Here is a 227,702-nt window from a genome sequence, read left to right as displayed (position 1 = left end):
GTGGCGCGGCTCGGCCGGATCCGCCCGGCGGACTCGATGCGGATGATCGCTCAGGCCGCCGAGGCGCTGCAGGCCGTGCACGACACCGGCATCGTGCACCGGGACGTCAAGCCGGCCAACCTGCTGGTGCGGCGCAACGGCGCGGTGGTGCTGACCGATTTCGGCATCTCGCGGGCCGACGACGCCACCGGGCTCACGCTCTCCGGCGCGGTGCTGGGCACTCCGACGTACCTGTCGCCGGAGCAGGTGCTGGGCCATCCGGCGACGCCGCTCTCCGACGTCTATTCGCTCGGGGTGGCGGCGTACGAATGCCTGTCCGGGCGCAAGCCGTTCGCCGGCGACAACCCTTATGCGGTGGCGCTGGCCCGGGTGCAGTCCGCGCCGCCACCGCTGCCGCCGGACGTGCCGCCCGCGGTGGCGGCGGTGGTCGAGCGGGCGATGGCGCCGGATCCGGCGCAGCGCTGGCCGTCGGCGATCGCGATGGCCGAGGCGGCCCGGCACGCCGCCGACGGGGGGCCGGTCACCCCGCCGCCGGCGTCCTTCTCCGGCCGGCCGTTCTCGGCGCCGCCGGCCGCATCCACGTCCGGGGCGTTCGCCCATGCCCAGGCCTCGTCCGGCCCGCCGGCCTACCAGCAGCCGATGACCCCGTGGCCGCAGCAGCAACAGCCGCAGACGCCGTGGCCGGGGCAGACCCCGTGGCCGGGCCAGGCTCCGGTGAAACGTCCGAAGTGGCCGATCGTCATGGCGGCGGTCTCGGTGCTGGCGGTGCTCGCGGCCGGCGTCGTGGTGTGGCAGGTGGTCGGCTCGGACCGCACGGACTCCCCGACTGTCCCGGGCGCCGCCGACAGCCGCGGCGCCGACAGCGGCGGCTCCGACCTGCCGTCGGGCTTCGAGAAGTGCGACCCGAACTACTGCCCCACCGAGCCGCTCTGCTGGGGCGGGCTGCTCTCGATCAGCGGCCGGGCCCAGCCGCCGGCGCAGGTGGCCTGCACCGAGGAGCACTCCTGGGAGACCTACGTGGCGATCCCGGCCACCGCCGACATGCTCCGCGGCCGGCAGGACGAGCTGCTCAAGCGGCCGGACGTGGCCACCGCGTGCTCGGCGGACGTGATGCTCTCCCGCACCACCAACCGCAAGGTGACCAAGGGCTGGACCCGCGACGCCTGGCCGATTCAGATCAACGGCTCGACCGACGTGCTGATCCACTGCATCGCGTCCAACCCGAGCGGCGTCGACTCGGGAGAGTCGGTGTTCTCCTGAGACGGGCCCGTCGTCGTACATAATCTGCCCGTGACGGCCGGGAAGATCTACCTCGAGACAGAGCGGATGATCCTGCGGGAGTTCACCGCGGACGACGTCGACCGGATCGTCGAGCTGGACAGCGACCCGGAGGTCATGTTCTTCATCACCGGGGGGAGCGCCACTCCGCTCGCCGAGGTGCGCGACGACGTCCTGCCGTTCTGGATGGCGTTCTACGACCGGCCGGGCGGCTTCGGCTTCTGGGCCGCCGAGGATCGCGCCGACGGCCGCTTCCTCGGCTGGTTCCACCTGCGGCCCAGCTCGGATCGCCCGGCGAGCGACGGCGCCGAGCTCGGCTACCGGCTGCGCCGCGCCGAGTGGGGACGCGGCTACGCCACCGAGGGCACCAGTGCGCTGATCGAGAAGAGCTTCGCCGAGCTCGGCCTGGATCGGGTCTTCGCCGAGACCATGGCGGTCAACGTCGCGTCCCGCCGGGTGATGGAGAAGGCCGGCCTGCGCTACCTGCGGACCTTCCACGCGGACTGGCCCTACCAGATTCCCGGCGACGAGCACGGCGACGTCGAGTACGCGTTGACCCGTGCCCAGTGGCTCAATTCCTGATCCATTTAAAGAGCCCCTAATGAGTTCTTGAATCTGCTCATTCGGACCCATCCGCCGTTCGGATGCCCTGCGTAGGGCCGATCTGGTGAAGACATGTCAAATGTCATATAGAACGTGAGAATCAGTCACGTTCGGCATGACATTTGCAACTGTGATTGGCCCTGGCGCGGCTGCGACCCTTTTTGGGAAGCCGCCGTGAACGGGGGAGACCGTGTATCAAATCGCCACGCTGGTCCGATGGGGACGCAACACCGGCAAGCGCGCACCGGCCCTGACCGAGTGCCCGTCCATGCCGCTGCCGGTGCCCGTCGTGCCGGTCCGCGCCGCTGCCGCGGGCATCGGCGAGGGCTGCGCGCTGCTCACTCTCGACGTGCTCTCGATCGTCGCGGTCTCCCTGCTGGCCGGTGCCGGCGGAGTGGCCATCGCGATCCGCGCCACCGCCCTGGTCGTCGCGCTCGCCGCCGCCGGGCTGTACCGGGCCCGGATGCACTTCTCGGTCCTCGACGACCTGCCCCGCATCGCGGTCGCCACCGCCGTGGTGGTGGCCGCCGGCGCGCTGCTGGCCCGGCCGACCGGCCCGGCGCCGCGGGAGCTGGTGGTGATCCCGTGGCTGTGGGCGGCCGCTCTGCTCGGTGGCGTCGTGGCCGCGCGTACGGTCGGCTATCGGCTGGTCCGGCGGCATCGCCGGCGCCGTCCCGGTCGCGCCGCGATCGTGGTGGGCAGCGGTGACTTCGCGGTCCGGGTGGCCGACGCGCTGCGCGAGGACCGGTCCTACGGCATCGCCCCGGTCGGCTTCGTCGGCCCGCCCACCCTGACCCAGCCGACGCTGCCGGTGCTCGCCCCGGCCGCCGACCTGGAGAAGGCGGTGGCCCGCTACAAGCCGCTGCACCTGATCGTCGCGTTTCCCGCGATCCCGGACGCCGACCTGGTGCAGACGCTGCGCCGCTGCCGCCGCTACGGGGTGACCGTGCACGTCGTGCCGCGGCTGTTCGAGCTGGCCGTCGGGTGTGGACGCACCGAGATGGTGCGCGGCATCCCGCTGGCCCGGCTGCGGCCCGAGCCCGCACAGCTGCGCCGCTGGGCGGTCAAGCGCCTGGTCGACATCGTCGGCGCGCTGCTCGGCCTGATGCTGCTGGCGCCGGTCTTCGCGATGTGCGCGCTGGCCGTGCTCTTCGAGTCGGGCCGGCACGGCATTCTCTTCCGGCAGGAGCGGGTGACCCGCGACGGCAAGAAGTTCACCATCATGAAGTTCCGCTCGCTGACCCCGGCCACCGCCCTGGAGTCGCAGGTCAAGTGGAACATCAACGAGGATTCGCGGGTCGGGCCGGTGGGCCGGGTGCTGCGGGTCAGCTCGCTGGACGAGCTGCCGCAGCTGGTGAACGTGCTGCGCGGCGACATGTCCCTGGTCGGGCCGCGCCCGGAGCGGCAGTACTTCGTGGACCAGTTCCAGCGCACCTACTCCGGCTATGCCGACCGGCACCGGGTGCCGACCGGGATCACCGGCTGGGCGCAGATCCACGGGCTGCGCGGCGACACCTCGATCGAGGAGCGGGTGCGCTTCGACAACCACTACATCGAGCACTGGTCGCTGGGTCTGGACATCAAGATCATCCTGCGTACGGTCGGCTCGATGCTCAGCATCCACCGGGTCTGACATGGCAGCCGTATCCACACCCCTCGCCGACCTGTTCGACGCACCCGTCGAGCCTCGTCGCAGCCCGCGCCTGCGGCCGGTGGCAACCGGCCCCCTCCGGGTCGCGCTCGCACCGATGGCCGCCGCGCTCGCCGCCGTCGATGCGGTGATCCGCCGGCCCAGCATCCTGGTCGTCGCCAGCATCCTGGCGGTCATCCTGCCCAGCAACATCAGTGACTTCACCGGTTCCGGCCGGATCTTCGTCGCCGACGTGGTGGCCGCCCTGACCGTGGCGGTGCTCGCGATCCGCCTCCTCACCCGGGGAGAACGGATCACCTCCCGGCGCGGCTGGCTGGCCTTCGCCTTCGCGCTGTTCTCCTTCGCGCTGGCCACGGTCACCGCCTCGGACGTCACCACCAGCGCGGTCGGCTTCATCCGTTACACCCAGATCTTCGTGCTGGTGCCGGTCGCCGTGGCGATGGCCCTGCGCGACCGGCTCGACGTGCTGCTGGTGGCCGGCGCGATCATCGCGGTCACCATTTTCGAGGGCGCGTTCGGCGTCTACCAATATCTGACCGGCACCGGCGCCTCCTACGGCGGACAGTTCGTCCGTGCGGTCGGCACCTTCGGCCCGGAGCAGATCATGGCGCTCGCCGCGCTCATCGGTTACGGCCTGGTGGTCACCCTCGCGCTCGGGCTGGCGCTGCACGGCCGCCCCCGCGTCGGCCTGCTCGCGGTGTCCGGCTTCCTGGTGCTGGCGCTGGGCTTCACGCTGAGCCGCGGCGCCTGGATCGCCACCGCCGCCGCCGTGCTGGTGCTCATCTTCGTCGCCAACTGGCGGGTCGCGGCGATGCTCTGCGCGATGGCGGCCCTCGGGGTCGCCTTTCTTGTGTGGTCGGCGAGCGGCACCACGAGCGACCCGTCCTCGGGCCGCGTCGACCAGCGCATCACCAGCATCTTCTCCTCGGGCAGCGCGCCCGACCAATCGGTCAAGGACCGGTACGCGCTCTGGCACGCCGCCCGCGCCATCTGGGCCGACCACCCGGTGATCGGCGTCGGCATGAAGGACTTCGTGTCCTATCGGGACAGTTACGCCTCGGTCGAGCTGTCCGCCGGCAGCGACGTCGGCGACCTCTCCTCGGGAGTCAGCCGGCAGGCCCTGATGTCCCCGCACAACCAATATCTGATGGTGCTCAGCGAGCAGGGCACGGTCGGCATCCTGGCGTTCGGCGGCCTGCTCGCCACGATCATGGTGGGCGCCGTCCGCAAGAACCGCCCGCGCCTGCTCCCGCCCGCCGAGGAGCGCTTCCTCGACCTGGCCGCGCCGGCCCTCATGGTCTGGACGCTGATCGACTGGATGTACGGCGACATCGGCGCCGGACCCAGCACGGTGCTGATGGCCACGCTGCTCGGCATCGTGGCCCGCCGCGGCGTGATCATCCCCCTGGAAAGGAAGCTCTCGTGACCGCCGCGCAGTCGTTGCGAAAGACCACGCTCGTCCGAGCCACCATGATCACGCTGATCGTGACGCTCTCCGGCTCGCTGCTCGGCTTCTTCCGCGACCTGTTCCTGGCCCGGTTCTTCGGCGCCGACGGAGGCACCGACGCCTTCCTGGTGGCCTGGACGGTGCCGGAGACCGCGTTCGCGGTGGTCGTCGAGGGCGGCATGTCGCTGCTGATGATCCCGCTGTTCTCCAAGGCGGTGGCGGACGCCCAGGGCGGCGACGTGGGCGCGGCGACCCGGCGCGCGGTGGCGGCGACCATGCCGCGCATCGTGGTGGTGCTGGTCGGGCTGTCCGCGGCCACCTTCCTGTTCGCGCCGTTCCTGGTGCACGCGATCGCGCCCGGCCTGGCCGATCCCGCCCTCGCGATCACCTGCACCCGGCTGACCTCGATCACCGTGCTCACCTTCGGGCTGGCCGGCTATCTGAGCGCCGCCCTGCGCGCCAACCACGTGTTCGGCGCGCCGGCCGCGATCCACCTGGCCTACAACGTCGGGATCCTGAGCCTGATGTGGGCGCTGCACGGGCCGCTCGGGGTGGTCAGCGCGGCCGCCGGGGTGGCGCTGGGCAGCGTGTTCATGGTGCTGGTGCAGCTGCCCAGCTTCCTGCGCAACGTCGGCATCCCGCGCGAGTGGCGGTCCACCGGCGCCGCCATCGCGCTCGGCGCCTTCCTGCCGATCACGCTGTTCACCCTGGCCCGGCAAGCGCAGGTGTTCGTCGAGCGGTTCCTCGGCTCGTCGCTGGCCGCGGGCACCATCTCGCACCTGAACTACGCGCAGAAGGTCGCCCAGATCCCGATGCTGGTGGCGCTGCTGATCTGCACGGTCACCTTCCCCACGCTGGCCCGGTCGATGGCCGCGGGCGAGGCGGACGTGGCCCGCAAGCGGATGGAGGGCGACCTGCGCACGGTCACCGCCCTGATCTTCGTGGCCACGGCGTATCTGGTGGTCTTCGCCCCGCACATCGTGCACGTGCTGCTCGAGCACGGCGAGTTCACCGCCGCGGACACCGCCGCCACCGCCGGGATCATGCGCATCTACGCGCTCGGCCTGCTCGGCCACGTGCTGGTCACCGCGTTGTCCCGCCCGTTCTACGCCGGCGAGACGCGCAACTGGTACCCGTTCCTGGCGATGGGCGCCGGACTGGTGGTGACCGCGGTGGTCGCGGCCATCGGGGTGCCGCACTTCGGCGCATCTGCCATCGCGGGCGCCAACGGCATCGGCATCACCACCGCTGCCGTACTGCTGCTCTTCGGCCTGCGGGACCAGATCGTCGCGGTCTCGCTGCCCGGGATCGGGATGGCCGTGCTGCGGCTGGGCGCGGCGGCAGCCGGCGCCGGCGCGGCGGGCTGGACGGTCGAGCGGCTGATCGGCGATTGGCCCGCGCCGGTGGTCGTGGTGGCCGGTGGCCTGGTGGTGCTGATCGTGTTCGCCGGGCTGGCCCGGCTGGCCGGAGTCGACGAGGCCACCGAGGTGGCCGCACAGCTGAAGCGGAGGATCCGACATGGACGTTGAGCTCACCCCGATGCCTCTGGTGCTGATGTACCACTCGGTCCAGCCCTACGAGACCGATCCCTACCAGGTCACCGTCAGCCCGAGCCGGTTCTCCCGGCAGATGCGCTGGCTGCGCAAGCGTGGCCTGCGTGGGGTGTCGATGCGCGAGCTGCTCGCCGGCCGGCGAGCCGGTCGCCGCGGGCTGGTCGGCCTGACCTTCGACGACGGGTACGCGAACTTCATCACCGAGGTCATGCCGATCCTCGACAACAACGGCTTCACCGCCACGGTGTACGTGGTCGCGGGCTCGCTCGGCGGACACAACGCCTGGGACGAGCCGGGTCCGCGGATGGAGCTGATGACCAAGTCCGCCGTCAAGCACGCCGCCGACTCGGGCATCGAGATCGGCTCGCACAGCCTGGCGCACGTGCGGCTGCCGGAGATCGGCGGCGACGAGCTGGCCGAGAACGTGGGGCTCAGCCGGGACATCCTCGCCGACGTGTGCGGCCAGGAGGTGACCGGCTTCTGCTACCCGTACGGCGCGGTCGGCGCCCGCGAGGTCGAGGCGGTGCAGGCGGCCGGGTACGAGTACGCGTGCGCGGTGCGGTCCACCCCGGTCATCGGCCGGCACGCCATCCCGCGCACCTTCGTCGGCGACAAGGACGCGTCCGCCCGGCTCTACGCGAAGATGGCCCGGCACCGGCTCACCGTGGGCAGGGCCGCCTGATGCGCGTGCTGCACGTCATCACCGGGCTGGCCGCGGGCGGCGCCGAGCACCAGCTGCGGCTGCTGCTGCGCCGGCTGCCGCAGGACTGCGAGGTCGTCACGCTCTCCAACGCCGGGTCGGTGGCCGAGGCGATCCGGGCGGACGGCACCACCGTGCACGAGGTGTCCATGTCCAGCAACCACGACCTGCGCGCGGTGATCAAGTTGCGCCGGCTGATGCGGGCCGGCCGCTACGACGTGGTGCACACCCACCTCTACCGGGCCTGCCTCTTCGGGCGGGTGGCCGCGCGGCTGGCCGGGGTGCCCACCATCGTGGCGACCGAGCATTCGCTGGGCGACGGCGTGATCGAGGGCCGGCGCACCTCGGCCGGGGTCCGCGCGCTCTACGCCGGCGCCGAGAAGCTCGGCCAGAACACCATCGCGGTGTCCGAGTCGGTGGCCGTCCGGTTGCGCCGCTGGGGCGTGCCGGAGCAGCGGATCAGCGTGGTGCCGAACGGGATCGACCCGGGCGAGTTCACCTTCGACCCGCGGCTGCGCTGGGCGGCCCGGGCCAAGCTGGGCATCGCCCAGGACGCGGTGGTGGTCGGCGGGGTCGGGCGGCTGGAGCGGACCAAGCGCTTCGACCGGTTGATCCGCGCGGTCAGCGAGGTGCCGGACGTGACCCTGCTGCTGGTCGGCCACGGCCCGGCGCGGGCGGCCCTGGAGCAGGTGGCAGAGCTGCACGGGGTCGGGCACCGGGTGGTGTTCGCCGGGGCGGTCGGGCATGCCCGCGAGATGTTGTGCGCGATGGACGTGTTCGCGTCACCGTCCGATTCGGAGACGTTCGGGCTGGCCGTGATCGAGGCGCTGGCCTGTGGGCTGCCGGCGCTCTATGCGGTCTGCCCGCCGCTGGACGAGCTGACCCCGCCCGGAGGGCACGGGCCACCGGACACCCCGGGCGCGCGGCGGCTGTCCGCGTATCCCGAGTCGCTGCAGCGGACCCTGCGCGCCGAACTGGCGAGCCTGTCCGAGCGGCACGGCGACCGGCTGCCGGTGCCGGAGGTCGTGTCCCGGTTCGACACCACCCGGCTGGCCTCGTCGGTCGGCCGGCTGTACGAGCGTCTCGCCGCCCGGCCGCGGCGGCGCCCACTGCACCCCCAGGTACAGATCAAAGGAGCACGCGGGTGAAATCACGGGAGATCCTGCGGAGGCTGGTCCGCCGCTTCGGATTGTTGCTGCTGCTCACGCTGCTCGGTGGCGTGGCCGGTGCGATCTACGCGGCGGTCAAGACTCCGACCTACACGGCGAAGGCCTTCGTGGTGACGATCGGCTCGGGGCAGGGCGAGGCGATCACCGCGCTCAACTACGCCCAGGCGTACGGCCGGATCGCCACCACCGGCCCGATCCTGGCCGGCGCCGGCGCGAAGCTCGGCGCCGACCGCAGTGGCCTCAACCAGGTCACCGCGTCCACCTCGCCGGACGCGCCGGTCATCGAGATCACCGCCACCGGCTCGTCCGCGTCGCACACCGCGAACGTGGCGAACGCGGTGGCCGGCTCGCTGATCGCCCTGGGCGACACCCGCAAGGCGGAGACCAAGGTGGGCCTGGCGATCCTGGCCTCGGCCACCCCGCCGGCCAAGCCGACCTCGCCGAAGCCGCCGATGGAGCTGGCCGTGGGCGCGGCCGGCGGCCTGCTGATCGGCGGGCTGGCGGTGCTGGCCGGGGTGGGCCGGCCCGGCGCCGCCCGCCAGGAGGAGGCCGAGGAGCGGGCCGAGGAGGCGACCGCCACCAAGGCCGAGCCCACCCGCTACGACGTGACCACCGACGACGAGGACGACCGTCCCGTCGCGATCGAGCGCTACATGGGCGTCTGGCGCGCCAAGAAGCCGCAGGAGCTCACCGCGGTGCCAGAGGAGCCCGCGGAACAGCTCGAGGACGCGCCCGAGTCCGAGGAGCCGGCGAAAGAGCCGGTCAAGCAGTCCGAAACCGTCAACGGCCGGATCGTCGGCCGCGCCGTCGTCTTCCGCGTGGAGGAGAAATGACCGCAGTACTTGTCGAGGCGTGGACGTCGGAGACCCGCCGCAGAGACGATGCCCTCGACGGCCTGGCCGCCGAGTGGGACGACCTGTTCGGCCGCTGCGCCGGGGCGTCACCCTTCCAGGCGTACGCCTGGGTGCACTCCTGGTGGCGGTCCTACGGCGTGCCCGGGCGCCTCCGGGTGCATCTGGTCCGGCATCGCGGCCGGTTGGTCGCCGCGGCCGCCTTCCAGCTGCGGTGGCGGGCCGGCTGCCCGGTGCTGACCCCGCTCGGCGGCGATCTCGCCGACTTCACCGACGTGCTGCTCGACGACGAGGACGCGGCGGCCGCCGTGCAGGTGCTGGCCACCACCATGGTCCAGGACCGCGGCTGGCAGGCGATCGACTTCCCGGAGTCGCGCCCCGGTTCGGTCACCGGTTCGCTGGCCGGCGTGTGGCCCGGCGCCCGCCACGAGACGCCCGGCTCGCTCTGTCTCGAGCTGGCCGCGAGCCCGATGGACGAACTGGTCCGGGCCCTGCCCGCGCACACCCGCAAAACCGTCAAGAGCCGCCTCAGCAAGCTGCGGAAGGCCCAGCCCGACGTGCGCGAGGTCGCCCCGGACGATGCCGGCCGGGCGGTCGCCGACCTGATCCGGCTGCACCGGCTTCAGTGGCAGGGCCGCGGCGGCAACCCGCACCACTTCACGCCCGAGTTCGCCGCGCACCTGACCCGCTCGATGCGCGTGATGATCGCCGCCGGGCAGGCCACGATCTTCGAGTACCGCTTCGACGGCGAACTGCTCGCCTCGTCCCTGATCCTGATCGGACGCGACCTGGTCGGCGGCTACTTCTTCGGGGTGGACCCGGCGTTGCGCGGCCGGGTGGACGTGACCACCATGCTGCTCGCCGACGCGCTGCCCCTGGCTCACCGGCTCGGCCGGCCGACGATGAGCATGCTGCGCGGCGCCGAGGCGCACAAGTCCACCTGGCGGCCGGTCGAGGCGGGCAACCGCCGGATCATGCTGGTCCGCCCGGGCAGCCTGCGCGGGGCCGGTTACGCCCGCGGCATCCTCGGCCTGCGGCGCGCGGTCGCGCTGGCCAAGGAGAGGGCACCCTGGGTCAAGGCGGTCCGGGACCGGCTGCGGTGGCGGCGATGACCACCGTCCTGCACGTGGCGCAGCCCCGCGAGGGCGGCGTGGCCGGCTACGTCGTGGCCGCCTGCCTCGACCAACTCGCCCGCGGCTGGAACGTGACCGTGGCCTGCCCGGACGGCGGCCGCCTGGCGGAGGACCTGAGCCGGGCCGGCATCCCGCGGCTGCGCTGGCCGGCGGTGCGCAGCCCGGGCCCCGACGCGGTGGCCGAGATGCTGCGGCTGCGCGCCATCGTGGACCGGGTGCGGCCGGACGCCCTGCACCTGCACGCGTCCAAGGCCGGGCTGGCCGGCCGGATGCGGCTGGGCCGCCGGATCCCGGTGCTGTTCCAGCCGCACGGCTGGTCCTGGCTGGCGGCCGAGGGCCGGTTGCGCTCGGCGAGCCTGGCCTGGGAGCGGATGGCCGCCCGGTGGACCGACCTGTTCCTCTGCGTGGGCGACGCGGAGGCCGCCGAGGGCCGCGCCCGTGGCGTCCGAGGCCGGTACGCGGTGGTCCGCAACGGCGTCGACCTGAGCCACTTCACCCCGTCCGGTGACCGCGAACGCGCCGCCGCCCGGCTCCAGCTGGGCCTCGACCGGGACGCGCCGCTGGTGGTCTGCGTCGGGCGGGTGACCCGGCAGAAGGGCCAGGACGTGCTGCTGTCGGCCTGGCCGGAGATCCGGCGGCGGTGCCCGGACGCGCGGCTCGCGCTGGTCGGCGACGGCGATCTGCTGCCCGCGGTGCGCTCGCACGCGTTCCCCGGCGTGATCTGCGCCGGCGCCAGCACCGACGTCCGCCCGTGGCTGGCCGCGGCCGACATCACGGTGTTCCCGTCCCGCTGGGAAGGACTGTCGCTGACCGTGCTGGAGGCGTTCGCGATGGGCCGCGGCGTGGTCGTCAGCGACATTCCCGGACTGGCCGAAGTGGTCACCCCCGAGGTCGGCGCCCGGGTGCCGGCCGATCGGCCGGAGGCGCTCGCGAACGCGGTCGCCGAGCGCCTGCTGCACCCGACCCTGGCCGTCCGCGAGGGCAGTGCCGCCGCCCGGCACGCCGTCCGCTTCGACCACCGGCTCACCTTCGACCAGCTCGCGGCGGAGACCCTCGCCGTCCTGCACGACCGGAAGGAACTCGCGACATGGTGACCGCGATGCGCCGCGTCCCCGGCAATGCCAATCGAGACCAGCCCTGGGACCTCGCCGATCCCTCGTTCTGGCACCGCCCGGAGGCCGAGCGGCTGGAGGCCTTCCGCAAGCTGCGGTCACTGGACGTCCCGGTGCGGTTCGGTGACGCGGTCAATGGTTTCCACGCGCTGGTCAAGCACCGCGACGTGATCGAGGCGAGTCGCAAACCCGAGATCTTCACCAGCGGTACGGGTGTCACGACGCCCCGCCCGCCGAGGTGGGTCCGGAAGGCGTTCGGCGACTCGATGGTGAACCTGGACGACCCGCGGCACAGCCGGCTGCGCGGCGTGGTCAGCAAGGCGTTCACGCCGAGGGTGGTCGCGAAGATCGCGGAGAACGTCACCCGGATCGCCACCGGGATCGCCGACGACGTCATCCGGGACCGGCCGGACGACTTCGTGTCCGCGGTCGCCGGGCGGCTTCCGTTCGAGGTCATCTGCGACATGATGGGCATTCCCGAGGCGTACCGGCCGGAGGTGCTGGCGCAGGTCGATCACAGCACCGAGCGCGGGGGCGGGCGGGTGCGCGTACCCGGGAAGAACCTGAGGGCACTCGCCCGCCTGCACCGCGTGGTCGGCAAGGTGGCGCGGGAGCGCCGCCGCGAGCCGGCCGACGACCTGATCTCCGCGCTGGCCAACGCCGACGTCGACGGCAAGCACCTGAACTCGCGCGAGCTGGGCTCGTTCTTCTCGCTGCTGCTGGTGGCCGGCGTGGAGACCACCCGGAACACCGTCGCGCACGGCCTGCACCTGCTGACCGAGAACCCGGACCAGCGGGCGCTGCTGGTCGGCGACTTCGACAAGCACATCGCCGGGTTCGTCGAGGAGGTGGTGCGCTACTCCTCGCCGATCATCCAGTTCCGCCGCACCGTCGCCGCCGACTACGACCTGCACTCCCACCAGCTCCGGGCGGGTGACGACGTGGTCCTGTTCTACACGTCGGCGAACCGGGACGAGACCGTGTTCGACGCACCGGACACCTTCGACATCACCCGCAAGCCGAACCCGCACGTGGGATTCGGCGGCGGCGGGCCGCACTTCTGCCTGGGCACGTCGTTGGCCCGGCAGGAGGTGACGGTGCTGTTCCGCGAGTTGCTGACCCGGATGCCGGAGATCCGGTCGGCCGGCGAGCCGCGGATCGCGCCGTCCAGCTTCGACAACCGCATCGCCCGCCTGCCGTTCACGTTCTGAGCCCTCGCGTTTTGAGTCCTCGCGTTTTGAGCCCCTGGGAAGTGCCATGAGCCGTCCGAACCGTTTCGCCGTCGCCCTCGCCGCGCTGCTGTTCGTGCCGGCTCTGGCCTCCTGCACCCGCAACGCGGTCGAGGAGCCGCCGATCGAGACCGGCGCGGCGCCCGTCTCGCCGCCGTCGGCCGAGGCGCCGCCACCGGAGGACGAGGGCCCGCCGATGCCGGTGGGCCAGCGCGACGGCTGGGAGCTGGTCTTCAGCGACGAGTTCGAGGGCACGACGCTGGACCTCAAGCGCTGGGCCGACAAGTCGTCGGCCGAGCCGGACCTGGGCCACGGCAACCCGGGCAACCAGCAGCTCGAGTGGAATCACGCGGCGAACTGTCAGGTCACCGGCGACGAGCTGGTGATGACCGCCAAGCGGCAGGCGTTCACCGCGCCGTCCGGCACCAAGTACGGCTGGACGTCCTGCCTGATCACCACGACCCCGTCCTACGACTTCCAGTACGGCTACATCGAGGAGCGCTCGATCCTGCCGCCGGAGCGCGGCTTCTGGCCGGCCTTCTGGACCTGGCAGGCGCGCGGCGTCGACCAGCACACCGAGACCGACGTCTACGAGTTCTACTCGGACAACCACCGCCGGCTCTACGGCACGCAGTATTCCGGCCCGCGCGCCCGCTGCGACCTGAAGCCGACGTTCAACCCGACCGACGGCTGGCACACCTACGGCGCCGCGATCGAGCCCTCCGGCACCACCTGGTATCTCGACGGGATGCAGGTGTGCACGTCGCCGGCCACCTCGGACGGCTCCACGAACATCGTGTCGAACCTGGCCGTCTATTCGAAGATCCCGCCGGACGACATGGTCTCCTCCGCCACCAAGCGCGTCGACTACATCCGGGCCTGGCAACGGCCCTCTTAGTGCAGCCAGCCGTTCTTGCGGACGATGCGGATCGCGTCGAGGCGGTTGCGGGCGCCGGTCTTCATGATCACCGTGGACAGGTAGTTGCGGACCGTGCCGCCGGAGAGGTAGAGGCGGTCGGCGATGTCGGCCACCGAGTCGCCCTCGGCGGCCAGCCCGAGCACCTCGAGCTCGCGGGTGCTCAGCTCACGGTCGGTGTTCAGCGAGGCGGTCTGCAGCCGCGGGTGGACGATCCGCTCACCCGCGGCCAGCCGGCGCACCGAGTCGGCGAGCAGGGTGTCGGACGCGTCCTTGAGCAGGAAGCTGAGGTCGCGGGCCCGGCGCCGGGGCGGCAGCATGCCGCGCTTGCTGGGGTCGCAGAGCATCAGGACCGAGCAGGACGGCACCTTGGCGCGCAGCTCGGCGGCCACCGGGAGCACCTGGCTCACCATGTATTCGGTGTCGATGACGATGACCTGCGGCGTCAGCGTGGCCGCCTTGTCCACCATCGTCGCGTCGAACGGGACGGTGCCGAGAACCTCGATGTCGGGCTGGGCGTTGAGGAGCTGGCGGATCGGAACGCCGAAATAACCGGTGTCCCGCACTATCAGGAGCCCGATCAACTAGATCACCTCGCCCGATCGACGGCCTTCCTGCTTCGAGAGGTTAGTAGGTCTGGACACGTCTCGCACAGTCCACCGGAAGAGCGGCACGGATCTCACTTTCACATCGTGACCGTACGGTGATCATCCGCATACCCGCAGGTCAATGCTCATTAGTGAGGTTCGATGCCCGGGCCCCGGCCGGATTGGTGTCGGTGGTGGACGATCAACATCTCCGTCTCGTATCCGATATGTCCGGTAAACCCTGGCCGAACGACCGACGGAGTTCTGTCGTAGTGACCCTCAGGCAACTCCCTGTGTGGTTCCTGAATGCGTCAGCTCAGCCCGTTGTGCCCTTGAACCACGGCACGATCAGCCGTTCGAGGATCGCGATCGCATAGAAGAGCACGATGCTCATCACGGCCAGCAGGGTGATCGAGGCGAACGACATGCTGGAGTCCGAGCCGGCGTTCTGGATCACGAAGCCGAGCCCCTCGGTCGCGCCGAACAGCTCGCCGACCAGCGCGCCGATCACCGCCAGCGGCATCGCCACCTTGAGCCCGACGAAGATCTGCGGCAGCGCGCCGGGCAGCCGGATGCGGCTGAACATCTGCCAGCGCGAAGCGGACAGCGAACGGGCCATCTCGGCCAGGTCGGCCGGCGTGGAGATCAGGCCGGCCGTGGTGGACAGCACGATCGGGAAGCAGCACATCAGCACGACCAGCACCACCTTGGGGCCGGGGCCGAAGCCCATCCAGGCCACCAGCAGCGGCGCGAAGGCGAGCTTGGGCACCGCGTTCAGCGCCACCAGGGTCGGCATGAAGGTCTGCTCGACCAGCCGGGAGCTGGCCAGCAGGGCGCCGAGGCTGATGCCGATGAGCACCGCCAGGCCAAAGCCCTGCAGCGTCTCGAGCAGCGTGACCAGGGCGTTGTCCAGCAGGAACGCGGGGTCGTCGAGAAGGGCGGTGACGACCTGCGGCGGGGTCGGCGCCAGGAACGACTCGATCCCGAAGACGATCATCGCCAGCCACCAGGCGCCGACGAAGAGGATGGCGCCGAGGATGCCGAGCAGCACCGCGGACGGTGCGCCGCGTCCCTTGGGCTCGGCGGCCCGCGCCGGCTCGGTGGCGGTCGTGGTGGTCATGGCCTGCTCCTCAAAAGTCAAAGACAGCGCGCCCGGCACCTGAGTCGGGGCCGGGCGCGCTGCTGAAGACTGTAGGCGGAAAGGGGTCAGCTCTTCGCCACGTAGTCGAAGGCGATGATGTCCTTGGGGTTGATCGCCGCCGGGATCGCACCGGCCCCCTGGAGGACGGCGATGTTGCGGGTGACGCGCTGCTCGTCCAGCGTGCCGATCGGGCCACCGGTCACCTTCGCGTAGGGCACCATCAGCGTCATCTCGGCGGCCGCCACCGGCTCGGGCTGGGTCTTGTTGTACTTCGCGAAGATCTTGCCGGCCTCGGCCGGGTTGTCAATCGCGTACTGCAGGCCCTTGAGCAGCGCGGCGTTGAAGCGCCTGACCCGGTCGGGGTCGGCCTTGAGGTCCTTGTTGCTGACCCCGACGCCGTTGCCGTAGAGGTCGACCAGCTGGTCACTGAAGGGGAGCACGACCGCGGTCTTGCCCTTCGCCTTGCCGACCGCGTCGATGCCCGGCTTGCCCACCACGAACTGGGTGGCCGCGTCGATCGAGCCGGCCGCGAGGCCCTTGCCCATCTCCTGCGGCGGCATGATGACCCACTTGACCGTGCTGGCGTCCACCTGGGCCAGCTTCGCGTAGGTGTCGAACAGCGTCTTCACGATGCCGCCCGGGATGTACGCGATCCGCTTGTTCTCCAGGTCCTTCGGCGTCGAGATGCCGCTGCCGCTGAGCGCCATGAAGCACGCCAGGTTGCGCTGCTGGAGGGCGCTGACGATGGTGAAGTCCTTGTGCGTGCCCTTGCCGTACGCGATCAGGCCGGCGGTGATGTCGACGACCGCGAAGTCGGCCTGGCCGGCCTGCAGGATGCCGAGGTTCTTCTCGGTGCCGAGACCGGGCTTGACCTCGACCTCGAACCCGGCCTCCTTGAAGAAGCCCTTGTCGATGGCCACGTGCACGTAGGACTCGCGTCCCTGCACACCGAGACCGGTCAGGTAGGTGACCTTCTCCAACGTGCCGGTCTTGGTGTCGCCACCGGCCGGGTCGTCGTCATCGCCGGTGCAACCGGCAGCGAGGATCAGGGCGGCGGTGGCGGCCACGGCGCCGATCAGTCGGGCAGTTCGTCTCACGGAAAAATCTCCTCTGGGGGTGGTACGCATGATGTCCACTGTGCGGTTCAGCCCTTGCGCCCGGTGGTGGAGAGCAAGAGCATGCCGCGAAGCACCAGGGCCGGATCCATGGCCAGGCGCCGCATGGTCTCGAGATCCTCGGCGGCCATGCCGGCCGCGACGAGCCTGTCGTGCAGCTCGGTCGATCCCTCGTACGCGAGCAGACACATCCCGGTGCCGCCACTCCAGGAGGACTGCCACGCCTCGGTGTTCACATCGGCCAGTGCGATGTCCCGCATGGCCTGGTGCACCCCGCGGCACCAGGTCGGGTCGTTGCCGCTCTTCACCAGCACGGTGGCCAGCGCCTTCTCGTAGTCCGCGAAGATCTCCTGGGCCCGCGGGTCCGGAGTGGCCAGCACCGCGGCGGACCAGCGCGACTCCAGCTCCTCGATGATCACCGCGCCGCCCGGGCGCAGCGCGCCGGCCAGCCGGGCCAGCACCTCACGTCGCTCCGGCAGGTGCTGCAGCACGGCCCGCGCGTGGATGATGTCGAACTCGCCGGCGGGCAGATCGTCCACCGTGATGTTGTGCTGGACGACGGTCACGCCCGGGTGGGGACGGACGTGCTGCGGCTTGATGTCGGTGGCGATGACCTCACCCGACGGCCCGACCTCGTCGGCCATGAAGGCGGCGATGGTGCCGGCCCCGGCGCCGATCTCGAGGCACCGCGACCCGGCGGTCAGCCCGGCCTGGCGCAGGCGGATCCGGGTGAAGCTGTCGAGCATCGTGCTCAGCGCGTCGAGCAGGCCGGAGGCGGTGGGCTTGTCGTTGTTGAACGCATAGGGACTAGCGGGACCCTTGGTGGCCGCGGTCATCCAAGATCTCCTGGAGGGGGAAGGGCGTGACCAGGCATAGGGAAGGGTCGATAGTCACGCCGAGCGATGATCATATATGCGTGTTGCAGGGTAGCGGGCGAATGTCTTGATCGGAACCGGTACCGTCCGCTGTGTCCGCTCAGCCGTCGCCGGCCTGTAGCGCGGCGTAGAGCCCGGCGGCGTGGTCCGAGGTGAACAGTCGTTCCAGCCGCGCGCGGGCGATCTTGTGGCGGAACTCGCCCGCGGTCGCCGGGTCGCCGGAGTCGTGCAGCATCTCGGTCATCCAGAGCGAGAACTCCTGGTAGTTCCAGGTCCGTGCCAGGCAGGTGGCGGAGTAGTCGCGCAGCGGCTGCTCGTCGCCGTCGCGCACCGCCGAGCGCACCGCCTTGGCCAGCGCCTCGGCGTCGAAGACGGCCAGGTTCATGCCCTTGCCGCCCATCGGCGTGATGATGTGCGCGGCGTCGCCGACCAGGAAGAGCCGGCCGTAGGACATCGGGTCGGTGACGAAGCTGCGCATCTCGATGACCGACTTCTCCAGCACTGGGCCGGCCGGCAGGTCCGGCTCCCCGGTGCGCAACCGCAGCTGCTCGAAGATCCGCTCGTCGGTCCAGGCGGAGAGGTCCTCGTCCGGCGCGATCTGCAGATAGAAACGGCTGCTCTTGGGCCCGCGGGGGAAGTACGCGGCGAACCCGTGGACGCTCACCGCGAACATCGGGTGGCGCGGCGGCGGGATGTCGGCCAGCACGGTGAACCAGCCGATGCCGTGGTCGTACGTGTAAGTCGTCAGCGCACCCTCGGGGGCACTACGCCGGGTGACGCCGTGGAATCCGTCACATCCGGCCACGTAGTCGCACTCGAGCTGCCGCAACGCACCGGAAGCATCCCGATATGTGACGGTCGGGCGCTCGCTGTCCAGCTTGTCCAGCTGCACGTCGGCGCAGTCGAAGCGGACGTCGCCCTTGTCCTCGAGGAACGCGGCGATCAGCCGCTGCACCAGGAACTGCTGCGGCAGGATCCGGGCGAACCTGTCGCCGGCCAGCGCGGCGACCGGCAGGATGTGCGGCACGCCGTCGATGCGGAAGTCCTGCATGCCGTCCACCCGGGAGTCCTGCAGCACCCGGTCGGCCAGCCCCCACTCCTCGAACATGGTGGCCGCGCGCCACTCCAGCACCCCGGCGCGCTGCCGCTGCTCCACATAGGTGCGGCTCTGCCGTTCGATCACCACGCACTCGATGCCCGCCGAGCGGAGCAGATTTGCCAGCGTCATGCCGGACGGACCGGCCCCGACGATCGCGACCGTGGTCGTCTCGTGCACCGCTTCAGGCATTCATGCTCCTCGTTCGCCCGTGCCCCGCTCAGACCATAGGAGATGACCTATGGAAGGTGTGCGGCGGCCCACCCGGCAGATGGCTCGGTAACCGGTTACAGTGACCTCTGAGTCGATTCCGACAGGGGGAGCGCCGTGAGCAACGAGGCCCGGGCGGGGTGGAAAGCGCACTACCGGCACCGTGGCGGCAGGCTCGCTGCCGACGTCACGCCCGACCTGCCCCCGCCGTCCGGACTGCGCGCCACCCCCGGCGCCGGGCACGTCCTGCTGACCTGGGACCCGGTCGACGACGCCGTCGGATACCAGGTGCATCGCGACGGCGTTCCGGTCGATCACCAGGGCGGCGACGTGCTCGCGGTGCCCGACTGCTGGTATGTGGACACCACCGGCGAGCCCGGCCGCGACGGTCGCTATGCCGTCTCGGCGATCGCCGAGGTCACCGTGCCCGGCCGGACCGGCGCGGAGGTGGTGGCGGCGGCACTGCCGGCCGCCGCGGAGCCGCCGTCGGTCACGGTTCGGATCCGAACCGAGGTGCCGGGCGTGCCGCTGGCGAAACCGTGGCAGCCGATGATCGGTTCCGAGCGCCTGTCCCAGCTGCTCAGCCCGGATCTCTCCGGCGGGCGCCCGATCGGCGCCGAGCTCTTCGACGCGCTGCGCCGGGCCCGCGGCGAGCTGGGCGTGGAAGCGGTCCGGGCGCACGCGATCCTGCACGACGACCTCGGGGTCTATCGCGAGGACGAGGGCGAGCCGCGGTTCGACTTCGGCACCGTGGACCGGGTCTACGACCGGCTGCTCGGCATCGGCCTGCGCCCGGTGGTGGAGATCGGCTTCATGCCCCGCGCGCTGGCCGCCGAGACCGTCCGCACGGTCTTCAACTACCAGGGCCACATCTCCCCGCCGGTCGATTGGGACAGGTGGGCCGCGCTGGTCCGCGCGCTGGTCGAGCACCTCCTCGAGCGTTATGGCGAGCAGGTCCTGGACTGGGATTTCGAGGTCTGGAACGAGGCCAACCTCGAGGTCTTCTGGACCGGCACGCAGGACGAGTGGATGCGGCTCTACGACGTCACGGCGGCGGCGGTGAAGGCGGTGGACGAGCGGATCCAGGTCGGCGGGCCGTCGTCGGCGGCCGCGGGCTGGGTCGACGACCTGCTGCTGCACGTGCGCGAGTCCGGTGCGCCGGTGGACTTCGTCTCCACCCACACCTATGGCAGTCCGCCGCTCGACCTGCGCCCGACGCTGCGCCGGCTCGGCTTCGAGGGGCGGCGGATCCTGTGGACCGAGTGGGGCGTCACGCCCACGCACTTCAACCCGGTCAACGACGGCACGTTCGCGGCCACCTTCCTGCTCTCCGGCATGCGCTCGGCGGCCGGCCGGCTGGAGGCGTTGTCCTACTGGGTGGCCAGCGACCACTTCGAGGAGCTGGGCCGGCCGCCGCGGCTGCTGCACGGCGGCTTCGGCCTGATCACGGTCGGCGGCATCGCCAAGCCGCGCTACCACGCGTTGCGCCTGCTCAGCCGGCTCGGCGACGTCGAGCTGCCGGTCACCGTCGAGGGCGACGGCGCGGGCGGGCTGGTGCAGACCTGGGCCGGCCGCCGGGCCGACGGCAGCGTGGCGGTGCTGGCCTGGGTCTCCACCCTGGACCAGTCGAAGCGCGACGGCGATCCGGCCCTGGCCCGCCGGCTCCGCTTCGCCCCCAAGCCCGGTGCGCTTGTCACCCGGCTGGACCGCGACCACGGCGATGTCACCACGCTCGCCGCCGAGCTGGGCGTCGGCGAGTGGCCCGACGAGAAGCAGTGGAAGGCGCTGGCGGTGGCCGACGCGCTGAGGGCCGAACCGCTGCCGGACAGCGGCGAGGTGCTGGTCCCGCAGCCCGGGGCGGTGCTGGTCGAGTTCCCGGCGCGATGAGCCCGTGGTGGGCCGAGGCGGTCGTCCAGGAGATCTACGTGCGGTCGTTCGCGGACGCGGACGGCGACGGCATCGGTGACCTCGACGGCGTGCGGTCGCGTCTCGGCCATGTCCGTGACCTGGGCGTGGACGCGATCTGGCTGACCCCGTTCTATCCCACCGCCGACCGCGACGCCGGCTACGACGTCATCGATCACCGGGCGGTCGACCCGCGACTGGGCACCCTCGACGGGTTCGACGCGCTGCTGCGCCGCGTACACGACGAGGGTTTGAAATTGATCGTCGACCTGGTGCTGAACCATGTGTCGAGCGAGCACCCCTGGTTCCGGCAGGGGCGGCGCGAGCTCTTCCACGTGCGGCCGGGGCGGGGGGATCGGCCGCCGTCCAACTGGCAGTCGATCTTCGGCGGGCCGGCCTGGACCCGGTTCGGCGACGGCGACGAGTGGTACCTGCACCTGTTCGATACCGGTCAGCCGGACCTGAACTTCGGTCACCCGGAGGTGCTTGCCGACGCCGAGCGGACGCTGCGGTTCTGGCTGGACCGCGGGGTGGACGGCGTGCGTTTCGACGCGGCCGGCTCGATCGTCAAGGCATCCGGCTATCCGGACCTGCCCCTTGGCTGGCGATCCGGCGATCCGGCGCCGTTCTCCGACCAGCCGGGCGTGCACGACGTCTATCGGCGCTGGGCGCGGGTGCTGGCCGACTATCCGGGTGACCGGCTCGGCGTCGCCGAGACGTGGGGCCGGACCGAAGACCTCTCCCCTTACGTACGCCCGGACGAGCTGCACCAGGCCTTCGCGATGCAGCCGCTGTTCTGGCCCCTCACCGCCGACGCGTGGCGCACCGGCATCGACGACCTGCTCGCCGCCACCACCCCGCACGGCCGCCTGCCCACCTGGGTGCACGGCAACCACGACGTGAGCCGGGCGGCGACCCGCTGGGGCCTCGACGGCAGCGCGATGATGCTGCTCCTGCTGCTGGCCCTGCCCGGCTCGGTCTATCTCTACGCGGGCGATGAGCTCGGCCTGCCGGACGTGCCGCTCGACCTGCCGGACAAGCGGCTGGCCGCCCGGATCCCGGTGCCGTGGAAGCGATCCCCGCCGCCGTACGGCTTCGGGCCGGACGGCGCCCGCACCTGGCTGCCGCAGCCCGCGGGCTGGGGCCGGCACGCCGGCTCGCCCCGGCTGCTGTCCGCCGCGCTGGCCCTGCGCAAGGCGGCCTGGCACGGCCCGCTCGCCTGGCTGGACGCCCCGCCCGGCGCGCTCGCCTTCCGCCGCGACACCGGCTGGGAGTGCGTCGTCAACTTCGGCGCCGAACCGCTGTCCTGGCACGGTCAGGCGGTGGCGCCGCGCTCGACCGCCTGGGTGTCGCCGAACGGGTTGGGGATCGAGTCGAGCAGCAGCTTCGTGTAGTCCTCCCGCGGCGATCCGATCACTCGAGCGGTCGGGCCGCTCTCCACCAGCCTTCCCTGGTAGAGCACCAGCACCTCGTCCGCGAGCAGCCGCGCGCTGAGCAGGTCGTGGGTGATGTAGAGCATGGCCAGGCGGCGCTCGGCCACCAGCGTGGCGAGCAGTTGCAGGATCTCCGCCCGGATCGACACGTCCAACATGGACACCGGCTCGTCGGCGATCAGGATCTCCGGGTCCGGAGCCAGCGCGCGGGCAGTCACGACCCGTTGCCGCTGGCCGCCGGAGAGCTGGTGCGGCAGCTTGTCCAGGAACTGGCCGGCCGGCGAGAGGCCGACGCTCTCCAGCAGCTCGGCCGACTTCTCCCGGATTTCCGCGCCGCGCAGGCCGCGATAGTTGATCAGCGGGCGGGACAGGGCGTAGGCGATCGTGCGGGTCGGGTTGAGCGCGCTGAACGGGTCCTGGAAAACCATCTGCACGTGGCCGCGGAACTGCCGGAGGCCGCGGCCGTGCAACTTGTCGACCCGTAGGTCGCCGAAGCCGACGGTGCCGCCGGTCGGCTTCTCCACGCCGGTGACCAGCTTGGCGATCGTGCTCTTGCCGCTGCCGGACTGGCCGACCAGCGCGGTCACCCGGCCTCGGCGCAGTTCCAGGCTGACGTCGTCGACGGCCAGGTTGCTGGTCGTCCGCAGACCGCGGCGGCTGTGGTAGCGCTTGGTCGCGTTTCGGACGCTGAGGACCGGCTTGCCCTGCGGCCCGCCGGCCCGGGGTGCGAGGAGCGGGAAGACGCCGTCGCGGTGCCGGGGCAGGCGGCCTTCCTGGAAGACCAGGCAGCGGACGTTCTCGACCAGCTCCGGGTGGGTGGTCCGGCACTGGTCCTCGACGTACGGGCAGCGCGGCGCGAACAGGCAGCCCTCGTGCTGCACGGTCAGATCCGGCGGCCGGCCGGGCAGGTAACTGACCTTGGGAGCCGGCGCCCGCGGGTCGGCATAGGAGGCCAGCAGCGCGCGGGCATAGGGGTGTCGCGGGTCGCGGAGCAGGTCGCCGGCCGGGCGGTCCTCGACGAGCTCGCCGGCGTACATCACCAGCGCGCGGTCCGCGAGATCCAGCACCGTGCCCAGGTCGTGGCTGACGAACAGCACCGCGAAGCCGAGCTCGGCGCGCAACCGGCGCAGCTCGATGAGGATGTCGTGCTGCACCACCACGTCCAGGCCGGTGGTCGGCTCGTCCAGCACCACCAGCTTGGGCCGCAGTGCCAGCGCCAGGGCCAGGGCGACCCGCTGCCGCATGCCGCCGGAGAGCTCGTGCGCATAGGAGTCCAGCACGGCCGGTTCCAGCGACACCATCCGCAGCAACTCGGTGGCCCGCTCGTCGGCCTTGTCCGTGACGCCGTGCGCGGCGAACGTGTCGGCGAACTGCGCCCGGATCCGGATCACCGGGTTCAGCGAGTTCATGCTGCTCTGGAACACCGTGGACAGCTTCACCCAGCGGAGTTGGCGCAGCTCCTCGTCGCCGATCGAGGCGACGTCGACACCCTCGAAGGAGACCGTGCCGCCGACGATCCGGGCGGGCGGGGTGAGCAGCCGCAGGATCGCGTTGCCCAGCGTGGACTTGCCGCAGCCGGACTCGCCGATCAGCCCGACGAACTCGCCGTCGGCGATCGCGAAGGACACGTCGTGCACGGCCGGCACCGCGGCGCCGTCCCGCGGCAGATAGCTGACGCTGACGTTCTCGACATCGAGCAGTGCCATGTCAGTCCTCCCGCAGCGTCGGGTTGCTGAGCGCGTCGATGCCGAAGTTGATCAACGCGAACGAGGTGATCAGCAGGGCCAGGGCCAGGCCCGGCGCGATCAGCCAGGCATAGAGGCCGGTGACCAGGGCGCCGCCCAGGCTGGCCTGGTTGAGCATCGCGCCCCAGCTGATCGAGTTCGGGTCGCCGAGCCCGAGGAAGGCCAGGCCGGCCTCGCCGCCGATCGCGCCGAGCGCCGCGCCCATGAAGCTGACCACGATCAGCGAGGTCATGTTCGGCACGATCTCACGCCAGATGATCCGGGCGGTGCCGTCGCCGGCCAGCCGCGCCGCGGTGATGTAGTCGCGGTTGCGCAGGGTGAGCACCTGCGCCCGCTTGATCCGCGCGCCGAACGCCCACCCGGTGATGCTGATGACCACGATGATCAGCGTCAGCCCGTGCACCGGCGAGTACGCCGCCAGCGTGATGATCAGCGGCAGCACCGGGACCACCAGGCCCAGGTTGATGAAGAACGACAGCACCTCGTCGACCCAGCCGCCCAGATAGCCGGCGGTCAGCCCGATCGCGAGGCCGATCAGGGTGGCCAGGGTGCCGGCCACGAACCCGACGATCAGCGAGATCCGGGCGCCATAGATGAGCTGGGAGAAGACGTCCTCGCCCTGGTTCGTGGTGCCCAGCCAGTGCGCGCCGGACGGTCCGGTCGCGGTGTCGAAGGAGGCGTCCCGGGGGTCGTAGGGCGCGATCAGCGGCGCGAAGACCGCCACCACGATGAACGCCGCCAGCATGATCAGGCCGGCCCGGCACTTGCCGTTGCGCAGCAGGATCAGCGCCCAGCCGGGCAGTTTCGAGGTGCGCCCGGCCTTGATGGCCTCGGCCTGCAGAACCTCGGTCATGACGCCCTCCGCACTCGCGGGTCCAGGAAGCCGTAGAGCACGTCGGCCAGCAGGTTCGCGATCAGAACACCGACCGTGATGAACAGGAAGATCGCCTGCATCAGCGGGTAGTCGCGGTTGGACACCGACTCGACCAGCAACCGGCCCATGCCGGGGTAGTTGAACACCGTCTCGACCAGCACGGTGCCGCCGAGCATCGCGCCCAGCGAGATGGCGAAGCCGGTCACGTTCGGCAGGATGGCCAGCCGCGCGCCGTAGGTCAGCGCGATCCTCCGGTCCGGCAACCCGCGGGCCTTGGCCAGCCGGGCGTGGTCCTCGCCGAGCTCCTGCACCATGTTGTTGCGCATCCCGATGATCCAGCCCACCGGGCCGGTGATCAGCAGCGTCACGGCCGGCAGCACGCTGTGCTGGAACGCGTCCGAGAAGAAGATCCAGCTCCAGCCCGGCGAGCTGCCGCCGCCGTAGCCGCCGCCGTCCGGGAACCAGCGCAGCACGAACGCGAACACGTAGATGAACAGCAGCGCCAGCCAGAAGAACGGCAGCGCGCCGATGAAGGTCGAGCCCAGCGTGATCACCGAGTCGATCCGGCCGTTGCGGCGGTAGGCGGCCCAGGCGCCGAGCAGCGTGCCGACCACGAACGAGATGACCTGGGTGACCCCGACCAGCACCACGGTCCAGATCAGGGTCTGCCCGATCATGTGCGTCACGGTGTAGGGGAAATAGGTGTACGAGACCCCGAAGTCGCCGCGCACCAGGTCCGACAGGTAGTCCACGTACTGTGTGAGGAGGTTCCCGCCGGGCGCGCCCAGCATGTGCCGGACCGCCTCCACCTGGGCCGGGTCGACGGCCTGGGACTTGCCGGCGAGGCGGCTGACCATCGCCTCGGCCGGGTCGCCCGGCTGGAGCCGGGGGATCAGGAAGTTGAGGGTCACGGCGGCCCACAGCGTGGCGACGAAGAACAGGAACCGTCTGACGAAGTAGGCCACCGCGATCAGCTCGCCGGCTTGAGGTGGGTGATGATCAGCAGGTTGTCGCTCGGCATGCCGTACGGGTCCTGCTCGTTCGGCCAGCCGGCGGCCCGCTTGGTGCTGTACTGGAACCAGACCGCGCCGTACCAGACGGTCACCATCGGCACCTGGTCGTACATCACCTTGGCGATCTGCCCGATCAGCGCCTTCTTCTGGTTCTCGTCGGTGGCCGCCGCGATCTGCGCCAGGATCTGGTCGGTCGCCGGGTCCTGGAAGCGGATCCGGTTGGTCTCGGTCTTCGTGCCGATCGGCTTGGTCTTGCTGCTCGCCAGCAGGTTCAGGAAGTTGTCGTACGTGTTGCACGAGTTGCCGATCACGTCGATCGCGGTGTCGAAGCTGCCGATGCCGAGATCGTTGTAGTACGTGGTCGGGTCCGGCTTGTCCTGCTCGACGGTGAGGCCGAGCGCGGTCAGGTTGGCCACCATGATGCGGGCCGCCGCCACCCAGTCGTCGAAGGCGCCGGGCACCGCGAACTTGAACTTCACCGGCTTGCCGTCCTTGCCCAGGCGCTTGCCCTCGGCGTTCTTGGCGTATCCGGCCGCGGTCAGGGCAGCGTCCGCCTTGGCCGGGTCGTAGCCGATCAGCCCCTGGTCCGGGATGTCGGCCGGCACCAGGTCCGCCTGTCCGGGCACCACCAGGCCGGTCTGGCTCGCCTCTTTCACGTACCCCAGTTGGGCTTTTTCGACGATCTGCTTCTTGTCGAAGGCGGTCGTCAGAGCCTTGCGGAAGGCGACGTCGTTGAACGGCGCCTTCGTCAGGTTCATGGCCAGGCTGACCGCGCCGCCCGGCGGATACCAGTAGTGGTTGTGCTCGGGATCGCGGTCCACATAGGTCTTCTTGATGTCCTGCACGAACATCGCGTTGGTGTCGTATTCACCGCGGCTGAGCTTGAGCTGGTCGACGTCACCGCTGCTGTTCGGGGTGTGGAACCGGATCTCCTCGACGTTGACCTTGTCGGCCTGCCAGTAGTCCGGGTTGCGCGCGATGGTGAGCTGCTGCGGGTTGAACGCTTTCACGGTCATCGGGCCGGTGCCGATCGGGTTCTCCGCGTTGGGGAACTTGACCGGGTCGGCGATGGTCGACCAGATGTGCTTGGGCACGATCCGGATGTTCTGGAACAGCGGGATGGTGAACGCGCCCGGCTGCTTGAACGTCATGGTGACCGTCTTCGGATCGGTCGTGGTGACCGCGTCCAGGTGGTTCCAGATGCCGGTGGAGTCGAACGCCTCGTTCTTCTTCAGCAGGTCGAAGGTGAACGTGACGTCGTCGGCGGTGAACGGCTTGCCGTCGGTGAACTTCACGCCGTCACGCAGCGTCCAGACCAACGTCCTGGGATCGGTCCACTTGTATCCCGTGGACAGCCAGGGCACCTCTTTGCAGGCGTAGTTGTCGAAGGTGATCAGCGGCTCGTAGACGTAGAAGACGGCCTGCAGCATGTCGGTGGTCAGGAACGGGTTGTAGTTCGCCTGCGGGTTGGTGCCGCCGCCGAAGCCCGCGTAGTCCAGGAAGGCGATCCGGCCGGACGAGGTGGTCCCGCCGCCGGTCCGGCCTTCGGTGCCGGTGCAGCCCGCGGCGAGCAGCATCGTGGTGGCGGCCGCGGCGGCGATCCATTTCCTTCTCACGAGGGGGTACCTCCGGTCTCTGCCGGGCATCCGCAACTGCGGCGGATGACCAGCTCGGTGGGGAGCACGATCTGCGGTGGCGCGGCGTCGGCCTCGCGTGGCGCCATCAACATCGCGGCGGAGCGCGCGGCCAGCTCACGGACGGGCTGGCGCACGGTGGTGAGCGGAGGATTGACCAGCGCCGACATCGGCGCGTCGTCAAACCCCGTGATGACCAGATCCTGGGGTACGCGCAACCCGCGGCCGAGCGTGGCCACCAGCGCGCCGAACGCGGTCTCGTCGTTCGCGCAGACCATCGCGCTGGGCGGGGTGGCGCGGTCCAGCAGTTGCTCGGCGGCCAGCACGCCGTCCCGGCCCTCGAGCGCGACTCGCAGCGGATCCGCCGGGCTCAGGCCGAGGTTGTGATGCGCCTGGGCGAAGCCGGCCCACCGCTCGGCCACGTCGGGGGAGCCCTCCGGGGTGCCGACGAACACCAGGTCGGGCAGCTTGTGGTGGACCAGCAGGTGCTCGGTGAGCGCGGCCATCGCGGTGCGGTTCTCGGTGCGGATCGACGCCGCCTTCTCCGGGCCGCGGCCGGCAATCACCACCACCGGCACCAGGTCGGCCAGCTTGATCAGCGCCGCGTCGTCCACCGTGCCGCCGAGCACGGCCACGCCGTCCACCCGCCGGGCCATCTCGATCACCTGGGACTCGGAGTCGTCCCGCATGTGCGTGCAGAGGATGTGCACGGCGATCCGGGAGCGCACCGCCTCGGACTCGAAGCCCTGGATCAACTCGCCGAAGTAGGGGCCGGACATGCCCGGGAAGACCAGTCCGACGGCGCCGTGCCGGCCGGCCGCGAGCGCCTTGCCGAGCGGGTCGGGGCGGTAGCCGGTGGCCTCGATCGCGTCGAGCACCTTCTGCCGCGTCTCCGGTGCCACCTGACCCACGCCGTTGTAGACACGGGACACCGTCGCCACCGAGACTCCCGCGAGACGGGCGATCTCGCGTACGGTCATCCGGCTGTTGCTCAAGGCGGCCTCTTTCCCTAACGTGGCTGACGGTAACCGGTAACAGTAACCGGTTACCGGGCACCTTAAGCAGGTGCTTTCGGGGGCGCAACATTTAACGGATTCCGTGGAGGGAACGTCCGGTATGTCGAGAGTCGAGCTACGCGGCGGACGCATCGTCATCGATGGACAACCGCAACTCGTGCTGGCCGGCGAGGTGCACTACTTCCGGCTGGACCCGGCGGACTGGGCCGAGCGGCTGCGCGCCCTGCGGGCCGCGAACTGCGACACCGTGGCGACCTACGTGCCGTGGATCTGGCACGAGCTGCCGGACGGCACGATCGACCTGACCGGCGCCTCGGACCCGCGGCGGGACGTGGCCGGGTTCCTCGACCTCGCGCACTCGCTGGGGCTGCGCGCGATCGTCCGGCCGGGGCCGTACGTGATGGCCGAGCTCAAGAACGAGGGCGTCCCGTACCGGCTCTTCGAGAACCCGGACCTGGTGCCGCGGACCTGGGACGGCTCGCCGGTGCCGAACGCGACGCTCGACTACTCGGCGCCCGGCTTCCTGGCCGAAGTGGACGGCTGGTACGCCTCGGTGATGCCGATCTTCGCCGAGCGCCTGATCGACCGGGGCGGGCCGATCATCGCGGTGCAACTCGACAACGAGGTCGGCATGCTCTCCTGGGTCACCAACGCGCCACCGAACGGCAAGCCGTCGTCGCTGGCCGAGCACGACGAGTTCGCGCGGTCGCTGCGTGCGCAGTACGCGGAGTACTTCACCGCTCTGCGCACGTCGGCCGAGCTCTACGGGGTGCGGGACGTGCCGTTCCTGATCAATGTGCACGGCACCGGGGAGGGGCGCGGGCGGACCTATCCGATCGGGCTCAGTCAGCTGCGGGACGCGTACCACGGGGTGCCTGGTCTTGCCTCCGGGACCGATCTCTATCTGGGTGATCTGACCGTGGCCAATGCGCCCGACCTCTATGTCGCGAACGCGTTCACGGCCGCCACGAACGGCCCGGACCAGCCGCTGACCTCGCTGGAGTTCGAGTGCGGCAGCGGCGACTACAGCGAGGACTTCGCGACGCTGATCCCGCCGGAGGCGATCGACCTGAAGACCCGGCTGGCGGTCGCGCAGGGCAATCGGCTGCTGAACTACTACCTGTTCGCCGGCGGCCGCAATCCGGAGTTGGGTGCGCACGGGGACGGGACGTCGCTGATCGCGATCACCGGGGAGCGGCACGGGTTCGCCGCGCCGATCGACCCGGAAGGACGGCTGACGCCGGGCTACCACGCGATCGCCGCGGTGGCCGGGGCGTTGCGGCCGTTCGCGGCGGTGCTCGCCGACTCGACGCCGGTGCACGACGATCTGGCGCTCGGGCTGGTCCGCGATCACTACCTGACCGAGTATCGGAATCCGTCATCCGTGGAGCGCGCCGAGCAGGTCGCCGATCTGGAGCGATTCCGGGGGATGGGCCCGCGGGACGTGCTCGCCAAGGCGCTGGTGCTCGGCGGGTTCTCGTTTCCGGCGGTGGATCTGCAGACCTCCGCCGTGCTGCCGCACGTGGTGGCGCTCGGGAGTCCGCGCACGCTCGGAGCGGACGTGCAGCGGCGGCTGGCCGAACACGTGCTCGGCGGGGGAAGTCTGCTGCTGCACGGGGTGCTGCCGGACCGGGACTTCGACGGGTCGCCGTGCACGATCCTGGCCGACGCGCTGGGAGTGCGGGGCGGGCGGTTCGTGCCGGCGACGCACGGCTATTTCACGTCGGTGGCCGGGGGTGGTGGGCCGGAGGTGCGGGTCGGCTATGCCCAGCTCCTCAGCTCTTCCGCTGATCCGCTCCTCACCGAGGTCGGTTCCGGGGAGGCGTGTGCTTTCGCCGTTTCGGCCGGTGCGGGCCGTGCCGTGATCATCGCGGCCGACTACCCCTGCCACCTCGACTTCTGGCGCGCCCGGCTGGCGTGGCTCGGGGTGACGCCGCAGCTGGTGATCGAACCGGACAATCCGGGCGTCATCGCCCTGAGCACTTCCGACTCCACCGGCCACCGCCTGCTGCACCTGATCAACGTGGCGCCCAGCCTCGCGGAGTTCTCAGTGCTCGGCCGCTTCTTCCGGCTGCCGGCCCGCTCCGGCCTGATCATTGAGCTGTAATTCGTGCGGACGCGAAGCCTCCAGCTGCTCGACACGGTGGACGTGCTCTATCTGGGCCGCCTACCCGCCGCTCACCATCGGCCTCTGCCGCCTCACCTCGGGACCACCGCCCGCGCAGCGCGAACGGCCTGATCGACGTGACGGCGGTGGCCGAGGGTGTGGAGACCGCGGAGCAGGGGGCCGAGCTGCCCCGCCCTGCCGCCAGCCGACCGCGATCAGCGGGATGCCAGCCACCGACCGTCCACGGTGTCCCGTTCAATGCGGGCGCCGACCAGCCCGAACGGGGCCGGAGTCACCCCACGTCGCCCATCCCACACCTCGAGCGCGTCGGGCACGAACCGCAGCACCACGAACCCCTGCTGGCCCTTTGCTCTGCTTCCTCTGAGGAAGCGATCGCCATCCATCGGGCCGCCCGGACTTGCTCCGCCCGCTGCGCCTCCGCGACGCTTCCCGCTCTCCTCACCATCCGAGCCGGATCGGTGCAGCGTGCGTGCCGCACCTTCGGAGCTCGGTTCTGCCTCACCACCCGAGCCGGATCGGTGCATCGTGTCTGCCGCACCTACCTCGCCATCCCGGCTGAGTCGGGCTTCTCGCTCTCCTCAACCCGGGGATCGGATCCCTCCGGGCGGGATTCGTGGTCCGCGCACTTCCCACTCTCCGGGGCTGTCGGGCCGTCCGGCCAGAAGGCGTGCCAGATGGGCATGAACCAGCGGCGGCGGGACTCGGGGTCGTCGAGGATCTCGGCCGTGCAGTGGGCGACCACGCAGGCCGCGTCGCGGTCTCGCTGGTAGACCAGCAGCGCTCGCCCGGTCTCCTGGATCTCGGCGACCTTGCGCGATGCCGGTGACGTGCCGACGTGCACCGCCAGGGTGTCCCGGTGCGGCCGGAACGGCTGCACCACCCGGGCGTTCGTGCCCGCCTCGGTGGTGGTCACCAACAGGCAGTAGCGCTTTGCCCGCATCACCGCGAGCGCCGCGCCCAGCACGTGTTCCGGCGTCTCGCGCGCTCGCCGCACCCCGATCGCACGGACCGCCCGGCCCACCCACATGCCGTCCCCTAACCGCCGTGCCGCACCTTGGTGAAGAACGCCGCCATGTCCGCGGCCATCATCTCGGGCGCCTCCATCGCCGCGAAGTGGTGCCGCGCATTGTTGTGCTCCGGCCAGTGCACGATCCGGTTGGTCCGCTCGGCGAACCGGCGGATCCCGGGCGGCCCGGTGAACACCCCGGTCGGCGCGGCGGTCTGCCCGGCCGGCCAGGCGAAGCCGGTGGCGTCGTACATCGGCCACGACGACGTGCCGAACGTGCGGGTGAACCAATAGACGCTCAGGTTGGTCAGCAGCGCATCGCGGTCGAGCACCTGCTCCAGCGGCTCGGGCGCGGTGCTGAACTCCTTGAACTTCTGGGTCATCCAGGCCAGCGCCGCCACCGGCGAGTCGTGCCAGCCATAGGCGAACGTCTGCGGCGCTGCCCGAAGCAACGCGTGATGGTCCACGCCGGACATCCAGTCCATCTTCTGCATCTCGGCGAAGGCGGCCCGCTCCTCGTCGGTCATCTCCGGCAGGTCCGCCTCGGTGGGAAAGCCCAGCCCGGCGATCACATAAACCCCGGCGACGTGGTCCGGCGCCACCTTCGCCACCTCGGGCGCCACGTAGGCACCCAGGTCGCCGCCCTGCACGCCGTAGCGCTCATATCCCAGCTCGCGCATCAGCCCGGCCCACAGCCGGGCGACATCTCCCGTGGTGAACCCCGCCTCGCGTGGCGGCGCGGAGAATCCGAAGCCGGGCACGGACGGGACCACCACGTCGAAACCGCGCTCGGTCAGCGGCCCGATCAGGTCGCGGAACTCCACGAACGAGTTCGGCCACCCGTGCGTGAGGATGATCGGAAAGGCGTCCGGGTGCGGGGAGCGCGCCCGGAGGAAGTGGATCGCTTGACCGTCGATCTCGGTCGTGAACTGCGGGAACTCGTTGAGCCGCCGCTCCTGAGCGCGCCAGTCGAAGCCGTCGCGCCAGTGCTCGGCCAGCTCGCGCAGGTGGTCCAGCGGCACGCCGCGCCGCCACGGATCGCCGGGCAGCTGCGGCGTCCATCTCGTGCGGGCGAGGCGGTCGCGCAGGTCGTCGAGGTCGGTCTGCGGAACATCGATGCGGAAAGGCTTCATGCGGACACGCTAGAAACCATTGCGGTCAGTTTCCGTCCGGATAGGTGCGCGGGGTGTAGACGAAGGTGGACCCGTCGGCCCGGCCGACCGCACGGGTGCGGCTGGACCCGATGATCAGCAGGCAGCGCATGTCGACGGTGGCCGGGTCGAGTTCGGCCAGCGTGGTGACCAGCAGCGACTCGGCGGGGCCGCCGACGTCGCGGCCGACCACCACCGGCGTCTCCGGTGCGCGGTGACCGAGCAGCAGTTCGCGCGCCTCGGCGAGCTGGGTGATGCGGCTGCGCGAGGCCGGGTTGTAGATCGCGATCACCAGGTCGGCGCTCGCCGCGGCGGTCAGCCGGGCCGCGATCACACTCCACGGTTTGAGCCGGTCGGAGAGCGACAACACACAGAAGTCGTGCCCGAGCGGCGCGCCGGCCCTGCTCGCCACCGCGTGCGCGGCGGTCAGGCCCGGCACGATCCGAACCGGCACATCCTTCCACTGTGGATCCTCGGCGGTCTCGAGCACCGCGGCGGCCATGGCGAAGACGCCCGGATCGCCGGACGACACCACCGCCACCCGGCGTCCCTGCTTCGCCAGATCGAGCGCGAACGCGGCCCGCTCCGCCTCGACCCGGTTGTCCGAGGAGTGCCGCCGCTGCCGCGGGTGCGGCGGAACGCGATCGACATAAGGCCCATAGCCGACCACGTCGTCGGCGTCGGCCAGTGCGGCTGACGCCTCTGGAGTGAGCCATCGCGGATCGCCCGGCCCGAGCCCGAGAACCGTGACGCCGCCCTCGCCCGCCCGCGCTTCCTCCGAGCTCTTTCCTGGCTGCTGAGCGCCACCGGTCGGGGAACGGCTGGGCAGCAGTGCCAGGGAGAAATACGGCACGGTCGCCGGATCGACGTCGGCGACCCGGGCGGTGCGCTCGCGGTCGGTGGTGGCGCGCTCGACATACCACGCCTCGTCGAGCCGGCCGGCCCGGTCGAGTGCCTCGCGGACGCCGTCGAACGTGCGCCCGAGCTTCATCACGGCGGCCGAGTCGGTCGCCGCCAGACGGGCCGCCAGCTCGGCCGGCGGCAGCGTGCCGGGCAGCACGGTGAACACCTCGTCGCGCTCCACCAGCGGGCGGCCGAGCACCGCGGCCGCGGCGCTCACCGAGGTCACCCCGGGCACCACGACCGTCTCGTAGCGATCCGACAGCCGCTTGTGCATGTGCATGTAGGACCCGTAGAAGAACGGATCGCCCTCGGCCAGCACCACCACGTCGCGCCCGGCATCCAGGTGGGCGGCCAGCCGCGCCGCGCTCCGCGCATAGAACTCGTCGATCGCGCCCTGGTAACCGCCGGGATGGTCGGTGGTCTCGGTGGTGACCGGGTAGATCAGCGCCTCCTCGATCTGGCCGGCCCGCAGGTATGGCTCCGCGATGGCGCGCGCGTTGCTGCGCCCGTGCCGGGCCGCGTGGTAGGCCACCACCTCGGCCGCTGTGATCAGGCGCGCGGCCTTGACCGTCACCAGTTCCGGATCGCCGGGGCCGAGCCCGACGCCGAACAGCCGGCCGGTCACTCCCGCTCCGAAGCGAGGGCGTTGACCGCGGCGGCGGTGATCGCGCTGCCGCCGCGCCGGCCGCGCACGATCAGATAATCCAGATCGGAGGCGGCGAGGGCGTCCTTGGACTCGGCCGCACCGATGAAGCCGACCGGGATGCCGAGCACCGCGGCCGGCCGCGGCGCACCCGCCGCCACCATTTCCAGCAGCCGGAACAACGCCGTCGGCGCGTTTCCGATCGCCACCACCGAGCCCTCCAGCCGGTCGCCCCACAGTTCGAGCGCGGCCGCGCTGCGAGTGGTGCCCAGTCGCGCGGCCAGGTCGGGCACGGCGGGATGCCGCAGCGTGCAGATCACCTCGTTGTCCGCGGGCAACCGCTTGCGGGTGACCCCGGCGGCGACCATCTCGGCGTCGCAGAAGACCGGCGCGCCGGCCCGCAACGCCCGGCGCGCGGCGGGCACCACACCCTGGCTGAAGCCCAGATCGTCGACCAGGTCGACCATGCCGCACGCGTGGATCATGCGGACCGCCACCGGCGCCACGTCGAACGGCAACCGGTCGAGCCCGGCCTCGGCGCGGATCGTGGCGAACGACCGCCGATAGATCTCCGCGCCATCGCGCACATATTCCATCACGCTCTCCTCGCCGCTGTGACCACGTCGCCTGCCCTCTCCACCGCAATCTCGGCGGTGGCGTGCGGCGAGATCACCTGATAACCCCCGTCGACGGCCTCGACCCGCACGTGCGGGCCGGCCGGGCTCCCGCAGCCGCGCCCGCAACCGATCCAGTGCACCGGCAGCCCCTCGGCGAACCGGGTGCTCGCGGCGGCATCGCGCCGCACGTCGGCCAGCGCGCTCGCGCACCGGGGACGGCCCGCGCACGCCGTCACGCCGGACCAGCGCGAGCCCGGCACGACGTCGAGCCCGTCGCCGCCGAGCCGCCGGAGCCAGACCTCGGCCGCCTCCCGGGACAGGTCGGGCAGGACGATGCCGCGCCACGGCGTCACGACCAGCTGCGCCGCCTCCGCCAGGGTCGTCAGCTGGTCGGCGTCGAGGCAGCCCAGGGGCACGAGGGCGGCCGCGGCGAACCGGCCGCCGGGCTGCTCGATCAGGCCGAGCGGCTCGACCGGTGACTCCGGCCGCGGCGGCTCCTGCGCAGTGAGCTCGGCGCCGATCGCCGCGGCGGTCCGCCGGGCGACGCGGGCCGGGCCGTCGGACAGCTCACGCAGTCGCCAGGCCATGCTCGCCTGCTCGTCGCGCTCGGTCAGGAAGGCGTGTGCCGCAGCCAGCAGGGTCGGCACAACCATGGCCGGAGTGACGCGCAGACCCTGGTCACGGCCGGCGAAGAGGATGGCGATGCCGCCCGGGGCCGCGATCGCGGACAGGTCGGCCGCGGTGGGCGACGGGCCCAGCCCGAACAGGAAGCGGCCGGGCAGGGCGGCCAGCGCCGGATCCGCGCAGAGGGCACGGTCGAGGGCGCGGACCTCGGGTCGCACGTCCCACTGCCCGGGGATCGTTTCGGCCGCTATGTTGCGTACCAATTCATGGGTCTCGGACGGCAGCAGGCCGGCCGCCCGCAGCTCCTCGGCCAGCGCCTCGGCCGGGGCTTTGATCAGAGCACGAAGCTGGACATTTGCCCTCGAGGTCAGCTCGACGTGGCCGTCGCCCCAGCGCGTCGCGAGGTCACGGACGACCCGCACCTGCGTGCCGGTGAGCAGACCGCCGGGCAGCCGGACGCGCGCCAGCGGCCCGTCGGCGGCGGCGTGCAACCGCAGCGCCCCGGGACAGGCATCGACATCCGAACGGCGTTCACTCACGGGCCGGACACTACCGATCCGCTACGACAAGAACGCAGTGCCGGGTCACGAGCGTCACACCGCCGATCGCGGCTTGACTCCGGCGTCAGCGGGCGGCAAGGGTTGGAGACCTCTTCGACGCGGGGTGCGGCCCCCGATGGGAGCGCCTGTGTTTCTGCTGCTGTCCACCTCCGACACCGACCTCCTCAGCGCCCGGGCCAGCGGTTCGGCGTTCCGCCCGGCCAACCCGGCGCGCACCGCCGTGAGCGACCTGCCGCGCCTGCTCGACGGGGTGGAGCTCGTGGTGGTCCGGTTGCTCGGCGGCCGTCGCGCCTGGCCCGAGGGCCTCGACGCGCTGCTCGCCGGTCCGGTGCCGGTGGTCGTGCTGGGCGGCGAGCAGGCGCCGGACGCAGAGCTGATGAAGCTCTCCACGGTGCCGGCCGGGGTGGCCGCCGAGGCGCACGGATATCTGGCCTACGGCGGCGCGGCCAACCTGGCCGCCCTGCACGACTTCCTCTCCGACACGATCCTGCTGACCGGGCACGGGTTCGCGCCCGCCGCCGAGGCGCCCGACTGGGGGGTGCTCGAGCGGACCGCCGCCGACGTCTCCGGGCCGGTCGTCGCGATCCTCTATTACCGCGCACACCACATGGCCGGCAACACCGCGTTCGTCGAGACCCTGTGCCGGGCCGTGGAGGCGACCGGCGCCCGGCCGCTGCCGATCTTCACCGCCTCGCTGCGCCGCATCAGCCCCGAGCTGCTGACCGAGCTGCGCAAGGCGGACACCCTGGTGGTGACCGTGCTGGCGGCCGGTGGCACGCAGCCCGCCACGGCCGGCGCGGGCGGCGACGACGAGGCCTGGGACGTCGGCGTGCTGGCCCGGCTCGACGTGCCGATCCTGCAGGCGCTGTGCCTCACCAGCAGCCGCGAGACCTGGGCGGCGAGCGACGACGGCCTGTCCCCGCTCGACGCGGCGACCCAGGTGGCGATCCCGGAGTTCGACGGCCGCATCATCACGGTGCCGTTCTCGTTCAAGGAGATCGACCCCGACGGGTTGTCGGTCTATGTGGCCGATCCCGAGCGCGCCGCGCGGGTGGCCGGCATCGCGGCGCGGCACGCGCGGCTGCGGCACATCCCGCCGGCCGAGCGTCGCGTGGTGGTGATGCTGTCGGCATACCCGACCAAGCATTCGCGCATCGGCAACGCGGTCGGCCTGGACACCCCCGCCTCGGTGGTCCGTCTGCTGGCCGCGATGAAGGCGGCGGGTTACCGGATCGGCGAGTTCGACGAATACGACGGCGACGGCCTGATCCACGCCCTGATCGCGGCCGGTGGGCAGGATCCCGACTGGCTCACCGAGGAACAGCTGGCGGGCAATCCGGTGCGGATCAACGGCGCGGGTTACGCACGCTGGTTCGCGACGCTGCCGGCCGAGTTGCGGGCCAAGATCGAGGAGCACTGGGGCCCGCCGCCCGGCGAGCTCTATGTCGACCAGGGCGACATCGTGCTCGCCGCGATGCGCGACGAGAACGTGGTCGTGATGGTGCAGCCGCCGCGCGGATTCGGCGCCAACCCGGTCGCCATCTACCACGATCCCGACCTGCCGCCGAGCCATCACTACCTGGCGGCCTACCGCTGGGTGGCGGACGAGTTCGGCGCCGACGCCATGGTGCACGTCGGCAAGCACGGCAACCTGGAGTGGCTGCCCGGCAAAAATGTCGGCATGTCCGCCGCGGACGGCACCGATGCCGCGCTGGGCGACCTGCCGCTGATCTATCCGTTCCTGGTGAACGACCCGGGCGAGGGCACGCAGGCCAAACGCCGCGCCCACGCGACGCTGGTCGACCACCTGATCCCGCCGATGGCCAGGGCCGAGTCCTATGGCGACATCGCCCGCCTGGAGCAACTGCTCGACGAGCACGCCAGCATCGCCACACTCGACCCGGCAAAGCTGCCCGCGATCCGGGCGCAGATCTGGACGCTCATCCAGGCGGCCCGGCTCGACCACGACCTGGGCCTGGCCGACCGGCCCGGCGACGAGGAGTTCGACGAGTTCATCCTGCACGTGGACGGGTGGCTCTGCGAGGTCAAGGACGTGCAGATCCGCGACGGGCTGCACATCCTCGGTGCGGCGCCGCAGGGCGAGGCCCGGGTCAACCTGGTGCTCGCCATGCTGCGCGCCCGGCAGATGTGGGGCGGCCAGGTCGCCGCTCTGCCCGGTCTGCGCGAGGCGCTCGGCCTGGTCGACGACGCGCCGATGCAGCAGGTCGACCGGGTCGAAGCCGAGGCCAAGGCGCTGGTCCAGGCCATGGAGGACGCCGGCTGGCCGCGCTCGGCCGCGGCGGTGACCGACGACGAGCAGGTGCGCCGGGTGCTCGAGTTCGCCGCCGCCGAGATCGTCCCGCGGCTCGACCGCACCACCGACGAGCTGACCAACACCCTGCACGCGCTCGACGGCGGTTACGTCCCGGCCGGTCCGAGCGGCTCCCCGCTGCGCGGCCTGATCAACGTGCTGCCGACCGGGCGCAACTTCTACTCGGTGGACCCCAAGGCCATTCCCAGCGCGCTGGCCTGGGAGACCGGGCAGGCGATGGCTGATTCGCTGCTCGCCCGCTACCGCCAGGACCACGGCGATTGGCCGCGGTCGGTGGGTCTGTCGGCCTGGGGGACGAGCGCGATGCGTACGGCCGGCGACGACATCGCCGAGATCCTGGCACTGCTCGGGGTGCGACCGATCTGGGATCAGGCGTCCCGCCGCGTCACCGGCATCGAGCCGATCGCCCTGGATGAGCTGGCCAGGCCGCGGATCGACGTGACGGTCCGCATCTCCGGCTTCTTCCGGGACGCGTTCCCGCACGTGGTGACGCTGCTCGACGACGCGGTGCGGCTGGTCGCCGAGCTCGACGAGCCGGCCGAGCACAATTACGTCCGCGCGCACGCCGTCGCCGACCGTGAGCAGCACGGCGACTGGCGGCGGGCCACCACCCGCATCTTCGGGTCGGCGCCGGGGGCGTATGGCGCCGGGATCCTGCCGCTGATCGACAGCCGGAACTGGCGGGACGACGCCGACCTGGCCGAGGTCTATGCGGTGTGGGGCGGGTTCGCCTATGGGCGCGATCTGGACGGTGTGGCCGCCCGGCCGGACATGGAGTCGGCCTATCGGCGGATCGAGATCGCGGCCAAGAACATCGACACCCGCGAGCACGACATCGCGGACTCGGACGACTACTTCCAATATCACGGCGGCATGATCGCCACGGTGCGGGCGCTGACCGGGAAGGCGCCGGCCGCGTACATCGGGGACTCCACCAACCCGGACGCGACGCGGACCCGCAGCCTGACCGAGGAGACCGCGCGGATCTTCCGGGCCCGGGTGGTCAACCCACGGTGGATCGCCGCGATGCGGCGGCACGGCTACAAGGGTGCGTTCGAGCTGGCTGCGACCGTCGACTACCTCTTCGGGTACGACGCGACCGCCGGCGTGGTGGCCGACTGGATGTATGAGCAGCTCGCCGCGTCCTACGTGCTCGACCCGGAGAATCAGGCGTTCATGACCAAGTCGAATCCCTGGGCGCTGCACGGCATCACCGAGCGACTGCTCGAGGCGGCTGACCGAAAATTGTGGGATTCGCCTGATCCGGATACGTTGTCAGCACTGCGGGAGGTCTATCTGGCTACCGAGGGTGATCTCGAGGAGGGATGACACCTGCTGGGATGTCGGCCGTCAGGAGTGGTCTGTAGTCAGCTGAGTTGTGACGTGACTGTGGCCCTAACGTCGTTGTGTGTTTGGTTTTACGGTCGCTGGGCCGCAGCTTGCCGTGCGCGGCGGGCGGTGCAGGCCGTGCTTGGGGATTTGGTGTGAAGACGGTTCAGGCGTATCGGTTCGCCCTGGATCTCACTGCGGGGCAGCAACGTCAGGTTCTGGCGCATGCTGGGGCTGCGCGGGTTGCGCATAACTGGGCGTTGGCCCGGGTGAAGGCGGTGATGGGCCAGCGCATCGCCGAGCGCTCTTATGGGGTGCCGGAGGATCAGCTGACCGCGTCGATGTCGTGGTCGCTGCCCGCGTTGCGCAAGCGGTGGAACTCGGCGAAAGCCGAGGTGGCGCCGTGGTGGCCGGAAGTCTCCAAAGAAGCGTTCAACACCGGCCTCGACGCTGTGGCGCGCGGGTTGAAGAACTGGGCCGACTCCCGCACGGGTAGCCGGGCGGGGCGGCCGGTCGGGTTTCCCCGGTTCAAGTCGCGGCGTCGGAGCACGCCGAGTGTGCGGTTCACCACCGGTGCTATCCGGGTCGAACCGGACCGCATGCACGTGGTTCTGCCGAGGCTGGGGCGGTTGAAGCTGCACGAGTCCGCCCGCAAACTCGCTCGCCGTCTCGGCAACCGGACGGCGCGGATCTTGTCCGCGACCGTGCGCTATGCCGGTGGGCGCTGGCAGGTGTCGTTCACCGTGGAGGTGGAACGCGGCGACCGGCAACCGGCACAGCCCGAGGCTGTGGTCGGCGTCGACGTCGGGATCAAACACCTGGCGGTCCTTTCCACCGGCGAGCTGGTCGACAACCCGCGGCACCTCGCCGCCGCCCAGGCCAGGCTCCGTGCGCTGAGCCGGGCACTGTCCCGTAAGACCGGCCCGGACCGGCTCACCGGGCGGTGCCCGTCAAAGCGCTGGCAGCGGGCGTCGGCTCGGCTCGGCCGCGCGCATGCCCGGGTGGCGAATCTGCGCCGGGACGGTCTGCACAAGCTCACCACCCGGTTGACCCGCGAGCGCGGCACGGTCGTGGTGGAAGACCTCAACGTGACCGGCATGCTGGCCAACCGCAGACTGGCCCGGCACATCGCCGACGCCGGATTCGCCGAGATCCGCCGGCAACTCGCCTACAAGACCGGCTGGAACGGCGGCCGGCTGGTCGTGGCCGACCGCTGGTATCCGTCCTCGAAAACCTGCTCGGGCTGCGGCACGGTGAAAACCAAGCTCGCCCTGTCCGAACGTGAATACACCTGTGAAGCATGCGGCCTGCACATCGACCGCGATTACAATGCTGCGCTCAACCTGGCCGCTCTCGCGACCAGGGTCGACACTGCCGGGAGTGGCCCGGTGGCTGGACGTGGAGCCGACCAGAAGACCCGTCCACGCGGGCAGGTGGCTGTGAAACGTCAACCCGGCACGGCACCCGCCGGTCAGACCGGGACCGTCCCACCGCAAGGCAGGACTACCGACCATGCGCTCACCAAAGCACACTGGAAGGTAACGGATGAGGACTGAAGGCCTTGGGGGTTGGGGTTGGTTCGCGAGCTGGGCGATCGTCGGGGCCGCGTATTCGCTCAGCGTGCTGGGCGCGCTCAGCATCGGCATCTTCGTCCTGCCGGTGGCCCTCGCGGGCACGATCTATCTGTTGCGCCGCCCGTCGGCGCGGCCGTTCGCGACCGGCGTGCTCTCCGGCATCGGGCTCCCGCTGCTGTATGTGGCGTTCCTCAACCGCGGCGGCCCCGGCACGGTCTGCGCGGAGACGTCCTGCGCCGAGCAACTGAGCCCCTGGCCGTGGCTGCTCGCCGGCGTCCTCTTCCTGCTGCTCGGCGCCGCCGCCCACCTGCTGCGCACCGTCCGCGGCCAGACGGCCGCTCAGCTGTCCCGGCGCAGCAGATAGGTGTCCATGATCCAGCCGTGCCGCTCGCGGGCCTCGGCACGCACCCGGGCGATCTCGTCCTTGACCTCGTCCACCGGCCCGGAGATCAGGATCTCGTCGGCCGTCCCGACATAGGCTCCCCAAAAGATCTCCGCGTCGGTCACCTGGGTGAACGTCTGCCCGGCGTCGAGCATCACCACGAGATCGTCGACGTCCTCCGGCCACCCTTCACCGAGCCGCCGCCCGGTGGTGATCTGCACCGGCCGCCCGACCCGGTTGAGCGGGACCCGATGCTTGGCGGTCAGCGCCGACACGCTGCTGATGCCCGGAATCACCTCGTAGTCGAAGGCGATCGCCCCACGCGCCAGGATCTCGTCGAGGATGGCGATGGTCGAGTCGTAGAGAGTGGGGTCGCCCCAGACCAGGAACGCGCCGGTCTCGTCATCCAGCAGATGCTCGGTGATCAGCGCCTCGGTCACGGCGGACCGCCGGCTGCGCCAGTCGGCCACGGTGCCTTCGTAGTCGTCGGGCTTGCGATCCCGCTCGGGGTCACGCCCCTCGGCGATCCGGCGGCTCGGCCGGGCATAGGCCTTGAGCATCCGCCGCCGCAGCTCGATCATGCTTTCCTTGGCTTCGCCCTTGTCCATCAGGAAGAACACGTCGGTCCGCCCGATGGCCTTGGCCGCCTGCAGGGTCAAATGATCCGGGTCGCCCGCACCGATCCCGATGACATAGATCTTCCGCACGGCCCCACTATGACGGACGCCGCCGCAACGACCCGCCCCACCCGTCCGTCCGTCTGGCGGCCCGGTGCGTTGCGTGCGGTGGCCGTGGCCTGGTTCAGGGCCCGTGCCGGATCATACGGCTGGATCGCACGTGATGCGTGCGGTGGGGTTGGTCTGGTCGGGGCGGTTTGGCTTCGTCCAGTGCACCTGCCGGCTCGTCCCTCGGGAGGCCGACACGATGGGCGCCATGGCGGTGTCGGCTCGTCCAGGTGAGTGCCCGGTCCGTTTGGTGCGGTGCGCGGTCATCGCGAGCGCCCTGGACCGTGTTGCCTGGTCCAGGGCGCTCCGATGCCGGTCAGGGGTGCCGGTCAGGTGGTTCGGTGTCGGCCGCGGTGGCGCCGGGGTTTCCGCTCGCCGCCGCGCAGCGCGTGGTTGGCGGCCTGACGGAGAAGCTCCTCGTGCCGCAGCTTGTTGGTCTGGATGGCGATGTAAAGGCCGCTGTTCATGGCGGGTTGCTCCTCTGTCCGTCGCTAGCGGTCGTTCCGCTCGCATGAACAGAGTCACCGGCCCCGCTTGCCCGGCGCTTGCAGCCGACTTGCAGGCGTTGAGGGAGCGATTGCGGTTGCCGCCGCGGTTACGGGGCGATGGCGGTTGCCCGGGCTTGTTCGAGGGCCATCTGGATCGCGCCCTGGAGGGGTGCGTCGTTGCCGAGGGCGCCGTGTGCGACTCGGGTCGCGCCGGGGAAGTTCAGGAGCCTGCGGACCTTGGGCAGCAGGGCCGGGTGGCTGCCCACCGGGCCGCCGAGCAGGAACAACGCCGGGTCCACCACAGCCGCGACCGACGTGATGGCCCGGGCGACCGCCTCGGCCAGCTGGTCCGCCTCGGCGGACGCGGTGCGGTCCAGCAGGGCGAGCACCGCGCCCACGTCGGTGGACGGGGCGTCCCGGCGGCCGAAGCCGCCGGCCTGCAGTTCGCCGGACAGGGTGAGGGAGACGATGCCGGGCAGGTAGCCGATCTCGCCGGCCAGCCCGTGGGCGCCGCGAATCAGCTGGCCGCCCACATAGAGGCCGACGCCCATCCCGGCGCCGATGTAGACGTAGGCGAAGCTGGATTCCCCACCGGCCCGCCCGAGACGGTGCTCGGCGAGCGCGGCCAGGTTGACATCGTTGTCGACGAGCACCGGCGCGGACGTCAGGTCGCCGATCATCTCCGCCGGGCTGAGCAGGCCCTCCGGGAACGGCGTCCCGACCAGCGGCACCACCGACTTCGACACCGGATCGACCGGGTTGGCGATGGAGATCCCGATCGCCCGCAGCGGGCTGCCGCTGTCCGCCGCACCGGGAATCCCGGCCGCACCCATCGACTGGACCATGCGGCGGATCGAAGACACCAGCGACGGCGCGTCGCCCGGGTCGGTGGGTGGGTGCGCGTCCTCGCGGAGGATCTGGCCGGCCAGGTCGGTGGCTCTGGCCCGTACGCCGGATTGGGAGATCTCCAGACCGAGCACCCACCCGGCGCGGGCGCCCAGCGCATAGAAAGTGCCGACTCGGCCGCGTTTTCCGGTCTCCTTGAGACCGATCGCGTCCAGCAGACCGTGGGACACGAGCCTGCGCACCGCCTCGGAGACCGTCGGGCGGGAATAGCCGGTCACCTCGGCCAGCTCGGCCCTGGTCGTGCGGCCGCGGTGGATCGTCTCGTCGAGGAGCCTGCGGTCGGTGGCCTCACGCAGCACCGTCTGCGGCAGCGCGCGCCCGGCAGCGGCCAACGTGCGCCCCCTCTTGATCTTCGTCCGTGGGTTTCTACAGTAGATCAACGGACGAACGCGCAGCCCACGGCCGAGTGCGCGCGGGCACGAAGGGCTGCCCGAGATGGTCTGGTCAGTCCGAGAGAATCGGCACCGACGGGGACAAATCGTGATGCAGGGACGCGGCGCGTTTCACCGCGCTGTTGCCGAATCGGTCGCGGACCGCGTCGAGGGCGCCGTCCAGCCGATCCTCGTCATGCAGCGTCTCGAAGGGCAGCTCCAGCTGGACGTTTCCGTCGCCGTCGAGGTTGCTGACCGCCACCCCGATCAGGGTCAGGCCCCGCTCGGCGATCAGCGGCCGGTTTTCCGCGAGCAGCTCGCGTGCCGTGCGCAGGATGGCGGTGGTCTGCATGGTCGCCTTCAGCATGCTGCGTGACCTGGTCGCCCGGGTGAAGTCGCCGAATCGGAACCGCAGCGTCACCGTGCGCCCGGCCCGCCGCCCGGACCGCATCCGCCTGGTCACGCGGTCGACCAGGGCCGCCAGCGTGGCGTCGACCTCGGCGAACGGCCGCTCGCGCCGGCCCAGCGCGCACTGCGAGCCGATCGAGCCGCGCCGCACACCCACCCGGACCCGGCGTGGGTCGTGGTTGTGCGCGAGCGCGTGCAGATGGCGCCCGGCGTGCGCGCCCAGCATCGTGACCAGGGCGGCCTCGCCGATCCGCGCGACGTGCCCGACCGTGTGGATCTGCCGCTCGCGCAGCTTGCCGGCGGTCACCGGGCCGACGCCCCACAGCCGCTCGATCGGCAGCGGGTGGAGGAAGGCCAGCTCCTGACCCGGCGGCACCTCCAGCAGGCCGTCCGGTTTGCCGACGCCGCTCGCCACCTTGGCCAGGAACTTGGTGCGCGCCACCCCGACCGTGATCGGCAGCCCGACCCGCTCCTTCACCTCCGCCCGCAGCCGCGCCGCGATCTCCCGCGGCGTCCCGCGGATCTTCAAAAGTCCGCCCACCTCGAGAAACGCCTCGTCGATCGAGATGCCCTCGACGATCGGCGTGGTGTCGCGGAACACGGCGAACACCGCCTTGCTCGCCGTCGTGTAAGCCGACATCCGCGGCGGCACCACCACCGCGCGCGGACACAACCGCCGGGCCTGCGTCAGACCCATCGGCGTCTTCACCCCACATGCCTTCGCCTCATAACTCGCCGCCAGCACGACACCCATGCCGACCAGCACCGGACGATCCCTGAGCTGGGGATCGTCGCGCTGCTCGACCGACGCATAGAACGAGTCCAGGTCGGCGTGCAGGATGGTCGCCTGATCGAGCACCGGGTCATATTAGAACACATGTTCGAACAATGATAGTGTCCTGGCCATGACCCGCCCGCCCCTCGCCGAGCAGTTCGATCTCCAGCCGCACCCTGAGGGCGGCTGGTTCCGTGAGACCTTCCGATCCAAGATCAAGATCAAACCTGATGGGTACGCGGGACCGCGCGCCGCCGCGACCGCGATCTACTTCGTCCTCCACCCCGGCGAGCAGTCCGCGTGGCACGTGGTCCGCTCCGACGAGCTGTGGTTCTGGCATTCCGGCGGCTCGCTGGAGCTGCGACTGGGCGGAAACGGTGACAAGCCCGGCACCCCGCAGGCGACCGTGCTGGGCGTCACGCAGCCCCAGGTGCTCGTCCCGGCGGGCGTCTGGCAGAGCGCTGTTCCCGCAGGTCAGGAGCCTGTGATGGTGAGCTGCGTGGTGTCTCCGGGCTTCGATTTCGAGGACTTCCGGATGGAATAGCCGACCCCCTCCTCCCGTTGTGCCGTCGCGGGTCCACAAGACCCGGTCATGCACTTCGGAGGAACCACCCATGTTTCCGAGCAACGCCAGCAAGCTGGACCTCGAGCGACTCACGACGCGCGTCTTCGACACCGCCCGCGCCGGCTGCCGCCTGGAGACCTACCGTGACGGCGACACCTACAACATCGACATCGACCTGCCCGGCGTCGACCCGGCCGACATCGACGTCAACGTCGAACGCAACGTCCTGACGGTCCGCGCCGCCCGCCACCCCGCGCCCGCAAGCCTCAAGCCCGCCGCCCAGCCCGGCCCGGCCGCCCAGCCCGGCCCGGCCGCCCAGCCCGGCCCGGCGACTGGCCAGCGCGGCCTCGCGGCGGCGGAGTTCATGCCCAAGGCGGAGAAGCCCGTGGCGGGCGAATGTACCCGCCAGGTCACCCTCTCCGACCGGCTGGACACCGACGAGCTGGAGGCCCGCTACGACAGCGGCGTGCTGACCCTGCGCATCCCGATCGTCGACCCCGCCGACCTGGGCGATCTCGCCAAGGCCGCCTGACACCGAGCCCGCCCGGCCCCGCACCAGGGGCTGGGCGTTGCGGCTGAGCGTTGCTTGGCTCAGCGCCCGCGCTGGGCGTCCCGCTCAGCCCAGTCTGGACGTTGACCCCAAGCTGAGCTTTGCCGTCTGACCCCGCGCCCGGGTCGGCTGCGGTCCCAACCGTCATCGGCGGAACGTCACCCAATTGAGGTTGAGGAAGTCGTCCGGGGCGTCGTTTCCGAACGTCACATAGACCGTGTGCAGCCCGGTCACCTCGCCCATCGGGGTCGTCTCCGTGCGCCAGCTCTGCCAGCCTCCGGTCCGCGACGTGTTCAGCGTCGCCAGCGGCGGCGACGTCGCGCTGTCGATGCGGATCTCCGCCCGCCCGTCGGCGCCCGAGTCCGACGCCACCCGCAGATTCACCGCCGTGGGCGACGCCGCACCGAAGTTCACCTCGTCGAACCGCAGGTAGTCGCCGCCGTTGATCCACCCGGCGTTCCGCCCGCCGCCCTCGTCCCCGGTGTCCTGCATTTCCATCCCGGACGCCTCGGCCGCATCCTCCACCTGCAAGGGCAGGTAGGCGTCGATCCCACCGACCGGCGCGGGCGGGGGAGCGGACGAAACGACGACCACCGGCGCGGACGAGGCAACGACCGGAGGGGGCGACGACGAGGGCTCGGGCGACGACGAGCGGCCGATGATCCAACCCACCAGGACCAGCACCACCACCCCGGCCGCGATCAGCAGCCGGGTCCGGAGGGCGCGGGAACGCGATCGGTAAACCGTGGCGGACACGGCTCAGGCCGAGTCCTGTCGACCAGCACGAGCCGCGGAAGTCCCAACGGCCGACGCCGGACGACCCAGAGCCACGGCTCAGACCTCGGCCACGATCGACTCGGTCGGCGGCTCCGCGAAGTGGCACGCCACCCGCTGGTTCGGGGCGCGCTCGACGAGCGGCGGGTCCACCTCGGCGCAGATCTCCTCGGCCTTCCAGCACCGGGTGCGGAAGCGGCAGCCGGACGGCGGGTCGACCGGGCTCGGCACGTCGCCGACCAGGCGGATCCGGCTCTTCGGCGGCACGCCGCGCACGACCCCGATGTCCGGCACCGCGGAGAGCAGCGCCTGCGTGTAGGGGTGCTGCGGCTTCTGGTAGAGCGAGTCGCGCGGCCCCTCCTCGACCACCCGGCCGAGATACATCACCGCGACCCGGTCGCAGAAGTGCCGTACCACGCCCAGGTCGTGGGCGATGAACACGAACGCGATGCCGAGTTCGCTGCGCAGATTTTCCAGCAGGTTCATGACCTGGGCCTGGATCGACACGTCCAGCGCGCTGACCGGCTCGTCGGCCACGATGATCTTCGGCTGGGTGGCCAGCGCGCGGGCGATGCCGATGCGCTGACGCTGACCGCCGGAGAACTCGTGCGGGTAGCGGTTGTAGTGCTCGGGGTTGAGCCCGACCAGCTCGAGCAGCTCCTGCACCCGCGGCAGCTCGCCCTTTTTCTCAACCATTCCATGGGTACGCAGGGCGGTGCCCACGATCGCGCCCACGGTGTGCCGCGGGTTCAGCGACGAGTACGGGTCCTGGAAGATCAGCTGGATCTCCCGGCGATAGGGCAGCAGCTTGCGGTCGGACAGCCCCGCGATGTCGTGCCCCTGATAGAGGATCCGGCCGTGGGTCGGCTTGAGCAGCCGGGTGATCAGCTTGGCCGTGGTCGACTTGCCGCAGCCGGACTCGCCGACCAGGCCGAGCGTCTCGCCGGCCTGGACGGTCAGGTCGACCCCGTCGACGGCCTGCACCCATTTGGTGCCGCGTGCGAGGAACCCGTCGCCGGACGTCTTGAAGTGCATCTTCAGGTCGTCCAGCTGCAGCAGGGGAGCGCCCTCGACCCGAGGGATCCCGCTGCTCGAGGGGCTGGGCGCGGTGGCTGTGCTCATGATCGTGGTTCCTTACGGCAGCCGGGGCAGGACGTCGGTCTCGAACACCCGGTCGGGGTCCTTGAGGTGGCAGCGCGAGGAGCGGCCCTGGTCGGCGGTCCGCGGAATCAGCTCGGGCCGCAGCGTGGAGCACAGGTCGCCGGGCACCCGGTCGCGGAACTCGCAGCGCGGGTGGAAGGCGCAGCCGCTGGGCACGGCGAGCAGGCTGGGTGGTGAGCCGGGGATCGGGTGCAACGGCTGCGGCTCGCCGGTCAGCGCCGGGATGCTTTCCAGCAGACCCCAGGTGTACGGGTGCAGCGGGCTGCCCAGGATCTTGTCCACCGGCCCGTGCTCGATGGCGTTGCCGGCGTACATCACCAGGATGTCGTCGGCGATCTCGGCCACCACGCCCAGGTCATGGGTGATGAAGACGACCGCGGAGCCGAAGTCGCGCTGCAGGTCCGCGATCAGGTCGAGGATCTGCGCCTGCACGGTCACGTCGAGCGCCGTGGTGGGCTCGTCGGCGATGAGCAGCTTGGGGTCGTTGACCAGGGCCATCGCGATCATCGCGCGCTGCCGCATGCCGCCGGAGAACTCGTGCGGGTAGTTGTCGACGCGGCGCTTCGGGTTCGGGATGCCGACCCGGGCGAGCATGTCGATCGCGCGGTCCTTCGCCTTGCGCTTGGAGACGTTGTTGTGCGCCCGGTACGACTCCATGATCTGGTCGCCGATGGTGAAGTACGGGTGCAGCGACGACTGCGGGTCCTGGAAGATCATCGCGGCGTCCCGCCCGCGGTAACTCTCCAGGTCCTTCTCGCCCATCCCGACGATCTGCTTGCCGGCCACCTTGATCGAGCCGGAGATGCGCGCGGTCTTGGCGTCGTGCAGGCCCATCACGGCCATGCTCGAGACGCTCTTGCCGGATCCGGACTCGCCGACGATCGCCAGGGTGCGCCGCAGCGGCAGCGAGTAGCTCAGGCCCTGCACGGCCTTGACCATGCCGTCCGCCGTCGGGAACTGCACCTGCAGGTCGGTGACCTCCAGGTACGCCTCCTCGTTCTCGCCGCGGGCCCGCTGCGTGCGGGTCACCGTGTGCGGTGCGCGGATGCTCTGCTCGCTCATTGTGCCGCCTTCGTGCGTACGTTCTGGATCATCCGAGCCGGACCCGCGGGTCCAGGAAGGTGTAGGCGATGTCCACGATCAGGTTCATGGCGACCAGCACGATGGAGCCGACGAGGACGCCGCCCATCAGCACCGGCAGGTCGTACTGGCCGAATGCCCGCAGCGTCAGCAGCCCGATCCCGGGCAGTCCGAAGATGCTCTCGGTGAAGATCGCGCCGGTCAGCTGGAAGGCCAGGTCGATGCCGAAGATGGTGGCCACCGGGGTGAGCGCCGCGCGCAGGCCGTGGCGGTAGACGACGCGGTTGCGCGAGATGCCCTTCGACCGCGCGGTCCGCACGAAGTCCTGACCCAGGGCTTCGATCATGGAGGCGCGGGAGTATCGCGTATAGGAGGCGGCGTTGGTGACGCCCACGCACAGCCAGGCGGCGAGCAGGCCGCTCGCCCACGCCACCGGACTTTCGAAGATCGACGTGTACCCCGACTCCGGCAGGAAGGTCGCGTAGAGCGCGACCAGCAGGGCGAAGACGAAGTACGGGAAGGAGCCGACGACCAGCGTCGAGCCGACCGTCAGCTTGTCCAGCGGCGTGCCTCTGACCTGGGCCGCGATGGTGCCGGCCAGGATGCCGATGAACAGATAGACGACGGCGCCGCCGAGCACGATCGAGAGGGTCACCGGCAGCGCCTGGGCGATCAGCGTGGTGACCGGCTGGCCGAGCGTGTACGAGTACCCCAGGCAGGGCGCCGCGCAGTCGCGCACGGTGCCGCCGGACTCGAACTCGCGCCCGACGACGATGCCCTTCATGTACAGGCCGATCTGGGTGATCGCCGGTTCGTCGAGGTCCAGGCTCTTCTCGATGTTGGCGAGCCGCTCGGGGGTGCACCGGGTCCCGCACATGACGCCGGCCGGATCGGTGGGGGCGAGGAAGAACAGCGCGAAGCTGGCCACCAGCGTGACGATCACGACGGAGATTGCGCTCACGACGCGTCGGAGGATGTAGAGCAGCACAGCTCGCTCCTGCGGTCCGTTCCAGGGGGTTGGTCTGACTTACACCCGTGGTGGCCCGGCCGCCGTGAAGCGGACCGGACCACCACGGGTCCAGCTAGCTGAGAAAGGTCAGCTCTTCAGGTACATGTCGGCGAAGACCGGGAGGCCCGTGGTCGGGTCACCCTTGGTCGTGCCGATGTTCGTACCCTGGACGTTCGCCATCTTGTCGTAGTAACGCGGGATGGCGATGTACATCTCCATGATCTTCTTGTCCAGAGCGGCCCACTTGGAAGTGGACTCCTCGGCGGGCAAGTTGGCGATCGTGTCGATCTCGGCGTCCAGCGCCTTGTCCGACAGCATGCCCCAACTCTGGCCGTCGGTGATGCTGTGCGACTGGAAGAGCACGGGGAACCACGAACCACCGGCGGGCCAGTCGGAGCACCAGCCGGCCGGGCTCTGGCCGATGTTGACCGGGGCGTCGTAGTCGCCGACCTTGGCACGCAGGTCCGCGGTGGCCACACCGATCGGCTTGACCTTGAAGCCGGCCGCGGTCAGCGCCTCCGAACGCACCTGGGTGAGCTGCTGCGGGATCGGCTTGGTGTTGTCGTAGTACCAGCTCAGCTCGAAGCCGGTCTTGCCGGCGGCCTCCAGCATCGCCTTCGCGCCGGCCGGGTCGCCCGCGCCGGAGCCGGTGAGGTCCGGAACCGGGGCGTACTTCTCGTAGCCGGGGACGGACGGCGGCAGGATGGTGCTGGCTCGCTCGGCGACGTAGTCGTTGAGACCGGCCGCCTTCCAGATCGCGTCGTACGGCCACGCCTTGGCGATCGCCTTGCGAACCTCCAGCGGGATCTTCCGGGTGTCCATCTGCACCACGATCGTGCAGGGGCTCTCACCCTGGACCAGCTGCGCCTGCTTGCCGGCGGTGATCTGCGGGATCAGCGACGCGTCGAGCACGTCGTAGTTCATCGCGTTGGCGTCCGAACCGTTGCTGTTCAGCACCGCGGTCTGGCTCTTGACCAGGTCGACACCCCAGTTGAAGTTCCACGCATCCGGGTAGTTGTGCCGTGCCGGGTCGGTGTCCGCCACCCAGTTCGGGTTGCGCTTCAGCGTGAGCTTGGTGCCGGCCTGGTACTGGTCGAACATGTACGGGCCGGTGGCGATCGGGTGGTTCTTGTAGTCCTGCTTGTTGTCCTTGGCCTTCTGGATGGGTGTGAACATCGGGAAGGTCATGTAGAACGGCAGGTCCTGGAACGGCTTCGCCAGGTGGACGATCAGGGTGTCGGTGCCCTGGGTCTCCACGCCGGAGTAGGTGTCGCCGCTCGCGTACGGGCCCTTGTACTTGTCGCCGTCCTTGAAGAACTGCAGCTGGTAGGTCGGGCCGTTCGCGTAGACGTCGTGCGCGAAGGAGCGCTTGATCGCGTACGCCAGGTCCTCGACCTTGACCTCGGTGCCGTCCTCGTACTTGATGCCCGGCTGCATCTTGAAGGTCCAGGTCAGCTTGTCCGCCGACACGGTGCCCAGGTCGGTCAGGTCAGGGACCAGGGTGGGCTTGCCGTCGCGGATGTCGAACTGCGTCGGCGTGCGGAACAGCAGCTTCGCGATCGCGTTCGAGTCCACGTAGTAGATGTCGGTCGGGTCGAACGTGTTCGGCGTGGTCTCCGCCTGAACCTCGATCGTGCCGCCCTGCTTCGCGCCCTCGATCGGCTTCGCCGGTCCCTTGGCGCTGGCGTCGATCGCGTTCGCCTGCTGCGTGATCTTGCCGGAGTCGGTGTTGCCACCGCCACCCTCGTTGTTCTCCGACGGGCTGCTGCAGCCGGTCAGAACGAGGGCAACAGCGGCGGTCGCCGCCACGGCCACATTAAATCGCCTTGCCATTTCTCCTCTTCTCATTACTGGGTCGTGACGTGACGTCACCGTCGTGTGCGGGGGTCGAAAGCGTCTCGTACGGCGTCGCCGAGAAGGCTGAGGCTGAGCACGAGAACCGTGATCGCAAGGACGGGGATCCACAGGTACAGCGGATCGGCCCGGTAGTAGTTCTGCGCGGCGGCGATGGTCACGCCCCACGATGGGGTCGGCTCGGTCAGGCCGACGCCAAGAAAGGTCAGGCCGGCCTCCACAACGATGTAGCTCGGTAGAGCCATCGAGACCGAGATGACGATGGGCGCCACCAGGTTGGGCAGCAGCTCCTTGAACAGCACCTTGCGGGTCGGCACACCGAGAACCTTTGCCGCCGCGACGAACTCACGCTCGCGCAGGGACAGCACCTCACCGCGGATCAGTCGGGCCAGCGTGGCCCAGCCGAAGAAGGACAGCACGAAGATCAGGGAATAGAACCGCACCTCGGCCACCTCGGTGGCGGACGCGCCCTCCGCGTTGCCGACGAACATCGCCAGCAGGACCGCCGGGACGGCGATCGCGAAGAGCAGGTAGGGCAGGCTCAGGACGAAGTCGATGATCCAGGAGAGGATCCGGTCGGTCCAGCCGCCGGCGAAGCCGGCCAGCAGGCCGACCACGACGCCGATGATGGTGGTGAGCACGGTGACCGAGCCGGCCACGATCAGCGACGGGCGGGCGCCGTAGACGAAGCGCGCGAACAGGTCGCGGCCCAGTCGGGGCTCGACGCCGAGCCAGTGCTCGGAGGTCAGCCCGATGGTCGGGAAGCCGTAGTCGTCGATCAGGTCCTGGTGCAGCGTGGAGATGTCCTGCCCCTCGAGCCTCGCGAGCAGCGGCGCGAAGATGGCGATCAGCACGAAGAACATGAAGACGCAGAAGCAGGTGACCGCGACCTTGTCCTTGCGGAGGCGCTCGAAGGCGATCTGGGTGGGGGACTTACCCCGCGTCCTGACCTTCTTCGCCGGCGTGGCCGGGGTCGGGTTGATCGCATCTGTCGAAGCGCCGGCCCGGTTGAGGTCGGCCTCCTCGATCAGCGGTTCCACGCGTAGTCACCTCCCATGGGCGCGACTCCCCCACGTGCGTCTTGCGTGAGAGGTATTCGGGTGCTGCCGGTTGGGAACGTATCCCGTGATTCGCCTGTAGGAAATGAGTTGACGCATCGAATGAATAACGCATTGCCCTATGACCCAGGTCACAAACCCGTCCGTTCACCTGCTTCAAGCGGGACTCCATTGTGCAAAACCGGCATAAAGGTACGACGTTTCGCCCCATTGGCGTGGGATGCCACTACCTTAGGCAATCGACGTTGTACGCACGGTCAACCCCTCGAAAGTCAGCCGATTGTTACGCCCGGGTTTCCGGTCCACGGTCCCTCGCGTCGGCCGGGGCCGCTTGGCCTGCACAGACAGTCGCCGCCGGACGGGAAGATCTGCGGCGGGACGGCCCCGGCGCCTTGACAATTCCGGTCGTCGGACGCTCTCGGGGGCGGCCTTGTGGCGTGACCCTCCGGGTGATCGTCGGTCACGTATCGTCGACAATCCATTCGTGCGCGCACTCCCCGATGCGTATCGAGAATGATGGATGAATGCCGCCGCGAGCCAAGGTCATCACCTCGCACGACACCGTTCAGCATTGACGAGTTGACATCTGTCTAACTCGTGACCATGATCCGTGAGAGCGCTCTCACAGCCGAGGCGGACACTGGCTCGGCGCTGCGGAGCGTGACGGCCAGGGCGCACCCCCAAACTTGTCCGCCCCCGACGCGACCCTGACCGGATGCCATCCCCAACCCGGAGACACCGCCGGGTGGCGTCGAAGAGGGGGACGACCGTGGAGTGCCTATGCGATTCCATCGCAAACTGCTGACCGGGCTGGCCTTCGCCGCGGCGGCGATCCCGTCCGCCGTGGCCACCGTGCCGAACGCCTTCGCCGCAGGCCCCGACCTGCTGCCGCTCACCGTCACCAACGACTCCGGCCGGAGTGAGGCGGTGCACCTCTACATCCTCGGCGTCTCGGGGGACCGGCTCGGCTATGTGAACGAGGCCGGCGCCTTCACCCCGTGGACCGGCGGCACGAACCCGCCGACGCCCGCGCCGGACGTCGCGATCGACGGCCCGGGTCCGGGCGCCAGCAAGACCATCCAGGTGCCCAAGGGTCTGTCGGGCCGGATGTACATGTCGTTCGGCGACAAGCTCGACTTCAAGCTCAGTCAGGACGGCCTGGTGCAACCGGCGCCGTGGGCCGGCGGCGACGCCAACGCGAACCTCCTCTTCGACTGGAGCGAGTTCACCTACAACGACAGTGGCGTGTTCCTGAACAGCTCGCAGGTCGACATGTTCGCGGTGCCGCACTCGGTGAGCGTGACCGGGTCGGACGGGCAGACTCAGACCACCGGGCTGCTCGAGCCGGGCGGCCGGGCCGCGGTGATCGACGGCATCAACGCCGACCCGGTCTTCTCCCGCCTGGTGCAGACCCGCGACGACGGAACGGTGCTGCGGGTGCTGTCCCCGGGCAAGGGCGCGGACGCCGGTGGCTTCCCGGCGGACTACCTGGACGGGTTCATCGACTCGGCCTGGGCGGCCTACGCGAACACCGACCTGACCGTGCAGCCGTTCGGCGACCAGCCGGACAACCTGTTCCGCGGGCGCACCTCCGGCGACGTGATGACGTTCCGGGACGCCTCGGGCGCGGAGGTCGCCACCTTCACCAAGCCCAGCACGGCCAACGTGTGGGGCTGCGACGGCAACCTGGGCGCGCCGAACGACCTGGTGGTCGGCCCGATCGCGCGCAGCCTGTGCGCGGCGTTGCAGCGCGGCACGCTCGGCACGCAGGCGGTGGAGCCGTCCACCGACCCGGCGACCTTCTATCGGAGCGAGCCGGTCAACCTCTACAACAAGCTGATCCACGACCACATGGTCGACGGCAAGGCCTATGCCTTCGCCTTCGACGACGTGGCCAACCAGGAGTCGCTCGTGCACAGCGGCGACCCCACCTCGATCGGCATCACGCTGACCGCGTTCTGATCGCACGCCTTGCTCTGCTTCCTCAGAGGGAGCGCTTCCTCTCGGGAAGCAGAGCAAAGGCGGCGCGGCGTTCCCTCTTGGGAAGGCGCTTCCTCTGAGGAAGCAGAGCAAAGGGGGCGCGGCGTTCCCTCTGGGAAGGCGCTTCCTCTGAGGAAGCAGAGCAAAGGGGGCGCGGCGTTCCCTCTGGGAAGGCGCTTCCTCTGAGGAAGCAGAGCAAAGGCGGCGCGGCGTTCCCTCTGGGAAGGCGCTTCCTCTCGGGAAGCAGAGCAAAGGGCGTCAGATCTTCGGCAGCAGGACCTCGACGATCTGGGTCGCCTTGACCAGATTCTTCTCGTCGCTGTCGCCGCGGGAGTACACGTCGAGCTGGACGGTCCCATAGAGGACATACAGGTGGCCGGCCAGCAGGAACGCCCGGTCGCCGAGATCGTTCACCGGCGTGGCCTCCTTGATCACCACCTCGTAGTCGGACAGCGTGGTGCGGGACAGGAAGACGGCGAGCTGCCCGCCCGGCTGTTGCCACTGGCAGAAGCGGGTGGTGCTGCCCGGGGCGGCGCCGTCCTCGTCCCGCTGGGTGATCTCCCGCCCGGTCAGCTCGACCACCTGGTCGTCGGTGAGCAGCGTGCACGGGTCGGGAAGGTCACCGGCGTCCTTGACCGAACCCAGCCCGCCGGTCGCGGCCGGAGTGGAAGCGGACGGCGCCGCCTCGGAAGCGGACGGCGCCGCCTCGGAAGCGGACGGCGCCGCCTCGGAAGCAGACTCAGCCGGCGAGCCGGACGACCCGCATCCGATCACGGACAACGCGAAGGCGGCGGCGACGGCGACGAGCGGGCGGCGGTTCAAGCTGACTCCCTGGAACGAACTGGTTCGAAACGCGTCCGATAAGACTGCAGCTCAGGGCGCCGGCCGCGACAGGCCGCGGTCGGGTGATGGGAGATCTTCAGCCGTTCGTGCGGCCCGGTGCCAGGGCGGTGAGGATCTCCTCGGCCCGCTCGCCGGCCACCCTCGGGTCGGCGTCCGGCGAGCCGATCAGCGGATCCCAGTTCAGGTCGTAGAACAGCTCGGTGACGCCGGCCTGGGCGTACAGCTCGGCGTTGGCGCGGATCTGGGCCCAGTCGCCGGAGAGCGGCACCGCGTCGTCGCGGCGGCCGGCCTGCACCACGCCGCGCACCACGATGCGCACCTGGTCGGGGTCGCGGCCGGACTCCTCGGCGGAGCGCCGCACGATCTGCGCGCCGCGCTGGATGTCCGCGAAGCTGGCCCGGCTGCTGCTCACCCAGCCGGCCGCGATCCGGCCGGCCCGGCGCAGCGCCGACTCCGCGGTGCCGCCGAGCAGGATCGGCGGGCCGCCCGGCTGCACCGGCTTGGGCGCCATGGTGCTCGGCGGCACCCGGTAGAACTCGCCCTCGAACGACGCCACGTCCTGGGTGAACAGTGCGCGGAGCACGGACAGGTATTCCTCGGTGCGCGGGCCGCGCGGGTTCGGGTCGGAGCCGGTCGCGGCGAACTCGACCGCCGACCAGCCGGTGCCCAGCCCGAGGTCGGCCCGGCCGCCGGAGAGCACATCGAGGGTGGCGGCCTGCTTGGCCAGATAGGTCGGCGACAGGTAGGGCAGGTTGATCACCGCCACGCCGAGCCGGATCGTGGTGGTGCGGGCGGCGGCATAGGTCAGCGCGAGCATCGGGTCGAGCACGCTGTGATAGACCGGCGCCATCTCCTCGCCGGCCCCGACCAGCAGCCGCTGGAAACTCCACAACCCGTGGTAGCCGAGCTCCTCGGCACGCATCGCGAATCCGGTCACCGACAGCGGGTCGGCCCACACCCCGGCGACCGGGCAGCCACAGCTGATCAACATGAGGCTCAGCCTAGGGCGGTCAGTTCGTGAACGCTCGCTGCATGTTGGCCACGCCGCCGGCCAGGGTGGTCAGCAGGCGGGCCTCGGCGGAGCCGGCCGGCGACAGCGTCAGCAGGCGCTCGATCCGGGCGGCCAGCGCGGCCAGCGACGAGCGGAAGCTGCTGCGGTCGGCCGGGCAGCGCAACGCCTGGTCGGCGTAGTGCCGCACGAACGCGTCGTAGTCCACCAGGCAGGCGCAGGCGGCGGCCATCCGGTCGGTGGTGGCCCGGCGCTCGGTCAGCGCGTGCAGCCGGCGCTCGACGGCGTCGGAGAGGTAGTCGCACTCCAGTCGCAGCTCCGGGTCGGCCGAAGCGCGCAGCAACAGCGGGATCGCCTGGCGCAGGCACCGGTCGGCCCGCTGCAGGTGCGCGGAGACCGAGCGGCGGGGGTCGTTGCGGTGCGGCGCTTCCGCGTTTCCACTCGGTTTTCCGCCGCGGGTCGGCTCAGTGGTCAGGCCGGTGAAGTCGGCCGGCCCGATCGCGTCCGGCCCCTCGGCCCGCACGTCGGCCGCGCCCACCTCGGCGGCTCTGGCCAGCGACTTCTGTGCGGCTCGGTGCAGCGCGGTGGCGTGCAGCAGGGCCGCCTTGTTGCCGCGCGGGTCGATCTTGTCGGCGGCGATCACGAAGCGCGCCGCGGCGAACGGCCGGTCCGCGGCGAGGGCCCGGTCGGCCGCCTCCAGCTCCTCGCGGGTCACCCACGCGATCGCGCGCTGCAGCACTGCCGGCTGCAGCGCGGTGCGGCCGTTTCCGGTCAGGCGATCCTGGGCGTACGCCCACCGCTCGGTCAGTGGCGCGTCGTCGATGCGGTCCAACTGCCGTGCCCGCACGCACCGATCGAGCAGCTGAGCGGCCTCGAGGCGGTAGCCCCGGCGCAACCGCACCCGGGCCACCTCGACCGCGTCGTCGACCGGCGCGCGCACCGGCTCGGGTCTGCGCTGCGGCGGCCGCTGCCGGGGGACCGGTTGATGGCTGGGAGCGACAGTACGAGGGAATTCCGCGAGCACGCCGACCAAACTAACACCGGATGTCACCGTGAGGATACTCATGGTGATCTTTGGCTCATTCCCTAGGCGGCGAGCAGGCGGCCGACCTCGGGTGCGCGATCGCCCAGCGCCCGCTTCAGCGCCATGCCGGCCACGACCAGCTCGGCGACCCGCTCCGGCTCGTCCTGGGCGGCCTTCTTCAGCAGGTCGAGCATCTCGCCGAAGAGCACGTTGTGCGTCGAGTTGCCGGTGCGGCCCACGGTCTGCTGCCAGGCCGCCTGACGCAGGGCGACGCGTTGCGGGTTCTCCCGAGCGGTCGACGCCATCCGGGCGGACCACCACGCGTCCATCCGCGCGTTGAAGTCGGTCTGGGTGATCGTGGCCATGTCGTCGTCCTCGGCTTCCAGTAGTCCCCAGTGGCGGGTGTCGCTCTCCTGGGCGGTGGTGTAGCGCGCGGAGAAGTGCGCATGCTTGTCGTGCGGGTTGGCCCCGGTGTACGTGCGGGCGGTCCAGCCCCACGAGGCCGACCAGATGCGCCGGTTCCAGATCACGTTCTGCAGGCGCTGGTCGAGCCGGTTCCGGTGCCGCCGCACGATGATCTCGACGGCCTTGTCCATGGACCAGCCGGCCCTGCGCAGGTCCTTGTCCACATCGATCGCGTGCACCTCGTTGATCGAGTCCGCGTCCTCAGTGGGCGTCGCCCCGGTCTCGTCGGGATTGTGGTCGCTGGAGCTCCCGGCATGCGCGGCGTCGCCGATCGAGCCGTCGCTCGCCCCGGTCGCGCCCGGGGCTCAGCGTGTTGAACTCATTCCTGAGGGTCACCAGGCACGGGACCAGGATCCAGTTCGCCATCGGGCGACTCCTCCCAGGGGTCGGGGACAGGGCCGCCGGCGTACTGCTCCGGGGGTCCCGGATCGTGCGGCTCGGCGTACTGCTCGCCGTCGGCGACGTCCTCGGCGGACAGCGGGAACTGCTGCCGGGGCACGGAAGGATCGGTCATTCGGCTCTCCCGTTCACAAATCATCACTCGGACCGCGGGACGCGAAGATACCCCCGTCGAGTGACATCCATCCCGGCTTCAAGCGTCTATCGCCAAGATCTGAAGAGTCGCGTCAGTTGCTGTAGACCCTTGTCGGCGTGATCAGGACGGCGGTGCGGCGCTGGTCGACCATCGTGCGGTCGTACTCCGGCCAGTCGTCGTGGGTGCCGCCGGCCGCGGTGAAGATCTGGCGCAGCAGCAGGCGCAGGGACTCCGGGTCGAGCCACGGGCGCGGGTCGTCCGGACCGGCCAGCTCGGCCGCGCCCTCCACGGCGGCCCACTGCCAGCCGTTGCGGAACGTCGCGGTCACCTGGGGACGGGCTCGGAGATTCGAGAGCTTCACCCTTCCGTACGTGACGAAGGCTAGCACCCGCTCGCCGGTGGCCGGATGGTCGATCGGGCCGGCGTTGACCAGCGACGACTGGATGCTCTGGTCGGCGCGCAGCGTGGCGACGACGACCAGGCCGCTGTCCGAGCTGCTCAGGCTCCACGCCTCGTCGACGGTGGTCACGCGGTCAGCTCCCGGAGGGCGGCGGCGATCGGGGTGTCGCCGGCGAACAGCTCGAACGTCACGCCGACGGTGGCCGGCTCGGTCAGCACGGCGGCCAGCGTCGCGGCCACGTCGTCGCGGGTCACCGGCCCGCGGTCGCCGAGCTTGGTGGACGCCCGGATCAGGCCGGTGCCCGGGTCGTCGGTCAGCGAGCCCGGCCGCACGATCGTCCAGTCCAGGTCGGCGGCCCGCACGTACTCGTCGGCCTCGGCCTTGGCCTCCAGATAGGGCCGCATCGACTCGCCCGCGGACTCCGGCGCCTGGGCGCCGATCGACGACACCAGCACGTAACGGCGTACGCCGGTGGCTCGCGCAGCGTCGGCGAGCTTGACCGCACCGCCCAGATCGACCGTCCGCTTCCGGGCGGCCCCGCTGCCCGGCCCGGCTCCGGCGGCGAACACCACCGCGTCCGCGCCGCGCACGTATTCGTCCAGCGTTTCGTCGTTCTCCAGGTCGCCGAGCACCGGCACGGCGCCCACCGCCTCGAGATCGGCGGCGTGCGCGGCCGAGCGGATCAGCCCGCGCGCCGTGTGCCCCTGTTCGGCCAGAAGCTTGAGCAGCCGGAGCGCGACCTTGCCGTGCCCGCCGGCAACAAGAATGTCCATGCTCCAGCTATACCCCTAGACCCTAAGCGCTGTCGCGGATCACCAGGGTGGGCTGAAAGGTCACCGAGCGCGGCAGGCGGCCGGGCGCGGCGATCTGGGCGAGCAGCACCTCGGCCATCTCGGCGGCCATCTCCTCGACCGGCTGCCGGATGGTGGTGAGCAGCGGCCGGCAGTCGAGCGCCGCGCTGCTGTCGTCGAAGCCGACCACCGCCACGTCGTCCGGCACGCGGTGGCCCAGGTCCTGCACCGCGCGCAACGCGCCCTCGGACATCAGGTCGCTGGCCACGAACAGGCCGTCCACGTCCGGGTGGGCCTCGAGCAGCCGCCGCGCGCACTCCTCGCCGCCGGCCCGGGTGAAGTCGCCCTCCACCGACGGGACGTCGGCGAAGCCGCGGTTCGCCAGGTAGGACCGGAAGCCGTCGAGCCGGTCCAGCCCCGCCGGGATGTCCAGCGGCCCGCTTATCGTGGCCAGCCGCCGGCACCCCCGGGCCAGCAGGTGCTCGGCCGCCAGCCGGGCGCCCAGCCGCTGGTCCACGTCGACGAAGCTGGCCGCGATCGGCTGCGCCGGGCGGGCCGACACCACCGCGGGGATGCCCAGGTCGTGCACCTGCCGGGGGAGCGGGTCCTGCTCGTGGCTGCTGATCAGCAGCACCCCGTCGACGTGGCCCTGCTTCAGGTAGCGGATCACGTGATGATGGTCGCCGGAGTCGGTCGGGATGATCACCAGGTGCACGTCGTGCGGGCGCAGCGCGTCGGTCGCGCCGGCCGTGATGCGCCCGAAATAGGGGTCGGTGAACACCCGGTTGAGGAACGAGTCGTCGCCCGGGCGCTCGGGCTCCGAGATCACCAAGGCCACCGAGTTGGTGCGCCGGGTCACCAGGGTGCGGGCCGCGAGGTTGGGCACATATCCGGTGTCGGCGATGGCTCGCTCGACCATCTCGCGGATCTTGGCGTCCACGCTCGGCGCGCCGTTGATCACCCGGGACACGGTGGCCCGCGAAACCCCGGCCGCCTCCGCGACCTGGTCCATGGTGGGGTTGTGCCCACCGCGAGCGGGCCTCGGCGTCATGGCGTCTGTTATAGCACCGGCCCTGGTAGGGCCCGTTAGAGCGCTTCCGCCGGGGCCGCGGCGGGCCCCGGCGGAGGTGCTCATCTCACGGCCGGCCATTCGTGCCGCACTTGACGATGATCCGGATGCAGTCGTTGACCCGGCGGGCCATCTCGTCCACCGGCCAGGCGTTGAAGAAGTCGCCGTGCATCGTGTAGCCGGCCCCGGACGCCAGCCGGAAGTTGGCCGGGTTGCCGTTCACCGGGTAGCGCATGACCTGCCGCAGCTTCGGCACCACCACCGGGTGGCTGGCCGGGCAGGCGGCGTTGACCGGATAGGCCATGTGGCTCTTGTGGTCGGCCGAGTCCAGGTCGACGCCGTTCCAGCACTGCGGGAAGTCCAGGTACGACTCCAGCATCGTGCCGGCCGGGCAGGTGACGAAGTCGTGCGACGAGCCGACGTCGCCGGCGTGCAGGCAGGACCAGCGCGAGATGGTGTTGTCGCCCGGCCCGGTGGCGCGGGCGTTGCCGGCCACGATCCGCAACCCCAGGGGCAGCGGCTGGGTGGTGGCGATCAGGTCGTCCCGGACGCCCTCACCGAGGTAGTAGAAGATGCCGGTGACCGGCTCGACCGGCACGTTGTTGTTGTAGAACGTGGGAATCCAGTAGGACGACTTGTCGATCGACGGGTTGCAGTTGCTGTTCGCGTTGAGCAGGTCGTTCACCGTCGTGTGCGCGTTGGTCACCACGCTGCCGAAGAAGCTGTGCATGTGCGACGCGCCGGGCATGTTCGGGAACACGATCGGGTCGTCCGGCAGCCGGTGGCTGTAGGGGCAGTCGGCCAGGAACTCGGCCACCCGCACGGCGCCCGGCGGGATGGTCGGCGGCGGGGTGCTGCCACCGCCGCTGCCGTACACCTCGAACTCCTTGAGCGAGACACCCCACTGGGTGGCGCGGACGGTAGTCTCCACCCGCACGTACCGGCCGGTGCCGTTGACCGCGAGGGTCTGCCGGCCGCCGGGGCCGTTGGTGATCGTGCTGAGCGTGGTCCAGGCGCTGCCGTTGGCGGACGCCTTGACGGTGAAGTTGCGGGCGAAGGCCGCCTCCCAGTCGAGCACGACCGAGCTGATCGTGGCGCTGCCGCCCAGGTCGACCTGCAGCCATTGCGGGTCGCTGAACGCGCTGGACCAGCGGGTGCCCTGGTTGCCGTCGACCGCGGCGGAGGCCGGGAAAGCGGCGGACTCGGTGGAGGAGGCGGTGGCCGGGCGGTTGAGCGAGAGCAGGCCGTCGGCGGCGCTGGCGCTGGTGGCGGTGACGATCAGGCCGGCGCCGACCAGTGCGGCGGCCGCGGCCGCGAACCATCTTCTTCTTGAAGCCATGGGGAGAGCTCCCTTTGAAAGTGGGGACGCCGGAGCGGGGATGGGGGCCCCGCTCCGGCGTTACTGCCGAGCCGGTCAGGTCACTGGTAGACGCGGACGTAGTCGACCAGCATCTGTGACGGGAACGGCGTGGTGGCGTCGATGGGGCCGGGGAAGTCCCCGCCGACGGCCAGGTTGAGGATCACGTAGAACGGGTGGTCGTAGATCCATGGGCCGCGGGTGTCCTCGACGGTGGCCTTGCTGGCGTTGAAGACCAGCTGGTTGTCGAGGAAGAACCGGATGCCCTTGCTGTCCCACTCGGCCGCGTACACGTGGTAGGCCAGCGACAGGTCCGCCGAGGCGGTGTTCTTCTGGCCGTATCCGCCGCCGCCGTTGTAGGCCGGAGCGTGCAGCGTCGTGTACATCTCGTTGGTGTTGCGGCCGAGGACCTCCATGATGTCGATCTCGCCGTTGTAGGGCCACGGGCGGCCCTGCAGGAAGTCGGCGCCCATCATCCAGAACGCCGGCCACAGCCCGTTGCCCTTGGGCACCTTGACGCGGGCCTCGACCCGGCCGTACTGCGCGTGGAACTTGTTGCCGGTGTTCATCCGCGCCGAGGTGTACTGCCGGCCCTGGTAGTCCTGCCGGCGGGCCTCGATGACCAGGCTGCCCTGGCCGTTCATCTGCGCGTTCTCGCTGTTCGGCGTGTAGTACTGGATTTCGCCGTTCTGCGGCACGCCCGGGTCGTAGGTCCACTTCGCCGTGCTCGGCTTGGTGCCGGCCGGGTCGTTGAACTCGTCCTGGAAGACCAGGCGGGTGGCCGGGAAGATCGGGTCGGCCGGTTGCGCCGGCGGGGCCTGCGGAGCGCCGCCGGTGCCGTAGATGCTGAACTCCCACAGCGAGTAGCCGTAGGCGCTGGCCCGGGCGGTGCCGTACATCCGGACGTAGCGGCCGGTGCCGGTGGCGTTGATGACGTCCTTGAGCCCGTTGCCGGTGGTGGTGGAGAAGATCGGCGTCCAGTTGTTGCCGTCACCGGACACCTGGATCTGGTACGCGGTCGCGTACGCCGGGTCCCACTGCAGCACCACCTGGCTGATCTGCGCGGTGGCGCCCAGGTCGACCGAGATCCAGCCCGGGTCCACCCAGCCGTTGGTGGAGCTGGTCGCCCACCGGCTGGCCGGGTCGGCGTCGAACGCCTTGTCCGGGGTGCAGGGGTTGCAGTTCACGTCGTTCTGCGAGGTGGAGGCCTGAGCCGGCTTGTTGTACGACAGCAGCCGGGTGCCGCCGGTCGGTGGGTCGGTGGGCGGATCGCTCGGCGGCGTGGTGCCACCGGAGAACACCTGGAACTCCCAGAACGAGTAGCCGTAGATCTCCAGCGCCCGCTGGGTCAGGTTGATCCGCACGTAGCGGGCGGTGCCGGACACCGGGATGCTCTGCTGGCCGCCGGCGCCGGTGGTGGTCGAGTACGCCTGCGTGTAGCTCGATCCGTTGGTGGAGAACTGGATGGTGAAGGCCCGCGCGTACGCGCCCTCCCAGTTGATCGCGATCCGGCTGACCGAGGTGGCCGTGCCGAGGTCGACCTGGAACCACTGGGTGGCGGCGAACGCGCTGGACCAGCGGGTGCCGGTGTTGCCGTCGACCGCGGCGGCGGCCGGGGTGCCCGCCCACTCGACCGACGATGCGGTGACCGGCTTGCCCTGGGACACCACCACCTCGGCGGCGGAGGCGGCGGTCGAGGTCACGGCCACGTAGGTCGCGAGAAGGCCGAGCAGTGCGGCGCCGAGCACGGCGACACGCTTGCGGCTTCGTCTGAAGACGCCAGACGTCATGGGATCTCCTTGCGGGGAATCAAGGTGACGGATGGGGATGGGGATGTGACAGAGCGGTTACGGGGATGTAAGAAAGCGCTCTTTGAAAGCACACTCTGAACCCGTGTTTCACGCGTGTCAATGCCTGGTGAACGCTCGGGAAGCGCTTTCTCGCGCGTGCCCGAACGGGCAAACGGGGCATCGATCATCGTTGTTGCAGGTGAGCCGCTCGACGTGGGGCGGAGGGCGGGCGGCGGCGTCCACGGTTCCGGAACCGCCACCGGTGGCCTTCCCCCCCGGCCGCCGCGCCGGCGCCGTCAGTCGCGGCTGTGCAACTCCACGACCGGCGCCTGGAGCGTCACGCTGCCGCCGGCCTCCAGCAGCTGCCGGTAGACGCCGGTGGTGCGGAGCGCGTACTCCTCCAGGGCGGCGTCCAGGGTGATCCAGGCGTCACCGATGTCCGGCTTTTCGGCGTAGCGGACCGCGGCGCCTCGTGCCGCGCCGGCGACCACGATGGTCTCCAGCCCTTTCCCGGGCGGGGACCCGATCACGCCGGCCGTCACGATGATCGCATCGCCGTCGGTGGTGCCGTCGTAGGTGAGAACGATGTCCCGGGCCTGCGGCAGGCGCTCACGCAGGGCGGCCATCAGTCGGCCGGCGGCCTCGCCGATCTCGGACTCGTCCGTCACGGTTTCCTGCAGGCCCGCGAGCTCGAGCGCGGGCAGCGCGGAAAGTTCGAGAGTCTTCATGATGATGTGGTGTCCCTCCTCGATGGATCGCAGGCGCGTCCGCACCTCTTCCAGACGTGCCGAGGCGTCGGTGATCTGCTGGGACAGTTCCGCCGCGCGGGCTTCGAGCAGCTCGACGAGACGCTGCTCGGTCAATCCCGAGGCGAGGAGGTCACCGATGGCGTCCAGTCCGAAATCGACGGCCCGCAAGGCGGCGATCGCCCGTACCCGGCCCGTTTGCTGGGGCGCGTAGCGGCGATGACCGGTCCACGGATCGACCTCGGCCGGAACCAGCAGCCCGACCTCTTCCCAATGCCGCAGCATCCGGCGGGACACTCCCGTCCGATGCGCGAACTCACCGATGCTCAACATGTCCCGACCACCGGACCCCTTCACACGGTGTCAACTGCAACCTCGACGATCAGGCCGGTTCCCGGAACCGGGCGGGTACCGGGCCGCAGGGCATCGGGCAGCGCGGTGAACGCCGCCTCCGGCAGATCAACCTCGAGCACACCGTCGCCCGGCTGCCGGGCGGCGAAGACTTCGGCGGGGCGCAGCAGCATCCGCACGTCGCCGCCGTCGAGCCACAGTTCGCGCCCGTGCGGCAGCCGGTCGCGCACCGCCTGCGCCACCATCGGCGTGGTGATGGCCTTGAACCGCAGACGAACCACGTCCTCGTCGGCGGCGGCCCAGCCGAAGCCGGCCACCATGAGCAGTCCGGTCGAGGAGCCGTCGCGGGTCCGTCCAGCCTCGATCGCGGCGCGCACGGCCGGGTCGTCGGTGATCGGCGGGCGGTCCAGGTCGGTGATCAGCAGCGGCTGCCGCTCGGCGAGCAGGCCTAGCACCCCGTCGGTGTCCCACTGCCGCACGGCCGCGTACTCATCGCCGGTCAGCCCGACCACCTGCAGAAACCGCACCTGGCCGTGCGGGGTGCCGATGCTGCCCAGCTCAGGATCCTCGGCGAAGGCCAGCGCGGTCATCGCGGTCGGGTGATCCTGCCGGATCGGGCCGTTGGCGTTCATGTGATGGCCGGGCTCGAACCAGTTGCCGCTGGAGAACACATAGCGCGCGAGGTTCTGCAGCAGGTTCGCCGCCCACATCGGAGGCGCGGTGTCGCCGGCGGCACGAGCCGGGCGGAAGGTGAACTCGAAGCCCCAGCCCGACTCATCGGCATTCGAGGTCTCCTTGGCGTAGAGCTCGCTCATGCCGTAGCCGACGATGTGCCAGTGCGGCGCCGGCTCGTCCCGCGGATAGAAGCTGACCCCGTCGAGCGGGTCCGGGCCGCCCAGAGCGAACCGGTGCAGCGTGCCGAAGTGCTGCGGCTCGACGGCGGGATAGAGCTCGGCGAGGCGCGCGTCGATGGCGTCCCACCCCGGGGCGTCAGAGGTCATGGCAGCATCTTTCCCTGTGACGCTGAACGTCTACGTCTTTCACCTCGATGCGAGCGGCGGAGTGGTCGTGCTCGACACCCCGGCGGAGGTCTCCGATCTGGCGGGCTTCGAGAGATATCGGGAGCTGGTCTGGGGCTCCGACGCCGTCCGGCAGTTGGGCGCCCGGTTCTTCCCGCAGTTGAACGGCGGCAATCTCTTCGTCTTTCCGGAGGAGCTGGCGGAGTTTCGCCGGGAGTGCGCGCTGCTCCGCGCGAATCTCGACGTGATAGCGCCGCCGGACGAGGCCGGCCGCTCGCGGGGCGACACGGTGGCGGAGCGTCTGGACAACATCGAGGCCGCCGCTGACCGGGCCGAGAGCCTCGGCGGCGGTGTGCTGATCTGGTAGTCCGTCGTCAGCCGGGGCTCTCGTCCGCGCGGATGCGGGCGTGCAGGTGCATGTCGTGCCGGCCGTCGGAGTGCACGGCTTCGCTGCGTTTGGTGCCTTCCAGCAGGAAGCCGGACTTGAGCGCGACGCGGCAGGACGCCTGGTTGCGGGTCGAGTGGCTGAGCTGCAGGCGGTGGAATCCGGCGGTGCCGAAGGCCCACGCGCTGACCGCGCGCAGCGCGCGAGGAGCCACCTCGGCTCCCCGCGCCGCCGGAAGCACCCAGTAGGCGCACCCCGCGACGCCGTCGTCCAGGTTCATGCCGCCGATCGCGATGCGGCCCAGCACTTCGCCGCCGCTGGTCACCGCCCAGTGCGCGCCGGTCTCGTGGGCCCAGTCCCGGCGGTAGCGTTCGAACCACTCGAGAACCGCTTCCTCGGACCCGGGCTGTCGCGTGTGCCAGTGCCGGATCGCCGGATCCTGGTAGGCGCTCAGGAACACCGGCGCGTCGACCGGCTCCCAGGGCCGCAGGAGCAGGCCGCCGGAGGCGGTGATCAGTGGTTGCGGGCCGGCGGAGAGCACCCCGCCCGCGATGGCGGCCGGCGTCGAAAGGCTTGACCTCACGGTTCATCCTCCCCGAGCACCGAGCGTCCCTGTCAAGTCGCGACACGCGCCGCGGCGGCCGGTGCGAGGATGCGGCGGTGACAGAAACCGGTGTGCGGCTCGCCTACGACACGGTGGCCGAGAACTACGCGTCCCACTTCCCGGACACCGCGGCCGAGGCGCCGGACGACCTCGCGATGATCGACGCGTTCGCGGCGGCGGTGACGGCCGGGGACGATCGCCGGGTGCTCGACGCCGGCTGCGGGACCGGCCGGATCAGCCGCTACCTGGCCGGCCGCGACTGTCTGATGGCGGGCATCGACCTGTCGCCGAGCATGGTCGCCGTGGCCCGCCGCGAACAGCCCGGCGTGACCTTCGCCGTGGGCTCGCTGACCGAGCTGCCCTTTCCGGACCGGCACTTCCCCGGCGTCCTGCTCTGGTATTCGATCATCCACACGCCGCCCGCAGGCCAGGCGTGCATCTTCGACGAGGCGGTCCGGGTGCTCGCGCCGGGTGGTCATCTGCTGGTCGGATTCCAGGCCGGCGAGGGCGTCCGCGACGTCGCCCCGGCCTACCGCCGGTTCGGCCAGGAGATCGAGCTCGAGCGTCATCTCTACCCGCCGGACCAGGTCGCCGCCGAGCTCACCACCCGCGGGCTGGACGTGCTCCGCCGGATGGTGCGCCCGGCACGCGAGAACGAGCGCGACGATCACGCGGCGCTGTTGGCCAGGTCCGCCTGAGCGGGTCGTTCTCCATTGACATCGGTCGCTGGCTGGTGACAACGTTGTCACGAGAAGATGACGTTGTTCACCCGGAGGTTCGCCGATGATCCGCCGCTCGCTGGTGGTCGCCCTGTTGCTGCCGTTCGCGCTCGCCACCCATCCCGGCGCGGCCGGCGCCGCGGAGCCGGAATCGGTGGATCTCGTCCATCCGTTCGTGGGCACGCAGAACTTCGGCAACACCTTCCCCGGCGCCGCGGCGCCGTTCGGCATGGTGCAGGTCAGCCCGGACACCGGTGGCCAGGGCGGATACGACTACACCCAGGACGCGATCTACGGCTTCAGCCAGACGCATCTCTCCGGGGTCGGCTGCGGGGTGGCCGGCGAGCTGCCGATCATGCCCACCACGGGCGCGGTCAGCAGCACCGACCACAACGCGTACAAGTCGGCCTTCAGCCACGACGACGAGGACGCCGAGCCGGGCTACTACCGGGTCGGGCTGTCCCGCTACGGCATCGGCGCCGAGCTGACCGCGACCGCGCGCACCGGCTGGCAGCGTTACTCGTTCCCCGCGACGAACGCGGCGAACGTCCTGTTCAACACCGGCAAGGCGAACCAGAACGTGTTCGGCTCGGAGATCCACGTGGTCGGTGACCGCACGGTCGAGGGCCGGGTCAACGCCGGGAACTTCTGCGCCGGGCAGGACAACCACACCGTCTATTTCACGGCGAGCTTCGACCGGCCGTTCGCGGCGTTCGGCACCTGGCGCGGCTCCGACATCACCGCGGGCAGCCGGGATGCGGCCGGTTCGGGCGGCAACGGCGCCTACGTCACCTTCGACGCCGCCGCGGATCGCGACGTCGTGGTCAAGGTCGGTCTGTCCTACACCGGCCCGGAGGGCGCGCGGAAGAACCTCGCCGCGGAGACCGCGGACGGCTACGACTTCGACCGGGTGCGTGCCGCACTGCGCGCCCAGTGGGTGGACGAGCTCGACCGGATCAAGATCGACGGGGGTACGCCCGAGCGCCGCAGCGCGTTCTACACCGCCCTCTACCACTCCCTGCTGCACCCCAACCTGGCCGGCGACGTGGACGGCGCCTACGTCGGCTTCGACCGCCAGGTGCACGTGGCACAGGGCTACACGCCCTACCAGAACCTCTCGTTGTGGGACACCTACCGTCCGCAGAACCAGTTGCTCGAACTGCTCGCTCCGGACGTCGCCCGGAACGTGGCGCTGTCCGTGGTCGCGATCGGGCGGGACGGCGGCTGGCTGCCGCGCTGGGCGCTGGCGAACAGCGAGACCAACATCATGACCGGTGACCCGGTCACCCCGTTCCTGGTCGAGGCCTGGTCGAAGGGGCTGCTGGCCGGGCACGAGGAGGAGGCGTACGCGCTGCTGCGGGCGAACGCCACGTCGCAGCCGCCGGCCGGCTCGCCGTACAACGGGCGGACCGGGCAGGACTACTACGCGGACCGCGGCTACATCCCGTCCGGGCTGCGGCTGGGCACCGACTGCGTGGCCAAGGGCGGCGACAACGACTGCGACCACCCGGCCTCCGCGACACTCGAATACGCGGCCGCCGACGCCTCGCTCGCGCTGATGGCCCAGGGACTCGGCAAGACCGCGGACGCGGCGCTCTTCGCCGGGCGCGGCCAGTGGTACCGCAACCTGTGGGACCGCGGCACCAAGCAGTTCCGTCCGCGGACCGTGGACGGCACCTGGCTGACGCCGTACGACCCGGTGGCCGCGGCCGAGCAGTTCCACGAGGGCGGCGCCTATCAGTATCAGTGGCTGGTGCCGCAGGACCCGGCCGGCCTGGTCAAGCTGATGGGCGGGCGGAAGAAGACCGAGCAGCGGCTGGACGACTTCTTCGTCTACGACAAGCTGCTCACCGACCCCGCCCGCACCGCCCGCGAGGACTGGATCGCGGCGCCCTACGACTACTACGCCAAACCGACCTACAACCCGAACAACGAGCCCGACCTGCTGGCGCCCTACCTGTATCACTGGGCCGGCGACCCGGCGAAGGCGGCGACCGTGGTGCGCGCCGCGATGACCCTCTTCACCACCGGCCCGGACGGCATGACCGGCAACGACGACCTGGGCACGATGAGCGCCTGGTACGTGTTCTCCTCGCTCGGCCTCTATCCGACGATGAGCGGCGCGAACTTCCTCGCCGTGTCCAGCCCGCAGTTCCCCGGCGCGACCGTGCGGACGCCGGGCGGCGGCACCCTGCGGATCACCGCGCCCGGCGCGACCGACGAGAACCGCTACATCCAGCGGGTCTCGCTGAACGGCACCAACCTCTCGAAGAACTGGGTGAGCTGGTCGGACGTGGCCGGCGGCGGGACGCTGTCGCACACCGTGGGCGCCACGCCGTCGTCCTGGGGGACCGGCGTGAACGCCGAGCCGCCGTCGGTGAACCAGGCGCCGCAGGATCCGCGCCGGCACGTGGACGCGTCGCTGCGGCCGGCCTCCGCCGCGCTGCCGCCGGGCGGCTCGACCGTGTTCACGGTGGACGTGGTGGCCCAGTCGCCGACCTCGATCCGGCCCACGCTGTCGGCGACCGGGCCGGCCGGGTGGACGGTCGCGGTCAAGCCGCGGCAGCTGCCCTATCTCACTTCGAATCATCTGCCCACCTCGCAGTCGGCGACGGTCACGGTCACCGCGCCGGCCGGGGCGGCGGACGGGGCGTACCCGATCGAGGTGACCGTGGGGGGTGCGAACACCGTGACCCGCACCGCGACGGTGACGGTCCGCCCGGCCCTGGAATGTGCGACGGCCGCGGCCGGCGCCTGCGCGGTCGATCTGACCGCCGAGCTGAGCAAGGACGGCACCGCGACGGTGGCCGCGCCGGGCGAGGGCGACTTCGACGGCGGCGGCTGGAGCTACGACGCCGACCTGCTGCCCGCGGCCGGGCCGGTGACCTGGAACGGCGTCACCTACCAGGCGCCGGATCCGACCGGCACGGCGAAGAACTTCCTGCCCGCCACCGGCCAGTCCCTGCTGCTGCCCACCGGTGACCACGGCTCGCTCGCGCTGGTGGCCACCACGCACAACGGCCCGGTGACCGGCGCGATCACCATCGGCTACGCGGACGGCACCACCGAGGCCAGGGCGGTCACGGTGGCCGACTGGTGCAACCCGCTGCCGGGCGGCACCACGCTGCTCGCCATGCCGCACCGGATCAAGGCGGGCCAGGGCGTGGACGGCCCGCCGGTGAACCTCTTCGGCGTCACCCTGCCGCTGACCGCGGGCAAGCAGATCCGCTCGATCACCCTGCCGAACGACCCACGCCTGCACCTCTACGCGATGACGCTCGACTAGGGCGCAACTGACGGAGCAGCCCTGGCTGATCCGTCAAATGCGCCCTAGCGATACTTGCCGGATGACCATCGACGTGGCCGGCTATCTGCGGCGCCTCGGTTTCGACCCGGAGGCGCCGCGGAGGCCGAGCGTGGCCGAGCTGCACGCGTTGCATCGGGCGCACGCCGAGCGGGTGCCCTATGAGTGCCTGGAGATCTGGCTCGGCCGTCCGACCACCGTGGAGCCGGCCGAGTCGGTCGAGCGCATCCTGCGCGGCCGCGGCGGCTACTGCTACCACTTGAACGGCGCGTTCTCGGAGCTCCTGCGTGCGCTCGGCTATCGGGTGACCCGGCACGTCGGCGGCGTGCAGGGCGGCGCGGCCCAACCGCCCGGCGCCACCGGCAACCACCTGGTGCTCACCGTCTCGGGACTGCCCTCCGAGGCGGCGCCCGACGGCCACTGGCTCGTCGATCTCGGCACCGGCGACGGCCTGCACGAGCCGCTGCCGTTGACGGCCGGCGAGCATCGGCAGGGCCCGTTCCGTTATCTGCTGTGGCCGTCCGAGGCCGAGCCCGGCGGCTGGCGGTTCGACCACGACCCGCGCGGCTCGTCCTCGGCATGGACTTCCGGGCCGAGGCCACCGGCATGTCCGCCTTCGCCGACCAGCACCGGCACCTCTCCACCTCGCCGGAGTCCGGCTTCGTGCGGGTGGCCACCGTGCAGCGCCGCGACGCCGGCGGCGCCGACATTCTGCGCGGGCTGGTGCTCACCCGGGTCGGGGACACCGCGGCCGAGGCGCGCGTCCTGGCGGAGCGCAACGACTACTTCGCCGTGCTGGGCGACGTCTTCGGCCTCACCCTCGCGGACGTCACACCGGCCGAGCGCGCGGCGCTCTGGGACCGCGTGGCCGCGGCCCACCAGCAGTGGGCCGACCGCTGACCGTGCCGCCCAGCAGTGGCTCCAGGCCGTCGAGGAGGCGTTGCAGGCCGAACTCGAGCAGCGTGTCCAGGCCGAAGGCGCGGTCGTCGCTGCCGATGAAGCGGGCCATCATCGGCAGCTTCCCGGTGCCCAGCACGGCGATGAACCGGTCCTGCTGGCGCTGCATCCACTCCACATCGGTGATGCCGGTCTCCTGCTCGGCCTGCGCCTCCTCCTCGAGGTTGACCGCCGTGCCGCGCACGTAGTTGGCGACCGTCACCGCCGCCCAGAACTGGGTGTTGGGGTCGAGGCCGCGCTTGTCGATGGCCCGCATCGTCCATTCGGTGTGCGCCATCGCGTTCGGCGCCAGCAGCGGCCGGGTGAACGAGACCGCCTGGGCGAGCCAGGTGTGCCGGCGGTACATCGCCCACTGCAGCCGGGCGAGCGCCTCGACGCAGGCCCGCCAGCCGTCCGTCTCGGGGGAGAGGTCCGGCGGTGGCGGGTTCTCCGCCATCACCCGGTCCATCATCAGCAGCACGAGCTCTTCCTTGTCGGCCACCCGGCGATAGAGCGACATCGTCGGGATGCCCAGTTCGCCGGCCAGCCGCCGCATGGACAGGCCGGCCAGCCCTTCCGCGTCGGCGATGGTGACGGCGGCGCGCACCACCCGGTCGCGGTCCGGGGCAGTGCCGACCGGCCCGGCGTCGGCGACCACCGTGCCGACCCCGGGCACCGCCCGCACCAGGCCGCGATGGCGCAGCTCGGCGAGGGCCTTCGTCGCCGTCGCCATCGCGACGCCGTAGTGCGCGGTGATCTGCCGGGTGGACATGACGCGGGCGCCGGGCGCCAGCTCACCCGAGGCGATCCGGGCGGCGATCTCCGAGGCGATCTCGTGCGAGGCCATGCACTAGTGCACCACACCGGTGCACTAGCCCGCCAATCGGGGTGGTAGCACTACTTCACCCCGCAATAGTGCACCAATACGGTGTACGCATGACTGACGCGGTACGCATCGAAGCGCTCTACAAGACCTACGACGACACGGTGACCGCCCTCGACGGCATCACCACCACGTTCGCCGCCGGCAGCTTCACGGCGGTGATGGGCCCGTCCGGCTCCGGCAAGAGCACGCTGCTGCAGTGCGTGGCGGGACTCGACCGGCCCAGCGCCGGCCGGGTGTTCATCGACGGCACCGAGCTGACCGCCACGAAGGACACCGCGATGACGAAGTTCCGCCGCCGACGGGTCGGTTTCGTCTTCCAGGACTACAACCTGCTGCCGTCGCTGACCGTGGAGCAGAACGTGCTGCTGCCACTGCGCCTGGCCGGCCGGCGCGCCGATCGCGGGCGCTGCCAGGCCGTTCTGGAGCAGCTCGGGCTCGGCGACCGGCGGCACGACCTGCCGGAACGGCTCTCCGGCGGGCAGCGGCAGCGGGTGGCGGTGGCCCGGGCGCTGGTGACCGAACCGGCCGTCATCTTCGCCGACGAGCCGACCGGCGCGCTGGACATGCGCAGCGCCCGCGAGGTGCTCGGCCTGCTGCGCGCGGTGGTGCACGAGCACGGCGGCACGGTCGTGATGGTCACCCACGATCCGGTCGCGGCGGCGTACGCCGACTCGGTGCTCTTCCTCGCCGACGGCCGCCTGGCCGGCTCGCTGAGCGCGCCCACCGCGGACGCCGTCGCCGAGCGCCTCGCCCACCTGGGCGACCTGGGCGATCTGGGCGCCGCGCTCCAGAGCGGAGTCCCGGCATGATCGCCGTCGCCCTGCGCAATCTGCGGCACCGCCCCGGCGGCTTCGTCGCGACCTTCCTCTCCGCCTTCCTCGGCGCGACGCTGCTGATGGCCTTCGCGTCCCTGCTGGACACCGCGGCCGGCGCCGACCCGGCGAGCGCCGAATCGCTGAGCACCACCGCCGCGGTCGGCGGCGGATGGTGCCTGGTCATCGTGGCGTTCGCCGTCACCTCGACGCTCAGCCTGGCGGTGCGCCAGCGCGCCGAGCAGGTGGCCCTGCTGCGCCGGATCGGCGCGACCGGGCCGCAACTGCGCCGGATGATCGTCGGCGAGGCGGTCGTGGTCGCGTTCGTCGCGTCGGCGGTGGCCGTGCCGTTCGGGATGCTGCTCGGCGGCGTGCTGCTCGACCTGATGCGCGACACCGGTCAGGTGGCGGGTTCGGTGGCAGGCGTGTTCGGGCCGGTCGCGCTGGGCGTCGGCTTCGGTGTCACGCTGCTCGGATCGATCGCCGCGGGCATGGCGACCGCCCGGCGTACCTCGCGTGGCGACCGGCCGGCCCGGCCGCGGGCCCGGCGGATCGCCGCGGTGGTGTTCCTGCTGATCGGCGCGAACTGCGCGGTGCTGACCGCGACCCTGATGGACGGCAAGGGCATCGACGCCATGCAGACCGCCGGCCAGGCCGGCATCTGGGCGTCGATCGGCTTCGCCCTGCTCGCGCCGGAACTGCTGCGGCTGGTCGCCGCGATCCTGAGTGGACCGGTACGCGCGCTCGGCCGCGCCCCCGGCGACCTGGCCCTGCTCGGCGTGCGCACCCGGGCCCGCCGGATGGCCGGTGCGGTGATGCCGGTCGTGCTGTTCACCGGCATCGCCACCGGCACGGTCTACATGCAGGGCATCGAGGACCGGGCGTCCGAGGGCCGGATCCAGCCGGAGTACGCGCAGGACATCCAGACCCTGAACTACGTGGTCGTCGGCATGATCACGCTGTTCGTCGCGGTGATGCTGGTGAACACCCTGATCGCGGCCACCGTGCACCGGCGCCGGGAGTTCGCCCAGCACCGTCTGGCCGGCGCCACCCGCGGCCAGCTGACCGTGCTGGTCGCGCTGGAGGGTCTGCTGGTGACGGTCACCGGCGTGCTCGGCGGCGCGCTCGCCTCGCTGTTCACCATCCTGCCGTTCGGCTCGGCCCGGGCCGGCCGGGTCTGGCCGGACGCGACGCCGGTCGCCTTCGCGGTGGTCGTGGCGATCGCCGTCACGCTCACCGCGGCGGCCATGATCGGCACCGCCCGCCGGGCGATCCGCGGCCCGGCCATCGCGGCGGTGCGAGCCTGACGGCGCCCGCGGCGCGGCTCCGTGATCCGTAATCTGTCGGGATGTCTCATGCGGATATGGCCCGATGGTGTTCGCGGATCGCGGAGTCGCGCGCGTTCGAGGTGCTCATCGTCATCGTGATCGGCGCGAACGCGGTGCTGCTGTGCGTCGAGACCTATCCGCATCCGGAGTCGATCGTGCCGATGCTGCACGGGCTCGAGTGGTCGTTCCGGGTGGTGTTCGTCGCCGAGATCCTGATCCGGATCCTCGCGCACGGGCGCCGGCCGCAGGACTTCTTCAAGCACGGCTGGAACGTCTTCGACTTCGTCGTGATCGCCGCGGTGTTCCTGCCCGGGCTGCACGGCGACACCGCCGCCCTGCGGGTGATCCGGATCGCCCGGGTGGTGCGGCTGGTCCGCTTCTCGCCCGGCCTGCGCACCATCGTCACCGCGCTGCTGAACATCCTGATCGCGGTCATCGTGAACTCGATGGAGGAGGCGCGCCGGCTGGAGATGACCGAGGCGATCGGCACCGACGACGACGGCGACGGGGTGCCGGACGAGATCGACCGGATCATGATCAGCCAGCGCCTGGACGACCTCCGCTCGACGATCGCGGAGCTGGAACGAGAACTGAAGGTCGACCGGGTCAAACCTTGAGAACCGCCGATAGAGTGGCCCTCGAGTGTGTCCTATGAGGAGGACGAGATGCGCGGTCGCACGTCGGGTCTCGTTTGCCTGCTGGTGCTCCTGCTGTCCGGCTGCAGTGTCGGCGTCGGATACGAGCGCGAGGAGCCGGACTATTCGCAGTTGCTGCCGCTGGCCGAGGCGGACTGCATCTCGCAGACCGGCGGGAGCTGGCACCGGGTGGACTGTGCCGCACCCGACGCCGAGGCGAAGGTGACCAAGGTCAGCCAGGCGCAGGGCAACCAGCGGTTCACCGCGCGGCCCGACTGTCCGCCACAGACGGATCTGGCGCTGGCGCAGCCGGGCTCGTCGTCACTGGGTTACATCTGCGCCCGCAACATCGACCCGCCGCACCCGGGCGACCCGGGCATGGGCGGCGGCACCGTGGACGTCGGCGACTGTGTGCACGCCGAGGGCGAGACCCTCGACGAGGTGCCGTGCGACGGCTCAGGCGACACCCCGCAGTTCAAGATCAGCCAAATCGCCCGGACACCGTGCCCGGCGGGCACGACGTCCTTCTCGCTGGGCGCCACCGACTTGTCCGGCACTCCCGAGGGCGGCTTCGCCTGCGCGACGAAGGTCTAGTTTTAGTCCTTGAGCAGACAGAACTCGTTGCCCTCGGGATCCTGCAGCGTGGTCCAGCCGGGGAACTCGGCGACCACCTCGGCGCCGAGCCCGACCAGCCGCGCGAGGTCGTCGTCGCGCAGGTCCAGGTGGAGGCGGTTCTTGACGGTCTTGGGCTCGGGCACCCGGACGAAGAAGAAGCGCGGCCCGCCCCCGGGCCCCTCCACCAGCACGGTCGGGTCGTCCTCGGGGTCGTTGATGCCCCGCTCGCGGAGCCGGGCCAGCTCCGCCTCGTCATAGGGCGCGACCGCGTAGCCGTCCAGGATCGCCGCCCAGAAGCGGGCCAGCGAGGCCGGATGCGCGCAGTCCACCACGATGTCGCCGATGCGGGCCATCAGGGCTCCATGAACCAGCCGTAGACGCGCTCGACGTCCAGTCGCAGCACGACCCGGCCGTCCGCGACCATCGCGCGGCGGTAGTCCGCCCAGTCCGGATGCTCCTCCTCGCGGACCAGCCGGTAGACCTCGATCAGCTCCTCGACCGTGGCGTCCTTCTCGTCCGCGCTGGGCGGGGAGAACGACGCGATCGCCTCGGCCACCGCGTAGCCGCTGCCGCGGGTGGCCTTGACGTGCAGGCTGGCCCGCGGATCGCGGCGCAGGTTGTGCGCCTTGGCCAGGGTGGCGCGGGTGGAGATGCGGATGATCCTGGTCGCCGGGTCCGCGTAGTAGTTCACGTCGGAGAGCTGCGGCCGGCCGTCCTGCTTGATCGTCGCCAGCGTGCCGTCGTGCGAGGCGGTGATCAGGTCCCACAGTTCCGTTGCCATGGTCGTAACACTAGAAGGGGCCGCGCCTTTCGGCACGGCCCCTTCTCGCCTGTCGTTACCTCACAGCTTGGCGCACTGTCCCTGCGCGCCGCCGTTCACCCGGTTGGGCAGGCCGTTGTCGTCCGGCGCCGGGTCGTTGCCCGAGCAGGTCAGGCTCCCGGTGATCTTGCTGGCCGAGACGACCGTGGCGGTGTGGTTGCGGCGCAGCACGACCTCGCCGCGCACGGTGGAGTTCTCCAGCCCCACCGGGCCCGAGTCGACCACCTTCACCGCCCCGGTGACCGTGGTGTTCAGCAGCGACACCGTGCCGGCGTTGTTGGCCGTCACGTCGCCCCGGATCGTCGCGCCGTTGGCATAGAGCGAGGCGCCGTTGCGCACCGTGATCGAACCGGTGACCGTGGCCCCGGCGGTCAGGCAGGTGACGCCGGAGGTCACCGTGAAGCCGCCGGTCACCCGGTCGCCGATCGTCGTGGTGCAGGTCGCCGGCGCCTTCCCGAGCAGTTCGATCTCGGCCAGCGCCGCGGTGCCGCCGGTCACCTCGAGCCGGTAGTAGGCGTACCGGCCGGGGTGCGCGACCTTGAACGGCCGGGTCTGCAACCGCCAGTCGAAGGTCTGGTCGGTGCGCTCGTCGAGCGTGGTCCACGTGGTCCCGTCGTAGGAGCCGCGCAGTCGCCACGCCGACGGGTCGCCGGCCGTCGCGTTAGAGGTGAGGGTGTAGAACGTCGCCTGCTCGCCGCCGCTGGCGAACTGATACTGGAACGCGTTGCCGGCCAGCGGGGCCCGGGTGGCCGAGGTGTCGTCCACCAGGATCGGCTCGGAGGCGGTGCCCTTGCCCGGCCCGGTGAGGTCGCGCAGCGGGCTGGCCACCTGCGTGCCCGCGGTCAGCGAGGGCGGCGGCGAGTCGGCCCCCCAGGACGACGGCTGCGGGCCCATCTCGAAGTCCAGCGTCGCCCCATCCGCGAGAAGAGAATGCGGCAGCGAGGTGGATCCATAAGGCTGGCCGTCGACGCGAAGCGACTGCACGTAGACGTTCGAAGCCGAATTGGCCGGCGCGTTGACGACGATCTTCTTGCCGTTCTCCAGGTTCACCGTGGCCTTGGTGAACAGCGGCGAGCCGATCGCGTAGGCCGGGCTGCCCATCTGCAGCGGGTAGAAGCCCAGCGCGCTGAACACCTGCCAGGCGCTCATCTCGCCGTTGTCCTCGTCGCCCGGGTAGCCCTGCCCGATCTCGCTGCCCAGATAGAGCCGGGACAGCGCCTCGCGCACCAGCTTCTGCGCCTTGTGCGGCTGACCCGCGTAGTCGTACATGTAGATGATGTGGTGCGACGGCTGGTTGCTGTGGCCGTACTGGCCCATCCGGACGTCGCGCGCCTCGAGCATCTCGTGGATGACCGTGCTGTAGGAGCCGCGCTTGGTGGCCGTCTCCGGGGTGGCGAAGAAGGTGTCCAGCTTGGTCGCCAGGCCCGCCTTGCCGCCGTAGAGGTTGGCCAGGCCCTGCCCGTCCTGCGGCACGTGGAAGGCCATGTTCCAGCCGTCCGTCTCGGTGTAGTCGAAGCCCCACACCTCCGGGTCGTACTGCTGCGGGCCGAGCCGCCAGCCACCGGCCGAGTTCCTACCCTGGAAGAAACCAACTGCTGGGTCGAACATGTTGACGTAGTTCTGCGCCCGGTTCTTGAAGTACTCGGCCTCCTCGTCGTGACCCAGCGCGGCCGCCATGTTCGCGATGCCGAAGTCGTTGATGTAGCCGTCCATCGCCCAGGACATCGCCTCGCCGGTCACGTCGCTCGGCGTGTAGCCCTTGAAGACCGAGGTGGCCATGCCCTTGCGCCCGACGTTGTTGTTGGGCGGGTTCACGGTGGCGTTCTTCAGCGCGGCCCGGTAGGCCGCCTCCTTGTCGAAATCGACACCCTTCAGGTACGCGTCCGCGAACGCGACGTCCGAACTGGTGCCCACCATCAGGTCGGCGTAGCCCGGCGCCGACCAGCGCGAGATCCAGCCGCCGTCCTTGTACTGCTGGACGAACCCGTCGACCATCTCACCGGCCTTCGTCGGCTCGAACAGCGAGTACGCCGGCCAGGTCGTGCGATAGGTGTCCCAGAAGCCGTTGTTCACGTACACCTTGCCGTCCACCACCGGCGCGCCGGTCTCGGTCGGCGTGCTCGGCGGCGTGGTGGTCGACGACTGCACCGCGTGCTTCCAGACCGGCTCGGCGGCGGTGCCGGTGTTCTCGTGCGCCGAGTTCGGATAGAGGAACAGCCGGTACAGGTTCGAGTAGAGCGTGGTGAGCTGGTCCTCGGACGCGCCCTCCACCTCGACGATGTGCATCTTGGCATCCCACAGCGCGCGGGCCGCCGCGGCCACCGAGGCGACCGTGTCGTCGCCGGTCAGCTCCAGGTCCAGGTTCTTCTTCGCCTGGGCCACGCTGAGCAGCGACGTCGCGATGCGCATCGTCACGGTCTTGTCGGTGCCGGTGTCGAACTTCAGATAGCCGGTGGACGGCCGGTTGCCGCCGGGCAGCATGCCGCTCGCGGTGACCGGGGCGTCGACGGTGCCGTAGACGAACATCCGGGTGACGCCGGCCGAGCCGCCGCCGCTGTTCACATCGGACCAGCCGGAGAACGCGCCGTTCGCCGCGTCGATGGTCAGGCCGGCGTTGCCGTCGACGTTGTCCAGGATCAGGTTCGAGCTGTCGCCGGTGAAGGTGAAGTCGAAGATCGCGGCGTGGTCGGTCGGCGCGTACTCGGTCTTCATCCCGTTGTCGAACGTGACGCCGTAGTGGTAGGGCTTCGCCACCTCGTTCTCGTGGCCGAAGGCGAGCGCCCGGGCCGCCCGGTTCGCGTCCGGCGTGCCGGCCGCGGCGGACGGCATCACCTGGAAGGTCTGCCGGTCACCCATCCACGGGCTGGGCTCGTGGCTGGCCGAGAACGCCTCGATCGCCGGCCGGTTGTTCGCGTTGTTGTCGCGGTGGTACTCGTACAGCCAGCGGGTGGTGCCGGCGTCGGTCACCGGGGTCCAGAAGTTGAAGCCGTGCGGCACCGCGGTGGCCGGGAAGTTGTTGCCCCGCGAGTAGTCGCCGGACGACTGCGTGCCGCGCCGGGTGTCGGCGTAGTCGGACAGGTGCTCGCGCGGCCCGGCCGGCGCCACCGCCCGCAGCTCGATGTCGTCGAACCAGGCCCGGAACCGGGTGGGGCCGGCCGGCTTGTCGTAACCGATCAGCACCCGGTCGATGGTCTTGCCCTCGGCGACGCCGCCGATCCGCGCGATCCGCTTGTTCCACTGCGAGGTGTAGAGCGTCTGCGCGGCGCCCTGGGCGGCCGGGCTGACCCGGGTGCCGTGCTGGTCGACGGCGTTCAGCTCGGACAGATAGGTGCCGTCGGTGAAAGCCAGGTCGACCGCCGTGTAGGTCGCCGGGTTGCCGAGGTCGTCCTTGTTGAACTCGGGGAACACCAGATACGACAGTTCCGTGTCGGCGGTCACTTCAACATCGACATCAAAAACCTTGTTGTACGAGTACGCGCGCCCCGCCGCGGTGTGCCGCCCGGCGATCTGGAACGCCCGCAGCCCGCTGTAGCCCACGCCCGCCTTGGCCGTCGGCGAGCTGGTCGGGCCGGCGCCGATGTGGCTGATCATGTTCGCCGGGGGCTCCGAGGTGGTGCCGTCGTTGAGCTCCCAGTCGGCGAGCTGGGTCAGGGTCCCGGACTCGTGGCCGGTGATGTTCAGCCGGTAGACGGAGAAGGCGCCCGGGTTCGCGATCTGATAGGTGTTCGTCACGAACCGGTCGCTGAACGTCTCGCCGGCGCGGGAGTCCACGGTGGTCCAGGTGCTGCCGTCCGTCGAGCCCAACAGCTGCCAGTCCCGCGGGTCCCGCTCGGGCGCGTCGTTGGCCGACGTCATCGTGTAGCTGATCGCGGTGGCCGGGGCGTCGAGCGTGTATTGCGCCCAGCTCGTCGGCGTGTCCACCAGCCACTTCGTCTGGGAGTCGCCGTCGTTGAGGTTGGTCACGCCCTCGCTCGAGTTCGGCTGGGCGTTCGCCGCGATCGCGATCACGCTGTCCCGCAGGCTGCCCGGCGGGCCGGAGCGCACCGGGCCGGCCACGCCGCTCGCCCGCGGCCCGTCCGGCCCCGAGTCGACCGTGTCGGTCCAGGTGGGCTGCGGGTCGCCCGTCTCGAAGGACGACGCGAAGGACGGGTCTGCTGCGCGTGCCGGGCTTCCGATGGCCATGGATCCCATCAAAGCAAGTGGCAGCAGGGCGACAGCCCAGCGAGGCCGATGCATGCAGTCTCCTCGATCAGGGTTTGGGGGCGGGCGTTAACACACCCGACACATCCTGACCGTCATGACCATCGATGCACAAGGTTTGCTGACAACCTGATGACATCGATGTCAGTCGCGTCCCACCAGGCCGTCCTCGAAGGCGACGATGACCAGCTGCACCCGGTCCCGGACGCCCAGCTTGGCGATCGCCCGGGTGATGTGGGTCTTCGCGGTGAGCGGGCTGATCACCAGCTCGCGGGCGATGTCTTCATTCGACAGGCCGGTCGCAACCAGCCGCACCACCTCGCGCTCGCGCGGCGTCAGCGGGGCCAGCCGGTCGCCGCCAGGGGCCGGCGCGACGGCCGGCCGGTGCGCGAACTGGGTGATCACCCGTCGGGTGACGCTGGGGGAGAGCAGCGCCTCGCCGGCCGCCACCACGCGCACCGCGTGCCGCAGGCCCTCCGGGTCGATCTCCTTGGTGAGGAAGCCGCTGGCGCCGGCGGCGAGCGCGGCGAACACGTACTCGTCGGTCTCGAAGGTGGTCAGGATGATCACCCGGCAGTCACGCAGGCCCGGGTCGGCGACGATCAGCCGGGTCGCCTCGATGCCGTCCAGTCCGGGCATCCGGATGTCCATCAGCACCACGTCCGGCCGCGCCGACCGGGCGGTCCGCACCGCCTCGTCGCCGGTCGACGCCTCACCGACGATCGAGATGCCGCGGTCGCGCTTGAGCAGGCTGCGGAAGCCGGCCCGGACCAGCTGCTGATCGTCGGCGAGCAGGACGGTGACGGTCATCGGCGGCCGGTCACCGGGATCATCGCGCGGACCAGGAAACCGGCCTGGCCACCGCCCGCGGTCAGCGCGCCGCCCAGCGCGGCCACCCGCTCGCGCATGCCCGCAATGCCGTGCCCGTCGGTGCCCGGCTCGCCGCCGACGCCGTCGTCCAGCACCTCGACGGTGACCTGCGAGTCCTCGTAGCGCAGCAGCACGTCGACCCGGCTCGCGCCGGCGTGCCGCACGGCGTTGGTCAGCGACTCCTGCACCACCCGATAGATCGCGGTGGCCACCGGCGCCGGCACCCGGGCGCGGTCGCCGGTCTCGCGCACCGCCACCGTCAGCCCGGCGCCGCGCACCTGCTCGGCCAGCCGGTCCAGTCCGTGCAGCTCGCCGGCCGGCTCGCCGCGCTCCGGGCCGGCGCCGTCGCGCAGCACGTCGATCAGCGCCTTGAGGTCGGTCATCGCCCGGCCGCGCACCTCCTGGGCCAGCCGCACCGCGTCCTTCGCCTCGTCCGGGTCGGAGTCGAACGCGTCCAGCGCCACGTTGAGGTGCACACCCACCACGGCGAGCGTGTGTGCGATGACGTCGTGCAGGTCACGGGCGATCCCGACGCGCTCCTCCGCGCGGCGGCGCTGGGCGTCGAGCTCGCGCTCGTGCTCGTCCCGAGCCATCCGGACGGTCACCTCGGCCCGCCAGCGCAGCGTGTTGCGGTAGGCGTGCGCGACCGCCAGCACCAGCGCGATCCAGAGTGCCTCGCCGCCGACGTGGGTCAGCGACCAGGTCAGGCTGTGGTCGAGGTCGACGAAGGTGTCCCACTGGAAGCCGTAGAGCAGGGCGACGGCGGCCGTGATGATCGCGGTGCGCAGTCGGCCGGCCAGCACCAGGGCGGCGAACGCGGCGCTCGCCGGCCAGGCCCAGCCGGAGGCGATCAGGTCGGCGCCGCGCCACCCGGCCACCACCGCGACCGACGCGATCAGGACGGCCAATGGCCACCGGCGCAACAGCAGGGTCAGGCCGGCCAGGGCTAGGGCGAACGGCCCGATCATGACTATTTGGACGATGCCGTCGGTCAGCGCGAGGCCGAACGGAACGCCGATCGCGGTCAGCGCCGCGGCGGCCCAGAGGACAGTGCGGTCGAGGGTCGCGCCGGGGCGCATGACGATGGCGGTCATCGGGCTCACCTCCGGCGGGCGGAATGATTTTCGCATGCCGCCGACGCTAGGGACGGCCCTCGCCCGGCACGTCGTCCCGCGGCTGTCACCTGCGGCTACTCCATCGACGTACCGACTGCACCAGATGGCGTAGGCCGCGGTTAGAGTGACGGCCGTGACCGCTGCCGAAATGCTGGCCGCCTCGGGCCGGTTCGCGATCCGTCCCGGCCTGTCCGACGCCGAGCTGGACGCGATCGAGGCCGAGTTCGGGTTCTCCTTCGCCGACGACCACCGCGCCTTCCTGGCCGCCGGGCTGCCGTTCGGCCGCGGCTGGGTGGACTGGCGCGACGGCGACCGCGGCCAGCTGCGCGAGCGGCTGGCCTGGCCGGTCGAGGGCGTGCTCTTCGACGTGGCTCGCGACGAGTTCTGGTATGACGGCTGGGGCCCGCGCCCCGCCGACCCGGAGACCGCGCTGGCCGCCGCCAAGGCCGGACTGCTCACCGCGCCCCGGATGGTGCCGATCTATTCGCACCGCTACCTGCCCGCGGGCCGGGGTTCGAGCGGGCACCCGGTGCTGTCGATGTATCAGACCGACATCAGCTGCCAGGGCGCCGACCTGGAGGACTTCCTGTCCCGCGAGTTCGGCGTCGGTCCGGGCGGCGCCGCGGACGCCCGGCCCACGGTCAGCTTCTGGAGTCTCCTGACTCGTTAGCCTTTTCCGCCGCCCGCTTGCGGCGCTTGCCCTCGTGCATGGCGGCCACCCGGGCGATCGGGATGGTGTGGCCCTCGGCGACCAGGTCCGGATCGAGGCGCTGCGGTCCGGGCAGCGCTTCCGCCCACGGGTCACCACTCTCGCCGAGCAGCGCGGGCGCCGTGCGTACCGTGAAGTCGGAGGGTTTGATCTTGTCGAGATCGGCCCACGCGACCGGGAAGGACACCGGTGCGCCCGGACGCACCCGGGGGCTGTAGGCCGCCACCACGGTCGCGCCGCCGGCCCGCGTCGAATCGAGGAACACCTTGCCGTGCCGGTCCTCGCGGATGAACGCGGTGGTCGCCAGCTCGGGGTCGAGACGCTCGGCGCGGGCCGCGATCGCCCGGGTCGCGGCGGCCACGTCAGCGGGATCGGCGTCGGCCTCCAACGGCACGAAGATGTGCACGCCCTTGGAGCCGCTGGTCTTCACGGCGCCACCCATGCCGATCTCGTCGAGCACCCGCCGCACCAGCCGCGCCGCGCCCACCACCAGCGAGAAGTCGCCACCCTCCGGCGGGTCGAGATCCATGATCAGGTGGGTCGGGTGATGCTCGCCGGCGAGCATCAGCGCGGGGTGGTATTCGATCGCGCGCTGGTTGCCGAACCACAACAGGGTTTTCCAGTCGTTGCACAGCGCATAGGTCACCTGCCGGTGTGAGGCCTCGGCCCACACCTCGGTGCGCGGCACCCACTCCGGCGTGTATTTCGGCAGGTTCTTCTGCATGAAGGAGTCCTGGCCGCGCAGCACCCGGATGACCGACAGCGGCCGATCCCTGAGCACCGGCAGCATCCGGTCGCGGACCGCCGCCAGATAATCGATCAGGTCGCGCTTGGTCACCCCGGCGTCCGGGAAGACCTCCTGATCGAGGTTGCTCAGCGAGACCCCGTCGCGTTCTTCCTTTTGCGCCGCCACGATCAGCCCACCAGCCCCGCGATGCCCAGAGCGGGCAGCACCATGGCGAGCGTGATCACCACGTAGAGCCCGCCGAGCCAGACATAACCGTGCCGGGTCGCGATCACCGCCGCCACGAACGGCAGCACCACCGCGATCAGCGCGGCCAGATAACGCTCGCCGCCGGCGCTGCCGGTCAGCCCCCAGCCGACCAGCAGCGCGAGCGAGACGAGCCAGAGCAGCGTGACCGCCGTGACCCGCAGCGCCACCTCGGTGCGCCGGGCCACCTCGCGGCCGTCCTCGAGCTTGGCCAGGGCCACGCGCAGCGCAAACCCGGACTGCTGATCGTCCACGGTCGTCACCAGGCAACCCTAAGGGCTCGGCGGGGGTTTCCGCTCGCTACGAGACCGCTTCGCGACCTGCCGAACTCTCAGGTGGAGACGATGTCGGCGACGACCACCGCGATGTTGTCCGGTGCGCCGTGCAGGTGGGCCAGTTCGATCAGGCGGTCGGCCGTCGTGTCCGGGTCGGTGCCGGTCAGCGCCTCGGTCACCTCGGCCGCCGGGACCGCGTCCCAGAGGCCGTCCGAGCAGAGCAGGTAGCGGTCGCCGGCCAGCATCGCCCTGGTCGCGATGTCCGGGTCGTTCTTGCCGGTGCCGGCGCCCAGGGCGCGCACCAGGATCGGGCGCTTCGGGTGCCCGGCCGCCTCGCCGGGTCCGATCCGGCCGGCGTCGACCAGCGTCTGCACATAGGAGTGGTCCTGGGTCAGGCGGAACAGCTCGCCGTTGCGCAGCAGATAGGCCCTGGTGTCGCCGATGTGCACCAGGCCCAGGCGGTCGCCGGAGCGGATCAGCGCGGTCAGCGTGGTGCCGGGGCGGTGATCGCCGTCGGCCAGTGCCGAGACCGTGCGGTCGGCGACGGCCATGAGCTCGGTCAGGTCGGCGGTTCCGCCGGTGCGCAGGGCCTGCACCGCCGCGGCGCTCGCGTCGGCGCCGCGGGGCATGCCGCCCATGCCGTCCGCGACGGCGAGCAGCGTGCTGTCGGCGTACGCCACGTCCTCGTTCGTCTCGCGGACCAGCCCCTGGTCGGAGCGCGCGGCGGAGTGGATGGTCAGTGTCGTCATGGTGTTCGTCCTCCCGGACAGCAGGTGGACGAGGAGATCGGCCTCGCGGGCGCGAGCGGCGGTGACCGCCTCGAGCCCGGCCCGGAACGCCGCGATCGCCTCCGCGGCGGCGTCCGGTGGCAGGTCGCAGACCTCGCCGATGCGGGCCAGCGGCATGTCCAGCCGCCGCAGCCGGGCGATCAGACGGGCCCGGTCGAGCTGCTCCGGCGCATAGAGCCGGTATCCGGACGCGGCGTCCACGGCGATCGGGCGCAACAGGCCCAGGTCGTCATAGCGGCGCAGCGCCTTGGCGGACAGGCCGGCGGCGCGGGCGAACGCGCCGATGGTCAGCAGCTCCACGGTGACCTCCTCGTGCCGGTCGAGCGACCGGCACACCCGAGGATGGAGCTTCCCCCGCCGGGAAGGTCAAGCCGCGACCGGCTCGGGTGTGATCGGTTGCACCGCGGGCGGCCGGGCGCGCTTCGGCCGGGGGAACGGGGACATCCGGGGCTTGCGCCTGGCCGCGATGTCCTCCACCCAGCCGAAGGTGAGCACCGCGACGGCCAGCAGCGCCAGCGCGATCGAGAAATCGACGGTGTCCTCGAGGAACTGGGTCGGGATCTCCCACAGCTTGAGCGGGTCGAACAGCATCACCGCGACGGTGATCGCCACATTGTGCCAGAGGTAGATGGTGACCGCGCGATGGTTGACCATCGTCACCAGACGGTCCAGCGGGCGCACCCGGGCCAGCCAGCCCATCGGCGGCGACCAGCGGAGCAGCAGCAGCACGAAGCCCATCGCATAGAAGGCGTAGGCGATCGGGATGCCGACCAGGTCGAAGCCGGTGTCCGCGGGATGCGTGGCGGCCCAGGCCAGCGCGCCGCCGATGCAGGCGGCGGCGATCGGCAGCACGACCGCGGCGCGCATCTTCTTCAGGTCGCCCTCCCGGTGGGCGAAGCCGAGCACCCAGCAGGCGGCGTAGGCCAGCACGTTCTGGATGACCTCGCCGGCCTGCGGCCCGAAGAGGTCCGGGTGGACCATGAAGACCCCGAGCACGGCGAGCGGCAGCAGGACAGTCGCCAGCCGCCTGCGGCGGTAGAGCTTCAGAAGCAAGGGCGAGAGCAACACCAGCCACAGGTACGTGACCAGGTACCAGAGCACGCCCGCGGCCGGGAAGCCGAACTCGCTGGACGGCGGGTTCGCGATCGGGAACAGCCACAGCAGCAGCGACCAGCGGGCGTGGTCCGCCCAGCCGAGCCGCAGCATCAGCGGCACCAGGATCAGGCCCATCACCCAGAGCGCGGGCAGCAGCCGGCGGATGCGGTTGCGCAGGGTCCGGCCGACGGACCGGTCGAGCGAACGAACCATCAGCGAGCCGGCCAGCGCGAACATCACGCCCATCGAGGGGAACACCAGCTCGAGGACGGCGAACGGGAACGCGTGGAAGAGCACCACCCGGATGATCGCCAAAACACGCAGAGTGTCGAAGTAGCGATCTCTGGTCACGTTGTTCACCTGCTCCTCGGGCATTTGCAAAATGTCGCAATTACGTAGAGTAGTTGCTGCGCCGTCTTGCCCGCGCACCCCGAACGGCCAGGTTGAAATGCCCGGAAAGTTCTCGGCGAATGATCACCAGGCGGGGGCGATGTCATACTTGCCGCCATGTCCGCCCCGAGTGCCGCCGACGGGGCTCTCGCGCGTCGTCCCACGCTCACGCAGGTGGCGGCGCTGGCCGGGGTGAGCCTGAAAACGGCGTCCCGGGCGCTGAACAGCGAGCCGAACGTGGCGCCGGCCACCGGCCGCCGGGTGCGGGACGCGGCCGATCTGCTCGGCTACCGGCTCAACGGGATCGCCCGCGAGCTGCGCCGCGGCGCCACCTCGGCGCTGGTCGGGCTGATCAGCGGCGACCTGGCCAACCCGTTCTACTCGGCGGTGGCCAGCGGCATCGAGCGTGAGCTGCGCCAGCACGGCCTGCAGCTGATCACCGCGAACAACGACGAGGACGCCGAGCTGGAGCGCAGCCTGGTGGACGCGTTCCTGGAGCGCCGGGTACGCGCGTTACTGGTGGTGCCCAGCGCCGACCGGTACGACTACCTGGCCATCGAGGGCACCCGCGGCATCCCGTTCGTGTTCCTGGACCGCCCGCCGGACGGCCTGGACGCGGACGCCGTGCTGATCGACAACGTGGGCGGCGCCCGGGCCGCCGCCGAGCACCTGCTGTCCGGCGGGCACCGGCGCATCGCCCTGGTCGCCGATCTGGCCCGCAAGGCGCCGCAGCGGGACCGGATCGACGGCTTCATGCATGCCATGCGGGCGGCCGGAAACCCGGAGTGGGAGCCCTACCTGCGCACCGACGTGCACGACGTGCGCCGCTCCGAGGACGTGGTCCGCGACCTGCTCGCCCTCGACGAGCCGCCGAGCGCGGTGTTCACCACGAACAACCGGCTGACCACCGGCGCCCTGCGCGCGCTGCGGGACGCGCCGGCGCCGCCCGCCCTGATCGGCTTTGACGACTTCGACCTGGCCGACGTGCTCGGCACCACGGTGGTCGCCCACGACATGGTGGCGCTCGGCCGCGAGGCGGCCCGCCTGGCGCACGCCCGGATGAGCGGTTTCGACGGCCCGGCGCAAACCGTCGTGGTGTCCACCTCGATCATCGCCCGGGGCTCGGGCGAGCGACCGGCCCATTGATCGGCGCTCAACTCGCCAGGTTGTAGCCCTCCTCGTAGTTCTCCCGGCAATGGGCGTGGAGCACGAGCATCGCCGCCTGCCTGAGCCAGGCGCGAACCTCCGATTCGTTGTCGGGATCGGGCATCGCGGGCTTGTACTTCTTCGCCAGCACGAAGGTCCGGGCGACCAGTTGGTAGCTGGTGAATCGATCGCCGCCGGTCTCCTCGCTGATCCACTGGTACACGCTGGACCACATCCGGGGCCGGATCCGATCGATCGGGTCGGCCGGCAGACTCCTGAGGGCGGCGCCGGATCCCGGTCGCGCGGCGGTCTTGAAGTTGCCCCGGCCGCGAACGTCCGGCAGCCGGTCGTGCACGCGCTTCGGCAGCCCGAGCGGTTGGTATGTCGGTGACTCCGACGGGTAGGTGAACGCGGCGGTCGAGCCGGAGTGGGCGTGATGTCTGCCGTGGTAATCGGCGTCCGCCCGCTGGGCCTCGAGGTGTGCGCTCCGGAGGATCTCGCCGGCCGCGGCGTGCGCGGTCGCTTCCCACTGGCTCTGCTGGACCGCGAGGACGTCGATCTCGTCCGCGGTGATGCCGAAGAGGAAGGCGCCTTCCAGGTGCGCCGTGACCGCGGCGAGCCGGGCGGCCGCGTGATCCGGGCCGAACTCCGCGATCCGATCGACTGCCGGATCCGTCGAGAGTATCCGCTGGATCAGATCGTCGAGTTCGGACAACGATGAGGACTCCGAATGGTCATACCTCATTTCTCCTCCATTCCCGCGCTCCGAGTGGCTCGATCCGGGCCGGCTTTCCCCAGCGGGACGCGGCTCTTCCGGCGACTTCCAGCGCCGGCTCGTTCAGCAGGTCGGCGAGGTCGCGCCGGTGCAACCTGCCACGCATGAGGTCGATGACCTTTCGGTGCTCGTCGGTGCGCTCGCCGAGAAAGCGGGCCAGCCACTCGTCCGAGTCGAATTCCGTGTCGTCGCTGGACGATGGCATTCGTCCTTGACGGCGAGCGTCGGCCACCGCGCGCTGCTGCCGCATCAGGTCGAGATGGGCCAGTCTCCGCAGATGGAAGACGAGGGTGAGTGCGGTGACGAATTCCCGCGTGTGCTGGACGTAGAGCCACGAGATGCCGACGTTGGTCAGCGCCAGCTCGGTCATTCTTTCGGCGGTTTCACGATCAGCCCGCAATGCCACCAGACACTTGGCGCATGCCTCGTACGAGGCCATGAAGAGCGCCCTGTACTCCGCGCTGCAGTCGTGTCGATACGGATTTCGGCGCTGTTGGTGATTCTCTGCCATGAGTTTCTCTTCGTCGTCGTCGTGCAGGGGATGCCGCTCCACGGGGCTTCCCTCGGCGGCAGCGGCGACCTTGGATCGGTAGACTTCCGGCATCTATGTGACCTATCTCACAACTTTGTACGATGGTCAGTACGTATACGTCACTGAGGTGACCGCCGTCAGCGGTCCGACAGCTGGGCGCGGCGTTTCTGCCGTGTCTTGAGAGGGCCCGCCATCCCGTACTCCGGCCAATGGAAGGTCGGGATGGCGGGCCCGGCTTCACGCCGCCCGGTCGGTGTAGGTGCGTTTCAAGCGACGCCGCGCATGGGCCAGATTGGATCTGACGGCACCAGGGCTGCTCCCCATCAGCGTGGCGATCTCACTCGGTGCAAAGCCCTCGACGACCAGCGTGAATATCTCCCGCTGGGTGCGCGGCAGGCCATGCACCGCTCGGAGAGCGTCGGCGTGCTCGAGTTTGCGGTGAAATGCCCCGGCGGGGTCGCCGTCGGAGCTCGGCCGGTTGACGAGCACGCTGTTCGCGTCGAACGTCTCCGCAGTGGTGATCCGGCTTCTCCGCCGCATCATGTCGATCCAGTTGTTCCGCGCGGCGACACGGACCCAGGGCGACTTCTCGCGGATGGAGTGCCAGTTCTGAAATGCTGACTCCATCGCGCTCTGAGTCGCGTCCTCCGCCTCGATGTGTTCCGCTCCCATGCGCCTCAGGAAGTTGACGGTCGCGGCGAACTGCGCGCGGTAGAAGCGATCGAAGTCGATGGCGGCGGCGCTCGCCGGTTGCTCGGTGATCATCGATCAGGGCGTGAGCTTGAAGAAGGCCGCGAGCTTGCGGCGGTAGGGCGCGACCGCGTACATCAGCGCGGACAATGCCAATCCCACGTGCGCGGTCGTGGTCAGCCAGCCGGGGGCCAGGTCGACGACGCCCGATTCACTCAACGCGAGATTGACGAAGCCGGCGCCGGTGAGACTGAAGAACCCGCGCTGGTAATAGAGCATGTACGTGACGGCCAGCTGGTAGTCCTGGGCTTCGTCCCCGGGACTCGCGCCATCTAGTTTTGTGACAGACATATTTGCCTCAGTGTCTTGAGAGGATCACACACGGTTACTCCGGCCAAGAAGGTGCCGAATGTGATCTAGCGGTTGTTGGCGTCACTATAGCGATTCTGCGCTGGTCGACATTGGTGCCACGCGATGTCTGCCGCCGTTTCCCCGAGGCATGTCCACTACCGACAGTAGTTTTCTCGCGGCTTTGTGAGACGTGTCGAGATGACTGCGCAAGGGAATGCCGCAGCGTGATCGAAGTAGAGCCGAATGTAGGTCAACTCACTGAACTATCGACATTAGATTCACCCGGCGCCGCGGTCCTTTCGCGGCGTGCGGTCTGTTTGTCGTGGTTCGCAGGTGGAGCACCGCGCCGGGCAACAGGCCACTTAGGCCGGACGTCACGAGACGGAAACGACCACGCAATCACCCTTGACGATGTCCACTGGGGACGGGAGGGTGCCCCGTGTTGTCTTTGACAACGATGTCAACGATGGTTGGGGGAGATATGCGCTTCACGCGACGCGCCGTGGTGGCGGCTGTCGGAATCGCCGCCCTGCTGAGCGCATCCGCCTGCGGCGGCAGCGACGAGGGCGGCACCGGCTCGACCAAGGTCGAGGTGTTCACCTGGTGGGCCGACGGCGGTGAGAAGGCCGGGCTGGACGCTCTGGTCGGCACCTTCGGCACCGCGTGCGCCGGGCAGACCTTCGAGAACGGCGCGGTGGCCGGTGGCGCCGGCGCGAACGCCAAGCAGGTGCTCGCCTCCCGCCTGCAGCAGAGCGACCCGCCGGACACGTTCCAGGCGCACGCCGGGGCGGAGCTGCTCGACTACATCGACGCCGGGCAGGTCGAGGACGTCAGCGCGGACTACGACACGTGGGGCCTCAAGACAGCGTTCCCGCCGGGCCTGATCGACAACCTGACGGTGGACGGCAAGATCTACTCGGTGCCGGCCAACATCCACCGGGCGAACGTGGTGTGGAGCAACAAGAAGGTGGTCGCCGCCGCCGGCATCACCGCGGACCCGAAGACGATGCCGGAGTTCTTCGCGGCGCTGGACAAGGTCAAGGCCAAGGGCCTCACGCCGCTGGCCGTCGGCAAGGACTGGACGCAGCTGATGCTGTTCGAGTCGGTGCTGATCACCAACCTGGGCGCGGAGAAGTTCACCGGCCTGTGGAACGGCGCGACCCCGTGGTCCGACCCGCTGGTGGCCACCTCGGTCGCCGACTTCAAGAAGCTGCTGACCTACACCAACACCGACCGCGACGCGCTGGACTGGACCGACGCGGAGAAGCTGGTGATGGAGGGCAAGGCGGCCTACCAGCTGATGGGTGACTGGGAGGCGGCCGACCTGGACGCCAAGGGCTTCACCGACTACGGCTACTTCACCTTCCCGGGCAACGGCACCACCTTCCAGTGGCTGGCCGACTCGTTCGTGCTGCCCAAGGGCGCGAAGAACCCGGAGGGCACCAAGTGCTGGCTGAAGACGGTCGGCTCGGCCGAGGGGCAGAAGGCGTTCAACACGAAGAAGGGCTCGATCCCGGCCCGGACCGACGCGGCGCCGGCCGACTACCCGAAGTACCAGCAGACCGCGATGGCCGACTGGAAGTCCGCCACCCAGGCGCCGTCCTGCGCCCACGGGTCGGCGTGCTCGCAGGGGTGGCAGGGCGCGGTGAACTCGGCGATGGGCGCGTACTCCACCAATCAGGACGACGCCGGGCTGCTCAAGGCGCTGACCGCGGCCGCCGACCAGTTCGCGAAGAAGAAGTAGGCATTCACTGATGCGTCGCATGCGGCACTGGGGACCGGGACTGCTTCTGCTGTCCCCGTCCCTGGTCCTGCTGGCCGTGTTCGTCTACGGCCTGATCGCCTGGACCGCGAAGGTGTCGGTCTCCGACGAGCACAACGCCCGCGGGTCGAAGGGCTTCGTCGGGCTGGAGAACTACACCAACCTCTTCACCGATGACATCAACGACCGGTTCCTGCACTCGCTCAAGAACCTGCTGATCTTCACGGTCGTCTTCCTGGCCGGGACGATGCTGCTCGGTCTGCTGTGGGCGTTCCTGCTGGAGCGCGGGGTGCGCGGCGAGGGCTTCTTCCGCACGGTCTACCTCTTCCCGATGGCCGTGTCGTTCGTCGCGTCCGGCGTCGTCTGGCGCTGGCTGATGAACCCGGGGGAGGGCGGCCTGAACTCCGTCTTCGACGGCATCGGGCTGGGCTTCCTGCAGAACTCCTGGTGGACCGACCCCGACTGGGGCATGGCGGCGATGGCGCTGCCGGCCGTCTGGCAGCTGTCCGGTTATGTGATGGCGCTCTTTCTGGCCGGCTTCCGTGGCATCCCACAGGAGTTGCGCGAGGCGGCGGCGATGGACGGCGCGAGCACGTACCGGTTGTATCGGAACGTGATCTTTCCGCAGTTGACCCCGGTGGCGTTGTCCGCGCTGATCATCGTCGGGCACATGTCGATGAAGATGTTCGACCTGATCATGAGCGTGTCCGGCGCGCAGTGGCTCACCGAGGTGCCCGCGGTCTATGTCTGGCAGGCGCTGCTGACCAGCGACTACAGCAAGGCGGCGGCGATCTCGATCATCCTGCTGCTGCTCGTCGCGGTGGTCATCGTGCCCTACCTGATCTACACCAACCGGGCGGAGAAGAACGCGTGACCGCCGTCCTCGACGCGCCCTCCGGGGTCAAGCCGCCGGTCACCGCGGCCCGCCGCCGCAAGTTCGGCCCGGGCACGGTCGTCAAGTACGCCCTGGCCGTCTTCTTCCTGATCGTCGTCCTGATGCCGGCCTACGTGCTCGTGGTGACCAGCTTCAAAGCCGGCAACGAGATCGGCGTGGCCGGGGCGTGGAGCCTGCCGGCGCAGTGGACGACGGCGTCCTGGGGCAAGGCGTGGGACGTGCTGCAACCGGCCTTCCTGCGCACCTTCCAGCTGGCCATTCCGGTGGCGCTGATCTCGTCGGCGATCGGCGCGGCCAACGGTTTCGTGCTGTCCCGCTGGCGGTTCCCCGGCGCGGACGTGGTCTTCACGCTGATCCTGTTCGGGATGTTCATCCCCTACCAGGCGGTGATGATCCCGCTGCGCGAGATCGTGACCACCATCGGGATCGCGCCGGGCATCCCGACGCTGGTCTTCGTGCACTGCGTCTACGGCATCCCGATCTGCACGCTGATCTTCCGGAACTACTACGCCACCACGGTGCCGGAGGAGCTGATCGAGGCCGGCCGGGTGGACGGCGCCGGGCTGCTGCGCACGTTCTGGTCGATCATCCTGCCGGTCTCGATGCCCGGCTTCGTGGTCACGATCATCTGGCAGTTCACGTCCTCCTGGAACGACTACCTCTTCGCGATCTTCCTGTCCAACAACCGGAACGGGCCGATCACGATCGCGTTGAACGCGCTGGCCGGCGCGCAGTCACCGGACTATGCGGCGTCGATGGCGGGCGCGCTGATCACGTCGCTGCCCACGCTGGTCGTCTACATCCTGCTGGGCCGGTGGTTCATCGGCGGCCTGATGGCCGGCTCGGTCAAGAGCTGAGCCGCGCCGCCGCCCGAGGCTACTTGCGCCGGAGGCGTTCGACGATCTGCTGCGGGGTGAGGCCGCGGGTGGTCTCCGGATCGCCTTCGGCCAGCGCCGTCGTCGCCACCTCGGAATAGACCTCGGCGAACGCCTCGAACAGCGCCGGGGTCAGGCCCGCGCCGGCCTGGGTGGCGGCGATCTCGCGCATCTCGCCGACGAAACGGTGCGCCTTCGTCGCGGACCCGGCCACCCCGGCGGACCGGTCCAGGCCGTTTCGGCCGAGGTCGGCGAGGACCTCATCGAGTACGCCGTGCTCGCCGGCCACCCGCATGGCCTGGGTCACGAGCGCCGTGAGTCCCTTGTAGACACCCGCGGTGCACATCTTGAGGGCGCTCGCGTGGCCGGCCTCCGTACCCAGGAGAACGGGTTTGATCTTGTCGGCCCAGGGCAGGGCGGCGACGTCGGCGGCGTGCGGACCGCTCAGATAGAGCGTGGCGCCGGGCTGGGCGGTCGGCGGCGGCCCGGAGATCGCCCCGTCCACGACACCCGGCCAGATCTCGTCGATCGCGGCCATGGTGGCCGGGGAGACGGCGTTGAGGTCGGCCACGATCGGGTGGGAATCGGTGCGGCGGGCGGCGTCGGCGATGGACCGGGCGGCACCCGGCGCGTCGGACGGCGGGGTCACCGAGAGCACGATGTCGGCCGCGGCGACAACGTCGTCGAGGGTGGGCAGCAGTTCCAGGCCGGCCTCCGTGGCGAGGCGCAGCGTGCGAGCTGAGCGGCCCTGCGCGGTGGCGACCACCCGGGCGCCGCCGGCCCGCAGCGCCGAGCCGAGCCCGGAGCCCATGAAGCCCGGGCTGACCACGGCGACCGTTGTCATGATTCGATCCTTACCCGATCGGGGTACGTCAAACGGGCCATAGCTAGCAGTCGATTCCCTTCGCCAGAATCGGGGCATGAGCGCCCCCCTCGTGACCATTGTCGCTGTCCTCTGCGTCTGCGTGGGATATGCGGCCGGGCGCGCCCACCAGTGGCGCCGCGGTGGCTGGGATCGCGAGCAGGCCTACCGCGACGGCTTCGACGAGGCGACCCGCAGCACGTTGAGCATGGCCGCCCGCATCGCGACGCCGGCTGCGCCTTCCCGCACTCCCGCTCCAGCTCCCGGTCCGGCTCCCGGTCCGGCTCCCGCTCCTGCTCCCGCTCCTGCGCCTGCTCTGGCTCCTGTTGCCGCCGAGCCCATGCCGGCTCCGCCTCCGGTGGCGCCGGCCTTTCCCGCGCCGGTCGGGCCCAGGATCGAGGCGGTCGCGGACGTGCCGTTCTTCGAGCCGGTGGCGCACGAGGCCGGACCGGTCCCGGAGGTGCCGGTGCCGCGACTCGGGCGCCGCGGGCGGCATTACGTGCCGGACGAGCTGGTGCAGGCCGCGACCTATCGGCTGCCGGCCGACCGGGTGGCCCGGGCCAAGGTCCGCGACGCGCTCCCGCCGCCCGCCGACGGCGACAACCCGGTGCCGAAGCCGCGCTCGGCCGATCCTCAGTAACCCAGCAGGCCCGGGGAATAGGCGAGGGCGATGAACCGGATCGCTCGGCCGGCGAAGCAGACCGCCGCGAACACCGCCGGGCGCATCCGGGTCGAGCCCAGATAGACGCTGGTCGCGAGCAGTGGTGGAAAGCCGAACACCGCGCTCGCCGCGAGGATGCCGGCGGCCGGCCACGGCTGGTCGAAGAGCGCGCTGCGCGGCCGGCGGTGCTTGCCGGCCCGGCGTGCCGCGGCGAGTTTGCGGCGCAGCCACGGCGAGTTGAGGGCGCCGCGGGCCGCGAGGAAGATGGCGAGCTTGCCGACCGCCTGCCCGAGCGCCGCGGCCAGGCCGAGCGCGACCGGGTTGCCCTGGTCGGCCGCGGCGGCCGCGATCAGATAGGGCTCGGCCGGGGTGACCGGCAGGAACGCGGAGAGGATCCCGACGGCCGCGGCCGCCAGGACCGCGATCATCGCGCGCTCAGCGCCGTCGCCGGTGCCGGTTCGGGGGTGAGCCGGGTGACCGCGATCAGGGACGCGACCTTGACCGCGGTGACGGCCAGCGCGAACGCTGTGGGCAGCAGCGGCGAGTGGGTGAAGACGACCAGCACGATCAGCGCCGAGGTGTTGACCGCCTTGGCCGGCGGCGACCAGTTCCACAGCCAGATCCGCCGGTCGACGCGGTCGAAGTAGTTGGGGCTGAGCAGCGGCCAGCGCAGGAACGCCAGGCTGAGCATCTGGTCCACGACCATGAACTGGAACAGGAACACGCCCACCGGCAGCGCGGTCTCGGGCCGCAGCACGACCAGGGCGGCCGCGCAGGTGGCGGTGCAGGCCCGGTCGGCGACGATGTCGAGCACGGCGCCGGTGCGGGTCTCCTGGCCGAGCGCGCGGGCGGCGGCGCCGTCGGCGATGTCCCCGACCCAGTAGGTGGCGTACGCCGCGATCAGCAGCGCCGGGCTGTGCTGGGCCAGCGCGGCGACCGCCAGGGTGACGGCGACGACCGTGCGGGCCAGCGTGATCACGTTCGGCACGTTTCTCATTCGGCGTCTTTCAGGATGCGCTCGATCTCGGCAGTGCGCCGGTTCAGCTCGGCGAGCTGCTCGAGCACGTCGCTCATCGTGCGCTCGGTGCGCGCGGCCAGTTCGGTGTAGGCGTCGAGCTTGGAGGCGCGCTTGAGGTTCGTCAGGAACCACAGCACGGCGATGATCAAGGCGCCGACCACGATCAGGAAAACGGACTCAACCATGGGTGTCCCTCGGGTCCATCGTGAGGGTGGCCGCCGCGGCGGCGACCACTTCGGGTGTGAGCAGCAGCGAGAACGGCGCGGCCTGATAGAACTTCAGCGCCTTGCCGTCCTCGGAGAGCTCGAGGTGCGCGGTGACCAGGCCGGCTTTCTCCAGCTTCTTCAGGTGCACCTGCAGCAGCGCGCGGCTGATGCCGAGGTCGCGGGCCAGCTGGGACACATATGCCCGATCCCCGGCCAGCGCGGCCAGCACCCGCAGCCGATGCGGGCTGGCCAGCGTGGCCAGCACCTGCACCAACGCGTCGCCGGTCAGCTGCTGCTTGCTCATGCCAACTATTATTGGCAGGTGCAAGCGAGATCGTCAACCGGCGTAGGGTCGAAGCCGGAGGAGAGGAGCAACGCCTTGATTCACGCCGTCGTCAACCTCGACCTGCCCGGCCCCACCATCAGCCGACACGTCTACGGCCACTTCGCCGAACACCTCGGGCGCTGCGTCTACGGCGGATTCTGGGTCGGCGAGGACTCCCCGATCCCGAACATCGGCGGGATCCGCGCGGACGTCGTCGAGGCGCTGCGAGCCATCCGGATCCCCAATCTGCGCTGGCCCGGCGGCTGCTTCGCGGACGAATACCACTGGCGCGACGGCATCGGCCCGCGCGAGTCACGCCCCCGGATGGTCAACACCCACTGGGGCAACGTCGAGGAGAACAACCACTTCGGCACGCACGAGTTCATGGCCCTGTGCGACCTGCTGGGAGCCGAGCCCTACGTGAACGGCAATGTCGGATCCGGCACCGTCCGGGAGATGAGCGACTGGGTGGAATACCTGACCCGGGACGGCGACTCGCCGATGGTCGCGCTGCGCAAGGCCAACGGTCGCGACGCGCCGTGGCGGGTGCCGTTCTGGGGCATCGGCAACGAGGCCTGGGGCTGCGGCGGCAACATGCGCGCCGAGGTCTACGCCGACCTGGCCCGGCAATATGCGACGTTCCTGCGGGACCACGGCGACAACGAGATCTACCGCATCGCGGCCGGCGCCAACGTCGACGACTACGCGTGGACCGAGGCGCTGATGCGGGCGATCACCTCCCGCGGCACGTTCCAGGCCGTGTCGCTGCACCACTACACGCACAACGGCGCGGGCATCCGGCGTGGGCACGCGACCGAGTTCAGCAAGGACGACTACTACTCGACCCTGGTGCAGGCGCGGCGGATGGACGAGCTGATCCGCCGCCACTCCACGGTGATGGACCGGCACGACCCGGACCGCGCGATCGGCCTGGTGGTGGACGAGTGGGGCACCTGGTGGGAGGTCGAGGAGGGCACCAATCCGGGCTTTCTCTTCCAGCAGCACACCATGCGGGACGCGCTCGTCGCCGCCGTCCACTTCGACATCTTCCACCGGCACGCCGAGCGGGTGGTGATGGCGAACATCGCGCAGACCGTGAACGTGCTGCAGGCGATGCTGCTCACCGACGAGGCGACCGGCGCGCTGGTGCGCACCCCCACCTACCACGTGTTCGCGATGGGCACCGGGCACCACGACGCCCGATCGCTCGACGTGCACCTGCGGGGCGGCGTACCCCAGGTCTCGGTCGGCGAAGCCGAACTGAGCGTGCTCTCCGCCTCGGCCTCCACCAAGGACGGCCAGGCCCTGATCTCGCTCGCCAACCTGCACGCCGAGCAGGCTCAGACGGTGGTCCTGGATCTGCGCGGGCGTGCGGTCACCGGGCACGAGGCCCGGGTGCTCACGGCGAGGTCGCTGAGCGACCACAACACCCCCGAGGCCCCAGACCTGGTCGCACCGCAAACCCATTCCGGGGTACGCCCACACGACGCCGGCCTCGAGGTGGACCTGCCGCCGCACTCCTATGTGACCGTGCGGCTCACGCTCGGCTAGCGGGGGAGGGCGTCGAGCCGCGCCCGGACCCCGCCCGCGTCGGCATGGCCGAGCTCGTCGAGCAGGTCGAGCGCCCTGGTCCACGCGATGCGGGCGGACTTCGGGTCGCCGACCGCCAGATGCGTCTCGCCGGGTTGGTCAGCGTCTCCGACTCGGCGTAGCGGTCTTCGAGGTTCCGGAACAGGTCGATCGCCTTCCGATAGCAGGCGATCGCCTCGGTGTGGTCGCCCAGGTGGTGGTGGGCGTAGCCGATGCTGTCCCAGGTGTCGGCCTGACCGGCGTGGTCACCGATCTCCTCCTGCACGCGCAGCGCCTCCCGGCACGCCTGGAGGGCGCCGGCGTGGTCGCCGAGCTGGCCGCTGTACCAGCCGACCTGGTTGAGCGCGTTGGCCTGGCCCGGGCCGTGACTCGTGGACCGATAGAACGACAGGGCGTGGATGGCGTGCGTGCGCGCCCGTGCGTTGTCGCCCTGACGGCCCCGGAGGTTGGCCAGGTAGTACTGCACGTTCGCCTGGCCGAGCAGGTCGTTGCTGCGGGCGTACAGGTCAAGGGCTTGTTCGAGGTGGTTTGCGGCGGAGTCGAAGTTTTCCAGGAGCGTGTCGCCATGGGCGACACCGCGATGGGCGGCGGCGAGCGCGGTGAGATTGCCGGCGTTGCCGGCGGCGCGCAACGCGGCGTGCCACACGGTCGCGCGGTCGAGCCAGCGCGCGCGGCGGTAGAGCGACTGGTCGAGGAGCCAGGCGAGCTGGCCGGCATAGGTGCCGAAGTCGGAGGCGGCGATCTGCTGCGCGATGGCGATCATCGACGCGAACTCGGCGTCGAGCCAGGCGGCCGCGTGGTCGGCATCCCGGATCTCGGTGCGCCAGACGTGCGGCGCCGGATCGTTCAGCGGCAACTCGATCGGGCTCCGCATCGGATAGAGCTGCCGGTCGACGTCGTAGGCGGTGTGCACGTAGTGGTCCAGCATCCGGACCGTGGCGGTCCGGCGCGCGGCGTCGCTGTCGCGGGTCGCGCCGAGATCGGCCGCATACGCCCGCAGCAGATCGTGGTACGCATAGCGCCCCGGCCGTGACTCGGACAGCAGGTTGGCCTCCACGAGCACCCGGAGCAGGCGCTGCGTGGCCGGGGCGTCGAGGCCGACCAGGCTGGCCGCGGCGGCCACCGACACGTCCGGGCCCGGGTGCAGGCTGAGCATCCGGAAGAGGTCCTGCGCCGCGGCGTCGAGCGCGACGTAGGACCAGGAGAAGACGCCGCGGACCTGGCTCGCCGGATCGCCGACGTCGAACGTGCCCAGCAGGTCGGGCGATCGTTCGAGCTCGTCGGCCAGGCCGTCCAGCGCGAACCCGGTCTGCAGCGCGCGGGCCGCGGTGACCGCCAGCGCGAGCGGCAGACGCGCGCAGGCGGCGATGATCCGGTCCGTCGCCGCCGGGAAGGCCGCCACCCGATCGGCGCCGATCCGGCGGCCGAGCAGGGCCCGCGCCTCGTCGTCGGACAGCACTTCCAGGTTGAGCGGGTGGGCCGAGTTGCTGACCACCAGGCCGGTGAGCCGATCCCGGCTGGTGACCACCACCATGGCGCCGGCGGCGGCCGGGAGCAACGGGCGCACCTGCTCGGCGTCCCGCGCGTTGTCGAGCACCAGCAGGATCCGCTTGTTCGCCATCGCGCCGCGGTAGAGGGCGGATTTGGCGCCGGTGCCGGTCGGCACCCGCTCGGCGGGCATGCCCAGGGCTTCGAGGAGATAGCGGAGGGCCTCCTCGGTCGGCATGGCGGCGCCGGACGTGTCGTAGCCGCGCAGGTTCACATAGAGCTGCCCGTCCGGGAACCGGCCCGCCACGGTGTGCGCCCAGTGCAGGACCAGCGTGGTCTTGCCGACGCCCGCGGTGCCGGAGACCGTGGCGATCCGCCCGGCGCCGGCCGGGGTGCTGAGCAGGGCGTCGAGTTGCGCCAGGTGCTCGCGGCGGCCGGCGAAGGTGGGGACGTCGGCGGGCAGTTGCGCGGGCGCCGTCGTCGGCTGCTCGCCTCGCAGGATCGCCCGGTAGAGGTCCTGCAGCTCACGGCTCGGGTCGGTGCCCAGCTCGGAGACCAGGTTCTTGCGGGTGTGCTCGTAGAGTTGCAGCGCCTCGGCCGGGCGGCCGGCCATGGTGAGCGCGCGCATGCGCACCGCGGTCAGCGGTTCGACCACAGGGTGTGCGGCGGCGAGTTCGTGGAGTGTGCCGATGATCGTGTCCGGGTTGCCGAGGGTGAGCTCGGTCTCGGCCCAGAGCACGGCGGTGCTGAGGAACTGCTGCTCCCAGTCCTGCCGGGACTGCTCGACCCAGGGGCCGCTGAGACCGGACAGCGGCATGCCGCGCCAGAGCTGGATGGCGCCGCGCAGGCATTCGGCGCGTTGCCGGTCGTCGGTGGTGGCGCGGGCCTGGGTGGTGAGCAGGCGGAATCGGTGCAGGTCGACCGCCTCGGGATCGACCTCGAGCCGATAGCAGCCGGCGTCGAACGTGATCTTTTCCTGGCCGCTCGTCTTCTCGAGCATGCGGCGGAGGCGGGCGATGTGTGCGTGGAGTGCCGCGCGGGCGCCGCGTGGGGGGTCCTCGCCCCAGACGCGGTCGATCAGGGTGTCCGCCGGCACCGCGCGCCCGGCGTCCGCGAGCAGGCCGGCCAGGACGGCCCGCTGCCGGGGCTGTCCGGTGTCGATCCGCTCCCCGTCGTCCCAGAGCTCGACCGGGCCGAGCACTCGGAACTCCACCACACGACCTCCAGGCCCACCGAGCTGCATGTTCACCGACTCGCAAGAATCTCACAAGCAATCGACCCAGCGTCGACATGGACTCTGTACCTCGCGCTCGACGGCGCGTGTTTGAACGTCAAACGGGGGCGATCAAGCACGAGCCGGCGGTGTTGTCATACCCCAGGGATAACGTGCCCGGCATGGTCACCGTCGACGATGTCCGGGCGATCGCAGGCCCGCTCCCGCGCAGCGAGGAGCACCTGATTCGCGACCGGGTGAAATTCCGGGTGGGAAAGATCGTCTATGTCGCGTTCTCGCGCGACGAGACCGTGATGGGGTTCGGCTTCCCGCGGGAGGAGCGCGAGGCTTTGGTCGCCTCGGCGCCGGAGGTGTTCCACCTGCCCCGGGCGTCGGACATGCGGTTCCGGTGGGTGCAGGCATGGATGGCGACGCTGGACGAGCGGCTGATGGCCGAGTTGGTGCTCGACGCGTGGCGGATGGTGGTGCCCAAGAAGGTCGCCGCCGCGTATGTCGCAGGCCTCCCGGACCGGTGAGCGCCGGCACGTAGGTTCCTGCCCTCCACCTACGCCGCCGGCCTCCCGGTCCGGTGAGCGGTCCCCTGTCCGGCGGCCTGTGTGGCGGCTTGTGCGGCGGCTTCAGGGCCCTGAGATGTCGTCACCGGCTCTCTCCGGGCGGCCGTGCGCTCCCGCGGGGATGGCGTTGTCGACGAGGGCGGCGGCGATGGCGGCGGCAGTGGCGAGGGTTTCGGTGTTGAGGACCCGGCTGCGGGCCGAGGCGCCGTCCAGCAGCAGTGCCAGTTGCTCGCCGAGCTGTTCGGGGTCGGCGGCGCCGGCCTCGCGGGCGGCGTCGGTGAGCCGGGCGGCGAAGGCTTTCTTGTAGTCGCGGGCGAACACGCGTGCCGGGTGGCCCGGGTCGGGAATTTCGACGGCGGCCGCGATGAACGGGCACAGGGGCGCGTGCACGTCGAACGCGGCGAGGAGACGCTCGCGGGGTGTGAGGTCGGTGCGGTCGAACACCTCGGGCAGGACGTCGGGATCGAATCGGCGCAAGCCCTCGGCGATCAGCTCGTCCTTGCCGGTGAAGTGCTGATAGAGCGTGCGCTTGGACACCTCGGCCGCCGCGCAGAGCTGATCCATGCCGGTGCCGTTGATGCCTTGTTCGCGGAACAGCTGTTGTGAGGCGCTGACGATGCGCTCCCGTGCGCCCCGGCCGCGGCGCAGGCCGCGCGGCCCCTTCTCCAACTCCGTCACACGCCCAGCGTAGACCACTTCGGTACCGATCGGTGTGCATAGCTTGCGCCCGACCCGGCCGGCCGATACGTTAAGCACTCAGATCGGTGTACATAACGTTGACGAGGCAGTCGGATGGAGTGATCGTGGGAAAGCTCGACGGCAAGGTTGCGGTGATCACCGGCGCGACGAGTGGTTTGGCGCTGGCCGGTGCCAAGTTGTTCGTTGATGAAGGTGCTCACGTCTTCATCTCGGGCCGGCGGAAGGACGTGCTGGACGAAGCGGTCAAGTTGATCGGCCGGAACGTGACCGGTGTGCAGGCCGATTCGGCCGACCTCGACGATCTGGACCGTTTGTTCGAGACGGTCAAGCAGGAAAAGGGCACGATCGACGTGCTGTGGGCAAGTGCCGGGATGGGAGAGCAGGGCGGGCTCGGCGAGATGACGGCGGAGCACTTCGATGCCCTGTTCTCGCTGAACGCGCGCGGCACGTTGTTCACCGTCCAGAAGGCGCTGCCGCTGTTCAACGATGGCGGCTCGATCTTCATGACCGGGTCGAACGCGTCGCTCCGGGGCTACCCCGGTTGGAGTGTTTATGCGGCGAGCAAGGCCGTGCTGCCCGCCTACGCGCGGGTGTGGGTGTCCGAGCTGCGGGACCGCAAGATCCGGGTGAACGTGCTGACCCCCGGCCAGGTCGCCACGCCGGTTCTGGAGAAGGTGATGGACGCGGAGATGAAGGCACAGTTCGAATCCGTGATCCCGCGGCGAGAGATGGGCCACCCGGAAGAGATCGCGTCGGTCGCCCTGTTCCTCGCCTCGGACGACTCGAGCTACGTCAACGGCATGGAGCTGGTCGCCGACGGCGGCACCACAGTGATCTGAGCGCGGCGCCTGACCACCTGACGAGGGAGCACATGTCATGACCACCATCAGCATCATCGGCTCGGGCAACATGGCCACTGCCATCGGCACCCGGGCGGCGAAGCACGGGCACACCATCGAGCTGATGAGCCGCAACGCGGTCAAGGCTCAGGAAATCGCCGACCAGATCGGCAACGGCGCGACGGTCGGCACGTTCGGGGCCCGGCCGGCGGGCGACATCGTCATCGTCGCCGTCCTGCACACCGGCGCGGTCGAGGCGGTCGCGCACTACGGCGATGCGCTGTCCGGCAAGATCCTCATCGACATCACCAATCCGTTCAACGCCGACGTCACCGGACTCGTGACCGCCGCTGGCGACTCGGTGACCCAGCAGATCGCCGCCGTCGCCCCCGAGGGCACGCACGTCGTGAAGGCATTCAATTCGATCTTCCGCGGCGTTCTTGCTGAGGACAAGCGCCTGGATGCGTTCTTCGCCGGCGACAGTGCCGAGGCGAAGGCGCGGGTCGCGGCGTTTCTGGAAAGCTTGGACATGCGGGCCCTCGACGCGGGAGGGCTTGAAATGGCGCACGCCCTGGAATGGGGCGGCGTCCTTCTGGTGGGCCTGGCACGCAGCGGCGCCGGCTTCGATATTGCCTTGGGCGCCGGAGTCCTTTGAGGACTCTCTCCAGGAGAGAATCATCAACCGGTCGATCGCTGATGGTGGTCCTGGACCGCGGGGTCGCGCTCGACGGCCCCGCGGTCCGCGGCCTGTGGTTGCGAGCCCGCGCCTGTCCGTGTCCGCGTTTCGCGCGGCCGTGGTTGCGAGCCCGCGCCTGTCCGTGTCCGCGTTTCGCGCGGCCGTGGTTGCGAGCCCGCGCCTGTCCGTGCCCGCGTTCCAAGCCGCGTGCCTGCTCCATCGCCACCGTCAACGACCCGCACTTGCGAGCCACGCTCGCTCCCAGGTCGACACTGCTGCGATTGTGCTCACCCGCTCACCCGCTCACCCGCTCACCCGCTCACTTGCTCACCCGCTCACTCGCTCACCCGCTCACCCGCTCACCCGCTCACCCGCTCACCCGCTCACCTCAAGGCCAAGCTCGTCGGCCCGCCTTAAGATCTCACGCGCTCGTAGTGCGTCTGTTGCTGTCGCCTCATTGCCTGGCCCCCGAGGTGTTCATGTCGGGGGGATCGCGGCGAGGGAGCCGGTGCGGCGGCGCTGCCAGCGCAGCGGGACCACGATCCGCTGGGCCGGGTCGCCGTCCCATTCGACGGTCAGGCCGTGGCGGCGCAGTTCGGTGGTCACTCGGGCACCGATCGCCTCGCCCTTGGTCTGGCTTTGGAAGGAGCCGTAGGCCAAGAACAGCGGACCGCCCTCGGCGGCGCGTTCGGCGTCCTGGTCGTGGTAATAGGTATAGCCCTCCGGGTCGGCGCCTCGCGGAACCTCGCCGCCGATCTCGGCGTTGCCGCAGGTCTGACAGCAGGTGAACTGCTCGCGCGCCACGATGCCGGCCTCCTCGAGCGCGGCGAAGGCGCTCGTCAACCGGTCGCTGTCGGTGCTCGGCTCCCAGGTCTCCTGTTCGCGGAGATGGGCCGCGAGCTCGCGGGCGGTCACCCGGCGGGCCGCCGCCTCGACCGCATCGAGATCCTCGGCCTCCTCCATGAACTCCGTGGTCGCCTCGACGATCTCGTCGAACGTCTCGGTGCCCAGCGCGACCCGCAACCGCACGAATTCGGTGATCTCGTCCTCGACGTCGTCCACGGTCTCTACCCTTCCTCGGTCAACGCCCGCACGCAGGCGCGCACCTCGTCGACGAACAGGCCGGGCTGCTCGAACGCCGCGAAGTGGCCGCCACGCGCCGGCTCGTGCCAATAGCGGATGTCGGTGAAGCGGCGCTCGGCCCAGCGCCGGGAGGGCCTCGGGTTCTCCTTCGGGAAGATCGAACAACCGGTCGGCACGGTGACCTGGTCGGTCACCGCGCCGCGGAAGCGGGCCTGGACGCCCGCGAAGCTCTCCCAATAGAGCCGAGCCGCGGAGGCACCGGCGCCGGGCAGCCAATAGAGCATCAGGTTGTCCAGGATCTCGTCGCGGGTCAGCACGCTGCCGAGGTCGCCGTCGCAGTCCGTCCACGCCTGGAACTTCTCGACGATCCACGCGCACAGCAGCGCCGGCGAGTCGACCAGGCCGTAACCGATGGTCTGTGGGCGAGTGGACTGCTCCAGCGAGTAACCGTCACCGGAATCGCCCGACTGCTCCAGCGCGGCCACCGCCGCCGCCTCGGCCGGTGTCAGGTCGTCGAAGGTCGCCGGGTCGGGCGCCACCAGAGGCGGGACGAGATGCAGGCCGATCACCCGGCTCGGATGCCGCTTGCCGATCTCGGTGCTGACACTCGTGCCCCAATCGTGGCCCTGCGCGACGAACCTGGTGTGCCCCAGGCGGGTCATCAACTCGGCCCACGCGTCGGCGATCCGCTCAACCGTCCACCCGGGGGCCGGCGGGCGATCGCTGAACCCATGACCCGGCAGGGACGGGCAGACCACGTCGAAGTCCTCGCTCAGCGGGCCGAGCACTTTTTCGAACTCGACCACCGAGCCGGGCCAGCCGTGCGTCATCAGCAGCGGCACCGCGCCCGGCCGTGGCGACCGGACATGGACGAAGTGGATGCCCAGCCCGTCGATGCTCGTGCAGAACTGGGGCAGCTCGTTGAGACGGGCCTCGGTCGCGCGCCAGTCATAGTCCTCGGCCCAGTGCCGGCAGAGGTCGCGCACATAGTCCAGCGGCGGGCCCTGCGCCCAGCCGGGCGCGGTTTGGGGCTCGGGCCAGCGGGTGCGCCGCAGCCGGTCGCGGAGATCGTCGAGCGCCTCCTCGCCGACGCCGATGCGGAACGGCTCGATGGCGGTCATGCGGGTCGCCCGGGCGGCCCGGCGGCGATCCGCGCGGAGATCTCCGCCATCCGCTCGGCACTGTGGTGCGGCATCTCCCAGCGCGTCTCCATCCACCACGTGCAGCCTGCGTCGGCCCACGGCTGCACCTCGGCGAGCGCCGCCGCCGCGTCATCGGCCGGCGTCTCGCCCTCGGCCAGAATGTCGAGCTCCGGCGGCGCGCCGCGCTCGGTCAGCCATGCCCGGATCTCGCGGATGGTCTCCGGCGTCTGGTCGTGGCCGGGGATCAACCCGTCGCACTTGAGCACCCGGCGCATGGATTTCGGCCGGGGCCACTTGCCGACCACCCAGATCGGCACCCGCTCCTGCACCGGGCGGCCCACCTCGGCCAGGTCGTCGCGGTCCACCTGGTATTCGTAATGTCGCCCCCGATGACTGGTGCCGCCGGACCAGAGCAGGCGCATCAGGTCGATCGCCTCGTCCATCATTTCGGCGCGCTCGCGCAGGTCGGTGACCTCGCCGGTGAGCGGCAGATCGGTGGTGATCGCGCCGACCCCGATGCCGAGCACGGCGCGACCGCCGGAGAGCTGGTCGACGGTGGCGACCTGGCTCGCCACCTTCCACGGGCGGCGCCACGGCAGCGGCGTGAGCATGGTGCCGAGCCGGACCCGCGTGGTGACCGCCGCCATGGCCGCCAGCAGACTCCACGCGTCGATGCCGGATGCGGCCTCCCACACGAAGACGCCGTCCCACCCGGACCGCTCGGCCAATCGCGCCTGCTCGAGCTGCTGCTGCGCCGTGCCGCCGGGAAGGATCACGCCGTGTCGCATCGCCTGTCGGGTCATGCCGGAAGTCCTATCAGGCGCCACCGACATTTTCTGGTCGCCAGGCCCGTGACCGGCCCAGCAATGCCAGGATCTCGGTCGCCGGATCGTCGTCGGCGGCGGGCACGGCGGGTGCGAAGTCGGCATTCGGACGACGGCGGTTGGGGCCGTCGGGCACCTTGCGGGCCACCGGCAGGGCCATCGCGACCGATCGGGCCGGCGGGTCCCACGAAAGGCCGAGCGTCGCGGCGACATCCCAGCCGTGCACCAGGTAGTCGACGAGATGGAAGCCGATCGCGATGCGGGCCGGAATGGGCTCGGGCCGCACCAACGGAAGCTGGAACTCGCGATCGAGCACGTCGTCCGCCGCGAACGCCTCCAGTGCCAGGGCGGCGCTGGGGGCGTACCCGTCGATGGGTTGCGGGTCTTGCCAGCGTGGGCGCCAGACCGCCGCGTCGGCCCCGCGCCCGACGGCGGCCGCGGCGAAGCCCTCGTGCTGCACGGTCATGTGCGCGAGCAGCGCGCGAAGGTCCCAGCCGGCGCACGGCGTCGGCCGCGCGAGATCCTCCGGGGTGACGCGCGTCACCAGCTCGATGGACGCGCGGACCGCCGCCGCGTTGGCTTCGACCAGTTCAGAAGTCATGCCGCCCATGATTCACCGCAATCAATGATCAACTCGCCCCGATTTTCTTGTCGTAGGCCGCCGATAGACCTGTCCCCGAACCCAGGGGAGGTCTCGCATGTCCACGTCAGACGATGTCGAAATTGGCCATCATCGCCATGTCCTCGTGCTCCAGGTTGTGGCAGTGCAGCATGAATCTGCCGCGGTGTCCGGCAAACTTCACCAGGACCTCAACCGTTTCGTACGGTCGCACGTCCACTGTGTCCTTCCAGCCGGTCTCCCAGTTCTCGGCCGTCCGGCCACTGCGCGAGAGCACCTGGAAATGTGCGAGGTGCACGTGCACGGGATGGTGGAAGTCGCTGGTGAAACGCCACAGCTCGACCGTGTCCAGGCGCGGCGCCGCGAGACTCTCGGCGGGATCGTAGGGCCGGCCGTTGATCATCCAGAGGTCGCCGCCGCGCCGGAAATCGAACTGCCTGGTCGCGACCGCGTCGTCGGCGGTGAGCAGCGGTTCCGCCGGCGCCAGCCGGTCCGGCACCCGGGTGTCGTCGGCCGCCCGCCGGGCCACGACGAAGCGCATCACCTCCGCGGCCGGGCCCGAGCCCAGCCCGTTGACCATCGTCACCTCGGCGCCGATCGGCACGGCGGAGAAGTCCACGATCACGTCGTAACGCTCGCCCGGCGACACGATGATCTCCCGGTGGGTCAGCGGCGCCGGGAGCAGTCCGTCGTCGCTGCCGATCTGCACCAGCGGCAGCCGCTGTCCGCCGGCGTCGAGGGCGAGGCGATAGCGGCGGGCGTTCGAGCCGTTGATCAGCCGCAGCCGGTAACGCACCGCGGACACCTCGTGCCGTGGCCAGGGCGCGCCGTTCACCAGGATGACGTCGCCGAAGAGCCCGGTGACGAAGTCGCCGCGGGCGCCCGGCCGATGCATCTGCATGTCCCGCATCGGATATTGGAACGATCCGTCCTCGTCGAACGCCCGGTCGCAGATGATCAGCGGCAGGTCCCGCTCGTCCCGAGGCAACGGCAGTGCCGCCTCCTGCTCGTCGCTGATCAGGAAGGCGCCGAAGAGCCCCCGCCAGACCTGCGGGCCGGTGAAGTCCATCCGGTGGTCGTGATACCAGAGCGTCGCGGCCCGCTGGGTCATCGGATAGGTGTAGTCCCGGCTGACGTCGTGTGTGCGGCCCGGCGACCCGTGATGCCGCGGCGGCGCGGGGTGGTAACCGGCGGGCGTGATCAGGTCGGTCGGGAAGCCGTCGGAGTCCGGCGGGGTGACGCCGCCGTGCAGGTGCGTCGAGGTCGGCACGGGCAGTTCGTTGCGCACCGTCACGACCATCGGCCGACCGCGCCGGCCGATAAAGGTCGGGCCGGGGAAGACGCCGTCGTAGCCCCAGATCCGGGTCTTGCGGTCGGCCAGCAGGTTGACGTCGGCGACGCGCTGAGTGACCACGTAGTGGTCGGCGTCGGCGGCGATCCGGACCGGCCGGGCGGTCGGCGGGATCGGCAGCGGCGTCACGAAACGCGCCGGGCGCATCGGGCTGGTGAGGAACTTGCCGGTGCCTGGGCCGTCGGCGGGGCGTCCGCATCCGGCGGCGACCGCGAGCCCGGCGCCGCCGGCCAGGGCCAGCACACTGCGGCGCGAGAGCGGGCTCATCGCCCGGTCCGAAAGGCGCAGGTCCACCAGGTGAAACCGCTGATCAGCCCCATGATCGCCATGCCCAGCGGGATGTGCAGCCCGACCTGCCGGGCAAAGCCGAAACCGAGCTGGACGGCGATCAGAAACCAGAGAACGACGCTGAAGACGATCGGCCACCACGGGCCGCGGCCGGGCCGGAGCAGCAGCACGGTGGCGGGCAGCAGCGCCATCGACGTGAGCACCAGGAAGATCGCGTTGGCGCTGTGCAGGCCGAGGAAGTTGACGTTGCCAGTGATGAAGCCGCCGGCCAATACCGCCTGCAGGAGCACCTGCAGGAGCACGACGACGGACAGGGCGCGAAGCAGGATGATCGGCCAATGGGCCGGGCGTCGCGCGATCGGCTGCGCGGCCGGGGGCGGTTCGCTGATCGCCTGGGCGCTGGGTGCCGGGGCGCTGGTCGCCTGGAAGCTGGACGCCCGGGCGCTGGGGCCGGGCAGGTTGTCGGACACGGGTTCATCGTGCTTTTGCCGGTCTTCTCACGGATCCGGCGCAGCACCTAGGGATCGACCGGATTTTGTGGCGGTCGAAATCCACTCAGAAGAGGGAGGCGGGTCCGGGTTCGCTCAGGGTCGGCTCGGGGGCCGGCTCGGCCTTCGCGGCCCGCTGGGGCGGTGTGGCGGTGGCCGCGTCCAGGGCTTCCTGCAGCCCTCGGGCGGCGAGGCGGTCGGCGCGCTCGTTCTCGGGGTGGCCGGCGTGGCCCTTGACCCAGTGCCAGCTGACGTCGTGGCGGCGGACCGCCTCGTCGAGTCGCTGCCACAGGTCGACGTTCTTGACCGGTTGCTTCGCCGAGGTCTGCCAGCCGTTGGCCTGCCAGCGGATCAGCCACTTCGTGATGCCGTCGCGCACATAGATGCTGTCCGTATAGAGCTGCACGGTGAGCGGCGCGCGGGTCAGCGACTCGAGGGCGCGGATCGGGGCCATCAGTTCCATGCGGTTGTTCGTGGTGGGGGTGGCCTCGCCGCCGCAGAGATCCTTCTCCGTGGCGCCGTAGCGCAGGACCGCGCCCCAGCCGCCGGGGCCGGGGTTCGGGATGCAGGCGCCGTCGGTGTAGATCTCGACGACGGCGGTGGGCTCAGTCATGCCGGGCACCCTACCGAGCCAGGGCGGGCGCGCCGCGGAGCCCGCGCCGCACCATCTCGCGTGGCCCGCCGACGACCTGCCGCTCGTGGTCGGCCGGATGGCCGACCGGGCGGACCGGAAGGACGGTCCGCGGGAGGAGAAGGGCGGCCCTTGGGTGGAGGAAGCAGGGGTGGGCGGACGGTAGGCAATAGGGGGACAAGGGTGGCGTCAGGTGAGAGGGGTGGGGCCGTGCTGGTGACGGAGCCGCGCGTGGCTCGGCGTCCGGGGGTGGCCGGGCGCAACGTATCGTGGCCGGAGCGGATCCGCCGGGGTTCGCCGGAGCGATGGGGTGGGATGACTCGGGCCGGGGTCGTCGAGGTGCGGGACGTGGTGGTGCGCTGGGGCGACACGACCGCGGTCGACCGCGTCTCGCTCAGCGCGCCGCGCGGGCAGGTGCTCGCGTTGCTCGGCAGCAACGGCGCCGGAAAGACCAGCCTGCTGCAGGTGTGTGAAGGTTTCCGGCGGCCGGACGGCGGCACCGCGACCGTGCTCGGGCTCGACCCGGTCGGCGACCACGACGAGCTGATGCCGCGGATCGGAATCATGCTGCAGGCCGGCGGGATCTACCCGTGGGCGACGGCGGGGGAGATCCTCGAACTGTTCGCCGGGTTCGCCGCGCGGCCGCTGGACACCGGCATGCTGCTCGACCGGCTCGGTCTTCGCAAAGTGCAGCGCACCCGGTGGCGGCGCATGTCCGGTGGCGAGCAGCAGCGGCTGGCGCTCGCGGTCGCGCTGGTCGGGCGGCCCGAGCTGCTGTTCCTGGACGAGCCGACCGCCGGGATGGACACCGAGGCCCGGCACACGACCTGGCAGCTGATCGAGGAGCTCCGCGCCGACGGAGTCTCGGTGCTGCTCACCACGCATCTGCTGGACGAGGCCGAGCGGCTCGCCGACCAGGTGGTGATCATGCGGGCCGGGCGGGTGGCGGCAACCGGCACGCCGGCCGAGCTCACCGCGGTGGCCGGCATCGATCAGCTCGAGGTGCGCGCGGACGCCGGGCTCGCGATCGCCGCGTTGGGCGAGCGCATCGACGCCAAGGTCAGCGAGCCGTCGCCGGGGGAGTACACGATCGCCGGCGCCCTGGACAGCGCCGCGATCGCGAGCGTCCTGGCCTGGTTCGCCGACACCGGCGCGCAGGTCACCGCGGTCAATTCGCGGCGGCGCACCCTCGAAGACGTCTACCTCGCGCTGACCTCGAGCAGGTCGACGCCGGCGACCGATGTCGTGCCCGCGACGAAGGGGCTGCGATGAGCGCCGGGACGTTCGCGCCGGCGCCCGGGCGGGCCGCCCGGGCGGTCGTCATCCGGCGGCAGATCCGAATGGAGCTTCTGCTGACCGCGCGCCGCGGCGAAGCGGTCGTGCTGGCCATGGGCGTGCCGCTGCTCGTCCTGCTCGGCGCCGGCCTCACCCGCGCGACCAACCTGCCGACCGACGACCGGCTGGGCTACGTCGTGCCCGGCGTGCTCGCCCTGACGGTGATGTCCACGGCGTTCACGGGACAGGCGATCACCACCGGATACGAACGCAGTTACGGCGTGCTCAAACGACTCGGCGCATCGCCACTGACCCGGTCCGGTCTGCTGTTCGCCAAGACCGCCGCGATCCTCGGCCTGGTCGGCGTTCAGGTGCTGCTGCTCGCCCTGGTCGGGGTGGCGGTCGGGTGGCGTCCGGAGTTCGGGCACGTGCTGCCGGCCATCGGCATCACGGTGCTGGCCGTGGCGGCGTATACCGGATTGGCCTTGACCATCGCCGGCCTGCTGCGACCGGAGACCGTGACCGCCGCGGCGACCTTGATCTACGTGCTGATGCTCGCCGCGGGCGGCATCATGTTCGCCGCACCCGACCTGGGCACGGTGGGCTGGTTCCTGCTGCCACTGGCCGCGCACGCCGAGGCCCTCCGCGGCACGCTCACCACCGGCGCCGCCATCCCGGCCGCGATCTGGCTGAGCCTGGCCGCCTGGGCCGCGATCGGCATCGCCGCCGCCACCCGCCTCTTCAAGTGGGAGTAGCCCGCAACTCCGGCATCAAGTGGTGAGTAGCCCCGCGACTGCGGCGTCGGGTGGGGATTAGCCCGCAACTGCGGCTTCAGTAGGGAATTAGCCCTCAACTGCGGCTTCAAGTGGGAATTTGCCCCGCAATTGCGGGGCCACGCCCTGACGGCTGTCCTGCGGGGGACCGCGCCGTTGACGGTGAGCGTCTCCGCGCTGCAATCCGAGAAGCAGAGCGCGGGACCAGGCCCGCTCCATCCGTGAGGCGTCCTGGCCAGCTGCGGTGCGCAGGGCTCGCGTGAGCGGGTGCGGGTGAGCGGACGTAACGCGCGCGGCGGCCTGCGGAGAGGACGCGGGCGGACGTAACTCGCGCGACGGCCCAGCCGGGGAAGACGCGAGCGGACGAAACCCGCGTGGCGGCCTGCGGAGAGAACGCGAGCGAACGAAACTCGCGCGACAGCCCTGCGGAGAAGCCGCGAGCGGACGGAACACGCGCGGCGGCCCTGCGGGAAGACGCGAGCGGACCAAGCGGCATAAGGGCTGACCGAGGCTGTCCATCGATCGGTGGACACCGCGTGACGGTCGCGTGGTCGTCGCGGTGGATGGGTCCTGATCGGGAGCATTTCGGGTATGACTGCGATTGAAGTTCGGGGCCTTCGGAAGGCCTACGGTGGGCGGGACGTCGTCGCCGGTATCGATCTGCACGTGGCCTCCGGTGAGGTCTTCGCCCTGCTCGGACCCAATGGGGCCGGCAAGACCACCACCGTCGAGATCCTCGAAGGACACCGCCGCCGGGACAGCGGCGACGCCCGGGTCCTCGGCGTCGACCCGGGCGTCGCCGACCGGCGCTGGCGTGCCCGCATCGGCATCGTGCTGCAGAGCGCCGCCGACGCGGCCGACCTGACCGTCGCCGAGATGGTGCGCCACGTCGCCGGGTTCTACCCGCGGCCGCGGCCCGTCGACGAGGTGATCGACGCCGTCGGGCTGACCGCCAAGGCCGGCGCCAAGATCCGGTCGCTGTCCGGCGGGCAGCGGCGCCGGGTCGACGTCGCGCTCGGTGTCGTCGGCCGGCCCGAGGTGCTGTTTCTCGACGAGCCGACCACCGGATTCGACCCGGAGGCGCGGCGGCAGTTCTGGGAACTGATCAAAGCGCAGGCCGGCGAGGGCACCACCATCGTGCTGACCACGCACTACCTGGACGAGGCCGAAGCGCTCGCCGACCGGCTCGCCGTGATCGCGGACGGCCGGATCGTCGCCGAAGGCAGCCCGGCCAGCCTGGGCGGACGGGCCACCGCCGAGGCCACGGTCACCTGGGACGGCCGCCGCGAACACGTCACCGACCCCACCGAGCTGATCACCCGGCTGATCCGCGAGGGCGCCGACCTGAGCAGCCTGACCATCACCCGGCCGACCCTCGAGGACACCTACCTCAGCCTGATCGGAGACGCACGATGAGCATGCCGTCGACCCTCGCCATCGGGGCCTCCCGCGGACGCGTGGAGATCCTCCAGTTCTTCCGGGACAAGACCGCGCTGATCTTCACCTTCTCGTTCCCAGCGATCCTTTTGGTGCTGTTCGGGGTGATCTTCGGGAACGAATACGCCGACGGACTCCCGGCCGCGCAGGTCTTCTCGTCCAGCATGATCGCCTACGGGATCGTGTCGACGTCGTTCATCACGATGGGCATCGGCATCGCCGTGGACCGCGAGGACGGCACGCTCAAGCGGCTGCGCGGCACACCGGTGACCGCCGCCGCGTACTTCATCGGGAAGTGGATCTTTGTGGCGGCGATCAGCCTGCTGGAAGTGGTTGTCCTGCTCGCCATCGGGGTGCTGGCCTTCGACATGCCGCTGCCGGCCGCTGCCGGTCGCTGGTTCACGTTCGCCTGGTTGTTCGTGCTGTCGGTGATCTCCTGCACACTGCTCGGCATCGCGGCGAGTTCACTGGTCCGCAACGCCCGCACCGCCGGCGCCATCCTCAACGTGCCGGTGGTGGCCCTGCAGTTCCTCTCCGGCATCTTCATCCACCCGATCACCCAGCTGCCGGACTGGATGATCACGCTGGCGTCGATCTTCCCGGTCAAATGGATCGGCCAGGGCTTCCGCTCGGTCTTCCTGCCCGACTTCATGACCGCCACGGAGGCCGGCGGCGCCTGGGAACACGGCCGCATCGCCTTGGTCCTCGGCGCCTGGTGTGTGGTCGGATTGGCCCTGTGCCTGCTGACTTTCCGCTGGACCGATCGCCGCGACCGCTGACCACCCGGCCGACCCCAACCAAGATCAAGATTCCAAGCCCTCGGGTACGCCCGGAGCCCCGCCAAGCACCACAGTGGAACACCGCAACACCGGCGCAACGGTGAAGCGGCGGTCCGCGTCGCGGCGGGATGCGTTGGTCACATGTCTGGCGGCCGCGACGCGGGGCTCAGGATTTGGTGGCGGGCTGGGAATGTGATGCGGGCGCCGGTGCGAGGAGCCGAGCGGGTGCGGTTGATGCGGGGGGTCAGTGGGATCGGGGCCGCGGGATGCGTCGGTCACAGGTTGGCGGTCGCGGTGTGGGGCTCTGGATCTGGGGGTGGGCTGGGAATGTGGTGCTGGTGTGATGCGGGCGCCGATGCGAGGAGCCGAGCGAGTGCGGTCGGGACGAGGGACCAGTCGGATCGGGGCGCGGCGGGCGTCGGCCGGGTGTCAAGCGGCAACGGTGCCGAGCCCGGGATCTGGACCAGGGCGCTCGACCTGCTCGACGAGCTGGGCCACGCCGACGCGGGTGGGCTCCGGGCGCGGCTGGTGGCAGGCCCGGAACGTGGTGCTGGTGTGTGACGCGGGCGCCGAATCGAGGAGCCAACCGCGCGCAATCGGCGCAAGGTGTCGGTGGGATCGGGGGCGCGGTTGAGGAGCAGTCTTCGCGGGGCTGAGCGGGTGGGACAGAGTGTGACGGCGGGAGGTGATGACGGTGGGTGATGTGGTGGCGGGGCGGGCCGGGGCTGTCGGCGGGGGAACTGGCGAATTGGAACAGTCCGCGCCCGATCGTAAGTGGGACCTGTTTCTCGGGATCGTGGCTGCCGGGGTCGGCGTCGCCACGCTTGCCACCACTGAGCTCGGCCTTGCCCGCCGTCTTCTCGGTGTGGGCGCCATCTTGGTGATCGGCCTGCTCTATGCCGTCTGGGGGCGTCGGTTCCTGCATCGGCCCGACTCCGTGGCCGCGTTCGTCTACCTCGGTGTGACCCTGCTGGTCTTCGGGGGTGGGACCTTCGCCGCCAGTGTCGTCAGTTACCTGCTCTTCGCGGTCTGTCCGCTGATCTTTCTGATCGCCTCGCTGCGGTTCGCCATTCCGTTCGTGGTTTTCGCCTGCTTTGTTCCGGTGATCTGTGCCTGGCTGCGGTACGGGTGGGACGCCACGATCGTCACGCATCTCGCGCCGATCTTCGTGGTTTCGGCTGCCCTCGCGGTGTGGCTCGGCACCTGGATCAACCGGGTGATCGAGCAGAGCCGGGAACGCGCCGCCCTGATCGCCGAGCTGCAGGAGAGCCGGGCCGAGGTGGGACGGCTCAGCCATGAGGCAGGCGTGTTGGCCGAGCGCGCACGGCTGGCCGGCGAGATCCACGACACGCTGGCGCAGGGCTTCACCAGCATCATCACGCTGCTTCAAGCCGCCGACCCGGCGCTGCGGGACGAACGGCTCGCGCTCGCCGTACGCACCGCGCGGGAGAACCTGGCCGAGTCGCGGGCGCTGATCGCCGCGCTCTCCCCGGCCGCGTTGGGAGACGGCTCGCTGGCCGACGCGGTTCAGCGGCAAGCCGCCTCGTTCGCCGAGGAGACCGGCATCGCGGCCACCGCCCGGGTCACCGGCGAACCGCGGGACCTGCCGACCCCGATCGAGGTGGTGCTGCTGCGGGCGGCGCAGGAGGCGCTGACCAACGTGCGGCGGCACGCGGGTGCGCGGGAGGCCGCGGTGCTGCTCGCCTATCAGGAGGAATCGGTTCGGCTGGTGGTGCGCGACGATGGGTGCGGCTTCGACCCGGCGGCGGCCGGCGGGTTCGGGCTGCGGGCCATGCGGGCGCGGGCCGAGCAGGCGGCCGGCTCGCTGATCGTGCGGAGCGACCCGGACACCGGTACGACCGTGGAGCTGGAGGTGCCGGCATGATCCGCATCCTGCTGGTGGACGACCATCCGGTGGTGCGGCACGGGCTGCGCGGCATGCTCGACGCCGAGCCGGACCTGACCGTGGTGGGCGAGGCGTCCTCGGGGGCGGGTGGCGTCGCGGCCGCCGAGGAGCTGACGCCCGACATCGTGCTGATGGACCTGCGCATGCCGGGCGGCGACGGGGTCGAGGCGACCGGCCGGATTCTGGCGCGGGTGCCGCGTACGCGGGTGATGGTTTTGACCACCTATGAGACCGACCGGGACATCTTGCGCGCGATCGAGGCCGGCGCCTGCGGCTATCTGCTGAAGGACGCGTCACCGGGTGAGCTCGCCGATGCCGTCCGGGCGGCGCATCGCGGCGAGACGGTGCTCGCGCCCAGCGTCGCGTCGACGCTGGTCCGCAGCGTGCGCAAACCGCCGCCGGCCGCGCTCTCCGCCCGCGAGGCGCAGGTGTTGCGGCTGGTCGCGCGGGGTCGCACGAACGCCGAGATCGGCCGGGATCTGTTCATCTCGGAGGCCACCGTCAAGACGCACCTTTTGCGCATCTTCAACAAGTTGGACGTGGCCGACCGCACCGCCGCGGTGACCACAGCGATGACGAACGGACTCATTTAGGCCGCACGGCGGCGATGCGCAACACGGCGATCGACGAGCGCGTCCTGCCGATCAAGAGATGCCGCGGCATCGTCGGGCAAAACCCCCACACTTATCACCGGTATGCGGCCGCCGGAGATTTACAAAAGACTCAGGTCTGCAGCCGATCGAGGACGCCCCCCGCGGCCGATGTCCGACGACCCCTGGACCGCACGGGCCGCCTTCACAGAAAGCCCTCAGGGACGGCACAGGTCACGGCCAAGATGGCGGTGGATGGTTGCTTGAGCCGTCAATCAAAGGGGGTACCCCGTGGACCGGGATGCCGGACTTCGTCGCACCACCGCACTGACCGCCGCCCTGATCTTCGCGAGCCTCTCCGGCACCACCGGCGTCGGGATCGCCGCCTACGCCGCATCAAGCGAGACCGCGGCATCCAACAACGCCGACAGCTCGACGAGCACCGACGGCTCAACGAGCACCGACGGCTCAACGAGCACCGACGGCTCGACGAGCGCTGACGGCTCGACGACGACCGACTCACCGTCCGTGGGGAGCTCGGACGACGACTCCGGCCAGGCCACCTCCGGGGGCTCCTGAGATGCCGCTCGTCGAGACCCTGCCGATCGGTGCGGACACCGCGCAGTGGTCCGTCTGGGGCACCACCGCCCGGATCGTGGTCACCGACCCCGGGCGCCTCGCCGCCGCGGCCGTCGTCGTCCGGCACGAGCTGGCCGCGGTCGACGCCGCGTGCAGCCGCTTCCGCCCCGACTCAGAGCTCGTCCTGGCCTGCCGCAACGGCGGCCGGCCGAGCAGCGTCAGCCCGCTGCTCGCCGAACTCGTCGCCGCCGCTCTGGGCGCGGCCGAGCGCACCGGCGGCGACGTCGATCCCACGGTCGGCGCGATCCTCGCCGGCCTCGGGTACGACCGCGATTTCGCCCAGCTCACCGGCCGCCCGACCGCGCCCGCCGTGCGGATCTTCCCGGCGCCCGACTGGCGCGCGATCGAGCTGCGCGGACACGAGCTGACCGTGCCGGCGGGGGTGCTGCTAGATCTGGGCGCGACCGCCAAGGCGCTGGCCGCCGACCGGGCCGCCGAGCGGGTGGCCGCCCGGCTGGGCATCGGCGTGCTGGTCGCGCTGGGCGGCGACATCGCCACCGCCGGGCCGGGGCCCGACGGCGGTTGGCGGGTGCTGGTGCAGGATCGTCCCGGCGATCCGCGCTGCACGGTACGCATCCCGCCCGGCTCCGCCCTCGCCACGTCGAGCACCGCCGCCCGCCGCTGGGGTCCCGGCCGGACGTTGCACCACATCGTCGACCCGCGCACCGGCCGTCCCGCGACGCCGGTCTGGCGCACGGTCTCGGTGGCCGCCCACACGTGCCTGTCCGCGAACACCCTGAGCACCGCCGCGATGGTGCGCGGCCACGCCGCCACCGACCTGCTCGCCTCGGCGCCCAGCCGGCTCGTCACCTCGGACCTCGACATCCTGCGCCTGGGCGGGTGGCCGGCATGACCGACGCGCTCTGGTATTTCGGCCGGGGCAGCGGCGTCGTCACGCTGGTGCTGATCAGCATCGTGGTCGCCCTCGGCATCGGGGCCCGTTCGGGCAGGCCGGCGTTCGGCCTGCCGCGTTTCGCGGTCAGCCTGCTGCACCGCAACGCCGCGCTGCTGGCCGCCGTGCTGCTCGTCGGACACGTGGTGAGCCTCTACTTCGACCCCTACGCGCAGCTGCACCTGGTCGACCTGGTGGTGCCGTTCCTGGGCGAGTACCGGCCGTTCTGGCTGGGCCTCGGCACCCTCGCCCTCGATCTGATCGTCGCCGTGGTGGTGACCAGCCTGCTGCGCAGGCGGATCGGCGCGCGGGCCTGGCGGCTGGTGCACTGGTCGACCTATCTGTGCTGGCCGATCGCGGTGCTGCACGGGGTGCAGACCGGCACCGACGGCCGCACCTGGTGGATGTGGACGATCGTCGCGGCGTGCGTCGGCCTCGTGCTGGCCGCGGTCATGTGGCGACTCACCCCGAACTTCGGTCAACTGCCCGGCCGCGCGGTCCGCCGGATCCGCCCGACCCTGGAGAACGCACGATGACTGTCACAACCGTCATGGACCAGCGGCTGCTCGCCGAAGACGGCGGCCCGACTCAAAAGGGGCCCGCCCTCGACGCCGCCGCCCTGATCGGCCTGCTGCGCGACGCCGGACTCACCGGCCGTGGCGGCGCCGGGTTCCCGGCCTGGCGCAAGCTGGACGCCGTCGCCTCGGCGGGACAACCCTCGGTGGTGATCGCGAACGGCGCCGAGGGCGAGCCCGCGAGCGGCAAGGATCGGCTGCTGCTCGCGTACCGTCCGCATCTGGTCCTGGACGGCCTGCAGGCCGTCGCCGGCGCGCTCGGCGTGCGCACCGCCCGCCTCTATCTGCCGGCCGCGGCGGCGGACGCGATCCGGCCCGTGCTGGAGTCCCGCCGGCGAGACCCGGCAACGGTGACCGTCACGGTCGCGCCGGACCGCTTCATCTCGGGCGAGGAGTCGGCCGTGGTGGCCGCCGTGGCGGGCCGGCCGGCCGTGCCCGCCGACAAAGCGGTGCGGATCACCCGGGCCGGTGTCGGCGGGGCGCCCACCCTGGTGCAGAACGTCGAGACGCTGGCGCACCTCGCGCTGATCGTGCGGCACGGGGCGGGCTGGTTCCGGTCGGCGGGCACCGCTGAGGAGCCCGGCACGTTCCTGGCCACTGTGGGCGGTGGCGTCGTCACACCGGGTGTGGTCGAGGCGGGCTACGGCGTGCCGCTCGGCGCTCTGCTGGAGGCGGCCGGCGGCGTTTCGCGGCCGGTTCAGGCCATTCTGCTCGGCGGCTATCACGGCGGCTGGGTGCCGGCACGGCCGGACATCGCGGTGAGCCGGGCCGGTCTGGCGCCGTTCGGCGCGACGCCGGGAGCGGGCATCGTGCACGTGCTACCGGCCGATAGGTGTGGACTCGCCGAATCCGCCCGGATCGCCGGTTATCTCGCTGGTCAGGTCGCCGGGCAGTGCGGACCGTGCGTCAACGGCCTGCCCCGGCTCGCCGACACCCTGGTCGAGCTCGCCCGCCCCGGGCGGCGGCGTGCCGGGCTGCCGGCCGAGGTGGCCCGGCTGACCGCGCTGGTCACCGGACGGGGCGCGTGCCGGCATCCGGACGGTACGGCACGCATGATCAGAAGCAGCCTGACCACCTTCGACAGCGACGTGGCCGCGCATCTGGCCGGTTACTGCCTGGCCGAGCGGAGCCGACCGTGACAGACGTGCGCCTGCACATCGACTGGACCGCCTGCGACGGCCGCGGACTGTGCGTCGAGCTGCTGCCTGAGCTGCTCACCGAGGACGACTGGGGATACCCGCGGGCGCGCGACGGCGCAGCCGAGCCGGTCGTGCCCCGTGGCCTGGAGCGCAACGCCGAGCGGGCGGTGGACCGCTGCCCGGCGCTGGCCCTGCGCCTACTCCGATGATCTTTATCCGACTGACCCCTGTGGCCTGAGTTCAGGTCACGATTCATCGACGACGGCGACTACCCCATCGCCGCCGTCGGCGTCTGTTGTGTTAGCGTGCGTTGCCCTCGGACGTTCGTATCGGACAAATCATGGTGGCCTATGCCGGATGCACAAGATTCGACCGTCCACAAGGGACATTTGGGCGACGAAATCAAGTGTTGAGGCTCGGTAAAGATTGGTGCGCACGGGTCGGTTATCCCGGGCGCCTCCTCTAATGTTCACCGCCTGACAGAAATGCCTAGTGGGCGTGGGGTCTCACTGGAAGTAGGGGCGTCGTGACGACGACGGACATGACGGCGGACGACGCCGATACCGGATCGATACCGACTACGACTTCGTACTACGGCGTCACCGACAGGGATCTCGGCGACGCCACCGGACTCCGGCTCGCCGACCGCTGGGTCTGGGAGGCGCGTTACGTCAAGCGGCTCCTCGTGGTGGACTTCGGCGCGACCCTGATCGCGACGCTGGCCGCCTTCGGGCTCCGGTTCCAGGGCGCCAACTACGCCAACTGGTACCTGCTGTTCTCCGCGCTCGTCCCGCCGATCTGGCTGGGCCTGCTCGCGCTGTCACACGCATATGAGCGCCGCCTGCTCTTCGTCGGCACCGACGAATACCAGCGCGTGATGAGCTCCGGGGTGCGGCTGACCGTGGGCATGGCCCTGGCGTCCTACGTCTTCAAGGCCGACCTGGCCCGCGGCTACCTGCTGATCGTGCTGGTGCTGACCACCGCGCTGTCCCTGATCGGCCGCTTCCTGTTGCGCCGCCGCCTGCACCGGGCGCGCTCCCACGGCCGCGCCATGCACCGCGTGCTGGTGCTCGGCCACGCCGGCACGGTCGCCCAGATGACCAGCTCGCTGCATCGCAACTACCACCACGGCCTGCAGGTGATCGGCGCGTGCGTGCCGGCCAACCAGCTCAAGGAAGCCTCCCGCGTGGTGGACGTCCCGGTCTTCGGGGCGCTCGCCGCCGCGGCCAACTCGGCCGCCGCCGCGGGGGCGGACACCGTGATGGTTCTCTCTTGTCCTGAACTGGACGGCCCGGCCCTGCGCCGGCTCGCCTGGGAGCTGGAGCGCGACGACATCGACCTGATCGTCTCGTCGTCCCTGGTGGACACGGCCGGCGACCGCATCACAGTGCGCCCGGTCGACGGGCTGCCGATGATGCACATCGAGCATCCCCGGCTGATCGGCGGCCGGCGGCTCATCAAGTCCATCTTCGACGTGTCGGTCGCGGCCCTGCTTCTGATAATGTCCGCGCCGCTGTTGCTCGCCATTTCGATCTGGATCAAGGCAGACACCGGCGGCCCGGTGTTCTTCCGCCAGACCCGGGTCGGGCGTGGCGGCGAGGTTTTCCGGATGTTCAAGTTCCGCACCATGCACGTCGACGCCGAGCAACGGCTGCAGGCGATGCAGGGGCGGAACGAGTTCGCCGGAGTGCTCTTCAAGATCCGGGAGGACCCCCGGATCACCCGGTCCGGCAGGCTGCTGCGGCGGCATTCGCTGGACGAGCTCCCGCAGCTGGTCAACGTGCTGCTGGGGCAGATGTCGCTGGTGGGGCCGCGGCCGCCGCTGCCCGCGGAAGTGGAGCAATATCCCCACGACATGCGCCGGCGGCTGGTGGTGAAACCCGGGATGACCGGGCTGTGGCAGGTGAGCGGTCGATCGGATCTGTCTTGGGAGGACTCGATCCGGCTCGACCTGCGGTATGTGGAGAACTGGTCACTCACTGTCGACCTGGTGATTCTCATGCGTACCGCGTTGGTCGTGATGCGCGGCCAGGGGGCCTATTAACAAGCCGGGGGGCTTATCGGCGGCGGGGGACAGCCGCTCAGGATGGGGACGAGGTTTTGGTAGCGCTGTACAAAGTCGTGGAAGCGGCGGCATGACCACGCTTCTGGTCGCTTCCACCGGCGGACATCTGGCCGAACTGCACGATCTGGTGCCGCGGCTCGGCGTGTCCGACCGTCGCTGGGTCACCTTCGACAGCCCGCAGAGCCGGTCCCTGCTGCACGGCGAAGACGTCGTGCACGTGCCGCCGGCCACCACCCGTGACCTCAAGGGCGCGATCCGCAACATGTTGCTGGCCCGGCGGATGTTCCGCGCGAGCCGCTACGAACGCGTGATCAGCACCGGCGCCAGTGTGGCCATGTCCTTCTTCGTGCCGGCCACCGCGGCCGGGGTGGAGTGCACGTACATCGAGAGCGCGACCCGCACCGAGGGGCCCTCGCTCACCGGCAGGCTCGCCGCCCAGCTCCCGCGCACCCGGCTCTACACGCAGTACCCGTCCTGGGCGGACGGCGAGTGGCTCTACGGCGGCTCCATCTTCGACACGTTCGACGCGGTGCCCGAGCCGTTCCCGCAGCCGATCCGCAAGGTCGTCGTCACGCTCGGCACACACCAGCGATACACGTTCCCCCGGCTGCTCAATCGGCTGGTCGAGATCATCCCGCCCGGCCTGGACGTGCTCTGGCAGGTCGGCGAGACGGTGATCGACCGGATGCCGGCCGGCGCCCGCCGCGAGGTGCCGCTCGGCGAGATGCGCCAGGCGCTGCGCGAGGCCGACGTGATCGTGTCGCACGCCGGCGTCGGCTCGGCACTGTCCGCGATGCAGGCCGGCCGGCGCGCCGTCTTCGTGCCCCGGCGGCACGCGCACGGCGAGCACATCGACGACCACCAGGGCTCGCTGGCCCGCGAGCTGGACGGCCGCGAGCTGGTCGTGGCCCGCGAAGCCGACGAGCTCACCTTCACCGACCTGGAGATCGCCGCCGCGTGGTCGGTGCGCACCACCCCGGTGGCGCCACCCTTCGAACTCTCGTCCTTTCCAGCCACCACCCGTTTTCTGTAGGAGGGCAAGTGTCCTTTCCACGTCGAGCCCGGCTGCTCGTGCCGGCCGCGGTGCTGGGTCTGGCGGTCTCGCTGACCGCCGCGGTCCCGGCGAGCGCGGTGTACGTGCCGCCGGCCGCCGCCGCGACGATCGTGAACGCCAATCCCGCGGACAACACGCCGCACGCGCAGAACGGCAGCATCCGCGCGTTCGCCCAGATCGGTAACACGGTCTACGCCGGCGGCTCGTTCACCGGGATCAAGGCGGCCGGCGCCGCCGGCTGGTCGGCGGCGAGCTACCTGGTGGCGTACGACGTCAACACCGGCGCGCTGAAGACCGGCTTCACGCCGACCTTCGACAACCAGGTGTCGACGCTCGCGGTGAGCCCGGACGGCAAGCTGATCGTCGGCGGCGCCTTCGTGACGGTGAACGGGGTGGCCCGCAAGAACCTGGTCGAGATCGATCCGACCAGCGGCGACACGATCAGCGGCTGGGTCGGCCGGGCGGACGGCGGTGTGGTGCGCCGGGCCATCGTCAAGGGCAACCACCTCTACATCGCGGGCGCGTTCCACTCGGTGAACGGCACCGCGCACTCGCTGCTGGCCCGGCTGAACGCCACCACCGGCGCGATCGACGCGGGCTTCCAGGTGGACGCGAGCGTCGCCCGGCCCTACCCGAACTCGTCCGAGCTGGTCTGGGCGCTGGCCGTGTCGCCGGACGCCAAGACGCTGGTGGCCACCGGCAACTTCACCAAGGTGAACGGGCAGACGCGCAACCAGGTCGCCGTGATCGACGTGACCACCACGCCGACGCTGACCTCCTGGACCACCGAGAAGTACGTGCCGCCGTGTGGCTCCGCGAGCTTCCCGTTCTATGCCCGTGACGTGGACTTCTCCGACGACGGCAAGTACTTCGTGATCGCCGCGGACGGCGGCCGCGCGAACGGCGCCGACGCGTACTGCGACTCGATCGCCCGGTTCGAGACCGCCGACCGCGGCGCGGTCACGGCCACCTGGGTGAACTTCTCCGGCGGCGACTCGGTGACCGCGCTCGAGGCGGCCGACGGCGTGATCTACGTCGGTGGTCACTTCCGCTGGCTGAACAACGCCAACGGGGTGGACGAGAAGGGCCCGGGCGGCGTGGACCGCTACGGCTACGGCGCGCTGGACGCGGGCAACGGCCTGCCGATGTCCTGGAACCCGGGCCGGTCCGCGGGCAGCAACCTGCCGCCCGGCGGCACCAGCTGGGGCGCGATCGTCTGGGAGATCTGGAAGGGCACCAGCGGCGTCTTCGTCGGTCAGGACTCGGACGGCGTCGGCAACGAGTACCACGGCCGGCAGGCGTACTTCCCGACCGCGGGTGGCCGCGCCCTGGCCGCGCAGGACGCCCCGGCGGCGGCCTCCGGCTTCCTCTACCGCGGCAACGGCACGACCGCGTTCAAGAAGGTCGCGTTCGGCCCGTCCGGGGTGGGCGCGTGGCAGAACGTCACGCAGAGCCAGATGAACGGCGCCAAGTCCAGCTTCTCGCTGAACAACAAGGTCTACTGGGCGAACGCGGCGGGCACGCTGAACGTCGCGGTCGTCACCAACGGTGTGGCCGGCGCACCCTGGGTGAGCAGCGGTTTCAACTCTTGGTTCAACGCATCGACGTTGACCGGATCGTTCTACCTCAGTGGCCGGATGTACTACACCGTGGCGAACAGCAACGCGCTTTACTACCGCTACCTGACGCCGGACGGCTCGGTGATCGGGTGCACCCAGTTCACGCTGCCGACCAGCGGGGTGGACTGGAGCACGGTCCGCGGCATGGCGTGGGTCAACGGCAAGCTCGTGTTCGGGTCGACCACCGGCGCGCTCAAGTCGGTGGCCTTCAACCCGGCCGCGACCACCGCGGTCGTCGGCTCGACCGCGAGCACGCTGGCCGCCGCGTCCAACCCGCCGGTGTGGAGCAGCCCCACGCTGTTCTTCGCCACTTCATAGCAGTCAGGCGGGCGTCCGGGCCGCATCGAAGCGGTCCGGGCGCCCCGCCCGCACAAGCCCCCCTGGAGTTACCGCATGGATGTCACTGATTCCGTCGCCGCGAACCGGCAGCGGGTCGTCGGCTTCGCGGACGTCGTACGGATCCCGCAGAGACGCTGGCGCATCGTGCTGGCCACCACCGCGATCGTGCTCGCCGGAGTCCTGGCCTACCTGCTGTTCCTCCCGGCGACGTACACTGCCACCAGCGTGGTCGTGCTGCGCCCGGTGGTGACCGATCCGTTCACCCTGCCGGCCGGCGGCGCCGACCGCGCCATCAACATGACCGCCGAGACCGGCGTGGCGACCGGCAACGAGGTGGTCGACGCGACCGCCAGCACGCTCGGCCGGGACGCCGAGGACGTGCGGGACGCGCTGACCGTCGAGGTGCCCACCGGCGGCGCCGTGCTGCGGTTCGAATACTCCGACACCACCGAGGACCGCGCCGTGCTCGGCGCCAACACCGCGGCGCAGGGCTATCTGCGCGTCCGCCAGGGGATCTATCAGCAGCAGCGGCAGGCACTGCTGCTGTCCTACGACAACTCCATGAAGCAGGTCACCGAGCAGCGCGAGAAGGCGGCGAAGGGGTTGCCCGGCAAGGCCGGCAGCGCCAACGGCACCACCGCGCGCACCCAGGCGATGCTGGACCAGGTCAGCGCCCTGAACAACCAGATCGCCGAGGTCGCCAACCAGCGCGCCAAGATCGCCTCGGCCGACCTCAACCCGGGCGCGGTCACCGCGGCCGCCCGGGCGCCCGTGCCGTCCAGCAAGGACGCCTGGTTGCTCTATGTGCTCGGCGCGCTGTTCGGCGGCGCGCTGCTCGGCACCATCGCGGCGCACGGCCGCGAGGCCCTGGATCGCCGGGTGCGGTCCGTCGAGCAGGCCGCCGACCTGGTCGGGGTGCCCGCGCTCGGCGTGGTGCGCTCGGCCGGCCGGCAGACCGAGGAGGCCGCCGCCGCGGACGCGCGATATGTGTCGCTGGCCCTGCTGAAGTGGATCGACCGGCACCCGGACCAGCCGCTGGTGGTGCTCTCCGGCCGCGATGGCGAGGGCCGCACGACGGTCAGCGGCAACCTCGCGGTGGCGCTCGCCGAGGCCGGCGGCGACGTCTGGCTGGCCGCGCCGCCGGAGAGCCACGAGGAGCTGAAGCGGGTCCTGTTCGCCGCGCAGAAGCGCACGCCGCCGCGCCAGCGCACCATCACGCTGACCGACCCGCCGCCGCCCCCGGACGCCCGCCGCAACGGCTCGCCGCTGCCCGGCGTGACCCGGTTGCCGTTGCGCACCTCGCCGGGACAGCGCGACGACCCCGAGGCGACGATGGTGATGGAACCCGGGAGCGGCAACGCCCCGGTGCTCACACCGGCCAAGCCGGTCGCCAAGCCGTTCCCGGCGGACGTCGACATCGATGCGCTCGGGGTGCTGATCGGCGGCGGCGAGGTGCGGCTGTGCACGCTCGGCGAGGAGCCGCAGTCCGGCGTGGTGGTCATCGACGCGCCGCCCTCGGACACCGACGAGCGCGGCGTACGCGCGGCGCAGAGCGGCGTGGCCGTGCTGGTCGTCGCCCGCGACCGCACCCGCAACCACGAACTGACCAGGCTGGTGGACCGCCTCCGGGCGGCCGGCGCGAAGACGGTCGGGTTCGTGCTGACCGGTGGCCGAGGTGCATAATCCGCCCGCCATCTCGGTCGTCGTCGCGACGAAGGACCGGCCCGGCCTGCTCGAGCGGGCGGTGGCGAGCATCCTGGCGCAGGACTACGCCGGCGAGGTGGAGTGCCTGGTCGTCTTCGACCAGGTGGACCTCCGCGAGTTCGAGGTGCCGTCCGGTCCGGGCCGCAAGCTGCGGTTCCTGTCCAACATCCACCGGCCCGGCCTGCCCGGCGGGCGCAACAGCGGCATCGACGCCGCGTCCGGCGACCTGGTGGCCTTCTGCGACGACGACGACCTGTGGCTGCCGGCGAAGCTGACCCGGCAGGTCGAACTGCTCGCCGATCCGGCGGTCGGGGCGGTCAGTTGCGGGCTGCGGCTGCGCGGTCCGGGCATCGACCGCGAGCGGGTGCTGGACCGCGACCGGGTCACCTTCGACGAGTTCCTCGCCGACCGGGTGATGGAGGTGCACTCCAGCACGCTGCTGGTCCGGCGCGACCTGATCGCCGCGGCGGGCCCGGTGGACGAGGACATCCCGGGCGGCTACAGCGAGGACTACGAGTGGCTGCTGCGCCTGGCCCGGCACACCGACGTGGTGATCTGCCGCGAGGCGCTGGTGGTGGTCGACTGGCACGGCGGATCGTTCTACTTCGGACGGTGGGCGACCATCGTCGACGCCCAGCGCTACCTGCTCGCCAAGCACCCCGAACTGGCCCGCAGCCGCACCGGCCTGGCCCGCATCCGGGGGCAGATCGCCTTCGCGCTGGCCTCCGGCAACCGCCGCACGGAGGCGATCCGCGAGCTGGCCGCGGTCGTCCGGCTCAACCCGCGGGAGAAGAGGATCCCGGTCATCGCGCTGGTGATCCTCGGGCTGATCTCCGGCGAACGCGTGCTGCGCATGGCGCAGAAGCGGGGCCGTGGTGTCTGACGTCGTGACCCGGCGCGGCTCCGCCCCGGTGAAGGCGCGCGCCGTCGCCGAGGTCGAGGAGGGCGTCCTCGACCAGAGCGCCTGGCGGGTCCGCGTGCCTCAGCTGCCGGTGTGGCCGCTGGTCGCGATGTTCACGCTGATGCCGCTCTGGTGGTCGCTCGGCGTGTTCTACATGATCTGGCCGGTCTTCGGCGTCGTGCTCTTCGTGCTGCTCACCACCCGCGGCCGGGTGCTGCGCCCGGCCGGCACCATGCTGTGGCTGATCTTCCTCGGCATCATCGCGGTGAGCGCCATCCGGCTCGAGCACTGGACCTCGGTCTGGCTCTTCGGCCTGCGGTTCGGCCACCTGGTCACGGCCTATCTGGTCGGGCTCTACGTCTACAACCTGGCCCGCGAGGGCACGCCGTGGGCGCGGATCGTCAACCCGCTGCTGGTCTACTGGCTGTGCATGGTGGCGTTCGGCTGGTTCGGCGTGTTCTTCCCGAAGTTCAGCATGCCCAGCCCGTTCCAGATGGTGCTGCCGGACACCATCGCGCACGAGCGCTACATCACCGACATCACCCAGCTCGAGGCGACCGAGTTCAACAAGCTCAGCGCCAACCCGATCTACCGGCCGGCGGCTCCGTTCCCCTATACGAACAACTGGGGCACCGCGTACTGCTTCCTGGTGCCGTTCGTGCTGGCCTGCCTCACGCAGGTGCGGCGGCGCTGGATGCTGGTCGTGCTGCTGGTCTCGCTGCCGCTGTCGTTCGTGCCGGCCTATCTGACGCTGAACCGGGGCATGTTCATCGGCCTCGGCGCCGGCGTGCTCTATCTGCTCGGCCGGGAGATCTCGCGCGGCCGGGTGCGGCTGCTGCTGCCGATCGCGCTGATCGTGCTGACCGGCTGGATCATCACGCTGTTCGTGCCGGTCTACGACCTGATCACCCAGCGCACCTCGACCACCGCCTCGACCCGTGACCGGCTCGATCTCTATCTGCAGACCTGGCACGCGGTGATGAGTTCGCCGCTGCTCGGCTTCGGCCAGCCCAACATGGTGGACACCACCTTCGCCGCCGAGCCGCTGGGCACCCAGGGCATGGTCTGGCAACTGCTCTACAGCCACGGCATCTCGGCCGCGATCTGCTTCTATCTGGTCTTCGCGGTGATCGCCCGGCGGATGTCCGCGGCCGTCTCCGGATCCGGGCTGTGGCTCAGCGCGCTGCCCGTGATCGCGGTGGTGGTGACGCCGTTCTACTCGTTCCTCAGCCCGATCATGTCGGTGCTGTTCTGCGGCATCGGCCTGGGCCTGGCCGCGGTGGACGGCCCGGTCAACCGCGGCGGGCTGCTCGATCCCGGCCTCGCCGACGCGGCTCCGGCCGGTCGGGGCACGGGATGACCGCCGCCCTCACCGAGGCACGGCGCGGCACGCGCAACGGCGCGATCGGGTTGGTCGGCGCGGCCGTCAGCGGCCTGTCCGGCTTCGTGCTCACCGCGGTCCTCACCCGGGGGTACGGCGCGGAGGGCGCGGGTGCGCTCTTCACCGTGATCGGCCTGGTCACGATCGCCGGGGCGGTGTGCTGCCTGGGCGCGGACACCGGCCTGATGTGGGCGATCCCGCGCCGGCCGGCCGCCGACGCGGGCCGTCTCGTGTCGGTCGCCCTGGTGCCCGCCACCGCGCTGGCCGCGATGCTGGCCCTGGCCGGGCCGGCGGTCGCCGACCCGCTGACCCGGGCGCTGTCCCTGCCGGAAACCGGGCTGCTGCGGCTGGCGTTCGCCGGGCTGCCGGTGCTCGTGGCGGCCACCGTGCTGCTCGCCGCGGTGCGCGCGACCCGGCCGGTGGGCGCCTATGTCGCCGTGCAGATGGTGTTCGTTCCGGTGCTGCGGCCGGTGCTGCTGATCCTGGCCGGCGGCGGGCTGCTGCTCGGCTTCGGCGCCTGGCTGCTGCCGATGGCGGTGGCGCTGCTGATCGCGGCGGCCCTCGCGCCCCGGCCGGCGCGACCGGACGGGTGGCGGTCGTTCTGGTCGTTCGCGCTGCCCCGGGCCGGCTCGGTGGCGATCGACGCGAGCAGCATGTGGGTCGGCGTGCTGCTCACCGGCGCGCTGGCCACCCAGGCGGAGGCCGGGGTGTTCGCCGCGGCCGGGCGCTATGCGCTGGCCGGGCTGCTCGTCATGCAGGGCCTGCGGGTGGCGATCGCGCCGCAGCTGTCGCGGTTGCTGAGCGAGTCGCGACGAGCCGAGGCGGCGCAGGTCTATCGCCGCACCACGCTGGCCATCGTGGCGCTGTCCTGGCCGGCGTACCTGATGCTCGCGATCTTCGCTCCGGCCTTTCTCGCGCTGTTCGGGCCGGAGTTCGCCGCCGGGAGCGCGCCGCTCGCCGTGCTGGCGGTGGCGATGCTGGTGAACGTCGGCGTCGGGCTGGTGCAGACCGTGCTGCTGATGAGCGGCAACAGTCGCGGGCACCTGCTCGCCACCGCCTGCGGCCTGGCCCTGAACGTGCTCGCCTGCCTCGTGCTGATCCCGCGGCTGGGCGCGCTCGGCGCGGCGATCGCCTGGTCGCTCGGCATCGTGTGGGAGAACGCGATGGCCGCCGTGCTGGCCCGGCGCGCGCTGGGCGAGTCACTGGTCGCCCGGCCGCTGCTGCTCGCCGCCGCCGGTGTCACCGCCGCCGCCGGTCTGGCCGCCGCGATCGCCCTGCCGCTCGGCGGGCGTGGCCTGCCCGGCCTCGCGATCGCCCTCGCGGTGCTGCTGGCCGGAATGCTGTTGTCGCTGCTGGACGGCCGGGTCCGCGCCCGCCTGCGAAGGGGGATCAGGTGACCGTGAAGGACACCATCAAGGGCGTCGCGCCGCAGCGGGCGCGCGAGGGGCTGCGGCGGATGCTGGTCCGCTACGGCGAGCGCACCAGCGACCAGCGCCCGCTGCCCGACTTCCTGGTGATCGGCACCAAACGCGGCGGCACCACGTCGCTCTGGCGCTACCTGATCCAGCATCCGCTCGTGCCGCGGCTCTTCCCGGCGTGGAACACCAAGACCTCGCACTACTTCGAGGAGAACTACGGGCGCGGCGAGGCGTGGTATCGCTCGCACTTCCCGACCGCCCGCCATCGGACCGTCCTGGAACGCCGGCACGGCGCACCGCCCAAGGCGGGCGAGGCGGCGCCGCTCTACATGTTCCATCCGCTCGCCGCGGAACGGGTGGCGGCGGTGATGCCCCGGGTCCGTCTCGTGGTGCTGCTGCGCGATCCGGTCGAGCGGGCCTATTCGCACTGGAAGGAACGCCGGGGCGAGGGCGTGGAACCGCTCGACTTCGCGGCGGCGCTGGCGGCCGAGCCGTCCCGGACCGCGGGCGAGCGGTCCAAGATGATCGTGGATCCGTGGTATTTCAGCACCGCCTACGACTGGTACGCCTACCGCGAACGCGGCTGCTATCTGGACCACCTCGAGCCGTGGCTGGATCGCTTCGACCCGGCCCAGCTGCTCTTCGTGCCCAGCGAGGTGTTCTATCGCTCCCCGGCGCAGACCTATGCCCGGGTGCTCGAGCACATCGGCCTGCCGCCGCACGACCTGCCCAGCTACGACGTGTTCAACGACCGCCCGAGCCAGGGCATGGATCCCGCGGTGCGCGCCGAGCTCACCGACTTCTATCGCCCGCACAACGCGGCGCTCGCCGAGCGGCTGGGTCTCACCCTGGACTGGGCACGCTGAGCCGCAACCGCTCGGCCAGCACGTGCAGCAGGGCCGGGTGCAGCTTCGGGTTCCAGCCGGCGCCGCCGTGCGACAACTCGTAGGTGCGCAGCCATAACTCGATCAGATAGGCGTCCGCGACGAACCGCTGCCGCGGACCGTCCAGTCCGAGCGCCTGGCCATGCCGCCGCAACGCCTCGTCCACCGCGACCGCGCACTCGGCGGCCGGCCGGCGATGCGTGGACAGCGCCATCTGGAAAGCCTGGTGCGCGAGGTCGAAGCCGACCGGCACGTCGCTGCCGTGATTTTCCCAATCCCAGACCAGCAGCCCGCCGCGGTGCCGCGCCATGTTCCACGGCACCCAGTCGCCGTGCCACTCGCCGAACGCGCACGTGACACCGCCGTCCCGGGCGACCAGCGCGTCGATCGCAGCGTCCACAGTGGGCAGCGCCGGATCCGTTTCGGCGGCGGCCATCGCGCCCCCGGAGGCACGTCGCCGCCAGCTCGCCACCAGCGGCGACCCGTCGACCGGCCGCGGCTCGCCCGGCCGCGCGACCGCCAGCATGGCCGCCGTCCGAGGCGTCGCGGGCCGGTGGATGCGCCGCACCCCGCGCGGCATCGGCTCGATCACCGCGACCTCGCGGCCCTGCCATCGGGTGTGCACCAGCAGCCGCGGCGCGGCCGGGAAATCGCCCTCCGGCGGCGGCAGCGCGGCCAGCGTGGCGGCCTCACTGCGGACCATCGCGCGGGTGCCGTCGTTCCAGCCGATCTTGGCGTACCCGCGCGGGCGGCCGGCGTCGTCGAAGAGCTGCAGGGTCGGCTTGTGGTGCGGGTCGGGCGGGCGGATGCCGATCGCGGCGTGCAGCCGGTCGACGCCGAGCAGACCGGCCAGGTGTTCCCACAGCAGCGGGCCGCCCTCGACGGTCAGCACCGGCGCCCGGGTGACGCCGAGCAGGCCCAGCCGGGCCAGGCCGCCGATCACCGCCCGGGAGGCGCGCACCCTGGGCGGGCGCAGCGCGTTGTAGGCCAGCACCGACGCCGCGGTCACCCGGCGCGAGGCGAGAGGGAGCAGGAATCGGGCGTCGGCCAGCGACGGCACCACCGCGTACCGCAGGGGGGAGGTCTGGTCGCCACCGACCGTGAGCCGCAGCTCGGGGTCGGGGAAAACGGCCCGGGTGACCCACCCGATGCCGTCCTGGCGCGAGCGCGGGTCGCCGCCGGGGAAGTCGGGCTCAGCGGACGACGGCGTGCGCTGGCGGGGGATCACCTGCTAGAGGGTAGGTCACCCGGAAGAAGTAACGACAGGGCCCCGGTGGTGCGGACCGGGACCCTGCCGGGTCACTTCAGCGCTGGTAGACGCGCACGTAGTCGACGACGAAGTCGGCCGGGAAGGCGGTGCTCGCGTCCGGGTCGCCGAGCCAGCCGCCGACCTGGAAGTTGAGCCGGATGTTGTACGGCTTGTGGAAGACCTTGTCGAAGAACGAGGTGGTGGCGCGGTCCCGCGACCACACCCGCACGCCGTCGATGTACCAGGTCAGCGAGTCATTGGTCCACTCGGTCGCATAGGTGTGGAAGCCGTCGCCGGGATAGCCGCCGGCCGGCATCGGGATCCGGGTGTCCTGCTTGACCGGGGAGTAGTCGAGGAAGATCGCGGCGGTGGATTTGTCGTGCCAGCCCGCGCCGCCGGGCAGCTCGGTCACGTCGATCTCGCCGTTGCCGTTGTCCTCCGGCCGCAGCCAGAAGGCCGGCCACAGGCCCTTCGACGTGCCCGGCCTGTTGGGCGACTTGGCGCGCATCTCGAACCGGCCGTAGGTCCACGAGTGCTTGCCGATGGTGTCCAGATATGACTGGGTGAATTGCCGCGTCTGGGAGCTGCAGGTCGCGGTCTCGCGCAGCGCCCGCAGGGTGAGCCGGCCGCCGGTCACGAAGGTGTTCTTCGGGCTGCTCACGTTGCAGCCCTTGTCGATGCTGCGGCCCTCGCCGTTGCGCAGGTTCCACTTGGAGCGGTCGATCGAGCCGCCGTTGAACTCGTCCGACCAGACCACCTTCCAGCCGGACTCGGCGACGGTCTTGGTCTTGGGCCTGGTCGTCGTGGACTTCGGATTCGGGGCGGCCTTTTTCTCCGCTTTGGCCGCAGGGGCCGAGGAAGCCGGTGGCCCGATCACCGGCGCGCTGGGTTCAAGCTGCGGGATCTCCGGCGCGGCGACCAGATCAGGCGCGGCGACCGGATGAGCTCCCGCGACCATCGGCAGCAACGAGGCGGTGAGCACGACCGCGGCGCCCGCCCCGGCGATCGCCAGCACCTGGGCACGACGCCCTGACCGCCGATGGCGGGAAGCATGGGCGGGGGCGTGTGCCCTCGGCAGCATAAAGTTATCGCTTTCTCGGCCGACCGGAAGCATCGCGCGGCCGGGCAGCCGGGCTCTGATGTGGGCAGAGCGTATCGGTGCGCCACCCAAGGTCGCAGCCTCGCGCGGAGATCCCTAAGACGAGCTTAAGGAATCGTCAGGCGGGCGCGGGCAGGCGGATCTCGAACCGGCAGCCGCCGGCCACGTTGCGTACCCGGACGTTGCCGCCCTGTGCCTCCATCAGGCCGCGCACGATCGCCAGGCCCAGCCCACCGGCGCCCGGGCTGCGCGCCGACGAGCCGCGGAAGGCCACCTCGAACACCCGGCCCAGGTCGGCCTCCGGAATGCCGCCGCAGGTGTCCGCCACGGCCAGCCACACGTCGCCGCGGTCGCGGCCGGCCGACACCCACACCGTGCCCCACTCCGGCGTGTAGCGCACCGAGTTGACCAGCAGGTTCGACACCACGCGGGCCAGCTCCGGCTCGCTCGCGGTGACCTCGGGCCAGCCCGACTCGTCGGCGAGCACCCGGATCCGCCGGCTCGCGGCCAGCGGCGCGGTGGTGGCGATCGCGTCCGACACGATGTCCGCCAGCGGAATGGTGGCCGGAGCCAGCCGCAGCGCGCCGGCGTTGATCCGGGACAGCTCGAACAGGTCGTCGACCAGGGTGCTCATCTGATCGACCTGGTCCTTGATGCGGTGGTGGAAGTCGACCACGTGCGCCGGGTCGGACACCACGCCGTCCTCCAGCGCCTCGGCCATCGCGCGCAGGCCGGCCATCGGCGTACGCAGATCGTGCGAGACCCAGGCAATCAGCTCGCGCCGCCCCGCCTCCGCGTTGGCCGCCCAGGTCGCGGCCCGGGCGAGACGCGCGCCGAAGGTCGCGCCCAGCGCCAGGCTGACCAGCGCGGCCGCGGACACCGTCACCAGCACCACCTGCAGGTCGTGCGGGGAGAGGAACATCGCCTGAGCCACCGCGGCGACACCCGCGACCACGGCGCCGACGGTGATCGTCAGCAGCGCGACGATGTGCACGGCGATCGACCGGCCGCGCAGCAGGCGCAGCAGGACTGCGCCGGCCAGGCCCACGACGGCGCCCGCGATCAGCGAATAGAGGCCGATCAGCAGCATGTCACGCATCGGCGGGCTCCGGCTCGTAGCGGTAACCCACGCCCCACACGGTGCGCAACCGCCGCGGTGTCGCCGGATCGGTCTCGATCTTCTCCCGCAGCCGCCGCACGTGCACGGTCACCGTCGACTCGTCGCCGAACTGCCAGCCCCACACCTGTTCCAGCAGCTGCGCCCGGGACCAGGCCCGGCCCGGGTGCCGCAGCAGGAACTCGAGCAGGTCGAACTCGCGCACGGTCAGGCCCAGCTCACGGCCGCCCAGCTCGGCGGTGCGGCGACCGGTGTCCGCGACCAGATCGCCGTCGTGCAGCACGGCCTCCTGGGCGGGCGCGGCTCGCCGCAGCACGCTGCGCACCCGTAGCACCAGCTCGCGCGGCGAGAACGGCTTGGTCACGTAGTCGTCCGCGCCGATCTCCAGCCCGGCCACCCGGTCGGCCTCGTCGCCGAGCGCGGTCAGCATCACCACCGGCAGGTCGGGCCGCCGGGCGCGCAGCCGCCGGCACACCTCGAAGCCGTCCACCGCGCCGAGCATCCGGTCGAGCACCACCAGGTCGGGCGGATCCGCGTCGGCGGCGGCGAGCGCGGCGGGACCGTCGGCGGCCAGGCGCACCTCGCAGCCGTCCTGCTCGAGGTAACGCCGCACCACGTCGCTCACGGTCGGGTCGTCGTCGACGACCAGCACCCGGTGTCCCATCCCGCCACGCTACCCACGTCGCGGCCGCCGGCGTCTAACCATTCCCTTACCGATCCCGCTGCCGGCCGGTTCCGGCCGGGCCGCCGTCCTCGATCGTGATCCGGGCGACCCACTTGGTCTGCAGGACACCCGGCCGGTTGGGGGCGATGAGCCGGGCGGGATAGCCGTGATCCGGATGCAGCGGTCCGCCGTTGAGGCCGAGCGCGATCAGGGTCCAGTCGTCCCGGAGATGCGGCCGGGCCACCGTCGAGATCCGGTAGCGGCCACCCTGCTGCAGTGACTCGATCTCGGCGCTCTCCGGGTCGGCGGCGACCAATGCGGCCAGGTCACGCAGCCGGACGCCGGTCCACGTGCCGGTGGCGCTCCAGCCTTCGACGCAGGCGATCGGCAGCACCACCGTGTGCTGGGGCATCGCCTGCAGATCGGCGAGGGAGAGGGTCGTCTCGCCGGCCGGCCCGGCCACGGTCAGGCGATAGCCGGGGTCGAGGGCGGCGTCCCGCACGCCCGCGCCGGCCGCGGTCTTGTTCACCGGGAGGCGCTGCGGGCCTTCGCTCGGGCGGCGCGGCGCGAGCAGCGAGATCGGCGCCAGGGGTGCGACGGTCTGCCCTACGGTCGTGACGGTGATCACGCCGGCTGCGAGGGCGGTCGCACCCAGCAGCCCACGCCGGCTGATCGCCGCGCTGCCTCTCGGGGCGCAGAGAGGCTCTGCTTCCTCTGAGGAAGCGGGGGGTTCGGCCGTCGTGCTTCCTGCGGGGGAGCAGAGGGGCTCTGCTTCCTCAGAGGAAGCGGCGGTGCCGGTCGGCGGCCGGCGGCTCAGCGCGTCGCGCACGATCGGCAGCTTGACCCCGACGTGGGCGAGCAACCCGCCGATCGTCAGCCACGCCACCCAGTAGTGCGCCGCGGTGAAGAAGAACGGCATCGGGCCATACCAGCGGGCCAGGTTCAGCACGCCGCTGACCAGCTGAAACAGCGAGCCGCCGACCAGCGCCGCGATGCCCAGGCGCTCGATCGCCAGGGCCGGCCCGGGGAACGGCGGCCAGGAGAACAGCTTGGGATAGACCGACCACAGCTTGACCCCGAGCAGCGGGACCGACGCCAGGCCGGTGGCCACGTGCAGGCCCTGCGTCACGCGGTAGAGATCGGCCGGGCGCGACGGCCACCAGAACCACCCCGGCGGGTGCTGGATCAGGTGGCTGAGCAGGCCGGTGAGGAAGCAGATGGTGAACGCGACGGCCAGCGCCAGCCCGACCTGGCTGGTCAGCCGCGTCGACCGCACCTCCGACGTGAACGCGCCCTCGCGGAACGGCCCGCGCCGGACGGTCTCCGGCGGGTCCATCAACCAGGCCACCGCCCGCCGCACCTTCGGCTCGACGGGTGCGGGCGAAGAGTCGCCGGCATCGTGTCCTACCGGCTCAGGGTGGCGAACCATCGCCCGGCCTCCGTCCAGGTCTCCAGCACCCGCAGGCCGGCCCGAGCGGCCGGCGCGGCCACGTCGTCGACCGCCACCACCGCCCACCGCAACGTCCCGGCCTCGTCGCCGTCGCTGAGCGTGGCCTCGCCGGCCCAGCCGACGACACCCGGCGGTTGCAGCTCCACGTGGATCTCGCCGGCCGCGGCGATCAGCTCACCGCATCGGGTCAGCAGCCGCGCCGGGTCACCACCGATGCCGATGTTCCCGTCGGCCAGCAGCAGGTGACGCCACCGCCCCTCGCCGGGCGTCTGGTCGAAAACGTCGCGGCGCAGCGCGATCGCACCGCGCCGCCGGGCCAGCCGCACCGCGGTGGCGCTGATGTCGACGCCCAGCGCCGGCACCCCCCGGCGCAGCAGCGCGGCGGTCAGCCGCCCGGGCCCGCATCCGACGTCCAGCGCCGGCCCGGCGCAGCGCTTCAGCAGCCCGGCGTCGCCCGGCAGGCGACGCCGGCACCAGTTCGCGGCATCCATGCGCACCGGACCTCCCAGGTCGCCGGAGAGCGTCAGCACGCCGGACCCGCCGACGGCGGCGCCGGCCAGCGTGCGGTCGAACACAGAGAGCACGCCGATCACCCACGGACCAGCATCGGGACGGCCGCCGCGAACCGGCTGGCCGGCGCGCACAGCTCGGCCACCTCGACCGCGTCGGCGGCGGTGTCCACATCCTGCAAGGTCGGCAGCAGAGCGACCCGCAGACCGCGCGAGCGCAGCGCGGCCAGCGTCAACGCCCCGGTGTCGGCGGTCGACGTCGGAATGTCCCGCAACACCTCGGCGTGCGTCGTGTCGCGCAGCCCCAGCGCCCACCACCCACCGTCGAAAGCCGGCCCGAACACCGCGTCGGCGCCCGCCAGCAGGTCCGTGGCCTCGCCCAGCATCGCCGGGGTGAGCTGCGGAGTGTCCATGCCGACCAGCAGGGCCGGCATCCGCGCGGACAGAAAGGCGTTGGCCAATCGCGAAGGCAGTCCGGATCCCCGCTGTGGCAGACGGTTCCAGCCGCGCGGCGCCGGGTGGTCGCCGTCCACCACCAGGGTGCGACCGGCGGCGAGCGTGGCGCCGACCGCGTCGAGCGTGTCGGCCAGCGCGGCGGCCGCGATCCGCGCCGCCTCCTCGGGCGTGCACGGTGGACAGAGCCGGGTCTTCACCCGGCCCGGCACCGGCGTCTTGGCCAGCACCAGCAGGTGGGTCCTCATCGGGCCAGCACCCCCGCCATGTCGCGGATCGCGCGGGCCGTGCCGCGCACCGAGCCGGTCACCTTGGAGTGAGTGCCGGCCGCTCGGGGCGCATATCGCACGTCGACCTCGGTCACCCGCAAGCCCGCGCGGCCGGCCGCGACCAGCAGCTCCAGCGGGTATCCGAAGCGCCGGTCCCGCAGGTCGAGCGCCAGCAGGGCATCGCGGCGGGCGGCGCGCATCGGCGCGATGTCGTGCACCGGCAGGCCGGTCGTGCGGCGGATCCGCCGGGCCAGCAGCGCGTTGCCGAGGCGTGCGTGCAGCGGCCAGGCGTCCCGGCTCACCGGCCGGCGGCGGCCCACCGCGAGGTCGGCCCGCCCGGCGCGCACCGGGTCGGCGACCAGCGGCAGCTGCGCCGGGTCGAACGAGCCGTCCGCGTCCATCACGCACACCACGCCGTCGGCCGGATCGGCGGCGAGCAGCCCGGCGTGCACCGCGGCGCCGTAGCCGGGCTGGGCCACGTGCACCACGCGGGCGCCGAGGGCCCGGGCGACCTCCGGTGATCCGTCGGTGGATCCGTTGTCGGCCACGATCGGCCGGTATCCGTCCGGCATCCGGGCGAGCAGCCACGGCAGCGCCGGCGCCTCGTCCAGGCAGGGCAACACCACATCGGTCATCCCCGAAACCTAAGCCCGCCGCCCGGCTGGAAACCCTTACAGAACACGGACATCCGCGCGGGTCCTTACGGAAGTCTGACGGCCGCCCGGAATCGGTCGCCAAGTCCGGCCGACCGGCCTACGGTCGGCGGCGTGACCCACATTCTCGTGACCGGCGGCGCCGGCTTCATCGGCTCCCACGTGACGGCCGCCCTGCTCGACGCGGGCCACGACGTGTCCGTGCTCGACCTGGGCCACCCCGCCGCGCATCGCTCGCCGCCGCCCGGCGAGGTCCGCGGCGTGCCGGTGCTCAGGGCGGACGTGCGTGACCCGGTGGCGGTCGAGGCGGCGCTGCGCGGTGTCGACGTGGTGGCGCATCAGGCCGCCATGGTCGGGCTCGGCGTCGACCTGGACGACCTCCCGGACTACGTGTCGTGCAACGACCTCGGCACCGCCGTCCTGCTGTCCGCGATGGCCCGCGCCGGGGTGCGCCGCCTGGTGCTGGCCAGCTCGATGGTGGTCTACGGCGAGGGCGCCTACCGCTGCGCCGACCACGGCCCGGTGCGTCCCGCCGCCCGCCCGGCCGGCGAGCTGGCCGAGGGACGCTTCGAACCGCCGTGCCCGATCTGCCGCCGGCCGCTCATCCCCGCGCTGGTGGACGAGGAGGCGATGCTCGATCCGCGCAGTGTCTACGCCGCCACGAAGCTCGCCCAGGAGCACCTGAGCGCGGCGTGGGCCCGGCAGCTCGGCGGATCGGTGGCGGCGCTGCGCTACCACAACGTCTACGGTCCGGGCATGCCGCGGGACACGCCGTACAGCGGGGTGGCAGCGATCTTCCGGTCCGCGTGCGAGGCCGGCCGGTCGCCGCGGGTGTTCGAGGACGGCCGGCAACAACGCGATTTCGTGCACGTGGCGGACGTGGCTCGGGCCAACGTCGCGGCGGCCGAGGCGGGGGCGGCGGGCTTCCGGGCGTACAACGTGGCCTCGGGCCGGATCACCACCGTGGGGGAGATGGCGACGGCCCTGACCACCGCGATGGCCGCCCCCGCCCCGATCGTGACCGGCGAGTTCCGGCTCGGCGACGTGCGGCACGTGGTCGCCTCGCCCGCGCGCGCCACCGCCGAGCTCGGCTTCCGCGCCACCGTGGGCCTGGAGACCGGCGTCCGTGAGTTCGCCACCGCCCCGCTGCGCGGATGACCGTTGGCCTCGAGTCCCGGACCGATCAGAAAGGCCGGCGGCGCGATCTGGCGGCGGCCGGGGGAGCGGTCGCGCTGGTCGCCGCGGCCGCGGTCACCGGCGGGTTGCTCTATCTGGCAGGCCGACCGGTACGCGCCAGCTCGGCCCCGCTCTTCGCGCACTGGCTCCCGCACGTCGGCCCCGGCACCCCGGCCGCGGTGGCGATCGCGATCCTCCTCGCGTGGCACGGCATCGCCCTGGCCGAGGTGCTGCCGTGGCGCCGCCTGCTGGCCGCGGGCTATGCCGCCGCGGTGGCCTGGATTCTCGCCCTGGCCCTCGTCGACGGCTGGCAACGCGGCTTCGCCGGCCGCCTGACCACCGAGTTCGAATATCTGTCCGATGTAGACAGGTGGACGTCACTGGGGAGTTTCACCGACGGCATCGTCCAGGGCTGGACCACGCATGTGGCCGGCCACCCGCCCGGCGCGCTGCTGGTCTTCGTCGCGTTGGACCGGATCGGCCTGGGCGGGGGAGCCTGGGCCGCGCTCGTCTGCGTGCTCGGCGGCGGCCTGATCGCGGTCGCCGTGCCGGTGACGTTGCGAGCTTTGCAGGACGAGGCGGCCGCCCGCGCCGCGCTGCCGTTCGTCGTGCTGTTCCCGGGCGCGGTCTGGATGGGCGTTTCCGCCGACGGCCTCTTCGCCGGGGTGACCGCCACCGGCATCGCGCTGGTCGCCCTCGGCAGCCGCCGGGCCGCGCTGGCCGGCGGCCTCGTGCTGGGCTTCGGCATCTTCCTGTCCTACGGCCTGATCCTGCTGGCGCCACTCGCGCTGGTGGCGGTCCGCCGTCGCACGTTCCCCTTCGCGCTGCTCGGCGCGGTGGCGGTGGTGGTCGCGTTCGCGGCGGCCGGATTCTGGTGGTGGGACGGCTATCAACTCGTCCAGATCCGCTATCACGACGGGCTCGCGGCGCTGCGGCCGTACCCCTATTGGGTTTGGGCGAACCTCGCGGCCCTGACCCTCTGCGCGGGCCCGGCGGTCGCGCCCATGCTGCGGCGCGCGATCCGCGCGCCGCGCACCAACCTGGTCGTGCTCGCCGCCCTCGCCGCGATCGTCGCGGCCGATCTCTCCGGGCTCAGCAAGGCCGAGACCGAGCGGATCTGGCTGCCGTTCGCGGTGTGGCTGCCGGCCGCGGCGGCCCTCCTCCCCGAGGAGAGCCGTCGCGGCTGGCTCATCGCCCAGGCCGGCACCGCACTGCTCGTCAACCATCTGCTGCTGACGACCTGGTAGCGCCCGCTGCCCGCATTGCGCACGGTGTCTACGCTCTGCGCGTGCGGCTTCTGCGGGCGATTCTCGCCCTGGCCATCGGGCTGGGCGCGCTGATCGCGGCGGTCCGGCTGGTCGGTCCCGCCGACGACCCTGCTGCGGTACGCCGTCAGCTCGCGTTCCTGCGGTCCGCGCTCGAATCGGGCTCGGCGGAGGACGCCCAGGCGCTGTTCCCCGAGGGCTACTTCTTCTCGTACGTGCTCTACGGCCTCACCCAGGTCGACCTGGGCCTGTCTTCGCCACCCGCGGAGCGCGGCGACGAACTGCGCGAGGCTCGGTGGGCGCTGGCCGCCGTGGACACGCCGGCCGGTCGGGCGCCGTTCGACGCGTCGCTGACCCCGGCCTACGGCGTCTTCTATCGCGGCTGGACGAATTGGCTGCGTGGTGGCGTGCTGTCGCTTTCACCGTCGCCGGCGGACGCGGCCCGCTTCCAGGCGGACTCGGCCGACATCGCCGCGGCTTTCTCCGCCGGTTCGTCGCCCTTTCTGGCCGCGTACCCGGGTCAGTCCTGGCCGGTCGACTCGACCGTCGCGATCGCCTCGCTGCGCCTGCACGACAAGCTCTTCCCGCCGCGCTATGCGGCGACCGTCGCGCGGTGGCTCACCGACACCTGGCAGCGTCTCGACCCGTCGACCGGGCTGCTGCCGCATCGCTCCGACGTGGGCACCGGCGCGCCGATCGAGGTGGCGCGCGGCACCTCGCAGAGCATGATCCAGCGCTTCCTCGTGGACATCGACCCGGCCTTCGCGGCGCAGCAGTGGCTGGTCTTCCGCGAGCGGTTCCGGCCGTGGGGCCCGGCGATCCGGGAGTTCCCGTCGGGCGTCTCGGGGGCCGGCGACGTCGACTCGGGCCCTCTCGTGCTGGGCGTCAGCCTCTCCGCGACGGCGGTGACGATGGGCGCGGCCCGGGTGCAGGGCGACACCCGGCTGGCCTCGTCGCTGGCGAACGCCGCCGACGTGGCCGGCGTGCCGATCGACACCCTGCGAACGCGGCGCTATGCCGGCGGCGCTCTGCCGATCGGCGACACGTTCGTGGCCTGGTCCAAGACCGCCCGGCCCTGGGTCAGCCCGCCGCTCTCCGCCCCCGCGCCGGACCTGACCCGGTGGTGGCGCCTGCCGGTGCTGCTGATCCTCGTCGGCATCATCGCCCTCTGCGGGTGGCGACTGTGGCAGGGTCTGCGGCATGCAGCCGACGCACCAGATCTACCGCTCCTGGCTCGCCGCCGAGGGGCGGGCACTGGCCGCCGCGCTGGCGGGTGACCCGAGTGCCCCGGTGCCGAGCTGCCCCGGCTGGACGGTCGCCGACCTGACGGCGCACGTCGGCAGCTTTCATCACTGGGCAGCCGACCTGATCCAGGACGCCGCGCCCTCGCCGCGGATGCCCTATTCGCTCACGCCCGACCCCGGCATGACGCTCGCCGAGTGGTACCTGGTGAGTCTCGAGCACCTGCTGACCGCGATCGACTCGACCGATCCGGCCACTCCGATGTGGACTGTTTGCGTGCAACAGCGGGCCGGCGCGTGGTGCGCGCGGCAGGCCCACGACCTGACCATCCACCGATGGGATGCGCAGAACGCTCGCGGGTCGGCGCAGCCGATCGCCGCGGAGCAGGCGGCCGCGCTCATCGACGAGCTGTTCGAGTCGGCGTTGCCCCATCTGCTGCCGTTTCTCGGCCGATCCGCGCCGGAGCACACGCTGGCGCTGAGATCGACCGACGGCGCCTACTCCCGCGGTGCCGGGCCGTCCGACGCCACCCTGACCGGCACCGCCTCCGACCTGCTACTGGCCCTCTGGCGCCGGGACAACGCGGCCGTCCTGACCGGCGACCCCGCCGTGCTGGCCGCCTGGCAGCAGGCCGTCGACGGTGCCTAGCCGTCCGCGGATCTCCCGGGCCAGGGCGGCCTGGCCCTCCTCGGTGACGTCGATGACGCCGTTCTCGTGCATGACGGCGTGGAACTGCTGCTTCTCGTAGGGGACGCCCGGCGGCAGCGGGGCCAGGTGCCAGTGCAGGTGGGCGTTGCCCTGCTGAGAGCCCATGCTCATCGAGTACATCCGTTCGGTCGGCACCACTGCCGCGACCGCCCGGGCGACCCGGTGCACGACGGTCTGGAAGCGGGCGAACTCCGCCGGCTCCATCTCGTCCACCCAGCTCTCGACGTGCCGCTTTGGCGCGACCAGGCAATACCCGAGCAGCGTCGGGCTCATGGCCAGAAACGCGATGGTGTCGTCATCCTCAAAGACCAGGTGATGGCGGTAGTCGGGATGCCCGTCCAGAATCGCGCAGACGAAGCAGGGCCCTTCGCGTACCCGTCGCTCGTAGGTCTTGAAGTCGAATGCCGGGTGCGGGACGAGAACGCAGAACTCGTTGCCGTCCGGATCGGCCATCACCACCCAGCTGACGTCCGGCCCCTGACCCACGTCGGTGCGGCGAGCGCCGAGCCCTTCGAGGCGGGCGACCTCGGCGGCCTGATCGCCGGGACGCAGATCGAGGTGCAGGCGGTTCCGGCCGGCCTTCTCCTCGGGCACGCGCACGAACAGCAGATCCGGCACGACCCCGTCCTCGGGACTGCCGGCCGGCGGCTCGAGCACCACCTCGTCGTGGCGCTCGAAGGTGCGCCGCCAACCGAGCGCGGCCTGCCAGAAGTCGGCCAGGCGAGACGGCCCGGTGGTGCCGACCACGAGACACTGGACGCGGAGCTGCGGGCCGGGTTCCTGTTCCACGCCCGGCATGTTCCCACGTTCCTGCTCGTTCGGGCCCGCCGACAGCCGGTCAGCTCGCCGCCGGCAGATCCTCGTCCGGCTCGATCCAGTCCCGGATCTCCTCCACCTCGGTCCGGCCCTGGTCGAGCAGTCGTTGCACGTCATCGAGCAGCGCCCGCATCTCGTCCTGACTTCCACGCAGGTCGGCGGCGTAGTAACGGAGGCGCAACGTCTCGACGTGCTCCGCGCCGTGCACCCGGCCGGAGCGAACGGCGAGTTCCTCGATCCGGGTCCGGGCCTCGTCGAGCCGGTCCACGTCCATCAGCCAGCCGGCGAGCTTGAACTCCACGTCCAGCGTCAGCGGCTCGTCGGGTCCGAGGTGGCCCGCGCAGTCGTCGAGGAGGGCGCGGAGCCGGTCCACCGCGACGCCCGGCGACTCGGTCTCGCCGAGCAGGGAGGCGAGCAGCAGGCGGGTGTTCAGGGTGTCCCGCTCCATCGGGCCGACGACCCGTTCGTAGTCGGCGATCAGATCCCGCAGGACAGCGACGGCTTCATCGAGGTCGCCGGTCGCGGCCGAGAACTCCGCGATGCCGTGCCGGCTCGCCAGCGAGTTCAGATGGTCGGGCCCGGCCACCCGCCGCCACACGGTTTCCAGGTCGCGCATGTCCGCGAGCGCGCGTTCGCTGTCCCCGGTGCGGTGCCGGGCCCAGGCGAGGTTGTTCCGCACCTTCAGGGTGTCGGGATGCTCGGGACCGAGACGGTCGATCGCGTCCGGCAACAGACTCTCCCAGTAGGCGAGGGCGGCGAGCGGCAGTCCCTGCGGCGTCAGGCTGTTGCCCGCCCGGAACACGACCTGGTGCAGCTCGCCGCCCTGCCAGATCGCGTCCCCGGCGTGCCGGCGCAGCGCGTCCGTGGCGGCTCGCAGCTCGCTGACGAGGGCGATGTCACGGTCCACCTCGGGCCAGACCTGCAGCAGCGCGTCCGCCGCCGCCCGGGCGGTCTCGGGGCCGGCCTGGACCGCGTCGGTGGTGAAGAGAGATGGCGGAATCCCGTGTGGACTGAGGAGAGCGGTCAGTTCGTCGTCCGGGTTCTCCCCGGAGGGGTATGCCATGACTGACTGTAGGCACATGATCGCCTTGCGTAGAAGGCGTCCGAATTTCGGGAAATGGTCAAGCGCCGGCGGCGACCAGGCCGATGCCGGCGCCGGCCAGGCCCACGGTCAGGAAGGCCGCACCGGTCCAGAGCAGGGCCATGAAGCCGTTCGGCTTCTGCGGGTCCTTGCCGATCACCGACAGGAAGAAGCCGGCCGGCATCAGGATCGCCGCCACCAGCACCCCGAAGGACAGGGTCGCCCACAGCGCGCCGATGCCGGCCAGCTCCGCATAGAGCTGCACCACCAGGCCCAGGATGACCAGCACTCCGGCGTGCGCGTGCCCGGCCCGGAAGAAGGACTTCTGCAAGTCGTTCGCGGGCACGCCGCCGCCGAAGACGCGGAGCAGGAAGGTGCCGCCGAAGGCGATGCCGATCACGGTGAGCAGCACCACCCCGGCGACGATCTGGTGCACGTTGTCGACCATGCACCGAACGCTAGCAGCGGAACTTTACGCTGACAAGTTAGCCGTCGACCTCCACCGCCGCCTCCGCGAACTGCGCCGAGTAGAGCCGGGCATAGGCGCCGCCCGCGGCCATCAGCGAATCGTGCGTGCCCTGCTCGACGATCGCGCCGGACTCCATCACCAGAATCACGTCGGCGTCGCGGATGGTGCTCAGCCGGTGCGCGATGACGAAGCTGGTCCGGCCCGAGCGCAGCGAGTTCATGGCCCGCTGGATCAGCACCTCGGTACGCGTGTCCACCGAGCTCGTCGCCTCGTCCAGGATCAGGATGCTCGGCTCGGCCAGGAACGCCCGCGCGATCGTGATGAGCTGCTTCTGCCCGGCGCTGACGTTCGAGCCCTCCTCGTCGATCACCGTCTCGTAGCCGTCCGGCAGCATCCGCACGAAGGAGTCCACGTGCGCCGCCTCGGCAGCCCGCTGCACGGCGGCCATCGAGAACGAGTCCGCGCCGTACGCGATGTTCTCCGCGATCGTCCCGCCGAACAACCAGGTGTCCTGCAGCACCATGCCCATGTGCTCGCGCAGCTGGGGTCGCGGCATGGTCGCGATGTCCACCCCGTCCAGCGTGATCCGCCCGCCGGTCACGTCGTAGAACCGCATCAGCAGGTTGACCAGGGTGGTCTTGCCGGCGCCGGTGGGCCCGACGATGGCGACCGTCTGGCCGGGTTCCGCGGTCAGCGACAGGTCATCGATGAGCGGGCTCTCCGGCACGTACCGGAAAGAGACGTTTTCGAAGGAGACCCGGCCGCTGATCGGAGGCATCTCGACCGGGGCCGGCTCCGGCGACTGCTCGGGCGCGTCGAGCAGGGCGAACACCCGCTCGGCCGAGGCCACGCCGGACTGCACCAGGTTGGACATGCTGGCCACCTGGCTGAGCGGCTGGCTGAACTGGCGCGAGTACTGGATGAAAGCCTGCACCTCGCCCAGCGTCAGCGAGCCGGACGCCACCCGCAGGCCGCCGACCACCGCGACCAGCACGTAGTTCAGGTTGCCGATGAACATCATGGCCGGCTGGATCAGGCCGGAGATGAACTGCGCCCGGAAGCTCGACGCGAACAGCCGGTCGTTGTGCTCCTGGAAGGTGTCCGCCGCTTCCTTCTGCCGGCCGAAGACCTTGACCAGCGAGTGGCCGGTGAACATCTCCTCGATGTGCCCGTTGAGCCGCCCGGTGGTGCCCCACTGCGCGACGAACTGCGGTTGCGCCCGCTTGCCGATGGTGGTGGTCAGCCAGAACGAGACCGGCACGGTGACCAGCGCGATGATCGCCAGCAGCGGCGAGATCCAGAACATCACCGCGAGCACCCCGATGATGGTGAGCAGCGCCGTCATCAGCTGGGCGAAGGTCTGCTGCAATGTCTGCGCGATGTTGTCGGTGTCGTTGGTGGCCCGGCTCAGCACCTCGCCGCGCGGTTGCTGGTCGAAATAGGACAGCGGCAGCCGGGACAGCTTCGTCTCGACGTCCACCCGCAGCTGGGAGACGACCTTCTGCACCACGACCGCGGTGGTGCGGGCCTGGAACATGGCGAACAGCGAGGCGCCCACATAGAGCAGCGCGACCCAGGCCAGGATGTGCCACAGGGCGGTGAAGTCGATGCCCTGGCCGGGCACGAAGTCGACGGCCGAGAGCAGGTCCGCCTTGGTGTTCTCGCCCTGCTGCCGCAGCGCGGCGACGGCGTCCGCCTTGCTCGTCCCGGCCGGCACGGTCTTGCCGATCACGCCGGCGAAGATCACATCGGTGGCGTGGCCGAGCAGCCGCGGCCCGGAGACCGACAGCGCCACGCTGGTGATGCCGAACAGCAGCACCACGCCGACCGCGACGGAGTGCGGCTTGAGCAGGCCGAGCAGTCGTTTGGTGGAACCCTTGAAGTCCTGGAGCTTCTCGGTCGGCATACCGCCGGCCATCATCATCCGCGCCGGTCCGCCCCCGATGGGCGGTCCGGCCGGCCTGCGAGCTGGCGCGGTCATGCGGCGGCCTCCTGCTCGGTGAGCTGCGAAAGAACAATCTCGCGGTACGTGTCGTTGCCGTCCATCAGTTCCGTGTGCGTGCCGGTGCCGACCACCCGGCCGTCGTCGAGCACGATGATCGTGTCCGCCTCCCGGATCGTGCTGACCCGCTGCGCCACGATCACCACGGTCGCCTCGGTGGTGTGCTCGGCGAGCGCCGCCCGCAACGCCGCGTCGGTGGCATAGTCGAGCGCCGAGAACGAGTCGTCGAAGAGGTAGATCTCCGGCCGGTGCACCAGCACCCGGGCGATCGCCAGGCGCTGCCGCTGACCGCCGGAGACGTTGGTGCCGCCCTGGGCGATCGGTGCGTCCAGCCGCCCCTCCATCCGCTCGACGAAGTCGCGGGCCTGCGCCACGTCGAGGGCCTGCCACAACTCCTCGTCGGTGGCGTCCGGGTTGCCGTACCGGAGATTGGTCGCGACGGTGCCGGTGAACAGATAGGGCCGTTGCGGCACCAGGCCGACCACCTTGGACAGCAGATCCGGGTCGAGCTCGCGCACGTCGACGCCGTCCACCAGCACCTGGCCGCCGGTCGCGTCGAAGAGCCGGGGCACCAGGTTGAGCAGCGTGGTCTTGCCCGAGCCGGTGCTGCCGATCACAGCCGTCACCCGGCCCGGCCGGGCGACCAGGCTGACGTCGCAGAGCACCGGCGCCTCGGCGCCCGGGTAGTGGAAGTCGACCGCGCGCAGTTCGAGGTCGCCGTGCCGGCTCAGCGTGGTCACCGGGTTCGCCGCGATCCGCACGGACGACTCGGTGGTCAGCACCTCCTCGATCCGCTCGGCGCAGACCTCGGCCCGCGGGATCATTACGAACATGAAGGTGGCCATCATGATCGAGAAGAGGATCTGCATCAGGTAGCTGAGGAACGCGGTCAGCGCGCCGATCTGCATCGCCCCGGCGTCGATCCGCTGCGCGCCGAACCAGAGCACGGCCACGCTGGACAGATTCACCACGCCCAGCACGAGCGGGAACATCAGCGCCATCAGCTTGCCGACCCGCACCGACACGTCGGTCAGCTCGTCGTTGGCCTCGCCGTAGCGCTCCTGCTCGACGTCGTCACGGACGAACGCCCGGATCACCCGGATGCCGGTGATCTGCTCGCGCATGATGCGGTTGATCTTGTCGATGCGCACCTGCATCGAGCGGAACAGCGGCCGCATCTGCCGGATGATCAGGCCGATCAGGAACACCAGGATCGGCACCACGACCAGGATCAGCGAGGACAGCGGCACGTCCTGGTGCAGCGCCAGCAGCACGCCGCCGACGCACATGATCGGCGCGGACACCATCAGCGTGAAGGTCAGCAGCACCAGCATCTGCACCTGCTGCACGTCGTTCGTGCTGCGGGTGATCAGCGACGGCGCGCCGAACTGCCCGACCTCGCGAGCCGAGAAGTCCTGCACCTTGTCGAAGATGGCGGCCCGCACGTCCCGGCCGACCGCCATCGCCACCCGGGCGCCGAAATAGACGGCCACGATCTGCGCCGCGATCTGCAGCAGCGTGATGCCCAGCATCTCGCTGCCGACCATCATCACGTAGCCGGTGTCGCCCTTCACCACGCCGTTGTCGATGATGTCGGCGAACATGGTGGGCAGGTAGAGCGTCGCCAGCGTCTGCACGAGCTGGAAACCCACCACCAGGTAGATCTCTTTCCGGTACGGCCGCAGATGGCCGCGAAGGAGTTTGAGCAGCACTACTCGTCCCCGTTCTCGATGATGACCAGGCCGCTCTCCGCCTCGGTGGCGAGCAGGCCGTCGAGCAGCAGTGACGCCAGCTCGGCGCCGTCGAAGTTTTCCGGGTCGGCGAACGGCCCGTAGGTGTTGGCGCCCGCGAAGAGCAGCAGCAGCCGTGCGGTCGCGCCGGGGGAGCGGCGCAGGACCGCCGCGTCCGGCTCGATCACCGCGGTCAGCGTGGCCTCGATCGCCTCGCGCGATTTCTTCATGCGGGCCGCGGCCTCCTCGTGGCTGCCGACCGCGTGCGAGAGCATCCGCGCCGCGCCGAGCAGCCGCGCGTTGTCGGCGAACCGGTGCTGCACCAGATTGGCCGCGATGGTCAGCCGCTCGCGCAGGCCGAGGGCCGGGTCGATCGCGGTCAGCGCGTCCAGCAACGGCTGCGCGTCGAGCGCCTTGACCAGCGCCGCGACCAGCAGTGAGTTCTTGTTCTCGAAGACGCCGAAGATCGTGCCCTCGGCGACCCCGGCGGCGCCGGCGATTTGTTTGGTGCTCACGTCGAGCCCCTGCTCATAGAGCAGCGGGATGGTCGCGTCGATGAGGGCCGCCCGGCGGTCCTCGGGGGCCATGGCCGGTTGGCGCCGGCGGCGGGCTTCCTGCACGCGCCCACTCTAATGAGCGAGCGCTCACTCAGCCACTGACATTTGTCATGTGTCAGCAAACTTTGACCTCGTGTCAAAAATTCTATACATTGGTCGGCATGGCATCTATCGCAGCGGAAGAACGACGAGCATGGATCTTGGGCGTGGTCGCGGTGCTCGGCTATGCGATCTATGTCGCGCTGATCGCGACCGGCGCGGCCTATCGCCCGGTGATGCTCTGGACCATCGGCGCCGGCATCGCGGGCGGCATCGTGCTGAGCATCGCGGCCGCGATCGTCTGGCCCGAGGGCGCGAACCAGAAGGATCAGCGCGACCGCGAGATCGACCGGTTCGGCGAGCACATCGGCCAGTCGATGCTGGTCATCGGCGCGGTGGGGGCGCTGATCCTGGCCCTGCTCGAGTCGTCGTACTTCTGGATCGCCAACGTGATCTATCTGGCCTTCGTGCTCTCCGCGATCCTCGGCTCGACGGCCAAGATCTTCGCCTACCGCAAGGGCTTCCACCCGTGGTGAAGCCGACCCGGATCACCAACGACATCCGGGCGCTCAGGTTCGCCCGCGGCGAGATGACCCAGGCCGAGCTGGCCGAGCGCATCGGCGTGACCCGGCAGACCGTGATCGCCATCGAGCAGGGGCGTTACTCGCCCTCGCTGGAGGTGGCGTTCCAGATCGCCCGCGTCTTCGCCGTGCCACTAGAGCAGGTCTTTCAATACCCGCACCAGGAGGAGACGCCGTGAAGGCGATCGCACAGGACAGGTATGGCTCCTACGACTCCCTGCAATTCGCCGACCGGGACCGTCCGGTGCCCGGCCCCGGGGAGGTGCTGCTCCGGGTTTCCGCGGCCGGCGTCGACCCCGGCATCTGGCACTGGATGACCGGCCTCCCGCGCGCCGCGCGGCTGGGCCTCGGGCTGCGCGCCCCCAAGCCTCAGGTTCGGGGCAGCGACGTCGCCGGCAAGATCGAGGCTTTGGGTACGGGGGTGAGCACCCTCGCCGTGGGCGACGAGGTGTTCGGCACCTGCCGTGGCGCCTTCGCCGAATACGCCATCGCCAAGGCCACCTCGCTCGTGCCCAGGCCACCGAACGTGACACCGGAGGCGGCCGCCGCCACGCCGACCTCGGGCTACACGGCCCTGCAGGCGCTCGCCGCGGGCCGCGTCCGGGCCGGGCAGCGGGTGCTGATCATCGGCGCGGGCGGCGGCATCGGCACCTTCCTCGTGCAGCTGGCCGTGGCCCGCGGCGCGTCGGTCACCGGGGTGTGCAGCGCGGGCAAGGCCGAGATGGTCCGCGCGCTCGGCGCCGACCGGGTGATCGACTATGCCCGCGAGGGGCTCGGCGACGGCTACGACGTGATCTTCGACCTGGCCGGCCTGCGCGCGCTGCGGGTGCTCCGGGCGGCGCTGGCTCCCCGCGGCGCCCTGGTGATGCTCGGCGGCGAGGACGACGGGCGCTGGCTCGGCGGCGCGGTGCTGCGCCAGCTCCGGGCGACGGCGATCCGGCCGTTCACCCGCCAGCGGCTGCCCTGGCTGCTGGCCCTGGAACGCCGCGAGGACCTGGAGACGCTGTCCGAGATGCTGGCCGCGGGCACCCTGACGCCGACCCTGGACCGCACGTTCGCGTTGTCCGAGGCCCCCGACGCGCTGCGCTATGTGATGGACGGCCGGGCCCGTGGCAAGGTCGTCGTGGTCCCCTGAACTGTCGTTTCCGTCCAAGACGGCCGCCGCGGCGGCGATCTAGCGTGAACCTCGGCAGCCGCCCGACCATGACGGGCCCGACCATGAGGAGACAGTGCAATGCGTGACCTGGTCTACACCGGATTCATGTCGCTGGACGGCGTCGTGGACTCGCCCGGCGGCGGACCGGGGGAGGAGCACCGCAGCGGCGGGTGGGTGGTCAAGGACCTCGAGTTCGTCCCGGAAGCCTGGTCGCTGAAGGGCGAGGAACTGGCCGGCACGACGGCGCTGATGTTCGGCCGCCGCAGCTACCAGGCGTTCGCGTCGAGCTGGCCCGGATCGGAGGACCACGCCGCGTATCGGGAGCTGCCCAAATACGTGGTGTCGGCGACGCTGCCCGACGACGCGGTGGTCAGTGGGTGGGGGCCGACGACGATCCTGCGCTCGACCGCGGACGTCGCCGCGCTCAAGGCGGGCGAGGGCGGTGCGATCTTCATCCACGGCAGCGCCGAGCTGGCCCGGCGACTGTCGGACGCGGACCTGATCGACCGGTACCACCTGCTCGTCTTCCCGGTTCTGCTCGGTGCCGGAAAGAGTGTGTTCGGCCGGGCCGACCGGGACAAGCACATGCTGACGCTGCGGGAGTCGGAGACCTATGCGAACGGGATCGTCAAGCTGGTCTACGACGTCCGGCGCTGATCCAGGTCGAGGGCGATCGCGCCGTCGGCGCCGGCACGCAGTTGCCCGGCGGTGCGCCCGACGTAGGAGCGCAGAGCCCGGGCCAGGTGCGGCTCGTCGAAGTAGTCGAGCTTGGCCACGACGTCGGCGGTGGGGTCGCCGGCCGCCAGCAGCCGCGCCGCCGTGCGGGCCCGCTCGATCTGCCGGACCGCGCTCCGGGTCAGTCCGGTGGCGGCCCGGAACCGGCGCTCGACCGTGCGCCCCGAGACGGCCGGGCGATGCCCTCGAAGCACCTCGGCGACGAGCGGGTCACGGACCACGGCCCCGGCCCGGACGAGCCTGTTGACGAGGGCTTCGGCATCCTCGGGGCCGGGCGTCTCCCAGCGTGCGCCGTCCAGTCGGAAGGTCCGGCGCGTGGTGTCGGGGAGCTGGATGCCCCCGTCGACCAGCGCCGGCGCGGGCGCCACCCGCAACGAGGTGCCCGTGGCGAACTCGATGCCGGTGAAGGTCGCGCCCTCCGGCACCGGCGCCGTGCCGGTGCGGGTCTCGGGCCCGGTGATGCCCGCGTGTGCCCGGCCGCCCTGTGCCCAGAACACCAGGCCCCAGCGTGTCCCGGCGACGGACGTCATCGCGGCGACCCGCTCGCTGGTGCACGTCCACACGGAGTCGATCCACGGCGAGTCGGACCCGCGCGTCTCGAACCGCAGTCCCACCGCCGCAGAATACGCCGCGCGATCGGCGCCCCCGGGGCCGGATTCGATCCCTTAGGCTCCCGCCCATGGAACGGCACTTCACCATCGTCTTGCGTGGCTACGAGTTGCCGGAGGTCGAGCGCGTGCTGGCGCTCGCCGACGCGGCGCTGGCATCGGATGACGAGGGCCTGCGCGCCGAGGCCCGCGGTGCTCTGCGCACCGCCTCCTTCGCGGTGGCCCTGCGTGGCTACGACCGCGAGCAGGTCGACAAGGAGATCGCCGAGCTCCGCGCCAAGCTGGGCGACGGCGCGGAGACCATCCCGCACGCCACCGCACCCGCCCCGCCGCGCGGCCGGCGGTTCGGGGCCGCCTTCCGGGGCTACGACCGGGCCCAGGTGGACCGGGCGCTGACCGTCGCCGACGAGGCGCTGGCCTCGGACGACCAGTTCGCCCGGGCCGCGGCGCGCGACAGGTTGCGCGCCACCGGGTTCACGGTGGTGCTGCGCGGATATTCCCGGGAGCAGGTCGACGAGGCCGTCCGGCAACGGCTGGTCACCTGAGTCCACAGCTTCAACCGTTGTTCGATGTGCACAAAACAAGCTTCCACTTCGTCTTCCTGGGTGTGTTCACACCTAGCAGAAGATCAGTGGCAGCGGCGTTGGCCCTGGCGCTGTCCACGGCGGTGGTCGCGGGCAGCCCGGCCGCCGCCGCGGAGAATCCCACCGCCCGCGCGGCGCAGGCCGTCACGCTGATCACCGGCGACCGGGTCATCGTCACCGGTGGCGCCGTCACCGTGGCCCCCGCGCCGGGACGCGCCGGCATTCCCTTCGCGACCAGCACGGTGGACGGCCGCATCCGGGTCGTCCCGGCCGACGCCCTCGCGCTGCTGCGCGCCGACAAACTCGACGCACGGCTGTTCGACGTCACCGGGCTCATCGCGGCCGGCTACGACGACCGGCGCGCCGACCTGCCGCTGATCGCCGGCGGTGGCGCGGCTGCGAGCGGCACCCGGGTGCGCAATCTGCCCAGCATCGGCGCGGCCGCCGTGCGTACCCCGAAAAAGGATCTTGCTCGGGCCTGGAAGGCCCGGACCAACCGGGGCAAGGTCTGGCTCGACGCCAAGGGAAAGTTCACCGCGGCCGAGGGGGTCCAGCAGATCGGGGCCACCCTCGCCTGGCAGGAAGGGCTCACCGGCGCGGGGGTGACGGTCGGGGTCATCGACTCCGGCGTCGACGTCACCCACCCCGACCTCGCCCCGATCGTGGCCGCGCAGACCGATTTCACCAACGGCACCCCCACCACCGAGGACGTGCACGACTACCTCGGGCACGGCACCGCGGTCGCCTCGATCCTGGCCGGCACCGGCGCCGCGTCCGACGGCCGCTATCGGGGCGTCGCCCCCGGAGCGCGGCTGGTCTCCGCCAAGGCCGGTGACTGGGAGGCCACCGAGTCCGCGGTCATCGCCGCCATGGAATGGACCGCCGGCACCGAGCACGCCAAGGTCGTCAACATGAGCCTCGGCTTCCCGAACACCGCCGGGAGCGATCCGCTCGAGACCGCGGTCGACGAGATGACCGCGAGGTACGGCACCCTGTTCGTGGTCGCCGCCGGAAACGACGGCAACAACGGCAACGACCAGAACAACGGTGACGACTACCTCGTCGGTTCCCCGGCCGACGCCGCGGCCGCGCTCAGCGTCGGCGCCGTCGACCGGGACGACAAGCTCGCGGCCTTCTCCAGCCGCGGGCCGGGCCTCGACGGCGACGCCATCAAGCCGGAGATCACCGGGCCGGGCGTCGACATCACCCACGCGCTGAGCAGCGACGCCGGCAGCGGGTCGTACGAGGTCGGCTCCGGCACCTCGTTCGCCGCGCCGCACGTCGCCGGCAGCGCCGCCATCCTCGCCCAGCGGCACCCCGACTGGACGCCCGCCCAGCTCAAGGCCGCACTCATGGGCGCCGCCCGGCCGACCGAGGGCCTCGGCGCCTTCGCCCAGGGCGCGGGCCGGGTCGACGTGGCCCGCGCGGTGCACACCACCTTGCTGGCCGACCCGCCGAGCCTGAGCCTGGGCACCCAGACCACCCGGACCGTCACATACCGCAACTACGGTGCCAAGCCCCTGACGGCGGCCCTGCGGGTGACCGCGCCGTTCACGGTGAACGCCTCCGCGCTGACCGTTCCCGCCGGTGGCACCGCCACCGCCCGGATCACCGTTCCGGCCGGGCTGACCGGCGGCGCCCACACCGGACGGCTCACCGCCACCGCCGGTGGGCAGGTCGTCACCACCCCGGTCGCCGTGGTCCGCGAGACCGCGAAGGTCGACCTGAACCTGCACGTGCTGGGCCACGACGGGCTGCCCACCGACGGCCATTACACCCAGGTGATCGGGCTGGACACACCGTTCCAGCACGACACCGTCTACGACTACCCGTGGACGCCGGACGTCGAGCTGAGCGTCCCCGCCGGCCGGTACGCGATCATCACCGAGTACTTCTCCGAGGCGGACGACGGCACCTGGACCAGCACCACGGTCGCGCAGCCCTCGGTGCCGGTCACCGCCGCGACGGACATCACCGTGGACACCCGCATCGCCGAGCCGGTGACCGTCACCGTTCCGGACGCCGACGCCCGGTTCGACGCCGGATCCGTCGCGTTCGGCGTGCGGACTCCCCGTGGCTGGGCTTCCTATTCCGTCAACAGCTACGGCGGCGCACTGCGCAGCGCACAACTCGGCGCGGACGGCGAGGGCTTCCTGTCCGTGGTCCGGATGTCGTACACCTCCGGCGCGGCGGCCTACCACGTCGCGTGGCCGGTCAAGGGCCGGGCGCCGACCGGCTTCACCGCCGCGGTCACCGCCCGGGACCTGGCGGTCGAGACCGGTGAGATGCACCGGCAGGCCACCGACAGCGCCTACTACCTGGATGCGGGCGTGCACGTCCCGGGGAACCCGCTGACCTTCGCCTCGCTCAGCACGGTTCCGTCCGCGACCCGCTACTTCAACACCACCGACCGCATCCGGTGGAGCACCGGGATGTACGAGTGGCGGGAGGAGGGGAACTACGAGGACGTCCGGACGGTCGGAGAGCCGCGGCGCTACGAGCCGGGCCGGCGCTACACCGCCGTCTACGGCGCCCCGGTCATCGCACCCTGCCCGACCGGCGACGGCATCGACTGGACCGGTGACCGGCTGCGGATCAAGGTCGCGATGAACTGCGACGGCGCCGGGCACATCGCCACGACCGGCAACGTCCCGGGCAGCACCATCCTGTTCCGCGACGGCAAGCAGGTGGCGATCTCCGCGATCGCCGGCGATGCCAACTTCCGGGCGCCGAAGACCCGGGCCGGTTACCGGCTGCATCTGGAGCAGAGCCGCCCGGCCGCATTCGGCACGTCCACGGCCACCACGGTGGACTGGACGTTCCCCGACCCGGCCGCGGCGCCGGGCCTCGGCACGGTCCGGATCGACCCGGTCGGCGCGGGGGTGCGCATGACGGCCCCGGCCGGCACCAGGTCGGTGGCGCTCGACGTCTCCTCCGACGACGGCGCGACGTGGCGAGCCGTCAAGGTGCGTCGCAACGCCGACGGCACCTACCGGGCCGCCGTCACTCGAAACGGCTACACGTCCCTGCGCGTGACCGCCGACGGCTCCGCCGCCACGGTCACCGAGACCGTGATCCGGGCGCTGCCGCCGGCCTGACCCGTCACGAAGGCAAGCGGCCGGCCTCGATCGAGGCCGGCCGCTTCAAATAGGGGAGCGGGGCTTACGGGGTGTAGGCGCGAACCGTCGAGCCGCTCGTGGTGTAGAGGCGGCCGCCGGTGGCCACCACGTGGTCGGTCAGCGCGCCGTAGGAAGCGCCCGGGGCGACCGTCTTGCCGGTGGTCGGCGAGAGGATCACCAGGGTCTTCTTGGAGGTGCCGTAGAGCAGGCCGCCGGCCCGGATCAGGTGCCCCGGCGAGGCGATCGCCCGGGTCCAGGCGAGCTTGCCGGTGGTGGCGTTGTAGGCGTTGATCCGGTTGGCCGAGGCGACGAAGACGCGCTTGCCGTCCGAGATCAGGTCGCCCGACTCCTTCTTGATCGTCCACTTGGCCTTGGCGGTCTTCGCGTCGACCGCCGCGACACCCGCCGAGTTGAAGAGGTACAGCTGGTCACCGGCCGGGTTGGCGGCGGCGGCCTGCCAGGCGCCCGTACCCCAGACGGTTCCTCCGTCCTTGATCGTGACGACCTCGATCTCGGGATCTCTGGTGCTGCGCAGCACGATGTGACCGCCGGCCGAGACGGGACCGGCCAGGACGTAGTTGGTGCGCTGCCAGAGCCGCTTGCCGTCGGAGACGCGGAAGGCGGTGACGCCGTAGCGCTCGTCGTCGCAGATGCCGCAGAAGCCGGAGACGACGAAGACGCCCTTGTCGCCGACATAGCTGTTGATGCTGTAGCCCTGCAGGCTGTCCCAGACCATCTTGCCGGTGACCGGGTTGATCGCCACCACGTTGGTGTCGTAGTTGCTGTTCGAGAAGCAGTTGATCTCGGTGGTGATCACGAGGCCGTCCACGATCGCCAGGCCGGCCACGTCGACGTAGGGCACGCCGAAGAGCCAGAGCCGCTTGCCGGTCTTCACGTCGTAGGCGCCGACGGTGCCCTTGTCCATGATGAACATCCGGCCGCCGTAGACCAGCGGCACGGTCGGCGTGGGCTCGCAGCCCTCCGAGCCGGCCTCCGGCTTCGCGGTCCAGCGAAGCTTGAGCTTGGCGATGCTGCCGATGTTGATCACCGACTCGGCGGGGTTGTATCCGGTGTGGCCGGGGCCGTAGGAATCCTGGGTCCACACCGCGGGGTCGGCCGCGTGGGCGGGCGCGGCGGCGGACAGTCCGACGAGCGCGCACGCGGTCAGGAGAGCTGTGCTGATTCGCATGCCGTGATCTTGAACGACCTATTCGAGGTTTTTGTCCATTTACCCGAAAAGGGCCCGTTCAGCCGACGGTCTCCATCGCCGGTTCGTCCAGGCGGGGCATCGGCTCCCGTCGCGAGATGCGCAGCCAGACCACGAAACCCCAGATCACGAACGCCGCGTAGACCGCGTAGAGGATGGCCGACGGGTAGTAGCCGAAGTGCAGCAGCTCGGGCACGCCGACCAGGTCCACCGCGATCCAGCAGAGCCAGAACTCGACCCAGCCGCGGGCCATCGCATAGGTCGCCAGCATCGAGCCGACGAAGATCCAGGAGTCCGCCAGGTAGTACCACCACGGCACCGGGAACCCGGCGCCCACCGCGCGGAAGGCGAAGAAGCAGCCCACCACCGCGAGCAGCGCCACGCCGACGAAGAGGATCCGCTGGCGGTTGGTCGCCCAGTGCGGGGTCACCGCCTTGCCGCCGCCGGACCTGCGGTTGCGCTGCCACACCCACCAGCCGTAGATGCTGGTCATCAGGAAGAACACCTGGCGGGACGCCTGGCCGTAGAGCGGTGTGCCCTGGTCGTTGCCGACCGCCTGGCCCATGAAGACGGTGAACAGCAGCACGTTGCCGACGATCCCGACCGGCCAGGCCCAGACGTTGCGGCGCAGGCCGAACAGCGCCGAGCCGAGCCCGAAGGCGTTGCCCACGATCTCCCGCCAATAGATCGCCTGGTCGGCGGTGACCTGCCACTTGGCGGTGTAGAAGGCGTCCAGCCAGTCCATCCCCGGAGTCTGTCACCCCGAGATCTACTTCGGCGGTGAGAGCTTGCCCACCATGCGCCCCACGCGGCCTCGGTCTATCGCCCGGCCGGCAAGGAGACCGGCCTGGGCGAGTTGCGCCGGCACGCTACGACGAGAGCCGCACCTATCAGCCGTACGGGTCCGGCGCGTTCTAGACGCATACTGGGGCGATGAAGCGGCGCCGCTTGTGGACAGTGTCGATGCTGTTCGGCTGCAGCCTGCTCCTCGCCGCGTGGACGGTCTTTCTGCTGCGCGCCGGGCTGGACCGCGCCGACAAACTGTCGAGTGTGTTCGGCGCGATCCTCACCGCCGTGTTCGGCATCGCCGGGATCTGGTTCACAGTGCGCACCCGCCCGTCGAGTGACCAGCCACCGAGCGCGCCGGTGCAGATCAACAAGGCTTCCGGGCAGGGGAAGGTATACGGCGTCCAGGGCGGCAACCTGACCATCGGTGACGCGGCCGGCCCCGATGACCGATAACAGCCGGACGCCGCAGATCAACATCGCTCGCGACCATGCGGCGGTGTACGCCGTGCAGGACGGTGACCTGCACGTCCACCAGCGGATCGGCACGCACCTGATCGACGAGTTGCCGTTCGGCGCGCTCCCGCCGCTCAGCGACGAGCAACCCAGCCGGCTGCTCAACGCGGGCAACCGGGTGGTCAGCTTCACCGGGCGGCAGAGCGAGATCACCGAGCTGACGGCCTGGCGGGAGAGTGCCGCCGCGGTCGCCGTCCGGCTGGTCCACGGCGGCGCGGGTCAGGGCAAGACCCGCCTCGCACACCGGTTCGCCGAGCTGTCCAAGGCGGTCGGCTGGGTCGCCCTGAGGGCCCGGCACAGCCGCGACATCGCGATGCGACCGATCGAGGTGCCCGCCGGCAACGCCGTGGTGGCGTCCGAGCGCATCCTCCTGATCGTCGACTACGCGGAGCGGTGGCCGCTCTCCGATCTGCTGGCGCTGCTCCTCGATCGGCGGTTGCACGGCGGCCCGGCGCTGCGCGTGCTCCTGCTCGCGCGCCCGGTCGGGAACTGGTGGCACGCCCTGACCTACCGCCTCTCGCAGTCGCTCGGCACCATCGCCGACAGCGTTGAACTAACGCCGCTGGCGGCCACCCAGGTCGGCTCCCGGGAGGCGTTCGAGGTGGCCCGGTCCTGCTTCGCGAAGGCTCTCCAGGTCGCGGATCCCGGGCAGGCGGCGCCGGACATCGAGGGTTCCGTCCTGACCATCCACATGGCCGCCCTGGCACACGTCCTCGCCGCCCGGCACGGCGACGCCCCGCCGACGGATCCCGGACACCTCTCGGCCTACCTGCTGTCCCGGGAGCGAAGCCACTGGCAGGCGATGTACGACAACGACCGGCGCATCGAGTCCAACCCGCAGGTGATCGGACGGGCGGTCTTCGTCGCCGCGCTGACCCGGGCGCTGGACTATCCGGCCGCCGTCGTCGCCCTGCAATCGACCGCCGTGGCCGGCGATGCGCCGGCCGCCGCGCGCGTGCTCGACGACCACGCGATGTGCTATCCGCCGCACGATTCGGCCACGCTGCTCGAGCCGCTCTATCCGGACCGCCTGGCCGAGGACTTCGTCGCGCTGCAGACCGCCGGGCACAGCATCGCCGGATTCCGCCCCGATCCGTGGGCCGCCGGTGCGCTGGGCCGGCTGATGGACGCCGGCCCGCAACGGATGAGCACCACCCTGTCGATGCTGGTGGAGGCCGCGCGGCGGTGGCCACACCTCACCGAGAGACACCTCGTCCCGCTGCTGAGAGCACAGCCGGAACTGGCCATCGACGCCGGCGCGCCGGCGCTGTCGGCGATCGCCGCCGCGCCGATGGTGCCCCTCGACGTGCTGGCGGCGATCGAGGCGCTGCTGCCGGTCGACCCGCCGGAAGACCTCTACGCGGGCATCGCCGCGATCACCGAGCGACTGGCCGCCGACCTGGCCGGCAACACCATCGATCCGGTACGCGCGGCCCGGGTGCTGCAGAAACTCGGCTGGCGTCTGCTCAACTCGGGGCGCGTCACCGACGGCATCGCCATGCTCACCTCGGCGGTCGACGCCGCACGCCGACTGGCCGCGGCCGACCGTGGCACCCACGTCGTCCAACTCGAGTTTTCGCTGCGCACCGTCGGCCGGGCACACATCCGGGTGCAGAACTGGACCGAGGCCGCCGCCGCGCTCGGCGAAGCGGTCGGCCTGTGGAGTTCCGACGACGTGGGATCCGCGCTGCCCGCCCAGGAGGTGGCGAGTTGCCTGGCCGAGCTGAGCCTCGCGCTGTGGCACACCGGCGACAACACGTCGTCCCTGCGCATCCGGCACCGGGCGATCGCGCAGCTCCGCGGCCTGGTCGCCGAGCATCCGGAGCACCGTCCCACCCTGATCCGCGCCCTCGTCCAGCAGGCGGAGCAGCTGCGCGGCGCCGACCGCGGGCGGGGTTCGCTCGACGCGCTGGACGAGGCGGTGGAACTGCTGCGTGCGCTGGCCCGCAACCCGGAGTCCGGCCTCGAGCGGGACTTCGCCGCCGCGCTGCTCGGCCGTGCCCGGACGCTCCGATCCCTCGGCCGTCCGGCGGAGGCGGAACCACCCGCGGCCGGCGCCGTCCGGATCTTCCGGCGGCTGGCCGGGCTCGACGTCTCCTACGACCAGGACCTCGCCCGCGCCCTGGAGACCGAGGCGGAGATCCGAGCCGCGCTGGGGCAGTGGTCGGGCGCCGTCGAAGCGCAGGAGAACGCGGTCGCGATCCACCGGCGGCTCGCCCGGATCAACACCGATCGGTACGGGCTCGATCTCGTGCGCCAGCTCATCGTGTTCGCCCGGATCTGCCGGGATGCGGGCCGCCGTCATCAAGAGGCGCTGGACGTGCTGGCGGAGGTGATCGGGCTGTTGCGGGCCGATCGGTTCGAAGCGAACGTCCGGAAGCGGCTGCTGCTGGCCGCGCAGGCGCTCGGCGCCGACCTGCTGGACGCGTCGGGACGGCACGCGGACGCCCAGGCGTTGCGGCGCCCCGGCAGCGTGTGGAAGCCATCGTCGCCGCCCCGGACCCGCGCGCCCCGGGAGCGGGAGTGGCTGACGCCCGACGATGACGACCGCAAGCGGGGCAGAGCGATCGGCGAGCGCGCGCCCTACCTCGCCCGCATGCGATTCGAGGAATTCTCCGCTCAGAAGGTCGCGGCGGCGCTGGTCACGATGAATCCCCGACCGACCTGGCTGGAGCTCACCTTCCGTGGCTTCCAGACCGACTTCGAGGCCGAGATCCTCCGGCAGCTCGTCCGCTACCCCGAACTGACCAGGACGGAGGTCGTGTTGCGCTTCGTGGCGAAGAGGCTGGACGGCTGTTCGGACCAGTTCGTCGCCGCCGTGCTCGACCAGGCGGCGCCATCGACCGCCGCCGCGATCCTCAATCACCAGGAGTGGATGCTGAACGCGCGCGATGTGCTGGATCTGATCGACTCGGCACACGTCGCTCAGATCACCCGCCTCCTCACCTACGACCCGACCGACCCGTTCGGCCTCCGAAGCCGCTAGTCGTTGGCGGATTCGAGGATCGCGCGCACCTGCTCGACGCCGTCGTCGGGCGTGACGACGGCGTCGAAGGTGTAGGAGTCGTCGCAGAAGACGACCTCCCGGTCGGCCGGGACGAGACCGCGGTACCAGACCACGATCTCCGCCACCGGGCCGTCCGGGCCGTCCAGATAGATGCACTGGCCGGACTCGTGGGCCGCTCCCCAGACAGTGTCGGCGCCCGCGCCGTCCGTCCAGGTCACGTCCTGGGCGGGGTCCCCGCGGCCGGCGGTGTCGTCCACCTCGGCCGCGGGGCGATCCGTCCGGAGCGCCCGGATCAGATCCTCCCTGTCCAGGGACCAGTCATCGTCCTGAACCAATGCCAGATATGTCATCGCTCCTACTGCACCACAACGGATCCGGGTATGCCGAACTTGCTCATCAAGCCTTCGAAGTACGGTACTGCACCCGCCTCGTTGGTGATCACGCGTAGCCGCTCGAACGGGTTGTTCGGGTCGGCGATGACGCTCGCGTACCGGGAGAACTCGCTCTCGGTCTTGGCGTTGATGAACCCACGGATCTTGTCCGGGATCGCGGAGCCGGGCACGAACGGGCTGCGTCCGGGGTTGCCCACATATTTCGCGTCGAGCAGCGTGGTCAGCCCCTCGATGCCGTCCGCCCACACCTTGGCGCCGCCGCCGGTGCACAGCTGCTCACAGTCGCCGGTGTGGGCCACCTGGTAGGCCCGGCTCGGCCCGCCGCCGACCGCCGGTCGCTGTGCTTCGACGCCCGGCCGGAGCGGGCCCTCACCACAGTTGTGTACGAGCAGCGAGGTGTCCCCGGCCAGCACGTAGTACGCGTGGATCCCGTCCACCGAAAGGTCGTACGTGCGCTTGCCGTCGCGATATGTGGAGACCGCGCCGATCTGCACATAGGTCCCCGCCGCCGTGCGCAGCAGCTCGCCCTTGCGCAGGTCGCCGGCCTCCACCCAGCGCCCCCGGCTGACCGACCAGAACGGGTGCGTGTCGGTGGTGGTGAGCTTCTGCGGCCCGTCGTCGCCCTCGACCGTCAGGTCCACGAACACCTTGTCGTGATCCGTGCGGATGGTGTTGGTGACCTGCCGGGTCTCGGTGCCGCCGCTGATCGGGTCGGTGGTGAGCACGGTGTCGCCGGGCTCGACCTTCTCGATCGGCTTCTCGGACCCGTCGGCCAGCAGCACCCGGGTGCCGGTGACGAAGCTGTGGCAACCGCCGCCCCCGGTGCCGCCGCGTGGCGAGTCGCCCGACGCCGCGCCCCGTTTCGTCTTGGCTTTCGCCTTCGCCGCCAGGGCTTTCGCCTTGGCCGCCGCTTCGGCCGCGACCTTCTTCGCCGCCGCTTCCGCCGCCGCCTTGGCCGCGGCTGCCTTCTCGGCGGCCGCCTTGGCCGCCGCTGCCGCTGCCGCCTTGGCCGCTTCGGCCGCCTTCTCCGCGCCGCTGATGATCGCCTTGGCCCACTTCAGTTCCTGGAAGAAGGTGACCACGGCCTTGCCGGCCCGGTAGATCGCCTCGGCGATCTTCTTGGCCTTGAAGATCTTGCCCCAGGGCAGCGCGCCCACGGCCATCGAGACGCAGGCGACCAGGTCGCCCTTGAGACAGTTGAGGATGTCGTTGATCCCCAGGAACTCCATCAGGATCTGGCCGCCGGCCTCCAGGATCACGTCCAGCGTGCTCTTGGACTGCAGCTGGTTGGCCTTCGCCAGATCCTCCGGCGACGGTCCCGGGTCGACGACGGCGCCCTCGGTCGCGGGCGCGCCGCCGGTCGGTCCGGCGTCGGTGACCATGCCGGTCGGGTCGGAGTACGCGAGCGGGTTGTTCGACGCGTACGTGTAGGACGACGACGCCGACTGTCCCACCGGCATCGGGTCGCGGGAGGCGAACCGGCCGGTGCCGGGGTTGTAGTTGCGCGCCCGGAGGAAGTAGTTGCCGTCACCCGTGCTGGAGTCCTGATAGGCCCCGTGGAACTGCATCGGGTTGGTCAGGCCCGGGCCCTCCGCCGGGATGGCCTGCGCGGCCAGCGTGGGCCCGACCCGCGGATTGCCGAACGGGTCGTAGTCGTAGCCCTTCTCCAGCGTGCCGGTCGGCGAGAGCATGTTCGCCACGCCGCCCAGCCAGTCGTGCGTGTAGGAGTGCGCGCCGGTGGCCGGGTCGAGCAGGGCCAGCGGCTCGTCGTCCGGGCCGTAGGTGAAGCTCCGCTTCTCGACGACCGTGCCGGCCGCGTCGGTGACGGTGTCCACCCCGATCTGCGGCAGCGTGCCCGCCACGTCCCACGACCAGCGCTGCGTCGTGGCCGCCTGCCCGGGCAGCGTGGTGGTGGAGGCCAGCCGCAGCCCGTCGGCGCCGTAGCCGAACGTGGTGGTGCGGCCGTTGACGGTGGCCGAGGCCACGCTGTTGTCCAGGTTGTACCCGAACCGGTCGCCACCCGCCCTGGTCTGGTTGCCGCGGACGTCGTACGAGTACTCCGTCTCGCGCTCGTGGCCGCGCCCCTCGACCTCCTCCTCGACGAGCTGGTCGGCGTCGTCGTACTCGTATTCGGTCTCGTCGTCGCCCGCGGTGCCCGAGCGCTCCTGCTTGATGCGGTTGCCGACGAGGTCGTATGCGTAGTCGATGCGGCCGGCCGGCTTGGCCGTGCCGGTGCAACTCGCCACCGCGTAACAGGCCGACGTGACCCGGTCCGCCTTGTCGTAGTCGTAGGCCACCGACTCGGCCACGCCGCCGCGGGTGGTGACCACCCGGGTCGGGTTGCCGACCGCGTCCAGGGTCAGGTCGTAGCGCGACACCGGATCCTGCACGCCCGGCACGGGTCCGCCGGTGCGCTCGGTGCCGATCGCGGTGAGCCGCCCGGCCTCGTCGTAGGACCGGTTCTCGGTCAGCCCGGTCGCCGCCGGCATCGTCGTGCTGGTGCGCCGGCCCGCGACGTCGTACCCGAAGCCCCAGCTCGCGGCGCCCGCGGTGAGCGACGTGATCCGGCTGGCCGCGTCGTAGCCGACCCCGACGGTGGTGCCGTCCGGGTACTGCCGCGACGTGACGTTGCCGCGCGCGTCGTAGTCATAGGTGTAGACCTCGTCCGGCCGGTCCGCCTCCTTGCGGGTGACCGTCCTGATCTGGTCCTCGTCGTCGTAGACCACGTTGCGCACGCCGGTCGGGTCGCCGTAGGACGTGGTGCGGTCCTTGGCGTCGTACCCCCAGGTGTAGACCGGGCCCTGTGAGCCGAGCGTGCGCTTCGACCGGCGGCCGACGATGTCGTACTCGTCGACGATGGTCAGCCTGGCCCGCTCGGCGGCGGACAGGTCCTTCGGCTCGTCGTCGTCGCCCAGGGTCAGGCTCTGGGTCCGGTTGCCCTCGGCGTCGTAGGCCAGATAGGTGCTGCGGCCCAGCGGATCGGTGTTGCGGACCAGCCGCCCGGCCTCGTCGTAGTCGAGTTTGGTGCGGTGGCCGTTCGGGTCGCGGACCGAGGCCAGCGAGCCGTCCTCGCCGTACTCGTACAGCGTGGAGTCTTCCTCCGGGTCGTCGTCGTCATGGCGCGCGTCCGGCGCGGTGACGGTGACCGCCTGGTTGTCCTCGTTGTAGGTGAGGTGGGTGGTGTGCCCCTTGGCGTCGGTGGTGGACACCGCCCGGTTCACCGCGTCGAACTTCGTCGTGGTGACGTGGTCCAGCGGGTCGATGCTGCGCACCATGTTGCCCGCGAGGTCGTACTCGTAGTGCGTGGTGTAGCGCTCGCGGTCGGCGCCGTCGACGTTGCCGCGCGGCTCGGTGACCGCGGAGAGCAGGCCGTCGTCGGTGTACGCGAAGGTGGTCACGCCGCCGGTCGGGGAGATCTCCTTGATCTTGTTGCCGGCCGCGTCGTACTCCGTCTTCGTCTGCGCGCCGCCGGCGTCCTTGATGCCGGTCTGCTGACCGTTGCGGTCGTATTCCAGCGACGTGTTCCGGCCCAGACTGTCCGTGGTGGACCTGACCTGGCCCATGTTGCCGCGCTCGAAGGACGAGGTCTTGCCGAGCTCGTCCTTCGTCTCGGTGGTGCGGTCCAGGTCGTCGACCTTGATGTCCTTGGTGACCACCTGCCCGTTCGGATAGGGCCGCCGGATCTGGATCGGGTTGTCGTTCTTGTCGTACACGTACGTCGTGGTGAAGTCGGCCTTGTTCGCCCCCGGCAGGTTGCCCCGCGGCGAGGTGACCGACTGCACCAGCCCCTTGGCGTTGTAGGCCCAGCTGGTGATCAGGTCGGCCTCGTGCTGCATGTCGATCGCCACGGTGGACCGGCGCCCGGCATCCGTGTACGTGTACCGCGTGGTGCGCCGCTCCTCGAACACCGCCTTGATCGCGCCGTTGTCCAGATAGGCGTACGTGGTGCCGACGCCCTCCGGAGTCTTGGTGCTCTGCAGCCGGCCGACCTTGTCGAACTCGGACCTCGACGCGTTGCGCTTGCCCGGCTCCTGCATGGCGACCACGCGGTCCTGCTCGTCGTACGTGCTCACCGTGGTGAAGTCCGACCGGCGGGCGCCCGGCGCGAACGCGCGCGGGTCGGTGAACGAGACACCCCGGCCGGTCTTGTCGTAGCCGTACTCGGTGCGCCGGCCCTCCGGTGAGACGGTCGCGTTGCGCAGTCCCGCGTTGAGCCGTCCGTCCGGGATGGACTCGAAGGTGGTGACCTTGCCGCGCTGGTCGGTCACGGTCAGCGGGAGGCCGCGCGTGTCGTACGCGTACGTGATCTTGTGCTTCTCGGCGTCGACGCTCTCGACCAGCTCGTCGAACTCGTTGTACGTGTCGATCCACTCGTTGCCGTCGGCGTCGGTGCGGGTGGTCGGGTTGTTCCGGGCGTCGTACTTGGTCTTCTCGCTGAACCGCTTGTCCGGCGCCCACTGCTCGACCAGGTTGCCGGCCGCGTCGTACTTCGACTCGTGCTGGTTCTGGTTGCCGTTCACCACCAGGTTGCGGTTCAGTGTGCCGTCGTACCGGTGGTTGTTGCTGTCGCCGTTGCCGCGCTGCGAATAGAGCAGCACGTTGCCCTTGTAGCCGTCCCACACCTTGACGCCGTCGGCGTCGGTGGTCTCGGACTCCTGCCGGTCGGCCCGCCAGAGGAACGTGGTGGCCTTGCCGAGCGCGTCGGTCTGCTTGGCGATGCGGCCGGTGGCCGGGTCGTACTCGTTCGTCAGGGTGGTCTTGACCAGCGGGTCGATCACCTGGGTGAGGCGACCGGCGGTGTCGTAGCGGTACTTCCAGTCCTCACCCCGGGCGTCGCGCACCTTGGTGAGCAGGCCGTTCGTGTATTCGTACGAGACCTTGCGCTGGTCCGGCAGCTGGATCCAGCGGATCAGGCCGCCCTCGACCTTGACCGACACAGTGCGTCCGGAGGCGTCGGTGAGGGTGATCGCGTCGGTGGCGTAGGCCAGCCGCAGCCCGACCTGCCGCGGATTGAGGATCGAGCTGAGCCGGCCCTGCGCGTCGAACGCGAACACGATGTTGTGCGGGGTGACCAGCTCCCAGCCGGCGCCGGCGCGGCGCAGGTTGGACCGCACCCCGGCGGGCCGCTGGTAGGCGCCGTCGGTCAGCGTGTAGAGCGCCTCGGAGCCGTCCTCGGCGCGGACCACCGCGCCGCCCTCCGCCGCGGTCACGCGCATGTCGTAGACCCAGGCCCAGCCCGCGCCGAACGAGGACGGGCCGGCGTTCAGCGACGAGTAGGCCCGGGTCGAGGCGAACGGCACCCCGAACGAGGCCATCGACAGGTCCTGCTCGGTGCGGGTGAACGCGCCGGTGCCGGTGTTCACGCCCAGCGCCCGGATCGCCTGACTGGCGTCGGTCATGCCGAGCGCGCCGCTGCAACCGCAGCCGGCCGCCTGCCGGGCCGGGATGTCCGGCGGGTTGATCACGTTGCGCGGGGAGGCCTTGGGGGACGGCGCCGAGGGCGTCTCCGTGCCGTCCGCGAACAGCGCGGTGATCGTGATGAAGTATTCCCGGCCGGCGTCCAGCGTCCAGCCCTGCGCGGCGCCGAACGACCGGCAGTATTTGCGCGGGAAGTTGCAGACGCCGGCCGCCAGGTCGTCCTTGGACAGTGTGGTGGATTCCTGGCGGGTGCCCGTGGTGGCGTCGAAGAGATCGACCCGCCACTGCGCGAACGACTCGTCCGCCACGTTGAAGTAGGCAACCAGTGAGGTGTCGCCGAGCGCGAAGCCCGGCCGCAGCAGCAGGTCGGTGAAGACGTCGCCGGGCGCGGCCCGGGCGGCCCGGTCGAGCTGTGACTTGGACACCTTCTCGGCGGCGCCGCCGGCGCCGACACCGAGCGGCACCACCGGCGGCCGGGCGTTGTCGGCCACGGCCCGGTCCGGCGCGGCGCCGGCCGGCGCGGGTCGTTGCTGTGGCCCCTGCCCGGCCGTGACGGTCGGGACGTCACCCGGCTCGGCGGCGCGGGCGACCCGGCCCGCGGGCGGCGCGAAGGTGAGCGTGAGCAGGAAAGCGCAGACGACGGCGAGCCATCGGGCCCGCTTCAAGGCATGGGAATACCCCATGATTGGTACCTCCCCCGTGAAGATCCGTCAGCAGCCAAACACAGACGGCGGTCAATGCGCTGTCCCGTTTCTGACGGTGCACAAATACCGGTGGCTTCAACCTCGACTTCCTGAGGCCGACGCCGGGCTAGGCTCCGGCTTGTGTATGCGATCGATCTGGCCGAGGGGGCGCAGTTGCGCCCCCTCGAACCGTGGCAGGCCGAGGAGTACCTGGCGCACATCGACCGGGCGCGGGAGCTGGTCGACCCCTGGATCCCGTGGGCGGCCCGCGCCACCGACCTGGAGTCGGCGCGGGTGCAGCTCCAGCGCTACGCCGATCTGCAGGCCCGCGACAACGGCCGGATCTTCGGCATCTGGCTGAACGACACCCTGGTCGGCGGCGTGCTGTTCGTGTCCTTCGACGCCGAGCGCGGGGTGGCCGAGGCGGGCTGCTGGATGGAACCGGCCGGCACCGGCCGCGGCCTGGTCACGCTGGCCATCGGCAAGCTGCTCGACTGGGCCTTCGCCGAGCGCGGCCTGCACCGCGTCGAGTGGAAGTGCCGCACCGACAACGCCGCCAGCCAGGCGGTCGCGCGCCGGCTCGGCATGTGGCTGGAGGGCCGCCTGCGCGAGGAGTACCTCTATCAGGGCGTCCGGCACGACACCCAGGTGTGGGCGATCCTGGCCGGTGAGTGGCACAGCCCGCCGCCCGCCGAAGTGGCATCCTGACCGGCATGAAAACGGCGGGATGGGCAGTCATCGGGGCGGCCGCGGTGCTGGCCGGCCTCGCGGGTTCGGCCCTGGCCGTCCGGGTCAGTGGCTATCCCGGTCCGCCGGCGCAGAGCGTCGCGGTGGCGGCCGCCGAATCGCTGGTCGGGGCCGCGCCGGCCACCCGCACCGGCCCGACCGTGCGGTGCACCCCGTGGTGCCCGGAACCCGGCGGGCCGGGCGTCGTGTCCTACGAGTCGCCGCCGGACCACACCGACGTGACGACGGTGACCGTCGACCTGCCCGCCGGACCGGCCCGGGCCGGGGGGCACACCCGCGACGGGCTGACGGTCGATCCGCAATACGCGGGCGACCGCGTGCACGTCGTGGTCGCCAAGGCCCCGAGCACCATGGCCGCCGTGCTGGCCGTGCTCGGGCTGGTCATCGGCGCCGCGCTGGGCGTCCTGGCGGCATCGGCCGTGCTCCGGCGCCACCGTCGCCACGACCGCGGCCGCCGGGCGATCGCCGAGCTGGTCGGCTCTGTCATGGTCGCGGTGGCGGCCGGCTACGCGGCCTTCGTGGTGCTGTTCGCCGTCCAGATCGGCACGGCGAAGGACGTGCAGCTGGCCGAGTTCATCCTGACCGTGTTCCCGCCCGCGACACTGGCCGCGGTGGCGTCCGCCGCCCTCGCCACCGCCGTGGCGGTCTGGCCGAACACAGCGCCTATCGCCGTGCTGTCCCGGGCTGGTGGCCGCGGCTGACCCGTGGCGTCCGGAGCCGGGCTGAGCTCAGCGGGCCGCCAGCTCGACCAGGGCGCGTGCGGCTCGGACCGCTCCCTGGCCGTCGTTGAACCAGCGCCAGCGACTGCCCTCCCGTTTCAGCGCGCGCTCCACGAGCACCGGCCAGTCGCCGGCATCGGGCCAGCTCCACGCCACCTCGGCCAGGTCGTGCTCCTGCAGCACCCTCGCCTGCGCCACCTGCTCGTCGTGCGGCCGCTCCTGCGGCAGCGCGATGAACGGCCTGCGGGCCGCCGCGACCTCGCCGACCGTCCCGTCGCCGCACGGCCCGACCACCACGTCGGCGTCGATGAGCAGCTGCCACGGATCGGCCTGGCGCCCGTGCACGGTGGCGGTCGCCGGCCAGGGGGTGCCCGACGGATCGGTGTCGCTGCCCACGATGTGCCAGCGCCAGGTGGGTGTCGCGGCGATCGCCGCGGCGACGTCCGCGGACGAGATGTCGTGCCCGCCGAAGCCGAGCGCCAGCAGAATGACGCGGTCACCGGTGGCCGGCTCGGCGAGATCGCGGATCCGCTCGTCGAAGCGGGAGAAAGCGCCGACCGCGACGGTCTTCTCCAGCCAGCGGTCCGGGCCGGGCTGCTGCGTCGCGGCCGGCCACGGCGCCAGGATCGCGCTCGCGACGTCGAACCCGAGGCTGTGCGGCCGGTCCTCCCGGGCGCCCCGCATGCCCACCGTGACCGTCGGCACCGAGCACAGCCGGCCGAGCAGCAGCATCTCGACGGAGACGTCGACCACGAACAGCCTGCACCCGGCGGACCGCAGCCAGTCGGCGGTGATCACGTTGCGGGCCTGGAACCCGTCGTGCCGCAACGGCGCGAAGTGCAGGGCGCCGGCGGCCCGCGGGTCGTCCTCCTCGGTGGGCATGGGCACGTCGTCTCGCGGCAGGTCGATCCAGTCGTGCCGCCAGGCCGCCGGGCGCAGGCTGCCGAGGCCCACGACCGTGACGGACGGGTACCGTTCCCGGATCCGCTCGCCGACCGCGGCGAACCGCGTGCCGTGCCCGAATCCCTGGCTGTGCACATACCAGCCGATGACCAGGTTCTCCGCCGTCACAGGCATGCTCTTTCCAGCGCCGGCCGGACGTCGACGGCGGGGTCGACGATCTTGCGGAGCACCGTGATCGCCGTGCGGGCATAGGTGTCGAACCATTCGTCGGCACCATAGGGCGGACGGCCGTCGGTCCAGGGGCCCAGGTCGTCCGGGCAGTCCACGTCCTGGATCAGGTATCGGCCGGGGTCGGCCTTCGCCAATGTCTCCTCCACCAGTGCTCGGGTCTCGCGGATCCGGATCGCCTCCTTCTCCGCGCTGGGCAGGTCGGTGTGCCCACAGTGGATGCGCATCGCGGCCGCGAACTCGATCGTGGCATCGGTGGGGCGCAGATAGATCACGTACGGCAGGCGGGGCTGACCGAGCGCGATGCAGAGGGAGTCGACGTCCTCCCAGATGTTCGCCGACCAGACGCGGGGGCGCCCCAGCTCGGCGTCGAGGGTGTAGGTGCGCGCGACCTCCTGCCGGTCGCGGATCCATTCCAGTTCGCGCCGCACGCCACCGAACTCGTGGGGAAGCGTGCCGTAGAGCGAGGCGGCGACGGTGCCGGCCGACGCGAAGTCGTAGTTCAGCGCCTCGGCCAGGAAGCGGCCGGTCTCGGCGTGTCCGCACCAGTGCTGCCCGACCACGACGATGGATCGCGGCGCCCCCGCGGCCGGCAGCCCGGAGCCGCGCCGGAGGTCGACGAACCGCGGGGTGCAGATCACCAGTTCCCGCTCCGGCGGATTGAGGTAGTGGTCCCAGTCCTCCTGCCGGTTCCAGTAGGACGACGTGTAGACGAACGCCTGCTTCGTCTCGTTCTCGATCACCTCTCGGGTCAGGGGCCCGGGGCCGCCCTCGATGACCGTCCAGTCGCCGTAGTGCCGGCGGTGTTCGCGGCCGCGCAACCAGGGCACGATCCGGAAGGAGTAGTTTCCGCCGGCGGCCAGCGCGTGGGTCAGGTGACCGACGCCACGAACCCCGCCCACCGGGACGTTCAGGCGAGCCTTCTCGTGCACGTCCAGATGGCCTTGGAGTTGTTCGATATAGAGAATCAAGTCTGCAATCCCTGGGACATAGCCCGCCCAATCGAGAACCCGCACCGGCGCCAGATTGAGCACGCCGGCCAACCGGAAGGCGGTTTCCGGTGACGGCACGCTCTTGCCCTGAGCCCAGTGGTGAATGGTCGCCAGGGCAAGATTCATTCGTGTCGCGAGCTCGCGCCGACTCAACTTTTGTTGCTCGAGGAACGCATTCAACTTCTCTGCGAATCGCCGGTGCTGCGCGCTGTTATCGCGGCTCATGCCGCGACGATACGCGCATCCCTCAATCGGCGGAAGTAGAAGCGCGATGGTAGGCGGTGTATACCGGCACTGATACAGGGCCGGTCAGGCCCTTTCGGCGAGCACGCACACGTCCTCTTCGGGCCGATTGTGGGTGAACGGCACACTCGCCAGCCCGTCGCCGAGGTCGAGACGCCGGACGTTCGTGAAGAATCCCGAGCGCTCGATCTGGTAGGCCAGCCCCGCGTAGTCGTAGCACCACTTGTGCGGCTCGTAGGTCATGCTGTGGGTGAAGACCGAGAAGTAGGCGCTGGCCGGGGCGTCCTTCGGGATGCGCTGCCAGGCCCAGTCCCGGTACTCGGGGTGGCTCAGGTAGCTGTCGTGGAGGTAGCGCCGCACGTGCACGGCGAGGTCCGGCACCGAGATCAGCAGCAGGCCGCCACGGTCGAGCAGCCGTGCACAATTGATCAACGCGCGCTGCCCGTCCTCGAAATTCCAATGCTCGAACGTGTGCTGCATGCGCACGAGATCGAAGGTGCCGAGCCCGTCGACTTGTTCGGGCAGCGCGTTCACGATGTCGAGCCGGTGGTAGCGGTTCCAGTATTCGGTCGGCACTAGGTCGATGGGGAAGAGGTCGATATAGTCGAAGCGCGGGTGGAATTGACCGCCGCTGCCGATGTCGAGCAGGCGGGCATCCGGGTCGGCGAGGATGTTGTTCTCGAGAGGCATGGCCCGATCATATTTTCGCAGGGGGTGCCTCCGCAAACGGTCGACGGGTGATAGTGCCGGTCCACTGATAGAACCGATACACGTTCCGTGATACCGCGGTGCCACTGATAAGGCTGGTGCATCAATTGGTCAATTGATGTTACGCGAGTGGTAACGGCTCAATAAGGCATGACTACCGGACGGACCCCTCAGAAGTTCCCACTCCTGCTCGCCGCGATCCTCCTGGCCCTCGTGCTCGCCGGCTGCGGCGCCGACCCCACCCCCTCCGGCCGCCCGCTGGTCCTGGTGGCCACGGCGACGGCGAACGAGCCCGAGCCCGCCCTCGGCACCGCCGACCTCCGACGACTCCGCGGCGACGCGGACACCGACTACGGCGAGGTCCTCCTGGTCGCCACCGACGGCACGGCGAGCCGGTTACCGCTGACCCCGCGCCGTTCCAACGGCCAGGTCGAGAACGGCCCCCGCCGCGCCACCCTGATCGACGCGAACCTCGGCGCGGTGCGGGCCGCGCTCGCCGGGCAGGCCGCGACCGGCACGTTCGACCTGCTCGAGGCGATCAGCGCGGCGGTCCGGGCGGCGGACCGGCCGGGCACCTTGCTCGTCGTCTCGTCCGGTCTGTCGGTGGCCGGCGGTATGGATCTGCGGCAGGTGCAGTGGGGTGCCGACCCGACGGCCGTGGCGCAGGGCCTCGAGAGCCGCGATCTGCTGCCCGTGCTGACCGGCTGGGACGTGGTGTTCACCGGGCTCGGCACGACCGCCGACCCGCAACCTCAGCTGCCCACCCCGCAGCGGCGCACGCTGGCCGCGTACTGGACCGCGATCTGCTCGGCGGCGGGCGCCGCCTCCTGCACCGTGAACGAGGAGCCGCGGGAGATGCGGCCGTCGCGCAGCACGGTCCCCGTGCCGCTCATCGGAATCCCGCAGATCGAGAGCGTCCGCGGGCCGAGCGGCGAGACCACCACCTCGCTGCCCGCGGACGCGCTGTTCGCGTTCGACAGCGCCACCCCGGAACCGGCGGCGCGCGACGCCCTGGCGCCGCTCGCCCGGCAGATCGCGGCCAACCGTGAGCGGGTCACCGTCACCGGCCACGCCTCGCCCGACGGCGGCACCCCGGACTACAACCGCCGGCTGTCGTTGCGGCGCGCGGAGTCGGTCGTCGCCCTGCTGGTGATCCTGGGCGTGCCCGGCGGGCAGATCGATCCGCCGGCCGGACTCGGCACCGACGGCGACCCGCCGGACGCCGGATTCACCGACGGCCGCCTCGACCCGGCGAAATGCGCCCGGCTGCGCCGCGTCGTCGTGGTCACCCATCCCTGAAAGCGGAGAGGAAACAGACATGTTGAGCACCCCGGACAACAAGAAGGCGGGCCAGGCCCGCAACCACGAGCGCGTCGTCCACCACCGGAACACGGCTGGACTGGAGAGGTTCCTGAACCGGATCCTGCGCAGCCGGCGCGGCCCGAACCGGGCGGCGATGCGGATGCTGGTCAGCGAGCGCGGCCTGAACGGCGCCACCCCCGGCCCGGACACCGCCAGCCACGGCGAGATCCTGGTCGGCGGCATCGGCAAGTCCGCCGGCGACCGCGTGCTGGCCCGCGGCTCGCGCCGGTTGAACGGGCGGGCCGCCCGCAACGACACCCTGCGGGCCCGCCAGCAGACACTGCGTCTGATGGCGCTGCGCAGCGAGGAGAAGCTGGTCAGCCACCCGGTCGGCGGGGTGGCGACCGCCGCCCAGGCACGGACCGACCTGGACGCGCTGCGCGCCGAGATCGCCCACGAGGAGCAGGAGGGATCGCGCAAGCATCACCGCCAGTCGAGGCTGCTGCGGCTGCTGCCGGCGGTCGTCCTGGTGTTCGACGCGGCGCTGCTGAGTTACTTCTTCGCCGGTGTCACCAACGTCGACTGGTCGCGGCCGTGGTCGGCGAGCCTGCTGTTCGCGTTGATGCTCGCCGGGGCGGTGACCGTCATCGGGTTCGGCTGCTTCACGCTGACCGGGCGGATGATGAACGCGTACAAGAACGACGACGGCACCATCGATCTGCACGAGTTCGACCTGGTGACCAAGGTCGTCATCGGGCTCTCCGGGCTCGTCGTCCTGGTCCTCGCGACGCTGATGTTCGTCCGGATGCGCGCCGAGGTGCTGCAGGCGCTGGGTCCGGACCACGGCGGCGACGCGGTCGTCATCGCGGTCACGCTCGCCGTGCTCTCGATCCTGTCCAACACCGCGGTGGTGGCGGTGCACGCCATCGACGGTTCGGAGTCGACCGCCCGGCTCGACGCGCTCGGCAAGGCGGTCCGGCGGCCGGCCGTCCGCCGGAGCCGCCTGCTGGAGCGGGCCGACCGCCTCGACCCGCGAATCGAGACCGCGACCCGGGAAGGCCGCCGTGCCGCGGCCACGTGGCGCACCAGGGCCGGTCACCAGGTCGCGGCCGGTGAACGGATCATCGACGCCGCCCGGGCGCGGCACAACGGGTCCGGGCCGGCCGGCCAGCGGGTGATCGACCCGAACACCGTCGACGGCGTGGTCGGCTACCGGCAGCCCGGCCTGCGTCCCCAGGCCGACGAGCGGGCCCTGCGGCGCGCTGAGGAAGACCTGATCACGCCGCTCAGTGATACTTCAGTTCCCCCGCCCGGATCTCCGCGGTGACCGTGTTCTCCGGCGGCGCCAGCGGGCACAGCCACTGGTCGTCGTACGCGCAACTCGGGTTGTAGAGGTAGTTGAAGTCCAACCGCACCTCGCCGCCGCCCAGCGGCACCACCCCGCGACCGTGCGTGCCCTTGACCGTGTCGGTGAGATAGCGACCGCCGCCATAGGTCAGGGGCCCGCACGTCGCGTCGCGCACCGGCAGGAACAGTCCGCCGCCATAGGCCGAGAGCCACCACAACGACAGCTCGCCGAGGGGTGTGTCCAGCACGCCGATCCGCCGGTAGTGGCACACCCCGTCCGGCCCGCCGGTGTCGATGTCGATCTCGCCGTCGGCCGGGGTCAGCGCCGCGGTGACCACGGCGGCCGGATCGGACGGGAAGTAACGCAGTCCGGCGAAGGCGCCGTCGCGGGGGATCGGGGACTGCGGGTGGTCGCGGAACAGCTCGTCCCGGGCGGCGCGGAAGCCGGCCAGGTCGGTGTCGTCCAGATAGATGCGGGCGACGGCGGCGCGGTAGTCGGCGAGCTCGAGAGCGTCCATCCCGATCACGCTATCCCGCGGCGTACGCCCGGATCAGGGTTTGCCGCACCGAGTTCCCGGCGCCGTTGGTCGCGGTGGCGCGCAGCGAAATCCAACCGCCCGCGGGCGGACGCAGCACCGCGACACCGCGATCGCCGATGCGCGTGTAGAACGGCCGCTGCCAGGTGCGCCCGTCGTCATATGACACGTCGAGCCCGAACGCGGTGACCCCGCCACCGGCCTGATGCTGCACGGTGAAGCCGAGCGTGCCCTCCGCGCCCGGCGTGAACCGCACCACCGGCAGCGGCAACAGCGTCTTGCGGGCGGTGCGCGCCGACCGGAAGGTCCATTCGGTGCGATCCGCGCCGAGCACGTGCATGATGCCGGTGCGCGAAACGGCGGTGTCACCGGTCGCGGGCGAGCCGTGCCCGCTGCTGTCCGAGCGCCACACCGGGTTCGCGTCGATCCGGTCGCCGGTGCGGCTGATCTCGTGTCCGGGCGCGAACGCCGGGCCCCGCACCGGTTCGTTCCACGTCTCGGCGCGGGCGGCCGGCGCGAGGGGAGCCGTCAGCGTGGTGTCCCCGGTGCGCAATTCACCACCCCAGCGCGCCTCCGCCAGCAGATGATCGGTGCGTTTCGCGGGCAGCTCGAACACCGACGGGTAGCCCCAGCCACCCTCGTGCGGCCGCACCATCATCGCGGTCCCGCTCCCGGCGAAAGAGGCGACGACCGGGACAAAAGCCTTCGGCGTACGCGCGAAGCCGGTCACGAACTCCGGCAGCGACCAGGCGGCCGAGTACAGCGACCCGGCCGACCAGGAGGCGGCGACATCGGTCCGCAGCCCCCCGCCGCCGATCCGCGCCGACGTCATCCCGTCGAGCGTGTCGTCCTGCACCCCGCCCGTGCTCTCCCCACGCCGGAACCCGATCGATCCGTAAACCGCCCGCGTCCCGGCCGGCGCGCCGACGACGATCGGCCTGGCGAGCCGCGCGTCCAGCACCACGGCCAGATCCCGGTCCACCACCAGCGCCGCCTGGTTGAGCAGCGTGACCCCGCCGCCCTCGGCCAGCACCTTGGCGTCGAGCGTGTAGACGCCGCGCGGCAGCCGCTCGCCGACGCCGTGCACGCCGTCGTCGCCGTAGAACGCGCCGAACGCGTTCACCGTCGTGGCGCCGGCCCGGTCGAGATATGTCACCGACACCGCGAACGTCTGCGCGGCCACCGCGATCGGCGTGCGCAGCACCGTCTCGCCGGAGGCCGCGACGACCGTGCCGGTGAACCGCTCGTCCCCGGCGAACCCGGACACCTGCACGCCCGCCTCGCCGCGCGCGGGCACGGTGAGCGTGGTGGCGGCCAGTTCGAAGGTGCCGGCCGGCGCGCCGGTCTCGAGGTCGAGGCTCAGCGTCAGCTCGGCGCTGCCGGTGTTGCGATAGGTGATGGTGCGGCTGCCCTCGCCGATGTCTAGGCCGCCCGGCGCGGCGGTGACCGCGGTGCTGATCGCCTTGGCCACGTCCAGCCGCCCGGCGGCGACCCCGTCGAGCGGCGTCGCCGCGGTCATCAGCGCGGCCTTGATCTCGGCCGGCGTCCAGCCCGGATGCTGCTGTGCGAGCAGGGCGGCGGCCCCGGCCACATGCGGCGCCGCCATCGAGGTGCCGGACCGTGTCGCGTATGCCCCATTGCCGCTCGCGGAGTCGCCGGACCGGGCCCCGGTGATGTCCACCCCGGGCGCCATGATGTCCGGCTTCAGCGCGTCGTCGCCGGGATCGGAGAAGCCGGCCACGGTGTCGTCCTCGGTGCTGGCGCCGACCGCGAGCGCCGCCGGCGCGGAGGCCGGCGACCACACCCGGTCGCTCTGGTTGCCCGCGGCCACCACGAAAAGCGTGCCGAACTCGTCGGTGAGCCGCTGCACCGCCTGCTCGAGCAGGTCGTCGCCGGGGGTGTCGGTCTCGCCGGCGCTGAGGTTGACCACTTTGGCGCCCTTGTCCTGCGCGGCCCACCGCATGCCCTGCAGGATCGAGGATTCCGCGCAGGCGGTGGCGGACTCGCACACCTTCGCGCTGTAGAGCCGGACGTCCGGCGCCATCCCCCGGTATCGCCCGCCGGACGCGGCGCCCGAGCCGGCGATGATCGAGGCGACCGCGGTGCCGTGCCCGGCCCGGTCCACGCCGTCGCCGGCGCCGGTGAAGTCGGCCGTCTCGGCGATCACGCCGGCCAGGTCGGGATGATCGGCGTCCACGCCGGTGTCCAGCACCGCCACGTCGATCGCGCCGCCGGTCAGGCCGGCCGCCCAGGCCGCGGGCGCCCCGACGAGCGGCACGCTGACGTCGTTGCCGGGCCGGGCGACGCCGTCCAGCCACACCTTGCGATAGGCGGTGCCGAGGCCGCCGCCGGTCAGCCCGGACCAGAGGCTCGCGGCTTGCCTGCGGGTGACGCGTACGCCGGAGCCGTTGACCGCGGGGAGGTCCTGGGCCGGCGCCCCGGCGACCAGCGCGCCCGCCTCGGCGCGGCCGTCGAAGGTCACGATCAGCGGCAGGTCGGCGCGGGAGTCGTCATAACCCGCGTCCAGCAGACCGGTGACGTCGAACAGGCGCCGGTCGAGCCGGTCGGCGTTGAGCAGCGGCACCGCGTCGGCCGGGATGACCCGCAGCCGCCCGCCGGAGTATTGGGTGATCAGCGCGACGCCGTCGCGATCCGAGCCCGGAACGCGCCCGGCGGATCGGCCGTCGCTCGCGACCAGCAGCCGGTCGCCGCTGATCAGCGTGACGGTGCGCGGGCCGGTTGCCGCGACCGGCTCGGCGGCGAAGGACGGCGTGGGCCCGAAGAGGATCCCCGCGACCAGCGCGGAGAGCACCACCCGACCGGCTCGCATGCGCCTCATTTCCGCGTGGGATTGATCGCGGTGAGTCTACGCGGGATAGCTGTGTGCTTCGGAAGCCTTCAGGGCTGCCCAAACGTGCCGTCCTGGGGCCAGTTCCAGTTCGACCGCCGCGGCCGGGGTGACATCGGCGGCGGCCGCGATCGGTCCGGTCAGCTCCACCCGCAGACTGTCGCCGTGCCGGGCGATCGACGCCACCTCAGCCGGCCAGGTGTTGCGCGGGCTGCCGGACGGCCGCTCGACGAAGAGCGCGACCGCCGACGGTGGGAACGCCACGAAAACCGCGCCCTGCCCACGGTCCGCGGTGGTCACCGCGAAATCATCACCGACCCGTACGGAGGCCCCGTCCGCCACCCCGCGATAGAGGTTGAGCCCGACCAGCCGGGCGACGTAATCGGTGCGCGGCCGGGTGGTGATCTCGGCCGCGTCGCCGGTCTGCACCACCCGCCCGTCCTCGACGATGACCAGCCGGTCGGCCAGCATCATCGCGTCCAGCGGATCGTGCGTGACCAGCACCGTCGCGCCCGGGTGCGAGGTCAGCCGGGTGCGCAGGTGCGCCCGGGTCTCCAGCCGGGTGCGCGCGTCCAGGGCGGCGAGCGGCTCGTCGAGCAGCAGCAACCGCGGCTCGGTGGCCAGCGCGCGGGCCAGCGCCACCCGCTGCGCCTGCCCGCCGGAGAGCTGCCGCGGCCGCTTGCGCGCGTGCTCCGCGAGCCCGACCCGGCCCAGCCAGTCCATCGCGGTGCGCCGCGCGGCGGACTTGTCGACACCCCGGCAGCGCGGCCCGAACGCGACATTGTCCAGCGCGCTCAGGTGTGGGAAGAGCAGGTAGTCCTGGAACACCACGCCGATCCGCCGCTGCTCCGGCGGCCGGCCGTCGAGCGGTTCGCCGTCCAGCTCGATGCGGCCGCCGTCGAGCGGCACCAGCCCGGCGATGGCCCGCAGCGCGGTGGTCTTGCCGGCGCCGTTCGGGCCGAGCAGCGCGACCACCTCGCCGGGCCGGGCGGTGAGCTCGATGTCCAGTGTGAAGCCGGCCCGCCGCACCTTGATTCTGGCGTCCAGGCTCATGGGGTCAGCCACCGGTCGCGCAGCGCCGCCAGGATCACCACGGAGACGACCAGCAGCACGATGCTCAGCACGATGGCCGCGTCCAGATCCTGTTCCAGCGCCAGATAGACGGCCAGCGGCATGGTCTGGGTGCGGCCCGGGAAGTTGCCGGCGAACGTGATGGTGGCGCCGAACTCACCGAGCGCCCGCGCCCAGCAGAGCACCGCACCGGCCGCCACCCCCGGCGCGATCAGCGGCAGCGTCACCCGGCGGAACGCGGTCCAGCGTCCCGCCCCCAGCGTCGCCGCCGCCTCCTCGTAACGGGAGTCCGCCGCCCGCAGCGCGCCCTCCACCGAGATCACCAGGAACGGCATCGCCACGAACGCCTCGGCCAGCACCACGCCGGCGGTGGTGAACGGCAGCGTCAGCCCGAACGTCGCGTCCAGCCACTCGCCGACCAGCCCGCGGCGGCCGAAGACCAGCAGCAGCGCCACCCCGCCGACCACCGGCGGCAGCACCAGCGGCACGGTCACCAGCGCCCGGACGAACCGCCGGCCGGGCAGCTCGCTGCGCGCCAGCACCCAGGCCAGCGGCACGCCGAGCAGCAGGCACACCCCGGTCGCCAGGCTGGCGGTGAGCAGCGACAGCCGCAGGGCGGCCAGCACCCCGGGCTCGGTCAGCCGCTGCGGCAGCGTCGACCAGGGCGCCCGGATCAGCAGCCCGGCCAGTGGCAGCACCAGGAAGGCCAGCCCGAGCAGGGCGGGCAGGGCGAGGGCGAGCGGTGCCCGTTTCAGGGCTTCTGGAACCCGGCCTCGGCGAGCACCGCCTGGGCGGGCTCGGACCGGACATAGTCGACGAAGAACTTCGCCGCCGCCGCGTTCGGCGCGCTCTTCAGGGCGACGATCGGATAATCGTTCGTCGCACCGGCGGATTCGGGGAACTCCACGCCGTCGACATCGGCGGCGGACGCCTTCGCGTCGGTGCGGTAGACCAGCGCCGCGTCCACCTCGCCGAGCTTGACCTTGGCCAGCGCCGCCTTGACGTCCTGCTCGAGGGTCACCGGCTCGACGGTCACGCCGGCCTCCTCGGCGGCCGCCCCGCACGGCACCTGCGCGGCGCACAGCGCCACCTTGACGCCCGGCCGGGACAGCGCGGCCAGCGAGGTCAGCCCTTTCGGGTTGCCCTTCGGCACGGCGATCACGAGCTGGTTCTTCGCGAAGGTGACCGGCGTGCCCGCGGCGCCGCCCGCGTCGGTCACCGTCTTCATGGTGGCCGGGCTGGCGGCGGCGAACACGTCGGCCGGCGCGCCGGAGTTGATCTGCGTCGCCAGCCCCGAGCTGCCGCCGAAGGAGAAGGTCACCGACACGTGCGGGTTCGCCGCCTCGAAGTCCTTGCCGATCCGGGTGAACGACTCGGTCAGCGAGGCCGCCGCCAGCACCGTCAAGGTGCCGGCCGGCACCCCCGAGGTCTCCACGCCGGGTGCGGTGTCGCCGCTGCCGGTGGTCGAGGTGTTGTCGCTGCTGCCGCCGCACCCGGACAGCAACAGCAGTGCGGCCAGCGCGATCCGAACCCTCATGCCTCGTCCCCTCGCTCCACCACGACGGTGGTCGACTTGATCACCGCGACCGCCCGCGAGCCCACCTCGAGACCGAGGTCGTCGACCGCCTCGCGGCTCATCAGCGACACCACCCGGAACGGGCCCGCCTGAATGTCCACCTGGGCCATCACCTGGTCGCGCGCGATGGCGGTGACGATGCCGGGCAGCCGGTTGCGCGCCGACGACCGGCTCGCGCCCTGATCGGGCTCGTCGGCCAGGGACCGCGCGAAGGCGGCCAGGCCGGCGCCGTCGACGACGCGGTGCCCGTGGTCGTCGCGGACCGCGCCGAGCCGGCCGGCGTCGACCCAGCGCCGCAGCGTGTCCGCGCTGACCCCGAGCAGGTCCGCGGCCTCGCCGATGCGATAGGTCGTCACCGGCTCAGCTTACGGCCGCATCTGCTAGGACGCGAGGGCCTTGATCCCTGCATCTGCGAGTGGCCATCGCACCGGTCGAAGTGGACGGCGGATGGGGAGTTCCACCCTTCTCGGTGTCTCGGCGCACTATTTCCCGGCTCGCGGCATGGTAATTCGGTGTCCGAAGCGGGTAGACACGATTCATGACCGTCAGTGACGACCGGTTGGCGGGGTTGGCGGACCCCGTCCGGAACCTCACTTCCCGCCGTGACGAGCGTCTGCGCGCGCCGGTCCCGCCCCCGTCCGACGCCGACGACCTGCCGCGTTACCTGCGCGCCACGGCCGCCCGGGCGGACGCCGACGAGCTGGCCGTGGCCTATCGCAACTGCGGCGTGGCGATCGACGCCGCCGGCCGCTGGCGGGCCACTCCCGCGCTGGCCGCCGCCTATTCGCTGCGCGCCTCGGTGGGCCGCCGGATGGGCGCGCTCGCCGCGGCCGAACGCGACGGCGAACTGGCCGGCCGCATGCTGGCCTCGGCCGACCCGCTGGACGACACCGCGCTCCTGCTCCGTGCCCGGCGGATCGCCACCAAATTGGACACCGGCGACGTGTCCGGCGCCGAGCGCATGCTGATCGGCTTCCGCGGCGACCTGCCGGACGGCGCTCTGGCGCTGCGCTATGCCCGCGGCCGGCTCTATGCGGCGACCGGCCGGCCCGGCGAGGCCCTGGCCGACCTCTTCGCCTGCGGCGAGCGGCTCGCCGCCCGCCAGTCCGACCGGCCCGGCGTGCTTCCGTGGCGGTCCGCGGCGGCGGCGATCCTGGCGTCCACCGGCGCGAACGAGGCGGCCGCCCGGCTGGTCGGCGCCGAGGTGCTGCTCGCCCGCCGGTCCGGGCCCGCGTCCGCGCTCGGTCGCGCGTTGCGGATCGAGGGCAAGGTGCCCGGCGGACCGGGGATCGGCGCGCTGGACGAGGCGGTGCGCATCCTGACGCGCTCGCAGCGACGATTCGAATATGCCCAGGCGCTGGTCGACCTCGGTGCCGCGCTGAACGCGGCCCGGCGGCGGCCCCAGGCCCGGCGGGTGCTGCGTGAGGGCCTGGCGATCGCGGCCGAGTGCGGCTCGCCGGCGATCGAGGAGCGGGCCCGCACGGTCTACGTCGCGGCCGGCGGAAAGAGATGATCCCTGGCGTGCGCGCGGCGGATACGTAAAACTCCGAGCATGCGAGATCGTTACCGCCGGTGGGCGTGGCTCGGTGTGCTCGTCGTCGGCCTGGTTCTCTATTTCCTGGTGCTGCGGACGCTGGTCAGCACACAGAATCCGAACTTCGTGCCGGCCCTGATCCTGCTCGGCGCCACGGTGATGCCGCTCACCTTCCTGACCTTCGCGCAGGCCCGCACCGGCCGCTGGCAGGTGCCCGCCTCGGTGCTGCTGGTGTCGGCGTTCTTCGGCGGCGTGATCGGCACCGTGGTGGCCGGCACCCTGGAGTACGACACCCTGCACAAGCTCGGCGCGCTGCCGATGCTGCTGGTGGCGCTGATCGAGGAGTCCGCCAAGCTCATCGTCCCGGTGATCCTGCTGTTCACCGTGCTGGCCCGGCACGAGCGCCGGGTGCCGTCGGACGGGCTGGTGATCGGGGTGGCCGCCGGCATGGGCTTCGCCGCGCTGGAGACGATGGGCTACGCGTTCACCGCGCTGCTGTCCTCCAAGGGCAACATCGGCGAGGTCGAGGAGACCCTGTTCCTCCGCGGCTTGACCGCACCGGCCGGGCACACCGCCTGGACCGGGCTCACCGCGGGCGCGCTCTGGGCGTTGCTGGCCACCCCGACCGCGCGCCGCTTCCTGGAGTTCGCCCTGACCTTCCTGGGCGCGGTCATCCTGCACACACTGTGGGACACGTTCTCCGGACTGATCGTCTTCGCGATCCTGGCGATCGTCAGCCTGGGCTGGCTGTTCTGGGCGCTGCGCCGCTACCGCGCCTTCGGCGACCGAAGTCAGACCGAACCGTCCCCGCTGACCCTCTAAGAGGGCCGGCGGGGTCTTATCGGATCAGTGCGCCGCGACCACCGCGACGTCGGCGTCGGCCACGACCTGCCAGGGCCGGGCCACCAGGAAGAGCACGACGTTGGCGGCCAGCATGCCGCCGGCGATCACCACGGCCATCCCGATCGCGCCGGTGCCGAGCACCCCCACCAGGGGTGCGGCCAGCGCGCCGACGCCGAACTGCACCGCGCCGAGCAGCGCCGCCGCGGTGCCGGCCGTCTCGCCGTGCCGGGAGAGAGCGAGCGCCGGAGCATTGGGGAACGCCAGCCCGGCGGCCACCAGCACCAGCCACAGCGGCGTCAGGATGCCGACGATCCCGCCGAAGCCGGTCGCCGCGAAGAGCAGCAGCAGGCCGCCCATCACCGCGCCGAAGACCAGCGCCGAGGTGAGGATCTGCGACGGCGACCAGCGGCGCAGCAGCCGCACGTTCGCCTGGGTGGCGGCGATCAGGCCGACCGCGCCGGCCCCGAAGACGAAGCCGAACTGCTGCTCGCTCAGGCCGTACTCGCCCTGGAAGACGAACGACGAACCGGACACGTAGGCGAAGAGGGCGGCCATCGCCAGCCCGGCGACCAGGATCAGCCCGATGTATGCCCGGTCGGAGAACAGCCTGCCGTAGTCGCGCAGGGTGCCGACCACGCCGCCGTTGCGCCGCCGCTCGACCGGCAACGTCTCGGGCAGGGCCAGCGCCGCGAAGGCGAGGATCGCGACGCCGATCAGCGCCAGCACCACGAAGACGCCGCGCCAGGACGTCCAGTTCAGCACGATGCCGCCGAGCGTCGGGGCGAGGATCGGCGCCGAGCCCATCACCAGCATCAGCCGGGAGATCAGCTTCGCCGCCTCGAGCCCCTCGAAGAGGTCCCGCACGATCGCCATGCCGATCACCATCGACGCGGCGGCGCCCAGGCCCTGCAGCACCCGCAGCGTGCCGAGGGTGGCCAGGTTGGGCGCGATCACGCAGAGCACCGAGGCCAGGATGTGCACGCCCACGCCGGCGAGCAGTGGCGCCCGCCGGCCGACGGCGTCGGAGAGCGGGCCGATCAGCAGTTGCCCGAGCGCCAGGCCGGCCAGCGTGCCGGTGAGCGTGAGCTGCACCTGCGCGGCGGTGACGCCGAGGTCGCCGGTGATGGCCGGCAGGGAAGGGAGGTACATGTCGATGGTGAGCGGCCCGATCGCGATCAGCGCGCCCAGCACCAGCACGAGTTTCAGCCGCTGCCGCGTCGACATGCTCTCGCCGGGGGTGCCCGGCGCGACGATGTCGGTGCGGTCCGCTGCGATGGTCATGGTGGTCCCCATCCGAGGCTGGTGGTCGTCTTGCACAGTTGACGACAAGCCCCGGGCGCGGAGGACAATTCCCCGGAATGCATTTCCGTGCTTCCCGTCACAGCCCGCGGAAACGCATTATTGCGAGGACGTAAAGAACCCGGCGCGTCCGGCCGAAAGTTGGAAATTCGGTTGACGCGCCGGGCTCTGGCGGGGACTTTCTAGAACGGCGTGAGCTCGATGCCGGCCGCCCGCGGGTCGCCGGAGTGCACGAGCGACTCCTGGTTCTGCACGTCGTCGAAGGCGAATCCATACGCCTTGCCGTCGACCATGTTCTGGTGAATCAAACGCGAATAGTGATTCGTGAGTGACCCCTTGTAGAAGTCGGCCGCGGTGCCCCCCGGCTGGGTGTCGATGGTGCCCAGCGTGGACCGGTGCAGGGCCGCGCACAGAGTCCGCGCGATCGGCCCGACCACCTGGTCGTTCGGGGCGCCCAGGGCGCCGTCACAGCCCCACACGTTGGCCGTGCTCGGCTTGGTGAAGGACGCCACGGTCCGCCCGGTCGAGTCGGTGAAATTCATGACATTCCCTTGGGTGCGCCCGGCGAAGCGCACGTCCGGCCGATCACCGAAGGGCACCACGGTCAGCGTCTTCGACGTGTACGCGTTCCAGGCCGACGTGATGTAGGGATCCAGGTACGCCGGGTCGAAGCCGCCCGAGTCCGCCGCCTTGCCGGGGGCGAGCACGCGCAGCACCGTACCGTCGGACCGGGTTTGAATGGTCCTGTCGAAGCCGGGCTGGGCCTTGATCGCGTCGATCACCCGCTGCCGGCCGCCGGCCTTGAGCTCACCGGTCTTGGACGTGCGCCCGTCGCCACCCTGCACGCTGACCACGTGCGGCACGGCGAACATGTCCACCTGCGAGCTGTTCAGCCACAGCCCCGAGTCGTTGAGGGTGAACTCCGACCAGTCGAAGAGGATGTCCCGGTTGGGGTCGCCACCGGCCCACGGCGCGGGCTGCACCAGGCCGTCGGTGCTGAGCCGGAAGTCCAGCTTGCGGCCGAAGGACATGTACATCCGGCCGGACAGCCCCTTCGGCACCTTGATGGTGGTGCCGGCGCCGTTGGCCGGTCCGGGGATCGCCACGTCCGGCGCGGGCACCGGCACCGGCTGGCCGCCGGTCCAGTTGTGGAAACCGCCGCCCGCGTCGACGTAGCCGAGCTTGCCGGTGCCGAGGTTGACCCCGAGCACATAGAGGAAGACCGCCTCGTTGCGCCCGGTCCGGTTGGTCACGGTCACCGGGAGCAGGTTGGACGCGGCCGGCGGCGGGTTGTCGGCCGGCTTCGTCGTGGTCGGCGGCGTCGTGGTGGGCGGTGGCGGGTTCTCCACCGGAGGCGCCGTCGTGGGGGCCACCGTCGTGGGAGCGGTCGCCGGCGGCGGGGCGACCACGCCGCCGCCGGTGCAGGATGCGCCGTTCAGCTTGCAGTTGATCGGCATGCCACCGGAGGCGATGAAACCGAAGGACACCTTCGCGCCGACCGGCACGGAGCCGTTCCAGGCGCGGCTGGTGAACGTCCGATGCGCCCCCGAGGCGGTCATGTCCGCCTCCCAGAAGCTGCCGATCGTGCCGCCCGCGGGCAGGTCGAACTCGACCTTCCAGGAGCTCATCGCGGCGCTGCCCTGGTTGTTGATCGTGACGTCGCCCTGCCAGCCGGAACCCCACTCGGAGGTCTTGCTGATCGTGGCGGTGGCCGCGGCGGCGGAGGCCGGCAGGGCGATCCAGACGGTGCCCGCCGCGGCGACGACCGCGGCGGTGGAGAGGAGGAGTGTTCGGAAACGGCGCATGGTCACGATCATCGATGAGAAAGTGACCAGCGCCGTTCCTTCGGAACATCATTAAAGTTTGTTAAAGATTCTGACCTGCGATAACGCTTTTCTTCGGAGAGTTTTCCCTAGCCTCGGCGCCACTTCTGGTTCGCGCCGCCGGTGCAGTCCCAGATGATCATGACGGCGCCGTCGTTCGCGTTCCAGGCGTCGATGTCCAGGCACCGGTTCGCCTGCGGGTTGACCAGGTCGCCGGCGGCGGTGTGCACCCACTGCTGGGCCGGGTTGCCGCTGCAGCCGACGATCTGCACCACGGCGCCCGGCGCGGTCGAGCCCCAGGCCACGTCCAGGCACTTGTTGTTCGACGTGCGCAGGGTGCCGTTGATCGACTCCCAGCGCTGCGCGGCGCTGCCGTTGCAGGTCCACATCTGCACCCGGACGCCGTCCGAGAAGTTGCCGTTCGGCACGTCCAGGCACTTGTTGTGCCAGTTGCTGATCACCGCCTGGCCGGAGCCACCGCCGCCGGTGGTGGTCAGCGAGAGGCCGTAGACGCCGAGGATCTCGTTCACCGGCTGGAACCACATCGTGGCGCCCGAGGTGCAGTTGCCCGAGCCGCCGGAGGTCACGCCCTGCGCCTGGTTGCCGGTGATCCAGGAGCCGCCGGAGTCGCCCGGCTCGGCGCACGCGTTGCTGCGGCTCAGGCCGGAGACCGAGCCCTGTGCGTAGTTGATGGTCTCGTTGCGGCCCAGCAGAGTGCCACAACGCCACCCCGTGGTACGCCCGGAGCGGCAGATCGACGAGCCGATGGCGGCGTCCGCCGACCCGGCCACGGTGACGTTGCCGCCGGCGTAGTTGTTGACCCACGGCTGCGAGGTCCAGTTGGCGTTCGTGCGCACCCAGGCGTAGTCGTTGCCCGGGAAGGACGAGCCGGCGAACGTGCCCTGCGCGACGTTGTTGTAGCCCAGCGTCGGGCTGCCCGTGCCGCCGCAGTGCCCGGCCGTGACGAAGCCGCCGGCCACCGCGAAGCCGACCGAGCAGAGCGTGTTGCCGTTGATCACGTACTGGTCGCCGCCGCGGGTGTCGTACATCGTCTTCGGCTGTTCGGCGGTCACGACCTTGACCGCGCCCGCGCCGCTGTCCGCCGCGAACTTCTTCGCCGCCGCCTCGGCGCCGGGCTTGGCCATCACCACGACGCTGTTCGTGGCGACGTCCACGTACCAGCCGCGGACGTCCTTGGACGCCGACTTGGCGCGCTGGTCCATCCGCTTCCGGGCCGCGGCCAGGTCGGACTCGCCGCGCTTGACCACGGTGGCGTCGGCGCCCTCGACCCGGGCCGCCGCGGCCGCCGCCTCGGTGGTGACCGCGACGGTGAGCCGGCTCTTGCCGGCCGGGATCCAGGCGCCGCCGAACTGGGCGCCCAGCTTGGCGCGCAGCCGCTTCTCGACCACCGGCGCGGCGGCCTCCGTGCGCAGCCGCTGAGCCACCTGGTCGTCGTCGAGCTTGAGGTCGCGGCGCATCGCGGCGAGCATGCCGGGCTCGATTCCGAGCGCCGGCCGGACGGCCGGGGCCGCGGGGGTGGCGGGCTTCTCGCCGGCGAAGCTGATCAGGGGAGTGAGACCGACCGCCGTGACGGCTGCCGCCGCCACCAGGATCGCCTTGTACGTACGGGCCATGGGGATGTCCTTACGGATCAGGGGATGAGGGAGAGCGCTCTCTGATCGGAGTTTGTCTATCTATTAACAACGTGTCAAGAAATCCCTCGGAAACAACCGCCGAGGACCGTACGGGTGGGTGGCGGCGCACGTTCGCCGGAGCGGCCACGGACGTGCAAGGGTGGACGCCGGTAAACGGGTCGCGGATGAGGGGTGTGCGCCGTGGGCATGGTCAAGGTGGTCGGGCTGGTGCTGCACCCGAGGCGGGACTGCGGCGCGGCGATCGACGCGATCGTGGCCTGGGCGAAATCGCGCGACGTGACCGTGCTGGGCCTGCAGGACGAGATCAACCGGATCGACTGCGACGCGATCGCGGTCACCTCCGAGCAGATGGTCGAGCGCGCCGGGCTGCTGGTCAGCCTGGGTGGCGACGGCACGATGCTGCGCACCATGCGGCTGGTCGAGGGTCGCAAGACAGTGGTGCTCGGGGTGAACGTGGGCCGGCTGGGCTTCCTCGCCGAGGTCGACCTGCCCGACCTGCCGGGCGCGCTCTCCGCGATCGACGAGCACAAATTCACCGTCGAGTCGCGGATGGCGGTGCGCACCGTGCTGCCCGGCGGCAAGGAGGTGTCGGCGTTCAACGACATCGCGCTGGTCCGGGTGCCCGGCGACGGGCTGGCCGCGGTCGGCATCGGGGTCGAGGGCAAGAACTTCGTGAGCTACGCGGCCGACGCGGTGATCGTGGCCACGCCGACCGGCTCCACGGCGTACAGCTTCTCGGCCGGCGGCCCGATCGTCTCGCCGAACGTCGAGGGCCTGATCGTCAGCGCCTCCGCCGCGCACTCGTCCTTCAACCGCTCGCTGATGCTCTCCCTCGACGAGCGGCTCGAGCTCGACGTGCTGCCCACCAGTGGCCGCCTGGCGGTCGAGGTGGACGGCATCATCGAGGGCTACGCGGCGGCCGGCGACCAGCTCGAGATCATCCCGATCCCGGCGGCCGCCCAGGTGATCCGGCTCGGCGGCACATCGTTCTACGAGCGGGCCCGGCGCAAGCTGCGGGTCGAGGGCAGCGCCCAGGTCGGCCAGGGCGACGCCGGCGACGCGACGGTGGTGGACAGCTTCGAGCGGCAGCGCTACGAGATCGTGCTCGGCGGCGAGGTCGCCGGGGTGCTGCACTACCGCCGCCACGGTGGCATCGTTGAGCTCGCGCACACCGAGATCGATCAGGCCTTCGAGGGCCGGGGCCTGGCCGGGCGGCTGGCGTCCGCGGCCATGGACGACGCCCGTAACCGGGCCACCCCGGTCCGGGTCACCTGCCCGTTCGTCACCAGCTATCTGGAGCGCCACCCGGAGTACGCGGACCTGCTGGACAGTTAGGAAGGACCTGATTCATGACCTCTTCGCCCTGCACCCACCTGAGCGAGGCCAAGGACGTCACGCCGTCCGGCGACGGCTGCGTGGAATGCCTCGCCGCCGGTGGCCGCTGGGTGCACCTGCGGCTCTGTGAGACCTGCGGCCACGTCGGCTGCTGCGACTCCTCGCCGGGCAAGCACGCCAGCAAGCACGCGCACGACGACGAACACCCGCTCGTGCAGTCGTTCGAGCCGGGCGAGAACTGGTGGTGGTGTTACGTCGACGAGGTCGCGTTCGCCGTCCCGGACGCCCCGACGTTCTCCCACAGCTGAAGGTTGCACCCATGGGCCATCCCGCGATCCTGACCGTCGACGACGACCCCTCCGTCTCCCGCGCCATCGCTCGCGACCTCCGCCGCCGCTACGGCGAGAACTACCGCATCGTCCGGGCCTCCGCGGCCTCGGACGCCCTGGACGCGCTGCGCGAGCTCAAGCTGCGTGGCGGCCGGGTCGCGGTGATGCTGGCCGACTACCGGATGCCGCAGATGAACGGCATCGAGTTCCTCGAGCAGGCGATGGACCTGTTCCCCAACGCGCGGCGGGCGCTGCTCACCGCATATGCGGACACCGACGCGGCGATCTCGGCGATCAACCAGGTCGACGTCGACCACTACCTGCTGAAGCCCTGGGACCCGCCGGAGGAGAAGCTCTATCCGGTGCTCGACGCGCTGCTGGACGCCTGGCAGGCGACCGGCGACCGGGAGGTCGAGGACATCCGGGTGGTCGGCCACCGCTGGAGCGAGCCGTCATATGCGCTCCGCGACTTCCTCACCCGCAACCTGGTGCCCTACAAGTGGCTCTCCGCGGACGAGCCCGAGGGCCGGCGCCTGCTCGACGCCGCCGGGGTCGGTCCCGAGGCGATCCCGCTGGTGGTCACCGCGGACGGCCGGGCGATGGCCCAGCCGAGCACCACCGAGGTGGCCGAGGCGGCCGGGCTGTCCACCGCGCCGGACCGCGACTTCTACGACCTGATCATCGTCGGCGGCGGGCCGGCCGGGCTGGGCGCGGCGGTCTACGGCGCCTCCGAGGGCCTCAAGACGCTGCTGGTCGAGCGGCAGGCGGTCGGCGGCCAGGCCGGGCAGAGCTCGCGCATCGAAAACTATCTGGGCTTCCCGGACGGCATCTCCGGTGGCGACCTCACCACCCGCGCCCGCCGGCAGGTCGGCCGGTTCGAGGCCGAGGTGCTGAACACGCGGGAGGTGATCGGGATGCGCACGGACGGCTCGGCCCGCACCCTGTCGCTCTCCGACGGCGGCGAGGTGTCCGCCCACTCGATCGTGCTCGCCACCGGCGTCGCCTACCGCCCGCTGGTGGCCGACGGGGTGCCCGAGCTCACCGGCTCCGGCATCTATTACGGCTCGGCGTCCTCCGAGGGCCCGGCCTGCGAGGGCAGCGACGTCTTCATCATCGGCGGCGCCAACTCGGCCGGGCAGGCGGCGATGTATTTCTCCCGCTTCGCGAAGAGCGTGACGCTGCTGGTCCGCGGCGACTCGCTCGAGGCCTCGATGTCGTACTACCTGATCCAGCAGCTCCACAACCGGGAGAACGTGCACGTGCGCACCCGGTGCGAGGTGATCGGCGCGCAGGGTGAGGGGCATCTCCAGGCGATCACGATCTGCGACGGTAAGAATGGGATGAGCACCACCGTCGAGTGCGGCTACCTGTTCGTCTTCATCGGCGCCGAGCCGCGCACCGACTGGCTCGGCGACGCGGTCGCGCGGGACGAGAAGGGCTTCGTTTACACCGGCCCGGATCTTTTGACAAATGGCACGCGCCCGAAGGGATGGGATCGGGACCGCGATCCGTTCTACCTGGAGTGCAGCGTTCCCGGCATCTTCGCGGCCGGCGACGTCCGGGCCAACTCGGTGAAGCGGGTGGCCTCGGCGGTCGGCGAGGGAGCGATGGCCGTCACGCTCGTGCACCGTTATCTGGAGGCGCAATGACCGACATCGAGGAGATCATTCTCGAACCCTGTGAACCGGGCCAGCTCACCCCGGACGAGCTGCGGTCCCTCTTCCTCTTCGAGAAGCTGAGCGACGAGCAGCGCGAGTGGATCGCCGAGCACGGCTGCACCATGCGGGTCCCCGCGGGCAAATACGTCCTTCGCGAGGGCGACCCGGCGGAGAAGTTCTTCATCCTGCTCAGCGGCACCATCCAGCTCACCCGCAACGTCGGCGGGGACCAGGTGGAGACCAACCGCACCGAGCAGCGCGGGGTCTACATGGGCGCGACCCAGGCCTACCTGCGCGACGACGGGTTGCAGCGGGCATACATGGGGTCGATGCGGGCGCTGGACGACTGTGAGTTCTACGTCCTCGAGGCGCAGGACTTCGGCCAGATGATCCGCGAGTGGTTCCCGATGGCGATCCACCTGCTCGAGGGCCTCGCGATGGGCATGCGCAACTCGCAGGCCGCGATCAGCGAACGGCAGCGGCTGACCGCGCTGGGCTCGCTCACCGCCGGACTGATGCACGAGCTGAACAACCCGGCCGCGGCCGCCTCCCGGGCCACCGGCGTGCTGCGGCAGCGGGTCGCCGGCATGCGCCACAAGCTCGGCATGCTGGCGCACGGCAAGGTCGACCCGGCCCGGCTCGACGCGCTGGTCGAGCTGCAGGAGGAGGTCATCGAGAAGGCCGCGAAGGCGCCTCAGCTGACCGCGATGCAGGCTTCCGACCTCGAGGACGAGCTCGGCGAGTGGATGGACGAGCACAACATCACCGGTGGCTGGGACCTGGCGCCGGTCTTCGCCCAGGCCGGGCTCGACATCGACTGCCTCAACGACATCGAGCGCAAGGTCGGCGACGCGAAGCTGCTCGACCAGGCGGCGCACTGGCTCGGCTACGCGCTCGAGACCGAGCAGCTGATGACCGACATCGAGGACGCCACCAGCCGGGTCTCCAGCCTGGTCGGCGCGGCCAAGCAGTACTCGCAGATGGACCGGGCCGCGCACCAGTGGATCGACGTGCACAGCGGGCTGGACAGCACGCTGGTGATGCTCACCCACAAGATCGGCGACGGCGTGAAGGTGGTCAAGGACTACGACCGCAGCCTGCCGCAGATCCCGGCGCATCCGGCCGAGCTCAACCAGGTGTGGACCAACCTGATCGACAACGCGGTGCAGGCCATGAAGGGTGTCGGCACGCTCACCCTGAAGACCTATCAGGAGAAGGAGCGGCTCGTCGTCTCGATCGGGGACTCCGGGCCGGGCGTGCCGGAGGAGCTGAAGAAGCGGGTCTTCGAGCCGTTCTTCACCACCAAGGCGGTCGGCGAGGGCACCGGGCTCGGCCTGGACATCTCCTACCGCATCGTGGTCAACCGGCACGGCGGCGACATCACCCTCGCGTCGGAGCCGGGCAACACCCGGTTCATGGTGCGGCTGCCGCTCACCGAGCCGTCCTCCACCTGACGCAGACGCGAAAAGGGCCCGCCACGAGAGGTGGCGGGCCCTTTCGTCGTCTCAGGAGATCAGACCCCGGATGTACGCGGCCTGCCCGGCGTGCTGCGCGTCGTCGTCATAGACGCTGACCAGGCGCACGCCCAGGGTGACCGGCGGATCCCAGGCCTCGTCGACCACCTCGTCGAGGTCGGCGTCGGACAGGCGGCCCAGGTAGGCCACCGTGCGCTCGTGCACCGCCGCGTAGTAGTCGATCAGCGTCCGCGCGCTCTCCGGCGCCACGTCCGACACCTGGGCCGGGCCGTGGCCGTACCCCGTGTCGGTCGATCCGGCCTCGAGCCCGAACCGCGGCGCCCAGCCACCCTCGGTGTAGATCTGCTCGGCGCCGAGCAGCTCGGCGACGTGGCTGTCCTGCACCCGGGTCAGGTGCCAGACCAGCCAGCCGATCGTGTTGGCGCCCTTGGCCGGCGCGTGCCGCAGGTCCTCCGGGCTCAGCCCGGCGACCGCCGTCTCGACCAGCTCGGGCAGCCGCCCGAACGCCTCCAGCAACACGTCATTGCCCCGCATCGCCACTCCCTCCCGCGGGCGCCTCGCCAGCCGCGCCGCCGCTCGCGCCACCGCCGTCGCCGGCCGCCCCGCCGGAGTCACCCGGCGGCTCGTCCGAACCGGAGTCCGGCGTCGGATCGGTCGTCGGTGTCTCGGTGGCCGGATCGGTCGTCGGTGAGTCGGTCGGCGTGCCCGAGTCCGTGCCGGTGGGCGCGGAACTCGGTGTCGACCCGGGCTCCGAACCGTCCTCGGTGGCGGGCGCGGCCGGCGTCTCGGAAACCGCCGGCGCCGGCGTGTCGCCGCTCTTCGAGCCGCCGTCGGTGACGCTGCTCAGCGTCGTCGTGCCCGACGAGTCGCCGCCGACCATCGACGCCACCGACCTGCCGGCCATCAACTCGACCGCCGTCAGCGTGCCCATGGCGAGCACGAACAGGGCCGCGGCGGCGAGCCCGATGCGGCTCCAGCGCAGCTTTCCCTTGCGTTCGTCCTCCGGCACGGTGTGCGACGGCGAGTCGTCCTCGGTCGCCGCGGCCACCTCGGGGGTGCCGACCGCGGCCGGCGCCTTGACGAACGTCGGCGCCAGCGTGGCCTGCAACTTCGCGGCGCCCTTGCGCAGCGACCGGTGGTAGATCTCGGTGCCGACCGAGCCGATCACGCTCGCCACGGCCGCGCCGACCAGGGTGCCGGCCACGCCCAGGAACGAGCCGATCACTGCCGCGCAGACCGCGGCGAGTGCGCCCGCCAGAGTTTTCGGAATGTCGATGCCGGTCCAGAAACGGTCCGGTGCGTGCTCAGTCATGTCCTCCTCGGCCCCATACTTGGTTCGTTCACGTCTGTTTCGGACACGGCGGAAGCCTCTGCCTTCTCCGCGCGGCGAATCGCCAAACCTCGGCGTTCCGCCAGAATCTCGCGGATCGGACGCACGACCACCCCGTCCTCGGCCATCTTTCGCCTGGCCAGCCGCCGGGTGCGCAGGATGCCGATCACACCGATCGCACCGACCACATATTGGACGGCGAGCGCGATCCGGAAGTCTGCCAGGTCGTAGTCCGCGGTGCCGCCGGTGCGCGCGTCGAGGATCAACCCGACCAGCATGATGGTCAGCAGCGACGCGGTGAAGCCCCCGACGTTCACGATGCCGGTGGCGGTGCCCAGCCGGCTCGGCGGGTTGAACGTGCGGGCGAACTCGAAGCCGATCATCGAACCCGGCCCGCCCAGGCCCAGCGCCAGCACGAGCAGCACCAGCACCGGCAGCGGCGCCGGACCGGGCCAGGACAGCACCAGGCCCCAGCCCAGCGCGTTGGCCACCACCACGCCCAGCACCAGCCACGACCGGCGCAGCGGATGCCGCTGCACCAGCACCCCGATCACCGGCCCGGCGGCCATGCCGGTCAGCACGAAGAGCGTCAGCAACACGCTCGCCGTGCCGCGCGCCAGGCCCTCGCCGGCGATCAGGAACGGGAAGCCCCACATCAGCGCGAACACCGTGCCGGTGAACTGCGTGGTCCAGTGCGTCCACAGCCCCAGCCGGGTGCCCGGGTGCAGCCACGCGTGCTTGAGGTCGAAGCCCAGCTGCCGCGGCGTGATCGCCGGGCCCGAGCTGATCCGGCGCTCCGGGGAGTCCCGCAGCGCCAGCAGGGCCAGCACCGCGACCAGCACGCCCGCGGCCGCCGCGCCGACGAATGCCGACGACCAGCCGGGCCCGGCGAGCAGGAAGGCGAGCGGGACCGCGCTGATGATCTGGCCGAGCTGCCCGACCAGGCCGGTGAGCTGGGTGAGCACCGGCACGCGCCGGGCCGGGAACCACTGCGGCACCAGCCGCAGCACGCTGATGAAGGTCATCGCGTCACCCGCGCCGACCAGCACCCGGGCGATCACCGCACCGGTCACGTCCTCGGAGAACGCCATCAGCGCCTGCCCCGAGGCCATCACCAGCGCGCCGGCCACCACCATGCGCAGCGACCCGAAGCGGTCGAGCAGCACGCCGGCGGGCACCTGGAGCGCCGCATAGACCAGCAGCTGCAGCACCGCGAACGAGGCCAGCGTGCCGGCCCCGATGCCGAAGCGGTCCTGGGCGTCGAGCCCGGCCACCCCGAGCGAGGTGCGGTGCAGCACGGCCAGGACATATGCCGAAAGACCGACAGCCCAAACCGCCCAGCCTCGAGAGTTGGGCCGCATGTCCTGCCTTCCGGTTGCCGTGTCGCGCGTTCGGACCCAGCCTTGTCCGGCCGGGTGCGGGATCGCAACGAATCGGGCGCAGGACACACGTGCGTCCGGTCACTACTTCATGGCGGCCAGCTGGATCAGGTTGCCGCAGGTGTCGTCGAACACGGCGGTGACCACGGGACCCATGTCGGTCGCGTCCTGGGTGAACTCGACACCCAGCCCCTTGAGGCGCTCGACCTCGGCGGGCACGTCGTCGACGGCGAACTGGGTGAACGGGATGCCGTCGGCGGCCAGCGCCTTCTTGAACGCGGCCGCGGCCGGGTGGCCGGCCGGCTCGAGGAGCAGCTCGACGCCGTCCGGTGCGGCCGGGGAGACCACGGTGAGCCAGCGGTACTCGCCGGTGGGCACGTCGGTCTTCTTGGTGAAGCCCAGCTTTTCGGTGTAGAAGGCCAGCGCTTTGGCCTGGTCGTCGACGTAGACGCTGGTCAGATTGATGCGGATCACGGGTGCGGTTCCTCTCGGTCGATGGGCCACCGCTCGGCGATCGAGCGCAGCGGGCTCGTGTCGATGTGGTGGAACTTGAACCGGCCCTGGCGCCGGGTGCGCACCAGGCCGGCCTGCTCGAGCACCGCGAGGTGCTGCGAGATGGCCTGGCGCGACGAGGCCAGGCCGTGCTTCATGGTCAGCCGGCCGCAGATCTCGAACAGCGTCTGCCCGTCGCGGTCGATCAGCTCGTCCAGGATGATGCGTCGGGTGGCGTCGCCGATCGCCCTGAACAGGTCGGGTTCTGCGTCCACTGACCAGTTATAGGCAAGTCAGCACTTGCCTGTCAAGCAGATCCGCCGATTCCTTTCCGGCCCGGCCGCGGTCTGCACCGGCATGGACATCATCGAAAGCATGTACGAGCGCTGGTCGTCGGGCGTGGGGCAGGGCGACGACTCGTGGGGCGACGTCACCACCGAGCCGTCCGGGGTGCGCTTCCGCGACGTCGACGCGGGCGGGGTGCCCGCGCTGTGGGCCGAACCGGCCGAGGCCGCGGACGGCCGGGCGATCCTCTATCTGCACGGGGGTGGCTTCGTCGGTGGGTCGCTCGTCACGCACCGGAAACTGGCCGGGCATCTGGCCCGGGCGGCCGGGGTGCGAACCCTGCTCGCGCACTACCGGCTGACGCCGGAGCATCCCTGTCCGGCGCAGATCGAGGACGCGCTCACCGCGTACCGGTGGTTGCGGGATCTTGATCTTGAAGTCGTGCTGGCCGGGGACTCGTCCGGGGGCAATCTGGCGATCCAGGTGGCGTTGCGGGAGCCGGCCGCGGCACTGATGCTGATCTCGCCGTGGACGGATCTCGAGCTGACCGGCGAGAGTTATGAGAGCAATGCGCGGCATGACCTCGTGTTCACCCGGGAGATGGTGTCGGGGCTGGTGCGGATGTATCTGGCCGGGGGAAAGCAGGAGATCGACGCGCTGCGGGCGGATCTCGGTGGGCTGCCGCCGACGTTCGTGCAGGTCGGTGGGCATGAGGCGCTGCTCGACGACAGCCTGATGTTCGTCGAGCGGGCGCGGGCGGCGGGGGTGGACGTGCGGCTGGACGTGTTCGACGGGCAGCTGCACACGTTCCAGATGGCGGCCGGGAACCTGCCGGTGGCGGACGAGGCGATCGGGAGGTTCGGGGCATGGCTGCGGCGGATGCGCTGACCGTCGGGTTCGAGGCCGAGCGGCGCGGGCTGGTGGCGCACTGCTATCGGATGCTCGGGTCGTGGGACGAGGCCGAGGACGTCGTGCAGGACACCTATCTGCGGGCGCTGCGGGGATGGGCCGGGTTCCGGGGGCGGTCGTCGGTGCGTACGTGGCTCTATCGGATCGCGACCAACGCCTGCCTGACGGCACTCGACGGGCGCGGGCGGCGCGCGGTGCCCAGCGGGCTCGGCGCGCCCGCGGACGACGTGGACGCGCCGGGCGACCCGGCCGGGCCGGAAACCTGGATCCAGCCGATCCCGACCGACCCGGCGGCGGTGGCCGAGCAGCGGGAGAGCCTGCGGCTGGCACTGATCGCCGGGCTGCAGCATCTGCCGCCGCGGCAGCGGGCCGTGCTGTTGCTGCGCGAGGTGCTCGTCTTCTCGGCGGCCGAAGTGGCCGAGATGCTGGACACCACCGTGCCGGCGGTGAAGAGCGCGCTGCAGCGGGCGCGGGCGGTCCTGCCTCTCTCGCCGGGCGCGGTCGGTCCGTCGTCGCCTCGGGAGGAGGAACTGCTGGCGTCCTACATGGCCGCTTTCGAGACGGCCGACCTGGCTGCCCTGGAACGGGTGCTGCGTGCGGACGCGACGCTCGAGCTGGTGCCGAACCGCACGTGGTTCGCGGGAAACGAAACCTGTCTGGCGGCCGCCGGTCGGTCGCTGGACGCGCCGGGCGCCTGGCGGATGACCCCGGTCGGCGTGAACGGGCAGCCGGGCGCGCTGGCCTGGTGGCACGGTTCGCCGTTCGGGGTGGTGGCGCTGACGACGGCGCTCGACGGTATCGCGGGCATCACTGTGTTCGTCGACTCAGCTTTGGTTCCGACCTTTGCCAGATACCCCCAGGGGGTATAGGTTCGACGGCATGCATCACCACCATGAAATGTTCCGGCGGCGGTTCTGGCTGAGCCTCGCGCTCACCGTGCCGGTCGTGCTGACCAGCGAGATGGTCATGGAGTGGTTCGGCTATCAGCTGGACTTCCCTGGCGTGACCTGGGTCGGGCCGGTGCTCGGCACGGTCGTCTTCGGATGGGGCGGGTGGCCGTTCCTGACCGGCGCGTGGCACGAGATCCGGGCGCGCGCGCCGGGCATGATGCTGCTCGTCGCGATGGCCATCACGGTCGCCTGGGTGGCCTCGATCGCCACCGCGGCCGGCGTGTTCGACCTGGACTTCTGGTGGGAGCTGGCGGCGCTGGTCACGATCATGCTGCTCGGCCACTGGCAGGAGATGAAGGCCATCGGCCAGGCGCAGAACGCGCTGTCCGCGCTGGCCGCGCTGCTGCCCGACGTGGCCGACCGGGTCGCCGCGTCCGGCGACGTCGAGCAGGTCGGGCTCGGCGAGCTGGTCGTCGGCGACGTCGTGCTGGTGCGGGCCGGCGGGCGGGTGCCGGCCGACGGGTCGGTCATCGAGGGCGCGGCCGAGGTCGACGAGTCGATGATCACCGGAGAGTCGCGGCCGGTGCCGCGCGGGGTCGGCGACCGGGTGGTGGCCGGCACGGTGGCGACCGACTCGGCGGTCCGGGTGCGGGTGACCGCGGTGGGCGACGACACCGCGCTGGCCGGGATCGGGCGGCTGGTCGCGCAGGCGCAGGCCGCGGGTGGGCGGGCCCAGGCGCTGGCCGATCGGTTCGCGGCGTTGCTGTTCTATGTGGCGCTGGCGGCGGCGCTGGTCACCTTCGTGGTGTGGTGGGCGGTCGGCGGGCTGGGGGAGTCCGTGGTGCGCACGGTCACCGTGCTGGTGATCGCCTGCCCGCATGCGCTCGGGCTGGCGATTCCGTTGGTGGTGGCGCTGTCCACCGCGGTGGCCGCCAAGAACGGGATCCTGGTGAAGGACCGGCTGGCGCTGGAGCGGATGCGGGTCGTGGACGCGGTGCTCTTCGACAAGACCGGGACGTTGACGCGGGGCCGGCATCGGGTGAGCGCGGTGATCCCGGCGGCCGGGCAGGACGAGGCGTCGGTCCTGCGGATCGCGGCGGCGGTGGAAGCGGACAGCGAGCACCCGCTCGGGCGGGCCATCGGTGTTGCCTCCAGGAATGCAGAGCAAGGGCCGGGGGAGCCGGCGCCGGGTGTTGCCTCTAGGTACGCAGAGCAAGAACAAGCCCGCAACAATCGGGCCACCGGGTTCCGATCGTTGCCGGGGCGTGGCGTGCAGGCCGACGTGGACGGCGTGCGTTACGCGGTCGGCGGCCCCGCCCTGCTGCGCGAGCTCGGCGTGGCTCCGCTGGACACCGGCGAGTGGCCGGCGCGCGGCGCGGCGATCCTGCACCTGGTGCGGGACGGCAAGGAGGCGCTCGCGGCCTTCGTGCTGGAGGACGAGGTGCGGCCCGAGGCGCGCGACGCGGTCCGGCAGTTGCGGGCGCAGGGTGTCGGCACGATCGCGATGATCACCGGCGACGCCCGGGCGGTGGCCGACGCGGTCGCCGCGGATCTGGGCCTCGACGAGGTGTTCGCCGAGGTGCAGCCGGCCGACAAGGAGCAGACCGTGGCCGGTCTGCAGGCGCGCGGCCACGTCGTGGCGATGGTCGGCGACGGCGTGAACGACGCGCCCGCCCTGGCCCGCGCCGACGTCGGCCTGGCCATCGGGGCCGGCACCGACGTGGCGATCGAGTCGGCCGGCGTGGTGCTGGCCTCCTCCGATCCGCGCAGCGTCGCCGGTGTCCGCCGCCTGTCCCGGGCGTCCTATCGCAAGATGCGGCAGAACCTGGGCTGGGCGGCCGGCTACAACGTGGTGGCGATCCCGCTGGCGGCCGGGGTGCTGGCCCCGGCCGGCCTCACGCTCAGCCCGGCGGCGGGCGCCGTGCTGATGTCCGCCTCCACGATCATCGTGGCGCTCAACGCGCAACTACTCCGCAGGGTGCGAGGTGTTTCGTGAGCCACTCGACGGTCTCGCGCAGATATTCGGCCCGGGACGCGCGGTGCAGCAGTTCGTGACCCTCGTCGGGGAAGAGCAGATATCTGTGCTCGACGCCGCGCTCGCGCAGCGCCGCCACCACCTGCTCGGCCTCGATCAGCGGCACGTTGCTGTCGTTCTCGCCGTGCACCACCATCAGCGGCGTGCGCAGCCGGTCGATCCGGGTCAGCGGTGACAGGTCGTGCAGCAGGTCGGCGTCCCGCACCGGGTCGCCGTATTTGGAGACCGCCGCCGCCGCGATCCACGGCTCGGTGTGCTCGTAGAAGGTGGCAAAGCTGGCCATGCCGCAGACATCAATGCCAACGGCGAAAAGCGAGGGGTACGTGACCAGCGCCGCCAGCGTCAGATAACCGCCATAAGAGCGCCCCATACAGCCGATCCGCCCGGGGTCGGCCACCCCGGTCGAGACCAGGTGCTTGACGCACGACTCGACGTCGGCGATCGCGTCGTAGCGCCGAGCGCCGTTGTCCGCGTTCACGAAGGTGCGGCCGAAGCCGGACGACCCGCGCACGTTCGGCGCGAAGACGGCGATGCCGCGGTCCACCAGCGACTGGAACAGCGGGCCGTGCCCGGGCCGCTCCTGCGCCTCCGGGCCACCGTGGAACCACAGCACGGCCGGGTGCGGACCCGCACCCGCCGGGCGGAACAGCCACCCGGTCAGCGGCATCCCGTCGTGCCCGGTGAACTCCTCCAGTGTGGGCCGCACCGCGTTCGGCGACGGCTCCTCGACCGACACCGGGTGCAGGCCGTCCGCGTCGAAGGTCCAGGTGCCGTGCGGCTGCCCCGGACCCTCGGCGGTGAAGACCAGCGTGCTGCCGTCGGTGGACCAGGACGGGCCGCTCACCACGAAGCCGGGCAGTGGCTCGATCGCCCGGTGCTCGCCGTCCTCGAGCACGGACAGCGCCGAGCGGCCGCCGCGCAGGTTCCACAGCACCGCGGCCTTGCGCCCGTCGGCGGTCAGCGCGAAGGCCTCGACCTCGGCGTCGTCCCGGCCGGCGACGATCTCGGCATCCCGGACCAGCACCGGGAACTCGCCGGCGTCGCTGCGCGCCCAGATCGAGCCGTCCGGGCCGAAGACGGCTTCCTCGCCGCTCGTCACGTATTCCTCGGCGCCGGTCTCGAGGTCGCGGACCACGATGTGCCGGGCGCCGCGCGAGCCGTAGCGCAGCAGCGCCCGCGACCAGTCCGGGCTGACGTCGAAGAGCGAGATCAGCTCGCCGCGGGCGACCTCGCGCCGCGCGCCGGTGACCGGGTCGACGACCAGCGCGGTGGTCAGATTTTCGGTGACCGCGAGCAGCGACCGGCCGGGCAGCCAGCGCATGTTGTCCGCGGTCTCGGCGCCGAAGCCGGCCACCTGATGCAGCTCGGAGCCGTCCGGCCGGACCAGCCAGACCTCGTGCCGGGGCGCGCCGCCGGGCGCGAGCTGGCAGGCCAGCCAGCCGCCGCCGGTGGACCATTGCACCCCGGTCACCGGGTGTTCGCCCGTGTCGACCAGGAAGGTCAGCTCACTGCCGACCGGCTGCACCCAGACCTTGGGGGTGCCGCTGCGGTCGGAGACGTACGCCGCGTGCCGGCCGTCCGGGCTGAGCGCCGGCGACCAGCTGCCACTGACTTCCGAAGGGAGGGGTCCCGAGCCCAGATTCGTCCACCCCATCGGCAGCACGGTGACGTCGACGCGGTTGAGCTGACCGGTCATGCGGGTCCTCCTTCTTCTTTGCTAGATCCCCTTGTCCTGCAGCCAGAGCTCAAGGAGCGCGAGCTGCCACAACTGATTCGCACCGAGGGTGGTGCGTGGAGTATTCGGGTCGGCGAGGAGCGCGTCAACGTACTCCCGGCGGAACAATCCGCGTGTCCTGGCCGCGGGTGCATAAAGGGCATCTCGCACCATGTCCAGCATGGGCCCTTCGAGGTGCCGGATGGCCGGAACCGGGAAGTAACCCTTGGTGCGGTCGATCACCTCGTCGGGCACCACACCGCGGGCCGCGTCCTTCAGGACGCCTTTGCCGCCCGCTGCCAGCTTTAGCTCGGGCGGGCACGCGGCGGCAAGTTCGACCAGCTCGTGATCGAGGAACGGCACCCGCGCCTCCAGCCCCCACGCCATGGTCATGTTGTCGACCCGCTTGACCGGATCGTCCACCAGCATGATCTGCGAATCCAGCCGCAGCGCCGCGTCCACGCTGGTGGTGGCGCCGGGCCGGCCGAAACTGGCGGCCACGAAGTCCCGGCTCACGTCCTCGTCGAGGAACCACTCCGGGCTGAGCTGGTGAGCGAGGTCGCTATGCGGACGGTCGAAGAACTCCGCCGCATAGGCATCCACCGCACCCTGCCGCTGCACGGAAGCCAGCGGCGGGTACCAGCTGTAACCGGCGAAGATCTCGTCCGCGCCCTGGCCCGACTGCACCACCTTGATGGTCTGCGAGACGTCCTCGCTGAGCAGGTTGAACGCCACGCAGTCATGGCTCACCATCGGCTCGCTCATCGCCGCCACCGTGCGGGTCACCGCGGGCAGGAAGCGTTCCGTGCCGATCCGGATCTGGTGGTGCACGGTGTCGAACTGCTTGGCGATGACGTCCGAGTACGCGAACTCGTCACCCTCTTCGCCCGCCGCCGCCTCGAAGCCGATGCTGAACGTGGTCAGCCCGCGCTGCCCCTGCTCGGCCAGCAGCGCCACGATGAAGCTCGAGTCGAGCCCGCCGGACAGCAGCACGCCCACCGGCACGTCGGCGACCATCCGCCGCTCGACCGCGGTGCGCAACGCCGCGCCGACCTCGTGCGCCCATTGCTCGCGGGAGTAGTCCAGCCGGCGGGTGAAGTCCGCTTCCCAATATGTCCGCGAAGTCGAGGTGCCGTCGGCCTTGACGATGCGGACCGTCGCCGGCGGCAGCTTGCGCACCCCGTTGACGATCGTGCGCGGCGCCGGCACCACCGAGTGGAACGTCATGTAGTGCTGCAGCGCCACCTTGTCCAGCGACTTGTCCACGTCACCGGCCGCGAGCAGGGCCGGCAGGGTGGAGGCGAAGCGCAGCCGCCCGGGCGTCTCGGCGAGGTACATCGGCTTGATGCCGAGCCGGTCGCGGGCCAGCATCACGGTGCCGGTCGCGTGCTCGTGGATGGCGAACGCGAACATGCCCAGGAACCGCTGCACGCAGTCGGCGCCCCAGCGGTGGTAGGCCTTGATGATCACCTCGGTGTCCGAGGTGGAGAAGAACGTGTAGCCGAAGCCCCGCAGCTCCTCGCGCAGCTGCTGGTAGTTGTAGATGCAGCCGTTGAAGACCAGGGTGAGCCCGAGCTCGTCGTCGGTCATCGGCTGGCGGCCGGCGTCGGAGAGATCGATGATCTTGAGGCGGCGATGGCCGAAGGCGACCGGGCCCTCGGTGTAGAGGCCCTCGCCGTCCGGACCGCGGGACTCCAGGCACGGCAGCATCCGGCGGACCGCGTCGCCTTCCGCGGGCCGTCCGTCGAACCGGAGTTCACCGGCGATTCCACACATGGTGGGACCTCCCAAGATTCATCAGGGTGTGGGGCCGATATTTCGATCGTGTAACCGGGCCGTAACGCTATTGACCGAGAAGCCAAGTGTCCTTCGAGCCGCCGCCGCGGGACGAGTTGACGATCATGCTGCCGGCCGGCGCGACTCTGGTCAGGGCGGCCGGGGCGACCACCGACTCGCGGCCGGTGAAGACGAACGCGCGCAGGTCGACGTGCCGCGGCGCAAGCTGGTGCCCGTCGAACGCCGGATGCGTGGAGAGGTCGACCACCTCCTGCGCCACCCAGCGGTGCGGGGCCGCGTTGATCTGCCGGCGGACCGCGGACAGGTCCTCCGCCGAGGCGTGCGGCCCGATCACGATCCGGTCGCCGCCGTAGCCGTCGACCGGCTTGCAGACCAGCTCGGCGAGGCGGCCCAGGACCGCGGCCTTCTGGTCCGGGATCCCGCACAGGTACGTGGGCACGTCCGCCAGCAACGGCTTCTCGCCCAGGTAGTACTCGATCAGCTTCGGCACGTACGCGTACACGGCCTTGTCGTCGCCGATGCCGTTGCCCAGCGCGTTGGCCAGCACCACAGTGTCCGCGTGCAGCGCCGAGACGAGCGACGGCCCGAGCGGCATCCCGTCCGCGCCGGGGGAGTGCACCAGGCTGTCCTCGCCCATCCGCAGATAGATCACGTCCACCGGGTGGCGCTTGCCGTCCCGGATCCGGTGCACCCGGCCCTCGTCGACGAACAGCTCGGTGCTGCGGATCAGCGGCACTCCCATCTCCTCGGCCAGCATCCGGTGCTCGAACCACGCCGAGTCGTCCGGGCCCTGGCTGAGCACCACGATCGCCGGATCGTCGCCGGCCGCCGGGCCCGCCGCGTCGAGCAGCGCCCGCTTGAGCAGGGCCGGGGTGCCTTCCACGGTGAGCAGGCTCTCCGGGCGGGGCAGTTCGGGGAGCACCGCCTCGGTGAGGCGGCGGTTCTGCATCGCGTACCCAATGCCGGACGGCACCCGCAGGTTGTCCTCGAGCACGCACCAGTTGCCCTCGCCGTCGCGGACCAGGTCGACGCCGGCGACCTGGGCGCGGACGCCGGGCCGCGCGATCAGCGCGCCGCTCGGCCGCAGCTCCGGTGACCCGTCGATGACCCACTCGGGCATCACACCGTCCTTGACCACCAGCCGGTCGCCGTAGACGTCGCCGACGAACGCGTCCAGCGCCCGGACCCGCTGCACCAGGCCGGCCCGCAGCTGCTCCCAGTCGGCGGCCGGCACGATTCGCGGCACCAGGTCGAACGGGAACAGCCGGGTGGCCGCCTCGCCCGCCACGCTGAACGTGATGCCCCGCGCCCGTTGCTCGTCGTCCCGCCGGTCCTCCCGGCGCCGCAACCCGGCGCTGCCGAGCGCGGTGAGCACGTTGACGATCCCGTTGTAGGCGGGCGCGACGTCCCCGCCCGGGAAGGCTTCGTCGCCGGTCGCCGCATAGGGGAACAACCCGCCCGGGACGGTCTGGCCGTCCGGGCCGATGCCGGTCGCGCCGCCGCGGGTGTCCGCGACCACCAGGTCGACCACGTCGGAGATGCGGCCGCGGCGGGCCATCGCGCGCCGCTGCCGGGCCGCCGAGCTGCCCCGGCTCAGCGCCTGCACGCTCAGGTCGAACACCTGCTCCCAGTCGCCCAGCTCTTCGAGCTGCGGGCGGAGGTCGCCGACCAGCCGCTCGACGGCGACCGCGGCGGGCACCGGCACCGGCGAGCGCGGCAGGTCGAGCAGGTCGCCCTCGAGGCCCGAGCGGGCCGCCCGCCACATCGCCGCGCGGTGCACCGGCGGCCGGGTGCGGGCGAGCGGACGGCCGGCCCGGTAGTCCTGCCGGGCGCGCAGCACCAGGCCACGGAACAGGCCGGCGAGCAGCACCACGGTGTCCGCGTCCGGGCACGCGTCGGTGACCCGCAGCTCCACGGTGGGCAGGTGGGCCGACGGGCGCACGTCGAAATAGACCATCTTGGGGTCGGTGATGGTGCCCGAGGCGATCAGGTCGTTGACCAGCTGGTCGTGGTCCTCGGCCGAGGTCACCTCGCCGCTGTCGCCGGCGGTCGGCCAGCGCAGCCAGACCAGCGAGCGCACGCTGGCATAGCCGGAGTCCTCGCCCATCCAGAACGGTGAGCTGGCGGAGAGCGCGAGCAGCACCGGCAGGGCGGGCGCCACCCGCTGGGCGACGGACACGGCCTCGTCGCGATCGGGGATGGCGACGTGCACCTGGGCGCCGCAGATCAGCTGCTCCCGGGCCAGCATCTGATATTCGTCGAGCATCCGGCGATAACGCGAGGTGGGGGTGACCGGCAGCGCGTCCAGGTCGACCAGCGGCACCGTGCCGGCCGCGACCAGGCCCAGCCCGAGCGACTCGGCGACCCCGATGGCCTCGCGGCGCAGCTCGACGATCGCGTCCCGCAGCCCGTCGAGGGTCGGGGTGACCGCGGTGTTCGTCTCCACCACCGAGCGGTGCAGCTCGGCCGAGAAGTTCGCCGGGTCCAGCCGGGCGAGCACGTCCGGCGCCCGCGGCACGAGCTCCCGGGTCTTGAGATCGACTACGTGCAGTTCTTCTTCGACCCCGAGGGTCAAGTCCGTGGCGTTGCCGATGCCCTCCTCCCCGTCGTCCGCGGTGACCTTCAGTGACTCCGTCATGAGACCGCCTCTGTCCGTCCGGTTTTCCGTTCTCGCCGGAGCCTCGCGAAATCATGTGCCAGGCATGTGACGTGCCCATTTCCTCAGACGGTCAAGCATGCCCGGTGGATGCACGGGCGCTTCGTGCCAGAAGCGGCGGAAATTCTCCGCGACCGTGATCAATATCCTCCTCGCAGGGTGTTTTTGCAGCTCAGGGCGTTGTAGCGTCGGCGGCTGAACCCTGGGGAGGGCGGATGACGGACGTGCCGAGGATGCGGCGGCGGGGAATTCTGACCATGGCGATGATCACGTCCGGGCTGGCCGCGTGCTCACGCAGCGCACCCGGCACCCCGGCTCCGGCGTCCTCGTCGGCGCTTCCGGCGCCGTGGTCGCCGTCGGCGCCTCCGTCACCCTCCGTCACCGTCTCGCCGTCACCCTCTGCCTCCGCGTCCGCGTACGCCACGCCCGCCGCGGGGGTGCCGGCGCCGGCCGAGCCCGCGGTGACCAGAGGCGGCCCGGTGCCCGCATCCGACCGCGTGATGCTCGGCTCCTACCTGGCGCTGTCCGGGATGTCGTTGCGGGAGGGCCTCGCGCTACGCCGCCGCCAGCTCGGCCGCGAGCAGAAGATCGTGCACCGCTTCGTGGACTGGTCGGGGCGGATGGACCTGCCGGGTGCGGAGATCGGCCGCAGCACGCTGATGGTCTCCTGGCACGGCACCCGCCTCGCCGCGGTGACCGGCGGCGGGCAGGACCCGGTGATCAAGGCCGCCGCCAAGAGGCTGGCCGGCTATCGCAAGCCGGTGCTCCTGCGCTGGGCGTGGGAGATGAACGGCGACTGGTTCGAGTGGGACGGCAGCCACAACGGGCGCGACCCGGCGGCCTATGTCAGCGCCTTCCGCCGGATCCACCGGATCTTCCGGCAGAACGGCGCGGACAACGTCGCGTTCGTCTGGAGCCCGAACTGGAACTCGTCGCCGGACTCCGCCTGGAACCGGATGTCGAGGTACTACCCGGGCGACGACTACGTCGACTGGGTCGGCGTCTCCGGTTACGACTTCTTCCGGGAGTCGCCGGCCACGCTGTTCCGGGAGGTGGTCGGCGCCTACGGCCGGCGGAAGCCGATCATCCTGGCCGAGACCGCGGCGATCGACCTGGGCAGTGGCACGAAGGCGGCCTGGATCAAGGACCTCTCGTCCTATGTGCGCCGGACCGGTGCGATCGGCGCCGTGGTCTGGTTCGACACCGACGTGCAGCATGACAGCCCGCACAATTTCCGCTTCGACACGAGCGCCGATGCGCTGGCCGCGTACCGGTCGATGGCGCGCAGCGCTCGATTTTCGGGTTGAGAGGTATTGATCCGGCAACGCTTCCCGGCTTAATCTGCCTGTCACGAGGCGGCAATCGAATCGTATCGACGATTCGTATCGACAACCCAGCCGGAGGTGGACCGTGGTCGCGTTCACCAGCAAGGACGTCGCCCGGCTGGCCGGGGTCTCGCAGAGCACGGTCTCCTATGTGATGACCGGCAAGCGCAAGATCTCCGAGCGCACCCGGCAGCGCGTGCTGGCCGCGATCGAAGAGCTCACCTATGAGCCGAACGCCGGCGCCCGGGCGCTGAAGTCGCAGCGCACCCGGGTGATCGGGCTGTTCGTGCCGTTCGGGCACGGGCTGGACACCTCGGGCGTGCTGCCGTTCATCGAGACGATCACCAGCTCGGCTCGCGCGCAGGACTACGAGGTGCTGCTGAACACGTCGGACGAGGGCTCGGCGGGGCTGCGCCGGCTGGCCGGGCGGCAGCTCTGCGACGCGATCGTGCTGATGGACATCCGAGGGTGCGACGACGACCGGATCCCGGTCGCGGCCGCCCTGCCGCTGCCGGTGATCCTGGTCGGGGTGCCCGCCGACGCGATGGGCCTGAACTGCGTCGACCTCGACTTCCCGCGGGCGGCCGAGCTGGCCGTCGGCGAGCTGGCCGCCACCGGGCACGACCGGCTGGTGATCCTCGGCTATTCGGCGGAGATCACCGAGCGGGACGTGAACTACGTGCGCCGCTTCCTGGACGCGGCGGTCGTCGCCGCCGGGAAACACGCTCTGCCGTGCGAGGTGATCGGTCCGCTGGAGTGCGACCGGTCGGCGGCGGCCGCGGTCGCCGAGCGCATCGGTGACCCGGACGACCGGCTCGGCGTGGTCGTCCCGCAGTCCCAGCTCGTGCAGCCGCTGCTGCACGAGCTGACCGCCCGGGGCGTGCGGCCCGGGCGCGACATCTCCGTGATCGGGCTCTGCACCGACGCCGCGGCCGAGGAGATCGAGCCTCCGGTCACGAACGTCTCGCTGGAGCCGCGCGACGTCTCGCGCCGCGCCATGCAGTCGCTGTTCTGGCTACTCGAACCCACCACGGCCGGCCCGCCACCGGCGATCGATCTGATCGAGCCTCGGCTCACCCGGCGAAAAACCGTCCTCCCGCCTCGTTGAATCGCGCGCCGCCTGATCGAGGCGCGCCGGTCGTCGATACGTATCGAATCGAAAGGATCCCCTCATGAAACGGATCATGGCCGTCCTCGCCGTCTCCGCGCTCACGCTCACTGCCGCCGGCTGCGGCGACGACGGCGGCGGCAGCGAAGGTGCAGATGCCAAGACCATCCGGGTGCTGGACTACTACAGCAACGAGCCCGACAAGACCGTCTATCAGAAGGCGCTCGAAGCCTGTGCGCAGCCGCTCGGGGTGACCATCCAGCGCGAGACGGTGCCCGGTGAGACGCTGATCGCCAAGGTGTTGCAGCAGAGCTCGTCGCGGACCCTGCCGGACGTGCTGATGCTGGACAACCCCGAGCTGCAGCAGATCGCCGCGACCGGCGCGCTGGCCCCGCTCGGCGACTTCGGACTGAACGCCGACGGCTACGTGAAGGGCGTGGTGGACGCGTCCACCTACGACGGCAAGCTCTACGGGCTGCAGCCGGTGACCAACACCATCGGGCTGTTCTACAACAAGGAGATCCTGTCCAAGGCCGGCGTCACGCCGCCGACCACGTGGGAGGAGCTGCGCGCCGCGGCCAAGAAGCTGACCGCGGGCAAGCAGTACGGCCTGGCCTTCTCCGCACCGGCCAACTACGAGGGCACCTGGCAGTTCCTGCCGTTCATGTGGTCGAACGGCGGCGACGAGAAGAACATCGCCACCCCGGAGGTGGCCGGCGCGCTACAGCTCTGGGTCGACCTGGTCAAGGACGGCTCGGCGTCGAAGTCGGTGGTGAACTGGACCCAGGCCGACGTCATGGACCAGTTCAAGGCCGGCAACGCGGCGATGATGGTGAACGGGCCGTGGCAGTTCCCGGTGCTGAACGAGGTCAAGGAGCTGCAGTACGACGTGGTGCCGATCCCGGCGCCGCAGGCCGGCGGCAAGGCGGTCGCCCCGCTCGGCGGCGAGACCTGGACCGTGCCGCAGACCGGCAACAAGGACCGGCAGGCGAGCGCCGCGAAGATCGTGCAGTGCCTGAACTCGGATGCGAACCAACTGGCCCTCGGCAAGGACCGGCAGACCATCCCGACCAAGACCGCGCTGCAGGCCCAGTTCGTCGCCGAGCAGCCGACCATGAAGGCCTTCAGCGAGCTGGTGCAGAACGCCCGGGCGCGGACCGGCGAGCTCGGCGCGGACTGGCCGAAGGCCGCCACCAAGATCTACACCGGAGTGCAGTCGGCGCTGGCTGGTGGTGTCGCGCCGGACAAGGCGCTGGCGGAAGCCCAGAATGGCTAGACGCCACCGAATCCTGCAGTTGCTCTTCCTCGTCCCGGCGCTGGCGTATCTGATCCCGTTCTTCGCCTATCCGGTTGTCAAGAACGTGCTGATGGGGTTCCAGGAGTACACCACCCGCACGTTCTACACCGGCGAGGCGCCGTGGGTGGGGCTGCGCAACTACTCCGAGGTGATCGGCTCGGCGGTGTTCACCAAGGCGGTGCTCAACACCGTGCTGTTCACCGCCGGCTCGATCCTCGGGCAGTTCGTGCTGGGCCTGGCGATCGCGGTCTACTTCCGCCGGAAGTTCCCGCTCAGCGGGGTGCTGCGCTCGCTGATCCTGTTGCCCTGGCTGATCCCGCTGATCGTGGCGGGCGCGGTCTGGCGCTGGATCCTGGACCAGGACAACGGCGCGCTGAACCGGCTGCTGCACGCCAGTCCGGGCTGGCTGACCAGCACCTCGCTGGCGCTGATCGCCTGCATCATCGTGAACATCTGGATCGGCATCCCGTTCAACGCCACCATCCTGCACGGCGGGCTGCAGGGCATTCCCGACGAGCTGTACGAGGCGGCGGAACTGGACGGGGCCACCGGCTGGAAGGCGTTCCGCCACGTCACCTGGCCGCTGCTGCGCCCGGTGGTGAGCGTGGTGCTGGTGCTCGGCGTCGTCTACACGCTCAAGGTGCTGGACATCATCCTCGGGCTCACCGGCGGCGGCCCGGCCAACGCCACCCAGACCATCGCCACCCAGTCCTATCACCTGTCCTTCGTGGAGTTCGACTTCGGGCAGGGCGCGGCGCTGAGCAACATCCTGATCGTGGTGTCGCTGGCCTTCGCGATCGTTTACCTGCGCGCCAACCGGAGGGCCTTCGATGAGAGCTAAGGGCTGGGGCTGGACGGCCGGCGGGGTGCTGATCGTGGCCGTGATGCTGTTCCCGATCTATTGGATGCTGAACGTCTCGCTGCAGCCCGGCGGCTCGGCGGTCGGCACGCCGTGGGTGCCGCTCGACATCAGCTTCCAGGGCTATCAGCGGGCGCTGCGCGATCAGGGCGGTCACCTGGTCACCAGCCTGATCATCTCGGTCGGCAGCGTCGTCTTCAGCCTGCTGATCGCGGCGCCGGCGGCCTACGCGCTGGCGCACTTCAAGATCCGCTGGGCCGGCTGGGTGCTGCTCGGGGTGCTGGTCAGCCAGATGGTCCCGGGCATCGTGGTGGCCAACGCGCTCTACAGCGCCTACAACGACCTCGGGCTGCTCAACTCGATCCCGGGGCTGATCCTGGCCGACTCCACCACCGGCATCCCGTTCGCGATGCTGATCCTGCGGGCTTTCATGATCACCATGCCGACCGAGGTGATCGAGGCGTCCTGGGTGGACGGCGCCGGCCCGATCCGGTCGTTCACCTCGGTGGTGCTGCCGATGAGCCGCAACGCGCTGATCACCGCCGCGCTCTTCACCTTCCTCTTCACCTGGGGCGACTTCCTGTTCGCCCTGACCCTCACCACGACCGAGGACGTCCGGCCGGTGACGCTGGGCCTTTACACCTACATCGGCTCGTACGTGAACGACTGGAGTTCCGTCATGGCCACCGCCGTGCTCGCCTCCATCCCCGCCCTGGTGCTGCTCGTCGTCGCGCAGCGGTACGTCGCCGCCGGAACCACAGCCGGCGCAGTCAAGTAGGAGAGTCCGTGAACCCGTTCAGCACCGACGGAGACGCCCTCGAGGTCCGTTTCCAGCACGAGGTCCTGCGCGTCGAACCGTGGGGCGTGGACAGCGTCCGGGTCCGGGCGGCCCGCGAAGTCGTCCTGCCGAACGAGGCGGGCGCGCTGTCCGAGCGGCCGCCCGGCACCGCCGAGCTCAAAGTGGACGGCGCGCTGGCCACGCTGATCAACGGCAACCTGACCGTGGAGGTGTCGATCCCGGAGACCGACGGCTACCCCTTCCCGATCGTGCGCTTCCTGAGCACCGCGAGCGGCGAGGAGATCCTGGCGGAGGAGCGCGAGCACTTCTGGTGGCCCGGGGCCCGGGTGTTCTACGGCAACCGGTCCGCGGCCGGCGAGGTGCATCAGCAGTTCCGCGCGTACCCCGGGGAGAAGCTCTTCGGCATGGGACAGCGGACCCATGGGCGGTTGGACCACAAGGGACTCGCCCTGGATCTGGTGCAGCGCAATGCCGAGGTGAACATCCCGTTCGTGCTGAGCGACCGCGGCTACGGCTTCCTGTGGAACAACCCCGCGGTCGGACGGGTCGAGTTCGCCGACAACGCCACCCGCTGGACGGCCACCCAGGCGCGCGGCATCGACTACTTCCTCACCGCCGGCACGCCCGCGCAGATCCTCGCCCGCTATGCCGACGCGACCGGGCACGCGCCACGGCTGCCCGCCTGGGCGAGTGGCTTCTGGCAGTGCAAGCTGCGCTACCGCAGCCAGGAGGAGATTCTCGAGGTGGCGCGCGAGCACCGGCGCCGCGGGCTGCCGCTGTCGGTGATCGTCAGCGACTTCTTCCACTGGACCGCGATGGGCGACTACCGGTTCGACCCGGCCGAATACCCCGACCCGCAGGCGATGATGGACGAGCTCGCCGAGCTCGACGTCAAGCTGATGGTGTCGATCTGGCCGACCGTCTCCTACCAGTCCGAGAACTTCCCGGCGCTGCGGGACAACGGGCTGCTCGTGGGCGCCGACCAGGGCACCGAGTTCCTCGCCTCGATCCGGGACAAGGGCATGGACGTGCCCGGACCGATCGGGTTCTACGACCCGACCAACCCGCGCACGCGGGAGTTCCTGTGGTCGAAGATCAAGGACAACTACTTCGATCTCGGGGTACGGGTGTGGTGGTTGGACGCCTGCGAGCCGGAGATCAATCCGGGGCACGCCGGCAACCTGTCGCTGCACGCCGGCCCGGGCTACGAGACGGTCAACATCTATCCCCGCGACAACGCCCGGATGTTCCACGAGGGGATGGCCGCCGAGGGCGAGGAGACCGTGCTGCTGTGCCGGTCGGCGTGGGCCGGGCAGCAGCAGTACTCCGCCGCGGTGTGGTCCGGCGACATCCCGGCCACCTGGGACTCGTTGCGCACCCAGGTGCGGGCCGGGCTGAGCATCGGGATCGCCGGCATCCCGTGGTGGACCACCGACATCGGCGGCTTCCACGGCGGCGACTCCCGTGATCCCGAATACCGCGAGCTGATCGTCCGCTGGTTCCAGTACGGCGCGTTCTGTCCCCTGTTCCGGCTGCACGGCAATCGCGAGCCGCGGATGGAGACCGGCTGGGACATGACCGGCGGCCCCAACGAGGTGTGGTCGTACGGTGACGAGGCGTACGAGATCATCACCGGGGTCATGCGGATGCGGGAGCGGCTGCGGCCCTATCTGCACGAGCAGCTGGACCGGTCGGCGTCCGAGGGGCTGCCGGCGATGCGGCCGCTGTTCGTCGACTTCCCGGCCGACGAGACGTCCTGGACCGTGGACGACCAGCTGATGTTCGGCCCGGATGTGCTGGTCGCGCCCGTTTTGCAGGCCGGCGCCCGGAACCGGTCGGTCTATCTGCCGCCCGGATCCCGCTGGACGCACGTGTGGAGCGGGCGCTCGTACGAGGGTGGGGTGGTCATCGAGGAGGACGCCCCGCTGGCCGAGATTCCCGTCTATCTCCGCGACGACGCCCGGGTGCCCTTGATCGGCTGACCCGGGGACGCGCGGGTGGACGCGATGCGAGAGACTTCCCTGCATGGCGGGTGTGATGGAGCTGGGCGCGCGGGATCCCCGCGAGGTCGGTCCCTACCGCCTGCTCAAGAAGCTGGGCGGGGGCGGTCAGGGCACGGTCTATCTGGGCACCGACGGCGGGCCGGAGCCGGTCGCGGTCAAGGTGCTGAACACCGACTTCACCGACACCGGCCGGCTCAAGTCGACGCTCAACCGCGAGCTGTCCAGCGCCCAGTCGGTGGCCGGCTTCGTCACGGCCGGCGTGATCACCTTCGACCTCGACGCCGACCCGCCCTACATCGTCACCGAGTTCGTCGACGGGCCCACGCTGCAGGACGAGGTGCTCGACGGGCGCGGCCCGCTGCGCGGCAGCCGGCTCGGTGACCTGGCCATCCAGACGGTCATCGCGCTCGAGGCCATCCACGGCGCCAACGTGGTGCACTGCGACTTCAAGCCCGCCAACATCATCCTCGGTCCGGGCGGCGTCAAGGTCATCGACTTCGGCATCGCCCGCGCCTGGGAGGGCGTGCACAAGGCGGCCAGCCGGGTGATCGGCAGCGCCCACTTCATGGCGCCCGAGCAGGTGGACAACAAGGGGCTCGGGCCGGCCGTGGACATGTTCGCCTGGGCCTCGACGATGGTCTTCGCGGCCACCGGGAAATACGCGTTCGAGGGGGCCAGCCCGGTCGCCGTGGGCGTGGCGGTGGTGCAGGCCAAGCCCAAGCTGCACGGGCTGAGCGGGCCGCTGGCCGAGCTGGTCACCGCCTGCCTGCAGAAGGATCCGGCACATCGGCCGAGCGCCGCCCAGGTGCGGCAGGCACTGATGGCGCCGGCCGGGCAGCCGCGTCCGGCATACGACCCGGTGGTGGCATACAAGCCGGGCCAGGCCAGCCCGGACTACCCGATGTCACCGTCGCCGGGTTACGTCGCGCCGGTCTCCGCCGCCCCGGTTTCGGCTGCGCCCGGTTATCCCGTTCAGCCGTACCCGACGACCGTCGGCCATCCGGTGATGCCGCCGCCGCAACCGCGGCGGCGGGGCGGCAAGATCGCGCTGATCTTCTTCCTGGTCCTGGTCATCCTGGGCGGCGCGGGCGCGACCGGCTATCTGTGGTGGGACCGCACGCAGAACACCGCGGGCCGGAAGCCCGACCTGCCGGACGATCCCAACCTGCGCGCGCTGCAGGTCTTCGCCGGCGACCGCTCGCTGGCCGACTGCACGCCGACCACGCCGAACGCGCGCCAGCTCGCCCGGCAGTCCTGCCCGACGGACGGGCTCGAGGTCACCTATGCGCTCTACAAGCCCAAGGAGCGGGCGGCCGAGCGCAAGCGGGTGCAGACCATCCACGACAAGAACTCGCCCGAGGAGTGCCTGCGGCAGACCGGCATCAGCCCGGACCAGCGCCAGGGCGAATACATCGAATACACCTACCAGGCCGGCGACAACAAGAAGTGGTATGTCGGGCTGTGGTGGGACGACGGCGTCTCGCAGCCCGACGGGTCGGCCGTGATGACCATGCGGACCGAGTGGGACCGGAAGACGCCGGACCCGGCCCGTCCGCTCCGCGAGAAGTGGCTGAGCTGGGGCTACCAACTCGCGGACTAGGGTCTGTCTCGTAGATCAACCAGGACCGCGCCTCGCACATGGCTGATCCACGAGACAGACCCAAGCTGTGTCTTTGCTGAGTGCACCCGTCGCGTAACGCGGGGTTAACGCGCGGCGCTTAGGGTGGCGAAATGCCGGAATTGTTCCGTAAGGACGTCCCCGCCTCCGTCGTGGTCTTCCTGATCGCCATCCCGCTGTCGCTGGGCATCGCCGCCGCCTCCGGGGCGCCGCTGCTCGCCGGCCTGATCGCCGCCGTGGTCGGCGGCATCGTCGCGGGCGCGCTCAGCGGAGCGCCGTTGCAGGTGAGCGGGCCGGCCGCCGGGCTCACCGTGATCGTCGCCGGGGTGGTCGCCGACTTCGGCTGGGCCGGCACCGCCGCGGTGGTCGCGCTGGCCGGGCTGCTGCAGATCGGGCTGGGCGCCGCCCGGCTCGGCCGGGCCGCGCTGACGCTGTCGCCGGCCGTGGTGCACGGGATGCTCGCCGGGATCGGGGTGGTGATCGCCCTGGGCCAGGTGCACGTGCTGCTCGGCGGCGACCCGCAGAGCTCGACGCCGGCCAACCTGCGCGACCTGCCCGGCCAGATCGTCGGCTCGCACGGACCGTCGGTGCTGATCGGCCTGCTGGCGGTGGCGATCCTGGTGATCTGGCCGCGGGTCACCGGGCTGTCCCTGGTGCCGGCCGCCCTGGTCGCGGTGGTGGCGGCGACCGTGGCGGCCACCCTCGGCGGGCTCGACGTGGCCCGGGTGGAGCTGCCGGACGACCCGCTCGCCGCGCTGACCTTCCCGCGGCTGCCGGACGCCGGGATCGGGGCGATCGCGGCCGCCGTCGTCACGGTCGCCCTGGTGTCCAGTGTGGAGTCGTTGTTGTCCGCGGTGGCGGTGGACAAGCTGCACGACGGCGAGAAGGCGAACCTGAACCGGGAACTCGTCGCGCAGGGCACCGCGAACACCGTCTCCGGGCTGCTCGGGGGACTGCCGGTCACCGGGGTGATCGTGCGCAGCTCGGCGAACGTGGCCGCGGGCGCGCGCACCCGTCTCTCGGCGATTCTGCACGGGGTTTGGATCCTGGTCTTCGTGCTGCTGGGCGCGAGCCTGCTGGAACGCATCCCGCTGAGCGCGCTGGCCGCGGTGCTGGTGGTGGTCGGGCTGCGGCTGGTCGACCTGGGCCAGATCCGCGCGTACGTGCGCCATCGCGAGCTGCCGGCCTATCTGGTCACCGCGCTCGGCGTGATCGCCGTCGACCTGCTCACCGGCGTGCTGCTCGGGATGGGCGTGGCGGCGCTGTGCATGCTGTGGCGGGTGGCGCGCTGCGACATCCGGGTCACCGAGGTGCGGCCGGGACACTGGCTGATCGGCATCACCGGGTCGGCGGCCTTCGTGGCGTCCGCGCGGCTGGCCCGCGAGCTCGCCGCCGTGCCGCCGGCGCGGTCCGTCGAGGTCGAGCTGCACCTGGACTACCTGGATCACGGCGCGTTCGAGACGTTGCGGGACTGGCGGGAGACCTACGAGCGGGCCGGTGGCCGGGTGGCCGTGCGCGAGGTGCACGACAGCTGGTTCCACCGGGCCACCGCCGGGCGGCTCGGCGCCGAGCGCAGCCGTCCGCGACTGCTCGGCTCCTGGTCGCGGTGGCAGGCCTTCGACAGCGGCGGGCGGGACGCGATGAGCGCCGGGATCGACGAGTTCGAGCGCAGCGTGGCGCCGCTGGTCCGGCCGCACCTCGCCGGGCTGGCGCGCGCCGGGCAGACGCCCGAGCAACTCTTCATCACCTGCGCCGACTCGCGGGTGGTGCCCAACCTGATCACCGGGAGCGGGCCGGGGGACCTGTTCTGCGTGCGCAACGTGGGCAACATCGTGCCGCCGCACGGATCGGCGGACACGTCGGTGGGGGCGAGCGTGGAGTACGCGGTGGACGTGCTGCGGGTTTCGGTGATCACGGTCTGCGGGCACTCGGGGTGCGGGGCGGTGCGGGCGATGATGGCCGGCGGCGCGGGTGGGTCGCTGGGCGGGTGGCTGGGCTCCGCGGGCACGTCGTTCGACTCGGATGACGAGGAACGCTGCTGCGCGGCCAACGTGGTGCAGCAGATGGCGAATCTGCGGACGTACCCGTCGGTGCGGGCCGCGCTGGCCGAGGGCCGGCTGCGGATCGCGGGTCTCTATTTCGACCTGGCCGAGGCGCGAATGTACACAGTGGACGAGTCGCTCGGTCTGTGCCGGCCGGTGGTGGCGGCCGCCTGAGCCCCGGCGGAAAGTGGTCGGGAACTATTCCGGCTCGGGGCGCGACCGATAGATCGGTCAAGCCGTCTCTGAGCCGGATAGAGGAGCCCATGTCGACCGTCGCGACGCCCACCGAGGCCCCGCAGGTCCCCCGCGTCTCGCGCGATTCGCGCACCGGCTTCGGCCCGCTGCTGCTGCGGCTGCACTTCTACGCCGGCCTCCTGGTCGCGCCGTTTCTGCTGGTGGCGGCGCTGACCGGGCTGGCGTACGTCTTCACCCCGCAGCTCGAGCGGATTGTCTATGCCGACGAGCTGGTCGCGGCCGTCCCGGCCGGCAGCCAGGCCCGGCCGCTCGCCGAGCAGGTGGCGTCGGCCCGGGCCGCGCACCCCGGCGGCGATCTGCTCACCGTGCGTCCCGGCGCGGGCGACCAGACCACCCAGATCGACTTCAGCTCGCCCGAGCTCGACGACGAGCACCAGCACACGGTCTACGTGAACCAGTACACCGGCCGGGTCACCGGGCAGCTGACCACCTGGTGGGCGACCACGCCGCTGAAGACCTGGTTCGACGATCTGCACCGCAACCTGCAGCTCGGCGACGTCGGCCGGCACTACTCGGAGTTCGCCGCGAGCTGGATGTGGATCATCGGGCTGGGCGGCGTCGCGTTGTGGTGGCGTCGTCAGCGCGGCCGGAAGATGCTCACCCCCGACCTGGCCGCCAGGAAGGGCGTGCGGCGCACCCGCAGCTTCCACGCCGCGACCGGCATCTGGCTTACCGTCGGCCTGCTGGTGCTGTCGGCGACCGGGCTGACCTGGTCGCGCTATGCGGGCGCCAACTTCTCCGCGGCGCTCGACTCGATGCGGTCCGGCACCCCGTCGGTCACCACCGAGCTGACCGGCGATGCGGCGGCCGCGGCCGGCGGCGGTCACCACGGCGATGCGGTGGCGCCGGCGGACGGCGGCGGCGCCGACCCGGCCGTCATCGACGACGTGCTGCGGACCGCGCGGGCGGACGGTCTCGGCGGGCCGGTCGAGATCGCCGTGCCGGGCGACGCGGCCACCGCCTGGACGGTCACCCAGAACCGCAATCTGTGGCCGGTGGGCCGGGACAGCGTCGCCGTGGACGCGGCCACCGGAAAGGTGGTCGACCGGGTCGACTTCGCCGACTGGCCGCTGCTCGCCAAGCTCACCCGCTGGGGCATCAACGCACACATGGGAACCCTGTTCGGCATCGTCAACCAGCTGCTGCTCGCCGCGCTGGCGATCGGGCTGATCTGCGTGATCGTCTGGGGTTACCGGATGTGGTGGCAGCGCCGGCCCACCCGCAATGGCACGCGGGCGATGGTCGGTGCGCCGCCGGTCGGGACGGGCGCGTGGCAGCAGCTGCCGACGTGGGGGATCGTGGTCGGCGTACCCGTGGTCCTGGCCCTGGCCTGGGTCTTGCCGTTGTTCGGCATTCCGTTGGCCGCCTTCCTGATCGCCGACCTGATCATCGACCGCGTCCGCCGGCGCGGGGCGAGATCCGCCGTGCCGGTGTCGCCCGCGCCGGCCGGCCGACGATGACCGCCGCCGACGCCGTTCAGCGGATGTGGCAGGACTTCAAGCAGGCCACCGGCATCGAGGCGGAGCTCGCCGGGCAGTTCGCCTTCGGCGACTCGGCGGAGATGGCCGACGAACTCGCGGACCTCGTCCGGCACGGGCCCAAGCGGGCGACCGCGGGCATGCTCCTGGATTTCGAGGTGGACGAGGAACCGCTGCCGCGCGCGGGAGATCACCAGGTGGTGCTCGGCGGACGCGGCGAGCCGGTGTGCATCATCCGGACCACCGAGGTCGTGGTCGGGCCGCTGAGCGAGGTCGACGCCGCGTTCGCCTGGGACGAGGGCGAGGGCGACCGCACTCTGGACTATTGGATGGCGCACACCGCCGGTTCTTCACCCGGCGATGCGCCCAGCTCGGCGTCCCCTTCACCGAGGACCTGACCATCGTGCGCGAGCGTTTCGAGCTGGTCTGGCCGATTCAGTGATTCAGGACGCGTTGCAGGAAGGCCTTGGTGCGATCGTGTTTCGGGGCGGAGAGCACCTCGGCCGGTGGGCCGGTCTCGACGATGCGGCCGGCGTCCATGAACACCACCCGGGTCGCCACGTCTCGGGCGAAGGACATCTCGTGGGTCACCACGATCATCGTCATGCCGTCGTCGGCCAGTTTGCGCATCACCGCGAGCACGTCGCCGACCAGCTCCGGGTCGAGCGCCGACGTCGGCTCGTCGAACAGCATCAGGCCCGGGTGCATGGCCAGCGAGCGGGCGATGGCGACCCGCTGCTGCTGACCGCCGGAGAGCTGGGCCGGATAGGCCTGCGCGCGGTCGGCCAGCCCGACCTTCTCCAGGTTGGCCAGCGCCTCGGCGTCGGCGGCCGCCCGCGAGCGGCGCAGCACCCGCCGGGGAGCGATCGTCACGTTGCGCAGCACGGTCAGGTGCGGGAACAGGTTGAAGTGCTGGAACACCATGCCGATGCCGCGCCGGGCGGCGTCCACGTCGGTGTCCGGACTGGTCAGCTCGACGTCGCCGACGTGCACCGTGCCCGAGGTGGCGGTCTCCAGCGCGTTGATGCAGCGCAGCAGGGTGGACTTGCCCGACCCGGAGGGGCCGACCAGGCACACCACCTCGCCGGACTCCACCTCGAGGTCGATGCCGCGCAGCACCTCGTGGTCGCCGAACGACTTGTGCAGATCGTGGATCCGGATGAACGACACGGTGGTCACCTTCCCCTCGCCGTGCGGCGTTCGAGGTATCGCACGACCTGCGACAGCGGCAGTGTGATCACCAGGTAGAGCAGGCCGGCCACCACCAGCGGTGTCGCGTTGACCCGCTGGTTGAGGATGTCGCCCGCGTATTTGGTCAGCTCGATCGTGCCGGCCGTGACGCCCAGCACGTAGACCAGCGAGGTGTCCTTGGTGAGCGAGACAAACTCGTTGGTCAGCGGCGGCATGACGATGCGCAGCGCCTGCGGCAGCACGATCGACACCATGGCCCGGGTCGGTGACATGCCGAGCGACCGGGCCGCCTCGACCTGACCGCGCGGCACGGCCTGGATGCCGGCCCGCAGGGTCTCCGCCGTGTATGCCGCCGCGGTCGCCCCCAGCCCGACCGCGACCGAGCCGTAGAGCCCGCCCGGGATCTCGCGGTCCGGGAACGCCAGCGGAATGCCGTAACCCACCAGGAACAGCACGAGCAGTGCCGGCAACCCGCGGAACACCTCGACATAGGCCGTGGCGAACCAGCGGTAGGGCGCCACCGTGGAGAGCCGGGCCAGCGCCAGCGGCAGACCCACGAGCAGGCCGAACGCGAACGCCAGCACCGTGTAGACGATGGTGTTGAGCAGGGCGGTGGTGATCACCGTCGGGAACATCGCCCGCGCGACGTCGAGCTGGAAGAACGACTCGGCGAGCCGTCCCCAGTCTGCGGCCAGCGCGACCACGAGCAGGACGGCCACGAACGCCGCATATGCGCCGCCCCGGGTCACGCGGCGCCGGGTTGTCAGTCTCATTTGGTGGGCTTGGGCCCGATCCACTCGGCGTAGATCGCGTCGTAGGTCCCGTCGGTCTTCGCCTGGGCGAGCACCTCGTTGACCGTCTTCAGCAGGTCGGGATCGCCGTCCTTCCGCAACGCGAAACCGTATTGCTCGCCGGTGTCGAAGCCGGTCGGCACCTCGACCTTGCCGGGGTTCTTCTTCAGGTAGTCGTTCCACACCGGCAGGTCGCCGACCGCCGCCTCGATCTGGCCGGAGACCAGCGCCTGCTGCTCCGAGCCGAGATCCTTGTAGGAGACCACCTCGACCTCGAGCCCGTCCTTCTTCACCTGCTCGCGCACATAGGCCTCGCCGGTCGTCTCGCCCTGCACGCCGAGCCGCTTGCCGGCCAGATCGGCCAGCGACTTGTACGGCTTGCCGGCGAGCACGACCAGCGCCTGGGTGGCGTCGAAGTAGGGATCCGCGAACGCCAGCACCTGCTTGCGCTCGTCGGTGATGGTCATGCCGGCGGCGGCGATGTCGCACTTGCCGGTGTTGAGGTCCTGCCCGGACTTGATCCCCTCGAACGGGGTGTCCACGATCTCCTGCGTCACGCCGAGCTTCTTCGCCACCAGGTCGACCAGGGCGACGTCGAAGCCGACCACCTTGCCGGTCTCGTCCTTGGACTGGAAGGGGGCATAGGGGAGGTGGGTGCAGGTGGTGATGACGCCGGCCTTGACCAGGGTCACGCCGCCGGACTCGCCGCTGGTGTCCTTCTTGGCGCATCCGGCGGCGGCGAGGAGGCCGGCGACAACGAGGACGGAAAGGTATCGACGCATCCACTCACCCTATCGATCACATAGGGGAACATGTGTCGATGTCTTACGTGGTGATCGCCACGGCCTCGGTGAGCACGCCCACGGTCTCCGAGAGCCAGGGGCCGGAGGTGACCACCACGGCGTGGTCGAGGCCCAGCGCGGCCAGGGCGGCGAATCGATCGGTGACCTCGGCGACCGTCTCGCCGGGACGGACCCGGGTGCTGACCGTCTTGTCGATCTCGTCCATCGCCCGGCCCTCGGCGTCGCAGTGCGCGGCGAGCACCTCGAGCTTGTGCCGGAGCGTGCGGCCGCCGTCCGGGATGTCGAAGAGGTTGCACGCCTGCGCGTAACGGGCCACCAGGCGCAGGGTCTTCTGCTCGCCGGCGCCCCCGATCAGGATCGGCGGGTGCGGCCGGGTGGTGGGTCGGGGGAAGCTGATCGGGCGGGACGCCGCTGTGTGCGTACCGATGAAGGGTTTGTCGTCGCCGGACCACATCTGCAGGGCGAGCCGGACCGCGTCCTCGAGCTGCTCGAACCGCGCCGCCGTGGGCGGGAGCGGCAGGCCCATCATCTCCGCCTCGCCCTGGTGGTAGCCCGCGCCGAGACCCAGCCAGGCCCGGCCGCCGGACAGCGCGTCGATCGTGGTGACGGCCTTGACCAGCAGCGCGGCCGGCCGGAACGAGACGGCGGTGACCATCGCGCCGAGCCGGATCCGGTCGGTGATCGCGGCCAGATGGCCCAGCGTGGCGTAGGCCTCGAGCATCGGCTCGTGCGGCTCGGTGCCCGGCTCGGCCTGCACCAGATGGTCGGACACCCAGAGTGTGTCGAGGCCACCCTCGTCGGCCTGCCGGGCGATCGTGCCCAGGGCGTCGAGGGACGGCCAGGAGAAGTTGGTCAGGCCCAGGCTCACTCGCATGGCGATCTCCGAATCATAGAGTGACCCTAAGTTTAGGGTCACTCTGGTAAGTTGTGCCAGTGGGTTTGCGGGAGCAGAAGAAGGAGCGCACCCGGCAGCTGATCAGCGAGACGGCGCAGCGATTGTTCGCCGAGCGCGGGTTCGACGGGGTGCGAGTCGCCGAGGTGGCGCGGGCCGCCGAGGTCTCCGAGGCGACGGTGTTCAACTACTTCCCGGCGAAGGAGGACCTGTTCTTCGCCGGGCTGGACGACTTCGGCGCGCGGCTGGTCGCCGCCGTCCGCGATCGGCCGGCCGGTGAGCCGGTGCTGGCCACCTGCCGGCGCGTGATGCTGGCCGGGAACGCCTGGCTGGAGGCCGTCGACGCGGGGGACGCGGTGGCGCGAGAGCGGGCCCGGACGGTCGAGCGGGTGATCGCCGCGAGCGCGGCCCTGCAGGCCCGGGAGCGGCTGGCGCTGGATCGCATCGCGGCCGCGCTGTCGGCCGAACTGGGCGGCGACTTCACCGCCGAGGTGGTGGCGCACGCGATCGCGGGGCTGCACGGCGCGCAGATCCGGCTGAGCCGCGCGCTCGCGGCGGACGGGACGCCGGGCGGGCTGACCGCCGTCGCCCGGGCCGAGGCCGCGGCCGGTTTCGCGTTGCTGGAGAACGGATTCGGCGGCTACTGAAGGCGGGCCCGGATCTCGTCGACCGTCTCCTCCGGCGTCTGGTCGGAGTTGTCGAGCCAGAGGCCGAGGCGCGGGGTGTCGTGGCGCACGGCGTGGTCGAGATCGTCGGCGGTCCAGTCGGTGTAGCCGGTCTTCGCGCGCGCCCGGTCGCGGCTGGCCAGGACGTCCGGCCTGGGCGCGAGGACGACGACGTGGCACGGCCGGGTCTGGATCAGGTCGACGAAACGGGCCAGGTCGGGGCCGAGGATGACGTCCTGGAGGACGGCGGTGAAGCCGGCCCGGGCGTATTCGTCCGCGACGGAGGCGGCCAGGCGGTAGCGCAGCCACAGCTGGGCGGTTGCTTCGCCGGTCTGGTCGGGGGTGAAGTCGGCGCGGCCGGAGACGACCATGCGGCGGAAGACGTCGCCGCGGACGTGCGCGGCCCGTGGCAGCCGCGAGGCGAGCAGCTGCGCGACGGTCGACTTGCCGGCCGCCATCGCCCCGGTGATCACGATGACGCCGGTCATTTCTGGAAGTGCCAGATGATGGCGGCGGGGGTGTTCTCATAGGCCGCGTCCACCGCGTCCGCGGCCCAGGCGCGCAGGAACTCGCCGCCCGCATAGGGGCTCGGCGGCCAGGTCGGCTCGTGGCAGGCGCGCACTTGCAAGCCCGCGGCGAGGGCGGCGGTGACGTAGTCGCTGGGCCGGAACCAGGTCGCCGGCAGGCGCTGGGCGTTGCCGTCGTCGTCCACGATCGAGGCCATCCCGCCGAGATAGAGCGACTGCCAGTGGATGTCCGAGGTGATCAGGCTGCCGCCGGGCGCCAGCACCCGGGCGAACTCGGCGAACACCGGATCCAGAGCCTTCACGTGTGGCAGGGCCAGGGCGCAGGTCACCAGATCGGCGGAGGCGTCCGGCACCGGCAGGGCATGCAGGTCGCCGAGGAGGAATTCAGCGCCGGGCACCCGGGCCAGCGCCAGCATGTCCGGCGAGCTGTCCACTCCGGTGACCCGGTGGCCGGCCGCGGCCAGCAGCGCCGCGTAACGGCCGGTGCCGCAGGCGGCGTCGAGCGCCCGGCCGGGCTCGAGGCCGGCCAGGATCTCCCGGACGAGCGGCTCCTCGACGGCGATCAGTGGGTTGCCGGGTTCGTCGTAGGTGCGCGACCAGACGCGGTAGCCGGTCACCGAGTCGACCAGGCCCACCTCGTCGCCGGTCCCCAACTCGCCGCGGTCCCAGGCGTCGAGCATCGCGCGGACCTCGGCGATCCGGTCCTCCAGGAACGCGCGGTCGAACTCTCCGGCGAACGCGCGGTGCAACGCGAGTCCCTCGAAGCCGAGCAGAAACGCCAGCGGATGCCGGAAGGTCATGCCCGGCAGGCTATTGATCGCCGCGGCCCCGGCGCGACGGAATTAAGCGACGGATACAAGGAAGGTGGGCAGCGGCTGCCGGGGGGGGAGCCGCCGCGCACCCCCGGGGGGGGGGTGGGTTTTGGTGGTGGTGGAGGGGGGAGTGGTGTTTTCGATGTTGCG

208 protein-coding genes and 2 pseudogenes (1 of these 210 running past the window's edge) are annotated in these 227,702 nt (G+C 71.2%); 97 read left to right on the top strand and 113 right to left on the bottom strand.

Annotation, left to right across the window (positions count from 1 at the left end):
- From ACZ6TI_RS34650 to ACZ6TI_RS34595, 12 genes are all read left to right on the top strand, one after another.
- A protein-coding gene (locus ACZ6TI_RS34650; protein WP_465349430.1) for a serine/threonine-protein kinase crosses the window boundary here: on the top strand, positions 1-1,260 show its 3' portion. It extends 300 nt beyond the left edge of the window; 1,260 of the gene's 1,560 nt are visible here — the last part of the coding sequence; its start codon lies off the left edge, out of view; the stop codon is at positions 1,258-1,260.
- Between the two features lie 30 nt (positions 1,261-1,290).
- Entirely contained in the window at positions 1,291-1,860 is a 570-nt protein-coding gene (locus ACZ6TI_RS34645) for a GNAT family N-acetyltransferase (RefSeq protein ID WP_465349429.1), read from the top strand.
- Positions 1,861-2,071: 211 nt separating this feature from the next.
- Complete coding sequence (locus ACZ6TI_RS34640; RefSeq protein ID WP_465349428.1) at positions 2,072-3,514, top strand: sugar transferase; 1,443 nt, start codon at positions 2,072-2,074, stop codon at positions 3,512-3,514.
- A 1-nt stretch (position 3,515) separates the two neighbouring features.
- Complete coding sequence (locus ACZ6TI_RS34635) at positions 3,516-4,958, top strand: O-antigen ligase family protein (RefSeq protein WP_465349427.1); 1,443 nt, start codon at positions 3,516-3,518, stop codon at positions 4,956-4,958.
- Positions 4,955-6,508: a murein biosynthesis integral membrane protein MurJ gene (gene murJ / locus ACZ6TI_RS34630; RefSeq protein ID WP_465349426.1), complete on the top strand. Its 1,554-nt coding sequence runs from the start codon at positions 4,955-4,957 to the stop codon at positions 6,506-6,508. The genes ACZ6TI_RS34635 and murJ overlap by 4 nt, the downstream gene beginning before the upstream one ends.
- Entirely contained in the window at positions 6,498-7,214 is a 717-nt protein-coding gene (locus tag ACZ6TI_RS34625) for a polysaccharide deacetylase family protein (protein ID WP_465349425.1), read from the top strand. The genes murJ and ACZ6TI_RS34625 overlap by 11 nt, the downstream gene beginning before the upstream one ends.
- The gene (locus ACZ6TI_RS34620; RefSeq protein WP_465349424.1) at positions 7,214-8,380 is read left to right on the top strand and encodes a glycosyltransferase; all 1,167 of its coding nucleotides are present in this window, start codon (positions 7,214-7,216) and stop codon (positions 8,378-8,380) included. The genes ACZ6TI_RS34625 and ACZ6TI_RS34620 overlap by 1 nt, the downstream gene beginning before the upstream one ends.
- Positions 8,377-9,234 carry a Wzz/FepE/Etk N-terminal domain-containing protein gene (locus tag ACZ6TI_RS34615; protein ID WP_465349423.1) on the top strand — a complete coding sequence of 286 codons (858 nt, stop codon included), beginning with the start codon at positions 8,377-8,379 and terminating at the stop codon, positions 9,232-9,234. The genes ACZ6TI_RS34620 and ACZ6TI_RS34615 overlap by 4 nt, the downstream gene beginning before the upstream one ends.
- Positions 9,231-10,364: a GNAT family N-acetyltransferase gene (locus tag ACZ6TI_RS34610; RefSeq protein WP_465349422.1), complete on the top strand. Its 1,134-nt coding sequence runs from the start codon at positions 9,231-9,233 to the stop codon at positions 10,362-10,364. The genes ACZ6TI_RS34615 and ACZ6TI_RS34610 overlap by 4 nt, the downstream gene beginning before the upstream one ends.
- The gene (locus ACZ6TI_RS34605; RefSeq protein ID WP_465349421.1) at positions 10,361-11,479 is read left to right on the top strand and encodes a glycosyltransferase; all 1,119 of its coding nucleotides are present in this window, start codon (positions 10,361-10,363) and stop codon (positions 11,477-11,479) included. Before ACZ6TI_RS34610 ends, ACZ6TI_RS34605 begins: the two co-directional genes overlap by 4 nt.
- Positions 11,480-11,484: 5 nt before the next feature.
- On the top strand, positions 11,485-12,708 hold the full coding sequence (locus ACZ6TI_RS34600; RefSeq protein WP_465349420.1) for a cytochrome P450: 1,224 nt from the start codon (positions 11,485-11,487) through the stop codon (positions 12,706-12,708).
- A gap of 46 nt (positions 12,709-12,754) precedes the next feature.
- On the top strand, positions 12,755-13,624 hold the full coding sequence (locus ACZ6TI_RS34595; RefSeq protein ID WP_465349419.1) for a glycoside hydrolase family 16 protein: 870 nt from the start codon (positions 12,755-12,757) through the stop codon (positions 13,622-13,624).
- On the opposite strand, the gene ACZ6TI_RS34590 is transcribed toward ACZ6TI_RS34595, so the two are convergent.
- From ACZ6TI_RS34590 to ACZ6TI_RS34570, 5 genes are all read right to left on the bottom strand, one after another.
- Positions 13,621-14,226, bottom strand: a complete 606-nt coding sequence (locus ACZ6TI_RS34590) for a response regulator transcription factor (RefSeq protein ID WP_465349418.1) — start codon at positions 14,224-14,226, stop codon at positions 13,621-13,623. The genes ACZ6TI_RS34595 and ACZ6TI_RS34590 overlap by 4 nt on opposite strands.
- A gap of 319 nt (positions 14,227-14,545) precedes the next feature.
- The gene (locus ACZ6TI_RS34585; protein ID WP_465349417.1) at positions 14,546-15,349 is read right to left on the bottom strand and encodes an ABC transporter permease; all 804 of its coding nucleotides are present in this window, start codon (positions 15,347-15,349) and stop codon (positions 14,546-14,548) included.
- A gap of 86 nt (positions 15,350-15,435) precedes the next feature.
- Positions 15,436-16,467 (bottom strand): ABC transporter substrate-binding protein, encoded by a 1,032-nt coding sequence (locus ACZ6TI_RS34580; RefSeq protein ID WP_465349416.1) that lies wholly within the window; start codon positions 16,465-16,467, stop codon positions 15,436-15,438.
- 47 nt (positions 16,468-16,514) lie between these two features.
- Positions 16,515-17,321: a class I SAM-dependent methyltransferase gene (locus tag ACZ6TI_RS34575; RefSeq protein WP_465349415.1), complete on the bottom strand. Its 807-nt coding sequence runs from the start codon at positions 17,319-17,321 to the stop codon at positions 16,515-16,517.
- Positions 17,322-17,460: 139 nt separating this feature from the next.
- Positions 17,461-18,648, bottom strand: a complete 1,188-nt coding sequence (locus ACZ6TI_RS34570; RefSeq protein WP_465349414.1) for a 4-hydroxybenzoate 3-monooxygenase — start codon at positions 18,646-18,648, stop codon at positions 17,461-17,463.
- Between the two features lie 135 nt (positions 18,649-18,783).
- On the opposite strand from ACZ6TI_RS34570, the gene ACZ6TI_RS34565 reads away from it, so the two are divergent.
- Positions 18,784-20,553: a GH39 family glycosyl hydrolase gene (locus tag ACZ6TI_RS34565; RefSeq protein WP_465349413.1), complete on the top strand. Its 1,770-nt coding sequence runs from the start codon at positions 18,784-18,786 to the stop codon at positions 20,551-20,553.
- On the top strand, positions 20,550-21,965 hold the full coding sequence (locus ACZ6TI_RS34560; protein ID WP_465349412.1) for an alpha-amylase family glycosyl hydrolase: 1,416 nt from the start codon (positions 20,550-20,552) through the stop codon (positions 21,963-21,965). Before ACZ6TI_RS34565 ends, ACZ6TI_RS34560 begins: the two co-directional genes overlap by 4 nt.
- On the opposite strand, the gene ACZ6TI_RS34555 is transcribed toward ACZ6TI_RS34560, so the two are convergent.
- Genes ACZ6TI_RS34555 through ACZ6TI_RS34535 form a run of 5 tightly spaced genes read right to left on the bottom strand, consistent with a single transcriptional unit; the run spans position 21,887 to position 28,265 of the window.
- Positions 21,887-23,710 carry an ABC transporter ATP-binding protein gene (locus ACZ6TI_RS34555; RefSeq protein WP_465349411.1) on the bottom strand — a complete coding sequence of 608 codons (1,824 nt, stop codon included), beginning with the start codon at positions 23,708-23,710 and terminating at the stop codon, positions 21,887-21,889. The genes ACZ6TI_RS34560 and ACZ6TI_RS34555 overlap by 79 nt on opposite strands.
- A 1-nt stretch (position 23,711) precedes the next feature.
- Positions 23,712-24,602, bottom strand: coding sequence for an ABC transporter permease (locus tag ACZ6TI_RS34550; protein ID WP_465349410.1), 891 nt, complete (start codon positions 24,600-24,602; stop codon positions 23,712-23,714).
- The gene (locus tag ACZ6TI_RS34545; protein WP_465349409.1) at positions 24,599-25,588 is read right to left on the bottom strand and encodes an ABC transporter permease; all 990 of its coding nucleotides are present in this window, start codon (positions 25,586-25,588) and stop codon (positions 24,599-24,601) included. The genes ACZ6TI_RS34550 and ACZ6TI_RS34545 overlap by 4 nt, the downstream gene beginning before the upstream one ends.
- Positions 25,589-25,593: 5 nt before the next feature.
- The gene (locus tag ACZ6TI_RS34540; RefSeq protein WP_465349408.1) at positions 25,594-27,252 is read right to left on the bottom strand and encodes an ABC transporter substrate-binding protein; all 1,659 of its coding nucleotides are present in this window, start codon (positions 27,250-27,252) and stop codon (positions 25,594-25,596) included.
- Positions 27,249-28,265 carry a LacI family DNA-binding transcriptional regulator gene (locus tag ACZ6TI_RS34535; RefSeq protein ID WP_465349407.1) on the bottom strand — a complete coding sequence of 339 codons (1,017 nt, stop codon included), beginning with the start codon at positions 28,263-28,265 and terminating at the stop codon, positions 27,249-27,251. Before ACZ6TI_RS34535 ends, ACZ6TI_RS34540 begins: the two co-directional genes overlap by 4 nt.
- Positions 28,266-28,386: 121 nt before the next feature.
- On the opposite strand from ACZ6TI_RS34535, the gene ACZ6TI_RS34530 reads away from it, so the two are divergent.
- Entirely contained in the window at positions 28,387-30,393 is a 2,007-nt protein-coding gene (locus ACZ6TI_RS34530; RefSeq protein WP_465349406.1) for a beta-galactosidase, read from the top strand.
- A 215-nt stretch (positions 30,394-30,608) separates the two neighbouring features.
- Here ACZ6TI_RS34530 and ACZ6TI_RS34525 read toward each other — a convergent pair whose 3' ends face one another.
- The 6 genes from ACZ6TI_RS34525 to ACZ6TI_RS34500 all read right to left on the bottom strand — a co-directional run bounded on the left by ACZ6TI_RS34525 (position 30,609) and on the right by ACZ6TI_RS34500 (position 35,897).
- Positions 30,609-30,797 carry a hypothetical protein gene (locus ACZ6TI_RS34525; protein ID WP_465349405.1) on the bottom strand — a complete coding sequence of 63 codons (189 nt, stop codon included), beginning with the start codon at positions 30,795-30,797 and terminating at the stop codon, positions 30,609-30,611.
- Between the two features lie 155 nt (positions 30,798-30,952).
- Positions 30,953-31,441 (bottom strand): pyridoxamine 5'-phosphate oxidase family protein, encoded by a 489-nt coding sequence (locus ACZ6TI_RS34520; RefSeq protein ID WP_465349404.1) that lies wholly within the window; start codon positions 31,439-31,441, stop codon positions 30,953-30,955.
- A gap of 8 nt (positions 31,442-31,449) precedes the next feature.
- Positions 31,450-32,553, bottom strand: coding sequence for an epoxide hydrolase family protein (locus ACZ6TI_RS34515; RefSeq protein WP_465349403.1), 1,104 nt, complete (start codon positions 32,551-32,553; stop codon positions 31,450-31,452).
- A 25-nt stretch (positions 32,554-32,578) separates the two neighbouring features.
- Complete coding sequence (locus ACZ6TI_RS34510) at positions 32,579-34,099, bottom strand: precorrin-2 C(20)-methyltransferase (RefSeq protein WP_465349402.1); 1,521 nt, start codon at positions 34,097-34,099, stop codon at positions 32,579-32,581.
- Positions 34,096-34,713, bottom strand: coding sequence for a precorrin-8X methylmutase (locus ACZ6TI_RS34505; RefSeq protein WP_465349401.1), 618 nt, complete (start codon positions 34,711-34,713; stop codon positions 34,096-34,098). The genes ACZ6TI_RS34510 and ACZ6TI_RS34505 overlap by 4 nt, the downstream gene beginning before the upstream one ends.
- A complete protein-coding gene (locus ACZ6TI_RS34500; RefSeq protein ID WP_465349400.1) occupies positions 34,713-35,897 on the bottom strand; it encodes a precorrin-3B synthase in 1,185 nt (394 codons plus the stop codon). The genes ACZ6TI_RS34505 and ACZ6TI_RS34500 overlap by 1 nt, the downstream gene beginning before the upstream one ends.
- 136 nt (positions 35,898-36,033) lie before the next feature.
- Between ACZ6TI_RS34500 and cobN the strand changes: the two genes are divergently transcribed.
- The 3 genes from cobN to ACZ6TI_RS34485 all read left to right on the top strand — a co-directional run bounded on the left by cobN (position 36,034) and on the right by ACZ6TI_RS34485 (position 41,517).
- Positions 36,034-39,579 carry a cobaltochelatase subunit CobN gene (cobN, locus tag ACZ6TI_RS34495; protein WP_465349399.1) on the top strand — a complete coding sequence of 1,182 codons (3,546 nt, stop codon included), beginning with the start codon at positions 36,034-36,036 and terminating at the stop codon, positions 39,577-39,579.
- A gap of 155 nt (positions 39,580-39,734) precedes the next feature.
- A complete protein-coding gene (gene tnpB, locus ACZ6TI_RS34490) occupies positions 39,735-41,135 on the top strand; it encodes an IS607 family element RNA-guided endonuclease TnpB (RefSeq protein ID WP_465349398.1) in 1,401 nt (466 codons plus the stop codon).
- The gene (locus ACZ6TI_RS34485; protein ID WP_465349397.1) at positions 41,125-41,517 is read left to right on the top strand and encodes a hypothetical protein; all 393 of its coding nucleotides are present in this window, start codon (positions 41,125-41,127) and stop codon (positions 41,515-41,517) included. Before tnpB ends, ACZ6TI_RS34485 begins: the two co-directional genes overlap by 11 nt.
- Here the strand turns inward: ACZ6TI_RS34485 and cobF are convergent.
- The 4 genes from cobF to dinB all read right to left on the bottom strand — a co-directional run bounded on the left by cobF (position 41,493) and on the right by dinB (position 45,292).
- Entirely contained in the window at positions 41,493-42,242 is a 750-nt protein-coding gene (gene cobF / locus ACZ6TI_RS34480) for a precorrin-6A synthase (deacetylating) (RefSeq protein ID WP_465349396.1), read from the bottom strand. The two genes, ACZ6TI_RS34485 and cobF, sit on opposite strands and share 25 nt — an antisense overlap.
- Positions 42,243-42,589: 347 nt before the next feature.
- The gene (locus tag ACZ6TI_RS34475) at positions 42,590-42,727 is read right to left on the bottom strand and encodes a hypothetical protein (protein ID WP_465349395.1); all 138 of its coding nucleotides are present in this window, start codon (positions 42,725-42,727) and stop codon (positions 42,590-42,592) included.
- A 128-nt stretch (positions 42,728-42,855) separates the two neighbouring features.
- Positions 42,856-43,986: an ROK family transcriptional regulator gene (locus tag ACZ6TI_RS34470; RefSeq protein ID WP_465349394.1), complete on the bottom strand. Its 1,131-nt coding sequence runs from the start codon at positions 43,984-43,986 to the stop codon at positions 42,856-42,858.
- A gap of 112 nt (positions 43,987-44,098) precedes the next feature.
- Positions 44,099-45,292: a DNA polymerase IV gene (gene dinB, locus ACZ6TI_RS34465; protein ID WP_465349393.1), complete on the bottom strand. Its 1,194-nt coding sequence runs from the start codon at positions 45,290-45,292 to the stop codon at positions 44,099-44,101.
- A 46-nt stretch (positions 45,293-45,338) separates the two neighbouring features.
- Here dinB and ACZ6TI_RS34460 point away from each other — a divergent pair, with 46 nt between their 5' ends.
- Positions 45,339-45,752: a cupin domain-containing protein gene (locus ACZ6TI_RS34460; RefSeq protein WP_465349392.1), complete on the top strand. Its 414-nt coding sequence runs from the start codon at positions 45,339-45,341 to the stop codon at positions 45,750-45,752.
- A gap of 70 nt (positions 45,753-45,822) precedes the next feature.
- Positions 45,823-46,305 (top strand): Hsp20/alpha crystallin family protein, encoded by a 483-nt coding sequence (locus ACZ6TI_RS34455; RefSeq protein WP_465349391.1) that lies wholly within the window; start codon positions 45,823-45,825, stop codon positions 46,303-46,305.
- A gap of 162 nt (positions 46,306-46,467) precedes the next feature.
- Here ACZ6TI_RS34455 and ACZ6TI_RS34450 read toward each other — a convergent pair whose 3' ends face one another.
- The 6 genes from ACZ6TI_RS34450 to ACZ6TI_RS34425 all read right to left on the bottom strand — a co-directional run bounded on the left by ACZ6TI_RS34450 (position 46,468) and on the right by ACZ6TI_RS34425 (position 53,241).
- Positions 46,468-47,079 carry a carbohydrate-binding protein gene (locus ACZ6TI_RS34450; RefSeq protein ID WP_465349390.1) on the bottom strand — a complete coding sequence of 204 codons (612 nt, stop codon included), beginning with the start codon at positions 47,077-47,079 and terminating at the stop codon, positions 46,468-46,470.
- Positions 47,080-47,157: 78 nt separating this feature from the next.
- Positions 47,158-48,219 (bottom strand): ABC transporter ATP-binding protein, encoded by a 1,062-nt coding sequence (locus ACZ6TI_RS34445; protein ID WP_465349389.1) that lies wholly within the window; start codon positions 48,217-48,219, stop codon positions 47,158-47,160.
- 12 nt (positions 48,220-48,231) lie between these two features.
- Entirely contained in the window at positions 48,232-49,320 is a 1,089-nt protein-coding gene (locus tag ACZ6TI_RS34440; protein ID WP_465349388.1) for an ABC transporter ATP-binding protein, read from the bottom strand.
- 28 nt (positions 49,321-49,348) lie between these two features.
- On the bottom strand, positions 49,349-50,326 hold the full coding sequence (locus tag ACZ6TI_RS34435) for an ABC transporter permease (protein ID WP_465349387.1): 978 nt from the start codon (positions 50,324-50,326) through the stop codon (positions 49,349-49,351).
- 108 nt (positions 50,327-50,434) lie between these two features.
- A complete protein-coding gene (locus ACZ6TI_RS34430; RefSeq protein ID WP_465349386.1) occupies positions 50,435-52,180 on the bottom strand; it encodes an ABC transporter substrate-binding protein in 1,746 nt (581 codons plus the stop codon).
- 35 nt (positions 52,181-52,215) lie between these two features.
- Entirely contained in the window at positions 52,216-53,241 is a 1,026-nt protein-coding gene (locus ACZ6TI_RS34425; RefSeq protein WP_465349385.1) for an ABC transporter permease, read from the bottom strand.
- Positions 53,242-54,039: 798 nt separating this feature from the next.
- On the opposite strand from ACZ6TI_RS34425, the gene ACZ6TI_RS34420 reads away from it, so the two are divergent.
- Entirely contained in the window at positions 54,040-55,221 is a 1,182-nt protein-coding gene (locus ACZ6TI_RS34420) for a beta-1,3-glucanase family protein (RefSeq protein ID WP_465349384.1), read from the top strand.
- Between the two features lie 276 nt (positions 55,222-55,497).
- Here ACZ6TI_RS34420 and ACZ6TI_RS34415 read toward each other — a convergent pair whose 3' ends face one another.
- The 12 genes from ACZ6TI_RS34415 to ACZ6TI_RS34360 all read right to left on the bottom strand — a co-directional run bounded on the left by ACZ6TI_RS34415 (position 55,498) and on the right by ACZ6TI_RS34360 (position 66,620).
- Positions 55,498-56,061, bottom strand: coding sequence for a DUF3558 family protein (locus ACZ6TI_RS34415; RefSeq protein WP_465349383.1), 564 nt, complete (start codon positions 56,059-56,061; stop codon positions 55,498-55,500).
- A 97-nt stretch (positions 56,062-56,158) separates the two neighbouring features.
- Entirely contained in the window at positions 56,159-57,073 is a 915-nt protein-coding gene (locus ACZ6TI_RS34410) for a TIGR03619 family F420-dependent LLM class oxidoreductase (protein WP_465349382.1), read from the bottom strand.
- Between the two features lie 19 nt (positions 57,074-57,092).
- The gene (locus tag ACZ6TI_RS34405) at positions 57,093-58,031 is read right to left on the bottom strand and encodes a hypothetical protein (protein WP_465349381.1); all 939 of its coding nucleotides are present in this window, start codon (positions 58,029-58,031) and stop codon (positions 57,093-57,095) included.
- 146 nt (positions 58,032-58,177) lie between these two features.
- Complete coding sequence (locus ACZ6TI_RS34400) at positions 58,178-58,759, bottom strand: hypothetical protein (RefSeq protein ID WP_465349380.1); 582 nt, start codon at positions 58,757-58,759, stop codon at positions 58,178-58,180.
- Between the two features lie 140 nt (positions 58,760-58,899).
- The gene (locus tag ACZ6TI_RS34395; RefSeq protein ID WP_465349379.1) at positions 58,900-59,094 is read right to left on the bottom strand and encodes a hypothetical protein; all 195 of its coding nucleotides are present in this window, start codon (positions 59,092-59,094) and stop codon (positions 58,900-58,902) included.
- A gap of 112 nt (positions 59,095-59,206) precedes the next feature.
- Positions 59,207-59,644, bottom strand: coding sequence for a TIGR03618 family F420-dependent PPOX class oxidoreductase (locus ACZ6TI_RS34390; RefSeq protein WP_465349378.1), 438 nt, complete (start codon positions 59,642-59,644; stop codon positions 59,207-59,209).
- Positions 59,641-60,288, bottom strand: coding sequence for an SDR family oxidoreductase (locus ACZ6TI_RS34385; protein ID WP_465349377.1), 648 nt, complete (start codon positions 60,286-60,288; stop codon positions 59,641-59,643). Before ACZ6TI_RS34385 ends, ACZ6TI_RS34390 begins: the two co-directional genes overlap by 4 nt.
- A 22-nt stretch (positions 60,289-60,310) precedes the next feature.
- On the bottom strand, positions 60,311-61,318 hold the full coding sequence (locus ACZ6TI_RS34380) for a LacI family DNA-binding transcriptional regulator (RefSeq protein WP_465349376.1): 1,008 nt from the start codon (positions 61,316-61,318) through the stop codon (positions 60,311-60,313).
- Positions 61,319-61,442: 124 nt separating this feature from the next.
- A complete protein-coding gene (locus tag ACZ6TI_RS34375; protein WP_465349375.1) occupies positions 61,443-62,714 on the bottom strand; it encodes a DUF1996 domain-containing protein in 1,272 nt (423 codons plus the stop codon).
- A gap of 80 nt (positions 62,715-62,794) precedes the next feature.
- Positions 62,795-64,522 carry a discoidin domain-containing protein gene (locus ACZ6TI_RS34370; protein WP_465349374.1) on the bottom strand — a complete coding sequence of 576 codons (1,728 nt, stop codon included), beginning with the start codon at positions 64,520-64,522 and terminating at the stop codon, positions 62,795-62,797.
- A gap of 296 nt (positions 64,523-64,818) precedes the next feature.
- Positions 64,819-65,601 carry a MerR family transcriptional regulator gene (locus ACZ6TI_RS34365; RefSeq protein WP_465349373.1) on the bottom strand — a complete coding sequence of 261 codons (783 nt, stop codon included), beginning with the start codon at positions 65,599-65,601 and terminating at the stop codon, positions 64,819-64,821.
- A 20-nt stretch (positions 65,602-65,621) separates the two neighbouring features.
- Positions 65,622-66,620 carry a suppressor of fused domain protein gene (locus ACZ6TI_RS34360; RefSeq protein ID WP_465349372.1) on the bottom strand — a complete coding sequence of 333 codons (999 nt, stop codon included), beginning with the start codon at positions 66,618-66,620 and terminating at the stop codon, positions 65,622-65,624.
- Between the two features lie 16 nt (positions 66,621-66,636).
- Between ACZ6TI_RS34360 and ACZ6TI_RS34355 the strand changes: the two genes are divergently transcribed.
- Entirely contained in the window at positions 66,637-67,005 is a 369-nt protein-coding gene (locus ACZ6TI_RS34355; protein WP_465349371.1) for a hypothetical protein, read from the top strand.
- A 7-nt stretch (positions 67,006-67,012) separates the two neighbouring features.
- On the opposite strand, the gene ACZ6TI_RS34350 is transcribed toward ACZ6TI_RS34355, so the two are convergent.
- A complete protein-coding gene (locus ACZ6TI_RS34350; protein WP_465349370.1) occupies positions 67,013-67,606 on the bottom strand; it encodes a GNAT family N-acetyltransferase in 594 nt (197 codons plus the stop codon).
- A gap of 77 nt (positions 67,607-67,683) precedes the next feature.
- Between ACZ6TI_RS34350 and ACZ6TI_RS34345 the strand changes: the two genes are divergently transcribed.
- The 4 genes and pseudogenes from ACZ6TI_RS34345 to ACZ6TI_RS34330 all read left to right on the top strand — a co-directional run bounded on the left by ACZ6TI_RS34345 (position 67,684) and on the right by ACZ6TI_RS34330 (position 72,550).
- Positions 67,684-68,325, top strand: coding sequence for a class I SAM-dependent DNA methyltransferase (locus tag ACZ6TI_RS34345; protein WP_465349369.1), 642 nt, complete (start codon positions 67,684-67,686; stop codon positions 68,323-68,325).
- Positions 68,326-68,410: 85 nt separating this feature from the next.
- Entirely contained in the window at positions 68,411-71,632 is a 3,222-nt protein-coding gene (locus ACZ6TI_RS34340) for a GH92 family glycosyl hydrolase (protein WP_465349368.1), read from the top strand.
- Between the two features lie 37 nt (positions 71,633-71,669).
- Positions 71,670-72,086 (top strand): annotated as a pseudogene (locus tag ACZ6TI_RS34335) (arylamine N-acetyltransferase family protein); the annotation flags it as partial.
- A 143-nt stretch (positions 72,087-72,229) separates the two neighbouring features.
- A complete protein-coding gene (locus tag ACZ6TI_RS34330; protein ID WP_465349367.1) occupies positions 72,230-72,550 on the top strand; it encodes a hypothetical protein in 321 nt (106 codons plus the stop codon).
- Here the strand turns inward: ACZ6TI_RS34330 and ACZ6TI_RS34325 are convergent.
- On the bottom strand, positions 72,480-73,433 hold the full coding sequence (locus ACZ6TI_RS34325) for a TetR/AcrR family transcriptional regulator C-terminal domain-containing protein (protein WP_465349366.1): 954 nt from the start codon (positions 73,431-73,433) through the stop codon (positions 72,480-72,482). The two genes, ACZ6TI_RS34330 and ACZ6TI_RS34325, sit on opposite strands and share 71 nt — an antisense overlap.
- Before the next feature lie 89 nt (positions 73,434-73,522).
- Here ACZ6TI_RS34325 and ACZ6TI_RS34320 point away from each other — a divergent pair, with 89 nt between their 5' ends.
- The 4 genes from ACZ6TI_RS34320 to ACZ6TI_RS34305 are packed head-to-tail and all read left to right on the top strand — an operon-like array spanning position 73,523 to position 76,841.
- A complete protein-coding gene (locus ACZ6TI_RS34320; protein ID WP_465349365.1) occupies positions 73,523-74,281 on the top strand; it encodes an ABC transporter ATP-binding protein in 759 nt (252 codons plus the stop codon).
- Positions 74,278-75,591, top strand: coding sequence for an FtsX-like permease family protein (locus ACZ6TI_RS34315; RefSeq protein ID WP_465349364.1), 1,314 nt, complete (start codon positions 74,278-74,280; stop codon positions 75,589-75,591). Before ACZ6TI_RS34320 ends, ACZ6TI_RS34315 begins: the two co-directional genes overlap by 4 nt.
- A gap of 41 nt (positions 75,592-75,632) precedes the next feature.
- Positions 75,633-76,229: an ion transporter gene (locus ACZ6TI_RS34310; RefSeq protein WP_465349363.1), complete on the top strand. Its 597-nt coding sequence runs from the start codon at positions 75,633-75,635 to the stop codon at positions 76,227-76,229.
- 48 nt (positions 76,230-76,277) lie between these two features.
- The gene (locus ACZ6TI_RS34305; protein ID WP_465349362.1) at positions 76,278-76,841 is read left to right on the top strand and encodes a hypothetical protein; all 564 of its coding nucleotides are present in this window, start codon (positions 76,278-76,280) and stop codon (positions 76,839-76,841) included.
- Between the two features lie 2 nt (positions 76,842-76,843).
- Here the strand turns inward: ACZ6TI_RS34305 and ACZ6TI_RS34300 are convergent, their stop codons facing one another.
- The 5 genes from ACZ6TI_RS34300 to ACZ6TI_RS34280 form a co-directional block, all read right to left on the bottom strand.
- Positions 76,844-77,215, bottom strand: coding sequence for a VOC family protein (locus tag ACZ6TI_RS34300; RefSeq protein ID WP_465349361.1), 372 nt, complete (start codon positions 77,213-77,215; stop codon positions 76,844-76,846).
- Positions 77,215-77,643, bottom strand: a complete 429-nt coding sequence (locus tag ACZ6TI_RS34295) for a PPOX class F420-dependent oxidoreductase (protein ID WP_465349360.1) — start codon at positions 77,641-77,643, stop codon at positions 77,215-77,217. The genes ACZ6TI_RS34300 and ACZ6TI_RS34295 overlap by 1 nt, the downstream gene beginning before the upstream one ends.
- Positions 77,644-77,703: 60 nt before the next feature.
- On the bottom strand, positions 77,704-81,918 hold the full coding sequence (locus tag ACZ6TI_RS34290) for a GH92 family glycosyl hydrolase (protein ID WP_465349359.1): 4,215 nt from the start codon (positions 81,916-81,918) through the stop codon (positions 77,704-77,706).
- Positions 81,919-82,026: 108 nt separating this feature from the next.
- Entirely contained in the window at positions 82,027-82,692 is a 666-nt protein-coding gene (locus ACZ6TI_RS34285; protein ID WP_465349358.1) for a response regulator, read from the bottom strand.
- The gene (locus ACZ6TI_RS34280; RefSeq protein ID WP_465349357.1) at positions 82,689-83,882 is read right to left on the bottom strand and encodes a sensor histidine kinase; all 1,194 of its coding nucleotides are present in this window, start codon (positions 83,880-83,882) and stop codon (positions 82,689-82,691) included. Before ACZ6TI_RS34280 ends, ACZ6TI_RS34285 begins: the two co-directional genes overlap by 4 nt.
- Before the next feature lie 118 nt (positions 83,883-84,000).
- On the opposite strand from ACZ6TI_RS34280, the gene ACZ6TI_RS34275 reads away from it, so the two are divergent.
- Complete coding sequence (locus ACZ6TI_RS34275; protein WP_465349356.1) at positions 84,001-84,537, top strand: hypothetical protein; 537 nt, start codon at positions 84,001-84,003, stop codon at positions 84,535-84,537.
- Here ACZ6TI_RS34275 and ligD read toward each other — a convergent pair.
- From ligD to ACZ6TI_RS34255, 4 genes are all read right to left on the bottom strand, one after another.
- Positions 84,509-85,489 carry a non-homologous end-joining DNA ligase gene (ligD, locus tag ACZ6TI_RS34270; protein WP_465349355.1) on the bottom strand — a complete coding sequence of 327 codons (981 nt, stop codon included), beginning with the start codon at positions 85,487-85,489 and terminating at the stop codon, positions 84,509-84,511. The two genes, ACZ6TI_RS34275 and ligD, sit on opposite strands and share 29 nt — an antisense overlap.
- A 2-nt stretch (positions 85,490-85,491) precedes the next feature.
- A complete protein-coding gene (locus ACZ6TI_RS34265; protein ID WP_465349354.1) occupies positions 85,492-85,830 on the bottom strand; it encodes a hypothetical protein in 339 nt (112 codons plus the stop codon).
- Between the two features lie 68 nt (positions 85,831-85,898).
- Positions 85,899-86,930 (bottom strand): MerR family transcriptional regulator, encoded by a 1,032-nt coding sequence (locus tag ACZ6TI_RS34260; RefSeq protein WP_465349353.1) that lies wholly within the window; start codon positions 86,928-86,930, stop codon positions 85,899-85,901.
- 66 nt (positions 86,931-86,996) lie between these two features.
- A complete protein-coding gene (locus tag ACZ6TI_RS34255; protein ID WP_465349352.1) occupies positions 86,997-88,100 on the bottom strand; it encodes an acyltransferase family protein in 1,104 nt (367 codons plus the stop codon).
- A 132-nt stretch (positions 88,101-88,232) separates the two neighbouring features.
- On the opposite strand from ACZ6TI_RS34255, the gene ACZ6TI_RS34250 reads away from it, so the two are divergent.
- Positions 88,233-89,261, top strand: a complete 1,029-nt coding sequence (locus ACZ6TI_RS34250) for a LacI family DNA-binding transcriptional regulator (protein WP_465349351.1) — start codon at positions 88,233-88,235, stop codon at positions 89,259-89,261.
- Positions 89,262-89,268: 7 nt separating this feature from the next.
- On the opposite strand, the gene ACZ6TI_RS34245 is transcribed toward ACZ6TI_RS34250, so the two are convergent.
- The 4 genes from ACZ6TI_RS34245 to ACZ6TI_RS34230 form a co-directional block, all read right to left on the bottom strand.
- On the bottom strand, positions 89,269-90,006 hold the full coding sequence (locus tag ACZ6TI_RS34245) for a hypothetical protein (RefSeq protein ID WP_465349350.1): 738 nt from the start codon (positions 90,004-90,006) through the stop codon (positions 89,269-89,271).
- On the bottom strand, positions 89,996-90,640 hold the full coding sequence (locus ACZ6TI_RS34240; RefSeq protein WP_465349349.1) for a hypothetical protein: 645 nt from the start codon (positions 90,638-90,640) through the stop codon (positions 89,996-89,998). The genes ACZ6TI_RS34245 and ACZ6TI_RS34240 overlap by 11 nt, the downstream gene beginning before the upstream one ends.
- Before the next feature lie 165 nt (positions 90,641-90,805).
- Positions 90,806-91,333 (bottom strand): RNA polymerase sigma factor, encoded by a 528-nt coding sequence (locus ACZ6TI_RS34235; protein ID WP_465349348.1) that lies wholly within the window; start codon positions 91,331-91,333, stop codon positions 90,806-90,808.
- 3 nt (positions 91,334-91,336) lie between these two features.
- Entirely contained in the window at positions 91,337-91,609 is a 273-nt protein-coding gene (locus ACZ6TI_RS34230) for a hypothetical protein (RefSeq protein WP_465349347.1), read from the bottom strand.
- A 481-nt stretch (positions 91,610-92,090) separates the two neighbouring features.
- Between ACZ6TI_RS34230 and ACZ6TI_RS34225 the strand changes: the two genes are divergently transcribed.
- From ACZ6TI_RS34225 to ACZ6TI_RS34215, 3 genes are all read left to right on the top strand, one after another.
- Complete coding sequence (locus ACZ6TI_RS34225) at positions 92,091-93,353, top strand: ABC transporter substrate-binding protein (RefSeq protein WP_465349346.1); 1,263 nt, start codon at positions 92,091-92,093, stop codon at positions 93,351-93,353.
- Between the two features lie 19 nt (positions 93,354-93,372).
- Positions 93,373-94,245, top strand: a complete 873-nt coding sequence (locus ACZ6TI_RS34220; protein WP_465349486.1) for a carbohydrate ABC transporter permease — start codon at positions 93,373-93,375, stop codon at positions 94,243-94,245.
- Positions 94,246-94,367: 122 nt separating this feature from the next.
- Positions 94,368-95,123, top strand: coding sequence for a carbohydrate ABC transporter permease (locus tag ACZ6TI_RS34215; RefSeq protein ID WP_465349485.1), 756 nt, complete (start codon positions 94,368-94,370; stop codon positions 95,121-95,123).
- A gap of 19 nt (positions 95,124-95,142) precedes the next feature.
- Here the strand turns inward: ACZ6TI_RS34215 and ACZ6TI_RS34210 are convergent, their stop codons facing one another.
- The gene (locus ACZ6TI_RS34210; protein WP_465349345.1) at positions 95,143-95,985 is read right to left on the bottom strand and encodes a DUF1932 domain-containing protein; all 843 of its coding nucleotides are present in this window, start codon (positions 95,983-95,985) and stop codon (positions 95,143-95,145) included.
- 76 nt (positions 95,986-96,061) lie between these two features.
- On the opposite strand from ACZ6TI_RS34210, the gene ACZ6TI_RS34205 reads away from it, so the two are divergent.
- Positions 96,062-96,643 carry a hypothetical protein gene (locus ACZ6TI_RS34205; protein ID WP_465349344.1) on the top strand — a complete coding sequence of 194 codons (582 nt, stop codon included), beginning with the start codon at positions 96,062-96,064 and terminating at the stop codon, positions 96,641-96,643.
- On the opposite strand, the gene ACZ6TI_RS34200 is transcribed toward ACZ6TI_RS34205, so the two are convergent.
- Genes ACZ6TI_RS34200 through ACZ6TI_RS34185 form a run of 4 tightly spaced genes read right to left on the bottom strand, consistent with a single transcriptional unit; the run spans position 96,637 to position 98,192 of the window.
- A complete protein-coding gene (locus ACZ6TI_RS34200) occupies positions 96,637-97,092 on the bottom strand; it encodes a hypothetical protein (RefSeq protein WP_465349343.1) in 456 nt (151 codons plus the stop codon). The genes ACZ6TI_RS34205 and ACZ6TI_RS34200 overlap by 7 nt on opposite strands.
- Positions 97,089-97,661: a CDP-alcohol phosphatidyltransferase family protein gene (locus ACZ6TI_RS34195; protein WP_465349342.1), complete on the bottom strand. Its 573-nt coding sequence runs from the start codon at positions 97,659-97,661 to the stop codon at positions 97,089-97,091. Before ACZ6TI_RS34195 ends, ACZ6TI_RS34200 begins: the two co-directional genes overlap by 4 nt.
- On the bottom strand, positions 97,658-97,867 hold the full coding sequence (locus ACZ6TI_RS34190) for a hypothetical protein (protein WP_465349341.1): 210 nt from the start codon (positions 97,865-97,867) through the stop codon (positions 97,658-97,660). The genes ACZ6TI_RS34195 and ACZ6TI_RS34190 overlap by 4 nt, the downstream gene beginning before the upstream one ends.
- Entirely contained in the window at positions 97,860-98,192 is a 333-nt protein-coding gene (locus ACZ6TI_RS34185; protein ID WP_465349340.1) for an ArsR/SmtB family transcription factor, read from the bottom strand. The genes ACZ6TI_RS34190 and ACZ6TI_RS34185 overlap by 8 nt, the downstream gene beginning before the upstream one ends.
- A gap of 75 nt (positions 98,193-98,267) precedes the next feature.
- Between ACZ6TI_RS34185 and ACZ6TI_RS34180 the strand changes: the two genes are divergently transcribed.
- A complete protein-coding gene (locus tag ACZ6TI_RS34180; RefSeq protein ID WP_465349339.1) occupies positions 98,268-99,764 on the top strand; it encodes an alpha-N-arabinofuranosidase in 1,497 nt (498 codons plus the stop codon).
- Here ACZ6TI_RS34180 and ACZ6TI_RS34175 read toward each other — a convergent pair.
- Positions 99,751-102,504 carry an AfsR/SARP family transcriptional regulator gene (locus ACZ6TI_RS34175; protein ID WP_465349338.1) on the bottom strand — a complete coding sequence of 918 codons (2,754 nt, stop codon included), beginning with the start codon at positions 102,502-102,504 and terminating at the stop codon, positions 99,751-99,753. The two genes, ACZ6TI_RS34180 and ACZ6TI_RS34175, sit on opposite strands and share 14 nt — an antisense overlap.
- Positions 102,505-102,686: 182 nt before the next feature.
- Here ACZ6TI_RS34175 and ACZ6TI_RS34170 point away from each other — a divergent pair, with 182 nt between their 5' ends.
- Positions 102,687-103,040, top strand: coding sequence for an MmcQ/YjbR family DNA-binding protein (locus ACZ6TI_RS34170; protein ID WP_465349337.1), 354 nt, complete (start codon positions 102,687-102,689; stop codon positions 103,038-103,040).
- A 102-nt stretch (positions 103,041-103,142) separates the two neighbouring features.
- Here ACZ6TI_RS34170 and ACZ6TI_RS34165 read toward each other — a convergent pair whose 3' ends face one another.
- The gene (locus tag ACZ6TI_RS34165) at positions 103,143-103,757 is read right to left on the bottom strand and encodes a TetR/AcrR family transcriptional regulator (protein ID WP_465349336.1); all 615 of its coding nucleotides are present in this window, start codon (positions 103,755-103,757) and stop codon (positions 103,143-103,145) included.
- Between the two features lie 125 nt (positions 103,758-103,882).
- Between ACZ6TI_RS34165 and ACZ6TI_RS34160 the strand changes: the two genes are divergently transcribed.
- Both ACZ6TI_RS34160 and ACZ6TI_RS34155 read left to right on the top strand, forming a co-directional pair.
- Complete coding sequence (locus ACZ6TI_RS34160) at positions 103,883-104,617, top strand: SDR family NAD(P)-dependent oxidoreductase (protein WP_465349335.1); 735 nt, start codon at positions 103,883-103,885, stop codon at positions 104,615-104,617.
- A gap of 37 nt (positions 104,618-104,654) precedes the next feature.
- Positions 104,655-105,272: an NADPH-dependent F420 reductase gene (locus ACZ6TI_RS34155; protein ID WP_465349334.1), complete on the top strand. Its 618-nt coding sequence runs from the start codon at positions 104,655-104,657 to the stop codon at positions 105,270-105,272.
- 498 nt (positions 105,273-105,770) lie between these two features.
- Here ACZ6TI_RS34155 and ACZ6TI_RS34150 read toward each other — a convergent pair whose 3' ends face one another.
- The 7 genes from ACZ6TI_RS34150 to rnhA all read right to left on the bottom strand — a co-directional run bounded on the left by ACZ6TI_RS34150 (position 105,771) and on the right by rnhA (position 111,701).
- Positions 105,771-106,355: a DUF6891 domain-containing protein gene (locus tag ACZ6TI_RS34150; RefSeq protein ID WP_465349333.1), complete on the bottom strand. Its 585-nt coding sequence runs from the start codon at positions 106,353-106,355 to the stop codon at positions 105,771-105,773.
- A gap of 5 nt (positions 106,356-106,360) precedes the next feature.
- Complete coding sequence (locus ACZ6TI_RS34145; protein ID WP_465349332.1) at positions 106,361-107,497, bottom strand: epoxide hydrolase family protein; 1,137 nt, start codon at positions 107,495-107,497, stop codon at positions 106,361-106,363.
- Entirely contained in the window at positions 107,494-108,321 is an 828-nt protein-coding gene (locus tag ACZ6TI_RS34140) for an LLM class flavin-dependent oxidoreductase (RefSeq protein ID WP_465349331.1), read from the bottom strand. The genes ACZ6TI_RS34145 and ACZ6TI_RS34140 overlap by 4 nt, the downstream gene beginning before the upstream one ends.
- A gap of 13 nt (positions 108,322-108,334) precedes the next feature.
- Positions 108,335-108,943, bottom strand: a complete 609-nt coding sequence (locus tag ACZ6TI_RS34135; RefSeq protein WP_465349330.1) for a TIGR03086 family metal-binding protein — start codon at positions 108,941-108,943, stop codon at positions 108,335-108,337.
- Positions 108,944-109,049: 106 nt separating this feature from the next.
- Positions 109,050-110,606 carry a multicopper oxidase family protein gene (locus tag ACZ6TI_RS34130; protein WP_465349329.1) on the bottom strand — a complete coding sequence of 519 codons (1,557 nt, stop codon included), beginning with the start codon at positions 110,604-110,606 and terminating at the stop codon, positions 109,050-109,052.
- Positions 110,576-111,070, bottom strand: coding sequence for a hypothetical protein (locus ACZ6TI_RS34125; protein WP_465349328.1), 495 nt, complete (start codon positions 111,068-111,070; stop codon positions 110,576-110,578). Before ACZ6TI_RS34125 ends, ACZ6TI_RS34130 begins: the two co-directional genes overlap by 31 nt.
- An 85-nt stretch (positions 111,071-111,155) precedes the next feature.
- On the bottom strand, positions 111,156-111,701 hold the full coding sequence (gene rnhA, locus ACZ6TI_RS34120; RefSeq protein ID WP_465349327.1) for a ribonuclease HI: 546 nt from the start codon (positions 111,699-111,701) through the stop codon (positions 111,156-111,158).
- Here rnhA and ACZ6TI_RS34115 point away from each other — a divergent pair.
- The 21 genes from ACZ6TI_RS34115 to ACZ6TI_RS34015 all read left to right on the top strand — a co-directional run bounded on the left by ACZ6TI_RS34115 (position 111,700) and on the right by ACZ6TI_RS34015 (position 133,071).
- Positions 111,700-111,885, top strand: a complete 186-nt coding sequence (locus ACZ6TI_RS34115) for a hypothetical protein (protein ID WP_465349326.1) — start codon at positions 111,700-111,702, stop codon at positions 111,883-111,885. The genes rnhA and ACZ6TI_RS34115 overlap by 2 nt on opposite strands.
- A gap of 65 nt (positions 111,886-111,950) precedes the next feature.
- Complete coding sequence (locus tag ACZ6TI_RS34110) at positions 111,951-112,991, top strand: ABC transporter ATP-binding protein (protein WP_465349325.1); 1,041 nt, start codon at positions 111,951-111,953, stop codon at positions 112,989-112,991.
- Entirely contained in the window at positions 112,988-113,749 is a 762-nt protein-coding gene (locus ACZ6TI_RS34105) for an ABC transporter permease (protein ID WP_465349324.1), read from the top strand. The genes ACZ6TI_RS34110 and ACZ6TI_RS34105 overlap by 4 nt, the downstream gene beginning before the upstream one ends.
- Before the next feature lie 609 nt (positions 113,750-114,358).
- Positions 114,359-115,183, top strand: a complete 825-nt coding sequence (locus tag ACZ6TI_RS34100) for an ABC transporter ATP-binding protein (protein ID WP_465349323.1) — start codon at positions 114,359-114,361, stop codon at positions 115,181-115,183.
- 2 nt (positions 115,184-115,185) lie between these two features.
- A complete protein-coding gene (locus tag ACZ6TI_RS34095) occupies positions 115,186-115,983 on the top strand; it encodes an ABC transporter permease (RefSeq protein ID WP_465349484.1) in 798 nt (265 codons plus the stop codon).
- A gap of 426 nt (positions 115,984-116,409) precedes the next feature.
- Positions 116,410-116,544: a hypothetical protein gene (locus tag ACZ6TI_RS34090; RefSeq protein WP_465349322.1), complete on the top strand. Its 135-nt coding sequence runs from the start codon at positions 116,410-116,412 to the stop codon at positions 116,542-116,544.
- A gap of 304 nt (positions 116,545-116,848) precedes the next feature.
- Positions 116,849-117,868, top strand: a complete 1,020-nt coding sequence (locus ACZ6TI_RS34085) for a sensor histidine kinase (RefSeq protein ID WP_465349321.1) — start codon at positions 116,849-116,851, stop codon at positions 117,866-117,868.
- The gene (locus ACZ6TI_RS34080) at positions 117,865-118,482 is read left to right on the top strand and encodes a response regulator (protein ID WP_465349320.1); all 618 of its coding nucleotides are present in this window, start codon (positions 117,865-117,867) and stop codon (positions 118,480-118,482) included. The genes ACZ6TI_RS34085 and ACZ6TI_RS34080 overlap by 4 nt, the downstream gene beginning before the upstream one ends.
- Before the next feature lie 288 nt (positions 118,483-118,770).
- Positions 118,771-119,058, top strand: a complete 288-nt coding sequence (locus ACZ6TI_RS34075; protein WP_465349319.1) for a hypothetical protein — start codon at positions 118,771-118,773, stop codon at positions 119,056-119,058.
- A gap of 1 nt (position 119,059) precedes the next feature.
- On the top strand, positions 119,060-119,971 hold the full coding sequence (locus ACZ6TI_RS34070) for an FAD:protein FMN transferase (RefSeq protein WP_465349318.1): 912 nt from the start codon (positions 119,060-119,062) through the stop codon (positions 119,969-119,971).
- Complete coding sequence (locus ACZ6TI_RS34065; protein ID WP_465349317.1) at positions 119,968-120,546, top strand: ferric reductase-like transmembrane domain-containing protein; 579 nt, start codon at positions 119,968-119,970, stop codon at positions 120,544-120,546. The genes ACZ6TI_RS34070 and ACZ6TI_RS34065 overlap by 4 nt, the downstream gene beginning before the upstream one ends.
- The gene (locus tag ACZ6TI_RS34060) at positions 120,543-121,724 is read left to right on the top strand and encodes an NADH-ubiquinone oxidoreductase-F iron-sulfur binding region domain-containing protein (protein WP_465349316.1); all 1,182 of its coding nucleotides are present in this window, start codon (positions 120,543-120,545) and stop codon (positions 121,722-121,724) included. The genes ACZ6TI_RS34065 and ACZ6TI_RS34060 overlap by 4 nt, the downstream gene beginning before the upstream one ends.
- Entirely contained in the window at positions 121,721-121,933 is a 213-nt protein-coding gene (locus ACZ6TI_RS34055; protein WP_465349315.1) for a ferredoxin, read from the top strand. The genes ACZ6TI_RS34060 and ACZ6TI_RS34055 overlap by 4 nt, the downstream gene beginning before the upstream one ends.
- Positions 121,934-122,250: 317 nt before the next feature.
- Positions 122,251-123,768 carry a sugar transferase gene (locus ACZ6TI_RS34050; RefSeq protein ID WP_465349314.1) on the top strand — a complete coding sequence of 506 codons (1,518 nt, stop codon included), beginning with the start codon at positions 122,251-122,253 and terminating at the stop codon, positions 123,766-123,768.
- A 91-nt stretch (positions 123,769-123,859) separates the two neighbouring features.
- Complete coding sequence (locus tag ACZ6TI_RS34045; RefSeq protein WP_465349313.1) at positions 123,860-124,822, top strand: glycosyltransferase; 963 nt, start codon at positions 123,860-123,862, stop codon at positions 124,820-124,822.
- Between the two features lie 8 nt (positions 124,823-124,830).
- Positions 124,831-126,780, top strand: a complete 1,950-nt coding sequence (locus tag ACZ6TI_RS34040) for a delta-60 repeat domain-containing protein (protein ID WP_465349312.1) — start codon at positions 124,831-124,833, stop codon at positions 126,778-126,780.
- Positions 126,781-126,855: 75 nt separating this feature from the next.
- The gene (locus ACZ6TI_RS34035) at positions 126,856-128,484 is read left to right on the top strand and encodes a hypothetical protein (RefSeq protein WP_465349311.1); all 1,629 of its coding nucleotides are present in this window, start codon (positions 126,856-126,858) and stop codon (positions 128,482-128,484) included.
- Entirely contained in the window at positions 128,468-129,388 is a 921-nt protein-coding gene (locus tag ACZ6TI_RS34030) for a glycosyltransferase family 2 protein (protein WP_465349310.1), read from the top strand. Before ACZ6TI_RS34035 ends, ACZ6TI_RS34030 begins: the two co-directional genes overlap by 17 nt.
- Positions 129,381-130,766 (top strand): O-antigen ligase family protein, encoded by a 1,386-nt coding sequence (locus ACZ6TI_RS34025; protein WP_465349309.1) that lies wholly within the window; start codon positions 129,381-129,383, stop codon positions 130,764-130,766. Before ACZ6TI_RS34030 ends, ACZ6TI_RS34025 begins: the two co-directional genes overlap by 8 nt.
- The gene (locus ACZ6TI_RS34020) at positions 130,763-132,184 is read left to right on the top strand and encodes a lipopolysaccharide biosynthesis protein (protein WP_465349308.1); all 1,422 of its coding nucleotides are present in this window, start codon (positions 130,763-130,765) and stop codon (positions 132,182-132,184) included. The genes ACZ6TI_RS34025 and ACZ6TI_RS34020 overlap by 4 nt, the downstream gene beginning before the upstream one ends.
- Before the next feature lie 59 nt (positions 132,185-132,243).
- Entirely contained in the window at positions 132,244-133,071 is an 828-nt protein-coding gene (locus tag ACZ6TI_RS34015) for a sulfotransferase (protein ID WP_465349483.1), read from the top strand.
- Here ACZ6TI_RS34015 and ACZ6TI_RS34010 read toward each other — a convergent pair.
- The 8 genes from ACZ6TI_RS34010 to ACZ6TI_RS33975 form a co-directional block, all read right to left on the bottom strand.
- Positions 133,049-134,317, bottom strand: coding sequence for a hypothetical protein (locus ACZ6TI_RS34010; RefSeq protein ID WP_465349307.1), 1,269 nt, complete (start codon positions 134,315-134,317; stop codon positions 133,049-133,051). The genes ACZ6TI_RS34015 and ACZ6TI_RS34010 overlap by 23 nt on opposite strands.
- Before the next feature lie 76 nt (positions 134,318-134,393).
- Positions 134,394-135,353, bottom strand: coding sequence for a glycoside hydrolase family 16 protein (locus ACZ6TI_RS34005; protein WP_465349306.1), 960 nt, complete (start codon positions 135,351-135,353; stop codon positions 134,394-134,396).
- Positions 135,354-135,555: 202 nt separating this feature from the next.
- Positions 135,556-136,536 (bottom strand): sensor histidine kinase, encoded by a 981-nt coding sequence (locus ACZ6TI_RS34000; RefSeq protein ID WP_465349305.1) that lies wholly within the window; start codon positions 136,534-136,536, stop codon positions 135,556-135,558.
- On the bottom strand, positions 136,529-137,218 hold the full coding sequence (locus tag ACZ6TI_RS33995) for a response regulator transcription factor (protein ID WP_465349304.1): 690 nt from the start codon (positions 137,216-137,218) through the stop codon (positions 136,529-136,531). The genes ACZ6TI_RS34000 and ACZ6TI_RS33995 overlap by 8 nt, the downstream gene beginning before the upstream one ends.
- Positions 137,219-137,264: 46 nt before the next feature.
- On the bottom strand, positions 137,265-138,566 hold the full coding sequence (locus ACZ6TI_RS33990; protein ID WP_465349303.1) for a molybdopterin-dependent oxidoreductase: 1,302 nt from the start codon (positions 138,564-138,566) through the stop codon (positions 137,265-137,267).
- Positions 138,567-138,622: 56 nt separating this feature from the next.
- Positions 138,623-139,252, bottom strand: coding sequence for a methyltransferase domain-containing protein (locus tag ACZ6TI_RS33985; protein WP_465349302.1), 630 nt, complete (start codon positions 139,250-139,252; stop codon positions 138,623-138,625).
- Between the two features lie 5 nt (positions 139,253-139,257).
- Positions 139,258-139,878, bottom strand: a complete 621-nt coding sequence (locus ACZ6TI_RS33980; protein ID WP_465349301.1) for a TIGR04282 family arsenosugar biosynthesis glycosyltransferase — start codon at positions 139,876-139,878, stop codon at positions 139,258-139,260.
- A complete protein-coding gene (locus ACZ6TI_RS33975) occupies positions 139,875-140,534 on the bottom strand; it encodes a glycosyltransferase family 2 protein (protein ID WP_465349300.1) in 660 nt (219 codons plus the stop codon). Before ACZ6TI_RS33975 ends, ACZ6TI_RS33980 begins: the two co-directional genes overlap by 4 nt.
- Positions 140,535-140,666: 132 nt before the next feature.
- Between ACZ6TI_RS33975 and ACZ6TI_RS33970 the strand changes: the two genes are divergently transcribed.
- Genes ACZ6TI_RS33970 through ACZ6TI_RS33955 form a run of 4 tightly spaced genes read left to right on the top strand, consistent with a single transcriptional unit; the run spans position 140,667 to position 144,883 of the window.
- Positions 140,667-141,710: an NAD-dependent epimerase/dehydratase family protein gene (locus ACZ6TI_RS33970; protein ID WP_465349299.1), complete on the top strand. Its 1,044-nt coding sequence runs from the start codon at positions 140,667-140,669 to the stop codon at positions 141,708-141,710.
- Complete coding sequence (locus ACZ6TI_RS33965) at positions 141,707-142,975, top strand: hypothetical protein (protein WP_465349298.1); 1,269 nt, start codon at positions 141,707-141,709, stop codon at positions 142,973-142,975. Before ACZ6TI_RS33970 ends, ACZ6TI_RS33965 begins: the two co-directional genes overlap by 4 nt.
- 41 nt (positions 142,976-143,016) lie before the next feature.
- Positions 143,017-144,270 (top strand): hypothetical protein, encoded by a 1,254-nt coding sequence (locus ACZ6TI_RS33960; protein WP_465349297.1) that lies wholly within the window; start codon positions 143,017-143,019, stop codon positions 144,268-144,270.
- A complete protein-coding gene (locus ACZ6TI_RS33955; RefSeq protein ID WP_465349296.1) occupies positions 144,194-144,883 on the top strand; it encodes a maleylpyruvate isomerase family mycothiol-dependent enzyme in 690 nt (229 codons plus the stop codon). The genes ACZ6TI_RS33960 and ACZ6TI_RS33955 overlap by 77 nt, the downstream gene beginning before the upstream one ends.
- On the opposite strand, the gene ACZ6TI_RS33950 is transcribed toward ACZ6TI_RS33955, so the two are convergent.
- From ACZ6TI_RS33950 to ACZ6TI_RS33925, 6 genes are read right to left on the bottom strand one after another with little or no spacing between them, the layout of a single operon-like run.
- Positions 144,791-145,732, bottom strand: a complete 942-nt coding sequence (locus ACZ6TI_RS33950; RefSeq protein ID WP_465349295.1) for a VOC family protein — start codon at positions 145,730-145,732, stop codon at positions 144,791-144,793. The two genes, ACZ6TI_RS33955 and ACZ6TI_RS33950, sit on opposite strands and share 93 nt — an antisense overlap.
- 49 nt (positions 145,733-145,781) lie before the next feature.
- Complete coding sequence (locus tag ACZ6TI_RS33945) at positions 145,782-146,822, bottom strand: tetratricopeptide repeat protein (protein WP_465349294.1); 1,041 nt, start codon at positions 146,820-146,822, stop codon at positions 145,782-145,784.
- A gap of 58 nt (positions 146,823-146,880) precedes the next feature.
- On the bottom strand, positions 146,881-147,288 hold the full coding sequence (locus ACZ6TI_RS33940) for a hypothetical protein (RefSeq protein WP_465349293.1): 408 nt from the start codon (positions 147,286-147,288) through the stop codon (positions 146,881-146,883).
- A 37-nt stretch (positions 147,289-147,325) separates the two neighbouring features.
- Positions 147,326-149,290: an ABC transporter ATP-binding protein gene (locus ACZ6TI_RS33935; RefSeq protein ID WP_465349292.1), complete on the bottom strand. Its 1,965-nt coding sequence runs from the start codon at positions 149,288-149,290 to the stop codon at positions 147,326-147,328.
- Positions 149,287-151,023, bottom strand: a complete 1,737-nt coding sequence (locus ACZ6TI_RS33930) for an ABC transporter ATP-binding protein (protein ID WP_465349291.1) — start codon at positions 151,021-151,023, stop codon at positions 149,287-149,289. Before ACZ6TI_RS33930 ends, ACZ6TI_RS33935 begins: the two co-directional genes overlap by 4 nt.
- The gene (locus tag ACZ6TI_RS33925) at positions 151,023-151,661 is read right to left on the bottom strand and encodes a TetR/AcrR family transcriptional regulator (RefSeq protein ID WP_465349290.1); all 639 of its coding nucleotides are present in this window, start codon (positions 151,659-151,661) and stop codon (positions 151,023-151,025) included. The genes ACZ6TI_RS33930 and ACZ6TI_RS33925 overlap by 1 nt, the downstream gene beginning before the upstream one ends.
- A gap of 98 nt (positions 151,662-151,759) precedes the next feature.
- Here ACZ6TI_RS33925 and ACZ6TI_RS33920 point away from each other — a divergent pair, with 98 nt between their 5' ends.
- The 4 genes from ACZ6TI_RS33920 to ACZ6TI_RS33905 all read left to right on the top strand — a co-directional run bounded on the left by ACZ6TI_RS33920 (position 151,760) and on the right by ACZ6TI_RS33905 (position 154,031).
- Positions 151,760-152,173, top strand: coding sequence for a hypothetical protein (locus tag ACZ6TI_RS33920; RefSeq protein ID WP_465349289.1), 414 nt, complete (start codon positions 151,760-151,762; stop codon positions 152,171-152,173).
- Positions 152,167-152,397: a helix-turn-helix transcriptional regulator gene (locus ACZ6TI_RS33915; RefSeq protein ID WP_465349288.1), complete on the top strand. Its 231-nt coding sequence runs from the start codon at positions 152,167-152,169 to the stop codon at positions 152,395-152,397. Before ACZ6TI_RS33920 ends, ACZ6TI_RS33915 begins: the two co-directional genes overlap by 7 nt.
- Positions 152,394-153,353: an NAD(P)-dependent alcohol dehydrogenase gene (locus ACZ6TI_RS33910; RefSeq protein ID WP_465349287.1), complete on the top strand. Its 960-nt coding sequence runs from the start codon at positions 152,394-152,396 to the stop codon at positions 153,351-153,353. Before ACZ6TI_RS33915 ends, ACZ6TI_RS33910 begins: the two co-directional genes overlap by 4 nt.
- Before the next feature lie 99 nt (positions 153,354-153,452).
- Positions 153,453-154,031: a dihydrofolate reductase family protein gene (locus ACZ6TI_RS33905; RefSeq protein ID WP_465349286.1), complete on the top strand. Its 579-nt coding sequence runs from the start codon at positions 153,453-153,455 to the stop codon at positions 154,029-154,031.
- Here the strand turns inward: ACZ6TI_RS33905 and ACZ6TI_RS33900 are convergent.
- Positions 154,013-154,723 carry a helix-turn-helix domain-containing protein gene (locus ACZ6TI_RS33900; RefSeq protein WP_465349285.1) on the bottom strand — a complete coding sequence of 237 codons (711 nt, stop codon included), beginning with the start codon at positions 154,721-154,723 and terminating at the stop codon, positions 154,013-154,015. The two genes, ACZ6TI_RS33905 and ACZ6TI_RS33900, sit on opposite strands and share 19 nt — an antisense overlap.
- Positions 154,724-154,788: 65 nt before the next feature.
- On the opposite strand from ACZ6TI_RS33900, the gene ACZ6TI_RS33895 reads away from it, so the two are divergent.
- Both ACZ6TI_RS33895 and ACZ6TI_RS33890 read left to right on the top strand, forming a co-directional pair.
- Positions 154,789-155,262 carry a hypothetical protein gene (locus ACZ6TI_RS33895; protein ID WP_465349284.1) on the top strand — a complete coding sequence of 158 codons (474 nt, stop codon included), beginning with the start codon at positions 154,789-154,791 and terminating at the stop codon, positions 155,260-155,262.
- Between the two features lie 86 nt (positions 155,263-155,348).
- Positions 155,349-158,399 carry a S8 family peptidase gene (locus ACZ6TI_RS33890; RefSeq protein ID WP_465349283.1) on the top strand — a complete coding sequence of 1,017 codons (3,051 nt, stop codon included), beginning with the start codon at positions 155,349-155,351 and terminating at the stop codon, positions 158,397-158,399.
- Positions 158,400-158,463: 64 nt separating this feature from the next.
- On the opposite strand, the gene ACZ6TI_RS33885 is transcribed toward ACZ6TI_RS33890, so the two are convergent.
- Both ACZ6TI_RS33885 and ACZ6TI_RS33880 read right to left on the bottom strand, forming a co-directional pair.
- A complete protein-coding gene (locus ACZ6TI_RS33885; protein WP_465349282.1) occupies positions 158,464-159,609 on the bottom strand; it encodes an outer membrane protein assembly factor BamB family protein in 1,146 nt (381 codons plus the stop codon).
- Between the two features lie 58 nt (positions 159,610-159,667).
- Positions 159,668-160,372 carry a nicotinamide mononucleotide transporter family protein gene (locus ACZ6TI_RS33880; protein ID WP_465349281.1) on the bottom strand — a complete coding sequence of 235 codons (705 nt, stop codon included), beginning with the start codon at positions 160,370-160,372 and terminating at the stop codon, positions 159,668-159,670.
- Between the two features lie 188 nt (positions 160,373-160,560).
- On the opposite strand from ACZ6TI_RS33880, the gene ACZ6TI_RS33875 reads away from it, so the two are divergent.
- Both ACZ6TI_RS33875 and ACZ6TI_RS33870 read left to right on the top strand, forming a co-directional pair.
- The gene (locus ACZ6TI_RS33875; RefSeq protein ID WP_465349280.1) at positions 160,561-160,869 is read left to right on the top strand and encodes a hypothetical protein; all 309 of its coding nucleotides are present in this window, start codon (positions 160,561-160,563) and stop codon (positions 160,867-160,869) included.
- Positions 160,859-163,915 carry a hypothetical protein gene (locus tag ACZ6TI_RS33870; protein WP_465349279.1) on the top strand — a complete coding sequence of 1,019 codons (3,057 nt, stop codon included), beginning with the start codon at positions 160,859-160,861 and terminating at the stop codon, positions 163,913-163,915. Before ACZ6TI_RS33875 ends, ACZ6TI_RS33870 begins: the two co-directional genes overlap by 11 nt.
- Here the strand turns inward: ACZ6TI_RS33870 and ACZ6TI_RS33865 are convergent.
- Both ACZ6TI_RS33865 and ACZ6TI_RS33860 read right to left on the bottom strand, forming a co-directional pair.
- Positions 163,912-164,286: a hypothetical protein gene (locus ACZ6TI_RS33865; RefSeq protein ID WP_465349278.1), complete on the bottom strand. Its 375-nt coding sequence runs from the start codon at positions 164,284-164,286 to the stop codon at positions 163,912-163,914. The two genes, ACZ6TI_RS33870 and ACZ6TI_RS33865, sit on opposite strands and share 4 nt — an antisense overlap.
- 5 nt (positions 164,287-164,291) lie before the next feature.
- Positions 164,292-170,429, bottom strand: a complete 6,138-nt coding sequence (locus ACZ6TI_RS33860; RefSeq protein ID WP_465349277.1) for an RHS repeat-associated core domain-containing protein — start codon at positions 170,427-170,429, stop codon at positions 164,292-164,294.
- A gap of 141 nt (positions 170,430-170,570) precedes the next feature.
- Between ACZ6TI_RS33860 and ACZ6TI_RS33855 the strand changes: the two genes are divergently transcribed.
- Both ACZ6TI_RS33855 and ACZ6TI_RS33850 read left to right on the top strand, forming a co-directional pair.
- Positions 170,571-171,137, top strand: a complete 567-nt coding sequence (locus ACZ6TI_RS33855; RefSeq protein ID WP_465349276.1) for a GNAT family N-acetyltransferase — start codon at positions 170,571-170,573, stop codon at positions 171,135-171,137.
- A gap of 5 nt (positions 171,138-171,142) precedes the next feature.
- Positions 171,143-171,877: a hypothetical protein gene (locus tag ACZ6TI_RS33850; protein ID WP_465349275.1), complete on the top strand. Its 735-nt coding sequence runs from the start codon at positions 171,143-171,145 to the stop codon at positions 171,875-171,877.
- Positions 171,878-171,904: 27 nt separating this feature from the next.
- On the opposite strand, the gene ACZ6TI_RS33845 is transcribed toward ACZ6TI_RS33850, so the two are convergent.
- The 4 genes and pseudogenes from ACZ6TI_RS33845 to ACZ6TI_RS33830 form a co-directional block, all read right to left on the bottom strand.
- Positions 171,905-172,966: a hypothetical protein gene (locus ACZ6TI_RS33845; protein ID WP_465349274.1), complete on the bottom strand. Its 1,062-nt coding sequence runs from the start codon at positions 172,964-172,966 to the stop codon at positions 171,905-171,907.
- Positions 172,963-173,997 (bottom strand): hypothetical protein, encoded by a 1,035-nt coding sequence (locus tag ACZ6TI_RS33840; RefSeq protein ID WP_465349488.1) that lies wholly within the window; start codon positions 173,995-173,997, stop codon positions 172,963-172,965. Before ACZ6TI_RS33840 ends, ACZ6TI_RS33845 begins: the two co-directional genes overlap by 4 nt.
- Before the next feature lie 60 nt (positions 173,998-174,057).
- Positions 174,058-174,243: pseudogene (locus ACZ6TI_RS33835) on the bottom strand (helix-turn-helix domain-containing protein); the annotation flags it as partial.
- Between the two features lie 84 nt (positions 174,244-174,327).
- Positions 174,328-174,951, bottom strand: coding sequence for a methyltransferase domain-containing protein (locus tag ACZ6TI_RS33830; RefSeq protein ID WP_465349273.1), 624 nt, complete (start codon positions 174,949-174,951; stop codon positions 174,328-174,330).
- 168 nt (positions 174,952-175,119) lie between these two features.
- On the opposite strand from ACZ6TI_RS33830, the gene ACZ6TI_RS33825 reads away from it, so the two are divergent.
- Complete coding sequence (locus tag ACZ6TI_RS33825; RefSeq protein ID WP_465349272.1) at positions 175,120-176,268, top strand: OmpA family protein; 1,149 nt, start codon at positions 175,120-175,122, stop codon at positions 176,266-176,268.
- A 19-nt stretch (positions 176,269-176,287) separates the two neighbouring features.
- Complete coding sequence (locus ACZ6TI_RS33820) at positions 176,288-177,598, top strand: hypothetical protein (protein WP_465349271.1); 1,311 nt, start codon at positions 176,288-176,290, stop codon at positions 177,596-177,598.
- Here ACZ6TI_RS33820 and ACZ6TI_RS33815 read toward each other — a convergent pair.
- Genes ACZ6TI_RS33815 through ACZ6TI_RS33790 form a run of 6 tightly spaced genes read right to left on the bottom strand, consistent with a single transcriptional unit; the run spans position 177,558 to position 184,005 of the window.
- Positions 177,558-178,136 carry a DUF1684 domain-containing protein gene (locus tag ACZ6TI_RS33815; protein ID WP_465349270.1) on the bottom strand — a complete coding sequence of 193 codons (579 nt, stop codon included), beginning with the start codon at positions 178,134-178,136 and terminating at the stop codon, positions 177,558-177,560. The two genes, ACZ6TI_RS33820 and ACZ6TI_RS33815, sit on opposite strands and share 41 nt — an antisense overlap.
- Before the next feature lie 10 nt (positions 178,137-178,146).
- Positions 178,147-180,984: a S8 family peptidase gene (locus ACZ6TI_RS33810; protein ID WP_465349269.1), complete on the bottom strand. Its 2,838-nt coding sequence runs from the start codon at positions 180,982-180,984 to the stop codon at positions 178,147-178,149.
- A gap of 36 nt (positions 180,985-181,020) precedes the next feature.
- Complete coding sequence (locus tag ACZ6TI_RS33805) at positions 181,021-182,055, bottom strand: ABC transporter ATP-binding protein (protein ID WP_465349268.1); 1,035 nt, start codon at positions 182,053-182,055, stop codon at positions 181,021-181,023.
- Positions 182,052-182,828, bottom strand: a complete 777-nt coding sequence (locus ACZ6TI_RS33800) for an ABC transporter permease (RefSeq protein ID WP_465349482.1) — start codon at positions 182,826-182,828, stop codon at positions 182,052-182,054. Before ACZ6TI_RS33800 ends, ACZ6TI_RS33805 begins: the two co-directional genes overlap by 4 nt.
- A complete protein-coding gene (gene modA, locus ACZ6TI_RS33795) occupies positions 182,825-183,610 on the bottom strand; it encodes a molybdate ABC transporter substrate-binding protein (protein WP_465349267.1) in 786 nt (261 codons plus the stop codon). The genes ACZ6TI_RS33800 and modA overlap by 4 nt, the downstream gene beginning before the upstream one ends.
- Positions 183,607-184,005 (bottom strand): TOBE domain-containing protein, encoded by a 399-nt coding sequence (locus tag ACZ6TI_RS33790; protein WP_465349266.1) that lies wholly within the window; start codon positions 184,003-184,005, stop codon positions 183,607-183,609. The genes modA and ACZ6TI_RS33790 overlap by 4 nt, the downstream gene beginning before the upstream one ends.
- A 182-nt stretch (positions 184,006-184,187) precedes the next feature.
- Here ACZ6TI_RS33790 and ACZ6TI_RS33785 point away from each other — a divergent pair, with 182 nt between their 5' ends.
- Together ACZ6TI_RS33785 and ACZ6TI_RS33780 are read left to right on the top strand one after the other, a co-directional pair.
- Entirely contained in the window at positions 184,188-185,162 is a 975-nt protein-coding gene (locus tag ACZ6TI_RS33785) for a hypothetical protein (protein WP_465349265.1), read from the top strand.
- 39 nt (positions 185,163-185,201) lie between these two features.
- Positions 185,202-186,005 carry a PrsW family intramembrane metalloprotease gene (locus tag ACZ6TI_RS33780; protein ID WP_465349264.1) on the top strand — a complete coding sequence of 268 codons (804 nt, stop codon included), beginning with the start codon at positions 185,202-185,204 and terminating at the stop codon, positions 186,003-186,005.
- Between the two features lie 24 nt (positions 186,006-186,029).
- Here the strand turns inward: ACZ6TI_RS33780 and ACZ6TI_RS33775 are convergent, their stop codons facing one another.
- The 3 genes from ACZ6TI_RS33775 to ACZ6TI_RS33765 all read right to left on the bottom strand — a co-directional run bounded on the left by ACZ6TI_RS33775 (position 186,030) and on the right by ACZ6TI_RS33765 (position 190,782).
- Positions 186,030-187,307, bottom strand: a complete 1,278-nt coding sequence (locus ACZ6TI_RS33775; protein WP_465349263.1) for a multidrug effflux MFS transporter — start codon at positions 187,305-187,307, stop codon at positions 186,030-186,032.
- 200 nt (positions 187,308-187,507) lie between these two features.
- Positions 187,508-189,130 carry a beta-1,3-glucanase family protein gene (locus ACZ6TI_RS33770; RefSeq protein ID WP_465349262.1) on the bottom strand — a complete coding sequence of 541 codons (1,623 nt, stop codon included), beginning with the start codon at positions 189,128-189,130 and terminating at the stop codon, positions 187,508-187,510.
- A 107-nt stretch (positions 189,131-189,237) separates the two neighbouring features.
- Positions 189,238-190,782, bottom strand: a complete 1,545-nt coding sequence (locus tag ACZ6TI_RS33765) for a ricin-type beta-trefoil lectin domain protein (RefSeq protein ID WP_465349261.1) — start codon at positions 190,780-190,782, stop codon at positions 189,238-189,240.
- A 207-nt stretch (positions 190,783-190,989) separates the two neighbouring features.
- Between ACZ6TI_RS33765 and ACZ6TI_RS33760 the strand changes: the two genes are divergently transcribed.
- From ACZ6TI_RS33760 to ACZ6TI_RS33745, 4 genes are read left to right on the top strand one after another with little or no spacing between them, the layout of a single operon-like run.
- On the top strand, positions 190,990-192,138 hold the full coding sequence (locus ACZ6TI_RS33760; RefSeq protein WP_465349481.1) for an N-acetyltransferase: 1,149 nt from the start codon (positions 190,990-190,992) through the stop codon (positions 192,136-192,138).
- 14 nt (positions 192,139-192,152) lie between these two features.
- Entirely contained in the window at positions 192,153-192,446 is a 294-nt protein-coding gene (locus ACZ6TI_RS33755; RefSeq protein ID WP_465349260.1) for a UBP-type zinc finger domain-containing protein, read from the top strand.
- Between the two features lie 11 nt (positions 192,447-192,457).
- Entirely contained in the window at positions 192,458-194,116 is a 1,659-nt protein-coding gene (locus ACZ6TI_RS33750) for an NAD(P)/FAD-dependent oxidoreductase (protein WP_465349259.1), read from the top strand.
- The gene (locus ACZ6TI_RS33745) at positions 194,113-195,579 is read left to right on the top strand and encodes an ATP-binding protein (RefSeq protein WP_465349258.1); all 1,467 of its coding nucleotides are present in this window, start codon (positions 194,113-194,115) and stop codon (positions 195,577-195,579) included. The genes ACZ6TI_RS33750 and ACZ6TI_RS33745 overlap by 4 nt, the downstream gene beginning before the upstream one ends.
- Positions 195,580-195,630: 51 nt before the next feature.
- On the opposite strand, the gene ACZ6TI_RS33740 is transcribed toward ACZ6TI_RS33745, so the two are convergent.
- From ACZ6TI_RS33740 to ACZ6TI_RS33720, 5 genes are all read right to left on the bottom strand, one after another.
- Positions 195,631-196,134 (bottom strand): mycothiol transferase, encoded by a 504-nt coding sequence (locus ACZ6TI_RS33740; protein ID WP_465349257.1) that lies wholly within the window; start codon positions 196,132-196,134, stop codon positions 195,631-195,633.
- Positions 196,121-196,912, bottom strand: a complete 792-nt coding sequence (locus tag ACZ6TI_RS33735; RefSeq protein ID WP_465349256.1) for a hypothetical protein — start codon at positions 196,910-196,912, stop codon at positions 196,121-196,123. Before ACZ6TI_RS33735 ends, ACZ6TI_RS33740 begins: the two co-directional genes overlap by 14 nt.
- Positions 196,909-198,291, bottom strand: a complete 1,383-nt coding sequence (locus ACZ6TI_RS33730; RefSeq protein ID WP_465349255.1) for an MFS transporter — start codon at positions 198,289-198,291, stop codon at positions 196,909-196,911. Before ACZ6TI_RS33730 ends, ACZ6TI_RS33735 begins: the two co-directional genes overlap by 4 nt.
- A 102-nt stretch (positions 198,292-198,393) precedes the next feature.
- Positions 198,394-198,780 carry a VOC family protein gene (locus ACZ6TI_RS33725; RefSeq protein WP_465349480.1) on the bottom strand — a complete coding sequence of 129 codons (387 nt, stop codon included), beginning with the start codon at positions 198,778-198,780 and terminating at the stop codon, positions 198,394-198,396.
- Positions 198,780-199,076, bottom strand: a complete 297-nt coding sequence (locus tag ACZ6TI_RS33720) for an ArsR/SmtB family transcription factor (RefSeq protein ID WP_465349254.1) — start codon at positions 199,074-199,076, stop codon at positions 198,780-198,782. The genes ACZ6TI_RS33725 and ACZ6TI_RS33720 overlap by 1 nt, the downstream gene beginning before the upstream one ends.
- A gap of 25 nt (positions 199,077-199,101) precedes the next feature.
- Between ACZ6TI_RS33720 and ACZ6TI_RS33715 the strand changes: the two genes are divergently transcribed.
- The 3 genes from ACZ6TI_RS33715 to ACZ6TI_RS33705 are packed head-to-tail and all read left to right on the top strand — an operon-like array spanning position 199,102 to position 202,881.
- Entirely contained in the window at positions 199,102-199,974 is an 873-nt protein-coding gene (locus tag ACZ6TI_RS33715; protein ID WP_465349253.1) for an alpha/beta hydrolase, read from the top strand.
- Entirely contained in the window at positions 199,953-200,864 is a 912-nt protein-coding gene (locus tag ACZ6TI_RS33710; RefSeq protein ID WP_465349252.1) for an RNA polymerase subunit sigma-70, read from the top strand. Before ACZ6TI_RS33715 ends, ACZ6TI_RS33710 begins: the two co-directional genes overlap by 22 nt.
- A 10-nt stretch (positions 200,865-200,874) precedes the next feature.
- Positions 200,875-202,881: a heavy metal translocating P-type ATPase gene (locus ACZ6TI_RS33705; RefSeq protein WP_465349251.1), complete on the top strand. Its 2,007-nt coding sequence runs from the start codon at positions 200,875-200,877 to the stop codon at positions 202,879-202,881.
- Here the strand turns inward: ACZ6TI_RS33705 and ACZ6TI_RS33700 are convergent.
- The 3 genes from ACZ6TI_RS33700 to ACZ6TI_RS33690 form a co-directional block, all read right to left on the bottom strand.
- Positions 202,841-204,616, bottom strand: a complete 1,776-nt coding sequence (locus tag ACZ6TI_RS33700; protein WP_465349250.1) for a S9 family peptidase — start codon at positions 204,614-204,616, stop codon at positions 202,841-202,843. The genes ACZ6TI_RS33705 and ACZ6TI_RS33700 overlap by 41 nt on opposite strands.
- A gap of 21 nt (positions 204,617-204,637) precedes the next feature.
- Positions 204,638-206,410, bottom strand: a complete 1,773-nt coding sequence (locus ACZ6TI_RS33695; RefSeq protein ID WP_465349249.1) for an N-acetylglutaminylglutamine amidotransferase — start codon at positions 206,408-206,410, stop codon at positions 204,638-204,640.
- A gap of 67 nt (positions 206,411-206,477) precedes the next feature.
- Complete coding sequence (locus ACZ6TI_RS33690; protein WP_465349248.1) at positions 206,478-209,069, bottom strand: glutamate--cysteine ligase; 2,592 nt, start codon at positions 209,067-209,069, stop codon at positions 206,478-206,480.
- Positions 209,070-209,302: 233 nt separating this feature from the next.
- On the opposite strand from ACZ6TI_RS33690, the gene ACZ6TI_RS33685 reads away from it, so the two are divergent.
- From ACZ6TI_RS33685 to ACZ6TI_RS33640, 10 genes are all read left to right on the top strand, one after another.
- On the top strand, positions 209,303-210,394 hold the full coding sequence (locus ACZ6TI_RS33685) for a glycoside hydrolase family 26 protein (protein WP_465349247.1): 1,092 nt from the start codon (positions 209,303-209,305) through the stop codon (positions 210,392-210,394).
- Positions 210,395-210,497: 103 nt separating this feature from the next.
- Positions 210,498-211,520: a LacI family DNA-binding transcriptional regulator gene (locus ACZ6TI_RS33680; RefSeq protein ID WP_465349246.1), complete on the top strand. Its 1,023-nt coding sequence runs from the start codon at positions 210,498-210,500 to the stop codon at positions 211,518-211,520.
- A 64-nt stretch (positions 211,521-211,584) separates the two neighbouring features.
- Positions 211,585-212,796 carry a sugar ABC transporter substrate-binding protein gene (locus ACZ6TI_RS33675; RefSeq protein ID WP_465349245.1) on the top strand — a complete coding sequence of 404 codons (1,212 nt, stop codon included), beginning with the start codon at positions 211,585-211,587 and terminating at the stop codon, positions 212,794-212,796.
- On the top strand, positions 212,789-213,658 hold the full coding sequence (locus tag ACZ6TI_RS33670) for a carbohydrate ABC transporter permease (RefSeq protein ID WP_465349244.1): 870 nt from the start codon (positions 212,789-212,791) through the stop codon (positions 213,656-213,658). The genes ACZ6TI_RS33675 and ACZ6TI_RS33670 overlap by 8 nt, the downstream gene beginning before the upstream one ends.
- The gene (locus ACZ6TI_RS33665; protein ID WP_465349243.1) at positions 213,648-214,454 is read left to right on the top strand and encodes a carbohydrate ABC transporter permease; all 807 of its coding nucleotides are present in this window, start codon (positions 213,648-213,650) and stop codon (positions 214,452-214,454) included. The genes ACZ6TI_RS33670 and ACZ6TI_RS33665 overlap by 11 nt, the downstream gene beginning before the upstream one ends.
- A gap of 8 nt (positions 214,455-214,462) precedes the next feature.
- Complete coding sequence (locus tag ACZ6TI_RS33660; protein ID WP_465349242.1) at positions 214,463-216,457, top strand: glycoside hydrolase family 31 protein; 1,995 nt, start codon at positions 214,463-214,465, stop codon at positions 216,455-216,457.
- 43 nt (positions 216,458-216,500) lie between these two features.
- Positions 216,501-218,078, top strand: a complete 1,578-nt coding sequence (locus ACZ6TI_RS33655) for a serine/threonine-protein kinase (protein ID WP_465349241.1) — start codon at positions 216,501-216,503, stop codon at positions 218,076-218,078.
- Between the two features lie 131 nt (positions 218,079-218,209).
- Positions 218,210-220,312, top strand: coding sequence for a SulP family inorganic anion transporter (locus tag ACZ6TI_RS33650; RefSeq protein WP_465349240.1), 2,103 nt, complete (start codon positions 218,210-218,212; stop codon positions 220,310-220,312).
- Between the two features lie 89 nt (positions 220,313-220,401).
- Positions 220,402-221,853, top strand: a complete 1,452-nt coding sequence (locus ACZ6TI_RS33645) for a PepSY-associated TM helix domain-containing protein (RefSeq protein WP_465349239.1) — start codon at positions 220,402-220,404, stop codon at positions 221,851-221,853.
- Positions 221,850-222,269, top strand: a complete 420-nt coding sequence (locus ACZ6TI_RS33640; RefSeq protein WP_465349238.1) for an ASCH domain-containing protein — start codon at positions 221,850-221,852, stop codon at positions 222,267-222,269. The genes ACZ6TI_RS33645 and ACZ6TI_RS33640 overlap by 4 nt, the downstream gene beginning before the upstream one ends.
- Before the next feature lie 37 nt (positions 222,270-222,306).
- Here ACZ6TI_RS33640 and ACZ6TI_RS33635 read toward each other — a convergent pair whose 3' ends face one another.
- From ACZ6TI_RS33635 to ACZ6TI_RS33620, 4 genes are read right to left on the bottom strand one after another with little or no spacing between them, the layout of a single operon-like run.
- On the bottom strand, positions 222,307-223,041 hold the full coding sequence (locus tag ACZ6TI_RS33635; RefSeq protein WP_465349237.1) for an amino acid ABC transporter ATP-binding protein: 735 nt from the start codon (positions 223,039-223,041) through the stop codon (positions 222,307-222,309).
- A gap of 5 nt (positions 223,042-223,046) precedes the next feature.
- Complete coding sequence (locus tag ACZ6TI_RS33630) at positions 223,047-223,835, bottom strand: amino acid ABC transporter permease (protein ID WP_465349236.1); 789 nt, start codon at positions 223,833-223,835, stop codon at positions 223,047-223,049.
- Entirely contained in the window at positions 223,832-224,635 is an 804-nt protein-coding gene (locus ACZ6TI_RS33625; RefSeq protein WP_465349235.1) for a transporter substrate-binding domain-containing protein, read from the bottom strand. Before ACZ6TI_RS33625 ends, ACZ6TI_RS33630 begins: the two co-directional genes overlap by 4 nt.
- 43 nt (positions 224,636-224,678) lie before the next feature.
- Positions 224,679-225,530: a TIGR03560 family F420-dependent LLM class oxidoreductase gene (locus ACZ6TI_RS33620; protein WP_465349234.1), complete on the bottom strand. Its 852-nt coding sequence runs from the start codon at positions 225,528-225,530 to the stop codon at positions 224,679-224,681.
- 59 nt (positions 225,531-225,589) lie between these two features.
- Here ACZ6TI_RS33620 and ACZ6TI_RS33615 point away from each other — a divergent pair, with 59 nt between their 5' ends.
- A complete protein-coding gene (locus ACZ6TI_RS33615; protein ID WP_465349233.1) occupies positions 225,590-226,195 on the top strand; it encodes a TetR/AcrR family transcriptional regulator in 606 nt (201 codons plus the stop codon).
- On the opposite strand, the gene ACZ6TI_RS33610 is transcribed toward ACZ6TI_RS33615, so the two are convergent.
- Together ACZ6TI_RS33610 and ACZ6TI_RS33605 are read right to left on the bottom strand one after the other, a co-directional pair.
- Positions 226,189-226,701, bottom strand: coding sequence for an AAA family ATPase (locus ACZ6TI_RS33610; protein WP_465349232.1), 513 nt, complete (start codon positions 226,699-226,701; stop codon positions 226,189-226,191). The two genes, ACZ6TI_RS33615 and ACZ6TI_RS33610, sit on opposite strands and share 7 nt — an antisense overlap.
- Entirely contained in the window at positions 226,698-227,540 is an 843-nt protein-coding gene (locus ACZ6TI_RS33605) for a class I SAM-dependent methyltransferase (protein ID WP_465349231.1), read from the bottom strand. The genes ACZ6TI_RS33610 and ACZ6TI_RS33605 overlap by 4 nt, the downstream gene beginning before the upstream one ends.
- Positions 227,541-227,702 lie beyond the last annotated feature (162 nt).

It is taken from the genome of Actinoplanes sp. NPDC051388 (genome assembly GCF_055586225.1).
Note: the sequence above shows the minus strand (reverse complement) of the source record. Positions and strands in the feature narration are given on the sequence as shown.

Coding starts and splice junctions, on each gene's coding strand:
- ACZ6TI_RS34065 (WP_465349317.1), top strand. CDS start 119,968: ATGACCGACGCGCTCTGGTATTTCGGCCGGGGCAGCGGCGTCGTCACG.
- ACZ6TI_RS33770 (WP_465349262.1), bottom strand. CDS start 189,130: ATGCGCCGTTTCCGAACACTCCTCCTCTCCACCGCCGCGGTCGTCGCC.
- ACZ6TI_RS34410 (WP_465349382.1), bottom strand. CDS start 57,073: ATGTTGATCAGCTGTGGCTGCCCGGTCGCCGGGGTGTGGGCCGACCCG.
- ACZ6TI_RS33785 (WP_465349265.1), top strand. CDS start 184,188: ATGACCGTCAGTGACGACCGGTTGGCGGGGTTGGCGGACCCCGTCCGG.
- ACZ6TI_RS34140 (WP_465349331.1), bottom strand. CDS start 108,321: ATGACCCGACAGGCGATGCGACACGGCGTGATCCTTCCCGGCGGCACG.
- ACZ6TI_RS33820 (WP_465349271.1), top strand. CDS start 176,288: ATGTTGAGCACCCCGGACAACAAGAAGGCGGGCCAGGCCCGCAACCAC.
- ACZ6TI_RS33625 (WP_465349235.1), bottom strand. CDS start 224,635: ATGCGTCGATACCTTTCCGTCCTCGTTGTCGCCGGCCTCCTCGCCGCC.
- ACZ6TI_RS33885 (WP_465349282.1), bottom strand. CDS start 159,609: ATGCGAATCAGCACAGCTCTCCTGACCGCGTGCGCGCTCGTCGGACTG.
- ACZ6TI_RS34230 (WP_465349347.1), bottom strand. CDS start 91,609: ATGTCTGTCACAAAACTAGATGGCGCGAGTCCCGGGGACGAAGCCCAG.
- ACZ6TI_RS33880 (WP_465349281.1), bottom strand. CDS start 160,372: ATGGACTGGCTGGACGCCTTCTACACCGCCAAGTGGCAGGTCACCGCC.
- ACZ6TI_RS34570 (WP_465349414.1), bottom strand. CDS start 18,648: ATGCCTGAAGCGGTGCACGAGACGACCACGGTCGCGATCGTCGGGGCC.
- ACZ6TI_RS33645 (WP_465349239.1), top strand. CDS start 220,402: ATGTCGACCGTCGCGACGCCCACCGAGGCCCCGCAGGTCCCCCGCGTC.
- ACZ6TI_RS33655 (WP_465349241.1), top strand. CDS start 216,501: ATGGCGGGTGTGATGGAGCTGGGCGCGCGGGATCCCCGCGAGGTCGGT.
- ACZ6TI_RS34200 (WP_465349343.1), bottom strand. CDS start 97,092: ATGATCGCGGTCCTGGCGGCCGCGGCCGTCGGGATCCTCTCCGCGTTC.
- ACZ6TI_RS33780 (WP_465349264.1), top strand. CDS start 185,202: ATGCGAGATCGTTACCGCCGGTGGGCGTGGCTCGGTGTGCTCGTCGTC.
- ACZ6TI_RS34245 (WP_465349350.1), bottom strand. CDS start 90,006: ATGAGGTATGACCATTCGGAGTCCTCATCGTTGTCCGAACTCGACGAT.
- ACZ6TI_RS33945 (WP_465349294.1), bottom strand. CDS start 146,822: ATGGCATACCCCTCCGGGGAGAACCCGGACGACGAACTGACCGCTCTC.
- ACZ6TI_RS34185 (WP_465349340.1), bottom strand. CDS start 98,192: ATGAGCAAGCAGCAGCTGACCGGCGACGCGTTGGTGCAGGTGCTGGCC.
- ACZ6TI_RS34610 (WP_465349422.1), top strand. CDS start 9,231: ATGACCGCAGTACTTGTCGAGGCGTGGACGTCGGAGACCCGCCGCAGA.
- ACZ6TI_RS34190 (WP_465349341.1), bottom strand. CDS start 97,867: ATGGTTGAGTCCGTTTTCCTGATCGTGGTCGGCGCCTTGATCATCGCC.
- ACZ6TI_RS34475 (WP_465349395.1), bottom strand. CDS start 42,727: ATGAACAGCGGCCTTTACATCGCCATCCAGACCAACAAGCTGCGGCAC.
- ACZ6TI_RS33750 (WP_465349259.1), top strand. CDS start 192,458: ATGGGCCATCCCGCGATCCTGACCGTCGACGACGACCCCTCCGTCTCC.
- ACZ6TI_RS33995 (WP_465349304.1), bottom strand. CDS start 137,218: ATGGGACACCGGGTGCTGGTCGTCGACGACGACCCGACCGTGAGCGAC.
- ACZ6TI_RS34155 (WP_465349334.1), top strand. CDS start 104,655: ATGACCACCATCAGCATCATCGGCTCGGGCAACATGGCCACTGCCATC.
- ACZ6TI_RS34015 (WP_465349483.1), top strand. CDS start 132,244: ATGCTGGTCCGCTACGGCGAGCGCACCAGCGACCAGCGCCCGCTGCCC.
- ACZ6TI_RS34305 (WP_465349362.1), top strand. CDS start 76,278: ATGCGCGGTCGCACGTCGGGTCTCGTTTGCCTGCTGGTGCTCCTGCTG.
- ACZ6TI_RS34395 (WP_465349379.1), bottom strand. CDS start 59,094: ATGACCGATCCTTCCGTGCCCCGGCAGCAGTTCCCGCTGTCCGCCGAG.
- ACZ6TI_RS34290 (WP_465349359.1), bottom strand. CDS start 81,918: ATGCATCGGCCTCGCTGGGCTGTCGCCCTGCTGCCACTTGCTTTGATG.
- ACZ6TI_RS33605 (WP_465349231.1), bottom strand. CDS start 227,540: ATGACCTTCCGGCATCCGCTGGCGTTTCTGCTCGGCTTCGAGGGACTC.
- ACZ6TI_RS33905 (WP_465349286.1), top strand. CDS start 153,453: ATGCGTGACCTGGTCTACACCGGATTCATGTCGCTGGACGGCGTCGTG.
- ACZ6TI_RS33705 (WP_465349251.1), top strand. CDS start 200,875: ATGCATCACCACCATGAAATGTTCCGGCGGCGGTTCTGGCTGAGCCTC.
- ACZ6TI_RS34280 (WP_465349357.1), bottom strand. CDS start 83,882: ATGCGAAAATCATTCCGCCCGCCGGAGGTGAGCCCGATGACCGCCATC.
- ACZ6TI_RS34505 (WP_465349401.1), bottom strand. CDS start 34,713: ATGGAATATGTGCGCGATGGCGCGGAGATCTATCGGCGGTCGTTCGCC.
- ACZ6TI_RS33975 (WP_465349300.1), bottom strand. CDS start 140,534: ATGACCGATGTGGTGTTGCCCTGCCTGGACGAGGCGCCGGCGCTGCCG.
- ACZ6TI_RS33825 (WP_465349272.1), top strand. CDS start 175,120: ATGACTACCGGACGGACCCCTCAGAAGTTCCCACTCCTGCTCGCCGCG.
- ACZ6TI_RS34255 (WP_465349352.1), bottom strand. CDS start 88,100: ATGCCCGAGGAGCAGGTGAACAACGTGACCAGAGATCGCTACTTCGAC.
- ACZ6TI_RS34310 (WP_465349363.1), top strand. CDS start 75,633: ATGTCTCATGCGGATATGGCCCGATGGTGTTCGCGGATCGCGGAGTCG.
- ACZ6TI_RS34100 (WP_465349323.1), top strand. CDS start 114,359: ATGACTGCGATTGAAGTTCGGGGCCTTCGGAAGGCCTACGGTGGGCGG.
- ACZ6TI_RS33895 (WP_465349284.1), top strand. CDS start 154,789: ATGGAACGGCACTTCACCATCGTCTTGCGTGGCTACGAGTTGCCGGAG.
- ACZ6TI_RS33695 (WP_465349249.1), bottom strand. CDS start 206,410: ATGTGTGGAATCGCCGGTGAACTCCGGTTCGACGGACGGCCCGCGGAA.
- ACZ6TI_RS33665 (WP_465349243.1), top strand. CDS start 213,648: ATGAGAGCTAAGGGCTGGGGCTGGACGGCCGGCGGGGTGCTGATCGTG.
- ACZ6TI_RS34445 (WP_465349389.1), bottom strand. CDS start 48,219: ATGAGCACAGCCACCGCGCCCAGCCCCTCGAGCAGCGGGATCCCTCGG.
- ACZ6TI_RS34060 (WP_465349316.1), top strand. CDS start 120,543: ATGACTGTCACAACCGTCATGGACCAGCGGCTGCTCGCCGAAGACGGC.
- ACZ6TI_RS33745 (WP_465349258.1), top strand. CDS start 194,113: ATGACCGACATCGAGGAGATCATTCTCGAACCCTGTGAACCGGGCCAG.
- ACZ6TI_RS34455 (WP_465349391.1), top strand. CDS start 45,823: ATGTTTCCGAGCAACGCCAGCAAGCTGGACCTCGAGCGACTCACGACG.
- ACZ6TI_RS34235 (WP_465349348.1), bottom strand. CDS start 91,333: ATGATCACCGAGCAACCGGCGAGCGCCGCCGCCATCGACTTCGATCGC.
- cobN (WP_465349399.1), top strand. CDS start 36,034: ATGGGAGCGCCTGTGTTTCTGCTGCTGTCCACCTCCGACACCGACCTC.
- ACZ6TI_RS34320 (WP_465349365.1), top strand. CDS start 73,523: ATGACTGACGCGGTACGCATCGAAGCGCTCTACAAGACCTACGACGAC.
- ACZ6TI_RS34330 (WP_465349367.1), top strand. CDS start 72,230: ATGGACTTCCGGGCCGAGGCCACCGGCATGTCCGCCTTCGCCGACCAG.
- ACZ6TI_RS34020 (WP_465349308.1), top strand. CDS start 130,763: ATGACCGCCGCCCTCACCGAGGCACGGCGCGGCACGCGCAACGGCGCG.
- ACZ6TI_RS33690 (WP_465349248.1), bottom strand. CDS start 209,069: ATGACGGAGTCACTGAAGGTCACCGCGGACGACGGGGAGGAGGGCATC.
- ACZ6TI_RS34250 (WP_465349351.1), top strand. CDS start 88,233: ATGTCCGCCCCGAGTGCCGCCGACGGGGCTCTCGCGCGTCGTCCCACG.
- ACZ6TI_RS33940 (WP_465349293.1), bottom strand. CDS start 147,288: ATGGTCGACAACGTGCACCAGATCGTCGCCGGGGTGGTGCTGCTCACC.
- ACZ6TI_RS34000 (WP_465349305.1), bottom strand. CDS start 136,536: ATGCGTGACATGCTGCTGATCGGCCTCTATTCGCTGATCGCGGGCGCC.
- ACZ6TI_RS33755 (WP_465349260.1), top strand. CDS start 192,153: ATGACCTCTTCGCCCTGCACCCACCTGAGCGAGGCCAAGGACGTCACG.
- ACZ6TI_RS34555 (WP_465349411.1), bottom strand. CDS start 23,710: ATGGCACTGCTCGATGTCGAGAACGTCAGCGTCAGCTATCTGCCGCGG.
- ACZ6TI_RS34440 (WP_465349388.1), bottom strand. CDS start 49,320: ATGAGCGAGCAGAGCATCCGCGCACCGCACACGGTGACCCGCACGCAG.
- ACZ6TI_RS34145 (WP_465349332.1), bottom strand. CDS start 107,497: ATGACCGCCATCGAGCCGTTCCGCATCGGCGTCGGCGAGGAGGCGCTC.
- ACZ6TI_RS33760 (WP_465349481.1), top strand. CDS start 190,990: ATGGTCAAGGTGGTCGGGCTGGTGCTGCACCCGAGGCGGGACTGCGGC.
- ACZ6TI_RS34045 (WP_465349313.1), top strand. CDS start 123,860: ATGACCACGCTTCTGGTCGCTTCCACCGGCGGACATCTGGCCGAACTG.
- ACZ6TI_RS34485 (WP_465349397.1), top strand. CDS start 41,125: ATGAGGACTGAAGGCCTTGGGGGTTGGGGTTGGTTCGCGAGCTGGGCG.
- ACZ6TI_RS34595 (WP_465349419.1), top strand. CDS start 12,755: ATGAGCCGTCCGAACCGTTTCGCCGTCGCCCTCGCCGCGCTGCTGTTC.
- ACZ6TI_RS34115 (WP_465349326.1), top strand. CDS start 111,700: ATGCCGGGCACCCTACCGAGCCAGGGCGGGCGCGCCGCGGAGCCCGCG.
- ACZ6TI_RS33650 (WP_465349240.1), top strand. CDS start 218,210: ATGCCGGAATTGTTCCGTAAGGACGTCCCCGCCTCCGTCGTGGTCTTC.
- ACZ6TI_RS34220 (WP_465349486.1), top strand. CDS start 93,373: ATGCGGCACTGGGGACCGGGACTGCTTCTGCTGTCCCCGTCCCTGGTC.
- ACZ6TI_RS34315 (WP_465349364.1), top strand. CDS start 74,278: ATGATCGCCGTCGCCCTGCGCAATCTGCGGCACCGCCCCGGCGGCTTC.
- ACZ6TI_RS34365 (WP_465349373.1), bottom strand. CDS start 65,601: ATGTTGAGCATCGGTGAGTTCGCGCATCGGACGGGAGTGTCCCGCCGG.
- ACZ6TI_RS34300 (WP_465349361.1), bottom strand. CDS start 77,215: ATGGCCCGCATCGGCGACATCGTGGTGGACTGCGCGCATCCGGCCTCG.
- ACZ6TI_RS33700 (WP_465349250.1), bottom strand. CDS start 204,616: ATGACCGGTCAGCTCAACCGCGTCGACGTCACCGTGCTGCCGATGGGG.
- ACZ6TI_RS33920 (WP_465349289.1), top strand. CDS start 151,760: ATGGCATCTATCGCAGCGGAAGAACGACGAGCATGGATCTTGGGCGTG.
- ACZ6TI_RS34370 (WP_465349374.1), bottom strand. CDS start 64,522: ATGACGTCTGGCGTCTTCAGACGAAGCCGCAAGCGTGTCGCCGTGCTC.
- ACZ6TI_RS33730 (WP_465349255.1), bottom strand. CDS start 198,291: ATGCGGCCCAACTCTCGAGGCTGGGCGGTTTGGGCTGTCGGTCTTTCG.
- ACZ6TI_RS33675 (WP_465349245.1), top strand. CDS start 211,585: ATGAAACGGATCATGGCCGTCCTCGCCGTCTCCGCGCTCACGCTCACT.
- ACZ6TI_RS34515 (WP_465349403.1), bottom strand. CDS start 32,553: ATGAAGCCTTTCCGCATCGATGTTCCGCAGACCGACCTCGACGACCTG.
- ACZ6TI_RS33815 (WP_465349270.1), bottom strand. CDS start 178,136: ATGGACGCTCTCGAGCTCGCCGACTACCGCGCCGCCGTCGCCCGCATC.
- ACZ6TI_RS34460 (WP_465349392.1), top strand. CDS start 45,339: ATGACCCGCCCGCCCCTCGCCGAGCAGTTCGATCTCCAGCCGCACCCT.
- ACZ6TI_RS34600 (WP_465349420.1), top strand. CDS start 11,485: ATGCGCCGCGTCCCCGGCAATGCCAATCGAGACCAGCCCTGGGACCTC.
- ACZ6TI_RS34635 (WP_465349427.1), top strand. CDS start 3,516: ATGGCAGCCGTATCCACACCCCTCGCCGACCTGTTCGACGCACCCGTC.
- ACZ6TI_RS33850 (WP_465349275.1), top strand. CDS start 171,143: ATGAAAACGGCGGGATGGGCAGTCATCGGGGCGGCCGCGGTGCTGGCC.
- ACZ6TI_RS34625 (WP_465349425.1), top strand. CDS start 6,498: ATGGACGTTGAGCTCACCCCGATGCCTCTGGTGCTGATGTACCACTCG.
- ACZ6TI_RS34035 (WP_465349311.1), top strand. CDS start 126,856: ATGGATGTCACTGATTCCGTCGCCGCGAACCGGCAGCGGGTCGTCGGC.
- rnhA (WP_465349327.1), bottom strand. CDS start 111,701: ATGACTGAGCCCACCGCCGTCGTCGAGATCTACACCGACGGCGCCTGC.
- ACZ6TI_RS34080 (WP_465349320.1), top strand. CDS start 117,865: ATGATCCGCATCCTGCTGGTGGACGACCATCCGGTGGTGCGGCACGGG.
- ACZ6TI_RS34360 (WP_465349372.1), bottom strand. CDS start 66,620: ATGACCTCTGACGCCCCGGGGTGGGACGCCATCGACGCGCGCCTCGCC.
- ACZ6TI_RS33620 (WP_465349234.1), bottom strand. CDS start 225,530: ATGCGAGTGAGCCTGGGCCTGACCAACTTCTCCTGGCCGTCCCTCGAC.
- ACZ6TI_RS33710 (WP_465349252.1), top strand. CDS start 199,953: ATGGCTGCGGCGGATGCGCTGACCGTCGGGTTCGAGGCCGAGCGGCGC.
- ACZ6TI_RS34430 (WP_465349386.1), bottom strand. CDS start 52,180: ATGGCAAGGCGATTTAATGTGGCCGTGGCGGCGACCGCCGCTGTTGCC.
- ACZ6TI_RS34605 (WP_465349421.1), top strand. CDS start 10,361: ATGACCACCGTCCTGCACGTGGCGCAGCCCCGCGAGGGCGGCGTGGCC.
- ACZ6TI_RS33875 (WP_465349280.1), top strand. CDS start 160,561: ATGAAGCGGCGCCGCTTGTGGACAGTGTCGATGCTGTTCGGCTGCAGC.
- ACZ6TI_RS34520 (WP_465349404.1), bottom strand. CDS start 31,441: ATGTGGGTGGGCCGGGCGGTCCGTGCGATCGGGGTGCGGCGAGCGCGC.
- ACZ6TI_RS34385 (WP_465349377.1), bottom strand. CDS start 60,288: ATGGACATTCTTGTTGCCGGCGGGCACGGCAAGGTCGCGCTCCGGCTG.
- ACZ6TI_RS34375 (WP_465349375.1), bottom strand. CDS start 62,714: ATGGCTTCAAGAAGAAGATGGTTCGCGGCCGCGGCCGCCGCACTGGTC.
- ACZ6TI_RS33630 (WP_465349236.1), bottom strand. CDS start 223,835: ATGAGACTGACAACCCGGCGCCGCGTGACCCGGGGCGGCGCATATGCG.
- ACZ6TI_RS34585 (WP_465349417.1), bottom strand. CDS start 15,349: ATGACCACCACGACCGCCACCGAGCCGGCGCGGGCCGCCGAGCCCAAG.
- ACZ6TI_RS34575 (WP_465349415.1), bottom strand. CDS start 17,321: ATGACCGCGGCCACCAAGGGTCCCGCTAGTCCCTATGCGTTCAACAAC.
- ACZ6TI_RS34170 (WP_465349337.1), top strand. CDS start 102,687: ATGGTCACCGTCGACGATGTCCGGGCGATCGCAGGCCCGCTCCCGCGC.
- ACZ6TI_RS33965 (WP_465349298.1), top strand. CDS start 141,707: ATGACCGTTGGCCTCGAGTCCCGGACCGATCAGAAAGGCCGGCGGCGC.
- ACZ6TI_RS34560 (WP_465349412.1), top strand. CDS start 20,550: ATGAGCCCGTGGTGGGCCGAGGCGGTCGTCCAGGAGATCTACGTGCGG.
- ACZ6TI_RS33610 (WP_465349232.1), bottom strand. CDS start 226,701: ATGACCGGCGTCATCGTGATCACCGGGGCGATGGCGGCCGGCAAGTCG.
- ACZ6TI_RS34105 (WP_465349324.1), top strand. CDS start 112,988: ATGAGCGCCGGGACGTTCGCGCCGGCGCCCGGGCGGGCCGCCCGGGCG.
- ACZ6TI_RS34340 (WP_465349368.1), top strand. CDS start 68,411: ATGATCCGCCGCTCGCTGGTGGTCGCCCTGTTGCTGCCGTTCGCGCTC.
- ACZ6TI_RS33765 (WP_465349261.1), bottom strand. CDS start 190,782: ATGGCCCGTACGTACAAGGCGATCCTGGTGGCGGCGGCAGCCGTCACG.
- ACZ6TI_RS33810 (WP_465349269.1), bottom strand. CDS start 180,984: ATGCGAGCCGGTCGGGTGGTGCTCTCCGCGCTGGTCGCGGGGATCCTC.
- ACZ6TI_RS34530 (WP_465349406.1), top strand. CDS start 28,387: ATGTCGAGAGTCGAGCTACGCGGCGGACGCATCGTCATCGATGGACAA.
- ACZ6TI_RS33860 (WP_465349277.1), bottom strand. CDS start 170,429: ATGGGGTATTCCCATGCCTTGAAGCGGGCCCGATGGCTCGCCGTCGTC.
- ACZ6TI_RS33865 (WP_465349278.1), bottom strand. CDS start 164,286: ATGACATATCTGGCATTGGTTCAGGACGATGACTGGTCCCTGGACAGG.
- ACZ6TI_RS34210 (WP_465349345.1), bottom strand. CDS start 95,985: ATGACAACGGTCGCCGTGGTCAGCCCGGGCTTCATGGGCTCCGGGCTC.
- ACZ6TI_RS34295 (WP_465349360.1), bottom strand. CDS start 77,643: ATGGCAACGGAACTGTGGGACCTGATCACCGCCTCGCACGACGGCACG.
- ACZ6TI_RS34070 (WP_465349318.1), top strand. CDS start 119,060: ATGCCGCTCGTCGAGACCCTGCCGATCGGTGCGGACACCGCGCAGTGG.
- ACZ6TI_RS33955 (WP_465349296.1), top strand. CDS start 144,194: ATGCAGCCGACGCACCAGATCTACCGCTCCTGGCTCGCCGCCGAGGGG.
- ACZ6TI_RS33685 (WP_465349247.1), top strand. CDS start 209,303: ATGACGGACGTGCCGAGGATGCGGCGGCGGGGAATTCTGACCATGGCG.
- ACZ6TI_RS34240 (WP_465349349.1), bottom strand. CDS start 90,640: ATGCCGGAAGTCTACCGATCCAAGGTCGCCGCTGCCGCCGAGGGAAGC.
- ACZ6TI_RS34380 (WP_465349376.1), bottom strand. CDS start 61,318: ATGGACCAGGTCGCGGAGGCGGCCGGGGTTTCGCGGGCCACCGTGTCC.
- ACZ6TI_RS34205 (WP_465349344.1), top strand. CDS start 96,062: ATGAGCGCCCCCCTCGTGACCATTGTCGCTGTCCTCTGCGTCTGCGTG.
- ACZ6TI_RS34550 (WP_465349410.1), bottom strand. CDS start 24,602: ATGACCGAGGTTCTGCAGGCCGAGGCCATCAAGGCCGGGCGCACCTCG.
- ACZ6TI_RS34215 (WP_465349485.1), top strand. CDS start 94,368: ATGCCGGCCTACGTGCTCGTGGTGACCAGCTTCAAAGCCGGCAACGAG.
- ACZ6TI_RS33870 (WP_465349279.1), top strand. CDS start 160,859: ATGACCGATAACAGCCGGACGCCGCAGATCAACATCGCTCGCGACCAT.
- ACZ6TI_RS34285 (WP_465349358.1), bottom strand. CDS start 82,692: ATGACCGTCACCGTCCTGCTCGCCGACGATCAGCAGCTGGTCCGGGCC.
- ACZ6TI_RS34620 (WP_465349424.1), top strand. CDS start 7,214: ATGCGCGTGCTGCACGTCATCACCGGGCTGGCCGCGGGCGGCGCCGAG.
- ACZ6TI_RS33775 (WP_465349263.1), bottom strand. CDS start 187,307: ATGACCATCGCAGCGGACCGCACCGACATCGTCGCGCCGGGCACCCCC.
- ACZ6TI_RS33805 (WP_465349268.1), bottom strand. CDS start 182,055: ATGAGCCTGGACGCCAGAATCAAGGTGCGGCGGGCCGGCTTCACACTG.
- ACZ6TI_RS34135 (WP_465349330.1), bottom strand. CDS start 108,943: ATGACTTCTGAACTGGTCGAAGCCAACGCGGCGGCGGTCCGCGCGTCC.
- ACZ6TI_RS34225 (WP_465349346.1), top strand. CDS start 92,091: ATGCGCTTCACGCGACGCGCCGTGGTGGCGGCTGTCGGAATCGCCGCC.
- ACZ6TI_RS33830 (WP_465349273.1), bottom strand. CDS start 174,951: ATGCCTCTCGAGAACAACATCCTCGCCGACCCGGATGCCCGCCTGCTC.
- ACZ6TI_RS33670 (WP_465349244.1), top strand. CDS start 212,789: ATGGCTAGACGCCACCGAATCCTGCAGTTGCTCTTCCTCGTCCCGGCG.
- modA (WP_465349267.1), bottom strand. CDS start 183,610: ATGAGGGTTCGGATCGCGCTGGCCGCACTGCTGTTGCTGTCCGGGTGC.
- ACZ6TI_RS33740 (WP_465349257.1), bottom strand. CDS start 196,134: ATGCGGGGCAATGACGTGTTGCTGGAGGCGTTCGGGCGGCTGCCCGAG.
- ACZ6TI_RS34195 (WP_465349342.1), bottom strand. CDS start 97,661: ATGAGAAACGTGCCGAACGTGATCACGCTGGCCCGCACGGTCGTCGCC.
- ACZ6TI_RS34525 (WP_465349405.1), bottom strand. CDS start 30,797: ATGGATGGCGATCGCTTCCTCAGAGGAAGCAGAGCAAAGGGCCAGCAG.
- ACZ6TI_RS33980 (WP_465349301.1), bottom strand. CDS start 139,878: ATGAGGACCCACCTGCTGGTGCTGGCCAAGACGCCGGTGCCGGGCCGG.
- ACZ6TI_RS33735 (WP_465349256.1), bottom strand. CDS start 196,912: ATGACTGAGCACGCACCGGACCGTTTCTGGACCGGCATCGACATTCCG.
- ACZ6TI_RS33935 (WP_465349292.1), bottom strand. CDS start 149,290: ATGACCGCGCCAGCTCGCAGGCCGGCCGGACCGCCCATCGGGGGCGGA.
- ACZ6TI_RS34095 (WP_465349484.1), top strand. CDS start 115,186: ATGCCGTCGACCCTCGCCATCGGGGCCTCCCGCGGACGCGTGGAGATC.
- ACZ6TI_RS34325 (WP_465349366.1), bottom strand. CDS start 73,433: ATGGCCTCGCACGAGATCGCCTCGGAGATCGCCGCCCGGATCGCCTCG.
- ACZ6TI_RS34420 (WP_465349384.1), top strand. CDS start 54,040: ATGCGATTCCATCGCAAACTGCTGACCGGGCTGGCCTTCGCCGCGGCG.
- ACZ6TI_RS33640 (WP_465349238.1), top strand. CDS start 221,850: ATGACCGCCGCCGACGCCGTTCAGCGGATGTGGCAGGACTTCAAGCAG.